146 protein-coding genes, 2 tRNA genes and 1 pseudogene (2 of these 149 cut by a window edge) are annotated in these 230,686 nt (G+C 47.3%); 102 read left to right on the forward strand and 47 right to left on the reverse strand.

The genetic code is table 11. The annotated features are described in order from the left end of the window. Window positions 1–216, forward strand: partial view of a DUF4249 domain-containing protein gene (locus BUB18_RS08035; RefSeq protein ID WP_073079751.1) — the 3' end only. Its footprint begins 597 nt before the window's first position; only the last 216 of its 813 coding nucleotides appear in the window; its start codon lies off the left edge, out of view; its stop codon occupies window positions 214–216. 48 nt (window positions 217–264) lie between these two features. Here the strand turns inward: BUB18_RS08035 and BUB18_RS08040 are convergent, their stop codons facing one another. The 3 genes from BUB18_RS08040 to BUB18_RS08050 form a co-directional block, all read right to left on the reverse strand. Further along, window positions 265–1,065 carry a 3-keto-disaccharide hydrolase gene (locus BUB18_RS08040; protein WP_073080418.1) on the reverse strand — a complete coding sequence of 267 codons (801 nt, stop codon included), beginning with the start codon at window positions 1,063–1,065 and terminating at the stop codon, window positions 265–267. A 130-nt stretch (window positions 1,066–1,195) separates the two neighbouring features. Beyond that, window positions 1,196–1,268 (reverse strand) — tRNA-Lys (locus BUB18_RS08045). An 89-nt stretch (window positions 1,269–1,357) separates the two neighbouring features. After that, window positions 1,358–2,134 (reverse strand): MBL fold metallo-hydrolase, encoded by a 777-nt coding sequence (locus BUB18_RS08050; protein ID WP_073079752.1) that lies wholly within the window; start codon window positions 2,132–2,134, stop codon window positions 1,358–1,360. Window positions 2,135–2,278: 144 nt separating this feature from the next. Here BUB18_RS08050 and BUB18_RS08055 point away from each other — a divergent pair, with 144 nt between their 5' ends. Continuing rightward, window positions 2,279–4,564, forward strand: coding sequence for a family 20 glycosylhydrolase (locus tag BUB18_RS08055; RefSeq protein WP_073079754.1), 2,286 nt, complete (start codon window positions 2,279–2,281; stop codon window positions 4,562–4,564). 47 nt (window positions 4,565–4,611) lie between these two features. Here BUB18_RS08055 and BUB18_RS08060 read toward each other — a convergent pair whose 3' ends face one another. The 6 genes from BUB18_RS08060 to BUB18_RS08080 all read right to left on the reverse strand — a co-directional run bounded on the left by BUB18_RS08060 (window position 4,612) and on the right by BUB18_RS08080 (window position 8,816). Further along, on the reverse strand, window positions 4,612–5,145 hold the full coding sequence (locus BUB18_RS08060; RefSeq protein ID WP_073079756.1) for a c-type cytochrome: 534 nt from the start codon (window positions 5,143–5,145) through the stop codon (window positions 4,612–4,614). Beyond that, window positions 5,135–5,794 (reverse strand): SCO family protein, encoded by a 660-nt coding sequence (locus BUB18_RS08065; protein WP_083549573.1) that lies wholly within the window; start codon window positions 5,792–5,794, stop codon window positions 5,135–5,137. The genes BUB18_RS08060 and BUB18_RS08065 overlap by 11 nt, the downstream gene beginning before the upstream one ends. Before the next feature lies 1 nt (window position 5,795). Next, the gene (locus BUB18_RS08070) at window positions 5,796–7,475 is read right to left on the reverse strand and encodes a cbb3-type cytochrome c oxidase subunit I (protein WP_073079757.1); all 1,680 of its coding nucleotides are present in this window, start codon (window positions 7,473–7,475) and stop codon (window positions 5,796–5,798) included. A 6-nt stretch (window positions 7,476–7,481) separates the two neighbouring features. After that, window positions 7,482–7,934 (reverse strand): cupredoxin domain-containing protein, encoded by a 453-nt coding sequence (locus tag BUB18_RS08075; protein WP_083549577.1) that lies wholly within the window; start codon window positions 7,932–7,934, stop codon window positions 7,482–7,484. Window positions 7,935–7,944: 10 nt separating this feature from the next. Then, a complete protein-coding gene (locus BUB18_RS29320; protein ID WP_143159870.1) occupies window positions 7,945–8,070 on the reverse strand; it encodes a cytochrome c oxidase subunit 2A in 126 nt (41 codons plus the stop codon). 221 nt (window positions 8,071–8,291) lie between these two features. Continuing rightward, window positions 8,292–8,816: a hypothetical protein gene (locus BUB18_RS08080; protein ID WP_143159871.1), complete on the reverse strand. Its 525-nt coding sequence runs from the start codon at window positions 8,814–8,816 to the stop codon at window positions 8,292–8,294. A 132-nt stretch (window positions 8,817–8,948) separates the two neighbouring features. On the opposite strand from BUB18_RS08080, the gene BUB18_RS08085 reads away from it, so the two are divergent. The 3 genes from BUB18_RS08085 (at window position 8,949) to BUB18_RS08095 (ending at window position 13,047) form a co-directional block, all read left to right on the forward strand. Next, entirely contained in the window at window positions 8,949–11,384 is a 2,436-nt protein-coding gene (locus tag BUB18_RS08085; protein ID WP_245805628.1) for a glutaminase domain-containing protein, read from the forward strand. Window positions 11,385–11,457: 73 nt separating this feature from the next. Further along, window positions 11,458–11,530: transfer RNA gene (locus BUB18_RS08090), tRNA-Lys, on the forward strand. 206 nt (window positions 11,531–11,736) lie between these two features. Then, a complete protein-coding gene (locus BUB18_RS08095; RefSeq protein WP_073079762.1) occupies window positions 11,737–13,047 on the forward strand; it encodes a site-specific integrase in 1,311 nt (436 codons plus the stop codon). A gap of 35 nt (window positions 13,048–13,082) precedes the next feature. Here BUB18_RS08095 and BUB18_RS29945 read toward each other — a convergent pair. Both BUB18_RS29945 and BUB18_RS08100 read right to left on the reverse strand, forming a co-directional pair. Continuing rightward, window positions 13,083–13,240 (reverse strand): annotated as a pseudogene (locus BUB18_RS29945) (helix-turn-helix domain-containing protein); the annotation flags it as partial. 75 nt (window positions 13,241–13,315) lie between these two features. After that, window positions 13,316–13,963, reverse strand: coding sequence for an AbiH family protein (locus BUB18_RS08100; RefSeq protein WP_083549580.1), 648 nt, complete (start codon window positions 13,961–13,963; stop codon window positions 13,316–13,318). 843 nt (window positions 13,964–14,806) lie between these two features. Here BUB18_RS08100 and BUB18_RS08105 point away from each other — a divergent pair. Then, window positions 14,807–16,420 carry a metallophosphoesterase family protein gene (locus BUB18_RS08105; RefSeq protein ID WP_178372102.1) on the forward strand — a complete coding sequence of 538 codons (1,614 nt, stop codon included), beginning with the start codon at window positions 14,807–14,809 and terminating at the stop codon, window positions 16,418–16,420. A gap of 1,136 nt (window positions 16,421–17,556) precedes the next feature. Here BUB18_RS08105 and BUB18_RS08120 read toward each other — a convergent pair. The 5 genes from BUB18_RS08120 to BUB18_RS08140 all read right to left on the reverse strand — a co-directional run bounded on the left by BUB18_RS08120 (window position 17,557) and on the right by BUB18_RS08140 (window position 29,163). Continuing rightward, window positions 17,557–18,186 (reverse strand): hypothetical protein, encoded by a 630-nt coding sequence (locus tag BUB18_RS08120; RefSeq protein ID WP_073079769.1) that lies wholly within the window; start codon window positions 18,184–18,186, stop codon window positions 17,557–17,559. A 46-nt stretch (window positions 18,187–18,232) separates the two neighbouring features. Beyond that, on the reverse strand, window positions 18,233–26,650 hold the full coding sequence (locus BUB18_RS08125) for an RHS repeat domain-containing protein (protein WP_073079771.1): 8,418 nt from the start codon (window positions 26,648–26,650) through the stop codon (window positions 18,233–18,235). Between the two features lie 10 nt (window positions 26,651–26,660). Continuing rightward, window positions 26,661–27,341, reverse strand: a complete 681-nt coding sequence (locus BUB18_RS08130; RefSeq protein ID WP_143159872.1) for a LolA3 family protein — start codon at window positions 27,339–27,341, stop codon at window positions 26,661–26,663. Between the two features lie 64 nt (window positions 27,342–27,405). Further along, window positions 27,406–28,629, reverse strand: a complete 1,224-nt coding sequence (locus BUB18_RS08135; RefSeq protein WP_073079775.1) for a hypothetical protein — start codon at window positions 28,627–28,629, stop codon at window positions 27,406–27,408. A 6-nt stretch (window positions 28,630–28,635) separates the two neighbouring features. Then, window positions 28,636–29,163 carry a DUF5977 domain-containing protein gene (locus tag BUB18_RS08140; RefSeq protein ID WP_073079776.1) on the reverse strand — a complete coding sequence of 176 codons (528 nt, stop codon included), beginning with the start codon at window positions 29,161–29,163 and terminating at the stop codon, window positions 28,636–28,638. A gap of 24 nt (window positions 29,164–29,187) precedes the next feature. Between BUB18_RS08140 and BUB18_RS08145 the strand changes: the two genes are divergently transcribed. From BUB18_RS08145 to BUB18_RS08190, 10 genes are all read left to right on the forward strand, one after another. After that, window positions 29,188–31,647, forward strand: coding sequence for a TraG family conjugative transposon ATPase (locus BUB18_RS08145; protein ID WP_073079778.1), 2,460 nt, complete (start codon window positions 29,188–29,190; stop codon window positions 31,645–31,647). A gap of 1 nt (window position 31,648) precedes the next feature. After that, complete coding sequence (locus BUB18_RS08150) at window positions 31,649–32,314, forward strand: hypothetical protein (RefSeq protein WP_073079780.1); 666 nt, start codon at window positions 31,649–31,651, stop codon at window positions 32,312–32,314. Between the two features lie 10 nt (window positions 32,315–32,324). After that, window positions 32,325–32,948: a hypothetical protein gene (locus BUB18_RS08155; protein WP_073079782.1), complete on the forward strand. Its 624-nt coding sequence runs from the start codon at window positions 32,325–32,327 to the stop codon at window positions 32,946–32,948. Then, window positions 32,945–33,574, forward strand: a complete 630-nt coding sequence (locus tag BUB18_RS08160) for a hypothetical protein (RefSeq protein ID WP_083549584.1) — start codon at window positions 32,945–32,947, stop codon at window positions 33,572–33,574. Before BUB18_RS08155 ends, BUB18_RS08160 begins: the two co-directional genes overlap by 4 nt. A 4-nt stretch (window positions 33,575–33,578) precedes the next feature. Then, complete coding sequence (locus BUB18_RS08165; protein ID WP_073079784.1) at window positions 33,579–34,709, forward strand: TraJ family protein; 1,131 nt, start codon at window positions 33,579–33,581, stop codon at window positions 34,707–34,709. An 11-nt stretch (window positions 34,710–34,720) separates the two neighbouring features. Next, entirely contained in the window at window positions 34,721–35,341 is a 621-nt protein-coding gene (gene traK, locus BUB18_RS08170; protein WP_073079786.1) for a conjugative transposon protein TraK, read from the forward strand. Window positions 35,342–35,351: 10 nt separating this feature from the next. Further along, window positions 35,352–36,488, forward strand: a complete 1,137-nt coding sequence (gene traM, locus BUB18_RS08175) for a conjugative transposon protein TraM (protein ID WP_073079788.1) — start codon at window positions 35,352–35,354, stop codon at window positions 36,486–36,488. An 18-nt stretch (window positions 36,489–36,506) separates the two neighbouring features. Next, on the forward strand, window positions 36,507–37,331 hold the full coding sequence (locus tag BUB18_RS08180) for a DUF4138 domain-containing protein (protein ID WP_073079790.1): 825 nt from the start codon (window positions 36,507–36,509) through the stop codon (window positions 37,329–37,331). Window positions 37,332–37,595: 264 nt separating this feature from the next. After that, on the forward strand, window positions 37,596–38,000 hold the full coding sequence (locus tag BUB18_RS08185) for a DUF6943 family protein (protein WP_073079791.1): 405 nt from the start codon (window positions 37,596–37,598) through the stop codon (window positions 37,998–38,000). A 376-nt stretch (window positions 38,001–38,376) separates the two neighbouring features. Then, window positions 38,377–40,356 (forward strand): AAA family ATPase, encoded by a 1,980-nt coding sequence (locus BUB18_RS08190; protein WP_073079793.1) that lies wholly within the window; start codon window positions 38,377–38,379, stop codon window positions 40,354–40,356. Between the two features lie 272 nt (window positions 40,357–40,628). Here the strand turns inward: BUB18_RS08190 and BUB18_RS08195 are convergent, their stop codons facing one another. The 3 genes from BUB18_RS08195 to BUB18_RS08210 all read right to left on the reverse strand — a co-directional run bounded on the left by BUB18_RS08195 (window position 40,629) and on the right by BUB18_RS08210 (window position 49,954). Continuing rightward, window positions 40,629–41,630, reverse strand: coding sequence for a terpene synthase family protein (locus BUB18_RS08195; protein WP_073079794.1), 1,002 nt, complete (start codon window positions 41,628–41,630; stop codon window positions 40,629–40,631). 209 nt (window positions 41,631–41,839) lie between these two features. Next, window positions 41,840–43,195 carry a sensor histidine kinase gene (locus tag BUB18_RS08200; protein WP_073079796.1) on the reverse strand — a complete coding sequence of 452 codons (1,356 nt, stop codon included), beginning with the start codon at window positions 43,193–43,195 and terminating at the stop codon, window positions 41,840–41,842. Between the two features lie 711 nt (window positions 43,196–43,906). Beyond that, complete coding sequence (locus tag BUB18_RS08210) at window positions 43,907–49,954, reverse strand: AAA-like domain-containing protein (RefSeq protein WP_073079799.1); 6,048 nt, start codon at window positions 49,952–49,954, stop codon at window positions 43,907–43,909. 2,098 nt (window positions 49,955–52,052) lie between these two features. On the opposite strand from BUB18_RS08210, the gene BUB18_RS08220 reads away from it, so the two are divergent. Then, a complete protein-coding gene (locus BUB18_RS08220; RefSeq protein WP_073079803.1) occupies window positions 52,053–53,972 on the forward strand; it encodes an alpha/beta hydrolase-fold protein in 1,920 nt (639 codons plus the stop codon). A 95-nt stretch (window positions 53,973–54,067) separates the two neighbouring features. Further along, window positions 54,068–54,325: a hypothetical protein gene (locus BUB18_RS08225; protein WP_073079804.1), complete on the forward strand. Its 258-nt coding sequence runs from the start codon at window positions 54,068–54,070 to the stop codon at window positions 54,323–54,325. A gap of 37 nt (window positions 54,326–54,362) precedes the next feature. Here BUB18_RS08225 and BUB18_RS08230 read toward each other — a convergent pair whose 3' ends face one another. Both BUB18_RS08230 and BUB18_RS08235 read right to left on the reverse strand, forming a co-directional pair. Then, window positions 54,363–54,800 (reverse strand): GNAT family N-acetyltransferase, encoded by a 438-nt coding sequence (locus BUB18_RS08230; protein WP_073079806.1) that lies wholly within the window; start codon window positions 54,798–54,800, stop codon window positions 54,363–54,365. A 143-nt stretch (window positions 54,801–54,943) separates the two neighbouring features. Further along, complete coding sequence (locus tag BUB18_RS08235) at window positions 54,944–55,651, reverse strand: Crp/Fnr family transcriptional regulator (RefSeq protein ID WP_073079808.1); 708 nt, start codon at window positions 55,649–55,651, stop codon at window positions 54,944–54,946. Between the two features lie 280 nt (window positions 55,652–55,931). Between BUB18_RS08235 and BUB18_RS08240 the strand changes: the two genes are divergently transcribed. Further along, the gene (locus BUB18_RS08240; RefSeq protein WP_143159873.1) at window positions 55,932–56,546 is read left to right on the forward strand and encodes a methyltransferase domain-containing protein; all 615 of its coding nucleotides are present in this window, start codon (window positions 55,932–55,934) and stop codon (window positions 56,544–56,546) included. A 625-nt stretch (window positions 56,547–57,171) separates the two neighbouring features. Here the strand turns inward: BUB18_RS08240 and BUB18_RS08250 are convergent. Then, the gene (locus tag BUB18_RS08250) at window positions 57,172–57,573 is read right to left on the reverse strand and encodes a biotin/lipoyl attachment domain-containing protein (protein WP_073079813.1); all 402 of its coding nucleotides are present in this window, start codon (window positions 57,571–57,573) and stop codon (window positions 57,172–57,174) included. A gap of 86 nt (window positions 57,574–57,659) precedes the next feature. On the opposite strand from BUB18_RS08250, the gene BUB18_RS08255 reads away from it, so the two are divergent. Both BUB18_RS08255 and BUB18_RS08260 read left to right on the forward strand, forming a co-directional pair. Beyond that, on the forward strand, window positions 57,660–58,373 hold the full coding sequence (locus BUB18_RS08255) for a Crp/Fnr family transcriptional regulator (protein ID WP_073080435.1): 714 nt from the start codon (window positions 57,660–57,662) through the stop codon (window positions 58,371–58,373). Window positions 58,374–58,519: 146 nt separating this feature from the next. Further along, the gene (locus BUB18_RS08260) at window positions 58,520–59,791 is read left to right on the forward strand and encodes a M20 metallopeptidase family protein (RefSeq protein ID WP_073079815.1); all 1,272 of its coding nucleotides are present in this window, start codon (window positions 58,520–58,522) and stop codon (window positions 59,789–59,791) included. A 59-nt stretch (window positions 59,792–59,850) separates the two neighbouring features. Here the strand turns inward: BUB18_RS08260 and BUB18_RS08265 are convergent, their stop codons facing one another. The 8 genes from BUB18_RS08265 to BUB18_RS08300 form a co-directional block, all read right to left on the reverse strand. Beyond that, a complete protein-coding gene (locus tag BUB18_RS08265) occupies window positions 59,851–61,443 on the reverse strand; it encodes a serine hydrolase (protein WP_073079817.1) in 1,593 nt (530 codons plus the stop codon). Between the two features lie 79 nt (window positions 61,444–61,522). Then, window positions 61,523–61,945: a hypothetical protein gene (locus BUB18_RS08270; protein ID WP_073079818.1), complete on the reverse strand. Its 423-nt coding sequence runs from the start codon at window positions 61,943–61,945 to the stop codon at window positions 61,523–61,525. A 19-nt stretch (window positions 61,946–61,964) separates the two neighbouring features. Further along, window positions 61,965–62,420: an anti-sigma factor family protein gene (locus BUB18_RS08275; RefSeq protein ID WP_073079820.1), complete on the reverse strand. Its 456-nt coding sequence runs from the start codon at window positions 62,418–62,420 to the stop codon at window positions 61,965–61,967. Then, window positions 62,417–62,974 carry an RNA polymerase sigma factor gene (locus BUB18_RS08280; RefSeq protein ID WP_073079822.1) on the reverse strand — a complete coding sequence of 186 codons (558 nt, stop codon included), beginning with the start codon at window positions 62,972–62,974 and terminating at the stop codon, window positions 62,417–62,419. Before BUB18_RS08280 ends, BUB18_RS08275 begins: the two co-directional genes overlap by 4 nt. A 111-nt stretch (window positions 62,975–63,085) precedes the next feature. Beyond that, a complete protein-coding gene (locus BUB18_RS08285; protein ID WP_245805645.1) occupies window positions 63,086–64,165 on the reverse strand; it encodes a lycopene cyclase family protein in 1,080 nt (359 codons plus the stop codon). Window positions 64,166–64,243: 78 nt separating this feature from the next. Next, window positions 64,244–64,708, reverse strand: a complete 465-nt coding sequence (locus BUB18_RS08290) for a sterol desaturase family protein (protein WP_073079825.1) — start codon at window positions 64,706–64,708, stop codon at window positions 64,244–64,246. Between the two features lie 18 nt (window positions 64,709–64,726). Continuing rightward, entirely contained in the window at window positions 64,727–65,572 is an 846-nt protein-coding gene (locus BUB18_RS08295) for a phytoene/squalene synthase family protein (protein WP_073079827.1), read from the reverse strand. Next, window positions 65,569–67,059 (reverse strand): phytoene desaturase family protein, encoded by a 1,491-nt coding sequence (locus tag BUB18_RS08300; RefSeq protein ID WP_073079828.1) that lies wholly within the window; start codon window positions 67,057–67,059, stop codon window positions 65,569–65,571. Before BUB18_RS08300 ends, BUB18_RS08295 begins: the two co-directional genes overlap by 4 nt. 123 nt (window positions 67,060–67,182) lie before the next feature. On the opposite strand from BUB18_RS08300, the gene BUB18_RS08305 reads away from it, so the two are divergent. From BUB18_RS08305 to BUB18_RS08325, 5 genes are all read left to right on the forward strand, one after another. Next, on the forward strand, window positions 67,183–67,821 hold the full coding sequence (locus BUB18_RS08305) for a MarR family winged helix-turn-helix transcriptional regulator (protein WP_073079830.1): 639 nt from the start codon (window positions 67,183–67,185) through the stop codon (window positions 67,819–67,821). 92 nt (window positions 67,822–67,913) lie between these two features. Then, on the forward strand, window positions 67,914–69,014 hold the full coding sequence (locus BUB18_RS08310; RefSeq protein ID WP_073079832.1) for a hypothetical protein: 1,101 nt from the start codon (window positions 67,914–67,916) through the stop codon (window positions 69,012–69,014). 153 nt (window positions 69,015–69,167) lie between these two features. Then, entirely contained in the window at window positions 69,168–69,731 is a 564-nt protein-coding gene (locus BUB18_RS08315; RefSeq protein WP_073079833.1) for a TetR/AcrR family transcriptional regulator, read from the forward strand. Between the two features lie 72 nt (window positions 69,732–69,803). Next, window positions 69,804–70,670: an alpha/beta fold hydrolase gene (locus tag BUB18_RS08320; protein WP_073079835.1), complete on the forward strand. Its 867-nt coding sequence runs from the start codon at window positions 69,804–69,806 to the stop codon at window positions 70,668–70,670. Window positions 70,671–70,781: 111 nt separating this feature from the next. Next, entirely contained in the window at window positions 70,782–71,681 is a 900-nt protein-coding gene (locus tag BUB18_RS08325; protein ID WP_073080437.1) for an alpha/beta fold hydrolase, read from the forward strand. Between the two features lie 51 nt (window positions 71,682–71,732). Here BUB18_RS08325 and BUB18_RS08330 read toward each other — a convergent pair whose 3' ends face one another. Next, on the reverse strand, window positions 71,733–72,281 hold the full coding sequence (locus tag BUB18_RS08330; protein ID WP_073079837.1) for a glycosyl-4,4'-diaponeurosporenoate acyltransferase CrtO family protein: 549 nt from the start codon (window positions 72,279–72,281) through the stop codon (window positions 71,733–71,735). Between the two features lie 251 nt (window positions 72,282–72,532). Here BUB18_RS08330 and BUB18_RS08335 point away from each other — a divergent pair, with 251 nt between their 5' ends. Further along, a complete protein-coding gene (locus BUB18_RS08335) occupies window positions 72,533–73,594 on the forward strand; it encodes a lipase family protein (protein ID WP_073079839.1) in 1,062 nt (353 codons plus the stop codon). 186 nt (window positions 73,595–73,780) lie between these two features. Here the strand turns inward: BUB18_RS08335 and BUB18_RS08340 are convergent, their stop codons facing one another. Then, on the reverse strand, window positions 73,781–74,824 hold the full coding sequence (locus BUB18_RS08340; protein WP_073079841.1) for a DUF4421 family protein: 1,044 nt from the start codon (window positions 74,822–74,824) through the stop codon (window positions 73,781–73,783). A 266-nt stretch (window positions 74,825–75,090) separates the two neighbouring features. Here BUB18_RS08340 and BUB18_RS08345 point away from each other — a divergent pair, with 266 nt between their 5' ends. The 5 genes from BUB18_RS08345 to BUB18_RS08365 all read left to right on the forward strand — a co-directional run bounded on the left by BUB18_RS08345 (window position 75,091) and on the right by BUB18_RS08365 (window position 81,138). Next, window positions 75,091–76,764, forward strand: coding sequence for a lectin (locus BUB18_RS08345; RefSeq protein ID WP_073079843.1), 1,674 nt, complete (start codon window positions 75,091–75,093; stop codon window positions 76,762–76,764). 75 nt (window positions 76,765–76,839) lie between these two features. Continuing rightward, on the forward strand, window positions 76,840–78,042 hold the full coding sequence (locus BUB18_RS08350) for an exo-beta-N-acetylmuramidase NamZ family protein (protein ID WP_073079845.1): 1,203 nt from the start codon (window positions 76,840–76,842) through the stop codon (window positions 78,040–78,042). 170 nt (window positions 78,043–78,212) lie between these two features. After that, entirely contained in the window at window positions 78,213–78,785 is a 573-nt protein-coding gene (locus BUB18_RS08355; RefSeq protein ID WP_073079847.1) for a hypothetical protein, read from the forward strand. A gap of 12 nt (window positions 78,786–78,797) precedes the next feature. Beyond that, on the forward strand, window positions 78,798–79,562 hold the full coding sequence (locus tag BUB18_RS08360; RefSeq protein ID WP_073079849.1) for a leucine-rich repeat domain-containing protein: 765 nt from the start codon (window positions 78,798–78,800) through the stop codon (window positions 79,560–79,562). Window positions 79,563–79,704: 142 nt separating this feature from the next. Further along, on the forward strand, window positions 79,705–81,138 hold the full coding sequence (locus BUB18_RS08365) for a S41 family peptidase (protein WP_083549594.1): 1,434 nt from the start codon (window positions 79,705–79,707) through the stop codon (window positions 81,136–81,138). Here the strand turns inward: BUB18_RS08365 and BUB18_RS08370 are convergent. The 4 genes from BUB18_RS08370 to BUB18_RS08385 form a co-directional block, all read right to left on the reverse strand. Further along, a complete protein-coding gene (locus tag BUB18_RS08370) occupies window positions 81,116–81,904 on the reverse strand; it encodes an alpha/beta fold hydrolase (RefSeq protein ID WP_073080439.1) in 789 nt (262 codons plus the stop codon). The two genes, BUB18_RS08365 and BUB18_RS08370, sit on opposite strands and share 23 nt — an antisense overlap. Before the next feature lie 66 nt (window positions 81,905–81,970). Then, complete coding sequence (locus BUB18_RS08375; RefSeq protein ID WP_083549702.1) at window positions 81,971–82,813, reverse strand: alpha/beta fold hydrolase; 843 nt, start codon at window positions 82,811–82,813, stop codon at window positions 81,971–81,973. Next, window positions 82,813–83,295, reverse strand: a complete 483-nt coding sequence (locus BUB18_RS08380) for an SRPBCC family protein (RefSeq protein ID WP_073079852.1) — start codon at window positions 83,293–83,295, stop codon at window positions 82,813–82,815. Before BUB18_RS08380 ends, BUB18_RS08375 begins: the two co-directional genes overlap by 1 nt. A 3-nt stretch (window positions 83,296–83,298) precedes the next feature. Continuing rightward, the gene (locus BUB18_RS08385) at window positions 83,299–83,646 is read right to left on the reverse strand and encodes an ArsR/SmtB family transcription factor (RefSeq protein ID WP_073079854.1); all 348 of its coding nucleotides are present in this window, start codon (window positions 83,644–83,646) and stop codon (window positions 83,299–83,301) included. 94 nt (window positions 83,647–83,740) lie between these two features. Here BUB18_RS08385 and BUB18_RS08390 point away from each other — a divergent pair, with 94 nt between their 5' ends. The 3 genes from BUB18_RS08390 (at window position 83,741) to BUB18_RS08400 (ending at window position 86,717) form a co-directional block, all read left to right on the forward strand. Further along, window positions 83,741–84,541, forward strand: a complete 801-nt coding sequence (locus BUB18_RS08390; RefSeq protein ID WP_073079856.1) for a helix-turn-helix domain-containing protein — start codon at window positions 83,741–83,743, stop codon at window positions 84,539–84,541. A gap of 77 nt (window positions 84,542–84,618) precedes the next feature. After that, window positions 84,619–86,151: an FAD-dependent monooxygenase gene (locus BUB18_RS08395; RefSeq protein ID WP_245805629.1), complete on the forward strand. Its 1,533-nt coding sequence runs from the start codon at window positions 84,619–84,621 to the stop codon at window positions 86,149–86,151. Window positions 86,152–86,210: 59 nt separating this feature from the next. Next, window positions 86,211–86,717 (forward strand): DinB family protein, encoded by a 507-nt coding sequence (locus BUB18_RS08400; protein WP_073079860.1) that lies wholly within the window; start codon window positions 86,211–86,213, stop codon window positions 86,715–86,717. Between the two features lie 60 nt (window positions 86,718–86,777). Here the strand turns inward: BUB18_RS08400 and BUB18_RS08405 are convergent, their stop codons facing one another. Genes BUB18_RS08405 through BUB18_RS08420 form a run of 4 tightly spaced genes read right to left on the reverse strand, consistent with a single transcriptional unit; the run spans window position 86,778 to window position 104,334 of the window. After that, entirely contained in the window at window positions 86,778–98,450 is an 11,673-nt protein-coding gene (locus BUB18_RS08405; RefSeq protein WP_073079861.1) for a hypothetical protein, read from the reverse strand. 51 nt (window positions 98,451–98,501) lie between these two features. After that, window positions 98,502–101,876 carry a hypothetical protein gene (locus BUB18_RS29620; RefSeq protein ID WP_073079863.1) on the reverse strand — a complete coding sequence of 1,125 codons (3,375 nt, stop codon included), beginning with the start codon at window positions 101,874–101,876 and terminating at the stop codon, window positions 98,502–98,504. 1 nt (window position 101,877) lies between these two features. Next, complete coding sequence (locus BUB18_RS30140) at window positions 101,878–103,137, reverse strand: collagen-like domain-containing protein (protein WP_073079864.1); 1,260 nt, start codon at window positions 103,135–103,137, stop codon at window positions 101,878–101,880. A gap of 48 nt (window positions 103,138–103,185) precedes the next feature. Next, complete coding sequence (locus BUB18_RS08420; protein ID WP_073079866.1) at window positions 103,186–104,334, reverse strand: glycosyltransferase; 1,149 nt, start codon at window positions 104,332–104,334, stop codon at window positions 103,186–103,188. Between the two features lie 504 nt (window positions 104,335–104,838). Between BUB18_RS08420 and BUB18_RS08425 the strand changes: the two genes are divergently transcribed. The 13 genes from BUB18_RS08425 to BUB18_RS08490 all read left to right on the forward strand — a co-directional run bounded on the left by BUB18_RS08425 (window position 104,839) and on the right by BUB18_RS08490 (window position 125,550). Continuing rightward, entirely contained in the window at window positions 104,839–107,934 is a 3,096-nt protein-coding gene (locus BUB18_RS08425; RefSeq protein WP_073079868.1) for a SusC/RagA family TonB-linked outer membrane protein, read from the forward strand. Window positions 107,935–107,948: 14 nt separating this feature from the next. Beyond that, entirely contained in the window at window positions 107,949–109,454 is a 1,506-nt protein-coding gene (locus BUB18_RS08430; RefSeq protein WP_073079869.1) for a RagB/SusD family nutrient uptake outer membrane protein, read from the forward strand. A gap of 3 nt (window positions 109,455–109,457) precedes the next feature. Beyond that, complete coding sequence (locus BUB18_RS08435) at window positions 109,458–110,765, forward strand: glucoamylase family protein (RefSeq protein ID WP_083549604.1); 1,308 nt, start codon at window positions 109,458–109,460, stop codon at window positions 110,763–110,765. A 1,418-nt stretch (window positions 110,766–112,183) separates the two neighbouring features. Then, complete coding sequence (locus BUB18_RS08445) at window positions 112,184–112,777, forward strand: Crp/Fnr family transcriptional regulator (protein WP_073079873.1); 594 nt, start codon at window positions 112,184–112,186, stop codon at window positions 112,775–112,777. Between the two features lie 57 nt (window positions 112,778–112,834). Continuing rightward, on the forward strand, window positions 112,835–113,788 hold the full coding sequence (locus BUB18_RS08450; protein ID WP_073079874.1) for a quinone oxidoreductase family protein: 954 nt from the start codon (window positions 112,835–112,837) through the stop codon (window positions 113,786–113,788). Window positions 113,789–113,935: 147 nt separating this feature from the next. Further along, complete coding sequence (locus BUB18_RS08455) at window positions 113,936–115,234, forward strand: DUF3108 domain-containing protein (protein ID WP_073079876.1); 1,299 nt, start codon at window positions 113,936–113,938, stop codon at window positions 115,232–115,234. An 83-nt stretch (window positions 115,235–115,317) separates the two neighbouring features. Next, on the forward strand, window positions 115,318–115,989 hold the full coding sequence (locus BUB18_RS08460) for a FadR/GntR family transcriptional regulator (protein WP_073079878.1): 672 nt from the start codon (window positions 115,318–115,320) through the stop codon (window positions 115,987–115,989). A gap of 275 nt (window positions 115,990–116,264) precedes the next feature. Continuing rightward, window positions 116,265–119,615, forward strand: coding sequence for a SusC/RagA family TonB-linked outer membrane protein (locus tag BUB18_RS08465; protein WP_073079880.1), 3,351 nt, complete (start codon window positions 116,265–116,267; stop codon window positions 119,613–119,615). Window positions 119,616–119,633: 18 nt separating this feature from the next. Next, on the forward strand, window positions 119,634–121,094 hold the full coding sequence (locus BUB18_RS08470) for a RagB/SusD family nutrient uptake outer membrane protein (protein WP_073079881.1): 1,461 nt from the start codon (window positions 119,634–119,636) through the stop codon (window positions 121,092–121,094). Between the two features lie 21 nt (window positions 121,095–121,115). Beyond that, the gene (locus tag BUB18_RS08475; protein ID WP_245805630.1) at window positions 121,116–122,282 is read left to right on the forward strand and encodes a sialidase family protein; all 1,167 of its coding nucleotides are present in this window, start codon (window positions 121,116–121,118) and stop codon (window positions 122,280–122,282) included. Between the two features lie 6 nt (window positions 122,283–122,288). After that, window positions 122,289–123,203, forward strand: a complete 915-nt coding sequence (locus BUB18_RS08480; RefSeq protein WP_073079885.1) for a dihydrodipicolinate synthase family protein — start codon at window positions 122,289–122,291, stop codon at window positions 123,201–123,203. 7 nt (window positions 123,204–123,210) lie between these two features. Then, window positions 123,211–124,299: a hypothetical protein gene (locus tag BUB18_RS08485; protein ID WP_073079887.1), complete on the forward strand. Its 1,089-nt coding sequence runs from the start codon at window positions 123,211–123,213 to the stop codon at window positions 124,297–124,299. Window positions 124,300–124,317: 18 nt separating this feature from the next. Then, window positions 124,318–125,550, forward strand: a complete 1,233-nt coding sequence (locus BUB18_RS08490; protein ID WP_073079889.1) for an MFS transporter — start codon at window positions 124,318–124,320, stop codon at window positions 125,548–125,550. 287 nt (window positions 125,551–125,837) lie between these two features. Here the strand turns inward: BUB18_RS08490 and BUB18_RS08495 are convergent, their stop codons facing one another. After that, entirely contained in the window at window positions 125,838–128,732 is a 2,895-nt protein-coding gene (locus tag BUB18_RS08495; RefSeq protein WP_083549607.1) for a polysaccharide lyase family 8 super-sandwich domain-containing protein, read from the reverse strand. A gap of 77 nt (window positions 128,733–128,809) precedes the next feature. Further along, the gene (locus tag BUB18_RS08500; RefSeq protein WP_083549609.1) at window positions 128,810–132,790 is read right to left on the reverse strand and encodes a hybrid sensor histidine kinase/response regulator transcription factor; all 3,981 of its coding nucleotides are present in this window, start codon (window positions 132,788–132,790) and stop codon (window positions 128,810–128,812) included. A gap of 327 nt (window positions 132,791–133,117) precedes the next feature. On the opposite strand from BUB18_RS08500, the gene BUB18_RS08505 reads away from it, so the two are divergent. The 23 genes from BUB18_RS08505 to BUB18_RS08610 all read left to right on the forward strand — a co-directional run bounded on the left by BUB18_RS08505 (window position 133,118) and on the right by BUB18_RS08610 (window position 170,974). Then, window positions 133,118–136,249, forward strand: a complete 3,132-nt coding sequence (locus tag BUB18_RS08505; RefSeq protein ID WP_073079893.1) for a SusC/RagA family TonB-linked outer membrane protein — start codon at window positions 133,118–133,120, stop codon at window positions 136,247–136,249. Window positions 136,250–136,259: 10 nt separating this feature from the next. After that, window positions 136,260–138,293, forward strand: coding sequence for a RagB/SusD family nutrient uptake outer membrane protein (locus BUB18_RS08510; protein WP_073079895.1), 2,034 nt, complete (start codon window positions 136,260–136,262; stop codon window positions 138,291–138,293). Between the two features lie 18 nt (window positions 138,294–138,311). Further along, window positions 138,312–139,223 carry a DUF5017 domain-containing protein gene (locus tag BUB18_RS08515; RefSeq protein WP_073079897.1) on the forward strand — a complete coding sequence of 304 codons (912 nt, stop codon included), beginning with the start codon at window positions 138,312–138,314 and terminating at the stop codon, window positions 139,221–139,223. A gap of 4 nt (window positions 139,224–139,227) precedes the next feature. Beyond that, window positions 139,228–140,466, forward strand: a complete 1,239-nt coding sequence (locus BUB18_RS08520) for a glycoside hydrolase family 88 protein (RefSeq protein ID WP_073079898.1) — start codon at window positions 139,228–139,230, stop codon at window positions 140,464–140,466. 133 nt (window positions 140,467–140,599) lie between these two features. Beyond that, a complete protein-coding gene (locus BUB18_RS08525; protein WP_245805631.1) occupies window positions 140,600–141,952 on the forward strand; it encodes an amidohydrolase family protein in 1,353 nt (450 codons plus the stop codon). 56 nt (window positions 141,953–142,008) lie between these two features. Next, window positions 142,009–142,860: a helix-turn-helix domain-containing protein gene (locus BUB18_RS08530; RefSeq protein ID WP_073079902.1), complete on the forward strand. Its 852-nt coding sequence runs from the start codon at window positions 142,009–142,011 to the stop codon at window positions 142,858–142,860. Window positions 142,861–143,217: 357 nt separating this feature from the next. After that, window positions 143,218–143,814 (forward strand): Pvc16 family protein, encoded by a 597-nt coding sequence (locus BUB18_RS08535; RefSeq protein WP_073079903.1) that lies wholly within the window; start codon window positions 143,218–143,220, stop codon window positions 143,812–143,814. A 125-nt stretch (window positions 143,815–143,939) separates the two neighbouring features. Beyond that, window positions 143,940–146,009 (forward strand): phage tail sheath family protein, encoded by a 2,070-nt coding sequence (locus tag BUB18_RS29955; protein WP_073079905.1) that lies wholly within the window; start codon window positions 143,940–143,942, stop codon window positions 146,007–146,009. 50 nt (window positions 146,010–146,059) lie between these two features. Then, window positions 146,060–146,491 (forward strand): phage tail protein, encoded by a 432-nt coding sequence (locus BUB18_RS08545; RefSeq protein ID WP_073079906.1) that lies wholly within the window; start codon window positions 146,060–146,062, stop codon window positions 146,489–146,491. Window positions 146,492–146,556: 65 nt separating this feature from the next. Further along, window positions 146,557–147,045 (forward strand): phage tail protein, encoded by a 489-nt coding sequence (locus BUB18_RS08550; protein WP_073079908.1) that lies wholly within the window; start codon window positions 146,557–146,559, stop codon window positions 147,043–147,045. A gap of 18 nt (window positions 147,046–147,063) precedes the next feature. Next, window positions 147,064–147,231 carry a DUF5908 family protein gene (locus BUB18_RS29625; RefSeq protein ID WP_178372103.1) on the forward strand — a complete coding sequence of 56 codons (168 nt, stop codon included), beginning with the start codon at window positions 147,064–147,066 and terminating at the stop codon, window positions 147,229–147,231. A gap of 2 nt (window positions 147,232–147,233) precedes the next feature. After that, a complete protein-coding gene (locus BUB18_RS08555; protein ID WP_073079909.1) occupies window positions 147,234–147,980 on the forward strand; it encodes a CIS tube protein in 747 nt (248 codons plus the stop codon). 6 nt (window positions 147,981–147,986) lie between these two features. After that, the gene (vgrG, locus tag BUB18_RS08560; RefSeq protein WP_073079911.1) at window positions 147,987–149,774 is read left to right on the forward strand and encodes a type VI secretion system tip protein VgrG; all 1,788 of its coding nucleotides are present in this window, start codon (window positions 147,987–147,989) and stop codon (window positions 149,772–149,774) included. A gap of 24 nt (window positions 149,775–149,798) precedes the next feature. Further along, a complete protein-coding gene (locus BUB18_RS08565) occupies window positions 149,799–150,092 on the forward strand; it encodes a PAAR domain-containing protein (RefSeq protein WP_245805632.1) in 294 nt (97 codons plus the stop codon). A gap of 46 nt (window positions 150,093–150,138) precedes the next feature. Next, complete coding sequence (locus tag BUB18_RS08570; RefSeq protein ID WP_073079915.1) at window positions 150,139–150,537, forward strand: GPW/gp25 family protein; 399 nt, start codon at window positions 150,139–150,141, stop codon at window positions 150,535–150,537. A 32-nt stretch (window positions 150,538–150,569) separates the two neighbouring features. Next, complete coding sequence (locus BUB18_RS08575) at window positions 150,570–154,220, forward strand: baseplate J/gp47 family protein (protein ID WP_143159874.1); 3,651 nt, start codon at window positions 150,570–150,572, stop codon at window positions 154,218–154,220. Between the two features lie 3 nt (window positions 154,221–154,223). Beyond that, on the forward strand, window positions 154,224–157,304 hold the full coding sequence (locus BUB18_RS08580; protein ID WP_073079918.1) for a hypothetical protein: 3,081 nt from the start codon (window positions 154,224–154,226) through the stop codon (window positions 157,302–157,304). Window positions 157,305–157,328: 24 nt separating this feature from the next. Beyond that, window positions 157,329–160,988: a PKD domain-containing protein gene (locus tag BUB18_RS08585; protein WP_073079920.1), complete on the forward strand. Its 3,660-nt coding sequence runs from the start codon at window positions 157,329–157,331 to the stop codon at window positions 160,986–160,988. A 12-nt stretch (window positions 160,989–161,000) separates the two neighbouring features. Continuing rightward, window positions 161,001–163,529, forward strand: a complete 2,529-nt coding sequence (locus BUB18_RS08590; protein ID WP_073079922.1) for a contractile injection system tape measure protein — start codon at window positions 161,001–161,003, stop codon at window positions 163,527–163,529. A 26-nt stretch (window positions 163,530–163,555) separates the two neighbouring features. Then, window positions 163,556–164,881 (forward strand): ATP-binding protein, encoded by a 1,326-nt coding sequence (locus BUB18_RS08595; RefSeq protein WP_073079924.1) that lies wholly within the window; start codon window positions 163,556–163,558, stop codon window positions 164,879–164,881. Window positions 164,882–164,906: 25 nt separating this feature from the next. Beyond that, window positions 164,907–169,895 (forward strand): eCIS core domain-containing protein, encoded by a 4,989-nt coding sequence (locus BUB18_RS08600; RefSeq protein WP_073079925.1) that lies wholly within the window; start codon window positions 164,907–164,909, stop codon window positions 169,893–169,895. A gap of 127 nt (window positions 169,896–170,022) precedes the next feature. Continuing rightward, a complete protein-coding gene (locus tag BUB18_RS08605; RefSeq protein WP_073079927.1) occupies window positions 170,023–170,412 on the forward strand; it encodes a hypothetical protein in 390 nt (129 codons plus the stop codon). A gap of 1 nt (window position 170,413) precedes the next feature. Then, complete coding sequence (locus tag BUB18_RS08610) at window positions 170,414–170,974, forward strand: hypothetical protein (RefSeq protein WP_073079929.1); 561 nt, start codon at window positions 170,414–170,416, stop codon at window positions 170,972–170,974. A 272-nt stretch (window positions 170,975–171,246) separates the two neighbouring features. On the opposite strand, the gene BUB18_RS08615 is transcribed toward BUB18_RS08610, so the two are convergent. Beyond that, window positions 171,247–171,930 carry a basic secretory protein-like protein gene (locus BUB18_RS08615; RefSeq protein WP_073079931.1) on the reverse strand — a complete coding sequence of 228 codons (684 nt, stop codon included), beginning with the start codon at window positions 171,928–171,930 and terminating at the stop codon, window positions 171,247–171,249. A 218-nt stretch (window positions 171,931–172,148) separates the two neighbouring features. On the opposite strand from BUB18_RS08615, the gene BUB18_RS08620 reads away from it, so the two are divergent. Then, the gene (locus tag BUB18_RS08620; protein WP_073079933.1) at window positions 172,149–173,579 is read left to right on the forward strand and encodes a glycoside hydrolase family 28 protein; all 1,431 of its coding nucleotides are present in this window, start codon (window positions 172,149–172,151) and stop codon (window positions 173,577–173,579) included. Here BUB18_RS08620 and BUB18_RS08625 read toward each other — a convergent pair whose 3' ends face one another. Together BUB18_RS08625 and BUB18_RS08630 are read right to left on the reverse strand one after the other, a co-directional pair. Beyond that, window positions 173,580–174,173: a DUF4291 domain-containing protein gene (locus BUB18_RS08625; protein ID WP_083549618.1), complete on the reverse strand. Its 594-nt coding sequence runs from the start codon at window positions 174,171–174,173 to the stop codon at window positions 173,580–173,582. It lies immediately after the preceding gene. A gap of 59 nt (window positions 174,174–174,232) precedes the next feature. After that, window positions 174,233–174,790 carry a flavin reductase family protein gene (locus BUB18_RS08630; RefSeq protein WP_073079934.1) on the reverse strand — a complete coding sequence of 186 codons (558 nt, stop codon included), beginning with the start codon at window positions 174,788–174,790 and terminating at the stop codon, window positions 174,233–174,235. Between the two features lie 106 nt (window positions 174,791–174,896). Here BUB18_RS08630 and BUB18_RS08635 point away from each other — a divergent pair, with 106 nt between their 5' ends. Further along, window positions 174,897–176,498 (forward strand): hypothetical protein, encoded by a 1,602-nt coding sequence (locus BUB18_RS08635; RefSeq protein WP_143159875.1) that lies wholly within the window; start codon window positions 174,897–174,899, stop codon window positions 176,496–176,498. A 341-nt stretch (window positions 176,499–176,839) separates the two neighbouring features. Here the strand turns inward: BUB18_RS08635 and BUB18_RS08640 are convergent, their stop codons facing one another. Both BUB18_RS08640 and BUB18_RS08645 read right to left on the reverse strand, forming a co-directional pair. Next, window positions 176,840–177,676: an oxidoreductase gene (locus BUB18_RS08640; protein WP_073079938.1), complete on the reverse strand. Its 837-nt coding sequence runs from the start codon at window positions 177,674–177,676 to the stop codon at window positions 176,840–176,842. An 82-nt stretch (window positions 177,677–177,758) separates the two neighbouring features. Next, window positions 177,759–178,664, reverse strand: a complete 906-nt coding sequence (locus BUB18_RS08645) for a helix-turn-helix domain-containing protein (protein WP_073079940.1) — start codon at window positions 178,662–178,664, stop codon at window positions 177,759–177,761. 249 nt (window positions 178,665–178,913) lie between these two features. Between BUB18_RS08645 and BUB18_RS08650 the strand changes: the two genes are divergently transcribed. The 29 genes from BUB18_RS08650 to BUB18_RS08790 all read left to right on the forward strand — a co-directional run. Then, window positions 178,914–179,357, forward strand: coding sequence for a MaoC family dehydratase (locus BUB18_RS08650; protein WP_073079942.1), 444 nt, complete (start codon window positions 178,914–178,916; stop codon window positions 179,355–179,357). 2 nt (window positions 179,358–179,359) lie between these two features. Further along, entirely contained in the window at window positions 179,360–180,526 is a 1,167-nt protein-coding gene (locus BUB18_RS08655) for an extracellular solute-binding protein (protein ID WP_073079944.1), read from the forward strand. Further along, window positions 180,523–181,710 carry a CaiB/BaiF CoA transferase family protein gene (locus tag BUB18_RS08660; protein ID WP_073079945.1) on the forward strand — a complete coding sequence of 396 codons (1,188 nt, stop codon included), beginning with the start codon at window positions 180,523–180,525 and terminating at the stop codon, window positions 181,708–181,710. The genes BUB18_RS08655 and BUB18_RS08660 overlap by 4 nt, the downstream gene beginning before the upstream one ends. Beyond that, on the forward strand, window positions 181,682–182,827 hold the full coding sequence (locus BUB18_RS08665; protein WP_073079947.1) for a CaiB/BaiF CoA transferase family protein: 1,146 nt from the start codon (window positions 181,682–181,684) through the stop codon (window positions 182,825–182,827). The genes BUB18_RS08660 and BUB18_RS08665 overlap by 29 nt, the downstream gene beginning before the upstream one ends. Before the next feature lie 39 nt (window positions 182,828–182,866). Next, entirely contained in the window at window positions 182,867–183,724 is an 858-nt protein-coding gene (locus tag BUB18_RS08670) for an amidohydrolase family protein (RefSeq protein ID WP_073079949.1), read from the forward strand. A 9-nt stretch (window positions 183,725–183,733) separates the two neighbouring features. Beyond that, a complete protein-coding gene (locus tag BUB18_RS08675; RefSeq protein ID WP_073079951.1) occupies window positions 183,734–184,762 on the forward strand; it encodes an L-rhamnose/proton symporter RhaT in 1,029 nt (342 codons plus the stop codon). A gap of 29 nt (window positions 184,763–184,791) precedes the next feature. Further along, window positions 184,792–185,859, forward strand: coding sequence for a Gfo/Idh/MocA family protein (locus tag BUB18_RS08680; RefSeq protein WP_073079953.1), 1,068 nt, complete (start codon window positions 184,792–184,794; stop codon window positions 185,857–185,859). Further along, entirely contained in the window at window positions 185,860–188,676 is a 2,817-nt protein-coding gene (locus BUB18_RS08685) for an alpha-d-galacturonidase (protein WP_143159876.1), read from the forward strand. It abuts the gene before it with no gap. Between the two features lie 13 nt (window positions 188,677–188,689). Beyond that, window positions 188,690–191,476, forward strand: a complete 2,787-nt coding sequence (locus BUB18_RS08690) for a glycoside hydrolase family 95 protein (RefSeq protein ID WP_073079955.1) — start codon at window positions 188,690–188,692, stop codon at window positions 191,474–191,476. Window positions 191,477–191,487: 11 nt separating this feature from the next. Further along, window positions 191,488–193,902 (forward strand): family 78 glycoside hydrolase catalytic domain, encoded by a 2,415-nt coding sequence (locus tag BUB18_RS08695; RefSeq protein WP_073079957.1) that lies wholly within the window; start codon window positions 191,488–191,490, stop codon window positions 193,900–193,902. Between the two features lie 2 nt (window positions 193,903–193,904). Continuing rightward, a complete protein-coding gene (locus tag BUB18_RS08700) occupies window positions 193,905–196,334 on the forward strand; it encodes a glycoside hydrolase family 2 TIM barrel-domain containing protein (RefSeq protein WP_073079959.1) in 2,430 nt (809 codons plus the stop codon). 172 nt (window positions 196,335–196,506) lie between these two features. Further along, entirely contained in the window at window positions 196,507–197,250 is a 744-nt protein-coding gene (locus BUB18_RS08705; protein WP_083549620.1) for a DUF3826 domain-containing protein, read from the forward strand. 292 nt (window positions 197,251–197,542) lie between these two features. Next, window positions 197,543–200,731 (forward strand): SusC/RagA family TonB-linked outer membrane protein, encoded by a 3,189-nt coding sequence (locus tag BUB18_RS08710; RefSeq protein WP_073079961.1) that lies wholly within the window; start codon window positions 197,543–197,545, stop codon window positions 200,729–200,731. Between the two features lie 32 nt (window positions 200,732–200,763). Beyond that, window positions 200,764–202,587 carry a RagB/SusD family nutrient uptake outer membrane protein gene (locus tag BUB18_RS08715; protein WP_073079962.1) on the forward strand — a complete coding sequence of 608 codons (1,824 nt, stop codon included), beginning with the start codon at window positions 200,764–200,766 and terminating at the stop codon, window positions 202,585–202,587. 25 nt (window positions 202,588–202,612) lie between these two features. Further along, the gene (locus BUB18_RS08720; protein ID WP_073079964.1) at window positions 202,613–203,527 is read left to right on the forward strand and encodes a hypothetical protein; all 915 of its coding nucleotides are present in this window, start codon (window positions 202,613–202,615) and stop codon (window positions 203,525–203,527) included. Between the two features lie 50 nt (window positions 203,528–203,577). After that, complete coding sequence (locus BUB18_RS08725; RefSeq protein ID WP_073079965.1) at window positions 203,578–205,221, forward strand: polysaccharide lyase; 1,644 nt, start codon at window positions 203,578–203,580, stop codon at window positions 205,219–205,221. A 32-nt stretch (window positions 205,222–205,253) separates the two neighbouring features. Beyond that, window positions 205,254–208,373: a DUF6298 domain-containing protein gene (locus BUB18_RS08730; RefSeq protein WP_073080450.1), complete on the forward strand. Its 3,120-nt coding sequence runs from the start codon at window positions 205,254–205,256 to the stop codon at window positions 208,371–208,373. Between the two features lie 9 nt (window positions 208,374–208,382). Next, window positions 208,383–209,741 (forward strand): glycoside hydrolase family 140 protein, encoded by a 1,359-nt coding sequence (locus BUB18_RS08735; RefSeq protein ID WP_073079967.1) that lies wholly within the window; start codon window positions 208,383–208,385, stop codon window positions 209,739–209,741. Between the two features lie 11 nt (window positions 209,742–209,752). Then, entirely contained in the window at window positions 209,753–210,673 is a 921-nt protein-coding gene (locus BUB18_RS08740; protein WP_073080452.1) for a glycoside hydrolase family 43 protein, read from the forward strand. Continuing rightward, the gene (locus BUB18_RS29825; protein ID WP_073079969.1) at window positions 210,670–212,493 is read left to right on the forward strand and encodes a sialidase family protein; all 1,824 of its coding nucleotides are present in this window, start codon (window positions 210,670–210,672) and stop codon (window positions 212,491–212,493) included. Before BUB18_RS08740 ends, BUB18_RS29825 begins: the two co-directional genes overlap by 4 nt. Further along, entirely contained in the window at window positions 212,490–214,028 is a 1,539-nt protein-coding gene (locus BUB18_RS29830) for an MGH1-like glycoside hydrolase domain-containing protein (RefSeq protein WP_073079971.1), read from the forward strand. Before BUB18_RS29825 ends, BUB18_RS29830 begins: the two co-directional genes overlap by 4 nt. Further along, window positions 214,025–216,778, forward strand: coding sequence for a glycoside hydrolase family 2 protein (locus BUB18_RS08755; RefSeq protein ID WP_073079973.1), 2,754 nt, complete (start codon window positions 214,025–214,027; stop codon window positions 216,776–216,778). Before BUB18_RS29830 ends, BUB18_RS08755 begins: the two co-directional genes overlap by 4 nt. Continuing rightward, the gene (locus BUB18_RS08760) at window positions 216,775–220,578 is read left to right on the forward strand and encodes a family 78 glycoside hydrolase catalytic domain (protein WP_073079975.1); all 3,804 of its coding nucleotides are present in this window, start codon (window positions 216,775–216,777) and stop codon (window positions 220,576–220,578) included. Before BUB18_RS08755 ends, BUB18_RS08760 begins: the two co-directional genes overlap by 4 nt. Window positions 220,579–220,593: 15 nt before the next feature. Further along, complete coding sequence (locus tag BUB18_RS29960; RefSeq protein ID WP_073079977.1) at window positions 220,594–222,795, forward strand: sugar phosphate isomerase/epimerase family protein; 2,202 nt, start codon at window positions 220,594–220,596, stop codon at window positions 222,793–222,795. A gap of 96 nt (window positions 222,796–222,891) precedes the next feature. Continuing rightward, window positions 222,892–224,787 (forward strand): right-handed parallel beta-helix repeat-containing protein, encoded by a 1,896-nt coding sequence (locus BUB18_RS08770; protein ID WP_073079978.1) that lies wholly within the window; start codon window positions 222,892–222,894, stop codon window positions 224,785–224,787. Between the two features lie 11 nt (window positions 224,788–224,798). Beyond that, window positions 224,799–225,929 (forward strand): Gfo/Idh/MocA family protein, encoded by a 1,131-nt coding sequence (locus BUB18_RS08775; RefSeq protein ID WP_073079980.1) that lies wholly within the window; start codon window positions 224,799–224,801, stop codon window positions 225,927–225,929. Next, entirely contained in the window at window positions 225,926–227,506 is a 1,581-nt protein-coding gene (locus tag BUB18_RS08780; RefSeq protein ID WP_073079982.1) for a sodium:solute symporter family transporter, read from the forward strand. Before BUB18_RS08775 ends, BUB18_RS08780 begins: the two co-directional genes overlap by 4 nt. Before the next feature lie 80 nt (window positions 227,507–227,586). Beyond that, complete coding sequence (locus BUB18_RS08785) at window positions 227,587–229,692, forward strand: alpha-L-rhamnosidase-related protein (protein ID WP_245805633.1); 2,106 nt, start codon at window positions 227,587–227,589, stop codon at window positions 229,690–229,692. Next, window positions 229,689–230,686, forward strand: partial view of an aceric acid hydrolase gene (locus BUB18_RS08790; RefSeq protein ID WP_143159878.1) — the 5' end (the start) only. Its footprint extends 1,009 nt past the window's final position; 998 of the gene's 2,007 nt are visible here — the first part of the coding sequence; the start codon lies at window positions 229,689–229,691; the stop codon falls past the right edge of the window. Before BUB18_RS08785 ends, BUB18_RS08790 begins: the two co-directional genes overlap by 4 nt.

Below are 230,686 nucleotides of genomic sequence, written 5' to 3' on the forward strand. Positions count from 1 at the left end.
GACAGGCTGAACATTCGGCTGTATGGTATTTCCAGGCGTTATTACGATTATTTCAGAAAGTTACAGGTAGCAGCAGGAGCGGGGGCAGGTCCGTTTCAAACCACGCCGGGTGCTGTGAGAGGGAATATTGTCAATCAAACGAACTTCGACAACTTCGCGTATGGATATTTCCGGGTATCAGAAGTGGATGATAGAGATTATACGATAATAAAATAATAAAGACCTGTGTGGTGCGCAGGTCTTTATTAGCTTTGGAGCAAGGTGTTATTTTTTACGGGGACTCAGGTCCAGTATCTGAATATTCCTGAAATCCACCGGTTGTCCTTCACTTTGTAAAGCGATGTACCCTTCAGACAACAGCTTTCCATCGATTTTCACCGCAGGGTTATAGTTATTTACCACCCCGCCACCGATCTGGGGTTGCGAATATTGCAGTACGGTGTCGCCGTTGATGATGTGTGTGATAAGTGAATCTCCCAGTACAATCAGCTCACCACTTACCCATTGTTCGCCATCATAGGTTTTGGACGACGACTCAATGCAATGTTGCGGATCCAGTTTGCCTTTGTATACTACATTGGTTCCGGGAGAGCACATATTGCCGGTAGGGCGGGAGTTGCCATCACCCAGTCCTGCGAGCAGCTGCATTTCTACAGAAATGGGCCAGTCCTGTTCCTTAGGCATGGTACGGGGATCCTGGGAGTGAAACATCACGCCGCTGTTGAGCAGGGTGTAGTCGGGTGCGGATGGGTACCATTTCCCAACAAAGCGGTATTCAAATTTGAGATGATAGTGGGAGAATGGCTGTTTGTAATAAAGGTGCCCGAACTGGTCGTTAAAATCACCGTACTGATCATAACGCACCTGGATGATGCTGTCCTGCACGCGGAAGGTATTACCAAAATTATCGCCCACTTCGTGGTGATGAATTTTTACGATCCAGTCGTTCAGGTCTTTGCCATTAAACAGGCTTACCCATTGCGGACTGTCGGTTTTAGTCGCATGCTGGCAGGCCATGCAATATAGCAGTGGTAATAGGAGGAAGTAAGTGCGTATGTGTTTCATAACGTTGATTTGCTTGTTCACGTTTATAGGTTGGGTGGATAAGATAGGGTAAAAAGATGGGAAATGGAAGTTATTGGTTGGAGGTTGGGTAAAAAAAAACCTCACGCGCAGCGTGAGGTTTTTTATCCGGTGATCCCGCTGGGACTCGAACCCAGGGCCCATACATTAAAAGTGTATTGCTCTACCAACTGAGCTACGGAATCTTTCCCGTTAGGGGAGTGCAAAAGTAGAAAATATTTTATCTCTACCAAATTTTTTCTAAAATTTTTTTCGGGAGATATAACGGTTACGACTATACGTTGCTCGCTGAAATCCTGTATACACCCGTTTCAGCGTAGCGCGAAGCCACCACAATTTCTGTAGCCGTGCCTTCCTGTGCAAATAACTGATGCACCAGCTCAGGGTTATTATTATCCTTGGAAAGGTGCGCCAGCAGCAGGTGCGACATATACTCCGGCCGGTGTGCCCTGAACAGTTCCAGCGCCTGCGTATTGGATAAATGCCCGTGTCCACCACGGATACGGTTTTTCAGGAAGTAAGGGTAACGTCCCTGTTCCAGCATCACCTCATCGTAATTGGCTTCCAGGAAAGCGGCGTGGCACTGTTTGAAATGATGTACCAGCTGCTCACAAGCCACCCCGATATCCGTAAACACCCCTATATTGATGCCGTTGGCGCTCACCATAAAACTATGCGGCTCTATGGCATCGTGGAATTTTGGAAACGCAGTTACCTGCAAATCGCCGATCAGCACCGGTTCAAAGGCGGTAAACCGCCTCACCAGCGTTTCATGAATCTCCAACCCGCCATGCTGCATAGTGCTGGCTGTAATATAAACCGGCAGCTGATGCTTGCGTGCCATCACCGGAATGCCGCGTATATGATCCGTGTGCTCGTGCGATACAAATATCGCCCGCACCTTGCTCATGCTTAGTCCCAGCCTGGCCATGCGCTTCTCCGTTTCACGGCATGAAATGCCCGCATCCACCAATATGGCGTCCGTATCGTTACCGATATAATAACAGTTTCCGTTGCTGCCGGAATTCAGAGAAGTAATGTAAAGTGACATGACATGCAAAGAAAATTCATTTTCCCCAATTCCTGAAATATACCATGGAAGTCAAGATAGTTGCAGCATTAGACAATATCACACCAGTCGCATCCTCAAAATTTGCTTTAATTTGCCGGATTGGATCATACTTAACGATAAACTATGCTTAGATCACTGAAGTTGACTGTACTTGCCGCAACCATGTACAGTACCACACTGATGGCCCAGGATGCAGATCCGCAGCGCTATCCGTTGATTCCCTATCCACAGGAGCTCACCGCTCAGCAGGGGGAATTTGTGGTTGGAAGGAATACGAATATTGTAAGCGCGGGTGCTTTTGCCAATGAAGTAAAACAGTTGCAACAGCTCATGACCTCCTTCCTCGGTACTAAACTGCCGGTTACCGCAAAGGTAGGCCAGAGCAGCATTTTGCTGGTGCAGGACCAGTCCATAAAAGGAGAGGAGGAATACCAGCTGGATATTACCCCATCCCGTCTCACCCTTCGTGCACGTACCGGTGCCGGTATTTTCCGCGGTATCCAAACGCTTACGCAACTGATGCCCGCCGGAGCAGAAAAGATGAAAACTATCGCCATCCCGGCCGCTACCATCAAGGATCACCCGGTATACGACTACCGCGGTATGCACCTGGACGTAGCGCGCCATTTCTTCTCCGTAAAATATGTGAAGAAGTTTTTAGATGTAATGGCGCTCTACAAAATGAATAAATTCCACTGGCACCTCACTGACGATCAGGGCTGGAGAATTGAAATAAAAAAATATCCGCTCCTCACAGAACAAGGTGCCTGGAGAACGTTCAACAACCAGGATTCTGTTTGTATAGAGAAGTCCAAAGAAAATCCGGACATGGCCCTGGACCAGGAACACATCATCCAGCGTACGGGTAAAACCCTGTATGGTGGCTTCTATACACAAGCAGAAATCAAAGAGGTGATCGCCTATGCGGCTGCCCGCCATATTGAAATCATCCCTGAAATTGATATGCCAGGCCATATGATGGCTGCTATCAAAGCTTATCCTTTCCTGACCTGCGACAGCGAAAACGGCTGGGGTAAAACCTTTAGCACGCCTATTTGTCCTTGTGAGGAAACTACCTTCAAATTTGCAGAAGACGTATTCACCGAAATCGCAGCACTCTTCCCATCCAAATACATCCACCTGGGCGCGGATGAAGTGGAAAAGACCAGCTGGGCCAAATCCCCTGCCTGCGAAGCCGTGATGAAAGCTAATAACCTAAAGTCAGTAGAAGAATTACAGAGCTACTTCGTAAAACGAATGGAGAAATTCTTTAATTCTAAAGGCAAAAAACTCATCGGCTGGGACGAAATCCTGGAAGGTGGTGTGAGCCCTACGGCTGTAGTCATGTACTGGCGCTCCTGGGTGCCTAAAGCCCCGATAGAAGCGGCTAAAAACGGTAACCGCGTGATTATGACGCCAGGTAATCCACTGTACTTTGATGGTATTCCGGGAAAAAATACCATCTCCACTGTCTATCATTTTAATCCTATTCCAAAAGGACTTACCACCACAGAAGCAGCAAACATTCTCGGTGCACAGGCCAATATCTGGACGGAATGGATTCCTTCTGAAAAGCGGGCCGATTACATGTATATGCCGCGTATGACTGCACTGGCGGAGGTGCTCTGGACTAATAAACAACGCTACGATAACTATTACCAGCGCCTGATTGTAAGCTTTGCGCAGATGGACAGACTGCATGTCAACTACCGCCTGCCTGACCTGGAAGGCTTTACCGGTGATAACGTATTTGTAGACAAAGGCACGCTGAATGTAATCAAGCCACTGGCCAACATGACTGTGCACTACACACTGGATGGCTCCGTGCCATCTCTGCAGTCACCTTTGCTCAATGGTCCGCTGACCATCACCAGGCCTGAAACGATTAAACTGGCTGCTTTCTCGCCTGCCGGCATCCGTGGTGATATTTATACCCTCAACTACCGGCAGCAGACCTATCAAAAACCGGTTAGTGGCGACGGTACGCAGACTGGTTTAAAATTGAGCATGTTTGATGGTTCCTTTAAAACAGTCGCAAAAATAAAGGCAACGGCAGATACAACAGTTGCGGTTTCCAATGTGGAAATTCCGGAGCAAATGGGTAAAGGCGGAAAGCCTTTTGGCGCAAAGCTGGAAGGATTGATAGAAGTGCCTGCCACTGGTATTTATAGCTTTTATCTGACTGCTGATGATGGGGCAGTACTCTACATCGGTGGAGAAGAAGTAGTAAACAACGACGGCTGGCATGCGCCGGTACAGAAAAGTGGTCAGGTAGCACTTGAAAAAGGTTTGCATCCATTCCTGGTATCATTTGTAGAAGGCGGTGGCGGATACACGCTAAAGCTGGAATACAGTGTAGATGGCAGTAAAATGCAGCCGGTTCCTGATAGCTGGTTTAAGCACAAATAATCTGTAAAAGCCCCGGTAATCCGGGGCTTTTTTTATGGAGATGATTATCAATCATCCTTATGAATATGGTGTTCGTAACTCTTGATGTTTACCAGGAACACCAGCAATATCACCATCACCACTATCAGTACCAGGTAGGCGATCATAAATGGGAAATTATAGATCGAGAGCGGCATCAGATTGGGTTCTTTCTGCCCTGGTCTTGAAAAGGGAGCATCGTCTTCTTTAGGCGCATTGGCGGCAGTTTCTTTGATGTAGGCGAGGATATCGCGGATCTGGTCGTCTGAGAGGTCAGGATGATCCGGCATGATCACCTGGTTGTTTTTGTTGAAAACTTCCAGGGCAGCGGCATCACCGGATTTTACCATGGCCTGTGAGCCTTTTACAAAGGAAATGATCCAGGCTTCGGGGTGCCGGTCCTCCACACCTGCGAGGGCAGGCCCGGTGAGCTTCTTGGTTACGTTATGGCAGGAGGCGCAACGCCCCTGGAACAACATTTTACCATTCTCCGGATTAGCTGCTTTAGCAGTAGCAATGGTGGTGATGCCAACCACCACGATCAGTAAAAGCTTACAGTTCATTTTGTAATTTTTTTATGTCGGCCAGCAGCTGGTCTACTTCCTCAGGCAAAGTGCCGTCGTAATAGCCCCGTATCCGCTGGCGGGTGTCCAGCAATACGAACCGGTCGCTATGGATGAAATCAGTTTCCCCTCCGTCACCTTCCGTAGCGGTAATGAAGAGTCCCTTGCGGGCGAAGTGGTAGAGGGCTCTTTTATCTCCCGTTAATAACCTCCACCGGTTAGGCAGCACATCATATTGTAACGCGAATTTCATGAGCCTGCCCACAGAATCCCGCTTAGGGTCTACGGTAAACGACAGGATCATCACTTTATCGGTACCAGCCTGCACGCGTTGCAGCTGCATCATCATTTTGGGGCAGATGCTGGGGCAGGAAGTATAAAAGTAATTTGCGACTACAATTTTATTGGTCATGATGGAATTAGTCACTGTACTGCCCAGTTGGTCGGTGAATACAAACGGGGGCAGGCTTCCGTCAGTTTTATTGTCTTGTGCCAGCGTGGTACTGCTGGCGTAAATCGGCAACCTGCCATACTTTTTTTCCAGCATGCGTACGGAAACATAAGCCAGCACCGGTATGCCGATCAGCAGGACCAGGAAAAACTTCCAGGAAGTAAGCAGGTATGACTTTTCCAGTTTCATGACACGCATCTTATTTCTTTTGAAATACAGGCGTTGGGTCTGTAGGTAAGTATGGCGGCGCTTTTTTGCCGGTATTATTCAATGCATCAGAGATGGCGGGCAGGTAGCTGAGGAAAATAATCAGCGCCATGATGGCCAGCCAGGGCTTGAACGTATCAAAAATCGGGATCCGTTTTTCTTCATGCAGGCTTTCACTCACTGGCAGGTCAATGGTAGGTTCTGCTACACGTTTGCCAAACAGCGTTCCGAAGAAGCTGATGAAATAAAGGAATCCCGCCACAAACATGATTCCGCCGCCTGCCAGGCCAAGCATACTGGATATCACCCAATAAGGATGGTATTGATCGCTCGCAGGGTTCAGGTAAGTGAGGCCCAGGTTGGTTCTGCGTGGTTCGCCCATCAGGCCGCCCCACATCAGGCCGGTGGAGAAAATGATTACGCCCACCGTCCAGAGATAGGGGACGATAGTGTTGATGGTAGGCAGGAAAATCTTTTTACCTGTCAGCTGTTGCAGCAGGAAAATAGACATGCCCAGAATAGCCAGGAATACCGGTCCTGCCACAGTCATATGGAAATGCCCGGGAATGAAAGCAGTATTATGCACCACGTTGTTGAGCGAATAGGAGGCCAGTACCAGGCCTGTGAGTCCGCCGAAAATGAACAGGATGAGTCCATTGATCAGGTAGCCGAACAGGAACACGTCTTTACGGAAGAAAGGGAGTTTCCAGATCCAGCTGTACAGCCCTTTGGCGCCGCGTTTGCGGGCGGCATATTCCAGGGAAGCCGCCAGCGTAAAGGCGGTGATAAAGCTGGGTAGTGCTACGCCGAAGGTGAGCAGCGACTGTGAAAGTTTGACCCCTCTGCCGATGGAGGGATCACCAAACTGATGGTGCACACCGATGGGGATGGACAGCAGCAGAAACAGGAAGAAGGCGATGCGGCCTGCTGTGGCCGAATATAGCTTACCACCTGCGAGTTTGGGCAGCATAGTGTAGAACATGATGTAGGAAGGTAGCAGCCAGAAGTACACCAGGGCATGACCGAAGAACCAGAACAGCGTACGTGCCAGCGGCACGTTGACCGTTGGAGTGAGGCCGAGGCTCCAGGGTACCAGCAATACCAGTACTTCATAGGCTACCGCTGTAGTACATACGAACCAGATGGTAAAATTTACAAGGGTGCCGATTACTGCCAGCGGCGTATTGGTTTCCCTGTTTTCTTTTTTCCAGTTCAGGTAGATGGTAATCCAGTCGAAGAACGCAACCCACGAACCTATGATCAGCATCGCGGTGCCAATATAGAAGGCAGGATGAGCTTTCAGGGGCGGGTAGAAGGTGTAGAGTACCGACGCTTTACCGGCCAGCATGGCGGCAGCGGCCAGGAGGGTGCCTATCACCATCAGCCACATGGATAGGGCGGTGGCTCTTTTATTTGGTTCTTTTTTTAGGTAGAAGGCGATGGTAGCATGGCCAAAGGCCACTGCAAAGAAGGTGGTGAGCACGACAGCGTTGATCACGCCGTGCAGGGTAAGACCCTGGTAGTAGTCGAGTTTAGCTACGGACGACTGATGAATCACGCCGGCGCGGTATATTACCTGCATCAGCCCGTGATAGATGCCTACCGTGAGCAATAATATTGGTACGAACAGTTCAACGAGGATGGTATTGCGTAGGAACCTGCTAACCTGCATAGTGTTTTATTTTTTGGGATAGTTTACGATAATTTCTGCCTGCATATTCTGGTGGCCGGTGCCGCAGTATTCATGGCACACCACCTTGTATACGCCGGGTTGGTCAAACCTGACCGTGGTTTTGGTAACCCCTCCCGGCACGGCCATGAGGTTTACATTTTTGTTGTAGACGTTGAAGCCGTGTACCACATCGTTGGAGGTCACGAACAGGTCAACCTCGCTACCAACGGGAATATAAGCCACGGAGGGCTCAAAGTTCCACATTCGCGCAACGTAGTAAATCTGGTAGGTGGTTTTGTCCAGCTGCTCCACCCGGGCGGTTTCGTAAGTTTTATCGTAGGGGAGGCATTCCGTTACATCAGCCTTTCGGGCGCCCATGGCGTAAAAGATAGCCAGGATGAACAGGCCCATTACGAGGATGGCCGTAATGATTACTCTTCTTTCAAAAACATCGATCATAGTAAACAATTTAGACCCTGTCGAGCATGAGAAAATAGATGCCGAACCAGATGATGAGGCCGAGGGCAATCAGAAAAGCAAAGAAGGCGATGGCGCCCCGGGGCACAAAATTTTCTGAATTATCGGGTTGTGTCATATGAAGGATTTTGGTGATTTGGATAGTTTAGTAATATTAACCATCCGTCACTGGGATTTGTTTGCAAATAATTGTGAGAATTTGGGGTAAATGTGTATTTTTGCGCTCCCTTCGTATTGGAATTATTTAAAATATTGAAGATACACGCAGATCCACTATCGTACTGACAAGGCTTCTCAGGGCCTCCAAGGCGATACGTCGGGTCTGCGTCTTTTTTGTGGTTACATCTTTTTTAGGACGGGGAATTTTTCGATGTTGGTGGTGCCGCCGTAGTCCTGGTAATACGATTTCATGCCTTTTTGCTGCTTCATCCTCCATTCACCTACCGGCTTACCGGCAAAGCGTACCCCATATGACTGTTCCCGCCCATTTTCCAGCCAGCGGGTGGTGAGTCCATAGCCATCGTTGTTATACAGGATGCCTTCAAATGCCGGGCGTCCGTTCTGGTGGTAATCGCGCCGGAACTGGAACATCCCATCTTTGCTGAAGTAGATTTCATAGCGGAGCACGTCGTGATCAAATCCTTTTTTTGAGAGGAGGTGATGCCCGATGAATTGTGCCTGTTCCCGCTGGTTACGGTCATCACTAAACGAAAATGCGGTACTATCAGGCTCAGCAGTGGCCTGGCGGAGGATTTCTGCTTTCGTGTTGCTAAACCATTGTTCGTGTGCAACCCTTGTTTGCGGCTGATTACAGGCGATGATAGTCAAAATAGGAAGAGTGCAAAGTAGCAGGTATGTTTTCATGATGCTTCGGATAGAGCAGTAAATTATCAAGAAATCGGATAAACGGTTATGTATCATGACAATTTTTGAATAGTTTTCTACAATCTTTAACAAACCCATTCCAGTTACGTTATGAGGCATATCCGCTTTATTATGAGTACCCTGTTGATGGGAGCCGGTGCAGTAGTAGCACAGCAGAAGGCGCCATCATATCCTTTGGTAACCCACCATCCTTACTTCAGTATCTGGTCGTCAACGGATACTATTATGAACAGCAGCACCCGGCATTGGACAGGCACGGCGCAACCCATTACCGGGGTGGTGACCGTGGATGGGGTGCCTTATACCGTGTTGGGCAGTGTGCCTGATACGTATGAGGAGCTGCTGACGACCGCAGGGGCAGTGAAATACCTGACAGACGCTCCATCGGGCGACTGGACATCTCCCCAATATAATGACCAGCAATGGAAGAAAGGCACGATGCCTTTTAGTGACAACCCTGCTGCCGGTGAAACAGGGTGGAAGAGTCAGGATCTATTTGTGAGAAGAACATTTGATCTGGCGCAGGTGGCGTCGGATTCGCTTTATCTTAAACTTCATCACGATGACAATATTGTAGTGCATCTGAACGGGAAGGAGATATTTTCCCGTAAGGGCTGGAATGGCCGCGACGAGTACTTTCCGATAGCGCTGGATCCACATCTCCTTAAACAAAAAAATAATTTACTGGCAATACATGTGGAGAATACGGCTGGCGGTGCCTATTTATCCGCCGGTTTGGCTAAAAAGGTGAAACCCGCTGCAGGGGCGGCGCATAAGGCAATACAGGAGTCCGTGGAAGTGCATGCCACGCAAACCGTGTATCAGTTCAAATGCGGGCCGGTACATATGGAGATGGCTTTTATCTCTCCCTTATTAATGGACGACCTGATGCTGCTTTCCCGCCCGGTAACTTACCTGGCTTGCCATGCGTTGGCGGAAGATGACCAGGCGCATGAGGTGCGTGTACAGGTGGGCGTTAGTACCGCTGTATGTGTGAACAATGCCGGGCAGCCGGTGGAAGCCAGTCAATACAACAGTGGCGATCTTACGATTTTGAAAGCCGGTACCAAAGAGCAGCCGGTGCTGCAAAAGAAAGGGGATGATATCCGCATCGACTGGGGGTATATGTATGTGGCTACCAGCAAGGGTCCTGGCGTGAAGCAGTGGATCGTGGATAATGCAGATAAAACGAAAACGCTGGTAACGGAAGCGGCTATAGGCAAAGTGGGAAAAGGGATAACGGCGATGCCTGCCAGGGTGTTTCTGCTTGGTTATGACGACCTGTATGCCGTAGAATATTTCGGGAAGCGCCTGAAAGCCTGGTGGAAAAACGATGCTACGGCTACGATGGATCGGGAGTTGAAAAGTGCGATGCAGGATTATAGGAAGATATTAGGTCGCTGTTTACAGTTTGATGAAGCATTGCAAAAGGAAGCTGCGGCGGCCGGTGGCAGGGAGTATGCGCGACTTTGTGAGCTGGCGTATCGTCAGGCGATAGCGGCGCACACGCTGGTACGTGGTCCGAAAGGGGAGTTGCTGTTTTTATCAAAAGAGAATTTCAGTAATGGTTGTATCAATACGGTGGATATTACGTATCCATCGGCACCGATGTTTTTACTGTATAATCCTGATTTGCTGAAAGGGATGATGACGGGCATTTTCGAGTATTCGGAGAGTGGTCGTTTTCCGAAACCCTTTGCAGCACATGATTTGGGGACGTATCCCATTGCAAGCGGGCAGGTGTACGGCGAAGATATGCCGGTAGAAGAATCCGGCAATATGCTGATTCTTACCGGGGCAATTGCCAAAGCGGAAGGTAACGCCAACTATGCGAAGGCTCATTGGAAAACGCTGACTACCTGGGCGGAGTATCTGCTGAAAGCGGGTTTTGATCCGGAGAACCAGCTATGCACCGATGATTTTGCGGGGCATCTGGCGCATAATACCAACCTATCGCTGAAGGCGATTGCTGGCATCCGCAGTTATGCGATGCTGGCGGAAATGCTGGGGTACAAAGCGGAGGCGAAGCGTTACAGTGACAGTGCGCAGTCGATGGCTGCCAACTGGATGAAACTGGCTGCAGATGCGGATCATTACCGTTTGGCTTTTGACAAGCCGGGTTCCTGGAGTCAGAAGTACAATCTGGTATGGGACCGTGTGCTGGGCTTTAACCTGTTTCCGAAGTCGCTGTACGAGCAGGAGGTAAGCTGGTACCTGAAGCAGCAGCAGGCGTTTGGTTTGCCGCTTGATAGTCGCAAAACCTATACGAAGTCGGACTGGATTATCTGGACGGCTACGCTGGCATCATCCACGGATGAATTTAAGGAGCTGGTGGACCCGTTGTACAAATACATAACGGAAACGGTTACACGCGTTCCGTTATCTGACTGGCATGAAACTACTGATGGCAGGCAGGTTGGTTTTCAGGCGCGTAGTGTGGTGGGTGGATATTTTATGAAGATGCTGGATGCGCGTTATAACGGTGGAACCGGCTCTGGTAGCGGATCTGTTATATATACGTATAATCCGCATTCGATAAATCATTAAAAATGAATGAAATAAATTTGGCAGGAATTAAATAATTTCTATCTTTGCACTCCCGAAACGATCGGGGGTGATTGATTCCGTAGCTCAGTTGGTAGAGCAATACACTTTTAATGTATGGGCCCTGGGTTCGAGTCCCAGCGGGATCACACAGGGCGACTCAAAGTCGCCCTTTTTTGTTTAAAATCTTCAGCTACAGCAGGTCTGCTAATATTTCTCAAACAAATAAGTATAAAGTCACGCAAGTTATTCGGGTACCTCTTCGGGTACCAGTTTGTGTGATTTATATTGGTACCCGAATGCTTTTGTGTGAAAGCGGTTTTAGGCTATTTCCAAACCATAAAACCTTTGAGAAATGAGAATTAACAAGCAACTATCCGTTCTTTTTCTTCCAGAAAAATCAAAAATTGATGCCAATGGCGATGCGCCAATAATTGCGAGAATAACTGTCCAGGGAATACGTAGAGAGATATCACTGAGTATAAAGATCAATCCAGACCAATGGGACCAGTCAACCGAAAATGTTAACCTCGCCTTGGTGGCGAATAAGAAAAAGGGGATGGAGGTGTATCAGAAAGTGGAGAACACACTGAATGACCTGGTGTCATTGTATAAAATGTTAACCAGGGGACAGCAACTGGTAACGGCAGAACTACTCAAGAGCAAATATTTAGGATTAGTATTGCCTGATTTATTTAGAACTGAAACTTCAGCCCCAAGAACCCTCTGCCAAACATTAAACTATAAATACAGTAAACTCGTTGCCCTGGTTAAAGCCGGCGAAAGATCAGCTAGTACTTTAAAACGCTGGAAGGTAACCAAAAAGAAAATCAGATCCTTTCTTGACTTCACCATGAAGAAGAAAGACATACCGCTTATGGAGGTAGCACCTTCCCATCCGCATGAAATGCTTCACTTTTTTCTGGTGCACCAGAAAATTTGTAAGAATACTGCCATGAAGTACCTTAAAAATACTAAGGAGTTATTATCCATAGCCGTATTGAAAGGCTGGGTGGAAAAAAATCCTTGGTCTGAGTTTACGAGTACATATAAACAACCAAAAAGAAATGTGCTGAATCTATTTCAGTTGATCACGATTTATAAGAAAAAGCTTATTGGCAGATTGGAGCATGTAAGGGATGTATTCCTGTTTGCATGTTTTACTGGCTATGCCTTTAATGAAATACAAGGACTCTCTAAAGAAATGGTTTTTACAGGCATTGATGGGAAAAGATGGATTCGTATTGACCGTCAAAAAACAGGTAGCGAAGAATGTTTGCCATTATTACCAATAGCAGCTGAAATATTGGATAAATATAAGAATGATTCTTATTGTATCGAAAATAATAAGCTGTTGCCGGTTAAAAGCTATTCAAATTATAATGGCTATCTTAAAGAGGTTGGCGATCTCTGTGATATTTCATTTGAATTATCTACTCACGTGGCTCGCCATACTTTTGCTGTTACTGTCTGTTTGGAAAATGGTATTCCAATTGAAACAATTTCCAAAATGTTAGGTCACAAAAATATTAGGACAACGCAGATTTATGCGCAGGTGAGCAATGCTAATATCGCATTGAATATGGGAAGATTGGCCAAACAACTGTTTAGTGAAAATGGCAAATTGACAGTTAAGCTCTATTCTGAGATTATTAAGGCAGCCTAAAGTATTTCTTGGGAGATTTCTGTACTTAAGGTGGGGAGAGCTGGCTCTCCACCTTCATCATATAGCTCTTTGTACCGATAGAAGCTATCACGACTATAACCGAATTTTTACCAGCCTAGGATACATTTCCCAATACTTCAGCTAGTCTGAGTAAGCATACTTTGTTTTTGATAAACTTAGTTGCTACATTCATCTCTGGCAGTTTAAAGGGTTAATGAAAAGTGTGTGGTTACTTAAAATTAACCCTAACTGTCAGATTAAATCGTAGCTATTTCACTTTTTTATAGTGATTGATCACGTTTGCTTGAGGTAGCGGCATACATTTTTTTAGCGGTGTAATTAATTCACGCATTTTCAATTTATTTGAGAAGTGTCTGGCAATTTCATAAGTTAGCTTCTTGAAATCATTTTCATATTTATTCTTTTGATGGTAATAGATTTTAATAGCTTTACATTGGGGGTGTTCAAAAATCATCTTTAACATGGTCTTATCGGACTGGCCGCATGAATGCCCCATAATATAGACTTGGTAATCATCCGCTTCAATAAATTTTATCAAATTATGATAATTTTCCGTCCTAAAATACCAGAATGACTTAAGGTGCTCTTTAAGTTCATTCATTGGAGATTCTTCCAGTTCTTCGTAATTTCTATCATAATCATCACCAAATCCAAAAATCAATGGGTTTTCCGGATTATTTAATTGCCCATGAATATAATTAACTTTTATCACCTCACGCATGTTTGGTAAAAAATAGGTTAGGTACTGTTCCACTGTACATGTATAATTGAAATTAAGTATCATCGTAGAAGCAGGTAGAAACTCATCCGGAAGGTTATCGTCAAGCTTTTTAGAAATCTCTTCTTTTTTAATCATTTCTGAGAATATCTCTTCGTATTTTCGGTTTATTTCCACACTCTCTATTCTCAGTTTTCCAAAGCTTCTATAGTGTTTAGAGATGCTGTGTGCAAGGAATGTAATTTTTCAATACTTTCTTTTAGCCATAATTCCTATTATTTATAAATGGGGATGGTAATAGTAAAAATTATATGAAATTCTTCAGAGCATACAGTAATGTCGCCTCCCAACATCTGTACTTTAAGGAGATCAGAAATTGCTGCAAGTTGATCGGTATCTATGGATTGTCTCTTAAAGATTTTAAACATGGTATTGTTGGTGAGTAGTCATGGGGACGTGATATATGATGTTGATACTCGATTATTTTATTCTTTGCAGAAATCACGTTGGGCGGGATGGAACAAGGTATTATTAAAGGCACAGAATATTGATACGCCATAGGTTATTACATAGTTGAGTGCTAGTTTAAGTTTTCTAGTTGTTACCAACTATTATCTGTATTATCGTGCATCGCTAAAACGAATTTCCTTAATTGTATTGGGATTCGTGGTTAATAACTTATTGCAATACCTCGTGAAATATTGACATTGTATATAATGTACTAAATAAATATTCATATTCTATTCTTTACTTTTTATTTCTTTATATCAACAGCTGGAATTCCTGAAGACAACAGGGCAACCAAAAGTAATGTAACTGGAGATGTACCCTGCAATTAGGTAATTTTTCATGTAATTAGTCCCAAAGACATAGTGAGACTATTTTTTTGGCAATATTCTTAATTTACCGTAGGAATAATATACAAACTGAGGCAAAAATTTGTTAGAATAGACTACACAAATGAAACAGCGAAATCCTTATATTTGACTCTATCAAAAAAGAATGACTAATTATTTAAAAATGCGTATTGTTCAACTTTCTGACATTCACTTGTCAAAAGAGAATCTGACAGACCTTAAGAATTACTATAGGGAGGCGCTGATTGCCGATCTTATCCAGTTCTCGAAAGATGCACCTGTTGACATACTCCTAATAAGTGGAGATTTAATAGATAAAGGCGGTCAATCCTTTGGAGGGGAAGATCCCTATGCAATTTTTGAAAAAGAACTTTTAAACCCTATTACCGACAAGCTAAAATTATCAAAAGAAAGGGTTTTATTTATACCCGGCAATCACGATATTGAAAGGTCACTAATAGCAGAGAATATTGAAAACGAGTTATCAACAAAGCTCAATTGTAAGATGGCTAATAACATGCTGGAAACAATGGGAAGTAAATTTGATGATAATAATAACAGAATAAAGAAGTTTAAGGAATTTGAAAAGCATTATCATTTAAAGAATCCAGGATATTTGTATTCAAATAACGAATCGTTGTACACGATGGAGGTAAATGGAAAGAGGATAGGCTTCGTGTTAGTTAATGATTCATGGCGTTGTTCCAGTAAATTGAAGAAAGAACAACACTTCATTGGAAGTAATCAATTATTTAACGCTAAACAGCATTTCGAGAAAGAAAATACTGTCCTAAATATTGCTGTTTTCCATCATCCACTGGAAGATCTAAATAATAATGAAGCAGCAATTATAGATAATATTCTGAAATCTTACGATTTCAGTTTTGCAATCTTCGGACATTCCCATTCACACAAATTCCAGGAATTGTTTTCAACAAACGGTGGCTATATTGCTTTGAGAGGGAGATCCGCTTTTAACGATACCGGTGAAGAAAAAGCAGATTTTCAGCCTGGCTATAATATTCTGGACATTAATATCGAGAACGAGATGTTTGTCTTAACCGGTAGAAAATTCATTAAGTCAAATGGTTTTCGCTTTGATTATGATGTAGATTCGATGCCAGGCGGATATTTTTCGGGTAGATTCAGCAAATCAGTTGTACAGACAAAGCCGAGAAGTGAAAGAAAGAATTCAGGTGGAGTATTACAACATGGTTCAAGTAAAATTAATAGTCATGTTATCTCTGAGATTCAAAGAGTCTTTGACGCAGTTGAACAGGAATTAAAGGAACTTTTGACCACAGAGGACTTACAGTATTTTCTGCTTCAATGTGTAGGCGTAGATTCCCATTTAAATTCTTTTAGTGGCCTTATTCAAAAAATAGAGGAGGCTAATACAGATGTAAAACTTTTTGTAGGGGAATTAACTAAACGCTTAATTCCTATTGCAGATACGTTTCGGAAAATTGGGCTGCAGTTTTTCTACCCAATCCCTTCAAGCGAGACTGAAGAGGAATTTTATTTGCAGCCGAATGGAATATTGACTGAAATTTTGCTATTTGGTTTTAAAAAGGGCATCATGCGAGGAAATGATCCTAACCCTATTTATGACGCTTTCGGGGTAAGTATTCACTTTCCGGAAGTTAAAGAATTACTTAGAAAGTGCATGCTCCTTCTCTATAGAAATATCATTTTAAAATCATTGTTCATTCCTCTGAATCAAATATGCTCTTCACAAACACTAGAAACTGGGAAATCACTTGATTCCATTATATGAGAAAAAATTACCACCTCATTACTATTTTTGATCCTGACTGCAAACTGGATTGCATAGGATTTTTGGAAAGTTGGGTTCATTTTTTTGACTTACAGCTTACGACGAATAGAATTGAATATGCGAGCCAAATTGTTAATAGGGGAGATTCATTAACTAAGTTAAATGGCCGCCGTCACAACCGACTACTATATAGGAATGATATGTAATTTAGTTGATTGTGTTGCTACTGCTTACATCTTATCGCATAAAACTCTTAAGGTAATTCAAAAAGCTTTCAAAGGCTATTGACCTACATTTTTTTTCACCTTCAACATGTGTTAGATTATTGATAATTCATTTGGAAGCTATAAATTGTTGATACAAACTTACCGATCGGCCTTCCAGCCATTCCTCATATAATTCTTTGTATACGAAGAAATATGGGTTGTAAACCTTGTCTGCTGAAATAAGTGTTGGTTCACAAAGGTTTTGTGAAACTTGACTGAAATTCCAATGGCTGTCTGGGTTAGTTTTGAGATACAGTATTCCTACATAATAGACAATTTTAGTAAATAATATGGGATCCACATCTATTCTTTTTGATTGTTTATTAAAAAACTGATCCAGTTGCTGGAATCCGTTTAATGAATATTCCTTTATTCCAAAATTCTTATCTAAGTATTTGCACAGAGAGAGCTGACGACTTTGAAGCGAACAGTTGTTTTGCAAGCTCCCTTCTAAAATATGAGAAGATAGTTGTTCTTTTTGCTTCTGCAGCAATTACTGATAGTACGACTCTACATTTTTAACTGAGGAATATAAAAAAACGTGTTTTTCAAAAAGAACAATTGCCTCACCGGTGGATAGTTCATAAATATTATAATGATATCTATACTTGAGCGGTAAAGAAAGTTTTCCCTCACTTTCCTTTATTAGTCTGTTAGCTTCTTTAAATCCTAATCGTTTCAATGGTCCATTCATATTCCTTTCCTGCGTGGACAGAGTTATTGATTGTAAATTGTGCAATTGAACGAAGGTGAATTCTGCATCTATTTGAACCACTCACAGTATTGAACAGTTTAATTGTTAAGATATTATACATTAATATATCTATGCTATAGAGGCAGCATTTAGATAGCTCATATTAACTAGAATAATTATGCTCCGTCCATTAGTTTGTAGCGCTGGGACTCTAGATCTATAATCTCCTTTAAGCTGCATTTTTCTTTTTCTAGAATACACTCAATTAAGTCTACATATGGCATATATGTTCTTGATTTCTTATCTTTCACAACTAGGGTATATCCTGATTGAGCGTCTAGTTTATCAACAGTGACTGTGCCACCTAATCGTTGGGATAATAATTCACAAGAATAATAAACTAAGGATAAAAATACCGGACGATCAATGCGATTTTGACTTTGGAAATATTTATCCAGTTTATTAAGTGAATTTTCACTATAGTCAAGTTTTATTTTGAGTTCAGCTGACAAAACATCCAGAGTATTGGAAGGAAGCTCTTTAAGTTGCTGAATATCAGTGATCCAATTAGACAAATCATAAGCCTCTGTATTTTCAGAATCTAATTCAAATAACCTTAGCATATCAGATAAGGAACTCCAAATAAATCCTCCTTTGTTATTAACGGTTATTATGTTGCCATTGCGAGACTTGTATGTTGGGGAATTATATTTGTCGGATAACTTTGCATCCAGGATAAATTCTCCTGATGCCACTTTCTCCTTTATTTGTTTTTTACTTAGCGGTAATGGTTTGGATTGAGCCATGATATTAATTGAACATAGAATGGAAAAAATAATAGATATTAAATACCTATTTGACGTCGGCGTCATTGGGGTCCGGATCATTTGGTATTTGCGGTGTTTCCCATGCTGGATGAAATGTGAACGGCAATGGTTTAAAATCGCCTTTAGGCCAAACTCCATAATTTAACATTCTTGGGTATGAAAAATAAATTCTATCATTATCAGTTTCATAATTTGCTGTGACTTGAAACAATTGAATTCCATTTTTAGTTGCATAATTTACAACATCAAGTCCAATTTTAGTATTTGCTGTTGTAACAAAAGTGAAAAGAGCTCTTTTCTCAGAATATCCAGGTGTTTTTTTAATTGCATCTAGCTCTCCCAGAATTTGATAATTACTGTATGATAAATTGATTGTCCCATCGACTGCCTTTACTTCATAAAAGTGGCTATTGGGTAAAACCACAGTCGATATTTGTAAAAATGCAATGTCGAGCCTCTTATAGGTCACAGCAGTGATTCCATCTGGAATTACATCTTTTACCTTTCCACCGGTCTTTTGAAATCTTTCTATTGAAGTGTACTTAACTACATTCTTGGCCATTGCACCTTGTGACTCCAAAGCCAATCCTTCAAAAACCCTACCTACAAACTTATTGAACCTCACTCCCTGCCTATCTCCAGCAAGAGGTCGAGCTATTCTTTGTAATTCAAAAGTCGTTAAAGGGGCAATCGAATCTCCCTGTGGATCATTATATTGAATCGGGCTATTAGAGAATACTACATATGGGCTTATGCTAACATTTGGCTTAGGATCTAAATTCCATCTTCTACCTACCCTTGGATCATACTCCCAGAACATTGCATTGTAGCTGTTGCCTTCTCCTTTGATCTCATCACTCTTTTCCTGTCCGTTAAACCCGTATTTATAATCCCCTCCATTTACTGTCCAATTCCCACTAGTATCCAAACTGCCATTCCTTCCAGGAATCAACATTCCGTAAGCATAATAATCGTGCGCACTTAACACTATCGGTTCATACCGATCTATAAGACTATCATTAGTACTAATAGGTCGCTTACGATCAGACAGCGTAGTGAGAACATTCCCCAGGTGATTACTTAATTCAAAGACCTTGTTTCCTCTATTAAATATACTAATAATTCCATAACCAGCGCCAGTGAGTGAAACTGTGTCGGGAAGGACCCTGTTTTTTACGTTAATACGCTGATTTAATACACCTAATCTACTACTACCATACAGCGATGTTTCTACCTGTGTCATGTCGCCACTGTTAATGGCAATATCTCCAGCTGTATAAATGCTCATGATGTTGCCACTGGCGTCACGTACGTAATATGTCCCTATGCCACCAACATCTTTGCTGACCCGATTTCCCATAGCATCATAAGCATAGGTAATTACGGTGCCATTATTCTTTTTGATACGGGTAATTTTCCCATATACTGACCAGCGTATACTATCGATACCGGCGGCCTCGTCAGAAACCAGGTTGCCAATTGAGTCATATTCGTAGTTCTGTGATGGCTGATCATCAAGGTCGATTGTGTAGTTGCTGTTACCTACAGAGTCTTCCACATGGTTAAGCTGATTCTTACCTGGGTAATACTCATAGGTGAGGTTATCCATAACAAGTGGATTACCTGCCACTGCTGTATTGCCATTTCGCCTGTATGCTGAAATGTTACCATTGGCGTCAAAAGATAGTTCTTCTTTGAGGTCTTCCATGGCTATCGGACTCCAGGTATTAGTGGTGCCATTGAAGCCATTAGTCGCAAGTTTAGCACTAAGTCTGTTTAGTACATCATATTGATAAATGTAGAGTATTGGAGTACCGAATTTTGGCAAATTCACACCCATTGCGGCGATATTACCGTTGAATAAGGGTTTGAACATAGTGGTATTGCTGGCAGCCCCTCTTGCTATCTTATCAGATGATCCAATTGCTACATAGTCACTGTCCCCATAATAATGCAAACTGAATCCAAATGCGTCTTTGGCCGTATAGGTGCCAGATTTGCCATCGTGGCCCATGTCCGAGGCGTTGGCTGAAGAGCCACCATTTACTCCCTTCAGCCATCCCTGTAATGTATATGCATAATCAATGCCTTGTACCTGTTGCTGCCCGATTACACTACGAGCCAGAGGGCCATGTTTGTAATATTGGTAGTAAGCATCCTTTTCCCAATGAAAATCATCCGAGCTGGTTTCCACGTCGGTAATGCGGTTTTCAGCATCGTATCGATATCGATGATAGAACGCATCAATATTTCCTGGCTGATAGCTTACCTTATTCACTTTGCCAGAGATCAGGTCATAATTGTAGGCAATTTTTTTGAATCGGTTAAAGCTACTGTTCATAGCACCGCTCCGGAAATCTTGCAAGAGCGTGTCTACATTGCCATGCGTATCATAACTGTAGGCGGTGGCACGGGAATAGGTGTCCATGTCCACTGCATTGTCGAAATATGACACCCAGGATACCCGATTGCGCAGGTTACGTTGTACCAATGGGGAAGGAGTCCCCAGGTAACCGTAATAGGGCTGATCATAATTTGTTTGGACTATTTGCGTTCTGGAGCTGGCGAAATATTCGAGGTACATGGCTAGCGTGGCTGGATCACGAGTGATATAGTCAAAAAATCCGAATAAAGCTGTGATTTCACCAACTTCATGTACTCTTCCCAGGGAATCATAGGTCGTATAGCTATACATGCTACTTCGGCCCTGTTTTTCATTCCTGGATATTACTAACCTGCCAATTCTATCATAGAAGAAATGGCTCTGGCCTCCATCTGGAGATACCTGGTCAGTAACTTTATTGAGGGAGTTGTAGCGATAGCTTGTTATAAATCCATGTGCTGGCGTAAGATTTGTGCCAGCGGATCTGGCAGCACGTACTTGTTGTAACCAGGTGGCTGTGGTATCCAGCATTACACCGGCAGGAGGAATCGTTTTAGTAAGATTGCCTGCCTGGTCATAATAGTACAGGGTATAATGATATTCCGCCTTTTTGTGGGCGACCGTAAATTGCTCGCTGGCAGCTGCGTTGAGGGCAGACTGTAAATATTTTGAAATGAAATCGACACTGGCAGAATCAATTTTCGCTTTGTAGATTTCGGCGGCTGAATTGACGATATAAAAAGAGCTGTCAGAACAGTTATTGATGGTGTCGATAGCAGCAGGTTCAAACGTAGGTCGTGACTGCCCGCATAACCATGGTCCGGTATAGTAATGGACGTTTGTTATATTACCCGTGCCGGTACCGCAGGTATTATAAGTCGGTGAAACGGCAATACTTGAATCTTTCAAATCCAACCTGCCATATAAACCAACCCCCAACAGGTTAACAATATTGGCAGTATCAACAACAAAACTGTACGTAGGGTAGGATGGAGTGGTAGCAGTAGGTGCGGTAACTGCTGTTTCACAATCTGCTGCTGCAGAATTGTTAAACGTATATATTTGCGCAGCCGAGCCACTGGTACCGAGTGACACAATTTTATTGCCTATTGGTCCTGTCCATTTTGTAAATCCGGAGATGTTAGTGAGCTTTTTACTCCAGGAAAATGTGCCCGTATTACCACTATTATATTTCATAAGGTACACCGGACCAGGGCCATCAGTCCTTTCTAAGCCGAAGAATATCGAACCATCCGATTGCTGGCTGGCAGCAAGCCACCCAAAATCAAAGGTTTCCACTCCTGTAAGTGTTTTCTGTCGGTGTATGACCCCATCCCCACTTACATCTATGATGGTCAAAGGCCCCCTGGTAGCTCCGTTACTGTTGGATAATATAGCACTGATCCGATAGGTGCCATCCGGAAGTTTATCAAACTGATTCATATCCGTTTTAAAGGAAGTATGAATGTAAAATGATGGCAAAAATGCCCCCGTAGTCTTATTCCACCTGAGCAGATGGGGCTGAAATAAAACCTCAGGCGCTTTAACAAGGATCCCTGCTAAAATCAGGGTGTCATTGTCCTCCAGCAATCTGATGGATAAGCAATGGTTAGGCATATTCTTAATACGCTTCCGCCATCTCAAGGTTCCTGCATTACTCATTACGCCCACCATCCATTGAGCTGGGGTTACATCCCCGGGGTAACTCCAATCTCCCATAAATCCATAGTCACCATTTTGTAATTCTATAACCTGCCGGATGAGCTCAACCTGATTACTATTAAATCCTTGTCCCCACTGGACTGTACCAGATTCGTTGAATTTTACCATGGTACCTGCCCCCTTTAATGCTGGAAGACTATCTACAGTAATGGCGCTGCCGCTGAATTCTGAACCGAGGTTCACACCACATGCGACAATATTTCCATCGCTGGCTACCATCACCCGGTAGAAGAAGCCACTGGTCATCCCTTTGGAAGCCACCGTTTTCTGGAATACAGGATTACTATTTCTGTCTACTTTTGAGATAAATGGAACCGTGACACCACTTGCATTGTAGATACTGCCCACAAACACGTATCCGCCATCACCGGTAGGACGTGCATCCCTGATAGTAAGGCCACTGCCATAATTAAAGGAGGCTCTTGTATAATTAGGTTGTGTGACAATAGAGTCAATGAATACGGTTCTTGAGCAGCTATCCAGAAATTGTAGGTAATCGCCTGACTGGAAACTAAATCCCAGCCTGCTATTCATATAGTTAGCATATACCTGGTTATAAATTTGCTGTAATGAGTCAATACCAATACTGTCTGGCAGGATGCCAGGGTAGGTGTGTGCAAAACTATCACTAACTGCTTTTACTGCAGCACACCTGGCGCAAGGTGGTGCTGTATAACATTGGAAAGCTGGAGGTATAACCAGCTCCCTATCTATATACACGCAGGAGCTCTGGCCAGAGCAAGCATTTAGCAAGTCATTCAGCTGTTGTTCTGTCATGCGAAGCTGCTGTGTTCTAAGGAGGTATTGAGAAAACGACTCCCCTGAAAGTTTTGCAAGATCATATGATGACTTAATTTCCCTTATTTTGGTACACTCACATGCTGAAGGAGGTATAGCAGTACGTCTGGTTACCCCTGGCTGTTGTGCATAATAAGGGGCTGGAATAGTAAGGAGTGTAGGGCAGCCGGCAGGTACATTCAGTTCAGGATGTGCGACCTTGAATTTTGTGAGTACATCTTCAAATGAAGAATCACCTAAGATGCTGTTATATGGAACGGAACTCGCTCCCATTGGGTGATCAATGTCGGTGCCAGCTTTACATACAGCAAGGAGCCTGGCCTTGATCTCCGTCCAGTAGGGGGTGTAATTGCAACCTATGAGTTGTTTCATCCAGGTATCCACATAGCTGTTGCAGGCATCATTTTTAAAACTGGCTCCGGCAGAATCGGCAAAGTGTTGTACACTGGTTTGCGTACTGCCAATGTTGATACCGCCAAGGCCATTCCTTACCAATTGGTCCTGTACCGCTGCGAAATGCGAGAACTTACCTTTGGTCAGTAATTGAGTGGGAGTCGGGCTGCAACCTATATTTCGGATGGCCGCATTCATAAGCGAATCACGCCGTTGCAGATACAGTTCCCGGAAGGTCCGCCAAATAGCGTCCTTATCACCAGTGCATAAGCCACTTTTACTGAAAACATTTGATTCTCCCTGGTAAGTAGATAAACAAATATTCTGTGAGCATATGGTAGTGGCTGCGGCCACTGCCCAGATATTGTAATTTGTGGTGCCTTGCTTAATATAAGAAGAGAGGAAGGTATTTACCAATGTAGTGTTACTTCCCATATTTACAAATGGGTCTTTATTAGCACCTACTGGCGTACCATAAGCAGTGCTATAGCTACTATTGGCAGTGGGATTCAGGTAACCTTTGGTAAGTGCTTCCTGGTAGGTGTCAACCGATCGTACATCGTCCTCCCAGCGCTTGCTGTCATCATATTTCCGTGATTCTACATACCTGCAATATTCCGGGTGATAAGGCAGTAGTTGTTGTGCCCATGAGGTTTTGAATTTATTGATGAACTGATCCGGTGATAATTGCTGTGGCAATACCATTCGCTGCATGTCTTCATCATACACCAGGTCAGGCTTTCCTTCTTCATTCAGGTAGGTAATGGAAGGATTCTTATATACTGCGTCCGTTTGCGTTCCCAGTTCAAAAAAGATGGAATATTTGTCGGTGGTGTCTGTATTGTTAGTGTATTGGCCACCAGGGGGAGTCATGTCCTGTAGCATGGCTGCTTTAAGATTGTCGCCCTGGGGAATGCTGTTACAAAGTTTATTGCAATAGTCTATCTGCTGGGTATAGGCGGTTGCAATTTCTGTCCTGTAGGCAGCCGAATCTGCCACATTCAGGCCTGCTCGGTTCATATACGCGACGGTGAATGTTGGGAGGCTCCCGATCTCAGCTTTGCAGGAGCTACAGTCAGGTACACAGCTGGATCCATTAAGTAGAATGCGTTGCTGACGGATAATACTGTCCTGGTTAATACACACACTCCCCGGAAGATATATACTATCGCGATAACGCTTCATTTCAACCTCGTTGATCAGTAGGCTTTTTGTTACCTCATAGTTGCCTCTGGGCAGAAATATGGAAAAGGTATCTGTTACATGAGAAGCGATAGTGTACCTTTTCACAAATGCTTGGTTGCCGGGAAGAAGCAGATTATTTACGTCATCGGTAATCCGAATTTCCAGGTCATATTTTGCCGTATAATTGATTTCATTGTTATTGCAGTCACGGATCTTCAGTACAGGAGGCGTAAGTGCATATTTGAAAGTATAGCGGGTATCTGTTTCAACCAGCAATGACCTGCGAGTAAGTAAGGCATTATTCACAACTTGTGTATTTGATGCACCACTCAGTGTATCCAGCACCGTAGCGGGGTGATTGGATGGCAGACTTTTTAACTGGCTGTTATCATCTGTGCCTGCCAGGGCGGTTGCAACAGTACGGCCATGCATATCGGTGTAAATAACCGATAACTGCCCATTTGCATCCTGCAACATATTTTTGAAATAATGGGATGCGTCTCCGGCTTCCGTGCCGAATAACCGATCTAATTCCTCCTGGCTGGGACTACCATAGTAGTATTTGGTAGCATGAGTACCATTTGTTCTGAATGCTGGACCTACGTTACCCTGCCTGCTGATCCTGCCAGTGTTATCGCTGGTATATATAGTTTCCATGAAAGGATAACCACCTGCATTGGGCAAATTTGTATGTATACTGTCTGTAACAAAAGGACTTTGGGGGGAATAATACTGCGCAGCGCCTGAATTAGTTCCCATGGCAGGTGCTGCGGCATCTATAATGTCGCGTGAAGATATGACAGTATCATACAATGACTTATCATACTCATTTCCGTTAATGTCTGTATTAAATCGTGCCGTATACTGTATGATATTGGAAAGAGTAGGGGCCGGTAATACCTGGATGGCTGGGCGTCCTTGTCTGTCATAGAGCGTTTCCGCAACAATGGTGGTGCCGGTCGTATTGTCCTTCGTAACGGTTTGCCGGTTCAGAAGTCCTCCGTCAAAGTATTTTACAACAGCTTTGCGTTTTCCATCTTCTGCATAGTTGATGGAAGACTGCCAGTTGAGGTTGCGCTGATGACCTCGATAACCCATCGTGGCAACGTTGCCGATAGCATTACTCCACACGGTTTCGAAGCGGGTGTTATCCGCTTTTATAGAAACTGCACGTACCCGCACATACAGGAATCCTCCATTGTCATAGAGTAGTGGGATCGAATAGCTGTTACCAGCAATACTGACGCGGGTAGCGTTGTTATTAAATATTTTTTCATAGTTAAGGGGACTGCCATACCTCCCGCTGGCAATAACTGAGGAATCGATGTATGCCCATTCTACATCATACTCATCCGCGCCTAATACTGCATTCCAGGTAGCTGTTGCCTCATCTGACTCTGGCAGTGGGAGAGAGGCCAACTGAATGTTTTGAACTGCATCCGCAGTCCGGTTCAATTTATACACAGGTCTTACCTGCATTTCATTCTCCAGCAACACTGTTTTCAATACCCGGGGAACGGTTGCGGTGATACTCTGTACTTTTACTGTTACCTGATGCGCATTGCTAAATACGAATCCTGCGTTGTTGGTATAGGCTCTGCCAGTATCATATTTTACCTGTAATTGCTTTGTAACTGATCGAAGTGTGTTATCGCTGCCAATATAACTGATCAGCAGGTCAGCAGTAACGGTATACGGCGTATTGATGTATACGTTACTGTACTCGTTGATCTTTAGCGTCACCGCGTTTTTTAACGGATATTGCCCTTCCAGTTTTCCGATGAGGGTAGCATTAAAATAAACACTATCCTGTACTGTTATTTCGGCATTTGTTACAATTTCATTCAAAGCGCCGTTCAGCACTTTTTTAATACTGGTATAGGATTGCGCTTTCACTGCAATAGGCGTTAGCCAGAATAGCAGTAGAGTAAGGACAGCTGGTGCAGTACATTTAACACGCATAGTACAGGTTTTAAATATTGGGACTAGCAAGAAATACCTGATAGTCGGCATAGTCGGCGGCAGGCTTTATAACATTGGCTTCCCGGGTAAAAAATTGCTTTTCATCAAAAAAGGAATTATCAGGATGCTCCATTTTCACAGCAGTGAACAGCGTTTTTACCATTATGTTCTGTCCAGAGGGAGGTGTGGTTACCTGATTCTCCTGTGTCAAGGGGTTTCTTATTTTGGTGATGACTTCCCGGATCAGGTAAGTGGCTTCGTCGATCGATATTTGCATTTGGAGGCACGGACTATCCGGGGGATAGTCGAAAATGATCGTAGTCTGTTTTTGATGACGTAAGAGCCGGCAAGTGGTTACTCCGGCCTGGTGTAATGCGGCACTAATCTGATCAGAGGGGAGTTGCATTTGCCTACTAAGTGTGGAAGGCCGACCTAGCATCATCAGTTTGTCTTCCTTAAATACAGAGATATTATATGTCTGATTTCTGAAGAAGATAATGTTACCAAGGGTCATGAAACAGTTATTGCCATGGAGTCGCGCGTCGCCCTCCAGAGAGTCAGTTACGGTATTAGGTTGATCCGCGTCGGCGTAGGTATACTTTAAATGAAACGAGATACTGGCAGTGTCATAGGTTTGTTTAACGCGTGCGAGTACCTTACCTGCTTCGTCAATATCCTGTTGTGCAGACACGCTATAGACTGATAAACAGAGCAGAAGAATTAAAAAATATTTGGAGCAATGTGATTTCATGGTATCATGGATTTTCATCTTTAATCAAAGCACTTCTTGTTTCCTGTATAGTTTTGATGCCTCTTTCTGTTTCTTTTTTTACTCTTATCAACGTGCCGTCATCATCATATTCATAAAAGGATGCGAAGTTGTTTTCATCCATCTGCGCCATGAGCCGTAGTGTAACAGGATCGTAGACATACGATTGCATGTTGGCATTAAACGGATGTATTCTTATGTCATCAAAATAAACCGCTGTGTTGCTACTGGCTTGAAATTCCACGGTAAAGAATGTAGCTGCTGCCGGAATTAACACAGATCCTTCTATATGTTGCCAGCCGTCAATGATCTGTCCGGAAGGGGTACAGGTGACATTTGTTGTGCCTGCCCGTAGTATGATGGCTGATTTGGTGTAGCTGGTGCAATTACAATCGGACTGTTCTTTGACCCAGGCACTCACCAACATTCTCTTACCCGGAAATGGTGCAAACGGTGGTATAATTACCTGACTGTTAGCACGGATACTTTGCAGCCCCGTTCCGGAAATGCAGGCCATGGTTTTTCGGTTGATGTTGAAAGAAAAATCTGTGACATCATTTGCGGTTACATTGGCACCTATTGATATTGACTCGGTGGCGGGAATTCGTAGACAATACCGTCCGGAATGGGCTATTGTGTTATCAAATTTTGATTTGTAAGAAAGAAAATCAAACCCTTTACTCACCGGGCATACCGTGTCATAAGCGGCCATGCCGTATCCATAATCCTCAAATCCCTCAAATACTACTTCCCTGTACCGCGCATTTTGAATCACAGCTACGGGTAATTCGTTATCATATCCATATATGCCGGCATTGTACCTCTCCAACGCGTCCTTATTTTCCAGTTCAAACCCTTTCCCATTGAAAATGGTCGATTGCTGATTCCAAAACCAGACTGTTGTATCAGGATCTGCCTGCAGGTGACCAGACTGAAACTTCCAGAACGGTATGAAGGACGAAATGGTGCCTGCAGTCCGGATATTTATATCTGTGGTAGCATTTTGTTCATTTCGGGTGCTATAATATACATATGTTGCCTGTGGACGCCAGTTTCCAGCAATGCCAAGGCTGTAAGGATTTACAGCTGTATCCAGCACGGCACTGTAGCAGGTACCGCTGGTATCAACTTTGCTGATATTGATTTTTTCAATACCATACAAACAGCTGGTGCAGATAATGAGCAGAATTAATGTAATGTATCTTTTCATAAAATATTAATTCACGATTATGTAATCGTCACCTGGTAGTAAAGTAAATGTGACTATAAGAGTTGATACAATAATGCTAGGGTCGGTTTTAGGGGATGATTCTTCCTTATACAGAATGTTATTGAAAAGTAGGTCGCCAGTGCCGGATGATCCTGGAAAAGTACTTTGGGTATTTGATTCATCAACTATTCCTGTCGGGCTGCCGTATTGATAATATACTCGTCTGTCATATTTATTTACATTGACAGTAGTAATTCCACTTGCATCATATGGTATTGTACACGCGGCATCTGCATAATAGCTAACAGACACGTCCTCGAAATAATAATGATGATTTATAATGGTCGTTGACGAGTCATACACTCCGCGGTCCCTATAGGTAAGTTTGGCATAGAACCGACATCTTCCAGACTCATCAGCATACGCCTGGCCCTCTGTTTGTAATCTAATATCTGCCAGTGCATTGGCATCTTCCTTACTTATGTCAGAGGAATCTGCACCTTCAGCAATGGTAAATGGAGTAGGAAGCGCCATTCACTAATTTAAAATCCAAAAGAAATGCGAACTAAATCATTGGAAGATGTATTCCCTATAGCTGCTGTTGAAAATGATTGTTTAATTTCCACCACAGGCAGCATTACTGTTGCATATGAAATACAGTTGCCTGAAGTTTTTACAATGGATAATGCTGATTACGAAGCGATCCATGTATCCACGGTAAGAGCTATACGAAGTTTACCTGCCCATACGGTTCTGCATAAATCCGATTGGTTCTTTCGTAAAGAATTTATGGCCCCCAATAGTGAAAATTCCACGGTCTTAAGCTGCGCCAGTGATATGCATTTTAATGAACGTCCTTATTTTGATCATAAGTGCTACCTATTTATTAGTTCAATCCCTGGTAAGGGATGTCTTCGCAGTCCAATACTGTCTTCCCTGATTACAGGAAGCATTATGCCATCAAAAGTTTTGGAAGACAAAACTGTTACGAGTTGGGTAGACCAGGTGCAACAATTTGCCAGTATATTGCAAGAAGGTGATTATCTCAAACTTCGTAAACTAACAGCAGAGGAACTTGTTGGTTCCGAATCGAAAGCTGGTATCATTGAACAATACAGCTTTTTACTCCCTAGCGAGAAAGAATATGGTTTAAGCGACATTCAGCTTAACCCATTAAAAATAGGGGACAGACAGGTTGTAATTTATTCAATCGCCGACGCCGGTGATCTTCCTAGGTTTTGCGGTCCCAAGATTACCTACGACCGATATAGTACTGATAAAACCAAATTCTCGATTTCATTTTCAGCTGGACTGAATGTATTACTACTCTGCAATCACATTTATAACCAGTATATAATAGTTGGAGATTCTGCTGAGGTCCTTTCTAAATTAGAGAAGAAGCGATTGCGTCTCCAATCACTATCTGCCTATTCCCGTGAAAACACAATTTCTAAAGATGCTACTAATAACTTCCTCAACGAGGCAATAGGTAAAGGCAGGCTTCCTGTAAAGGCACATTTCAACATAATTGCATGGGCGGATGAAGTATCCACAATTCGGGAAGTGAAGAATGCGGTGGCTTCCGCCATAGCTAGTTTAAACGCCGCTCCTCGGGAAGAAACAGCTGCACCTGCTTTTTTATATTGGGCTGGTATACCTGGTAATGGTGCTGAGATTCCATCAACAGCTGTATTTGATACCTTTGCCGAACAAGCTTCTTGTTTTCTAAATACTGAAACAAATTACCGAACTTCAATATCCACCAACGGTATTAGGCTTACTGACCGAATATCCGGACTTCCACTACAAGTCGACTTATTCCATCTACCTTTTCAAAAAAACATTATTCAAAATAGGAATATTTTCTGCCTTGGACCCTCCGGATCTGGAAAGAGCTTTGCAACAAACCATATCCTTCGGTCCGCATGGGAGGCAGGAGCTCACATTGTAGTGGTGGACGTTGGTCATAGCTATCGAGGGTTGTGTGAATTGGCTGGTGGATATTATTTTACTTTTTCCGAAAAAGATCCAATAAGATTCAATCCGTTCTTCTTGGGAGAAGCGAGTCTGCATGTGGAAAAGAGGGAGTCTATCAAGTCTTTATTATTAGCTCTGTGGAAGAAGGATGATGAGTCATATACCAGGAGCGAATATATATCACTATCCAATGCACTAACGGGATATTATAATTATCTCCCAGACCATCCAGACTTATTTCCATGCTTCAATTCCTTTTATGACTATTTACAAACAGATTTCCTTCACAACATTAGGGAGCAAGCAGTAAAATTGAAAGATTTTGATATTGATAACTTTTTATATGTACTACGGCCGTATTATTTGGGTGGAGAGTATGACTACCTACTCAATTCGAGGGAAAATCTTGACTTACTGGATACGCGGTTTATAGTTTTTGAATTGGATAATATTCAAAATAATGCCATTCTCTTTAGCGTGACTACTCTTATCCTCACAGAGCTTTTCATCAGCAAAATGCGGTTACTGCCAGGTATACATAAAGTTATCTTGATTGAGGAGGCATGGAAAGCCATTGCAAAGGCGGGGATGGCAGAATATCTACGCTATCTTTTCAAAACAGTACGCAAATTTTACGGGACCGCAGCTGTTGTGACGCAGGAAGTTAACGATATAATATCCAGTCCAATTATTAAAGATACCATTATTGCAAGTTCTGATATTAGGATACTGCTTGATCAAAGTAAGTACCAGAATAAATTTCAGGATATTCAGAACCTCTTGGGGCTTACAGATAAGGAGGTTAGCCTGATTATGAGTATGAATAAGAATAACGATCCTCGTTATAAATATAAAGAAATATTTATTGGCTTGGGTGCGCATAGTAAAGTTTATAGAACAGAAGTGTCGTTGGAGGAGTACTTATGCTACACTACAGAGGAAAAAGAGAAAGTAAAAGTTCAGGCTTATGCTGCTAAATATGGTTCCATTAAACGTGGGATAGCTATGCTAGCGAAGGATATACGGGATAAATCCATATAGTATGAAGAGTATAGTAATTTTCATTTTTCTGCTTACACCGGCCGTAATTCTACCAACGCAGCATTCCCATGCTGTTATTTGGGTGGTTGTCAAAGCTGCACTTAAAAAGGTAATACGCGCTATGGATTTACAGGTGCAGCGACTACAGAATAAAACTATTGTGTTGCAGAATACGCAGAAAATGTTGGAAAACACTTTGTCTAAACTGAAACTCACTGAGATCTCGGAGTGGGCAGAAAAGCAAAAATCCCTTTACCAAGGTTACTTTGATGAGTTGAAAAAGGTAAAGATGGTCATTCTGTACTATCAGAAAGTATCTGAGATAATCCGACAACAGAAGCAAGTTGTTGGAGACTGTCGATCTGCGATGGTTAACTTTCGATCTGCGAAATATCTTACGTCGGCTCAGTTACTATTTCTGGAGCAGGCCTTCTCAAATATAATTAAGAAAAGCCTGGATAACGCTGAGTCGCTTACAGAGGTGCTGACATCATTTACCGTTGAGATGACCGATGCTCAAAGGTTAGCAATAATTGATAAAAGCGCCGAAAGGGTAGATTCTCTGGTTCAATCAACGCACTCGCTGAATAGCCAAATAATATTTATGCTAAATAGGATAAATGCTGAATATAGAGACCTGAATCAAACGAAATCATTATATCGTTAAAAGTTGGATTATGAAATTTGCTATCTTATTTACTTGGGCCATTCTTTTCTGTTGTAATAAAACTTTAGGACAGTTATCGCAGGAATGGTTTAATCAAAAGCAGACACAAAGGAAATACCTTGCTATTCAAATTGCTAATCTTCAGATGTATCTTAACTATATTAAGACCGGTTACCGTACTGCAAATTTTGGCCTGAATACCATCCATACTATCAAATCTGGCGATTATTCCCTTCATGATAATTTTTTCACCAATCAACAGAAAGTTGAATTAATCAAACCGGAACGTTTCCAGTTCACCTGCGTATCATGTTTTCAAAACAAATTTGACTCTTTAAATAGTGTCCTACGAAAAATGAAGGTTTCCGGTACACCTGCAATGGCCAGTAAAATTTTCCACCACTTGTTAACTACTTATCAGACAGATATCTCTGCATGGACTACTCTGCTTCACAGGGATAGCTTAACTATGCTACCTGGTCAGCGTGTGATATTATTAAAGGAGGCCCAAGATAAGGTACGTGGAGCAGGAATAAAAATTGACAAATTTCTCTTCTATTTAGAAGATTACATTAGGATGTATTATAGGGATAAAAAGGATGTGCGGCAATTCAAAAAATTATTTGGCTCATGATTCGAAAGGCTGTTATTATGTTGTGTTTCCTGATGGCAATGTTGGTTGCTAATGCATATTGTCAGGCCGATGAGCTAGCGCAATTAGGACTCAATATTCAAAAGTTAAATCAATTTAGGAAAATTTTGTCTGAAATGAAGAAGGGTTATACCGTCTTGAGTAAAGGGTATAATCTGGTTCGTGATGTTTCCAAGAGGAATTTCTCCATTCACCAGATATTTTTGGATAATCTATATAAGGTGTCTCCAGTTGTTTATAAATATCATCGCGTTCACGAAATTATACAATTGCAAACACAGACTTTACAGCGGTATAGGAGCAATTTGAGATTTTTCCGTGCTGCTTCTATCAGTGATTCAGAGTTTCGCACATTCCAGACAATCCAAAATAATTATCTCAAACAATTAACCCAGGAGTTAGAGGAATTACTAATGGTCCTCACGGCAGGGAAGCTCCGCATGAATGATGCCGAAAGATTAGAGACTATAGATCGACTATATATAAGGGTGAGTGGACAGGCCGAGAAAATGTTGAGGTTACAAAAAAATGCTCAAAGCTTGTATGGGCAAATGAATAAACAATCACTGGATATTATGGATTTAAGAAGTAATATTCTCCATAGATAGAATTATGAGAAAGACAATTATGCTTGTTGCTGCTTGTATGGTTCCCATCTTAAGTATGGCGCAAACTGGAAATTCAGAAGCTGCAAGCTTACGTGATATTCTGAAGGGTGTCTACGATGATATGATTCCTCTTGCAGATAAAATCATAACGGTTGCCAGGGCAATTGGACTATTCGGAGCCTTGTTGTATATAGGTGTACGAGTTGGTAAATCTATAGCAACAGCTGAAAGTATTGACTTTTTTTCTCTGCTCCGACCATTTGTCCTCATACTTTTAATTGGTATTTATCCTCAATTTATAGCAGTCATTAACGGTATATTAGAGCCCGCTACCCAAGCTACTGCTGCTTTGGTCCAAAATTCGGATGAAGCTGTTAAAAATTTGCTGGATGCGGAATTAAAAATGAAGACGGATGCGCAATATGGTCCATTGCCTCCTCCAGATGGTGTTGATATTGAGGATTGGCATATTGCAATGGATGCGCAATCAGAGGTAGAAAATGGCTTCTGGAACTTTTTGTGGGGAAAGATGGAGGGTACCATTACCTATTATATTAAACTTGCTATCGCTAAGATACTTCAAATACTTTTTTTTGCTGCTGCATTGGTGATAGATGCTTTGCGAACTTTTCACCTCATTATTTTGGTTATTTTAGGACCATTTGTACTTGCGTTATCTATTTATGATGGGTTCCAACATACCTTATCCGTATGGTTAGCTCGATATGTAAGTATATACCTTTGGCTAGCAGTGGCAAACCTTTGTGGGGCTGTGATCTCACATATACAGAAGGGTATGATCCAAGCCGATATTGATTCGTTATCTACGGGTACGAACAATGCACAATATCAAATAACGAGTTTAACCTACCTAATTTTCCTGATTATCGGCATTATGTGTTACTTAGTTGTTCCTTCGATTTCTTCTTACATCGTCCATGCCAGCGGAGGAAATGCCCTAATGACAAAATTGACTAAGATGGCAGGTGGGGTGGTTTCAGGAGGAGCCGGTGTAATGGCTACTTCAGCCGCCGGCAGTATGGTTGCAGATATGCCAGGAAGGGATATTATGAACTATCCTATGGCCGATGCCGTGAATTCAGAGAAGTACATTAAGGATAAAATATCTGGATAAAAAGTTAGGCTATGTTTAACCATTTACGAAATATAGATACGGCTTTCAAGCATATCCGTCTTTTTTCTATATTTTTTTTAGTTGGCAATATTGGTATATCATGCTTTGTGATATTCTATTCTCAGGAAAAAATAGCAGCAGAAAGGAGAAAGGTAATGGTCCTCATTAATGGAAAGCTCTTTCAGGCGGCATCAGAAGATCGATCCATATACTTGGATGTTGAAATACGTGATCACGTTAAAAATTTTCATAGGTTATTCTTTACACTTGTTCCAGACGAGCAGGCTATAAAAAACACTGTGTCGCAGGCGCTTTATCTATGTGATGCCAGTGCAAAGCAGCAATATGATAATTTGAAAGAGGCAAATTACTATGATGGTGTTGTGTCTGCAAATATAAATCAAAATATTTCGAGTGATAGCATTATAGTAAATATATCCAACAGAATGATCAGTTTCTACTATTATGGTAAAATACAGATTGTCCGCTCCTCCTCCAAAACAACACGGTCGATTATTACGACAGGACATGTTCGCATAATGGATCAAAAATCAGATAATAATCCTCATGGATTTATGATAGAGTCCTGGAAGATTCTTGCTAATAATGATATTGATTTTACTTCACGCTAAAATTTGTTTTATGAATTTCAGATTCTTTCACCATATGGATTTTAAGAAGTTTAAGTCGATTTTAATAATTGGAGTATTTCTGCTCACAGTTATTCTTTATTACCTGTTCACTTATTTTAATGAAACCTGTCTGCCTGCTAAACAAGATTTGGCTGCTCTTAATTCAACTCTCCCTAATCCAGCATTGGAAGTAAAAGAGCGGACAAAACTTGAATTGTATATACAGGCAATGCAGGATAGCTTACGTAAGCGCAATTCTTCGAGCCTGCAAATTGAACGTTCGATCGCAACTCAATCTACTATTGATACACAGTCAAATATTCCCAATAATGATCCTGCTGAACGTGCCGAGGCTTTGCTGAATAGCCTCTCGCATACTGTTGCTATTGCTGAAGCTGGCCATGAGCGAGAAATAAAGATTAATGCAATTAAGCAGGAGGATGAAAATTCTCTGCAAAGTTTGCAGCATCTACTGGATAATCAGAAAACCCCGCAATCTGAGGATCCGGAGCTTAGGCGATTGGATGGTATGCTTGATAAAATCATTGAGATTCAGAACCCTGGTCGAGATAAGGATAATATAACTGCACCGGATTCTTTAAGTCACGAGCTTATGACCCTGCCAACTGCATTGACAGCATCAGATGGCTTTCTGGGTGTATCGAGTTTTAATTTTGAAGACCATGAAATTGGTTCTATTGCTGCTGAGGTGCAAGGTGATCAAGTAATCAAACAAAATGGGGTAGTCAGGTTTCGCCTGCTTCAGGATGTACGGGTAAAAAATCACCATATACCAGAAAATACTTTTATATATGGTGTCGCCATGGTAAGTAATGAGCGCCTGAGTATTCAGATTAAGCGGATACTACTAAATAATACTATTATTCCGGTCAGTCTGACGGTATACGATGCTGACGCTATACCGGGTATCAATATCCCTGGAGCTATTGCACGAGATGTATCAAAAGAGAATTTGGCTCAGGCTATATCTGGATTAGACATAGGTTCATCAACTCCTGAAATAGGGCCACAGGCGGCTAGCATTGGTATTTCTGCCGCTAAAAGTTTCATCGGAAAAAAAACTAAATCAATTAGTGTTCGAATAAAGTCAGGATATAAGGTATTTCTTGAAAATAACCAGATGTAAACCATAAAATTGTGAAGTATGCGTAGTGTTTTATTTTTTTCATTTATTCTCGGTTGTTTCTTATCAGCAAACGGACAGGTAGCTAGTAATACTATTTCGTGTGAAGTAAGTGATCGGGAAACCACAGTTATACTTTTTCCTGTTGCCATCAAAAATATTGACCGTGGCAGTTCAGATATAAAGGTGGCCATTCAACCAGGGGCTGATCATATAGTGAAATTGAAGGCTGAACATCCATATGCAACTCCAACAAGTATGCATATATTTGCCGACAATGGGAGAGTGTATACAATGAAGGTAGTTTTTTCGAGTAGTATTAAGGAGTATACCCTGGACTACTCAAAAGATACTGTCAGTTATTCTATTATCAATAACCTGCCAGTAAATCGGTCTAATGGGCAGCCAGCCCTGTCAGAAAGTCTACAGAGAAAAATCTCCACAATTACCCTGGCAAAACCATTTTTACGTAAATCTCGGACAGCGTTCAAAATGAAACTGCAATTAAATACTATCCACTATGATGATGAGAACTTGTACTTCAGTTGTACATTATCAAATAACTCTAATCTCCCATACGAGCTAAACTTTGCCCATATGGCCATTTCAGACCTTCGTGTAGTTAAAAGGTCGGCTATTCAAGAGGTTGAGGAGATACCTATATATTTTTCTCCAATAGGACTTATACCTGGAAATGCTAGCCAAAAGCTCGTTTTTGTATTGAAAAGGTTTAGTATACCCAATCAAAAGAAATTTTTATTGGAGTTGTATGAAAAGGGTGGGGGACGAAACCTACAGTTAACCTTGTCTAATCGTGTCCTATTCAAAGCCAAACCTATATACTAAATAGGCTGGAATCATGTACGCATCGGCTCAGATAACTGTTGTGTAGGTGAATGTAGCATCCGTGTATGAAACAGTAAAATCTCCACGTGCCATAAAAAGGCGGGGTCCGACATCCGAATACCTACACGCTCGATTGCGTGTAGGTATTCGGATGTCCCCATTTATAGCGCGGAGATTTTACTGTTTCATACACGGCTGCTTTCTTTTGTGCCTACACAACAGTTATCTATCACCGCTGCCCGGCAGCATTAAAACATTAAGAATATGGAAAGTTTTAAATTAAAAACGTTTAATCCTAAAAAGCCCAGTGAAAATGTAGCCTTCTATTGCTTGATGAAAGGCGCAAATGCAGGTAAGCCTACTTATAAATCCAGGGATTATTGTTATGAATTTATTTGTGAACCAGATCGTGCAGTTTTTTACTATTCTGTCGTGAAACTAATGTGGGAGGTGGGTATATATAGGCTATATACAACCGGTTGGTCTTTCAAAACAATTTCGATTAAATATCTAACCTGTGTATTGGAATCGACGCTTGTCGCTCATCAGTATATTTCGGACTACCTTGGAAATTTCTATTTTCTACAAGGGAAGCCTTTGGTGGATAAGGAGAAGATTTTACTTCATAAAATGTTTATAAGGCTCATTGAGTTGGAAAAAGTGACCTGATGAAAATAGAATTAATGGAGTACGAAACTTAGTTTAGGTATTCTTTATTAGCCAACAACTTTATTACTTTTGTTAGCTATGATTCTTTGGCTTATTTTAGGTGGATAGATTATATACTCGACAAGCTACAAGATAACTTTAGCATTATGTTATAATACTTCAATTTGTGGAAGGATCCTAACCCAATTGGAGATATTGCAAGATTGTTAATAATCAAGTTACTTTCAATTTAAGTCTCCAGGAACATAACATACGTGTTACCTTTATTATTTTTTATCTTCATGGAAATTGGGTCCATATGACAAAAGGATACAAATGGTCCTTTTGTATCGCAAGCTATTAATCTATAATTATATATACTGGAATCGCTTACATCATGAAAATAGTCTTTAAAGGTAAATATAAATCATTAACAGACTTTGAAGCAGAAGCATTGCCCAAGTTTGTCGTTTTGATTGGAAAAAATGGAACAGGTAAGTCTCAATTTCTTAGATTGATGAATGAGGCATCTTACTTTAATATGGGACAAGTAAAGGACTATACTACAGGTAGTATTCTGCCGGGTACTATTCTTTCTGTGACCCCTGCACCTCTTAATATCCAAATTGAGAACCTTGAATTATTTCAGAGTGAGAGTCCTAAACAGGAAATCTTATCCGCCCACATGAATCAGAATGTAAATACATTTTTTAGTCTGGGACCAATTTATTTGAAGTTTTTAGAAACTGCAATCCCAAATGGATTAGATATTAACACACTTACACCTGAAATTAATTTAATCGATTTTTTGAAAGATGGAACTATAGCGGAGAAAGAAAACCAAATTAGGCAATTGGACTACTTATTTAATCCCCAGATTGGCTCTCATCCCCTTGGAATCAAAGCAATTCAGAAAATTTTAATCAGTCGTGATTCCATAAGGATGGGACTTGAAGTGGCTGCATTTAAAGGTAAATCATTATCTGAACTGGTTCAAAATGATTTTTATTCCACTCCTTTGAGTGAAGCTGTATTTGCAAATTACTTTTTATATCCTCAGCAACTTGAAAGTTTGTTTTTCGGTTATGCTAGAAAATGGTTGTATAATTCAATTGAATATTTACATAAAAAAAATGAGAGAGGTGCGCTTTCTCCAGATGCGTTTAGCGAGAAATTTAAAGCACCGTGGCTAATTATTAATGATATCCTTTGTGATAATGATTTGCCGATTAGAGTTTCCGAAATTAACCTGATTGACTTCAGACCTGAAACTATTATTGATTTTTATTTTTACAATGCAATAACCAATGAAAGAATTTTGGTGCAAGATTTTTCATCAGGAGAAAGAATAATCGTCGGTTTAATAGTAAGATTATTTATGTCAAACAATTATTCAGAGAATCTAACTTTTCCCGATCTGCTCCTTCTTGATGAACCAGATGCGCACTTGCACCCTCAAATGACATCAATACTTTTGCGGGTTTTATATGAAACCTTTGCAAAGAAATTTGGAATTGCAGTTATAATGTCAACTCATAGCATTGCCACAATAGCATTAGCAGAAGAAGAAAGTATTTATCAGATCCAGAACATCCCAAAGACAAACATTGTAAAAGTTAGCAAGGATGAGGCATTAGGACATTTAACGCACGAGCTTCCTATGCTTAGTATTGACTATAAGCGCCACAAACAAATATTTGTAGAAAGCCCATCGGATCAAAAGTATTACCAAAATATATTTAATAAATATCGAACTGAATTTAAGCCGCCAGCTAATCTTTACTTTATTACTACCGGATATGGGAAGACTAATTGTGATTCGGTAATAAAAATCACAAATGAAATTAGAGCATCTGGTAATAGAACCTCATTTGGTATTGTTGACTGGGATGCAAAAAAAAATCCTACGCAAGAAATTTATGTTCATGGGCATCTAGCAAGATATTCAATTGAGAATTTCATACTTGATCCCATTTATCTCGTTGCTTTATTTGTTTCTAAGAATCAAGCGGATGGTGTAAGTGAACTTGGGTTTTCTTCCATTTCCAATCCGTATAATATTGGACAAGATACTGAAGTTGATTTGCAAAGATACGCTGACTGGGTTGTAAAGCGTCTCACTACCAAATTTAAGGAATTTAATACATCTGAAAAGGTAACGGTTTCCTATGCTAATGGTAAAAAAATTGATTTGCCAAGCTTTTATTTACAGATTAAGGGACATGATCTTCAGACAAAGTTGAAAGTTGTTTTTAAGTCCTTAAGTAATTATAATGATACAGATCTTTTGAATGATATGTCTGATGTAGTTGCTAAGTGTTATCCATTTGTACCAATCGAGTCCTATAATTTGATTCGGGATTTGACAAATTCATGATTAATAAATTGAATTTGATGAACAAAAAGCTGGTTTTATTGTGTTGTCTTCCCAATAACTACGCGTTGAAAACAAAAGTTAAGTTTTGCAGTTAGATACTATTTCAAATTTAATTTGTTCGGCTAAAAAGGCTAACTGAAACAACTAAAAGAGAATTTTTGAAATAGACGATTTTTCGTTACTCATTTTTATGTGCTTATACTTTACTATTCAGAATTTTGTTTGTATGGTGCCAGCAATACTCCTGGCACCATCATGAACTTCTTAATTAATTATGATTGAATAATCCCTCTTGGCACGTTGTCGTAAATGTGTGGGTATCGCGTTGATATTTTAGTAGACCAAAAAACATTTCCCGATATCAAATACTTTAACGCCATTATTTGTTTATGTAATTCCTCGCGAAATGCTGGATACCGATTCATTAACTCTAATGAATTTGCGATAAATAGGTTCATTTCATCATCGTGGAATTTTGCAGCTGCTGTTATACCATTCTCAATAGTCAAATTGTAGAATTTCATGAGTACTGTAACGAGGTTGAAGTCTGCTCCTGATGTGGATTGTTCTAGTTCTTTTCCTAAAGAAAATAGATCATTTGAATAACAAATGACATTTCGTGCATTGATTATCATATTTTTATAAATCTGATCGCTTTTAACTTGACCAGGTAATTGGCAAGCTGCCATTAATGGCATAGAGTCTGTTGCTAAGTGTGCTGCGCCTAAATACTGGCGCATTTCAATATAGGATTTGAGGGTTGGCGCATCCCCTGCTAAAGCTGTACTAAGTTGCCACTTACCTCCTAAAAACATATCTCGTATGTTTTCGATAAAAATTGTTAACCAGGTAGCAGTACCAATTGAACTAAGTCGTTTCCATATATCCGAAAAAGCTATTAGCATGTTATCATTACAGTCATTTGATAGACCCTCTGTCAGAATGGAAAAGTACTTGTCAGCCAGATGCTGCATGGCAGCCATAGAATTAATCATGGTTGTTTCATCCAGGTCGTCATCCAATAGAAAGAGATAAGTGTTCAAATCGCACCAAACAAATAATGCCTCTTCGGTAGCAAACGGATAACTAGAGACTATCATTGAGGCAAATTTCTGTCTGGTATAGAATTGCTCATGTTCGGGCGACTTAATCAAACTAAACTTTCTTAGCCATAATCTGGTGTGAGTTTCAACTTTTTCAGCCAAGAGTGCATTTTCATACGGAATGAATGGGCAATGCAATTTTGGAATCGCATACAATTTAAACTGTGGCATAGTGAAATGTCTTAGGTTAGGAAATAGTGCTGTAATTAGTCTAATGTTAATTTAATAAACACCTGGATAACTTAATTATGCAATATTCTCCAAACTACAATTTCATTTTACCACTATTAATTAATCTTGTCTAGTTCGGGTTATTTTTAGCTCATATAATAGTGTATTTCAAGGGCTCTTAGTATCTAGTATTTTATTAATTGTCCCCTTTATTTTTTATAACCAAGCTTACTAATATTGGATTTTGGAAGCAGAACATGAAACGCAATTAAATCTTCTTCACAAGTTACAGTTAGCGATCCGTTCATCGTTTCAATGCACTTTTTTGATACAGATAGTCCAATCCCTACACGTTTTGAATTAGTCCTTTCGATTCGCGAGTGGCTATCTGTAAATAATTCATCTATTTGCGTTGAACTTAATTTTTCCTTAACCGAATTTTTTACGCTTATTAATATAGAATTTATATTAGCTCGAAGTGAAACCACAATCTCAGTTTTTTTTGTTCCATATCGAATAGCATTTTGAAGGAGATTGTTAATTACCATTTTCGTCATTGAAATGTCCGCGACGATAGGAGGGATTGGAGAGTTTTGAACAAGTCCTGTAAATGTTAGCACTTTTTCTTCATGCTGGGCATAAAGCTCATTCAGTTTGATCATTTCTGTGATGACTTCTTCCAATTCACATAGTTCATAATTAGGTTCGATTTGGCCACGTTCCAATCTGTCGGCATTCAGAAGATTGGAGCCTAACCTCTGTAAATTAGAGTGAGCTATGAAAAAATAATTAACTAACTCTTTAACTTCAGGTTGATTTTGTACCTTTTCCAATACAAGTTCCGCCATAGGCATAGTCATATTTAGCACGAGGTTCATTTCATGTGCGACTGATCTTAGATGATGATTTCTTATAGAGTTAAGGCCCTGCTCGTGAATAATCAATTCATCCTGCCCCTTGATAACTTTTTCTTTTGTATCTAACATACCATTTTTGATCTTGGCAAAAACTCCGAAAATGGCAACAACAAGTGTGAAAACGCACAGTATTCCTATTCTTTCCAACCAATTTTGTTGAGCAATTGTCCGACTCAAGGCCACGTCGATTCGGTAGTCATATCCTATGATTAAAATGGAGAGAATTAACAATGAGAAAATCAGGCTGGCAATAATTTCTGCTTTTGTCTGAAAAACAAACATTGCAGCGCCAGCCAAAAAGAAAAGCATCAGGATAATACTAAGTGTCGGACCTAAGATAATTCCAAAATATAATGTGGCAAGATTTAATGTTAAAAGGAATAATATATTTGCGCATTTAGGTCTACGTATTACATTAAGGAATACGACTCCGGTCAGCATTGCAATTTCAATACTTCCGCCGAGCAAAACTCTTGAGTCGTGGAGATAATAACTGAAGATGGGGGCGATCGTCAGATTTATGGCAATAATCCCTAAACAGAAGTAATTAATGATTTTAATAACCGCACGTGTGTAGATGTCGAATTGCGGCATTGATAAATCCTCTGAATCATTTTGAATGGAAAGCAGGTTTTGTCTGGATTTCATGGGAGGTGGTGTTAAAAATAATGGCGTATTGTGATTGAATTTAAATTTGGTCAATAAAATGCTCAAAAGGGCACTATTGTGAATGAGGGACTGTAATTTAACAATTTGATGGTATTTTAGCAAAAATATACTTAAAATTACCTTGTTTATTACGTTGGACATATTAGACGGGCTAATCAGAGAACGAGAAAGGAAACTAATGTGTTTTGATTGCTGCCCTTGATTCGATAGGGATATTTTAAAAAAAAATATTATATATATTTAAGTAGGTTGATTTATAGGGAATGCTAAAAGCCCTAAGTACCGTGCTAAGTATAAGATTGACACTATCACATAAACTGCGTAAATGTTAAAAATCGGAGACAATTCCCAATTTTTAACATTTACGCAGTTTATGAGATAAACGCCTGCAATCAACCTTAGCAGTGCATCTTTGTCTTTAATTGGCAGCGCTTCAATCTCTTTAAATACCGGATATTATCTGCATCGTGCAGTGCTTCACTGGCTTTATCGGCGAAGCTGCCAAAAATTAGATAATCCACAGAGGTATCTAATACCTCAGCAATTTTTTTATTTCCTTCCTCAGGGGGCTGCGCGACTTTTAGTATCATAGGACCTTATCTGCGCGTCTTTGCTCTATTTCAAAACAAAGACAATTCACAAAACTCCATTGGGTAGAAGCAAAAAAAATGTGAATTTCATGTTTATCCATCAAGATAGCTTAAATTCTGAGGTAGTTGCCTTCTTATCGCTTTCCTTGATATGTGTATCATACCGACTTTGATGAAATTCCAAATGGCGTTCAACTTGCCGGTAATGAATAAGCGGTTTACCTTCTAATAAACTGATGATCTTTTTAAGCCCTTCTTCCGAAATCAGCACCCTCCACCCATAACCGGCTTCGGAATCATGATGCCCACTTTTGTTGGCTGGATCACCTAATTGCCAAAAGATGGATTCCACCACTGCTTCGCCACTGTCGTTATCCCAACGGAAATTTCCCGCTTTTCCATTGAAATGCAACTCCATGTCTTCTGCCAACAAGGGATTGATAGCGAGCCAATGCGATTTCGGGAAAGTACTGAACACACTGTTATAAATTACGATACCGGCCTCATCTATATCCAGGTAATCGCGCAAAAGGGCTTCTGTTCTACAAGGAAAGATATGGGGTAGTCGTTTGTCGATCTGGACTTCTACATCGATACATGCCTCACGGATCTCGATTGCTTTTCCGTGGCTCATGCCTTGCAGCAATATCGTTTCCGCCAAAATGTAGCGGGTGCCGTCGTATGGTAGAAGAACCGAATTGATATAATTATCATCAAATTCATGTGCCCATTTTCGGTCGGCCGAGGGTGCTGAGCCGGATTCGTTCAGAATCGATTTTACTGAAGCTGGTTGTTCTACAGAATTAATGAGATATAAAGCAGGATCGAAATGGGGTACCAAGGGAATAATATCTTCTAGTTCCACGAGTCCAAGGTCAGTCAGTTCCATGATCACTTTGGTCAGACCGGCGTAAACTTTCTGAACGTCCGGGCGGTTATAAGATATTTTGACATCGAGCGTGCTATCGTAGAGGTTACGCAATTCCTGCTCGCTGATACTTGCACACCAATCTGGAAATTGCAGGTCATCACCAATAGCTCTGATCCGATAGGCTATATTATATTCTGAAAAGCCAGTTAGTCGCGCCAAAACTTTCCGTTCATAGCGAACGATCTGCGTGTAGACCAGTGGGTCGCTGGTTGGTTTCAGATAACCTTCTTCACTGATATGCTCAACGGCCTGTCGAGAAGCGTCAACTAGTCCCAGCTGTGGTTGTAGTTCCAACTTATAACTTAAGGGTAGGTCCGTACTTTGAGCAATGCGTTGGGGTTCTATATCATTAAAGAATAGCAGGTTGGATGCCAGCAGCATCAGGTCTACTCTCTTGGAATTCACTAATCTGGAAAGCTCATCCGCATAGAAATTGGTATAATCATTTGTTTGAGTAGCCAGGCCATGTAGCAGTCGTAAGAATTTTAGAGTAAAACCTTCTGTGTATAGCCGTTGAAGTATAGTGGAAATAAGTTTCTTGAACTTTTGGTGCCCCTGGATCAGCAATGGGAAAATGATCTGATCAAACTCGCTCGGCATGGTGATCATAAAATGCAACCAGGATGTGACCAGGTCGTCATCATTATGCGTTCCCATGATCGCTAAGGTATGTACCGGTTGGTCATGCAAGTGGAGTTGATCCCGATACAACTTAATTTCCTGGTAAAGCATATTCTTGTCTGCAACTCCTGCGAAAAGTGCGAAAATATTGTCGAGGTCTGCAATGATCGATTCCCTGGTTTTGGTCCCCATATTTGTAAGGGTATCTGCAAAGTCTTTAAAGGCCATATCGCGTGTTGTCTGCCCTGGTACCAGTTCTAGCAAGGCCTCATAAGCTTCGCTCTTGCCTTTGGCATAATAATCATCGCCCCATTGACAACGAGGTGAGGTTGCAATCATGCGCTTTAATAGTTTCTCTGCCAGTGCGGTCTGTTGATATTTAGCCAGTTCCCGAGCGATCCTGATAATATGTTTAGTTTCCGTATCCAAATCGAGGGTGTCCAGAAAGCTGGATAATTTGGTCGCGGGGGCAGTTGGTATTATTTGAACCAATGGATCGGTCCAGTTAAAATAGCTGTACTGTTCTTGCTGCTCTTTGAGTGAAACCAGTTCGTCCAGCGAATGAACGGTTTTAAGGACATCCTCCAGACTTAATTCGCGGCCATCTTTCAATCGTAAGCGCGCTATACTATTTTGTACGCGATCTCTGGGTTCGGGTCTGACCGGCAGACCGATATTTTCGGTGTTAATGTTGTTTTTTAAAGCGAGATCATAGACTTCATACAAATAACTGGCACGGACTTCGGCTACTGCGCATATTTTAAATTCGCTGACCAGATCTGCGATTTGTTGTTCCGTGGGTTGGGTTTCGAAAAAAACGCGAATAAACCGTCGTCTTGTCGTATTCGCGTCATCCATGGTTACGATAATTCGGGCGAAAAGTTTGATCATAAGGTCGCTCCAAGTCCTGTTTTGCTTTAATAAATACCTCAAGATTACCTCTGACCCATCTAACAGTGAAATCAACCTGTTAAACAAAAGATGTTCAAAAACAGCAAACGCGTTACCCTGATCTAAGGTGGCCTCCAGAATAGCTTCCGCAGGCGTGTGGCTTGCCGAATTCACCTTCTTCAGCATGGCAGGCAGACGGTCAAAATAATATTGGCTATCAGCCACTTGTAAAGGCTGTCGCTTGCTGATCCAACTCACCATCTGATCGACCTGCCGATCGTCTTCCGGACCCATCTCTAAGGCGATCGACATAAGTTGATCAATGGTCGCTATCGCTTTCTCGGTTTCTCCTAACCATGACCAAAGTCTGGACTGTTTTGCGCCAGCAGTAATACGCTCATTCAGATAACCGCTGTCAAATAAACTCGCTTCCAAACTGTGCAAGGTTGCCTTACACCAATCCGGGTAGAGCTGTTGGGTAGTCACCCATGTCACAATCTCCTGTATGGATTGATCTCCCCAATATTGGCCGTTGTTTTTCCACTCCTCCGTTAATTTGACGAGCAGATCTTGAATTACCTCGGGTGAGATCCGAACCGCGACTTGTAAGATTTGTTTGACAAAATCACCTTTGGAGGCAGCGATCTCGTAATCATATAAGGGATCTCCATGCCGGTGATGGAATAAACGAAAAAGCTTATCGACACTTTCAAAAAAACTCATGGAAGCGGTCGGGTAACCATGATAGAACCAGGCCTGAGCTAAGCCCATCTGCGCAAATGCTCTGTAAAAGCCATTTTCAATGGGTTTGTCACTTTCCGGAATGATTGTTTCAGGTGCGACTGAAAAATCCTTTTTGATGATGTAGTAAAGTCTGGCGTAATTGAATACATAGTCGGAAAACCCACCTGGACGAACACGTGAACTGCGCTGTTTTAATGCTTCTGGTGTTTCTAAAAGTTCAAATGCCCTCTGCCTTTTTTCGGGATTATCTGATGCAAACGTGTAAACCAATGCATAGGATAACAAATGAGAATTGTTGGTATCCAATATCCAATTATCAAAAAATGCTAAGCCCTTTTTCTTCAATTCAACTGAAACTTCGCGATGATAAACGACTTGGAAATAAAAGTCGAATAGATCGTCTTGATCTAAGATTTGTTTAGCGAAGGATTCCAGTTCGCCAAGCTCGCGATAAGCCCCTCGATCTAAAAAGAATTCTTTTAAAGATAAGATGATCTCCGACTCTACAGGTTCATCCGGTTCTTCAAAGGCTTCATCGGCAACAACAATGTCTTTGCAGCGATTGATGATATCGGACATCGGTAAAAACAGGCTGGCGATATTTGCCCAAGTTTTGAGCAATTCGACCTCATTCGATTCGGTATAACTGGAGTGATGATAACGTCTTCTGGATAATTTCTTGGACCGTAACAGTAATTGGACGGGTGTCGCGCGGTCAAAAAGTTCCCTTGCCAGCTTCTGGTACCCCTTATCGAAAAGTAGTTGTGCAAATTCAAGCGCGTTTGCCTGCGAAACAAGCAATTTGGCAGAATCGAAAACGAAAGAGCAAGCTATCTCCATGCGCCCAGCCGATAAGAAAATATCATAATGTTCGCCCAATGGAAAATTAGCCGCTCGTTGATCCAACTCTAGTGCTGCGAAAAAACAAGCCGCGATGGTAGGATAACTCTTTTGCTTGGTAGCTGCCTGAGCTGCTATTTTGATATCCTCCCGGATAATTGCGGTCTGGCGAAAAGCGAACCATTGTTGCCGGAAGAATGCTTGGGAGACAGTTTCAATAATCTTTTCGAACGCCTCGGCCTTATACCAGTGGTAAATCACATTAAAACGATATAAACCGTTAGAGCTTGCTATAGCATTGGCGATCTCTAAGTGATAACGAATGTCCTGGCGGCGGTCAAATTGACCGTTGAATGGATTTTTTGCAGACTCCGTGATGAGAAATTCTTTAAAACTATTGTGAAAGAACTGCCAAACCGTAGCAGACTTAAAGAAATAATACTCGGCAACTTGATTCACCCGAGCGGCATCAGCTCTATTGATCTCAAACTGGCTAAATATTTCGGTATCAAAATAAGGATAGCGAAACCTGGAGATCAGGCCGAGTACATGCACAAAACCATCCAAGGTTTTATGCTTTTCCCAGAACTTTTGGTATTCCAAATAAATATCACCGCTAAAGTCCTTGCCTTCTATGATCTCGTCGAACTGTGACGCTTTTGCTTGCTTAAGTTCCTCAACCGCATAACGGAGGAACAAAGGATGCCCCTGTGTATTTTGGAGCAACTTGTCTAACAGTTCGCCGGAAAGTTGTAGCTCGTAAGAGCTGGCCAAATCATTGATCTGTTCTTTATTGAATGGACTGATCGATACGATACTATCCGTCTGCGTTAAATGTTGTTGAATATCAAAGTTCAATTCACATAACTGACCGATTGTGCGACTACCTAGGATGAAATATATATTAGATGGAATGGATTCAGACCTAGGTAACACACTGATCAAGCTATGGCATACCTGTTGCTCACGGCCGATATGATCCAAACCATCGACGATGATAAAGACCTTTTGATCAAGATAGCTTAATTTTTTTAGTTCTTCGCCTAAATGTCGCTGAAGATCCAGCAGATCATTTTCCGGCAACCGGTCTTGCAGGCTTAGGCCGCTTTCCCTAATTTGGATTAGGAGGTCATGCAGGAAATATTCAGCCTCGCCCCGATAGCCGTATTCATAGCTCATTTCAAGATTCGAGTAAGCATAATATTTCAACACCTTGTATGGGCTATCGGTCAACCATTTGGTCAGCAAAGTGGACTTGCCTGAACCAGCGTTGCCCGCCAAGGCGATGTAACCTTTATCTTTACGTTGGATGATTGCATCCAACTGGGCCAAAGTAGTATTTATCGGTTGGTAATGTCTTTCATCAACAAAAAAGGCATGCTGAAACCGTGTTTCATACTGATTCTTTAAACCAAATTCGGTCAAAAACTTCAGCCGGTCATAGCGCACATTGCCTTTTTGGGCTACGATCTGCGCGATACGAGTAACGATACGGGAGATGTGGGCGGTACGCATCGCCTGTGTATACGTATCGTATAGGAACTGATCGGTCCTATAATTAAATACGAAATTGAAGGCTTGTACAAATGCGATCAATTCCGTCGCTGTTGTATTGACCATGCCGATCAGTGCATTCCAAACCGGCTGCCAAACCTTGGGAATAGTATTGGTATCATAAGTGCCTTCTTGCAGTGGTAGCCAAAGGTTGGCAATGAATTTCTCAAAAGATGGTTTTTCCTTAGCTGAATAAGCCGTGATGGAATCATGTGCTGAAACACTTTGCGTAGTGATAAACCTAGCATCGATGGTTTTATCGCTATACTTAGCCTTAATGCTTTGCCAGCCTTTAAAAGCCCCTTTAAAAATACTTTCGGTATCAGATTGCGTAAAATCAAGATAACTGAAATTGGAGGAGCCGATGTGTTTGATCTGATAGGCGATCACTTTTTCAGAAGTGCCTAACAATACATCATCTAATTTACCTGCACCGCTGCTGGCAAATTCTACCCATTCCAGGTTATTGTCAAGTAATTGATTGTATATCTCGGTTGCAAATATTTCATATTGAAAAAAATAACCCGCAATCGCAGCTACTTCTCCCGGTGTTTTTACTACTGACATGCTTTGAATTAGGAATATATAGAATACTAAGGTAAGTATTCCTGGATTAGAATTAAACACGCAAAACCGCTTATAAACGGATAAAGCACAGTTACACTTCGCTAAAACTCAATTTTCGCTTGACAAACGCGAAAATCCGTATGTAGTACGTTTTTTGTAAATTTTTGGAAAATCTAAAGAAAATAAACATGGATGCCCAGCTTCACGCGCAAATTTTGTAAAGCACATTTTAATTTAGGTATTTTCTGTATGTTCAGAAATATTCAATTACTCGGCGATCTCTTTGGTTGGTGAGAATTGCTTCCGTTTCAACTCATAGATCTCCCGCATTCGTAAGCGATAAATTATAGCAAGCCCAGTCTAAAGTTTGCTAGGATAAAACGAATACGCCAGTCCCATGAATGGCAAACGCTTTCAGGTGTAGTGGTACTTGGGCTGTGTACAGGCAGCAATATTTTTATACCATCCGTGTCGATGTTCAGGAGGTAAGCAGCAGTGTTGATGCCTAGGAACCAGGAATTTAGCCCAAAGGGAATAACACCTACAGATATGTGAAATGTATGAGGGCTATTTAGAGGTCGAATTACAGAAATATATTAAATTAATATATGTATAATGTTTGTTGTGCATTTTGGCAGTTAGAAAGAAAAGACTACATTTGCAATAATTCATTAAATAAAATCGCATAAAATTAAACATTTCATTCGGGTACCGATTCGGGTACCAGTATGTCTTGCGAAATTACTTATAGGCCACTATGGCTGATTTTGAGAGATTTTGTGTGTTCCCAGCGGGATCACAGACAACTTACAAACCTCGCGCATGGCGCGGGGTTTTGTTTTTTAGTCGAGGGTTTTGTCAAGTTCCTACTCTCTAACTCCAATTTTTTTTCCGTACTTTTTTTGGTTAATCGGCTTTTACTAAGATACCAAAAAAGATATTCTATATTTAGGCTCATTCCGTTGCTTAAGTTTATTTATAAGAAATATTCGTTAGTAAAGTGATGCTGATTATTTAAATTCAAAAATGATTATTGTTTGAACGTGGGAGGAAATAATCGACTCTTTACTCATTTTGCGAGATTTTTTTATTTGTATAATGAAAAATAAGTTAAGAAAAATAGTGGTAGAAAATAAGGACTATAGGTATTATATTTCGTATAATAAATATGAGCCCCAAGGAAGGGATATAGTTATTAGAATATTGATTATCTAACGGATTGGGGTTTTAATACGAGTGAATTATCTCCTTTTAATCACGTTTGACGTTTATTTGTTTTCCAACATGTAGGTATTTATTTGAAAGATATTTTTGGAAACCCACTGTTTGAAATTGTATATTTGAAGAACATTGTTTGACTCTAAATTTGAGAGTATGAGAAGTGAGAAAATGAAGCGGATGCAATGTTTTTTACGTTTGATTCTACGGTTAATTACCATTACATCTTCAAACAGGTTTCCCAAACACACAAGCAACCTCGCAGGTTATACGCTAAATGGCCACCAGAGGCAACATGCTACCTGTTAATTAATGACAATTGGATTAAGACCTTTGGACATTATATGCTATTGCTTGCGGTCAGCATTATTTGTATTCTTCCTTTCAGCAATTTTTCGGCTATTTTTATTGCAACCGTTATTTTCATATCTTTTACCCTATTCGTCTTATTTCTACTCCATAGCAGGTTTTGATGAGATGGCAGCAGCAGACCTGATATTTATATCCGTGGTACATTCTCTTTGCGGGTGTTGTAATAGACAATAGTTGCCTTTGGTCCCTCGTTCCCTGCAATGCTAAGACAGTAAGGATTGGCAGCAGTGTCCAGTACAACGTTATAACAAGTGCCAGTCTCCTAAATGTTTGAAACATATCAAGTTCATCGTCTTTAAGTATGCAGTGGAGCTACGCTTATGACTCTTCACGCTAAATGGTACCGTTTCCTTCAAAAATTGCAGAAATCATTTAATAATACATAATGTCCAGTGATTTGTTAGTCATTATGCCCTATAACCGTTGAGCGCCCATTTTTGAGAGTGCACAAAAAAAGTTATAATTGTTTTATTGACATTTATTATTTTAATATTAAAACTCACACGTTATGAAGAAATCAATATGCAGTTTTGCCTTTTTACTCCTAATACTTCCAAGGGCTTTTTCTCAAAACACAGTAGCGCCTGCAGCAGCCGGGTTCGACATGCCGCGTGCAGCCATACCGCATGGCAACATTGATACAATCAGTTATAATTCCTCCACGGTGGGGAATACACGTAAGGCACTCATCTATACGCCTCCCGGATTCTCCCGGCAGAAAAAGTACCCGGTGCTATACCTGCTGCATGGGATAGGCGGCGACGAAAAAGAGTGGTTAAACGGCGGCACACCCCAGGTAATACTGGATAACCTGTATGCTGACAAAAAAATTGAGCCCATGATCGTTGTCATGCCTAATGGCAGAGCAATGAAAGACGACCGAGCTACTGGAAACATAATGGCACCGGACAAAGTGCAGGCATTTGCCACCTTTGAAAAAGACCTGGTGAAGGACCTGATTCCGTACATACAAAAGAATTACCCGGTGTATACCGACAGGGATCACAGGGCTATTGCCGGCCTATCCATGGGAGGAGGGCAGTCTCTGAATTTCGGCCTCGGCAACCTGGATAAGTTCGCGTGGATAGGAGGCTTTTCTTCGGCTCCTAATACTAAAACCCCGGAGGAACTGGTGCCGGATCCTGCGGTAGCAAGACAGCAGATCAAACTACTCTGGATTTCCTGCGGCGCCAGCGACGGATTAATTACTTTCAGTAAACGCACCCATGATTACCTCCAAAAAAATAATGTACCACACATCTATTACATTGAGCCAGGCGTACATGATTTCAAAGTCTGGAAGAATGGCCTGTACATGTTTTCCCAGCTGATCTTTAAACCGGTGGATACTACCAGTTTTTCTAAATACGAAGTGGCAGGCGCGCCTGCTGCCACCAATGTGCGTAATGCAGGCTACCCGCAGATACTGCCTGATCACCGTGTAATCTTCCGCGTTAAAGCGCCGGAAGCCCGGCAGGTGCAGGTGGATCTTGGACGCAAATATGATATGAAAAAAAACAGTGAGGGAGTATGGACCGTAACCACAGATTCCATCAGCGAAGGATTTCATTATTATTCATTGATCGTAGATGGACTCGCCATCGCTGATCCCGCCAGCGAAACCTTTTACGGCATGGGCAGAATGGCAAGTGGAATCGAAATACCCCTCACCGGTAACAATTATTATGCATTAAGAGATGTGCCTCATGGGGATATACGCATCAGGAAATATTTCTCGAAAATCACCGGCTCCTGGAGGCAATTGTATATCTATACACCACCCGGCTATGATGCGAATACAAGTGTAAAATATCCCGTACTCTATATTTTGCATGGTGGAGGCGAAGATGAAACCGGTTGGGCCACGCAAGGGAAAACAGACCTGATCATGGATAACCTCATCGCCTCAAAAAAGGCCGAACCTATGCTCATCGTGATGCCGGATGCCAATGTGGGCGGTGCTGCTTTTGATGAAGCGGTACTGAAAAAATTCGAATCAGAGTTGAAGGAGGTGATCATTCCCCTGGTAGAAAAGAATTTCCATGCTGACACCACCGCCACAAAACGGGCATTAGCCGGTTTATCCATGGGAGGCATCCATACCCTGTACACTGGAATTAAAAATACGAATATGTTTTCCTACCTGGGAGTTTTCAGCTCCGGCTGGATACAGCCCCGCCAGGGTAGTATAGCCGCAGCCCAGTACGATTATATGATGGCCAACGCCGCCGCGATCAATAACAACCTCAAAGCACTGTGGATTGCAATGGGGGGAAAGGAAGACATCGCCTATCATAACTGCCAACTGATGCTGAAAAAACTGGATGAGCTAAAAGCCAAATATACTTACAGCGAATATCCGGGTGGTCATACCTGGCCAGTTTGGAGAAATAATCTCTTCAATTTCGCACAGCAGCTTTTTAAGTAATTCATGGTGAAAGATAGCAATAATGTTTATGGTTAACTTAAACATTATTGCTATCTTTTTGGAATTAAATAATATGGCGAGTCAAAATTGTAAATATGCATCCAAAACATAAAGAGTCATTCTCTTATATGGTTGAGTACTTAATTGAACAGGCAGCGGCAGAAGGGAGGACTTTGTCAATAAATGAAATTGCCAATACTATGGGGATATCAATTGATAGATTCAATGAATTACTTCACGAAAAATTTGTCGATCTGGCATTTATTAACCAATTGCGGCAAAAGTATTTCCGTTATTTTGGTAATCGAAAGTTTACTGAATTCTCTGAGTCAATAGAAATAGAGGACGAATAACATTTAGCAAGGCACTGGAGGATAATCCCCAAATTCCCTACATATACACCCATCTCTCAAACTCCAGCTTCAGCTTCACTTCTCCATTAGGATAATTCCCATCCTGTTCCCATCCTTGCAGCAGATAAAATAATTCCGCACGTGTATTCGGTGCCGTGCCCAGGTAAATTGTATCCTTAGTTTGACGAAAATACCAGTCTATCATGAGCTTGTGCAGCTGCTTACCGATGCCTTTCTGCGCAAAATCAGGAGCTACAAATAACGCCCATACACTTCTTTCCTGTAGGTCTACAATCGAAAAGCCTACCACCTGTCCATCTACCTCGCATACCCAGCCCTTACCTTTCTCTGTGATATAAAAGGCCACATCCTGGTCCTTAACCATGTCAGGATTGCTTAACCTGTTTTCTGTTACAAGGTGCCTTACCACTTGCATTTGCGAGATGTCTGAGAGGGTTGCCGTTCTGAATACCATATTTGCGTCCTTGAAATTTTCTCAATATTAAGAACTTTGGAAGTAATAGCAAAGCCGCTTAGATAGTACGTGGAGTTAAGTTTAGGCGTTATAGGGTGGCTTTTTTCTAATGCTCACTGGTAGCTAATCAGAAATCGCAGGCCTTATTTTTGATTAGCAATGGTCACCAGTCGATTTACATCCTGGACCATAATCTTCCTGCCTCTCGTTTCCAGGATGCCTTCATTTTTAAACTCAGTTAGTACCCTCACCACATTTTCTCTCGCTGTACCCACCAGGTTGGCCAGGTCGTCCCGGCTGATGTTTATTTCAATCAGACCTTCTCCGGTATTGCTAAGCTTATATTTTTCACGGATAATGATGAGCTGCACTGCCAGTCGTTCCTTAACGGTTTTGTGCGCGATCATAGTCAGGTTGTTGGCCAGTACCCCAAATTCATGACTTAATGTTTTCAACAGCCTGTAATTGAGCACCGGAGAAAATTCCACAGCCTTGATAAAATCCTCCTTGGGAATAAACGATATTACACTGTCCTCCATCACCGCTGCAGAATCAGGGTACCTGTCGCCCGATAGGATGGCATGGTAACCTACCAGTTCCCCGGGGCCCGCGAGGTAAATAATTTGCTCTTTTCCTTCCTTGTCAGTTTTATATTTTTTCACTTTTCCACGCGCAATGAAGAAGATGCCGGAAGGGAAGGTACCTTCCCGGAATAATACATTGTTCTTTTTGTATATTTGTTCGCTCTTGTGTTTTTCGAGTAGTTCGTAAACCTCCTGCGGCAGGTCATGCATGATGGATTCACTTTTGAAATCCCATTTGTCAATCGGGAAGATGCCCTTAATACTCATTCGTACAAACTTTGATAGTGAGGAACTGAAAAATATCACTTTTTGAATTAAAATAGTTTACTGCAGGAGAATTAGCCAGTAAATACCTTTGTAATCAGGCGTATGAAGTTCCGGGTTGTAATACCATTTAACTGAATCAATCTTCCAATGTGCTGACATCATAGGGGCAAAAATAGGAAAATCTGCTTTATGGAAAATGATTTACGTACCACCTGCAGGGAATCTCATTTGCAGTTTGTACAAATAACAAGTAGTACCATTAAATAAGGTTAATTTAATCATGTCTTTATCATCAACACATTTACCATCAGGGCATAGCAGGATGTGGTTTGCTTCCGACTATAACTTTCAGCATCTGTATCCACAATATATCCAGGCACTGTCCCAGGTACATTGGACTCCTTTGAAAGTCGCTGTCAGCGCGGCGGAATTCCTGGCGATGGTACCGGGTGAAAGAATTCTGGATATTGGGAGTGGATCAGGTAAATTCTGTATTGCCGCTGGCTACCATTATCCTGAAACATTCTTTTATGGCATTGAGCAACGAGACGACCTGGTTCGTTATGCAAATACAGCAAAGGAAATGATCGGGCTACCTAACGTCAGTTTTATGCACGGTAATATGACTGAAGTTAACTTCAGTCACTACGATCATTTCTATTTTTTCAATTCGTTTTATGAAAATCTACCAGGAACCTATAAGATTGATAATAAGCTAACTTACTCCAAAACGATTTACAACCAGTACCGTGGGTTCTTGTTCCGGGAGCTGGAAAAAATGCCGGCCGGCACCAGGCTGGCTACCTATCATTGTGGCGAAGAGGATTTGCCGGCGGGATATCAAATCGTTAAAACTGCTATGAACCACCTGCTAAATTTCTGTGTGAAAATTTAGGATACTATTTATTTAAAGGGGCACAGACGGGCCCCTTATCTGTTAAAGATCAAATCAGACATTACTTTGTGTTACCATCGTTATGTCTGACTTTTGAAATTAAAAGAAATATATTGTCGCTGGCAGCGCTCATTTCATCCGCCTTTCAGCAGTTGGGTCGTAACTGACATAGAAAGACAGGTATAGTGTCCTCGAAAGTCGCAGCAGAAAAGGCATTGATAAGGTAAGGATTATGCTGTTAACAATTAGCCAGTGGAAAATACTGTTATCTTTCCAGGTAATTCCGAATATCAGCCAATACCATGTCAGGTTTATGACCGATAGTGTAACGGCAAGCACATAGCTGACATATCCGGTACCATACCAGAATCCGATTTCTAATTCTGTTCGCTGGTTACACACAGGACAAGCGTCATGCATGTCCAGTACTCTCTTAAGATCATACGGATTGTTACTTCTAAAGAGCTTTCCTTTCCTGCATCGCGGGCATTCATTCTTCAATATGGCTGGTATAAATCCGGATTCCTTCATCCTGTATTTTTTAACTGATTTGTTGGTTCTTTTATTTACGAAACGTTCAAGGAGTGGGTGCCCACCTTCTCATCACCTAATGCTGATAGTATAGTTATTTCAATTGCAAACGGATCATTTTTTGATAATTCTCCTGCGTCAACAGTGGATCGTGATTGTGAAATTTTAGTGGGGTAACAAAAAATACCCAGCCCTTATCCTGTGGGCTCTCCAGTACCAAATTCAGATTACCGGTTAAATGTTGATTCTTGCCCAGGTATTTGCAATGAATAGGCGCGTGGATGTATATAATTTCATCGGGAGTATGTATCTCTGCTATCGGCGTACCCTTATCAATAATACCTTTAGGATTCAGCCATTTTATATTGGTGATATTATTTATATTCTTCAGACGGTGCGCAGATACACCCACAAAGCCAACCGATCCATTAAAATCAATCCATTCGTGACTTGTAGTAAAATGTATTCTGGGACGAGAATTTATTGATACTTTCATGGCGCAAAGTTACCTTTGATATAATTCGGTTCTGTTGACTTTTTTCAAGGCAAAAATTGAAAAAAGTCAATTTTTATATGGTGCATATGAGTTTAGCAGGATTATTTCCAATCGACAAGTGGAATTTTAAAACGCAATCAATCCTAAATGAGCTTCCAGAAGGTGAGCTCGCGGAACTGAACGCCCATATGCAGGAGATCCGCTTCGGTAAAGGAGAAGTAATATTCAGAGAAGGGGCGGTAGCTACTGGTATTTATTTTTTGAAGAAGGGAAAAGTGAAGAAATATCAGGTAGGGCAAACAGGCAGAGAACATATTATTTACATTGCGAATGCGGGCGAATTTATTGGATATCATGCTATCCTCGCAGAAGAAAGATACCCCGACTCGGCCGCGGCACTGGAAGAATGCCTGGCTGGATTTATCGCCAAAGAAGAGTTCCTGCGCATTCTGCAACAATCCACTACATTACCGCGTCGTCTGCTAAAGGTGCTTAGTCATGAGTTTACAGTACTATCTAACAGCATCTCAGTTTTTGCCCAGCGCTCCGTAAAAGAACGGCTGGCCATAGCTTTAATAGTATTAAGGGAAAAGTTTAAAATAGGTACGACTCAGCCTGATGAAATCATAATTAATTTGTCGCGCAGTGACCTGGCAGGTATGGTTGGCACTGGTAGCGAAAATATCGTTCGTATACTGGCCGAGTTTAAATCAGCAGGAATTATTACCAGCCAGGGCAGAAAGATTTGTATTAAAGATATCAGGCGATTAATCACCATATCGCAATCCGGAAACCTCTGACCATGGTCCCGGTAGCACCATGGATAACCACAATCCTAAGGCCCGGCACTGGTATTCCTTTTTTGGTCACATATTCCCTCCATTTCATCACATCTCCTGCATCCCACCTCAGCCGGAAGCCTATATTCGCGCTTAAAACCCACAGCATGAAAACCAGCGCCATCTTATTACTGATATTTATCCTCTTTACTTCTCAGGTAAATAAACCCTCTATCCACGAGTTAATCAGCCGGCAGACGGATGAAATCTATGACAGCCTCGTACAGGTCCGCAGATATTTTCATGCAAATCCGGAACTGGCGGGTAAAGAGGCCGGCACACAGCAGGTTATCGTTCAATACCTCAGGAAATTGGGAATGGAAGTAGATACCAGTATTTACGGCCATAGCGTGGTGGGCATACTTCACGGGAGTAAGCCAGGAAGGAGCATTGCGTGGAGAGCTGATATGGATGCATTGCCAACGGAGTTTGCCGACAACAACGAATTTAGTTCTACAATACCTGGTGTACAACATGCATGTGGTCATGATGTGCATATGGCCATTGGCTTGGGAATTGCTACCATCCTTGCGAAAAATAAGGCAGTCCTGCCTGGTACCGTTTATTTCATTTTTCAGCCGGAAGAGGAAACCTTTAAAGGTGCTAAGAACATGATTGCCCATGGGTTATTCTCGAAAATTCATCCGGAGGAGCTCTATGGCCTGCATGTGACCCCATTCCCGGCAGGACAAATAATGGTAAAACCAGGTGAAATGTTTGCCTACCAAAAAGGGATAAGCATTAGACTGAAAAATGACGTATCCGAAGCAGCAGGCAGCCTGCTGTCAAAACAGATTTATGAGGCTTTGTCGCGCCGCAAACCAGGAGCCAGGCCATGGGAGATACAACATATCATAGATACAGCAGCAGGTTTAATGAACCCAGGTACGATGTATAAGGATTACCTGATCATGGATGAACATTTCAGGATCTTTACAGATAGAACTGAACTCGTCCTGGAATCGGATTTGTACGAAACCAATAAAGCCAATCTTGAAACAATCATCCCTAAAATTACAGCGCTTATAAATACAACTCAATTCAAGGATAATCTGGTGTCTGTAAGTTTCACACACGGTAATCCTATCGTTCAGAATGATACCAGGCTGACGAATGAAGCGATTAAGGAGTTAAATAAAATATATGGTCCAGGCTTAATGGTGCCGGATTACGGCCAGGTGCCCTATTTCAATGACGATTTTACCTACTTCCAGCAAAAAGTTCCCGGTGTGTACTTTTTTCTCGGTGGGTCCAACTTTCAGCGGAAGGTGATTGCCATGAATCATGCACCTGATTTTAAGGTGGATGAATCATGCATCCGGGTAGGTATAAAAACTTTCTCTTCCTTATTAGTACAAAGATTAATTGAGAGAAATTAATTTCAATTGCTTTCTGTAATTTTCGTGGTGCACGGAGATATTCACTACCAACAAAATCCTTAAGGTATAACGGGCGTCATCTTCCAACAAGGGTTTCCAGGGTTGGTGAGATCCAGTATAATGTTGTAAGTGCCAGCACTTACAGATATATCCTGTCCGTTTTCTATTAGTGCAGCGTTGTTTTTATTTTTGCCCAGGTTGCGCGTCCAGTCGTTATTAAACCGAAATTTTATCAGGCCGTTTTTTAAATTCACAGCCAAAACCCGCCAGCGTTTCGGTTCGTTGGGATCGGGTAACAGCATGATATCTGGTCCATTCCAGTCATTAGGCGTTGCCGTGCCGGAGATGCCCCATTTTGGGGTTATTTTGGTGCCGGCATACACCCGTCCTTTGCGGAAAAACCTTACGCTGTCGTACTTTCCTTGTCCATTTGCAATAAATTCAAGATAGCCCTTCATACCCGGTACGGTAAATTTGCCGTCATTTCCAGCTAATAAAAGCACAGGCTGCTGCCCGCTAACCTGGCCTGTCAGTTGTTGGTGAATACGGGTAATATATAGGGTATGTGCTGCATCCAGTTGGTATGTACCGGCAATGGCGTTGAGTTGCCTGATGGGCAGGTGTATATTGTGGGGTATCTCGTATGGTTGTGCAAAAAGCACGCGCAGTAACTGTTCTTTGATCGGTTCCAGGTCCATATTTTCTGCATTTGCCAGCAGAATTATGCAAATATCTTTTTCAGGTACCCGCACCAGTAACGTTCGAAATCCCGCCGCTCCACCACTGTGACTCACTACCTGGCATCCCATTATTGAATCAATGAACCAGCCAAGGCCATACTTGTTTTTATACGGCGTATAGGCCTTACTGGTAGATGTATCGGTGATAATACGGAAGCGCTGCATGGCTTCATGGAACTTATATAAGTCGCCGGCAGTACTCCATACGCCGCCGGCTGAACGCAGCTCTTCATATGGATATGTGCTGGCCTGTTGGGCTGAATCCAGGAACATAAAATGGTAACCTTGCGCTTTTCGTGTAGCCGACAGGGACCGAAAGTCCAGGCTACTTTGTTGCATTTGCAGCGGCGTGAAAAGGTATGTTTGCAATGCTTCCGCATAGGAGAGGCCTGTTAATCTTTCAATGATAAACCCCAATAGGTAATACCCTGTATTGCAATATCGCCACTGGCTCCCGGGTACAAATTCCAGCGAGTGTTGCGAAAGGAATTCGATCATGGCATCCTCCGATTGGGTGGGCATGGAATTGTCGTTGTTATAAGCGTAAAGTCCGGAGGTATGGGTGAGCAAATGATAGATAGTGATGGAATCTCCCGCAGGGAAACCCGGATAAAAGCGGGAGAGTCGATCGTTCAACCGTAGCTGGCCCTGTTCCGCCAATAGTAATATCAGCGTGGCTGTCATGGGCTTGGTGATGGAATACAAGGCATATTTCGTTGATGCTGTATTGGGTTCCTTCTTAGCGAGATTACTGAAGCCATAGCCCTTCTTTAACAATAATGTCCCTTGCCGGGTAATCATTACGGAACCATTAAACAGGCCGTTTGCTGCATATGCAGCCATTAATTGTTCCAGCTGGCCGGCAAGCCTGGTATTGCAGGAGCCAACAGCAGGAGAGGAGGTTTGCGCCATTGCTCCTGTATGGATGCAAATCAGTATTGTGGTTATTACAATGTAATACCTGGGGCAGGGTAGATAGATTTTCAACCTGTTATTTTTTCATCTTAAGTAATATGATATAATAAACAGCGAAGCTGGCAGACAGGCAGCATGCGAGAATGGCCAATGAGTGTATACCCAGTGGTAATGTAAAGTAAATCAGTGTGCATGCAAGGCCAATGCCAGCCAGTATCACCGCCCATTTTAAGGCAGCAGTTTTACTACTGTTTTTATCCTCCGGCAGTAATGTGGAAATCACTTCCGTTGGTAGTCCGCTGTCGGAAAGCCGGGTCTTGATCCGGTAATCCAGGAACAGGCGGCTAAAAGTCAGCAGAAAGCCTAAAAGCAATGCCATAACTACGATGGCAGCGCAAATATTAAAGATGTCTTTATCAATGTATGGCCCTGGATTACCTTGTGCGCAGGCCACCAGCGGTACAAAGAAAGCTGTAAAAAGGAAGGGTATCTTTTTCATATGCTCTGTATATATCAGGTTAGACGCTTAATGTTTGTTTGGGTTGCAACGCGCTTTCCGATAGCTGCAATATTTTCAGGTATCCGCGGAGTTGCATGGTCAGCAGAAACGCCAGTAGAAAAAGGGTGGCCACTGCCAGTAATACAAGTGAAATACTGGCTATCCCTGCAAAGCAGCCGGTGTACCACGCGGCAGCAATTAGCAGCCCAGCACCCATAGCAGTGCAAATACCTGCCGCTATATTTTCCAGGCGCCGTACTTTTTGGGTTCGCTGTTGACTGGATGCAATCCTGGCCATCACAGCATCCGCCACGGAAACAGTGGAATGTTGAACCAATCCTGTGTTTAATGCGGAAAACAGGTGTTGGTATTGCAATGCCTTTTCCCTGCATTGCGGACAGTTATCCAGATGAGCGTTGGGCACAGGATGCAGTGCATAATGCTGGATATCCGTATCACTAAGATGTGTATTCATAATGCTTCCCTGTTTTTGTAGGTGATCAATAGAAAGTCTCGCAAATCCCTCCGTGCCCGGTAGAGATAACTTTTGACCGTTCCTTCCGGTAACCCGGTGATGTGACTGATCTCCGTTATACTTAATGCTTCCTGGTGAAAGAGTGTGATTAAGGTTTTGTGCAGTGGTTGGAGACGATCAATTGCCTCCTGGAGTATTTCCACAACAACTTTTTCTGTTAGCTGCGAAAAAGGATCTGTGCCGTTATCTGGGGTAGACATGTCAGCTACCTCATTGCCATAAGATAGGGGTATTTTCTTTTTTCTGAGATGACTTACACAGGTATTATATGCAATACGCGCTATCCAGGTTGAAAGTTTAGCGTCAAACTGAAAGTGCCGCAGGTGCTGAAATGCTTTCAGAAAGGTTTCTTGCGTAAGATCTTCCTGGTCTTCCCGCCCCGGAACTAGGCCACTGATGATGTGAATAACAAGTTTCTCCGTCCTTTCCACAATCACGCGGAAGGCCGGCAAGGTGCCCTGTAAGGTCAGGGCCACCAATTCCCGCTCGGGCATATTTTGGTAAATGTTGCTCACAGGGGATATGACGCAGCTTTAATAATAAAGTTGCAAAATAAAGGGCATAATTTATAGCGGAACATTTACATAGGATTTCCCAGGCCGCTGCTAATGGATAAAAGATCTCCTTATCTTGTTTATCAACGACTTGGTAAACACGGTCTTGGGTAAACGCAGGAAGATACGTCCTTCATCCAGCAATGAGCTCTTGTTATCCAAAAAGCGTAGAACCCGCTCCGGTGGCGAGCATTTGAATAGCCTGAAGAATATATCCGCGCCGATTGTTTTGTTGGAGCTTAAAACATCCAGCAAGATGGCATCGTAAAATCCAAAGCGACCCGGCTGGAGTGTATCAGTGGGCAATTTATCATCGCGGAGCGCAGCAGCTATTTTCAGGGATTGTGATTGTATGAAGCTAAAGGTGTAGCCACTGGATGCCTTTGTTGCACCTCCCGTTGTACCAATATTGATGATGTTTTTATTGCCGGCGGAAAACGGATGGTCCGTCATGGGGATGGCTCCGGATTCCTCTTCCAGTATTGCGAATTCCGAGATGCCTAACCGGCCCGTAATATAAGCAATCAACCTGCGTTCATATTCACTGTCTGACAGTCGCTGGGTGGAAAATTCGGTGTATTCCACCAGTGCTGTGGTTTCAGAAGTGGGTAGCAGGTATATAAATGCGGTGCCATCCTCTTGGGCTACGCTGAAATCCATCAGCGTAGCCTGCAAAGGATCAAACAAGGCTTCCGTGGTGGATATCGTCCAGCCTTTAAAATGTTGCAGTAAGTAATTAAATTTTTTAGGTTGCTGCATAATGGTGCCTGGTATGCTATTAAACAGGCAGGTGGTATAAAACGGCTTTCCATCGGCTATAACAGTGGCTAATTGACCATCTGAAGTAAGAGAGGTTACATGCCCTGTGAAATAATGTACCTGAGGGGAAGCGTCAAACAAAAAAGAGGTGTAATCATAAAAATCCATTGATCGGATCATCTTGTACCGATAAGGACGAATATCCATTGTCAATTTCTGTCCCTGATGAATTACATTAACATGATCCCACCGGCAATGAACTAAATGATCGAATATTCCAGTTTCCTTTTCCCAGAAGCACCAGGTTTTATTGACCAGATGTTCGAATGAGGAATCAATGATCAATAGTCGTTGGTTCCGCTGTTCCAGCAAGGGCAGGAGGTGAACGCCCAGGCTTCTGCCTGCACAACCGGCTCCGGCGATAATGTAATCGTAGTAGACATCCATTGCCTAATTTTTAGAGGCAGCTATTTTCTGCCAGTATTTACGATTGATGAAAAGCATACCAAAAGATTCACCGTTTTCTTTTTGGAGGTGCTTATGGTGCATTTTATGTGCAAGACGAATGGCCCTGATATATCGGTTGTTGGAACGGGTGAAAAGTCGTACCCGCTGATGGATGATGATATCATGGACTATAAAATAAGCCAGGCCGTAAAAAAATATACCCAATCCGACATAGAACATCCAGTTGAAATTCTGGCGCAATCCGGCAAAGAGCAGCACTATGCTGGGGGTTGCAAATATGAGAAAGAATGAATCATTTTTTTCAAAGGCACCCGGTTTGTGTGTATGGTGGTCTTTATGGAGATACCAAAGGAAGCCATGCATGATGTACTTGTGTGCTAACCATGCCACTGCCTCCATAGTGCAGAACGCAATGATGACGAGTGAAATATTGATAAGCAAATTCATCTTTGTTGATTTTAAAAATCAGATAAAACCGAAACGGTGCTTAATGCCTGCCTCCAATAGAATAGCCAGCTTTTCAATGTTATGTACCCTGATTCTTTTTTCAAGCATAGCTGCGGAAGATCGTTTGCGGATGCGGTTAAACAGCGCCAGGTAATATTGATAGGCAAGGTAAACACCGAACCTGCCTTTAGCCGGTAGTTGCATAATGCCGGTGTAAGCAGCCTTAAAATCAGCCAGGATATCGTTTTCCAGCTGTCGCTTTTTATCATCACTGAGGTTTTGCATACTTACTCCCGGAAAGTATTGTCGTTTTAATTGTGAGGCATCATCTTCCAGGTCCCGGAGGAAATTAATTTTCTGAAATGCAGCACCGAGCTTGCATGCCGCTGGGGCGAGCTGATTGTATTTTGTACTGTTTCCCTCACAAATAACCTTGAGGCACATGAGGCCTACCACCTCTGCTGAGCCATAGATGTATGCGTTGAGCTCAGTATGGTTTGTATATTCGGTTTTGGTGAGGTCCATGCGCATGCTGCGGAGAAAATGCTCGACCAGCGTGAGTGGGATGTCGAATTGGTTAACAGTAATCTGGAAGCTGTGCAGGATAGGATTAAGGCTGATCCTGCTTTCCACGGCTTCCCTGGTGGCCTGTGTAAGCTGATCCAGCAATGCTTCCTTGTCAAACTGATGAAAGGTATCCACGATCTCGTCTGCCAGTCGTACAAAGCCGTAGATAGCATGAATATGCATGCGCAGGTCCTTGTGCAGCAGTCGGATGGCCCAGGAAAAAGAGGTGCTGTAATGCCCCGTAACAGTTTCGCTGCAAATGGTACTGATACGGTCGAAGGTAGCTATAGTATTCATCTGTGGATAGATTGCTTTTTAGTAATCAGCTGTATGGCCTCTGAAGCGGCAAGCTTCCCGGAAATTATGGCTGGTGGCATGCCTGGTCCTGGTACAGTCAGCTGTCCGGTATAAAAAAGATTATGCACTTTGGAGCTGCGGAGTGCAGGTTTCAGAAATGCAGTTTGCTGCAGCGTATTGGCAAGGCCATACGCATTGCCCTTATATGCGTTGTAATCTGTATGGAAGTCGCGGACCCCATATGTTTTCATTAACACCACATGCGGCCGGATACTGGTGGCCAGTCTCTTTTCCAGTCGCGCCATTACCTGGTCATAATAATTCATCCTGACTACATCCGTGTCCCCGTCAAGGCCTGCTGCTACTGGTATAAGTATGAACAGGTTTTCGTGGCCGGGTGGGGCAACGGTAGGGTCGGTCCTTGAAGGACAGCATACATAGAACATGGGATTATCCGGCCAGTCAGGATTTGTATAAATATCCCTTGCATGCGGTTCAAACGGGGTATCAAAAAACAGTGAATGGTGTTGCAGGTTAGGTAATTGTTTGTTTACGCCCACATAGAACAACAGGCAGGACGGGGCCATTTGTCGTTTTTCCCAGTATTTATTGTTATAGTTGCGGTGTGCAGGGTCCAGTAAATGTTGTTCAACAAAGTGATAGTCTGCAGCCCCCAACACTACATCTGCTTCGTATATCCCTTTCCTGCAGGCCACCCCTGTGGCCATATCGTCTTCCACTAATATTCGTTTTGCCTCATCATTAAACTTAAAGGATACGCCAAGTTTAAGTGCCAGTTGAAACATGCTGTTGATGACCCCGTGTGTACCGCCTTCAGGATACCAGGTACCCAGGGAAATGTCCGCATAATTCATAAGGCTATAAAGGGCAGGGGTGTTTTCCGGCAGGGCTCCAAGGAACAGGATTGGAAACGACAATAATTTTTGTAGTTTTTCATCTTTGAAGTACTTCGAAATATGCTTGCTCATGGAGGTAAACAAATCCATGTTAATAGCTGCTTTTATTACTTCCCAACTCGCAAATTCAAACAGGCTGTGGGCTGGCTTGTAGGCCAGCTTCTGCATGCCAATCCGGTATTTTTCTGCTGCATCCTCAATAAATCTGTCCAGTTGGTGACCTGCTCCGGGGGCTGTTTGTTCAAATAGTTTCCGCAGCGCTTCATAGTTGGCGGGGATGGACCATTTGTCCTCTTTCCAGTAGATGTCATAGGAAGGATCCAATCGCTGCAGCTGATAAAAGTCGCTGGTTTTATAGCCGAAGTCGGTGAAAAATCTGTCAAATACATCCGGCATCCAGTACCAGCTGGGCCCCATATCAAAACTAAAGCCTTGCTCTTTCAGGAGTCTCGCCCTGCCTCCGGGTCTGTCCTGTTTTTCGACTACCGTTACGCTGAATCCTGCCCTGGCCAGATAGCAGGCTGCTGACAGGCCGGCTATGCCGCTTCCTATGATAACTGCTTGCTTCATTTGCTGAATTTTGGTACGAAAATATACTATTTATGTATATTTACATACTAAAATTTAAAAAAGAAGTTGGAAATCATACCATCTCAGGTTATTTATTAATTTTGTGCACCTAAAGAACTGAGTTTGAATTATACATTTATCAAATCGCTGATTGATCTTGCCGCTGAATATGAGGAAAGCACCGGCAGCTCATCCGCCGGCATTGCTGAATTCATCGAATGGATCAGGAATGGACAGCCAGCCAGTCCGTTAATGGACGTGGCTTCAACGCCGGAGGGCTATTCGGACAGCCATGTGGCCGGCATGATCAGCAAGCTGCTGGTATATATGTATCGTTATGCCAAACTCTATATTAAGAAAGGGTTGGAAGGTACTCCTATACAGTCGATGGATGAATTTGGTTATATGGTATCACTGCTACAGCATGGTCCTATGAATAAGACCAGTCTTATACAGCGTAATATTCAGGAGAAGCCCACCGGGATGGAAATCATTAACCGGATGATTAAACTGAAACTGATGGCGGAAATGCCGGACCCGAATGATAAAAGAAGCAAATTATTGTATGTATCCGATGATGGCAGAAAAGTGATGGGTAGTTTGTTTATGAATATGGATAAGATATCAAAGCTAATATTGGCTGATCTTTCCATGCAGGAGCAACTACAGTTCATGAATATGTTACAGCGACTGGATGATTTTCATAAACCAATTTTTAATGATAACCTGGCAAAAGTAGAGGAGCTCCTGAAGAATCCTTAATAAAGCGTACGCATGAAGCGTAATTGCCAACGGCAATACTGTTATGTGACCCACATTTTTAATACTATCCCTTAACTAGAATATAAGACCCTATGTCAGCGATCACCTCATTTGAAGTATTAGATAACCGCATTAGCCGTGCCGGTGGAAAACCCACCGTTCTCGAAGCATTGTGGGATGGCGATACAAACGGCTGGTTTCTTATAGTAAGTTTATACACAGAAATCGGAACCTTATTTTCGAAGAAGCAGGAGGTCCTGCAGTTAGGGACAGTAAGTTTTGGTGGGGATATCAGATTGTTCACAGGAGAGGTGCCAGCTTGGCCGGAGGCAGCATTAATGAAGGAGTGGGGGCAAAAGGCCAGTGAAAAGTATGGGTTGACTTTTTATTTTCCATCCGAGGAACCAGATGATGATTGCCCGGATTGGACCCGGCGACATTTAGCCATTCATTGTGCAGATTGTAACAAGCTAATGATGAAGCCTGACAGTCCCTATTTACCAAAGGATATATGTTATCCGTGTCATCTGAAGCGGGAACAAAATGACAGAATCATTAAAGCATCACCTTGTGATGGTGGTGTAACGCTCTATATGACAAAAGATGATTCCAGCCGGCAAATTAGCTACTGTACACATTTCAAAGATTTTACGATTGCCCCGTTTGTAAACGATTTTGTGCAGGGGCAGTTGCAGGAATCTGAAATCAGTATAGTTACACTTGGCCGTGAAGAGCTGATTGCATTAAAGGGGCAGCTGGAAACAGCGATCGAAGTAATGTTGCAGGCATACAAACCACCTGTTATTGAAGCGCGTATGAAGCGGTTTGTTTCAGTTTATTCAATGACTTACAAGGATCATTCCTACGATCTGATGGATAGATCCAATAGAGAACATGATCAACTTGGCGGTTTGTTGTATGCGCATGAAAACGTCGAGGTAGCAATTGCCGGAGAACAAGTCTATCAATTCTTTTTCAAAAAAGGTATTACGTATAGGGATGACAGTATGCTGCGGTTTGTTAATTATGCAAAAGAAGGCAAAACGGAGCGCAAGGAAATACATGAACGTTATAAAGGTATGCTGACACCGGCAGAAGTAGACGAGACCCTGATGAAGTTACAAAAAATAGGATGTGTAGCAGTCGATAACGATGAAATTAGGATGACACCGCTGGGACAGTGTATATTGTAGGCGATACCAATCATTCCCAGTCATTTGAGGAATCACGGGTATGCTTGTTTTCAGGAGGTTAAACGAGGCCAGATTTCTCTCCTTAAACTTATCAAGATAATAATTATTTTACCGAACGTTTGGTAAATAAAAAAACCTCCCTATCTTTGTACCATGAGACCACAGAAAATAGATGACACCCGGCTGATCGAAGGACTGATGTCCGTTCTTCAATCCAAAGGCTTTGAAGGCGCCAGCCTCAACGACCTGGCACAAGCCTCCGGCCTGCAAAAAGCAAGTCTCTATCACAGGTTTCCAGGCGGCAAAAACAGCATCGCCTTAATGGTACTTCAGTTTGTAAACGACTGGATTAAAGATCATATCTACCTCGTACTTACAGACAAAGAAGTAGCTCCTGCTAAAAAACTAAGTCGCGCTGTACGCAATATTCGCGACCTATACCAGAACGGGGAAAAGAGCTGTATTCTTAATGCGCTCTCTCTCGATTCAGGACTGGTAGTAGTAGGAGATGAGATCGGCAAAGCCATGCAGCTCTGGATCGATGCTTTTACCGCATTTGGCATTGAACAGGGATTCACTCCCGCACAAGCCAAAGCGAAGGCCACACAGTCGTTGATACTAGTGCAGGGAAGCCTGATACTGGCCAAAGGCCTCGGCGACCCGGCCTACTTCCATAAAGCGATGTCAGACCTGGAAAAACTCTTTAATAACAGCTAACAATTTTTTTGCTTAATAACATTACCGAACGTTCGGTAAATAACATAATCATCTACCTAAATAAAAAACAAAATGAGTAACGTAAAACACAACACCGCAACCGTTAATGGCACAGAAATATTTTACCGCGAAGCAGGTCAGAAAGGAAAACCTGCACTGGTACTGCTGCATGGCTATCCTACCTCTTCACATATGTACCGTAACCTCCTGGCCGACCTGGCTGATGAATACTACCTCATCGCACCCGACTTTCCGGGATTTGGCAGAAGCGCACAACCGCATATGGCCGACTTCGAATATTCATTCCGCAACTATGCCATCCTCATACAAGAGCTGCTGACGCAGCTGGGCCTGGAAAAGTATAGTCTTTACCTGATGGACTATGGTGCACCCGTTGGCTTCCGCATCGCCACCGCTCACCCGGAAAAAATTCAATCTCTCATCGTACAAAATGGCTGCGCCTACGAAGAAGGACTGGAACAATTCTGGGACCCCATCAAAGCGTACTGGAACAACAAAAATGATAAAGTGACCGAACGTGTGCTGGAAGGTTTCCATAGCCCGGAAGGCCTGCAATGGCAGTACACCCATGGTGTGGCCGATACGGCAACGGTAAGTCCCGATAACTGGGAACTCGACCTTCGCCACCTGCAACGCCCCGGCAACGACAGGATACAGCTGCAACTGTTTTACGACTATCAAACTAACGTTGCCCTATATCCGCAATGGCAGCAATACTTCCGCACTTACAACCCTGAAATGCTGATCGTTTATGGCAAAAACGACTACATCTTTCCGGTAGCCGGCGCGGAAGCCTATAAAAAGGACGTGAAAAATCTCCAATATCATTTGTTTGACACCGGACACTTTGCATTGGAAACACATGGTAAAGAAATAGCAGCTACCATCAGGGAATTTCTTCATCAAAAAGTTAAATAGCAATCAGCTCCCGGGGCAACCACCCCGGGGTTTTCCAAAAACAGCCGCACCACGGCAAATCAAAACAAACGATCAATGAAACACTTGTTGCCTTTATTTATATTTGTCCTCATGAGCACTACATCAACTACCACTGCCCAGGCACCGCAAACAAACAACCCGGTTTATCACCGGACGATCAACATAGATGGTATTTCCATCTTCTACCGCGAAGCCGGTGACCCGTCAAAGCCAACGATCCTGCTGCTCCACGGCTTTCCGTCCTCCTCCCACAATTTCAGAACACTCATCCCGTTGCTGAAAGAGGACTATCATATCCTCGCGCCCGATTATCCGGGATTCGGTTTTAGTGACATGCCCGCATTGGCCGATTTTGAATATACATTTGAGAATTACTCCCTTTACATCGAAAAATTCCTGGCACTGAAAGGGGTGAAAAAAACAAGTATGTATTTATTCGACTACGGCGCGCCGGTAGGGATGCGCATCATCCAGCGTAACCCCGCAATTTTGGAACACCTGATTGTTCAAAATGGCAACATATACGCGGAAGGACTCAGTGATATCCTTAAAAACTACCGGAAAAATATTGACGAAAACACCCCGGCTTCCCGGGCAGAAGTCTATAAAGCCTTTGAACTGGAATACACTAAATTTGAATACCTCCATGGTGTAAGCGATCCCGCTAAAATAGCCCCTGAAAGTTACCAGCTCGATCAGCTGCTGATGAACAGGCCCGGTAATAAAGAGATTCAGTACCAGCTTAAATATGACTATCGCTTCAATATCGCGGAATATCCACGCTGGCAGCAAACCTTACGTACTATTTCACCAAAGGTATTGATTGTATGGGGCCAGAACGATCCTGTATTCCTCCAACCAGGAGCACTTGCCTTCCGCAAAGACATTCCTGATGCCGAAATACATTTTTATCCAACCGGCCACTTTGCCCTGGAAGAATACGCAGGGGAAATTGGCGCACAAATCCTGGCCTTCCTGAAAAAGCATTAATCCCAGACATTAAAAAGCCGCCTCGTAATTGAAGGCGGCTTTCTGGCTTTATTATTTCCCGGCTGTTCTCAACCTGCTTAGGTACATCGCCCGCTTAAACCTTGGCCTGTTATACCTTTGCAGAAAGATTGGATAGACGTGCATCAGTAGATTCAACACCAGCAGCCATAAAGATTTCAGTACACCATACTTTACCGCCACATAAATGTTAATCACCAGTACTATCCAGAAAATAATGAAATGTCCCAGTTCACTTTTTTTAGTCTGATTATAGAGGTTCTCCAGCGAAGCACTGCTTTTATCTAATGGATGCGTTTTCCGGATTACTTTTTCCCATCCAATCCAGACTAATAATTTTCGGAAGAAATTCACGCCAAGAATTTCATAGATTTTTCCGCCGCGTTCCCATGGCTGCTCATCGTAGTAAGGGGAGTTAAGCGGACTTTTCATTCCATCGGTGAGCAGTAATGCACCTAACATCAGTAGGAAGTTCAGCGCCCAGGCAAAGGAAAAGGTATCCATTCTTAAGTAATAACACATAGCGGCAACGGCGGCTATACTAAAGATGCTAATCAGTACTAAGGATAATGTTTTTTTCATCAGGTTATATTAGATTAGGTCGCAAGTTCTAAATATACGTCATGAACGGGAATATTACTACTGCCATTTTTAATTGACTGCCCACATCACATTACCGCGTCATATAAGTTGATGGGCAGTTGACATCTCACCAGTTAAACAGTTAATTATTTTATTGCTGATGTTCGGAATCCAAATTAATGTGCTATTTTAATAGCCTCATTTTAACCAGACACCCCAGGATGTTTTTCTAACTTCAAAATACCATTACTATGGATTCCAACACTATTACTGCCCTGAACACGGCGGCCGAATTGGCCATTCAGTTATGCAACGTGGCTTCCAGCCAGGACCCTGCCGGCAACCTAAGCAAAATCGATAATGAAAAATGGGAGATGGCTTGGGTGAGCGGTAAGCCCAAAGATCCGAACTATTTTTTTGTAGCCGAAAACAAAGCCCGGAAAACGCTGGCGCTCATCATCAGGGGGTCCGTTATTTGTAAAGGTGTGTTTACCCAATGGGACATGTTTATGGACTGGGTACTGGAAGACTTGAACGATGAGCTGGTGTACTGGCCCTTTTACCAGAAAGGGATAGAACTACCGCTGGACGAGTTGCCCTGTATAGGTGCCGGTGCATACATCGCCTTTACGGAAATGATGAAAGCCAGGAATAAACTCAATCTCCAAACCGACCAGCCACTGCTCAAATTCCTGCAGGATAAAACAGCGAATAACGCGAATGAACTGATCATAGCAGGTCATAGTCTGGGTGGCAACCTGGCAAAAGTATATGCTTCCTACTACCTGGAAATGCTAAATGACCGCAGAAAAACTACTGATAAAGTAACCCTGTGCACTTTTGCTGCACCCGCATCCGGTAACAGACATTTTGGCAATGACCTGGATAAAAAGATACAGCTGCAAAGGCATTATCAGAATAACTTAGATGTGGTACCTCATTTTCCAACAGTGGATGGCATTGAAGCGGTAAGCAAGTTCTATCATCCATCTCCCGTTGCTGCTAAAATCCAGGTGGGTACTAAACCAAACGGGCAGCCGTTGTCGCTTTTTGAACTTCTCCAGGGACTGAAAATTGGATTCTCTAAAATGGATTACCAACAGCCCAAATCCGATTATCTCATGGCATTTGATGCGCCATTGATAAGTGGAGAGGACTTTCGGGATAACACTAAGGAGGCCTGGCAAAAACAAGCAGGTGCTCAGCACCAGATCGGCGTATATGCCAAATTCGGTGTAGGCGTTACCGTGCCCAAACTGGATACTGAACAACTGGATTGTGAGAAAAAGATAAAGAAAGAATTGGCGGTATAGGGTATTTATATGGCACCTGAAGTGCACATACTTCAGGTGCCTTTATCAATTTACAGAACTATCTGCACTTATGGTGGGTGGAATTGAAACTCTGGACAAAATACCCACTCGATTGGCAACCATCATTCAGCAGGTATCGCCGCTTAATCCGCGGCAATATTTCTGCAGCCTATATTGCTCTCCGTCCTACAGCTTCGGCATCTTTGATTCCAGCTTATCCACTCCTGCCTTAAGCAGACGCGGAGCTTTGAACCGGTACCCCAGCACTACCTGGAACATTACCCGGTCGTCCTCTGTGATCACTTGGGAGCGCTCCTGCCGGAAGGCTGATTCAATAATGCGCGTATAGGCGCCGGCAAAGAGCCGGGGCCCGTTGTAGCCTATACTTACCAGTCCATCCAACCGGAAGATAAAATTTTGCTGGCTGCCATAGGCAGTGGTACCGTCGCCTGCGCGGGTAGTTATCCAGCTGAAAATGTAGCCGGCACCTGGCGCCAGACCCAGCGCTGCATAAAATCTCTCCCTGATAATAAAATTGTAATAATACCCTGCGCCAATAAGGAGTTCCAGGTTTTTACCTTTTTGTGTAAAACCACCCGGGGTGGGCGTGGATTTATCGTTATTGATATAATATCGGTAAAGTAGTCGCGGCACAAAGCTGCCAGCGCTTTTTAGCTGTCGCTCCGATTGTGTGAGAATAGCATTCGCGGAAAAATCCGCATTGAATTTATACGCAGTCATGCCTTCAAACTGTGTAAACACCAGGTCGGGAAACTGAATATAAGGCTTCCCCGGTGTCCAGTCGGGATTGAAATCACTTGTGTTTTCAAGATAATAGCCCTTTACCCTGCTATACGATAACTCCTGCATCCAGTGCGGCAGGCTTATGCCTGCTGAAAAGCTGCCGCCTTTGGTTTTGCCTTTTTCTGCATCGTCGTTATTACCGGGAATAAAGCGGGGAATATAGGAATAAGAGGCGGACAGAAACCGGTAGCTGACACCGAGTCGCGTAACGCTGGCCGCATTGGGACTCAACCTGATTTCAGTAGTTGGCGTAATGACGGCGAGCTTTTCCACATCTGTGCTCTGACTGAGTTTTACCGTAAGCCATTCGTCCATTTTGGCGATGTTAGGAGTACTGTCCCGCAGGTGTTTCACGGCGTGTGGTTCCTGGGAAAAAGCTACCAGCGTGCACATGGTCAGTAGGAGTACAAGAATTTTTTTCAGCATAATTCCCAAAAATATTTTCGTAGGCGCATGGCCGGTATTTTTATTTTTTTTAGGGAGATGCCATTGCCGCTGTCCGAAGGTATGAATTCTTTATGAGTGCAACCCACTGACTGAAACTTTAGAAAATATTCTAAAAAATAAATCTTAATTTAATCCCATCAAATCCATGAAGAACCATCTGCCGGACATCTCACTTGTCTGTTTCTGAGCGTTAACCGTCACCTCCACGGTTGTTTTTCTATTTATTCATTTTTTAATTCCACATCATGATACGCAAGCTTCAACTGCTATTCGTAACCCTGTTATTCATTTTTTCAGGCTGCAGCAAAAATGAGCGCACCAGCCTGCAGTCCCTCTCCGGCAACCCAAGAAACGCGGTGGCAGCATTCGGATCACCGGTGGGTGATGTAGTAGGTAAAATTACCGTTGGCTACCAGGGCTGGTTTGCCGCCAATGGCGACGGTTCACCCATTAATGCCTGGTGGCACTGGACCCAAAACTGGGGCGCCAGCCCTTCGGCTACTAATAATGGTATTAAATCGTGGCCGGATGTGCGCGACTATACCAGCACTTTTGCCACCGCATGGCCTAACCTGAACAATGGCTCCACTGCACGTTTATTCTCCTCCTTCACAGATCAGACGGTGAACACTCAGTTTAGTTGGATGCAGCAAAATGGAATTGACTGCGCAGCTTTGCAGCGTTTCAACCCCACCGGAGGTGAAGGCCCCGTGAGAGATGCTATAACCGCCAAAGTGCGCACGGCAGCAGAAACCTATGGCCGCAAGTTTTACATCATGTACGATGTAAGCGGGTGGACAAACATGCAAAGTGAAATAAAAACGGACTGGACGAATAAGATGTCCGCCTACACTGCTTCCTCCGCCTATGCCAAACAAAACGGCAAGCCGGTGGTATGTATCTGGGGCTTTGGCTTCAATGATAATAACCATCCCTGGTCCGCCGCCGTATGCCTGGATGTGATCAACTGGTTTAAGAACCAGGGCTGCTACGTAATTGGTGGTGTGCCTACGCATTGGCGTGAGCAGGTGAGTGACTCCAGACCCGGATTCCTGGCTACCTACAGCGCGTTTAATATGTTGTCGCCCTGGATGGTGGGCCGCATCGGTAACATCGGTGACGTAGATAATTTTTACACCAACGTACAAACGCCTGACCAGGCATATTGCAACAATAACGGCATCGATTACCAGCCATGCGTGCTGCCGGGCGACTTACAGGAGCACCAGCGCGTACACGGTGATTTTATGTGGCGACAATTCTATAACATGGTGCGCCTGGGTGCCCAGGGTATTTATATCTCCATGTTTGATGAGTACAATGAGGGGAACCAGATTGCCAAGACTGCTGAAAATGCTTCCTTCATTCCTGCCGGTTCCAATTTCGTTACACTGGATGAGGATGGGGTAGCCTGCTCGGCCGACTACTACCTGCGCCTTACCGGCGACGGTGGTAAGATGCTGAAAGGCCAGATACCGTTAACGGCTACACGCCCTACACAGCCAATAGTGGGCGGAGGTAATCCTATTACGCCGCCATACGGCAGTGTAATTACGCTGAAGAGTTCCAATAACCTGTATGTAAGCAGCGAAAACGGTCAGCAGGCCATGAATGCGAATCGTCCCGCAGCACAGGGCTGGGAGCAGTTTACCGTGATTAATCCTGGTACCGGCACCAATAAAGTAGTGCTGCAAAACAGCGGCTTTTATGTATGTTCGGAAAACGGTACCCAGGCAATGAACTGTAACAGAACCGCTGTAGGCCCATGGGAGCAGTTCGACTGGATCGACAACGGCGACGGTACTATTTCCCTGCGCGGAAGTAATGGTGCTTACGTGAGCAGCGAGGGCGGTACCCAGCCCATGACCTGCAGCCGTACCACCAAGGGTGCGACAGAAAAATTCCTGGTAAACCAGTAATGGTCCTGTTGGGGGTGACATTAAAACAGCAGCGCCGCATGGTGCTGCTGTTTTTTTATGCATTATCTTCATTGCATGAATCCAGTACGTTACGGTATCGATGTATTATTGGCTAACCAGCCGGTGTGGAAAACAGCCCGCATTGGCCTGGTGACTAACCATGCCGCCTGTACGGCGGATTTTCGACCGGTGCGGCAAGCCTTGCTGGCAGCCGGCTTTCGCGTTACCCGCTTATTTTCACCGGAGCATGGGCTGGATACCATCGGCGTGGACGGTGCCGAAATGCTCGACGGACGGGATGTATTAACCGGGCTTCCGGTGACGAGTTTATACGGTGGAAAGCTGGCCCCCGACCAGCAGGACCTGGCAGATATAGATGTCGTGTTGTTTGATATACCCGATATTGGCTGCCGGTTTTATACCTATTTGTGGACGATGACGCATGTAATGGAAGCCTGCGCAGCGCATCATAAACCCCTGGTGATTGCTGACCGGCCTAATCCCATATCCGGTAATTTGTTACTGGCAGAAGGCCCTATGCTGGATGAGCGCTATAACAGCAGCTTTATCGGTAGGTGGAATATTCCCGTGCGGCATAGCTGTACGCTGGGAGAGCTGGCGAATTATTTTAAGATTGCCGGAAGCAGTCCGGTACTACGGGAACGCACCAACGATTTTGATTTAACGGTTATTCCCTGTGAAAACTGGCATCGATCCATGTTTTATCGGGATTGGAGTCCTTCCTTTGTGCCTACCTCACCGGCCATTCCGGGTTTTGAATCGGCATTGTTATATCCCGGGCTTGGCTTACTGGAAGCAACCAACATCAGCGAGGGGAGAGGAACGGCTACACCGTTTCGGGTGGCTGGTGCGCCGTGGATGGATCATATTCGTGTGGCAACTTTAATGAACCAGCTGGGGCAGGAGGGAGTGGTGGCAAGGCCGGTAAATTTCCAGTCTGCGGAAGGTAAATATGCAGGACAAACATGCAATGGCGTAATGTTTCATGTGACGGATGCTAATATCTTCCAGCCGGTTAAATATGGATGGCTGCTGATCCGGCTGGTGAAGCAGCTACATCCCGAAGCCTTTGAATGGGCGCCGTATCCTACGTTTGTAAATCAAAGCGGCGTAAGACACCTGGATTTGCTGACGGGACTGCAGGATGCAGCAACGCTGGTAGCGGGGACGGGGGAGGCCGACCAGGTTCCCGTCGACCGTTATATAAGTGCGGGTGACTGGCCAGAACGGGTGGGGCCTTATTTACTGTATATATAATAATACGGTGGCAATAAATCTCTCTATAAAAAATAAAATACCGTATTCCAGGTATTGCCGGAATTCAGGAAAATATTAATTTTGACTTGTTAAAGATCCAAACGGAACCATCAAAAAAGCAGTAGCATAACATTACCCTGGTTATTTTATCCGTATTCAATTAGCCAATTATGAAAATATTAACCCTTTGTTTTGTTGTCGCACTGACAACCCAATGCCTGCATGTGAATGCTCAGCTGATTTATCCTAAAACCCCTTTCAATAAAGCCGAAGCAGAGGCTATGATAGGAAAGGATGGTACCTGTACGATCAAAGGGCAGGTAGCACAGAAAGGAAATTACCTGGTAAACCTGGTGGAGTTGTATCCCTGTACGGCCTATTTTAATGAATTTATGGAGATGAGGAAGAAGGATAAGAAAGGTAAGAAACCGATTTCCATGTCCGATGAAGCCTACAGTTACCGGATACTGACGATCATCCAGCAAGATGGTTCCTTTGAGTTTAAGGGGCTGAACCCCGGTAAGTATTATCTGCAAACGAGGGTGATTCAAACAAAAGTGGCTAACGGTGAAAAACAGGTAGGAACCGAAACTACCACTACCTACAATGGTCATGGCGTGCAAATTGCATCCGGCAGTACCCCGATTATGGAAAAAACGCGATACCTGTACCAGGAGGACAAAATGTATTTCAAGTATGTAGATGTTGCTGCCGACGGGCAGGTTGTTACCCTCATCCTTTAAAATCTTAATCTAATGGTTACTAAAATAATTTCTGGCTGTCTGCTGATGATGGCGGTGGCAAATAGTGTTTTGGCGCAGGTGGTGCGCATTCCGGATGAAAATTTCAAAAATGCCATTATAGATCAGGGTGTGGATACCAATGGGGATGGTCAGATCCAGGTATCTGAGGCGCAAAAAGTAACAGAGTTGTATGTAACAAAATCCAATGTTACCTCACTGGAAGGTATCAAGAGCTTTACCAACCTGGTGGATTTTGGGTTTGGTGAAAACCAGGTGAAGGCATGTGATGTTTCCGGGTTGAAGCAGCTTAAGTTTCTTTATGGGTTTGATAACCAGTTGGAGTCTATCAACACTAAAGGTTGTGATAATCTTGTAAATATCAGCTGCCATAAAAATAAGCTGAAGCGCGTGGAAATAGCGCATCTGAAGAAACTGGCGATATTAAGCATCGGCTGGAATCTGGTTACAAAACTGGACTTTAGTAATAACCCTGAAATGGAAGAACTGGAGGCTAATGATAACCAGCTGCGAGAAATTAATGTAGCGAATTGCCCGAAAATGGTAAACCTGTGGGTTACCAGAAATCAGATTGACCATCACCTGGACCTGCGGCACATGACAAATCTGGTGGCCCTGCGGGCTGATTTTAATCAGATTCCATCCGTGGATATTCGCGGACTTTCCAAGCTGGCGGTGTGTTTTATAGATAAAAACAGGATTACTACACTTAACTTAAGCGGCACGGTGAGTTTGCAAAAGTTGATGTGGCATGATTAATATTTATACTAGATAAGATAAATAAAAAAGAACTGCTGACCCGGCAGTTCTTTTTTTATGTTTAATCCTATTTGTAAGCGTAACTAATGTTCCTTAACGCCTTCTTAACCTTTCCAAATTTATATTTGAAAGAAAAGGTAGAATGAGAACCTTATTGTTGTTTATTATTCTTATACCAAACACGCTCTCAGCCCAGCGTGGGCTCACAAAAAAATACTCACCCGAGCAATGCCAGGAGGTGTTTAATAATGTGATAACCCTACTCAAAACTTCGCATCCCGGTACCTTTCGCTATCATTCCAAAGCAGATTTTGAGGAGTATGCAGCGTCGGTGTCGTTTACTATGAGGGATTCGATGACAGAACTGGAGTTATACCGTAAACTAAAGCCATTGGTAACCTACATGGGCTGTCTTCATACAGAGCTGATTACTGCTGTCAATTACAAGGGATGGTTGGATAAGTCGCCCAACCTGGTACCATTACAGTTATTTTGGGAAGGCAAGCGGGCATTTGTTACCGTAAACCTTAGTGAAAATATAAATATTGTTCCTGGCGATGAAGTATTAGAGATCAATGGGCGAAGGATACCCGCGTTGCTGGATTTGCTGCTGCCGGTTATACCCGCTGATGGATACAACCAGTCGATGAAATATCTGGCTTTATATCATCTGTTTCCATTGCTTTACCGCTCTAATGTTGAGGTGTTGGATTCATTCAGGATCACGTGGATGCATATGGGCAACAAGATAACCAGCGTGGTACCGGCAGTTGGAAGATGTGAATTTGCGCGCAGAGGGTTATTGTCGGAATACGTATATTCGAAGCAGTTAGTTTTTACCACTACGGACAGTATGGCTGTCCTTACAATTCACTCCTTTGCTAATACCGCCATTAAAGCAGGAAAACAACATTTCAAAACTTTTATAGACCAGGTATTTGATACCCTGAAAGTCAGGGGAGTTCCAAACCTGATTATTGATTTGCGCTATAACACCGGTGGATCAGATGTAAATGCGGCTTATTTTTCCAGCTATTTTTTTGATAAGCCTTACCGTTATTGGGATAGAATTGAAGTAACGGCCACGGTAGCAGGCAAGGTAAAAGGGCTCGGTAGTTTGTTGTTCCATAAACCGGTGCAGCGTGATTCTGCCTGGCTCTGGCAAAAAGGTAAGACTGTGAAGGACTTTGATTTTACCGAGTTACAACAACCTGCCGCGAATCATTATAACGGGAAAGTATATGTGCTGATCAATGGATTTTCCATGTCGTCCTGTGCGGATGTAGCTGCAATATTGAGCCATAACAGGAAAGCTGTGTTTATTGGCACTGAAACGGGTGGTGGTTACCAGGGTAATAACAGTGGCATTATACCGGGGGTTAACCTGCGGCCTACAAAGTTGGTACTCTCTGTGCCATTGATGGCTTACTATAATGCAGTTGATGCTACCGTGAATATGGGCAGAGGAACTATGCCTGATATCCCTGTAGATTTAACGCTGACGGATATATTGAACAATGTGGACAGGCCTATGAAAGTGGCGATGGACCAGATTAACAGGAAAGGAAGTCTTTAACCAACCTTGCAAAATGCTCCGGCTGATCCATATGCAGACTATGCCCGGCATTAGGTACTGCTGCCGTTAACAATCCCGGGTTTAGTCCTTCCAACTCTTTGGCGATGTCAGCGGATACTACACCTCTGTCGCCATATAACAATAAGCCTGGTACGGTAATACTTTGTATCAATTCCCTGAAATCCGGATTAGGTGGCCTCAGCACCTCAAATGCCTGCATACTGGTTTGTAACCTTGCGTGGGAAAATATTTCAATTAATGCGGCTGGTCGGGTGGGATGTCTTTTGCTGGCATCCGCCATTACTTCTTTCAATGACCAGCTTAAAATTTTTTTATGCTGACTGGCCACATCGCTTTGATATACTTCCAGCTGCAGCGCCGGACTTATAAAGGAGGGATCAGCCAGGATTACACGGGAGAGTAATGTAGGGTTTAAACTGGCTACCACGGCGGCTGTCATGCCTCCCATGGAATGTCCGATTAAGACTGGTGCCTTCAGCTTCAGTGATCGAATTAATCCCACTACATCATTTGCGAGATCGGCATATTGGTAGCCGGTTTCCGGTACGTCTGAAAGTCCGTGCCCGCGTGAATCGGGCATGATTACGTCATACTCATTTTCGAGCGCACGTGCAAGGAGCGTCCAGCATAACCCGCTTGTCATGAGGCCATGCAGGAGGATGACAGGTGGTTTGTTGCCGCCCGTGCGGGTGTAGTGGATACGGATGTTATTGCTGTGGATGTATGCGGATGTCCAGTGAGTCATGATTTCCTTAAATAATTTTTCTTGGTCAATGTGAATATAGCCGTTATTCCACGCCACTTCACCATTTTATTTATCAAGAAAACTTTCCACCATTGGCATCACATAGCGTCCCTGATTTGATCCGTTTTTCACCGTCGTGATTTCTTCCAGATACTCTCCGTGAATCCCCGGTATGATGGCCAGTTCGGCATGTGGCAACAGCTTACTTAATGCAATAATATGTTCCGGTTTTATCACATCCTTATCCGCCAGAATAAACAGGGCAGGGGCCTGAATGCCTCTTAATTGTTCATCGGGAATATCTTTAAAATTAACCATGCGCCTGGCGTCCTTATCGTGCATGGTTTGCAGGCCCGCCGAATCATTTTTTGCCTGCAGGTAAGCCGATTTTAATTCCGGTGGCATATTGGAAAGCGTTGCTTTTTGCATAAAGCCCCAGAACCATTCCGGCATGCCATCGCGTTTACAAAGCACGGAACCCAGCACCAGTTTATTTACGATGGCTGGGTGCCTTATTGCAATCTGGCAGCTGGTGGTAGCGCCATTGCTGAAGCCCAGGAAATCTGCCTTTTTAATGCCGAGTTGTTGAAGCAATGCAGCTACATCGTCCGCATCCTGCTCAAATGTCTCATCGGCTGATCTGTCGCTGGTCCGCCCATGGGCTTGCAGTTCCACTGCTATTACTTTTCTGTTTTTGGAGAGATAGGGGATCACCCGGGCGAAATTGCTTTGTATGGTGGAGCCGCCACCATGCAGTAATACCAATGGTTTACCCGTCCCGTAGATTTCATAATACATCCGGATGCCGTTCACTGCAGCATAGCCACTATGACGGGCGGGTGTGTCCGTTGACTGTGCAGTGGCAGCAACGGACACCATCAGGAGCGTCGACAAAAGGAGTGTTTTCATCATTCCACAATTTTTCGCATATGTGATAACATCTGTAGCCAGCTTGGATAAGCGCCGGTTTTTGTAGCGAGCGACTGTGATACTGTCTGGCGTAATTGCAGTGTAGTGGCGCCCTTATCTTCCGAGAAAGTAACCGTCACCTTTGTTTCGCCTGGCCAGTCGGCATCCATGCCTATGTCTACAGGATTGATGGGTTGACCGTTTTCATCTGCATTGATCAGCGTGAAAACGATTTTACGATTGGGCACTATTTCCAGGTATTCCCCAATGCACCAGCAGTCCCCATGTATAGGATTGGAAATACAGGAATGGAATTTTCCACCGGGCTTGATGTCAAGTGTTTTATAACGAATGGTACATCCATCAGGTGCGTACCAGCGGATCAGTTTTTCCGGATCTGTCCAGGCACTGAAAACGCGGTCAATACTGGCATTGAAGGTTTCTTCGATAAACACTTCATTTGTTTGAACTGACTTTTCCATATGTTATTTTTTAGATTTTTTAGGATGGGGTGCCTGCAACGCTTCCTGCTCCAGGAAACCTTTAAGTGATTTAAGCCGGCTGGTCCATAGCTGATGGTACTGTTGTACCCACTCGTGTACTTCGTTGAGCTTGTCCAGCCTGGCTTCACACAAACGTTCCCTTCCCTGCTGCTTAATGTTTAACAGCCCACATTCCATTAGTATTTTCAGGTGCAGGGAGATGGCCTGCCTGCTCACATCAAACTGTTCCGCAATGGTATTAACGTTTACCGGCTGCTCCGCTATCATGCCTATGATCGCCCGCCTGGTGGGGTCTGCTATGGCCTGAAATACATCTCTTCTTGCTTCCATGATATGCAATCATTTACTTGCAAATATATGCGCAAGTATTTGCTTGCGCAAATTTATTTTTCAGGTGGCCTGCAGTTCGTAATTTTAGGGCATCATGGAAGCGCCTGACATACACCATAAAGAATTTGCACCGCCTGTGGAATTACAGGATGCAGTCAGTTGTATCTGGTATTCCGTGCGGGACTTTGGCGCAGTACAAACTGGGTTTGAGGTTTTGCCGGATGGGTATGCGGAAATCATCTTCCACTTCGGCGACTCCTGTGATATGTTTTATAACGGTCGCTTACATCCTTTGCCATCCCCGTTTATGATGGGATTGTTAAACCAGCCGGTGCATTTCTACGCAAAACACAAACTGGTAGTCATCGGTGTACGATGTTACCCCTGGACTATCTTTGATCTGCTGGGGCTGCCCACCGGACTAACGGGAGTACAGCTATTTGAGCACCCGGTGGCAGCATTGCAAGCCGCGCTTACCAAATTGGTAAAGGCCGGCAAGCTGGAGGAAGCGGTGGCCTTGCTGATGCAATATTTTTCGGACACTACCGCCACTAATGGTACCGACACTACCCTCATTAAAGCAGGAGCGGCAATGAGAGCTGCCAACGGAACCCTGCCGGTAGCACAGGTGGCCGCCGCCGCACACGCCACCGTGCGTACACTGGAACGGAAGTTTAAGCAATCCTCCGGCTTTACGGTAAAAGATGTGTCGGGCCTGATACGATTTGAACAGGTACGTAACCACCTGTGGCGCTACCCTGACGTCAATATCGCCGGCCTGGCGATGGAAATGGGATATACAGATCAATCGCACCTGAGCCGTGAGTTTAAACGTTATAGTCACACCACGCCTGCCGCCTTTGCCAAACGGCCTCCTGACAGCCAGCGCCTGTAGTTCTCCATTTTGTCGCATTTTTACAAGCCATCCTGCACCCCATGTTGGAATTTTGCGTTTCAATGATAAATGAAACCATGAATACCGATGTAATTATTGCCGGCGCAGGCCCCGTAGGACTTTTCCTCGCCTGTGAACTGGCGTTAGCCCAATGCTCTGTGCTAATCCTGGAGAAAGAAGCGCAACCCGATTCTCCCCTTAAGCAACTGCCCTTCGGTATAAGGGGATTATCCTCACCTACTATCACGGCTTTATACCACCGCGGTATGCTGCACCAACTGGAATTGCATAAGCACATGAAACAGCCCCACAGCATACCCGGACAGCCACCTAAAAAACCGGCAGGTCACTTTGCAGGTATCACCCTGAATTATGAGGATATTGATACCTCACAATGGCCCTATCAGCTGCCAGGCGCGCCTGATTTTGGTATGATGAGTGAAATGCATGAACTGGAAACCGTGTTGACTAAAAGGGCCATAGAAATGGGTGTACAGATACACAGGGGACTCCCCATTACCGGGTTTACACAACATCAGGACGGCGTAACGGTACAGGCAGGCGATCAAACCTTTACTACCAACTGGCTGGTAGGCTGCGACGGGAGCCGCAGTGTAGTCCGCAAACAAGGCGGCTTTGAATTTGCCGGCACTGAGCCTGAATTTACCGGCTACTCCTGTAAAGTAGTATTGCAGGACCCCGAAAAGCTCAGGCCTGGCCGTAATGTAATGCCCACAGGTATGTATTTTCAGTCACAGCCGGGTTATCTGCTCTTGCAGGACTTTGATGGTGGCGCTTTCCATAGCTCCGATAAGCCTGTTACAGTAGCTTACCTCCAAACACTGCTGCGCCGAATTGCTGAAACGGATGTAACAATCAGCAGTTTGGAGGTAGCCACCACCTGGACCGACAGGGCACGGCAAGCCACCGCCTACCGCAATGGCCGCGTGTTACTGGCTGGCGATGCGGCACATATTCACTCACCGCTGGGCGGCCAGGGGCTCAACCTCGGTATTGGCGACGCAATGAACCTCGGCTGGAAGCTCGCAGCTACCATTCACGGCACGGCACCCGCCGGGCTCCTCGATACTTATTTCACAGAGCGGCATCCTATTGGAGCCAAAGTACTGGACTGGTCCCGTGCCCAGGTAGCCATCATGCAGGCAACGCCCGCGTCCAGGGCCTTAAACGCCATATTCCGGGATCTCATCAATACCCGCGACGGCGCCACTTATTTCGCAGGCAGAATTTGGGGTATCCATAACCGTTATGATCTTGGCGATAGTCATCCGCTGGTGGGCAGGATCGTACCGGATTTTGAATTTGAAGATGGTACGAGGTTAGGTGAGCTGATGCAGGATGGGAAAGGCGTGTTGCTTGACTTTACCGCCAACAGCCAGTTTAAAAGTATAGCAGCCGGATATAATGGTCGGTTACTGCATACAGGTAAGGCAGCCATCGATCGTTTAGGCCTTTCCGTTATATTGGTACGCCCGGATGGTATTGTGGCATGGGCAGGTGAGCCGGCCACATTTCAGGAACTACCGGAAGTTATTTTCCGGTGGTTTGGAAATATTGAGCATGAAGAGGTACCCCTGACGGGAAACTGAAGCAGGCCGGCTGTTACATCTCCCTGTAAAAAACCTTAACTTAGAAAAAATTTGAAACCATGACCCTGTTACAAGCATTACAGACCGAATTTGAAAATGAAGTTAACAGCACCCGCAGGCTGTTGCAGGCAGTGCCTGAAAAAGACCTTTCCTACAAGCCTTCTCCAATCTCCTGGACCATGGGCGAGCTGGCCCAGCATATTGCCACCATATACTATTGGTATGCGGGCACGTTAGGCCAGGATGTGTATGATGTGGCGGCAGACAGACCCGAAAGAGGCAGTCCTAACGACATTGCAGCTACGTTACAGTTCTTTGAAAATAACGTGGAGAAGGCGAGGGCTGCATTGCAACAGTCAACCGAAGAAAGCCTGGCCGGCAACTGGACCATGAAAGTGGGCGACCGCACCGTGCTGGGGCCAATGACCCGCTCTGTAGTAGCAAGAGGCTTTTTGTTTAATCATATTTACCACCACCGCGGCGAAATGATCGTGTACCTGCGCGCTACCGGCAACAAAGTCCCTGGCATGTATGGCCCTACCTACGAGGATGGATTGGGCAAATAACTTCTATAAACAACAATGCCAGGTAACCTTACCTGGCATTGTTGTTAGGTCAACCACGTTCTACACTATATCCACCATATTCAAATACAAACTCGTCAATTGAATCAGTGGCTTCGGTTCATCCGTCAGATTCGAGAAAATCGTGAGGTTGAAGTTCAGCGCAGCATTAGCCGTTCCGGGATTATAATCTTTCAGCCATTGGTCAATCACCTTCACCCAGTTAGCGATCATACCTGCAGGTGCTTTGTCCGGATGCTGACCCAGGTCAAAGGTCTTACCTGGTTGCATCATCACTGGCAGCTGAATAGTGTTACCCGCCGGGTTTACCTGGTAATGGTAGGTACCCACCACACTGAAACTTAGCTTCGACTGCTTATTCTTCACCAGCAAGGCATCAAACAGGTTATTGAGCTGCGTTTGTAAATCTGCTTTAACTGGTTTGCCGGTGATGGTAGCAATATTGATTTCCTCCGTGCGCGCAAAGTTAGGATAATAGTAATTCGGAAATTCCACCGAGCCCGTCGTATATACGAAGGCATTATTGGTAGGCTTGCCCGGCACCAGCTCCGCATTCCTGTCGAGATACACCGAAACCGCTGCATCCTGGCGACCGAGGATATTCAGGTTTTTCAGTTTTACCGTGCGGCCCGGAATGGTTTGACCTACAGCAGCTTTCAGCGGGCCTGCAGCATTAGTATAGTAGTAACTATGCGGCTCCGCGGTATAATCATTTCTGGTGTAGCCTTCGAGGTCCACCACCGGTACGCCAATAGCCTGGATCACATCGGCAGTAACACCTACTGAAATCACCAGTTCACCGTTTGTTCCAATGCCTTCTTTCACTTCAAAATTATAGGGCCCTTCTACGCTTGTGATATTACGCGGATCAAATTGTTTTACCTGTAAACCCTGATTTCCAGCCTGTTTGATGATGTTGCCTGTCAGGTCAGTATAAGCCTTCAAGGTGGCAGTAGCAGCGGCAACCTCCTGCGGTGTGCTGCTCATGGTAATGAGTTGCAGCTTGTCCAGCGCCTCATTAATGGCAGGCACCACGCTGATAAATTGCGCCAGCGCATTAAATGCATCCGGTAAGCCGGTCAGTTTATTCACTTCACCGGTCACCAGGTTAAACCGCACACTAAAGTGAAGGATATCCTGCGGATAGTGAAATGCCTGGCTATACGAAAACAGGTAGTTCCAGTCCAGTAAGTCGGCCAATGGAGCAGTGCTGCCACTGCTGGACAGCTCACCGTTTTGCCTGGTCATACCAGGCACCGGAGGGAATACATTAAGCGGCAGCGGTACCTGCACCGGTAATTTGGATAGCTGCTGCGATGCCAGTATACTACTGTTCTTACTAAAGAACTGCAGCCAGGAGGAGGCCTTGTAATCCTTAATACCCGGCAACTCTCCAATCTGGTGTTCAATGGAACTGGCCGTGTAAGCGAGTTGCAGGTCCAGACGCGACAACACTTCTCCGCCCGTTCCCTTGATGATCTGTGGCGAAGAAAGCAGGAAGCGTACCCCCGCCTGCTTGTCCGGCGCAAGGTTGATCTTAGGTGCAGTAAATTGCAGATTAGGAATTGGTTGCTCATTTTCTCCCACCACTTGTTCCACATTTCCATAAAGAAATGCCGGCTCATTCAGGTTATTCTCAAACACATCGGCTGTAAACTCCAGTCCGGATTGCACACTGTAGGCATTGGATAACTGCACGAGCAACGCCTGCCTGAAATCTTCCCGGATATTTTTCGGGTCCAACCCTTCCTCACTCGCAAACACAGGTACCATCAGGTCTTTGAGGATGTTGGCAAAAGCTTCTTTCTGCCCAATCAACTTTTCAAAGTAGTTGGTAGCACCAGGACTAACCGCTTTATTTTTCAGATCAATGATCTGAATGCTGGTCACAAAAGCAGGACTCAGCAATTCATCAAAGTTCTCGAATACCTGCCTGCACCAGAGATTGATGTCGACGTCAATAAAGTCCCTGTTCACCGGCGCGCTGGACGAATCAAACGGCGCGATAGGCACATTGGTTCTGCTGATCAGCTGATTGGCCACGGGGCGGGGCGCAAATAATTTTGCACCTGCATCCTGGTTAATAGCGTAACCCAGTGAAGGTACGGCAGCTGTTGCTGATGTACTTAGCCGCGTTACCCATAACACTGATCCCGCTGTTACGGCGGAGTCGAACCGGTCTACACCCGCGGCCACGCGCAGTTCCAGGCTACCGGCGAAGGCTGCTTCAAAGTCGTTCACAAACTTCGTATAGTTATTGCCGTTACCCGCCGCTAAATCGGAGAGGGGAGCAATGGCCGTACGGGCGACTAAAATAGCCTCGTTGGAATTTTCTGCCAGCGCAAGCTGACGTCTACCTATAATAAAATTGAGGGTAAGCTGGAAGATATCTTTTGTTTCAACAGTGGCCGGGTCAATATTAAAAGTGATGATATGCTGCAACGCCGGCACGTCTCCGGTTGCTTTACCAGCGGCCCTGTTATCTAAATACTGGTAAATAGCCTCGATCCATGTTTGCACCAGGGCCTTGGTCTGATCAGGATCTAACGCCAGCTCACGGTTAGGAAGCAGGCTGGTACTAACGCTCAGGCCTATACCATTTTTATCATTGAGCTGATACCATATCTGTTCATACAATGCCTTATCACCCGCAGCCTTGCTGATGATATTGGAGGTAGCAGGTATTGCCGTGTTGGTAGAAAAGCTGGCCGCCCCTTCATAACTCTTCTTCTTATCAGCACTCAGTATATCTTTTACCTGTAGGGAGATATCAATGCCTTCCGGCAAATTCTTCACGGAAAGCTGTACGGATTGCTTGTCGGCGTTGAGGGTGATCATATCCACTTCCACTTCGGGACTAAACTTGTAATTGGCCTTGTTAGTGGCTGCTGTTTCATCAAGCAGGTTGGTGAACACCGCTGTGAGCGTGGTGTTATTCACCACTTCCACTTTCAGTAAGCCATCGTAGGAAGCAGCATCAAAGTTTAGCAGTACGTTCAGCGCAGGCTGGGTACCGGTTTTAACCACCTGCCAGTTAGTGCTCACAGCCGGCCATCTGCTCAGCCCTATCAGTGTATCATTGTATTTAATCAGCACGGGCGCATTATTCGGATGCTTGTTATCCTGGCTGTTGTCCAGTGTTGTGAGGAGGGAGTTGCCATATAAATCCTGCCAGCTGTAATGGATCTGCAATAAATCCCCTAAGCCCTGGTAAGGATTGTTTTTGTTGTCCGGTGCACCCAGTTGGTTTTGTTTCACTTCTTTTAACAGCGTAATATATCCTAACGAATCAGTGTATTGCCATACATCTGTAGCACCAGGCACCGCAAACTTCTTATTGCTGCTGGTTTTGCCTTCCGGTATCACCGGGCATACCGGCATGCTGATATGGCTTTGCCGGAAGAAGGCATTGTCTGCCACGTGATATCCCAGCAGGGAGAAATTATTTTGCAGGAAGATCAGCGCAAAGTCTTTGTCACCAGGTTTCGCTGGCACTGCAGCCGGTACCTTGCGTACCGCCTTTATGGCCATTTCATTTTGCTTCACGGTACTTTGACTGCTGAGCGGACCGCTCTTAAACGTTACCGGTTTGGTAAGTTCAAACAGGCCACTCACTTGCCTGTTGGCCACTGCCAGGCCTGACAGGGATATACCGTAATAAGCACCGATAGAGGCCAGCGTGTTGCCACCTTTGCCGGTGCCCACTACCAGCTGGTGGTCCGGAATATAAAGTGCGGTGTATACTTCCAGCGGGTTGTCCCAATTGGTGACCTGCGGGTTGGCCTGTTTGAGAGATGCGGATGTTACTTCAAACCAGGTGGCAATGTCGTTCAGTAAGCCCCCCGGCGCCTGGGTGCCTACCATGTACACCCCACCGGTCAGGGTCAGGGTAGCACCTGTCCTTAATGGCACATCCTTGTTCTCGTCCGCTACCTGGTCGATGTCAGCAAAGAAGTCCTGCGCAATGCCTGCCAGGCTGGTATTGGCATCTGCCTTTATTTCCACATGTTGCATGAGCGTTTTTGCAAACAGCGTATGCGCCGTGAAATCTACTGCGGGTGCAGTTACCAGCGTATTCATGTAACTGAATAGCTGATTCCGGTTAGCGTTGCTGAACACTACAATCAGTGATACGAAGGCCGTTCCCTGGTTATCGAAAATTCGATCCGGCAGGCCAGCACCGCTTATACTGTTATTGTAATAGAGGTAATAGCCACCCTGACTGGTAATACTAGCCTCCCAAAGTAAACGGATAAACGTAGTAGGAGTTACCAGGTGTTGTGAACCTGCTAACTGATTCCGGCTGTCTGCTCCTACATGCGGCGCCGTAACGGTGGTGAGGTTTACCTGCGCCAGGCCTATGGTCAGTTCATCCGGGTTATCCGTTTGAATACCGCCACCGGCTGTGGAGTCGCTGCTTTGCGCGTAGGCAATATGCAAACTATCAATCCAGGTATCATTGGCACCTACCTGGTTTACCAGTTTTTCCAGCAGCAGGGTATTGAAGCCATCGGCACCGCCTACTTCATACGTGGAGGCGGAGTTAGGACTTCCGGGTACCGGCACAATGCGACGAATCGTAAAATCAATCCTGGTGGCCCATCCATACCCGTTAAAAGGAGCTTCATGCATTTGCTGGGTAGCCTCATCGTAGGTGCCCAGTTGAAGCGTCATGTAGGGGTTGAGCTGATGGGTATTCGGGTCCGGTACCTGCAGCAGCGCATCAGGAATCTTCCAGAGGCGCAGTTGTTGCTGGTCTCCGGCGGTACCTGCATAAGGCATGTTGATGGCCGCCGGGGAAGCCCAGGTAATGTCGGAGTTGAAAGTATAATTGTTGGGCTCTATCGTATACAACGGCGGAACGCCTAAGGATACCAGGTCCACATCCAGGTAGTTTTTGGTAGCAAAGGCTGTCAGTGCCACTGCTTCCTGGTATTGAACGGATGTTGGGGTGATAGTGATATCCAGCTTAGGCTGGTTGTCGAAGCTGATCCACTTGCTGCCATTGTTGCTGAAGGTAAGCGCAATACTTTTGCCTGTGGTTAGCACCGGCACCTGGAATTGCTGCCCGGTGAGCGCGAACAGTCCCGCAGCATCCGGGAGCTTGTAGCCATCCTTATCTTCCGTCACCCACATACCCGCAAATTTGGGCGACAACCCTTTCGTTGGCAGGCGCAGGCCAGCCATGTAATAACGGGAAGTAAGCCCGGATAAGTGCTGTAGGCCCTGGGTAAACTGTATTTCCTGTATCAGCGCACCCACGTTGAATTGCGGCAGCTGCACAATGTCCAGGTCTGCTTCTTCAGTAGTGGCAAACAGGTTCTTAATGGTTAAGTTCGCAGCAATGGCGGACAATTGTGCCATTGTTACACCGAACTTCGTAGATACTTCATTCAGGTTATCCTTGTCTTTCGTTTTGTAAACGAATTCCGGCAGTTGCAGGGTAGTGGCCGGCAGCAACAAATCTTTCAGGGTAAGGATATTACTTTTGTCCAGCAGCTCCTCCACGGTCACCGTCTGGCCGAAGTGCTTCGCAATGTTTTCCAGCGACTGCTGCGGCAATATCGTATACGCCGGCTGCGTGTCATAAGTAACCGATAAACCTGCTTTCAGGATATCCCCGTTCTGCTGATTTTGCAGTGCCAGGCTTCTTGCTGTAAATGCGCTGCCATACAGCGCCAGTGCAGCGATGGAGCTAAAGTTGTCGCCCGTTTGCACTACATAGCTGCTGCCGTTGATGGTAATGCTGCTATCGGTCGTTAATGTATGCGCTTTGTTGTCTTCAAATAATTTCTCCAACGTATAGTCGGCTCCGTTAGAGAGCTTCCCGGTATCATTCACCCATTTGATAATGTCGCCTGTAGTCTGATCTTTCTGTATCGGATATACGAAGCGCTTCAGCGAGTTGCTGGCCATTTCCAGCATCTGCTTAGCCAGCAGTGCGTAGTAGTCGGCAAATATAAAGCTGCCGATGGAAGGCCCGTCGTCATCACTGAGCCGGAAGGCTTTGTAGGCGGTGTTTTTGCCCGCTTTCTCTACCGCTAATTCATTGAAGTACACCCGCAACGCGGCGAGGTAATCGGTGCTGGTGGCGTTGTATGCCGCGTAGGTATAAGCCAGTGGTTCCGGATCACCGCTGCGTTGTATGGAAAAGCCTATGGATGGCAGCATCGGGAAGTAGGTAGCACTGAGTTCGTTGTCATCGTTGTTGCCTTCGGGTTTATGGACCACCACCTTAAACTGCCGCTCCATAAAGGTAAGAATGTCCTTTTCCGGTACAGGTATCGGATTTTCAGCGGAGCTTAAGTAAGCGAGTGCGGTTTCCAGCGTTTCGCGTGTTACGATCAGCTGATCCACCTCCGCTGCGGTAACCGGGTTCGGCTGCAACGCGGCAATCACCCAGCGGAACACCTGTTTGGCAACCTGTTCAAACGCGCTGTCAGCAACCGTTTTCAAGGCTTTTAGCCTGCTGCTGTGCTGATCATCCTGGGGCGCTTTTACGGATTCCATCATCAGCATAGCTACCGCGCATGCCTGCTGTGCGGCCAGGGTAGGGGATTGCTCATTTTCATCCCTGGCTGCAGTAATGCCTAAAGCGAGGTAGGCGGTGAGTTCCGCCGGAGTAGCGGCTGGTTGGAGGTTGTCCCAGTTAAAAGTGAGGTTAGCAGCCAGGAGCCTGTGTTGGAGGAGTTTAACGGCCATGCCTGCACGCTCATGGCGGCGCAGTTGTGCCAGCGACAACTGTTGTGTGCCATCGGCCCATGGAGCAGTGCCTCCCACGGCTGGCAAGGTAAGGTGATGCTGTATACGCAGGGAGAAGCTGAAGCTGATGCTGATAAACAGGATTTTGATACTCGCCGACGCAGTTACTTTGGCCGTGAGCGCCAGTTCTACGGGTTCGTACGGTGCAAAATAGAATTGTGCGGTAATGCTGATTTCTATGTTTACACTGGCTTTTATGATCGCAAAATCCACCGTGCCGTAAAGTTTGCCGATGAGGCCCACCGTACCGCGGATGGAAAAGTAGTAATCTGTTTCGATACGGTCCCGCTGGCTGCTGGTGGCTGGCAGGTAAGGATTCCATTTGGCAAGCACACCTTCAATGATGGCCGCCACGGTAAGGCTAAATCCTGCACTGAGTATACCCAGGTTAAATTCATAGCCCACACCTATCTGGAAGCCTACGCCAAAGGCCACTACGGGGTTAAATAGTCCTTTTTTAGATGCCGGTACTTTGGTAGTGGTGGCGCTGGACAATTTCGCGAAGTACAGGCCTATGGAGCCCATTACCGGTATGGGTGCCGGCACAAATATGATGGTTTGCAGGGTAAATGCCCGGGAGAAATCAGTGTTCCACGGGAAGCCGAGGTCCACCTGGAAATCGCCGTTGGTATATACCTGTATGCCGAAAACAGGTAACGTAATGTTGAATTGCCCGAGCCGGATATTGCGCATGATGTCAGGCAGCGTGATCTCTGACTGGTATACCCCTACCGACTGGCTGATCTGCCGGTACATAATTTCAAACTGTAAGCCTTTGAGCACTTTGGCGGCATCACCGTTAAGGGCTATACGAAGACCGTATAGCTTAGGGTCTGCAAATACAACCTGGAGGTTGAATACATAATCGCTTGCCAGTGCCATCACTCCTTGTCCGCTTGCTTTTGGCGGCGGATCTTCGCTGATGCGAACCAGCCCGAAATCCATACCTGTCAGCCAGCCACTGTTGGCACTCAGTTTCACCGGCGGCACTTTGCCTTTGGGCGTATCCGGCAGTTTTTCCATGATGGTAATTGCCTGCGATATGCTGGTGGCGCTGGACAGCCCCTGTACATCCACGTGCTGCCCAAGGGCAAGCATCCGAAGGTCCAGGTATTTATTTCCCTGTGCGGGAGGCGCCGGTGTTGTTTCCGGTTTGGATGCATCCCAGCCCAGTGGCTTGCTCTTATCCTGCTGCCACAGGAAGCTTCCCAGCAATTGTACCTGTACACCATTTTGATTCGGGTCAGGCTGATCGGAATTATAGCTGAGTTTAAAGCCGGTGATGGTAGCGATGTTGATGCCGAACAATCCGATGTTGATCGGGTTCAGGTCTATTTGGAGGCCTACCTGTTTATCGGTAAAGTTAAACGTGAGCACGAGGTTGTTAAGTGCAATGGAATCAAGGATATTCCAGGGTGCACCTAAGCTGAATTTGCTGCCGGTAGCCCATTCTACCATGGTTTCTACCATGCTGCCAATGGTGGTGGACTGCGTGAAGCGAAGGGTAGCAGTGGTTTTATCCGGGTTCGTAGTGGTGATAATTTCTCCCTCCAGCGGTCCCCACTTAATACCAAATTTTTTAACCTTCGGATCGAAGTTATAGTAAACGGTGAGGCTGATGTTTTGCCAAATGATATCTGCCTGCCCGGTGCCGAAATAACCGGTCACCGGCGGATCGGCCTGTAGTAAGGAGGCCAGTGATACCACGCGTTGCTGGTGGGTGATAACAGGTACCTGTGCTTTGCCATGAATCGTTTCTACGCCGCCAAAACTTTTGGTACCGCCGTTGTAACCGAGTTTCAGGTTGAGGTCCAGCGAGAGGTCCACGCCCGGTATTTTAATTGGGTCCGCAGTTTTGGCGGTAAACAGCCAGGAGTTAGTAGCGGTTTCAATTTCAATGCCGAGGCCATCGATGTTGATGTCAAATTCTTTGGTTATTTCCCATTGCAGGTAATCGCGCATGAAGTCCACCAACTTTATAACGCCGGAAGTTTGCTGTGCCATAAATTTCCAGCCGTTGCCCTTGCCGAGATAGTTCGCGGTAAGGAGCATGCCGATATTTGCGCCTTTAGGGAGTATAACAATGGAACCAACGAGGCTGCCCGTATGAGAGGAGTTGTTACCGTTGAGCGCCAGAGAGAGGTACTCTATGGTTAGCACTGTACGGCCCAGGATCACAATCGGCCAATCCAGTTGAAGTGTGGTGTCAATCGTGTAGGCGCCGTTGTTAGTATCGTAACTGATTGCCAGTGCGGTGATTGCCGGTTCAGTATTGTCAGGCCAGGAAGGGGAGGCCCCGGGCCAGAAGATCTGCAGCAGGTTGGTGAGTGGTAATTGAGGACTGATCAGGTCACCACTGAATCGCAGCGCTGGTATCTGTGCGCCTACGGCAATGCGTGGGGGATTGTCCCCTGTGCCTATCAGGAGTTCGCCACGCATAGCGGCGGATATTTTTCTATTCTTCAGATCACCGGGCGCTATAATTGTGATGAGCACATCGGCATTGTCTATGGCCAGGTTGCTGATCAGTGGCCATTTATCTGGCGACCCGATGCGGACACTTACCGAATCAATGATTTTCAGATTGGAATTATAGGTAAACGAAATGGCCTTTACGCCAATGTTAGCGAGCTTTTGAACGGCTTCGGGTACATAATTTTCCAGGTTGATACCGCCTACAAATCCCAGGAAAGTGGAAATGGAAGCGGGTTTGTCAAAAGTACCAGAGCCGGTGGCAAGGCCTTGTGCATCCGGCAAACTCAACTTCAATGTAAGGTCGGTATCTTTTAAGATAACGCTGATGTAGCCGCCCGGTGGCATGTCACCATTGGACGCTGTTACATGGAAGGTGGGGGAGGTGAATACAATCCAGGGAATGCCATCCATACTCCACTCATCCTTACCGGTGAAGGTAGCGTCACAGGTCATCTCCTCATATTGCACCGTAAAATTGAGCGTAGCGGTAGTATCTATGCCATAGGCATTGGAATTGCCTTTGAGTATAACTGCTTCTATTTGTCCCGCCTCATTATTGCGCGAGGTTACCGCCGGATCAGTAATAATCAGCTGACCACCGGTAGGTGCTACCAGTGATTTGAAAGTTTTATTTATTCCACCTGAAGGAAAAATAACACCCAGCAGGTCCACTTTACCGCTGCCGGCAATTGCCGCTTTGATGTCATTGAAAAGCTTTTCCAATGGACTCGGTTCATTAGCTGCAATTGATTTACCCTGTGAGGTGAACACGGTTTTATAAATATTGATGAAGGTGGAACTACCAATTACTATTTTGTCGTTGAAAGATTTTTGAAAAAACTCCTGTACTGACCCAAAGTAGTTTTTGACTTCGTCGGTATCAATGCTATTGATAAAGGTTGAAAGGATATTATTGGGTTGTTGGGCTACGCTGGCAGGCCAGGTGTCAAGGTTCGCCTGGATCTGGTTGGCAGCGTTTTGAATACGGGCGATCAAAGCGCTTGCATCATTATCCCCCACATTTCCCGGCGCATAATTATTCGCTGTACCGATGGCGGTATATCCTTCCGTATGAATATAAGGCTTTCCTGTCGTGATAGCCGGTACTGCTGTATTCTGGCCCTCAAATATAGGCAGCTGTCCAGTTACGCTTAACAGGTAATTGAACACGTTGGAGGGCACACGTCCTGCCTGAATCAGTAAAACGCGTGTGGCGCTTCCTTTGAGCCAGGTCAGTAGTTGCTCCAGGCTTTCATTTGCCTCCGAGAATTCTACTGCCTTTACTACAATTTCCGGTTCTGTATTAAATGCGTTCCTCCTGTTTGTATACGTGAGGTCGGCCGCTATCTGTAGTTGTCGTTGTGTGGAATCCGGTGATGTGATGGCCCTTAGAACTTCCTCATTTGCCGTTCTGCCACCATTGGCAATGTTGGTCACCTTTTTCATGCTCATGGCTGCATTGGAGCCGGCCTTATAGGCACTAAAATTGAACAGTACCGGCCTTTTTATTTTTGTGGTAGCACCATCCCGCAAGGCGGTATGCACGCTGGCCAAGGCCAGTGCAAGGCGGTCGCTGGCGGGTTTTCTGAAGAAAGATTCTACTTCTTTGGTGCTATCATAGATGACGCCGTAAATGGGGACGATTCCAAAATCTGTGACTTTTGTTCCGGTTGTAAATCCCTGCAACATGCGTAGGAGCGCTTTGTCATCCTCCGTTTTAGCTACCGCAATGATATTTGTCCAGTCGGTATCATTGAGGTCCTGGATGGTTAAGGCAAAACTCCGGTCGGCCACATGCAGCGGTGGCAACCAGCCCAGGTTGCCCTTATCGGTATAGGGATAACTACTTCCTTCCCTACATAATATTGTTTTTCCTGATTCAAGATTCAGCGCATATACATTCGTAGAATCCATCTCAACTTTTTTGTAGAAGATGATATTGCCCGGATCGAGTCCATGCTGGGCATACGCCTTTACCTTCCACTTATAAGGTTGCAACATCAGAAAACTTTTCACCTTCAATGGAAGGAAATCAGTTTCCAGGAAGGAAACGTCCGGTAAACCGTTGATATAATCACAGGCACCTGCAAAGCCGAAGGCTATTTCTGTGGAGGGTGGTTTATCCATCAGGTTAATGATGTTGATGGTTGCCTGGCCTAATTTTCCCCCTGCCTGCTTGTTGCCTAACTCCGGCAGCAGTTCAAAAATCTTGGGAATATCATCATTATCATTTACATATATTTCTATCGTTCCCCGGTAGTCATATCCTGGAGGTGTATCATACTGATCACCACAGAAGCGACGAATAATATTTACCGGTGCACTATAGTGACCGTAGTTAGGGCCTCCGGGAATAAAGCACCGGATGGTGGCCTGCTGTATGATAAATATTCTGAACTGATCTATTCCTCCCTTTAAGAATTCACGTCTGGATGTATCTATCGTAGCGCCAAAAAATGCAAAATCGGGAAAAGACATATATCAATTATTTATCGGTTAGATAATAGGGTCGTTAGGGTATTCATCACGTCAGGGCTGCTTTTGCTTATACATCGCATACCAGCCCAGGGCATGTTTGTCGCCCGGAGCAGCAGGGTCACCAAACAAATAAAAAAGCGTGTTGCCACTCGGTGGGAGCTTCAGCAAGCCAAGGAATTTCAATGCGATATCTGTAAATATCAGCATGAAACTTTTTTGTCCTTCGTCACCGGCCTGTGTTAAACGTATCTGGCCAATCGACAGCGTGAGCACCGTTTGCAGACTAATCATTTTTCCACCACCGTTGCTGCCGGGCAGTGCAATGCCTAGTCCTGCCTGATAGCGCTCTCCTTTGCTCTCCGCACTCCAGGATAGTAACAAATAGGAATTCAGTCCAATGTTACCTGCCAATGCGCCCGGTGTACCCATGTTGAGTTTCAGCCGTAAGCCATACCAGCCTTTGTTTCCAGGGCCTGCCAACGGCATGTCGGAAATAATATCGAGGTAGCCGCTATCCTTCGGCGTCTTTTTTTCTGCTGCCGTTACCAGGTTTTCAAGGCCTAGCTGCAACTGGTTATACAACCCTGTTGCACGAACGGTACTCACATTAGGTGCAGGGTTAAACCGTATTTCTTCAGGATCAAAGGAGAGGTTATTTTTTCCAGGCTCCTTATCATTATACAGCATACGTATACCCAGGTTGGCGAAGTTCAGGCCCTTACGCAGCGAATCCTGCCCGGAATCATTTCCGAACGAAAACAGGTCATACACTGCACCTTCGGGTGTTTTTAGTATGTTGAAGTCGATGTAACCATTCAGTGCAAACCAGCTTTCCTGTTGGGTTGCATTGGCTTTGGAGCGACTACTCAGCACTGCTCCCGTGATCTCTACTTTATGGATGATGTTATTGTCGAGATAAAATGCATCATCATTTTTACTGCTCAAACTATACACCGGCTGCCCTTGCGTGATTTGCAGGTTACCGGTTAGCAAAACGTTTCTGTAGAGGTTAGCCGGGTCATATACCCGCGACACATTGCAACCAAACAACTGGTTTAACGTGAGCTGTGCATAGCTCTCGAACCCCTTTACAGCTGTATTCTCGAACAGTACCTTCAGTGCCAGCAGCTTGAAATCATAATTGGTGAGGGAACCGGGCGCAATGGCTTTAATAGGCATCGTGTCCTTAAATCCGGGGTCCAGGTAGTAGATCAAACCAAAAAAGGAGGAAGGCTTTTTCAGCTCCGGAATGCCGGCGCTGCTGAGCTCCACCGGGCTCACCTCAATTCCCAGGTGATGCGCGTTGAACTCCGAAGGGTCCGATACACCAGCGATAATACCGGAGAGGTTTTTCGGCATATCGGTAATGTCTACACGTAAAAACAAAATGCCCGTCCAGGTTTCGCTGGTGGCAATCGTTCTGAATTTCTCAAAGTAATCGCTGGTTTGGGCACAGCCATCACGGAAGTAATCCTGTAGCCAGTTGGAAAGGATCACCAGCTGTCCTGAATCCGGCGTGCCGCCTGTTTGAGGTATGGAGAAGTCATTGGCCTGACTCCACTTTTTAGGATTGGCTACCAGGCAATTGGCTACGTTGTCCGGATCATAGAGTTTTCCTTTACGGCCCTTGAAAATGATGATGTTGCGGTAATCGCCATAACGCTGATTGGTACCGGTGTTAACGGTTAACTGCCAGTCGCCTATGGTAACTTTGTTGGCAAAGCCCTGCAGGTATTCCGTGTTGCTGACCACTAAAAACACATCACTGGACTGCATCGCAGTGATGACCTCCTCTTTGGGATTGTTGAATGCAATTTCGTCCATACCATTTTTCCCAAGGAGAAACTGGTTCCATTGAACGGCGGTACCGTCATTGCTTTGCGTGGTTTTAGCCAGAATGCCGCCTGGCGTGGTGGCATATTTTATTTCTGCGGCCGCCGCGTTCACCAGGTGGGCATTTGTAGAGCTTTGTTTGGTTATCGCAAGTCGCCTTTGGGGAGATATTACGATTGCTTCCAGCGCAGTGATGTCGGCCAGGGACATATCCTGCGGCTGCGTGCCGCCTGTTACACCCGCGTAGGGAAACAGGGGGAAGAACTGTTTTTTATCTGCCTTAAATGAGAAGGCAATATTCGTTGGGTCCAGTATACCGGTACTTTCATCCTTGCCTTTTGCATACAGCGAAGCACCGGCAGGTTGAGCCACATAAGGCACCGCCGCGGCGGATGGGGTATACAAGGTAGCCCAGGAGGTATAGTAAGCCGCTGAAAACGGCGACGCCAGCGCATCACTGGGGGCCGCTACCGGCGACGCCAGTACGAAAGGGAAACGTTGTACACAGGCCGGCTGTGCCGACTCAAAACGTAATATATTCGTACCCGTTAGTGTAAAGAATTCCGTACCGGATAAGCCACCTGCCAGATTTGGTGTAGTCGTATCCGTTAGTACCTGGAAATCGCCCTCCGGCGCCATATAATAAGGCATATCATAGCCGGGCGGCAATTCGCACAGCACATAGCCCGCCGGATGATCCGTATCTGTTAGCGGCAGTAATTTTACCGGCGCGCCAAAAACGGAACCGAAATTGGAGAGCTTCGCAAGTGCATTGCCTGACACGATCTCCACCTGGTTATACGGCGGCTCATCCATTTTTTTTATTTGATACGCAAAGCCTGCGTAAGTAAATTTTGTTCTCTTCGGATTGTAGGGATCAATAGGGTCATATTTCATATGATATCCCGTGTAAACCGTTGGCGCATCTTCCTGCGTAGCGGCAAACAGGGGATAGCAGCAGCCCTGAAAGTTCCCGGGTGTTTCAGGCCTGGATACGAAAGAATAAAAGCCTTTTTGTGGTACGGATGCTCCGCGCTGCTCATCGTTTTGCGCAATGTCGGCCAGTATACAGCCGCGGGCATCGGTGGTAATGGGAATAAACACGTTTTTCTCCGGCACCGGCGCAGAAGTTTCGGCCGTGGGCGGGTAGGTAATGGTGAGTCCCTGCAGCGTAGCCGATTCATTCAGTGTAGCCGTTACCGGGCTCACTGCCGCTAACAAAAATGAGGCACTGAGTATCTCCACAGAAAAATTGGCGGACAACACAATTCCTTTTTCCTTATCCGGTTGCAGCAACAGTTGCTGAAAGTTGATATCATCACCTATTGTAGCCCAGGCCACAGAAGTATGCGCGAGTGTTCCTGCGGGAAACGTTTTTTGCAACGCGTCCATTAACCGTTTCAGGTCTTTTTCCTCCGGCGTGCTTTTCACGAATAGCAACAGTCCGATGTGTGTGGACCAGGCGTCCGCGTAGCTGAGCGTGTCCGGATAAGTAGCAGCCTCAGGTAAATAGTATCCGAAGAAGTTGAGGGCTGTACCTTCTTCGGCGGATATATACAGTGCCGTTTGCTGATAGCGTTGGAATTGGTTCATACTATTCAAATTTGAAAGCCACAATTTTATCTTCCGACCAGTAGCCGCCGCCGAAGTTGTAGAGCGACTGATAAAATCCCTGACTGCCGTTTACATTCTGCCCCGCGATGTAGCCGTAAGTTTTGTCGGCTCCGGATTTATTTTCCAGTAGTATGGTACCGGTGAGTACAGCGTAGGTAGCACCCGTCATCAAACAACCACTCGCCAGGTTTCCGCCAATCACGTCCTTTGTAGGAGTAGTGGAGCCTGGTGCATCGGAGAAGGTGGACCTGAGCCAGGCAATACCGCCGGAGGTACCGTTGGTGCTCATCAGCATGGTAACGATCACGGCATGCTTGCCCGGTGATAACCTGATAGAGCTTCCGGTGGCTACAAACCCGGCGATGCCAGGTGGTATCGATACTGGTCCTTTTATAACGCCAACGGTTACACTGCCGGTTACTTTTCCCGATGGTCCGGTTGGTCCCATTGGTCCGGTAGCCCCCTGTATACCTGTTCCTGTATCCCCTTTGGGTCCTGTAGGCCCTGAGCTGCCATGAACGCCGGTGGCGCCTTGTACACCGGTGGCTCCCTGTGGTCCGGTAGCACCCTGAATGCCGGTACCGTTATCTCCTTTCGGTCCTGTAGGTCCCTGCACGCCGGTAGCACCCGGATCACCCTTCGGTCCTGTAGGCCCTTGCACGCCAGTAGCACCCGGATCTCCCTTTGGTCCTGTAGGTCCCTGTACACCGGTAGCACCCGGATCTCCCTTTGGTCCTGTAGGTCCCTGGACACCTGTAGCACCCGGGTCACCCTTCGGTCCTGTAGGGCCCTGCACACCGGTAGCACCGGGATCTCCTTTGGGTCCTGTAGGTCCCTGTACACCAGTAGCACCCGGATCCCCCTTTGGTCCTGTTGGTCCTATTGGCCCGGTAGGCCCTTCGGGTCCTGTGGAACCCACTGGTCCTGTAGGGCCGTTGGTGCCTTGTGGCCCGGTTGGCCCTATAGGCCCCGTAGGCCCGGTAATGCTGTTCGCTATTAATGTAACCCAACCTGTAGGTCCTGTAACGCCGGTAACGCCTTGCGGGCCTGTAGGTCCCGTAGCGCCCTGAGGTCCGGTGGGGCCTTCCGGTCCCGTTGGACCCACAGGTCCTGTAGGGCCCACTGGCCCGGTAGGTCCGGTAGTGCCCTGTGGTCCGGTAGCACCGGTAGGTCCGGCCGGACCTGTAGCGCCGGTGGCTCCCGGCGTATCAGCAACATTTTGCAGCTCTTCTGTAGCCATAATAGGTGAGGTTGTGGGATTTATAATTGGAGTATGTGATAGTTATAATCAGGGCATAACGATGGACTCCTGCGGCGGATAACTCCTGCGCAGCCAGTCCAGATCCGTACGCTCCGGCGTTCGCTGATACCAGCCCTTGTCCCAGAGGTCATACAGCATATTGAAATATTCCTGGTACATCAGCGCTACCCGGTCCACGCTGAAATTCTCCATTGCCCAGCTCCGGCAGGCTTCCGGATTTATCGCGTCAATATTTTCAGCGGCCCGGCAAAACTGATCAAATGTCCGGCAACGGTAACCCGTTATCCCGTGCAGTATATTCTCTCCAAATACTCCCCAGTCACTACTGATCACAGGTGTGCCGCTCATAGCCGCTTCAATACTTACACCACCAAAGGGCTCTAGGTAATAGGTAGGCATGAAAACTGCGCGGGCTTTGGATAGCAGCGCCTTCCTGGTAGCTACGTCTGCAAAGCCAACATGTTCTACATGGCTATCCCTGATAAATATCTTTTCCTGCTCATTTTCGAGGGTGCCTTGTCCTGCAATCAGCAGCCTGGCCCCAATTTCACGTGTGGTTTGCACAGCCACATCCACCCCCTTGCGATGCGTAATGCGACCGAGGTATAAATACCAATCCTCTTTCTGATCTGAAAACGTAAAGTCCTCCGGATCAAAAAAGTTGGGAATCACTGCATCATACCAGTTACCATTACGTATCTGATGCAGGCCATAAACATGCGCCATCCAGGTATAGGATTCAAACACCCTGTATCGCGCAAAAATGCTTTCATAACCAACTCCTGATTCCACCACCATCATATCCTCTCCAAAGGCTTTGGCAATGGGCTCGTGGCCCCAGCCCCAGGCGCAGAGGAGGAAGTCCTTCGGCTGCTGCCTCGCTTTGACAGCGGCAACCGTTTCCTGATAAAATGTTTGGTGGTACTGATCTTTGGTGTCAAAACGGAATTGCTCCGTATGAAAATTAGTAGCATAATGCTGCTGTCGTAAGCTTTCGCTGACCACATCAACATGTTCGGTGCAAACAGGATTACTCCCTTCGCAACCGTAATGATACACCTCATGCCCAAGCCTGGTAAGCATTGCGCAGAGTTTGTAGACTTTCTGGGTATAAGCACAACTGATATACAGCTGACTGGTGACCGTATGAGGGATACCGGGGATATGAAATCTCATGGGATTCGTTGTGTTTTCTGGATAGTAAGGATCGTATTTTGAGGCTACCTTTTATACCGCTGCTTCCATTCACATTACCCTAATAACGTCGTCTATAAATGTCCGTTATTTTTTGCCATTTACAAAAAAGATATCTAAAAACGGGGAAATGTACAGTTATTACCCCGTGTTTTCACGGTAAGCTGTTGCTGTTTTTTGGGGAGATATTAGCGCCGCGCAAAAACAGCTGTAAGTAGTACCTTACTGTCAGTGTTGAAAGGCTGCCCATCCCCGCAACGGCAGACGTGAACTGCCCCTTGTACCAGGCTGAATACCATTGCCAGCCATTGTTTCACGAACTTGTAATATTCGTGCAATCATTTGTCTATATCAGCTATTAGCAACCTTATACGTAACAAATCCGCGTACACCGCTGTTTATCTATTTGCAAGATGCACAACCAAATCAATCGGTCGGCAGAGATTGCCACATCACTTTCTATTCGTACATAAAATAGCAGTAGTTATGAGAATAACCGTTACAAAGATCTGCAGTGTAATCCTGACGGGGATATTATTGCTCTCCCTGTCGGCAAAAGCACAGCAACAGCAAACAGAACCGGTGAAAGGTACAGTAAAGGACTCCGCAACAGGTGAATCGCTGATAGGCGTAACCGTAAGAGTACAAGGCACCAGCGCCGGCACCACCACCGGACCAGACGGTTCCTTTACCGTTAGGATTCCTGAGTCATCCGGTACCCTCGTCATCTCTTATCTCGGATATGTATCAAAGTCGCAGGTTGTTAATGCCGGTCAGACTAACATCAACATCCTCCTCGCAAAAGATCAAAACCAGCTGGGCGGCGTGGTAGTCGTTGGTTATGGCACGCAACGCAAAAAAGATGTAACGGGCGCCATTGCCTCCGTAAAAGGAGAGGAGCTCGCCAAACAACCGGTGCTCACTGCCACACAGGCTATGCAGGGCAAGGTAGCCGGTGTGCAAATCATCAACTCCGGCCAGCCCAACACGCAACCACAGGTACGTGTACGCGGTACGGGTTCCGTGATGGGAGGTGCAAATCCACTCTATGTTGTGGATGGTGTACTCACCGATGATATACGCAACATCAACAATGCAGATATCGTAAGCATGGATGTACTCAAAGATGCTTCTGCAGCCATTTATGGAGTACGTGCAGCCAACGGCGTTGTGATCATCACTACGCGCAAGGGAAAAGCCGGTAAAATGGAAATCCGCTACGATGGCCAGGCCGGATTCCGCGAAGCGGCACATCTTGTAAAGATGGCAGACAGAAATCAATACATCGATTATATCAAAGATGCTGCCCCGGCCAAAGACCCGAATACGGATGCAGCGGCATATGGGGGCTCCACCAACTGGTACGACGCCCTGCTGCGAAAGGCTTTCCAGATGAATCATAATCTTTCCGTATCCGGTGGCTCCGACAAATACACGTATTATTATAGCGCCGGCTATATCCAGGACGATGGAATCGTTCAAACAAATACTTTCAAACGTTTTACCTTCCGCGCTAACAACGACCTCAATATCTCTGAAAAATGGAAATTCACTTCGCAGATTTCTTATTCCAGAGGAAGTGGTCAAAACGTTTCCCTCTTCGACATCTACGGTAATATTTACCGCGCGGCACCGGTGGTACAGGTAGAAGATGGTGGCCGCTACGGTAACACTTCCGCCTGGGGCAACGTGGCAAATCCCATGCTGCAGGTAGATAAAAAGAATTACCTGCAACAGGATTCCCGCCTGCAGGGAAACATCGCACTGGAATTTACACCGGTGAAATGGCTGAAGCTGCGTTCTGCATTTAATGCGGACCTGCGCTGGGGATACGACCGCGTATACAACTACCAGTTCCTCAACGATGATAAAACCTTCCTGGTAGCCGGTGGTAACCAGCGCCAGGATAACAGCAAACTGCAAATCAATGATAGCCGCCAGCAAGGCTGGGTGTGGGACAACACCGCCACCTTCGATCAATCATTCGGTAAACATAACCTCACGGTGTTAGCCGGTTCTGTTACAGAAGGGTTTTATAGCACCTTCCTGCTCGGCTCACGCATCAACGTACCGGCGCAAAAAGACCTCTGGTACCTAGACCTGGGCGATCCGAACGTGCAGTCCACCCTCTACAACCGCGGCGATAAATACGCCCGCCAATCGTTCGTAGGGCGCGCTGCTTACAATTATGATGATCGCTACCTCATCAGCGCCTCCATTCGCGCAGATGGCAGCTCTAAGTTTAAAGAACGCTGGGGTTACTTCCCAACCGTGGGCGTAGGCTGGGTATTAACACAGGAAGCATTCATGAAAGACCAGAAAGTATTCGACTTCCTGAAGTTCCGCGCCAGCTGGGGCCGGTTAGGAAATGATAATATTCCTACCAACGCATATATCAACACGGCTACGGTAAACCTGCCGTACTTCTTTGATAATAGCATCACACAAGGTATAGCGCTGCAGGATACGAAAGACAACGGCCTCAAATGGGAAACCACCACACAGTTCGACGTAGGCTTCGAATACAGTCTGCTCGACGAACGCCTCAGCGGTGAACTCGACTACTACAGTAAAAAAACATCTGATGCCCTGATCGTGGTGAACATCCCGAGTATCCTGGGCGACCCGGATAATACCTACATCACCAATGCTGCTTCGTTTAAAAATACAGGTTTCGAGTTCTCTGCCAACTGGAAAGATGACATCTCCAAAGACCTGAGTTATAATATAGGTGGTAATATTTCCTTTAATAAAAATGAAGTGACCAACCTCGCCGGCGGACAAGCACTGCTGGGTGGCGGTGTAGGCCAGCAAAGCTATGTAACCCGCACGGACAACGGACAGCCGGTAGCCAGCTTTTATGTGTTGGAGTCGCTGGGTATTTACCAGAACCAAAGTGAAATCGACAGTGATCCCAATATTAAGAATGACCCTAACAAAGGTAACATACGCCCGGGCGACCTGCGTTATAAAGACGTGACCGGCGATGGTATCATCAACGCCAGCGACCGGCAGTTTGTAGGTTCCTATCAGCCTAAATATTTCTATGGTTTTAATCTCGGTTTAAAATATAAGGGATTTGATTTTTCGGCAGATTTCTATGGCAGCAGTGGCAATAAAATCTATAATGGCAAAAAAGCTTTCCGCTTCGAAAACACGGATAATATTGAGTCGGATTATGAAAACAATCGTTGGAAGGCGGATCGCCCATCCAATACGGATCCCCGCCTGATCACTTCTAACCTGCCCGCCTCTACGTACTTTGTGGAGTCCGGCAATTTCCTTCGCTGTAATAATCTTACCATCGGTTATAACCTGCCGGAGCAAACCCTGAAACGCATGGGTCTTACCAGGTTCCGGGTGTATGTTACCGCGCAAAACCTCTTTACCATCATGAAGTACACTGGTTTTAGTCCGGAGCTGCCAGGTGGTACCATCGACTACGATAATAGCATCAACAACCGCGTAAACACGGCCACCAACACCACGAATAACTCTAGCGGCATCCTGGATGCAGGGATTGAGCTGAATGCTTATCCTATCACCCGCACGTTTGGATTTGGTGTAAATGTTTCATTCTAAAAAAAAAGTAACTTATGAAGAAGATATATGCATTAGCTGGTGCCGCGTTAATCACTGCGATGTTTGCCTGTAACAACTACCTGGATGTAAAGCCGCAGGGGCAGATTGATGAAGAAGCTGCTGCCGGAGATCCGGCTTCCGCACAAAACCTGTTGACAGGTATTTACAACAATATGTGGGTGGGAAAGCTCCATGGTTTTCCGTTTATCGGTGTAACCAACATTGCTTCGGATGATGCGGACAAGGGAAGTAGTCCGGACGATGCGGCGCCTACGCAGGGGCAGCTGGATAACCTTACTATGGATGCGAACAACACGACGTTTAACGACCTTTGGTCCGGCTATTACCAGGCGATTGCGAGGGCTAATAAGGCACTGGACGCGCTGGAATCATCCACCTCGCTGGATGCCGCCACAAAGAGTCGTTACCAGGGGGAGGCACATTTCCTGCGGGCTTACTTTTATTTCAACCTGGTGCGCATATTCGGCGGAGTACCCAAAGTGGATAAGGTGTTAACGCCCGCAGAAGCTGCACAGGACCAGTATCAGACACGTGCTACTGCCGATGAAATTTACCAGCTGATTATCGCTGACCTGGAGTTTGCGTTAACCAACCTGCCGGCAAAGGGAGCCAGTGGGAGCCAGGTGGGCAGGGCTACCAAGGGGGCCGCTGCCGGTATGCTGGCGAAGGTAATGCTCTATCGCCGTAACTGGCAACGGGCCTATAGCTTGTCAGATTCTGTCATTACCGGTAAGGTAGGACCATATGCACTGGCCACTGATTATGCCACCATCTGGCGGCAGTCCGGTGCCAATAACACCGAGTCTCTCTTTGAAATTCAAACCGGTACCAACGCTACCTGCGATGCGGCAGTGGAAGTATACAGCAACAGCCAGGGACCACGTGCCGGTGGCAAGCGTGGCTGGGCTGACCTTGGCTGGGGCTTTGGCGGGCCTTCGCTGAGCCTGGTGAGTGAGTACGAAGCAGGTGATAAGCGTTTAGCCGCTACGGTTATATTTGTGGTGCCTGGTGGTACGGTGCTCTGGGATAATTTTCGTATACCCGGCAGAGATAGTGTGGAAAATGACCGCTACAATTACAAAGCGTATCATAGTCGCACACAGGAGCAGTTTTGCGGCAACCAGGATCGCCTGCCAAAAAACTTACGCATCCTGCGTTTAGGCGAAGTATTATTAATTCATGCAGAAGCGGCCCTTGCATTGGGCAATGGCGGCGCAGCGGCTACCGACATCACAGCATTGCGGCTACGTGCGGGATTGGCCGGTAAGGGCACGGTAACCCTTCAGGACATCTGGCATGAAAGACGCGTGGAGTTGGCGATGGAGCACGACCGCTATTTTGAACTGGTACGTGAGGAAGGGCTGGTGCCGGGAACAGCAGTGGCGGCTTACAGCAGGCATGGCAAAACCTTTGTGGTAGGGAAAAATGAAGTTTTTCCGATTCCGTTTACCCAGATACAATTTAGTCAGGGTAAGCTTCAGCAAAATCCTAACTATTAGTATATGGTGTTAAGATCGATGATAACAGTATGGTTGCTGGCGTGGGTATTTACCGCCGGTGCCCAGCGTAAGAAGGAAGCAGCCCGGCCGCAGCTGGGCGATTCCGCCTTACTAACGTTGGTGCAGCAACGTACTTTTGACTACTTCTGGAAATTTGCGCACCCGGTATCCGGGTTGGCGCCGGAGCGTACACCCACGCCGGAAACCGTTACCATAGGTGGTTCCGGCTTTGGGGTGATGGCCATTATAGTAGGTGTGGAGCGGGGCTTCGTTACCCGGGAACAGGGGCTGGACCGGCTTCTGAAAATTGTGAACTTCCTCTGGAAGGCGGACAACTACCATGGTATATGGCCGCACTGGATGAATGGCGCTACCGGTAAAACGATTCCGTTTGGCCGCAAGGATGACGGCGGCGACCTCGTGGAAACAGCTTTTATGTTCCAGGGCCTGCTGGCAGTAAAACAGTATTTCAACCGGGATACGCCTAAAGAAACGGAGCTGCGTAATAAAATCACGTGGATGTGGAATGATGCGGAGTGGAGCTGGTATACGCAGGGCGGGCAGAGTGTATTGTACTGGCATTGGTCGCCCAACAACGGATGGAGCATGAACCACCAGATCCACGGCTGGAATGAATGCCTGATCACTTATATACTTGCAGTGGCTTCACCCAACTTTCCTGTATCACCTAAGGTGTATCACCAGGGCTGGGCGATGAGTAATTATTTTTATAACGGTAAATCCTATTATGGCATTAAACTGCCGCTGGGCTTTGATTATGGCGGCCCGTTGTTTTTTGCACATTATTCCTTCCTCGGGTTGGACCCGCGCGGACTGAAGGACCGTTATGCGGATTACTGGGAGCAGAATAAAAATCATACGCTGATCAACCGGCAATACTGCATTGAAAACCCTAAGCACTTCAAAGGTTACGGGCCTGACTGCTGGGGACTTACGGCCAGTGATAACCATGAATTTTACAATGCACATTCGCCTACGAATGATTTGGGTGTGATTACGCCAACGGCTGCATTGTCGTCGTTCCCATATACCCCTGAATATTCCATGCAGGCGCTGAAATATTTCTACAACAAGGTAGGGAACCGCTTATGGGGCGAGTACGGATTTTACGATGCATTTAATGAGTCCGTGGGCTGGTATGATAATCAGTACCTCGCCATTGACCAGGGTCCCATTGTGGTGATGATAGAGAATTACCGGAGCGGGTTGTTATGGCGGTTGTTTATGTCGAACCCGGAGATACAGGAGGCGTTGCGGAAGTTGGAGTTTAGTAGTCCGTGGTTGAAATAAAGGAACGGCAGGCGGGGAGCCTGCCGTTTGTTTAAGACGTGGATTCTTCACAAATTTTGAATGCCTGCTTAACCTGGAAAGAAATAATATAATAAAAACCTCACGTCCTGCGTTACAATTAGTTGAGAATTTTTAAGAATTAACGCAAGGCTCTGAATGAGCTTTTAGAATATTTAGTATGAAGTTTAAAGGAAGGATTTATATCAGAAATTTCCTGGTTCTTACATTGATGGCTGCCGTCGTGTTTTACTGCGTATATGGATTGCTAACGGATGGTAAATTGTATTGGATTAACAGAAGAGCAATCCTGAGTCTTATTAGTGGTGTTATTACTACCTCTGCCATTGGTTTACTGGGCTTAAAACGTCCCAATAAAATTGTGGGATAGGGAGTATTCTTGTCAAGTTAAAATCAAGTCGGAAATTCCGGAGTGCCGTTTGTATCATTGTCATCTGTTGGTTGCCGCATTGTAATAATTGAGTATGTTTATTTTCGTAATATGTTAAGCGAATGAATGATATTTATAGGCGATCGAAGATGTATTTTCATTTATTACCAATATTAATCATGGCGATAGCCTCTATTTATACGATATATGTAACAGCAACTACTGAAATAGTGATGATGGATAGGCATTATGTAGGAGTTCTTGGAGTTATTCTATGCCTCATTCTATAGTTTAAAGAGCCATTTGTAGGAAAGATAATGACACTGTTAATAATTTTAGTAGGCTTTCTGAATTTTATTACGTTTACGCCTGCTATTTATTCCTATGATCTTGGCTTTAAATTCAACGGAACAGGATCAGATGTGCAGGTGCAGGAGTTTTCCTCCCTTATGTTGATATTATTTGTAATAGTAAATTTCAAATCAGGTAAGGTACTGTGGAGAAGGATATTTAATACTTAGAGAGATTTTTTACACATGATAGTATCTCAACCAACAATGAACCAATGTTTAAACCAGGCTTCCTAAATATTCTCCTTTACATTTTTTGCAAATACCTCGTGTTTGTATTGATAACAGTTTTTATTCACTATGAACCGCGATATTCGCTCAGAAATTTTGCAACTGAGTCAGTACTTTTTTTTCTCGTTTTATTAATACCAATGCCATTAATAAATGCCGTATTCCTGTCAGGGCCTTTATACTTGAGTTTTAAATTGAGGCCTTTCATACGGTTTGTTTTACTGGGTGCAATCCTAATGGCTGAATATATAATCTTTTGTTATTTAGGATCACAAAAAATGGTCAGTGGTTTTGGTATTCTGAATAGCGGTGTTTCTATTGGGCTATATTTGTTATTCTTCACGGAAACATTTACCTCCATAAAATGCAAAGGTCTTTCCTTTTCCCAGGACGAAGATTATCTGGAGCACAGACGTAAGTAGATTCCCTACATTTCGTACCTTCACCCCATGCTCGATCAACTCATCGCTCACTTACCTCATTTGCGTGACCGCTTCCAAAAATACCTCGACCGCTTAGAGCAGCTGGAAGTGCCGGCCAAAACCATTCTCCTAAGGGAAGGTGACATCTCCCGCCGGGCATTTTTTGTGGACAAAGGTTGTTTACGAGTTTGGTTTAATCACCATGGCCGTGATATTACCTGCCAGTTTATGGTAGAAGGGCAGGTGGTTTCTATTGCCGACAGCTTCCGCACGGGTACGCCCAGCAGTTTTACGATCGAAGCAATTGAACCGACCTCACTACGGGCCGTGCACCGGCAGGATTATGATGCCCTGATGGCCGACCTAGGGCAGGATAACGCTTTCCTGCATGAAATGTTGAATATAACTTTTGAGCGACAGCTCCATTACATGCGGGAGTTGTGGTCCTTTATCCGCGATACGCCGCAGGAGCGGTATCAGAATCTGTTGCGCGACAGGCCACAACTCGTGCAGCGGGTGCCGCAACATTATATTGCTTCCTACCTGGGCATTACGCCTGTGCACCTGAGCCGCATCCGCAATAAGATGGCCAGGGAAAATCAGCAAAAACCTATTTCTTAACAAATGTTATCGCCCGCCGGATTACGGCTGCTGACCTTTGCTTAAAAAAACAAGTATATGAAAGCAGCAGTAATAAACAGCTTTGGCGAAGTACCGCAATGCCAGGATTTTAAGGCACCAGTACCAGGGGATGGACAAACAATCATCCAGGTGAAAGCTGCCGTATTGGAGAACTTTGATAAGGGAACAGCATCAGGCAAGCACTATGCGAGCCAGCATTTGTATCCTGCCTTTCCGGCAATTGTGGGCACTAATGGAATAGGACTCACCGCGGAAGGAAAACTGGTAATGTTTAGGGATACTGCGCCACCGTATGGCGCTTATGCCGAGCAGTCACGGGCAGGCGTTGTAATTCCGGTACCCGATGGTATCAGCGCAGCCAAGGCCGCGGCCATTCCAACATCAGCCATTACATCTCTCATACCCTTAAAATACACAGCGAAATTACAACCGGGTGAAACCGTGTTGATACATGGTGCTACCGGTGTATCAGGCCGTATAGCCGTGCAGTTAGCCCGATTACTGGGGGCCGGCCGTGTGATTGGTACGGGAAGAAACAAAGCCTCCCTTGAAATAGTGAAGCAGCTGGGCGCCGATGACGTGATTGACTTAAGTTTGCCGGAAGCGCAACTGCAGGACGCATTTGCAGCACTGGGCAATATTGATGTAGTCATTGATTTCCTGTGGGGGCGGCCAGCAGAGTTACTAATAAATTCCTTTGTGCCCAAAGTAGACGGATTTGCCAGGAGAGAGATCAGGTATGTGCAAATCGGTACCAAAGCGGGCTTTGATATTACATTGGCTGGTGCAGCCCTTCGTACGTCCGGGTTACAGCTGATGGGTATGGGTAAGATGGACTTTAAGGTAGTGAAGGAAGAGCTAAAATATGTATGGCAGCTCATTCAGGAAGACAAGCTACAAATGGATATTGAAGAAGTGCCTTTGGCAGATATCGCAGTTGCCTGGCAACGCAATGACCTGGCGGGTAAGCGGCTGGTGATAGTGCCGTAAATCATGTGAAACCCGGTACACTTAGTATCGGGTTTTCTACCTGTTTTCAGGGAGATGTCAATACCGCTTTGCCACGATATACCGTACCTGAAAAATGACATAGCTTTGTAGTGCCTGAAAACTATCTCTACTTTTATCTTTAAAGCTATGCTGGTTCAATCAATACGCCCCTTTGCACTCCTGTTGGCCCTTTCACTGTTCGCAAACAGAAGCGAGGCCCAGTCTAAATTTGATACTAAATTGCTGACACCGGGTAAATATAACCTTACCTGTTTCGCTATACGCGACGGCGGCGAAACGGAAATTGGTAATTTCTCACTGGGCATAAAAACTTCCGCTGATCAACTGCTGCTGGATGCTTCCATGGTAATATTGGGTGTGAATGAGCCCTGGTTAGATACAGCCGTTTCAGATCTTCAGACCTTCAAACCCGTATACCGTGCGTCCCACAGCGGTAATAAGGATCTGGTACTGCATTTTGGCAACGAGGTCACCGGCATCTACCTGGATAAAAAAACCGGGAAACAGCAACAGATCAAAGAAAACGGCAGCCAGTATTTTGTTGACAGCTATACTTATCCGTACCTGCTGGCATTGTTGCCGCTTGCTTCCGGCTACACCACACAGATTCCCGTATATGAATATAAACCGGAGAATAAACATAACGTGAAACAGGCGGAAGTAGAGCAGGTGAAGAGCAATACTTTTGTAAGCAAATATACCGGTACACATCCCGTGTGGGAAGTGACTGTAGTAGAACCAGCTACCAATGAGCGTTCTGTGACTTATATTGATAAGGATACGCGCCGCATCTGGCAGATAGACATATACAGTAACGGACAGCAGTTGAAGCTGGTAGACCTGGAGCGGGATTACAACCCTGTAAAAGCCTCCTTTGATAAAGTTGCCACTATGAAGATGATTAAGAACGGTAACTCACTGATTGTTGGAGAAGTGTTTGCACGCGATTTTGATACACAGGACCATTCCATTCTCGGTAAGATGAAGGTAAATGCCAATCCTAAACAGTTCGCCCCTAAAGGCACCCGCATTGTGCTCATCCCTTACACCGCGTACTACCAGGAATGGCTCAAAGTAAACCAGGCCGCGCGGAAAAAAGGCAATTCACCGGTGCCACTTCCTGATGATGTAGCCGATTGTATTAAAACCACCGATGTATATGATGATAAAGGGCACTTCGAATTTGTAAACCTGATGCCGGGGGAATACATGTTGTATACACAGTTTGATTTCGATCATACCTATACACAGGCTGAAGTAGTAGGATATACTGATCATTACCTCAACGGCGTGTTTCAAAATACCACTACGGATTATGTCAACAGGTCGTATAGGGTAGATGCCGGTGCTGCCGTGCAAAAGGTAGTGAAAATCGAAAAAGCTGGTGATAAGCTGGAGGTGAAATTGAAGAAAACACATAACTAGTATTCAACGGGGCAGCTTTATTCTATTTTGAAAATCTCGGCATTTGTGTAAATTTGTTCTATTGTAGTACAAAACTCATTATAATGGTTAACGGGATTAAACCAATTGCTGCCAAATCGATGGCAGAGAGAGTAGAAGCCAGCCTGCGCGAATACTTCACCAAAGAAAATTTTAAACCGGGGGATCCCCTGCCAACCGAGCTGGAACTGGCGGCAGCCCTGGGCGTAAGCCGAAACGTAGTACGGGAGGCCCTTAGCCGTTTTAAGATGCTGGGCATTATTGAAACGAAGAAAAAAACCGGAATGGTGATTTCCAATCCTGATATCGTAGGTACTTTCGAGAAGGTACTGAATCCTGAAATCATGGACGAGTCCACCCTGCAGGACTTATTTGAACTGCGATTGGTGCTGGAAATGGGAATTGCCGACCTGCTGTTTCTTCGCAAAACCGCTGCCGACCTGGATGAACTCGAAGAAATTGCCGCCCGTGAAGTAAAGGATAAAAACTTCCGCATCAGTACTGAAATAGCCTTCCATGGCAAACTCTATGAAATGACGGGGAATGACACCATGAAGCGGTTCCAGAACCTCCTGCTGCCAATCTTCGGCTACGTGATGAAGCTGGAAAACAAAAAATTCGTTTCCGGAAAAGTGACCCACCAGGATTTGGTTAAAATACTACGTAAAGGAACAGTGAAGGAGTTTAAGGAAGGTATGCTGTCGCATTTACAGCCGCATTTCGACCGGTTGAAATAGTCTACATATTATTAGCTACTTTATGAAAGAACCAGGGCCTGCGGCCCTGGTTCTTTCATTTACGCGGGTGCCGAAGGCACCCGCGTAAATGAAAATTCAAAAGAAAATTTTGAAATAAAAAAACAATTCCTACATTTAATATGTAGAACATAACTACTAATACTATTTTTACGTTATGAAAATGTGATTCCACGCTCAGCATGCCTGCGCGGCCGCGCACAACTGTTTTCGTGGTGAGGGGAACCTATACTCATTACACACTTAAACTCACGCAAATGAGGTTATTGAAACTTTGTTGCTGCCTCTTTTTACTACTGGGAGTAAAAGAAAGCTCCGCACAAAACGGCGGATTTACCGTATCCGGCACCGTAAAAGACTCCGCTACCAATGAACCACTCATAGGAGTCAGCATCGCCGTAGCCGGCAAAACCGGAACAGGCACCGCCACCGGCGCCGATGGCCACTTTACACTGAAACTGTCCTCAGGCAACGAAACACTACTGTTTCGTATGATGAACTATGCCGCCAAATCAATCCCGGTAAACAATCGCGCCACCATAAATATTATGCTGGCATCCTCTTCCTCCCAGCTGGGAGAAATTCTCGTAGTAGGCTACACGGAACAATCCGTAAAAAAGAACACCGCCGCCATTTCCAAAATGGATATTGCGGAACTTAAAAACAATCCGAATCCAAACCCGGTGCAAGCCATGCAGGGTAAGATCGCCGGCGTATCCATTCCCATCAACCAGGGACAACCCGGCGTAGGCGCCACCAACATCATCATTCGCGGCGGCACCAAACCCAACGTTTATGGCACCGGCCTCGGTAATAATAACGGCGCACAGGTAGGCAGCGTGGAAGGTACCAGTCCGCTCGTAGTAGTAGACGGCGTATTCCGCTCCATCAACGACATCAACCCGGACGATATCGAATCCATGCAGGTAATGAAAGATGCCGCCTCCACTGCCATCTACGGTGCCCGCGGTGCCAACGGCGTAATCGTAATCCGCACCAAAAGAGGGAAACTGAATACCCGCTCCACCGTTACACTCAACCACCGCACCACCTGGGAAACACAGGCGCGCGACTACGACTACCTCTCCGCCGCCGAATACCTGCGACTCGCCCGCACCACCGTTGCCAACACAGATGATGCGCTGGATAAAAACAACCTGCTCTACAACGCCGGCTTCTCCGCAGGTACCAAAGTGTTTACCCAAAAAGGACAGTTTGGTAAAAGCACCTACCTCACGGCTCTCTATGATAATATTGTGCAGGTAGAAGGACAGGCATATGTCGACAACCTCCTCGCTAACGGATGGCAAACCATGGACGATCCCATCAAGCCCGGTACCAGGCTGCTGTTCGCCGATAACCACTACCAGGATATGCTCTGGAACACGGGTGTCAGCAACCAGGATAATGTAACGCTCAGCGGCGGTACAGATAAGGCAGACTATAACTTCTCTATGGGCTATACCAATCAGAAAGGCGTACTGGTAGGCACCAAATACCAACGCTATAACGCACTGGGTAATTTCGGGTACCGCGCATCGGATAACCTGAAGCTCGATTTCATGATCAACTATCAGAACGTAATTCCTAACTATGTAGATGCGTATCAGAACGACCTGGTGCGCGCCATCCGCATCACACCACTGATCCGCACTTTCAAGGACAACGGTGATCCGGCATTGGGAGAACTTTACACCGTACGCAACCGCTTCCACACCCTAAAATATGACGACGTACGCACTAATACCGAACGTATGGTGAGCAGGGTAGGCGCGGACCTCACCATCACCAAAGGGCTGCACTGGCGCCCGTCTGTTTCCTACGTAATAGATGACTATACAGAACTTTTCATGCGCAAAGCCACGCCGGCAGATGAAATTCAACCAGCACAGCAACGCTGGAAAGATGATTATACCAACGCCTCCCGCCAACTCATGCTGGACCAGGTGTTGCAGTACGACTTCAGCGTACATAACGACCACCACTTTAGCGCACTCGCCGGAATGAACTTCACCCGTAACACCAACCACAGCAAGGATATGGGTTCACAGCGTGCCGCTAACGATTACGTATACACGATAGAAGAAGATCCAACCACCAGCATCAACGGCCAAGTTGTAAGCAATGTAATGGACTTCCGCACTGCGCTGGGAGAATCCCGATCAGCCAGCGTTTTCGGGCAGTTTAGCTACGACTACCAGCTGCGCTACCTGCTCGGCGGCTCCCTCCGTTACGATGGCTTCTCCAACTTTGCACCGGGTAATAAATACGCCATGTTCCCATCCCTCTCCGCCGGATGGAATATTGACCAGGAAAAATTCTGGCACAGTAATACCGTGAGCAGCCTGAAAGTTCGCGCCAGCTGGGGCGCCGCAGGGTTAAGCGGACTTAGCATCGCCGATACCTATGGTTCGTATAGTAATGTAAGTTATGCACTGAATTCGGGTATACTGCGCGCAGGCCTGTCGAACCCCAACCTCCGCTGGGAATCCACTGTAACGACAGATATAGCCCTGGACGCAGGTTTCTTTCATAACCGCCTTAACATCTCCCTGGATTATTATAGTAAACTTACCAAAGACAGGCTTACCACCAAGCCGCTGCCATCAGAAGCACCGTTTCCGGATATCACCTATAACAACGGTTCCCTGCGGAACCGCGGGATAGAAGTAGCCGTGGGTGGTACGATCATTAAATCCAAATCATTTAGCTGGAATGCAAACTTCACGTTCGCCTTCAACAGAACCACCATCACGGATCTGCCTGCGAATGGCCGGGATAAAAACCGCCAGGGTGGCGATATTATCTACGATAAATCCGCCGGTAATCTGGTGGAAGCCGGAGGCCTGGCAGTGGGCGAACGCCCTTACGCCATCTATGCGTACAACGTGCTGGGTGTGTTTGCAACAGATGAAGAAGCTGCGGAATGGAACAGTCGTATAAAAGATAACCTGGCATCTCCCCAGGGTATAAAAGTAGGTAAACGCGGTGGGGACTTCATTTTCGAAGATGTAAACAACGACGGGGTGATCGACACCAAAGACCAGGTATTTATCGGCTACCGTAACCCGGATAAAATGGGTGGCCTGCAAAATACATTTATGTATAAAGGCATATCCCTCCGGGTAAATGCAGATTACGCCATCGGCCATATGATCAGCAATGGTGCGCTGGCACGCTCTATGGGACAGGGCCGCGCCTTCAACGAAGGTGCTCCTGCTCAAGCGCTCGCTCCCGATGTATGGAAACAACAAGGAGATCAAAATATGAAATACGCACGCTTCTCCTTCGCGGATTACGATTACGGTCAGCGCAACTACCTGCGCAATGCCACGCTGGGTAATAACAGCAGCTACAATTCCGATGTATCCGTGATGTACGAAAAAGGCGACTTCCTCGCCTTACGGGAAATCACGCTGTCGTATGATATACCCACTGCAATACTCAAGCGCGCCGGTATTTCCGGGCTCAATATCTCCGGAAGCGTTTACAACGTAGGCTACCTCACTGCTTACAAAGGCCTGAATCCCGAGATATACAGCGGGTTTGACCCGGGTGGCTATCCGCGTCCGCGACAGTTCTCCCTCGGTGCAAACCTGCGTTTCTGATCACTTAAACTTTGAATTATGAAAAAGATTTGCTGTTATATATTGGTGCTGACACTGTTTACCGCCTGTGATAAAATTCTGGAGGTGGAGCCACAGTCGCAGATTACGGACCAGGTGTTTTTCCACAGTGAAGGAGATTTTGAACCGAATGTGACAGGCATTTATTCCGTTATGCGGAGTATAGCCAACAACGTTACCTACGGCATGGAACGTGGTGAAGAGCTGATATCTGCCACTAATTCCCGCTTTACGGTGGCCTGGTCACAAACGTTGTCGCCCAGCAACGGCGCAGTGAATTATTCAGAATGGTACCGCGGCATCGGGCATTGTAATTTGCTGCTCGATAAAATAAAAGGCTTTGAATTTGCTGCCACACCCGATCTCAAAAAGAAAATTGTGGGCGAAACATATGCCCTGCGTGCTTATTTCTACTTTCACCTGCTGCGTGTATTCGGCAGCGTGCCCATTGTGCTCGAAGCTATTACCGATGAAAACGTGATCCAGCATAAGCGTAGTACCGACCAGGAAGTGATGGCGCAAATCCTCTCTGACCTGGATGCTGCCATCGCGCAGTTTACCGCCATGTCCAATTTTTCCAAAACCACCTATGCTTCCAAATATCGTTTTTCTTATGGGAGTGTGATGGCTATGAAAGCCGATGCCTTGCTCTGGAAAGCCCGCGTGCAGGGCGGTGGCGAGGGCGACCTGCAAGCCGCCGTCAACGCCGTTACGGAAGTGGAAAGCACTGGCCTTACGCTCAATGCGGATTTCTCTAAAGTAACCGGTAATCGCGCATCGGCGAACAGCGAAGTTTTGCTGGCAGCCTATTACAGCAAGGATGAAACACCAGGTGGCAACTATGGCAAGAATGCTTTACCTTTTAAAGACGTACTGGAAGGCGCTACCAATAAGGAACAAATTCCATACGTGAAAAATTCCACGAACGGACAAGGTGCTTACCAGATCAGCCCGTTGTCGAAATCACTCTTTAAATACCCTGCTGACAAACGTATTCCATTCACCTGGATTGCGGATATGTATCCCGCCGGGCCTAAGATCAGCTGGATTACCAAATATCCCGGCACCGTATATGCGGACGATCGTTACTCCGATAACGATATCATCGTGTACCGGCTGGCGGATTTGTATTTGATGAAAGCGGAGGCCTACGCTGCATTGGCGGATTTTGTCAATAGTAAAAAGTACCTGGACCTCGTGCGGCAGCGGGCTGGTATTGACTTGTATACCGGCGAAATGAGTACTGCGGCCATGGAAAAGGAAATACTGGACGAGCGCGGCAGGGAACTTTTCTTTGAAAATAAGCGTTGGTTCGATCTGGTACGTTTTCATAAAGGGGGTACCATCGATGTATATAAATATGTGCCTAACCTGAAAGGTAAAACCACGCCGCTTTTCTGGCCGGTGAATACAACGGTGCTGGCTAATAATCCCAATATGACACAAACGGAAGGATATTAATTTTTTATAAAGATGATAAGGATGCCTGACAAAATATTGTTTCCGTTACTAGTAGCTGCCGGCATGGGCTTGTTTGCCTGTAACGCCGCCCGCTATACGACAGGTGCTGCTGAAACAGCTTCCGGCGTAGTGTTTGAGCCGGACGACAAATACGCATCCATGCGTATTCCTGCGCTGGTGCTCACACCCAAACAAACACTGCTGGCCTTTTGCGAAGGAAGGATCGGCAATGCCAGCGACTGGGCGGATATGAACCTGATCCTCAGACGCAGTACGGACGGTGGTAAAACCTGGAGCAACATCACGGTGCTGGATACCAGCAGGCAGTCGCCCGTTGGCAATCCCACGCCCATTGTGGACGACAGGGGAGTGGTGCACCTGCTGTATCAGAAAGACTACAAAGATGCCTGGTACATCCGTTCGGAAGATGATGGGAAAAGTTGGTCGGTGCCGGAAAACATCACGCACGTATACGATCAGTTTAAACCGGAATATAACTGGAAAGTGCTGGCACCGGGACCCGGCCATGGGATACAGTTACAGTCGGGCCGACTCCTCGCAGCCGTATGGCTGGCGGATTCCCGCAAGCTCACGCCGCGCCGGAGTCACGCTCCATCCTGTGTGGCCACGATTTACAGCGACGATCACGGCGCTACCTGGCACAGAGGCGCCATTGTAGCAGATTCCTCGGCATTGATTCCAAATCCGAATGAGAGCCAGCCGGTAGAGTTGTCGGACCAGCGTGTACTGCTCAGCATCCGCAATCCATCCACGGCGAAGCGCCGCGCCTTCAGTGAAAGTCCGGATGGTATTGGCGGATGGACGCCTGCACGCCTTGCACCTGAACTCTTTGATCCTACCTGCATGGCCAGTATAGTGCGTGTGCCGTTGTGGAAGCCGGAAGGCAAACCAGCGCTGGTGTTCGTAAACCCTGACAGCCGGCATATTGAAAAAAATCCGCGTGCAAATCTTTCAGCGAGTGTTTCTTTTGACGATGGAAAAACCTGGAAGCTGCACAAGGTGCTGGATAGCGGCCCTTCTGGATACAGTGACATGGCCACGGGCAAAAACGGAACTATTTACTGCCTGTACGAAACCAATACACAAAATAACAAAGGATTCAACTATAGCCTGGTGCTGAAAACATTCACGCCGCAATGGCTGCAGCAAACAAATAACCAGAAATAAGCAACAATGAAAATACAAGGATTGATCGCTGCTACGTTCAGCACATTTAATGATGATGGCTCATTGAACCTTTCACTGGTTCCTTCCCTCATAAATAACCTGGTAGAACAGGGCGTTAAAGGCGTGTTTATCTGCGGTACCAATGGAGAAGGACCTAACCTCACTTCCGAGGAGCGTATGGCCACCGTAGAAGCCTTTGTGAAGGCTGCCAATAAGCGCTGCCTTGTGTTGGTACACGTGGGCCACTCTTCCATTGCAGAATCCCGCAGGCTGGCTGCCCATGCGGAAAAAGCCGGTGCCGATGCTATTTCAGCTGTATCCGCTTTTTATTTCAAGCCGGCATCAGCCGCCAATATGGTGGACTGTATGGCGCAGATTGCAGCTGCAGCGCCTTCCCTGCCCTTTTACTATTATCACATTCCTGCCATTACCGGCGTGGCCGTAAATCCGCTGGATTTCCTGGAGCTGGCGGAAAACCGGATTCCCAACCTGGCGGGTATCAAGTATACCGCCGCCACTTTGCATGAATACCAGGCCTGCCTCCATTACGGCAATGGCAAATATGATATACTCTTCGGCTACGATGAGCTGCTGCTGCCGGCACTGGCGGTTGGGGCCAAAGGAGCAATTGGCAGCACCTATACTTTCGCGGCACCATTGTACCTGAAAATCCTGGAACTGTTCGAAAAAGGTGATATAGCAGGTGCCAGGGAGATGCAATACCAGGCGGTGAAAATGATTCAATGCCTGGGATGGTATTCACCTATCCCTACACAAAAAGCCATAATGAAACTGTTAGGCACTGACCTGGGACCTTGCCGTTTACCACTCACCACACTGGATGTATTACAGCAGGAGAAAATCGCCCGATACCTGGATGAGATAGGGTTTGCAGCTGTTTTGCAGTCGGTGACAAACTAAGGTGTATATGACCCGCAAGCATTACTTACTCTTAATCGTTATACTAACCATGCTGATGAACGAGCATTGTAAAAACCATCCGGCTGCTTCGCTCCATTGGGACACCCTGCCTGCAATCCCTGATACCACGGGGTTTGCAGGGTCCTTTGCCGGTACCTCTCATGGAGCGTTGCTGGTGGCCGGCGGCAGTAATTTCCCCGGCGGAGGCACGCCCTGGAACGGCGGAAAGAAAGTTTGGTATGATCACGTATACGTACTGGAAAAGCCGGAAGGTAGCTGGAAGCTGGCCGGAAAACTCCCTCGGGCGTTGGGTTACGGCGTTTCGGTAGTCGATAGGGAAGGCCTGATCTGCGTTGGCGGCAGTAATGCTGAAGGGCATTACGCCGAGGTATTCCGGCTGCGCTGGAAAAACGGAAATATTGAGACAGATACCTTGCCTTCATTACCGGTTACCCTGGCTAATTGCAGCGGTGCCCTCGTCGAAAATCGTATATACGTGGCCGGTGGTTTGCATACTCCAGCCGCTGATACCGCCGCCGTGGATTTTTATATGCTGGATCTTTATGCGCTGGACAGTGGCTGGAAGGCCTTACCGGCATGCCCGGGGCCGGCTCGTATGCTCGCGGTGGCAGGTGCCGCCGGCAATTACTTCTACTTATTTAGCGGTGCGGCGTTGCTGCAGGGCAAGCGCACGTACCTGCGCGATGCCTGGCGATATCACCCGCAAAGTGGCTGGCAACGCTGCGCTGATTTGCCGGAAGCCGTTGTGGCTGCACCATCACCTGCGTGGGAGCAGGATGGTAAGCTGACCATCATTGGTGGCGACACCGGTAAAGACGCTGCAGGCGATCTGAGAGAACAACATCCCGGATTTTCAACGAACATCCGGACCTATGATATTAGCAATGATAGATGGACACTGAGCGGCAACGTACCCGTTCATATTAACGCGGACGCCTCTACGAATCCCAATGGCAGTTACTGGGCGCCGGTGACCACTACTTTGGCCCGCTGGAATAATATGGTTATTTTACCAGGAGGGGAAGTAAGGCCCGGCGTCAGAACGCCACACGTATGGGCCGCCGGCATCAGATAACAGACATACCAAAACGTTATGAAAAACAGTAAATATTATCCGTGGGTAGTGGTAGGCCTGCTGTGGTTTGTAGCATTGCTCAATTACCTGGACCGGCAAATGTTGTCGACCATGAAGCCCGCGATCCAGCAAAGCATTGCCGAGTTGGAAAGCGCTACCAGCTTTGGTCGACTGATGGCCGTGTTCCTGTGGATATACGGACTCATGTCGCCGGTGAGCGGCATCATCGCTGACCGCATCAACCGCAAATACCTCATCGTGGGTAGCTTGTTTGTATGGTCGGCAGTAACGCTGCTGATGGGATATGCTACTACGTTTAATCAGCTTTACTGGCTACGTGCCGTAATGGGCATCAGTGAGGCACTGTATATTCCCGCAGGCCTCTCGCTGATTGCGGATTACCATCAGTCGTCCACCCGCTCGCTGGCTGTAGGTATTCATATGACCGGCCTTTATATGGGGCAGGCGCTGGGCGGCTTTGGGGCAACTATTGCGGCTACTTTCTCCTGGCAGCAAACCTTCCATTGGTTTGGACTTATTGGCATCGTATACGCAGTGGTGCTGCTACTATTCCTGCGGGAGTACCGGCCGCCCATAGAAAAACAGGTACGCCCCAACTTTTTCAGTGGTATCAAACTGGTAGTACTATTACTGCCATTCTGGGTAATCTTCCTTTACTTTTCCATTCCCAGTATTCCGGGATGGGCCATCAAAAACTGGCTGCCTACTTTGTTTGCAGGCACACTACATATACCGATGAGTGAAGCGGGACCATTGGCCACCATCACAACAGCACTATCGTCGTTCATAGGTGTGGCCATCGGTGGGCCGTTGTCTGACCGCTGGGTGCAGCGCAACCTGAAAGGGCGTATATACACGAGCGCAATCGGGTTGAGTCTTACCATACCAGCCCTGCTGTTTCTGGGGATTGGTAACGGTACGTTTTTCCTCATTGCTGCCGCGTTCTGCTTCGGTGTTGGTTTTGGAATGTTTGATGCCAACAACATGCCGATACTTTGCCAGTTTGTAGCACCGGCTAATCGCGCTACGGCGTATGGGCTGATGAATATGGGCGGCGTGTTTAGCGGGGCTGTTGTCACTGATTTCCTTGGCAAATCAACCGATGCGGGGCACCTGGGGCGCGATTTTGCACTCATGTCGCTGGTGATTCTCGCCGCGGTGGCCATGTTGCTGATCTTCCTGCGGCCACAAACGCGGGATTTAACCACTACCGCTCCTGCATCTCACTAGCTTGTATAAACAGAAAATGCCGCCTTGCGGCAGCAAATTCTGATTTAAACTATAAAGGACAGATTTTGTGTTTATGGAAAAATTCTCAGCTACGTAAATTGATCGACTGCAAAGGTATATACATCTACTTAAGAATTATTTAATTGTCACATATATAAATATTAATAACTGATTTAAAATTTATAAGTAATACTATTTGATTATTAATAGAAATGTCCGAACCTCGGTCCGGACATAACAGCCATCGCCCGCCTTCGGCGGGCGATGGAGAAACAAAAAATTACATTTTACATCTTCACTATCTTCTTCACTAACTGTTTTCCTTTTCCCCTTAACACCAATATATACATCCCCGGTTGCACGTTATCCAACGGTATTTCAAATTGCGCACTGCTCTGTTTCGCCACATTTACCACCTTCAGCAGTTTACCGTTTGCATCTCTGATTTCCGCCTGCAACCACTGTTTATCACTGTTTACACGGATAAATTTTTCAGCAGGGTTTGGGTAGATGCTGGTGCCGCTAATTTTATCTTCACTTAAGGCAAGGGCACTCATGGCTGTGGTTTCAGTACTGCACAGCAAAACCGGTCGCTGTGTGGAATCAGCACCGTCGCGGGATGGAAAGATCGCATCCGTAGTAGCACCGGCAAGGCCTGATACAAGTTTGAGCGACAGCACACCATCGCCGGCCTGCTGCGCCAATGCAATGTTAGTCACATCCCATTCAGCATAATTACCGGCAGCGCGACCCATGATAGTATCTACGGCACTGCTGACAGCCGGCATATTATTGTAGGTGATACCGCTTTCGGTCCAGCTATCGTTGCTCACATACTGCAAGATCCATGGCACGGTAGCAATGGAAGTATTTGCATAGTTTACGTACATACGTAGTTTTACCTGGTTGGTAGCAGCAGGCAGGGCATTAACATTAAACTTCAGGAATATTTCCCGGGTATAGCTGATGGAAGCATCCTGCTTCAGCACCAGGCTGCCGGTACCATAGTTTACGCCCGCGTAGGCACTGCCGCCGCGTACATAAGCATCTGCCACCGCAGGTACACTGGCAACACTATAAATTGGCGTACTGGCGTTCACGTTATAGCTTACCGTGCTGCCGGCATAAGCACCAGAAGGCATAGCGGCAGTAAGCAGCCTGGTTTGGGTAATGCCCGGCAGGTTAAAATATATGTTCACCGGCAGCGACGATTGCGCCGGATCAGCTACTGTGACCTTTACATTAGCGCTTCCAACCTGCTTTAAGATAAGGGCGCAGGGCCGGTCCACCGTTACCGTTACCGAATCCTGGTGGAATGTACCTGCCTGGTAAAATACCATCTCCCAGATATTTAAACCCGCATGATATACCACCTGCATGGCCGATGTATTCTGGTACACCCGCACCGCGGTGGTATCATAGGTATTCATGTCCTGCCCCGGCAATACATAGTAAGCATAGTTTCCGTTGGAAGGGGTGGTACCGTGGTTAAACCACAGGGTAAATACGTTCATGTTCTGCACGGTAGTGCTGCCACCATTATTAATGCTGCGCCAGGTGCCGCTCTGCGACTGCATCGTGAGCTGCAGCTGCCCGCCGTTCGGAAAGTAGTAGCCCACGCCGTTATGCGTAATCCATTTCAGGTTATTATTATAGGTATAGCTGCCGTTGGCCACGGTACTCACCGCACCACCAATTTTTGCGGATACCGTTCCATTCAGCAAACATTGATTCACGGTAGTGTTAATCGGCTGTGTAGCCGTTGACGTTATACCGGCCCCCAAACAAACCACTTCTTTATCGAAAAAGAACCAGGCCTTGCGCGCCTGGGTGTTATAGTCGGAAAACTGTAAGGCGGATACGCCATACAACGAATCAGACGCACCGCCGGCAAAGGCCGTAGTGCCAAAGTTCACGCCCCAGGAGGTGCGTAAAGGAATGGTCGTAATATAAGGCACAGTAGTGCCCGGAATGCGGCTCCAGTCCCATACCGGCGGGATATTGTAATACTCATTGCCGTTCATGGCGATGTGCGTGGACCCGTCAGAGAGATAATACCCCTTCAGGTTTTCGCCGTTCCCATTTTCCTGCTTAGCGGTACGGGTAGAAGTCAGGTGTACCCCAAACAGATAACCGGTGCGATGATGCAGGGAATAATCCGAGCGCCAGAAATGCGTGTGCAGGTCCGGCAGCTGGTAACCCGGCGCCTGGGTGCCGTTGAGTCGTGCTATATTCTGGTTGTACTCCACCACATTAGCCGTATCCAGTACTTTCAGCTTTTCCAGGTGTGCAGTAACGCCAACGGCTAAGTTATTTTCCCGGCTGATGCTCCTGCCATTGGTGCCATAATCGATATACTTACCCCGCATGGCCTTCAGGAATCCATTGCGCACAAAGTTGCTGAAGATGCTGAGCCTGGAACCCGACAAAGCATAGGAAGTACCCCGCAGGTAATACGCGATTTTGGTTTCCCCTTCCACAAACACGCTGCCATAGCCAAAGATGTAGAGTTGCGGCCCGTGCTGCTGGTAGGAGTAGTCGTGCTGAATACCTTCGGCGGTTGTCAGCATCAGCGGGTAGAATATCTGATCCACGCCATACTGCATCAGTGAATCATTTGCCGTAAGGCAGGCTCTGTACATGAAGTGGGTGGCTACATCCAGTTTGTTGGCTCCCGTTTGTGCGGAAGGGTTACCGCGGTTCATCTGCGTAAGCAGGGCTGCACGGAGGGTACCCAAACTCGCAGGGGCTGTTTCCAGCAGAATCAGGATTTCCCCGATGCGCTGGGGATTCGAAATCTGGTTGTGGTACCAGTTCCAGCTTTGCGGATCGGTGGTGTTCCAATAGGTAAGGCTGCTCACGATGGCATTAAACAAAGTGCTGCTCTGGTAATAGGTGCTGCCCGGCTTCGTATAGGCCTGGGCGAAAGTCTTAACCCGGTTGATGTGCACATCCGCCGTATAGGTGGTAGCGCTGTAGGCATAGCTCACATCCGGCCAGGAGCCATTTGCCTGGAGGGTGGCCAGGGTGCTGGTAACGTTGTTGTCCAGCGTGGTGGTGTTGGATGCCTGCGACAATAACTCCGCCCGAATACGGTCCATGATGGTGGTGTATTCAGTTTGAGCCCGACTGATTTGCGCCATCAGGCTTAGCGCCATGATAAGTAGAAATCTGATTTTCATAACTGTGGGTTTGTAACAAATCTACTATAGCCGCGCCAGGAGTACGGGTGGATATTCTAAATGAATAGGGTGAATTTTCACAATTCCGCCGCCCCGGCGTACTCCGAAGGGGTTTTTCCGAACTGTTTCTTAAACTCCCGGCTAAAATATTTCGGGTCGTTATACCCCACCATATAGGATACCTGGTACACGGTATGTTCACGGGTGCGTATCAGGGCGGCGGCCTTTTTTAACCGGAGAGATTTGATGAAATCATTGACGGACATGTTCGTCACGGCTTTGAGTTTCTTGTACAGCACGGGCTGACTCATCGCTACTTTCCTGGCGAGCATGTCCACCCCAAATTCCTGGTCTTCCATGTGCTCCTCCACCAGGGCGATCACCTTTTCCAGGAAAGCATTATCCACGCTGGTAGGCAGCGGCTCCGGCGGCGCTGGTACAATGGTTTGCATTTGCCGGCTATATCTTTCCCGCATCTTTTCCCTGGCAGTCAGCAGGTTGCGTACATTCAATGCCAGTACTTTTGTACTGAATGGTTTGGTGAGATACAGGTCAGCCCCGGTTTCAAGGCCGCTTACCTGGTCGGCCTGCGAGCTTTTTGCCGTCAGTAGTATTACTGGAATGTGACTGGTACGCTCATCAGTTTTAATGGCCTGGCAAAATGCCAGTCCATCCATTTCCGGCATCATCACATCGCTGATAATCAGATCGGGAATCTGCGTGGTAGCGGTTTGAAGACCGTCCGCGCCATTTTCATTTTCCAGCACGGTGTATTGCCCACGGAATGTTTGACTGATCAGCGCCCGCAGTTCCGGGTTATCCTCCACGATATGAATTGTAAACGGTTGTTGCGCGGTGACGCCAGTATCTGTGGTTTCTTCCGTTGTAAGTACCGTTTTGGTAGCTGCTTTAGGCATGGCCGGCGTAGCACCCACGGTATGAATACTGCCTTCAAAATGCCTGCTGCCCAGCGGCAGGGTGACGGTAAATATCGTGCAGCCTTCCTTTTCAGGAGTAGAAGGCTCACTTTGTACCGTGAGCGTGCCTTTATGCTGTTCCACTATATTTTTAGATAACGCCAGGCCTATCCCATAACCGGTATTTTGCAACCCGTGGTCCTGCACCTGGAAAAAATTCGTAAACAGCTTGTCCACATATTCCGGTGCAATGCCTCTTCCATTATCCGTTACCGTTATAACACAATGTTGCCTGTTGGAGGATACGTGCATCTGTATGCGGCCACCGTCCGGTGTAAATTTAAAAGCATTGGTGAGCAGGTTGAAAAATACTTTTTCCAGCTGCTCGGGATCAAGGTACAGCCACACGTGGTCCTGCTCATGGCGCAGCTCCATACTGATGTTGCGGTTCAGCGACAGCTCGCGGAAGCCGGTATAAATCTGGTCGATGAACGGAATCAGGTCCTGTTCGTGTATATGTAACCGTAAGTGATTGGTTTCTGCCTTTCGGAAATCCATCAGCTCATTCACCAGCTTCAGCAGCCGGTCGGCGTTGTTGCGCAGCTGTCCCAGCGTACTCTGCATGGGGTCATCCTTTCGGAGGGCATCCATCATCCGCTCCACCGGTACCAGCAGCAGCGTAAGGTGTGTGCGTATTTCATGGGACACATGGGTGAAGAAGTTGAGTTTTACCTGGTGCAATTCTTCTTCTTTCCGTAACAAAGCCCAGAGGAAAAAGAACCGGGTTACGAAGAAGAATAACAGCACCACCGCTATAATATATAAGGTATACGCCCACCAGGTACGCCAGAAAGGAGGGAGGACGGTAATTTCCATCCGCTCCGGTTTACTCCACACGCCATCATTGTTAGCGCCTTTTACCCAAAAAACATAGTGTCCGGACGAAAGGTTGGTGTAGGTCACCGATGGTGTACTGGTTTCTATCCAGTCGCGGTCCGCGCCTTCTAACCGGTACGCATAACTGTTTTTATTACTCTTTACATAGTTGAGCAATGCAAATTCAAGGGTAAACACTTCCTGGTTGTGCTTAAACGCCAGACTGCGGGTAAAACTGATGTCCTCCTGCAACAGGTCATTGTCTTCGCCTATGTCCACCGGATTATTAAACAACCGCAGGCCGGTAAACCGCAGCGGGGAGGCGATGGTGTTTGTCACCACCCGGTCGGGGAAAAAGCTGGTGATACCGTTATAGCCACCAAATAAAAATTCACCGCGACTGTCTTTTAAAAAAGAATTATAGTTAAACGCATTGCCCGCCAGTCCATCGCTGGTGGTAAACGTCTGGAAAGTATTGATGGCAGGGTCAAAGCGCACCAGTCCATTGTAAGTACTTATCCAAAGTGCGTGCTGATCATCCTCCAACAGCCCGATGACGTTGTCGTTTGGCAATCCGTCCTTCACGCGGTATTGCACTTTCTGTTTCAGGTCAGGGGAATATTTTATGAGGCCACCAAAGTACATACTCACCCAAATCTGGTGCTGGTGGTCTTCCTGGATGGAATTCACATAGCCGTTATGCAGGAGCCGCATGGAGTCGCCCTCCAGTACGTACAGGTAACTAATGGTGCCGATGAGTATGCGGTGTTGCGAATCTTCAAACAGATAACGGATGGATTGTTTTCCTGCGGGGCCGGTAATAACCGAATCTGCCTGTTTTACTAATTCGCTGCCTTGCCGGTGGAATACCTGTAGCTGGTTATTGGCGCCTATCCAGAAGCGCCCTTTACTGTCTTCCAGCAAAGCGGTTACCTCCCGGGAGAATGTCCCGGGGTCTTTGGCATTGTAAAAAAATCTTTTGAAATGCCCGTTCTGCAACAGGTTGAGCCCTCCACCATGCGTCGCCGTCCAGATCTGGTGATCCTTATCTTCATACACCACTTTTACCAGATTTGAACCGAGACTACCGGGATTATCCGGATCATTTTTATAGGTGGTAAAAGTGCCGGTAGCGCGATTGAAAAAGTTGAGTCCACCACCTTCAGTACCGATCCAGTAGTTATGCGCGGCATCTTCACGGATGCTGCTGATCACATTGTTACTGATGCCGTTGAGTGGCGGATGTAGTTGCCAGTTGGTAAACGAAGAGCCATAGGCATGTACCATATTTACGCCGCCGAAGTAGGTGCCCAGCCACATTGCGCCGCTGTTATCGGCGTATATGCTATGCAGTGAGTTCTGGCTTAGCCCGTACCCGCCGGGGTTGCGCGCATCCTGCCGGTAATGGCGGGCCTGCATGGTTACCGGGTCAATGATCGTGAGGCCTTCCTGGGTACCAATCCACATGTTCCCCTGCTGGTCAGGTACCACCCGGCGTACTATATTATTAATAATGGTTGGGTGAGATAATAAAGTAAAATGCCCGGTAACCGGATCGTAAATATTCACACCGCCCGTTTGTGTGCCCAGCCATAAACGGCCCTGCTTATCCGCTGTAATGGCGGTAATAAAATTCATGGAAAGGGTGTTTGCCTGGCCTTCCTCCCGGCGGAAGTGCTCATAGTGGCTGCCATTTATTTTGGTGAGACCAGTATTTGTCCCTATCCAGATGTTCCCGTTTTTATCTTCATATACACATCGCACCACGTATCCTGCAATGTCGGGCGGAGCGATGAACCGCTTCCTGGTCCCTTCGATCACATACAGCCCGTTGTTGGCGCCAAACCAGTGGCGGCCTTTGCTATCTTCATAAATACAATTGATATTGGTATTAAGTGCGGAGTCCAGCACGATACGGGTAAACCGGTCGTGCACCGGATCATACTTTGCCAGGCCGGAAGTAGTACCGATCCATAACGTCTGCTGCCGGTCGCGGTACAAACTCATGATCTGGTTGCCCGGCAGGGAAGTAGTATCGTCCGCCTGTTGGTGATATATTTTAAAACGATGGCCATCGTAGCGATTCAGTCCATAATGGGTACCGAACCAGATGAAACCCTGTTGGTCCTGCGCGATGGATAAAACGGCGTTATGCGATAGTCCGTCTTCTACGGTGAGGTGATTAAATGTAATATCCTGCCCATAACTTTTTGTGTACACGGTAGGGAATAGCAGGCATATCAGCAGGAAGCATCTCAAAATCATGCACTAATATAAGGATTGTATGTACCCAAAAAACCTTTTTTCTTAGCGGGAGGTGGGCAGGACCGCCGGTCCTGCCCACCTCCCGTTTTAAGACCGCCGAAGGCGGTCTTAAAACGGGAGGTATTGATAGTCAATATTTTGCGATGATATTTATAAAATTCCCCCCATAAATTTAGAATAATCCCCCCTCGGTACGGACTGCTTATTACATATTTGTGTATCAACCAGGATTTCCAACTAATTCCAGCGTCTATGACTAACACATTCCGATCAACCTGTGCGGGAAGCAGGTGCCGCTTCCCGGGGATTTATTTGCTAACAGTAGTCATGTGGATCATTTTATCTCCACTTATCCTAAATGCACAACAGAAAAAAAATTATTCCGGTGTAGTAAAAGACAAAGACGGGATGCCGCTGGTAGGGGTGACCGTGATGGTAAAAAATGAAAAAACAGGCGCCACCACCGATGTGAATGGTCGCTTCACCATTGCTGCCAAACCGGGCAACACTCTTGTATTTACCTATATTGGGTTTTCAAAATTAGAGCAGGTCGTGGATGCGCGGACGGAATATAATATCCGGCTGGCCGACCAGGCAGGAACGCTCAACGATGTGGTGGTAGTAGGGTATGCCACCCAAAAACGCAAGGACCTTACGGGAGCGGTAGGTAGCGTAAACATGAAGGAATTTGAAAAGGCGCCGGTGAAATCTTTTGACGAAGCACTCGCAGGCCGTGTAGCTGGTGTGGCCGTTGCCAGTAACGACGGGCAGCCGGGATCGATCGCCAACATCGTGATCCGCGGTGCGGGCTCCATCACGCAGGATAACTCTCCCTTGTATGTGATTGATGGTTTTCCTACGGAAAGCTCCAATGCAAATGCTATCAGTCCGGCAGATATTGAGTCCATCGATGTGCTGAAAGATGCTTCCGCTACGGCTATCTACGGTGCCCGTGGTTCCAATGGGGTTATCCTGATCACCACCAAAAAAGGAAAAACGGGCGTGCCACAGGTGAGCTATAATGGCTACTATGGCTGGCAGCAGATTCCCAACAAAATTCCGCTGATGGGCGCATACGATTTTGTGAAATATGTGGGAGAAGTAAACCCCGGTATTTACGACTCCGTGTACCTGGCCGGAGGTGTGAAACTGGAAGATTACCGCAACCGCGAGTCCATCGATATGCAGGATTACATTTACCGCGTAGGACAAAATACCAACCACGACCTGGCCGTTCGCGGGGGCAATGATAAAACGAAATATTCCCTCTCCGGCAACTTCAACAACCAGAAGGGGATTATCATCAACAGTGGTTTTAAGCGCTACCAGGGCAGGTTCTCGCTGGACCAAACAGTGAACGATAAACTGAAAGTGGGCGTGAACGCCAATTATGCCTATAGCGAAGCTTTTGGTATACCAGTATCGGCTACCAACTTTTATGCCTCCGCCACTACCTTGTATTCCGTGTGGGGCTTCCGGCCAACAACCAGTATCAAGGGGCGCGACAGCGCCGCTAACCTGATCGACGACTTTTACGATCCGGGCAATGAGCTGGCCAACAACCAGGACTACCGTGTAAACCCCTTGCAGAATATCCAAAACCAGTACACCATGACCAAGGCAGGCAACCTCATGGCGAACGCTTATGTGCAGTATGCCATCACGAAGGACCTGAGTTTGCGCATAGCGGGTGGTATCAACAGTGTAACCACGGAGGCGGATATCTTCAATAACTCAAAAACACAGTCAGGTAGTAAGTGGAACTCCAACGGAGTGAATGGTAGTGTGGAATTCAGGCCCACTTCAGTCTGGAATTCACAGAACTCACTGACCTACCACAAAACATTCAATAAGCAGCATAACCTTACCGTGCTGGCAGTTGTGGAAGCACAGGGGAATAAAACTTCCCAGCGTAAGTTTTCCGCCAACCAGGTGCCTAACGAAGATCTCGGCATGGACGCACTGGACCTGGCAGCACCTGCCAATACTTCTCTGATCTCACTAAGTTCCCGCTGGACCATGGCTTCCGGTGCTTTGCGTGTTAACTACGATTATGCGTCTAAGTATCTTTTCAGCGCTTCTATCCGTGCCGATGGTTCTTCCAAGTTTGCGGCCGGCAACAAATGGGGCTACTTCCCATCTGCTTCCGCAGCATGGCGTTTCAGTGCGGAAGAGTTTATGAAATCGGCCGGCTTTATCTCAGATGGTAAAATCAGGTTAGGCTACGGTGCTTCCGGTAACAACAGGGTGGGGGATTTCAGCTATCTGCCGCAACTCTCCCTTACCAATAACCAGTACTGGTACTCGGTAGGTAACGGACCACTGGGGATTGGCGCGGTAATGACATCTTCCGGAAATCCAAACCTCCGCTGGGAAACAAATGAACAGGCCAATATCGGGCTGGACATGGCTTTCCTTAAAAACAGACTCACCTTAACGGTAGATGCCTACAAACGCACAACCACCGATCTGCTGTTAAATGCTGCCCTGCCTTATGCACACGGTATTGAGAGCGCCAGTGGTTTTAAAAACGTGGGTAAGCTTGAAAATAAAGGCCTGGAAATCACTGTCGGTGCTACGGTGGTCGACAATAAAGCATTCACCTGGAACAGTAATTTCAACATCAGCTTTAACCGCAATAAAATCCTGTCCCTCGCAGAAGGCCAGCAGTCGATACTCTATGGTTCCGGTACTTTCTTTAATACCACTTACTCTGGTCTGTTCCCATATATTTCTGTGGTGGGCAGGCCTTTGGGAGAGATGTACGGGCTCGTGTTCGACGGGGTATATCAATACGGCGATTTTGACCTGATGCCAAATGGTACCTACCTGCTGAAAGGCGACGTGCCTACGAACGGCTCCGCAAGGAACGCTATCCGCCCGGGAGATATTAAATACAAGGACCTCAACGGCGACAACCAGGTGAACAACCAGGATTATACAATTATCGGTAGCGGCCTGCCTAAGCATACCGGTGGCTTCAGTAACGACTTCCGTTACCGGAATTTTGATTTGAACATTTTACTGCAATGGTCCTATGGGAATGATAACATCAACGCTAACCGATATGTATTTGAAGGTGGGATTGTCAACAACCCGAACCTGAACCAGTTTGCTACTTACGCCAACCGCTGGACGCCGGATAATCCGAGCAATACCATGTTCCGCGCCGGTGGGATGGGAAATGCAGCGTATTCTTCCCGCGTAATTGAAGATGGTTCTTACCTGAAACTAAGAACAGTGTCGCTGGGTTACAGTCTGCCTGCCGCCGTGCTGAAACGCGCGAAGATCAAGAGCCTCCGTGTTTACGGTGCCGCCCAAAACATCTACACCTGGACCAAATATTCCGGTATGGATCCGGAAGTGAATGCAAGGCCAAACAACCTTTCGCCGGGCTTTGACTATGCGGCTTATCCGCACTCATTGTCGTACGTAACAGGTTTAAATGTCACCTTCTAAATTGATGCACATGAAACGTATTAGTATCCTCGCATGCTTAGCTATAGCAGGACTCACCTCCTGCAAAAAATTCCTGGACACCAAGCCTACGGATTTTTATTCTACCGATAATTATTATACAACCGAAGCCCAGCTGCAACAGGCGCTCAACGGCGTGTACGGCGATCTGATGCGCCCGGAGCTCTACGCGCAGGTGATGGGCTTTAACTTTGTGTCCACTACGGATGAGGTAATGTCCAACCGTACTACGGACGGGGACGCACGCGGCCTCCGTTACAACTACGATGCATCGCTGGTATATGTTTCCAGCATCTGGCGCTACGCTTATGTGGGCATTAACAATGTGAATACCCTGCTGGAGAATATCAATAAACCGCAAATGGATGAAGCCCGCCGCAGTATTATAAAAGGGCAGGCGCTGTTTATCCGTGGTTTCCTTTATTTCATATTAACCAGTAACTACGGTGACGTACCCGTAGTGTTAAAAACGCCAGCCATCAGCGACGTGAATATTCCGCAGGTAAAACAGGCGGAGGTATATGCACAGGTTGAAAAGGATATGAAGGAGGCGGAAACCCTGCTGAAAGACTATACCGTGGCACAGGCTAAGTTCAATGATGTGGTTACGCTTACGGCGGTGCAAGCCATGCTGGCCCGTGTATACCTATACTGGGCAGGCTATCCGCAGAACAATGCCGCCAAATACCAGGACGTGATTACTTACACCGATAAAGTAATTACCTCCGGCCTGCATGCCCTCAATCCGGATTACCGGCAGGTGTTCATCAACCTGGCGCAGGATAAATATGATGTGAAGGAGAACATCTGGGAGTTGGGCTCCCTCGGTGCTGCTGCCGGTGTGGTAAATAAGTCGGGGAATGATATTGGCAATTTCGTGGGCATACAATCCTCGCTCACGGCCAATGACACCAGTTCTTACAACTCCGCTGCCTGGGTATGGGTAACCAAAAAACTTTTTGATGCCTATGAAACTGATCCGGGCAGTACGGCTACGCCGAATAAATCGTCACTGGATATACGCCGCGACTGGAACTGTGCCAACTACCTGTACAGCGGTACCAGTCCGCGTGTTAAGGCTGCCCGTCCTAATCCATGGCAGATGTGCGCCGGTAAATTCAGAAGAGAATATGTGCCACAGTCGATCCGCAACACCAATGGCGTTGGCGGTACCTATAATATTAACTGGCCGATGATCCGATATTCCGATGTATTGCTGATGCGTGCGGAAGCGGAGAATTATGTGAACGGCCCCGGTAACGCCTATACGTACATTAACCAGGTGCGTAAACGTGGCTATGGTATCATGAATGGTAACGTCGTGAAATCAGTGACTATTACCAGCGCAGGCAGCGGTTACACCACCGCGCCGGCGGTAACCATCACCGGTGGCGGTGGGAACGGAGCCACGGCTACTGCGGTGATAACCGGTAATGCCGTGAGTGGTATTTATTTAAGTTCACCAGGTGCATTAACGCCGGGCAGTTACTATAGCTCCGCACCTGTAGTGGTGATTGGTACTTTCTGGACGCCGGGTGTAGCTTATACTACCGGCATGCAGATTACCAATGGCGGTAATTTATATACTGTTACCACACCGGGTACTTCTACCAATACACCTCCCACACATACAACAGGTGCTTCTGCTGCATCCGTAACAGGAGCAGTGTTTACCTATGCCGGCAAAGCAGCTACGGCTACAGCCACCATTACAACGGGTAATGAATCCGACCTTATGCCGGGGCTGGACAAAGAAGCATTTTTACAGGCGATTAAAGATGAGCGCATGCGGGAGCTGTGTTTTGAGGCGGTGCGTAAAGCGGACCTGATCCGCTGGGGCAACTTCCTGGCCGACATGCAGAACTTTGCGGTGTGGGCTACTGCCAACGGTGCCGGTGTAACCTCCACTGGTAATCCCAATGGTTTGCAGGGTATACGCAATATCATGCAGCGCCATGTGTTGCTGCCCAAGCCTACCTATGAACTTAATCTTAACCGCTTACTTACGCAAAACGAAGGCTGGTAATTCAAAACGTAATTAGTTATGAAAAAATCATTGATCATATTATTCGCTGTGGTGGCGGTTTCCTGCTCGAAAAAGATGGAGGTGGAAACACCCGATTTCCAGGTGGCCATGGATCCTGCTCACCTGGTTACCGATACTTTTATCTATCGTTTGGGAGATACTACCCGCTTCCGCTTCAGCGGGAGTATAGGTAATATAGCGTTTTACTCAGGGGAAGCCGGCAAGCGCTACGCTGGCCGCACAGCGGGTTACCAGCTGGGCAAGCTCACCCTGAAGTTTTCTACCAAAGCAGAGTTTGGTGCGCAAACCAATACGCTGCAGGTACTGGCCACCAACAAATTACCCGGCCTGGATTCTGCCTCAGTTGTTAATGCCAGCTGGACCAACATCAGCAATCGTGGCGCACTGGCCACCAGCGCAACGGTGGTGCCTTTCGGTACAGCCGATATTACGGACCTGGTGGGCAATGCCAACGATTCACTGTTTATCGCATTCCGGTACAGCGGGGTAACGGGATCGACCCAACGTACCTGGACCATCACTGATTTAGCAGTGAACAATGAATTACCTGAAAAAACAGTGTCCCTTTCCACTATCGGTACGGATGTAGCTTACTGGACGCGTTACGGAAATGTATGGAGCCCGGCAAATGCCCGGTGGACACCTTCGGCCACAGACCTGAAAATTACTGGTGGTGGTGCCACTGCCGCCTCCAACACCAGCTGGATCATTACCAAGCCGCTGTATGTAGGGCGTGTGCCCGGCGACGTTAGTGTGGGGATTAAAAGTATCAACGAGCCCAACCTGGCAGGCTATGCCTACCTGTATCCGGCACCGGGTGTATATAAAGCTACATTCGTAGCCTTTAACCATACCCTCGATGAACAGAAGAGTACCGTAAAAGAATTTGTAATTAAAGTGATACCATAGTAACATGAAACCATTGCTTCAAATCATTATTGCAGCCGCCGGTCTGACAGCTTTTACGCTTAGCACAGAAAAGGATTTCCTCAGTAGCAATACCGGTTATGCCCGCCAGCAACTAAACCACATGCTAAAGGAAACGGCTACACGGGATAGCCTGGCCTTTCCACGGACCACCGATGCCGCCGGCCGCATGACTACCACTTCCATGTACGATTGGACACCGGGATTTTTTCCGGGCTCGCTATGGTACAGTTATGAGCAAACAAAAGATCCGGCGATCTATCAGCAGGCCATCCGCTGGACGGAGAAGCTCGAACCACTCAAAGATTTTACCCAGCATCATGACCTCGGCTTTATGATGTATTGCAGCTACGGTAACGCCTATAGGATTACAGGCAACAAAGCCTACCGCGATATCCTGATCCAGGGAGCCCGCTCACTGAGTACCCGCTTTAACCCGGTAACCGGTAGTATCAAAAGCTGGAATGCGTTTAAGTCGTGGCACGGTGAACAGAAATATTACTACCCCGTGATCATCGATAACCTGATGAACCTGGAGCTGCTCTTTTTTGCGGCTAAGGAAACAGGTGACACCAGCTTCAGACATATAGCAGTAAGCCATGCTTTGCAGGCGATGAAAAACCAAATCCGCCCTGACTACAGCTCTTACCACGTGGTATGTTATGATACCCTCACCGGCAAAGTGCTGGCACGCGAAACCGCGCAGGGGTACGCGGATAACTCCACCTGGGCACGCGGGCAGGCATGGGGCATCTATGGCTTTACCATGATCTACAGAGAAACCAAAGATCCCCGCTTCCTGAAAACCGCTACCGGTATGGCTGATTGGTTCCTTAACAGCAGGAACCTGCCGGCGGATAAAGTACCGTACTGGGATTTCAATGCCATGCAAAAAGGTTATACGCCGGGTGTGCGTTCCTACGCCAACCAGGTGACAACGAAATACAGGGATGTATCCGCCGCGGCAATTGTGGCTGCTGCCTTGTTTGAGCTGAGCCAATATCAGACGCCGGCAAAAGGAGAGCAGTACCGCAAAACAGCCATTGCCATGCTACACACCCTCGCCGGGCCGGCTTATAAAGCACCCGAAGGACAAAACGGCAATTTTATGCTGATGCACAGCGTAGGCAGTATTCCGCATCATACTGAAATAGATGTACCATTGGTATATGCCGATTACTACTTCATGGAAGCGTTACAGCGCTATCAGGCAACCTTGAAGTAAGGCTGTTTTTTGAGCAATAACAGCATAGGGGAGGCGCCGGTTGATGGCGCCTCTCTTTTTTGTTGGAAGAATTATAAATCCTACCCGCCCTGTTATAAATCATACTCCTATATAGCCTGCAACAAGTGTAACTTTGGACAAAAGAACTACAGCCATGGGCGCTTCAAATATATCCAGGAAGGATTTTCTCCGGAACTCCGTATTCACCACCTTAGGACTCGGCATTGCACCATCCCTGATGGCGGAAGCCACAAACGTTGTTTCCTACAAGGCTGATGGCCTGCGCAAAAGTGTAAAGTTGAAAAATGTGCGTTTGGAAACCGGCTTTGAATACGACGGTAATGAAGTGATAGCTACTAAAACCGGCCTGTTCACTGTTGAAATCACTGACGGTAAATTCTCTTCCATACAACCAAATAATCCGAAAGCAAATGCCATAGATGCAAAAGGGTTGCTGATGCTGCCGGCATTTAAGGACATGCATATTCACCTGGATAAAACCAATTATGGCGGCCCGTGGAAAGCGGTGCAGAAGCGCCAGGGCGGCGTGAAAGGGATGATTGCGCTGGAACAACAGATCCTGCCGGAGATGCTGAAAACATCTACCGCACATGCGGAGAAACTGATTGAACTGTTGCAGTCCTGTGGTTCGGCGTTTGCCAGAAGCCATGTAAATATAGAACCAACTTCAAAGCTTGATTCGCTGAAACATTTGCAGGTAGCACTTGAAAATAAAAAATCCACCTTTGGAGCAGAGCTGGTGGCCTTTCCGCAACATGGCCTGTTTTATACCCACTCTATGCCTTATATGGAGGAAGCGGCCAAAATGGATATTGATTTCATTGGTGGCGTAGATCCCTTTTCTGTTGATGGGGAGATAGCCAAGCCCATGGATGCCATAGTGAAGCTGGCACTGGACCATAACAAAGGTATCGACATTCACCTGCATGAATCCGGCGATTCCGGATTGAAAACAGTGGAATACCTTATCGACCGGGTAAATGAAAACCCGGTGCTGAAAGGCAAAACTTACCTGAGTCATTGTTTCGTGCTGGCGCGACTGGAAAAAGTCAAACAGGAAGAAATTGCCGATAAGCTGGCGCAGGCGCAGATTGGTATTATGTCCACCATTCCATTCGGGGGACTGATCATGCCTATTCCAACCCTGTACAAATACGGCGTAAAAGTGGCTACTGGCAACGATAGCATCATTGACCACTGGAACACCTGGGGCTCTGGCAGCGTATTGCAGAAAGCCAATCTCATGGCGCAGCTCTATGGCTATGGAACCGAATTTCATCTCTCCCGTAGCCTGAAACTCGCTACCCGTGATATATTGCCGCTGGATGATAAAGGTAACCAGCAATGGCCTAAAGCCGGTGATGAAGGCAGCGTAGTGTTAATTGACGCCAGCTGCTCCGCGGAAGCCGTATCCAGGGTTTCGCCGGTAAGGTCCCTTATTTATCAGGGTACAGCTGTATTTTAAGTAATGCCGGGTGCTGGATAATTTTCATTATTTTAGCCATTCATAAGGCGCTGCAGATGGCTATTCAGAAAGATCATTTTCCAGTATTAAGTATACAGGAGTTCAGTGAAGGGAAAACTTCCGGACATCCGTTGCTGTATCATGAGATACGCGGTGAGCGGCATATCGAAGAGCCGCATAAGCACGATTTCTTTATTGCCGTTATTTTCGAAAAAGGAAGAGGTACGCATACCATAGATTTCGTGGAGCATAAGGTGGCCAAACATCAGCTCCACCTACTTTTTCCTCAGCAGGTGCATGCCTGGAAGTTTATGAAAGGAACCGTGGGCTACCAGCTGATGATAGGCAGGGAGCAGTATGAAGCCTTCCTGCCGTCCTTACGTTTTTCCTCCGCATTTTATGAACGCCATCCTGTATTGAACCTGGATGAAGCATCCTTCCATGCTTTGTTGTATGAGTTTAAGAGCCTGCAACAGGAGTTGGGTAAGAAGGAAATCTTTCGGGAGCTGATCACTGCACGTACCACGGTTACAGGTTTGCTCATCAGTAAAGCAGCAGAAAGTATTTTCAAGGATGTGAACAGCTACAGTGCAAACCCAATACTCGCCCGCTTTTTAAGGTTAATAGATGTGCACTTTAAGGAGGAGAGGTCGGTAGCTTTTTACGCAGGTGAATTAAATATCTCCCCCAACTACCTCAATATTATTTGTAATAAAGCCCTGCATGCATCCGCATCTTCTCTGATTCAAAACAGGGTATTGATCGAAGCAAAGCGCCTGCTGAAGGCCTCTGAGATGTCCGTTAAGGAAATTGTATTTGATCTCGGTTTTTACGATCACGCTAATTTCTCCAAGTTCTTCAAGGCGCATACTGGTATGAGCCCTTCTGCATTTAAAGAGTGGCAATAGCAAAATGTACATGCGTAGTATCCCGCGAAAAATGCATCTGCCGTAATCAATCACCTAAATAATTGTGTACTAATTAAATAGACCTTGTGCCACTGTTTGTACGGCGATTTTTATTTACAGGTGGTAGCAGATGCATTGCAGAAGTGCGTATAGCTATCAGTAGAAATACTCATTTTTCGAAAAATGGTACACTGCCTATTTGCCGTGAAAAAAATTCATCCTAATTTCACATTCATGATTCCGAAAGAGGAATTAAGTTATGTCCCAAAAAAATGTGTTAACTAAAAATTCAGTAACCCCAAAACAGTCAAGTGTCTGTACGTAGCTGTTTGTAGGAACCCCAAATCCGTTGTATTCATGATCACAGATACACTCCTTTTTGTAAAAGGCAGGATGAATGCTGCATCGAGTCCCTCCAGTTCTAAAGTTGAGCTGGGTAACATTTCCCGGATCAGTGACGGGGATGATTTTAATCCGGATTTACAGAATAAAATTCTGTTGTCTGTTATTAATGTAGAGGAAGATACAGTGGCCAGAACGCAGGATTATTTTCGTAAAACAGCGAACCCACAGCTGATCGAATTTATCACGCCGCCAATATTTCTCAACCTGACGTTGATGTTTGCCGTTACGCATACGGACTACGAATCCGCGCTGATAGCGCTGGAGCAGGTGGTACGTTTCTTTCAGCAAAACCGTTTCTTTTCCCCGGAAACATCGCCGGAGTTGCAGGCCTATAATGAGCTGCATAATATCAAGGTGGAAATGATCAGCTTTGAACTGGTCAACCTTTCACTGGATCAGGTACATCAGCTGTGGGGTGGGCTCGGCGGGCATTACATGCCATCAGTGATTTACAAAATGAGAATGGTACAGATAGATAGCAGTGTGGTCAACGGTGAAGCAGTTCCTATACTGGATGTAAATATAAATACAGCAATAAAACATTCGTAGCGTAATATAACCCCACATATCACAGGCCCCGGGAAATACTGGCGGCAGTTGGCGCGCAACTGTCTGCCCTGGCCAATCCGTGGCTGTTACAGTCAAACTTTTCAATTTTTAAAACCTCAAAAAAAATGGCAATTTACAAAACCCCAGGGGTGTATGTAGAGGAGATTTCTCTGCTCCCACCCAGCGTTGCGCAGGTTGAAACAGCGATCCCTGCATTCATTGGTTACACCGCCCTGTCTGAAAAAGATGGACAGGATCTGAAGAATGTTCCTACCCGCATTACTTCCATGCTGGAATATGTGCAGTACTTCGGTGGCGCCTATTCCTTCGGTACAAGCGATTTCAGTATCTCTCTCGATGAAACAAACGGCTTCAAAGTGCTGAGCGACAGTTTTAAGGTAACGAAGCTGTTTAATATGTATAACAGCGTACGTCACTATTTCGATAACGGTGGCGGCCCTTGCTACATCGTGTCGGTAGGGGGTTACAAAGACGACGTGGCAGCCGGTGACGAAGCTACAGGCACACCAGGATTACGTGTTGGTATTAAAGCGCTCGAAAAATACGACGAGCCTACCATCATCGCTATTCCGGATGCGGCCAATCTTGGTAAAAATGAGTTCTATGCGTTGCAGCAAATGGCGGTAGCACAGGCTGGCATTTTGCAGGATAGAGTTGTGTTACTCGACCTCCGTGAGTACGATGCTGACCTTGATGTATATGCAAAAGAAAGCAAGGTTAGTGATGTGCATGGAGAGTTTCGCGACCACATCGGTATCAACGATCTTAAATACGCTGCCGCCTACACGCCGTGGCTGATCTCTACCTATGCGCCGGAGATTCCATACCCTGTTTTGAAAGGAAGTGTGAAAGCAAAAGATGGTAAATCCGCAGTGAACCTCGCGCAGGTAACCAGCAACGCGGCATTGAACGCACTGGTGCAGAAAACAGAAGCCGCGGTGACTGACCTGGCCAATGTAAAAAGCGTGATCGCTACCGGTAAAGAGCCTGCAGCAACTCCGGCTGACCGCTTCAATGACCTGAAGTCACTCTTATCCGCTGCTGCCTCTGATGATGCTGCCAAAACGGCTTTCCTTAACCTGCTTACTTATGTACGCGGCCTCGTAAAAGCCATTCCTTCCTGGAAAGGTGCTGCACCACTGGTAAATACGCAGCTGCTGAGCGACCTCGACGCCAGCGCTAAAGATGTAAACGCCGGACTGGCAGCTACGCTGAAAGCATTAATCTCATTTGAGAAAAATGCAGACGTAGCATTGTTTGCACCAATGCCAGCTACCGCTGAGGCCTATACGGACTATGATGCCCCCACTGTAAGTATATGGTGGAAGGTTTTCCCTAAAGAAGATTTCGACGGCAACGTTATTGCAACCGTCGATAAATTTAAAGCAACCACCACGGATTACGGTGCTGCTGCTGATAAGGCAACCGCCCTCAAAGCTGCCGCGGATCTCGAAAATATCTTCCGTGGCTTGTTAGCGTTCTTAAATAAAATCCAGACCAGCGCTGCTAAATATGTAAGCAGCAACCAGTCCGCTTTGTATGCTACTCACCCGGTGATTGCTGCGGTAGTTACTGCACTGCAAACCAAACTGGCCATTGTGCCACCATCCGGTGCCATTGCAGGTGTATACGCCAAAACTGACCGCGAACGCGGTGTGTGGAAAGCACCTGCCAACACCAGCCTGAACAGCGTGAGCGCACCGCTGGTGAAAATTGATAACAACACCCAGGACGGCCTGAACGTAGATACGGATGCAGGAAAAAGCATCAACGCCATCCGCGCGTTCAGCGGCAAAGGAACCCTCGTATGGGGCGCGCGTACGCTGGACGGTAACAGCAACGAATGGCGCTACATCAGCGTTCGCCGCCTCTTTAATATGGTGGAAGAAAGCGTGAAGAAAAGCACCGCCCCGTTTGTGTTCGAACCTAATGATGCCAACACCTGGGTAAAAGTGAAAGGAATGGTAGAAAACTACCTCACCACCTTATGGCGCCAGGGTGCACTCGCCGGCGCTAAAACTGACCAGGCATTTTTTGTAAGAGTAGGCCTGGGCCAAACCATGACCGAACAGGATATTCTCGAAGGCCGACTCATTGTGGAAATAGGCATGGCAGCTGTTCGTCCGGCAGAATTTATCATCTTACGCTTCTCTCACAAAATGCAGGAAAGCTGATTTACGCTGAACTGATTTTTTTCTGATCCAAAAAATTTAAACACACTCCAATGGCACAATATCCATTATCAAAATTTCACTTCCAGGTAGAATGGGGCGGAGCAAGACTCGGCTTTACGGAAGTAACAGGACTCAACGTGGAAACTCAGGTAATCGAATACCGCGAAGGTATCAGCCCTGAATACCACAAAATCAAAATGCCGGGCATGCAGAAGTTCGATAACGTTACCCTGAAACGCGGACTGTTCAAGGCCGACAACGAATTCTTCCTCTGGTGGAATACCGTTGCACTCAATACCATCACCCGCCGCGACATTATCGTATCCCTGATGAACGAAAAGCACGAGCCGGTAATGGTGTGGAAAATCAAGAACGCCTGGCCGGTAAAAGTGAATAGCACTGACCTGAAGGCAGACGGTAATGAAGTAGCAGTAGAAAGCATCGAACTGGCCCACGAAGGCCTGGTGATGGAAGCTGCATAATGTATGAATGGTGGGCCGGCAGCCGCCGGCTCATCATCTCTTCCTGAAAAATAAAAATCATCAGCATGTTAAATCGTACTCCCCCGGTGGGCTTTCATTTTAGAGTGTCGTTCGGATCGTCGGAGGTGGAATCAGCCTTCCAGGAGGTAAGTGGCCTCAATGTGGAAATGGAAACAGAGCCATACAAGGAAGGTGGTGAAAACAGGTTTGTGTATCAGATGCCCATACGCGCACGCTATGAGGACCTGGTGCTCAAACGCGGACTGCTCAACGATTCCAAATTGATTAACTGGTGCCAGAATGCTATTGAGCATTTCATTTTTCTGCCGATCAATATCACGGTGAGCCTGCTGGATCGTAACCATGAACCGGTGTACACCTGGTATGTCACCAACGCGTTTCCGAAGAAGTGGACCGTGAGCAGTTTCAACGCAGCAGAAAGCAGCATCGTGGTGGAAAGTCTCACACTGGGCTATCAGTTTTTCAGACAGGTAAGCATGGCAACAGATGCCGGTATTACCCCGGTGATGCCTTCCAACAGTGCGATCGTGTAAATATCAAATCCCCGTTTTATGCCCATAGAAATAAAGGAAATTAGTATTAAGGCGGATGTGTTCCCGGGCCGGCACGACCAGGAAGCTACCATCACACCGGCTGAATTGGAGCGCATCAAACAGGAAATTAAAGAAGAAGTAACCCTGGCATTGATCAGGGAATTTACCAACGCTATAGAAAGATAATTATGCTCAGTACATCCGCAGGTCACCTGGAAAAAATGAAGCTGAAGGCCTATAAAAAACCTGATGTGAACAGCACAGCGGTGTCTGTAAAGGGCAGCGATACTTTTACCTTCAAGGTAAATCCGGAATCGTTCAAACGTTCCTATGGCATTGCCTATAAGGATGAAACGCACATTCCGCAAGGTATTACCAGTCAGCCCAAGCAATTTAGTCATACCAAACCGGAAGGCTTTTCCGTAGAGATATTACTGGATGAAAGTGGCATTTTCGCCGATCCGGCACAAACCGGCCAAACGGAGCTGGACAGCCTCGCACCGGTGAAGCGTCCGGATGTTTCAGAACAGGTAGCTAACCTGCTTGCCTTCTGTTACGAATACCAGGGCGATAGTCACCGGCCAAACTACATCCTGCTTTGCTGGGGTTCTTCTGCCGGTTTTTTCTTTGGTGTGGTGAAATCGGTGGAAATCGACTATAAGCTCTTTCTGCCGGATGGGAGGCCCATACGGGCAGTGGTGCGCCTGCAGCTGGATAGTGCAGAGTCGCCCGCGGAAATGATGCGACGGATGTCACCCAATTCTCCCGATATGACACATGAGAAATCCTTTAAAGCAGGTAACAGCCTCTCCAACATGGCTACCGCCGTGTACCAGGACGACAGCTACTACATTGATGTAGCCAAAGCTAACAACCTGCTGGGATTCAGAAATGTGAAACCAGGTACCACCCTTAAATTTCCACCCCTGAAATAAATAATTATGGCAGCAGTAGCAACTAAAGAACTACAGACTGCGATTCCCGGCGCTGAAAAGGTTTCGCTGGTATCGTGTAAAGTATTGATAGATGGGCAGGAGCTGGATCCGGCTATTCCGATCTTTAAAATTACCATCGAGAAGGAAGTAAACCGGATCCCTACCGCTATCCTCACGATCCCTGATGGAGATGTGAGTTTGCAGGATTTCCCCGTGAGTAACAAGAACCTGTTCAAGCCCGGAAATAAAGTGGAAATACAACTGGGCTATGAAACCAAAACCGAATCGGTATTCAAAGGTATTGTAACTGCCCACGGCAGCCGTATTACCCGCCAAACCTCGCAGCTGGTGGTGACTTGTCGCGATACTGCCATTCAGATGACCCTGGCCCGTAAAAATGCAGCTTTCTACGAAATGACGGACAGTGATATCGCTTCACAACTGATCGGCCAATATAACGGCTTAAAAGCGGATGTGGAGAGCACGGATATCCAGCACCTGCAATTGCTGCAATGTAATCTTACCGACTGGGATTTTGTGTTGGGAAGATTTGATGTACTCGGAATGTTTTGTACCGTCGAAGACGGAACGGTGTCGATTAAGAAACCCGATCTGAAGCAGGACAGAAAATTTGACGTAGTGTATGGCGCCACACTGATCGATTATCAGGCTAACATTGACGCACGTACGCAGGCTACCGCAGCAGAGGCCAGCAGCTGGGATTACAGCGCCCAGGCGCTGAATAATGGCGCAGGCGTGGACCCTTCGCTGAATGCGGCCGGTAACCTCGGTGCATCGGACCTGGCAGCCGCCATGGCGTTTGAATCGGAGATATTCGCATTTCCCGGCAAATGGACGGAAGCAGAATTGAAAGCACTGGCCGACGCCCGGTTGATCAAACGCAGACTGGCAGCCATTAAAGGAAATGTGCGCTTTCAGGGTACCAATAAAATCCTACCGAATGAATTTATCACCATCGGCGGAATAGGCGAACGCTTTAGCGGGCCGGTATTTGTAAGTGCTGTGAAGCACACATTTGAAGGAGGAGACTGGATCACCATGGTGAATTTTGGTATGGACCCGGTTTGGTTTGCAGAGAAGATAAACCCCTGGCACCCCATGGCCTCGCAAGGGTTGATACCCGTTACGCAGGGCTTGTATAACGGTGTGGTTACCGACATTGAAGATCCCGAAAATGAATTCAGGATAAGAGTAAAAATTCCGGTGATTGATGCAAAGGGAGAAGGCATCTGGGCTCGCATCGCTACGCTGGATGCAGGCAATAACAGAGGCACCTTTTTTCGCCCGGAGCTGAATGATGAAGTGGTGGTAGGCTTTATGGGCACCGACATGCGGGATGCAGTAGTGCTGGGAATGTTGCATAGCAGCTCACTTGCAGCACCGCTTACTCCCGCCAAAGATAATTACCAGAAAGGCTATGTATCTAAAACCAACTTCAAACTCATCTTCGATGATGAGAAAAAAAGCCTGACCATCGAATCCCCCAAGGGCAAGAAAATTACCGTCAGCGACGAAGATAAAATCCTGCAGCTGGAAGATGAGAACGGCAACCAGCTTATCCTGGATGAGAAAGGCATCACCCTGAAAACAGACAAGGATATGCTGTTGGATGTAGGAGGTAAGTTTAACCTCAAATGTGGTGGCGACGCCAGCGCCGAAGCCATGAACCTGGCGCTGAAAGGAAGTTCCAAGGCGGGAATGGAAGCGGCACAGGTAGAAGTGAAGGGAAGTGGCCAAACGACCATCAAAGGCGGTATGGTCATGATTAACTAACTATAAAAAAATATCGATATGGGTATGGCAGCAAGGATCACGGACATGCATACATGTCCGATGGTTACACCAGGAGTACCACCAATACCACATGTAGGTGGCCCGATAGTTGGCCCCGGAGCGCCCACCGTTTTAATAGGCGGTATGCCGGCGGCAGTAATGGGAGATAACTGTGTATGTGTAGGGCCGCCGGATAGCATTGTGAAAGGCAGTGCTACGGTGATGATTGGCGGCAAACCAGCCGCCAGAATGGGAGATGCCACCGCACATGGTGGTACCATTGTACTGGGTTGCCCTACCGTAATGATAGGAGGATAACTGAAATAAGCATTGTAAATATTAACCCCAAAAAATTTTTAACCCCATGGCATCCTTTTACGGAACCGGCTGGAGCTTTCCTCCTGCATTTGATAACGTGCCCGGCGAAGCGGCAACTGTCAGCGATCTTGTAGACATACAGGAAAGCCTGCAGATACTGCTGGGCACGCGGCCGGGAGAGCGAATTATGCAGCCTGGATATGGCTGCAACCTCGACCAGCTATTGTTTGAGCCCCTTACGACTACCTTAAAAACCTATATGAAACACGTGATCGAATCCGCTATTCTGTACCATGAATCACGTATTAAGGTAGATACCGTTGAACTCTCGGAAAGCAGTGAAGTGGAAGGACTGGTGCTGATCCAGATCGCCTACACCGTGAGGGCTAACAACAGTCGCTTCAACTTCGTGTATCCCTATTATAAGAACGAGAAATCCGGTTGATACCAATTTATTAAACTATTAATTCTACTAAATTGTCGTCCAATTGTTCACATAAGAATCCATTGCTGCATAGCGGTACTTCCCGGTACAACCGGGTACTGGCCGCGCTGGAGCCCTCTTTTGCCAGGGTGGATGAAAGAAGCATGAGCGACTTAATCCTCTTCGCCAAAGCATATAGCCGGCAGCTTAATTTCTTCAATGCTGCCAACGAGCAGGATGGAAACTGGCTCCCGCTCATGCAAATGGATGTCAGCGTTATCCTCGCCACGCTGGCTAACCAGGATATTGCCGGTTACAGGCAGTTGCTCAGGCAGCAGCTCCGGTATCTCGCCGATAAAAAAAATGAAAAAGCCACCGACCTGGTCCATAGGTTTTCCTTCCTGTTTGATTTTACCTGGAGCTGGCTGTATGAGCTGGATACCCAGCTACGGCTGCTGCCCGACCAATGGCCCTTTAAATCCTGGCTCACTAACGTGATCGGCAACACGCTCAGCACACAGCGTCATAAACTGAACGCCTGGTACCAACAGGCTTCGCTGATGGGCTGTATTACCGACCAGTACGACCCAACAGCCTACCTGCCCGTTACCCGACCGGTGCCTTTTCGTGTAGACGCAGCCGGTAGCCTCCGCGTGCAGAAATGGGAAGCTGCCTGGTCGCTCGGTTCCAGCGGTGCCGGCTTTCATTTGCAGGGGGCAGCTGTGGCCGACCGAATCCGCTTTGCCGCCACCAATAACCTGTTTACCGGCATCTTCGACGCGATCTTTAAACAGGCCAGCCTGATCGCCCAGCATGCCGCTAAAAGTCTGGAAGCAGCCGTGACCGACTTCCCCGCCCATACGCCACATTATACGCTCTTCCTCACTTTTCTGAAGCTATTCCGCTTTGCGCAGGAGGAACTGAATACCTTTACCGGCAGGCACCTTGATTTTTATTATAAAGATATACTGCAGCTTACGCCTGCGCCGGCCACACCTGATGCCACACACCTGATGGTGGAATTGCAAAAAAATGCAAAAGATTATCTGCTGGAAGCCGGCACGCTCTTTAAGGGAGGAAAAGATGCCGCAGGCAACGTACAATTATACGCCACCGATAAAGATGTGCTGATCACGCAGGCTATGGTAGCGGATATACGGGGTGTTACCGCTTTACCCAAAACGCACCCGAATCCAGGAATATACGCCAGCAGGGTAGCCAATAGTATGGATGGACTGGGTACACCACTGGCAGCTGACACCAGCTGGCAGCCTTTTGGCGTAGTTAGTGAAGCTACACGTACTTTTACAGGTTGCGCCATAGCTTCGCCCTTGCTGCTCATGAAAGAGGGGGAGAGAAAAGCGGTGGTTACCTTCAAATCCAGGAGTAATTTTCCACAGCACGAGGGCGTATATGACCTGGATGCACAAATGCAGTTTACCGGCCCTTCCGGATGGATGAATGCCAGTGGCGAATTTTGGGCCGATGAATCGTGGCAGACGCCGGTATACCAGTTTGGCTATGGCGCAGGATTGTCAGCCGCACAGGATCCTGTAGTACCATACAACCCTGCCATTCATGGTGGCAATTACAATACCCCGTTTCCGATACTGCGCTTCAGGTTTAGGGCGATGTCGCCCCAGGCAGCTTTACTGTTGGAGCAATGGGAGAACACTATCCTGAGTGAAGTGGAGATTGATGTAACAGTAACGGGTATACGACAATTGAATATATATAGTGAATCAGGGCGCCTGGATATTTCCAAGCCTTTTCAGCCATTCGGCTTTGCGCCTTATGTTGGAAGTGCCTGCACGATCGGGAATGATGAAATTTTTATAAAGCCCAATGCGCATGTTAAACTGAACATCACCTGGGATAATGTGCCGCAACCGGAAGGCATCGTAAACCATACCGGCAGATGGAAAACCGTGGAATCGAAAGTAGATAATAAAACCATCACCATTACCGAACCTGATACAGAACCGTATGATGGAGAGGACTTTATCAACGAGGCGGGTGACCCGGCTACCAACACGCCATTTGCTTATATTGAAGTCCTGAAAAATGGCAACTGGCAGTTTGTAAACAGCGGGGCACTTTTCTGCCCGCGGGAGTACTTTGGAAATACGCTGATGGATAAACTAAGGGGCAAAATTACTGATCCGGATTTTCTGGATACCTACCCCGCAGCAACCAATGATTTAATATACCCTTCCAGTTTGGGTTTTATTTCGGAAACCCTGCTGCCGCCAACATTGGATAAGCCCTCCACCTATGATGCCGGTACCAAAAATGGATTTGCACGGATCATATTGCAAAAAGACCTGGGTCATAAAGATTATCAGCGCCGCTTTGCCTATCAGGCCGGCAAACAGCGACTTTTACCACTGGAGCCATACATCCCGACAGCAAAGAGCATTACGGCAGATTATACCGCCACACAAACGTTGAAGGCGGGTATGGCAGCTGAACTACCCGGCGCATTTTATTCGTTGCATTCATTTGGCGAAAGAGAAGAAACAAGTTCCTGGCGGATGCTTCCGCCTGTAGAAGCAGCAGGGCAGCTATACATAGGCCTGGATAAGGTTATTCCTGCAACTGCCATTCCCATACTCTTTCGTATCAGTGAAGGCAGTGCCAATCCGCTGGTTGCCAGTCAGCCTGTACGCTGGCAATGGCTTTCAAGCACAGGCCAGTGGGAGGACTTTAGTAATGTGGCCGTGCAGGACGACACCAACGGACTGCTTCGTAACGGTATCATTACTTTTAGCCTGCCGGCTAATATTGGGATTAACCCGGCACTGATGGGGGGTAAATATTGCTGGATCAGAGCCCTGGTAACTGCTAACCCGGATGCGATCAGTAACCTGATCAGCCTGAGTGCACAGGCCGTTCGCGTCCACTGGACAAACAATGGTACCAGCGTGCCTTATACCGTCGCGGCCCCGGCCGGAACCATCCAGAAATTGATAACACCGGCATCTGCCATAAAAAAAATAACACAACCTACCGCCAGCACAGGCGGGAAAGGGGAAGAAAAACCTGCACAATTTCGTATGCGCGTAAGCGAAAGGTTGCGCCACAAATCAAGGGCGGTTACCATCTGGGATTATGAACACCTGGTGCTGGAAAAATTCCCTGAAATCTTTCGTGTCAAATGCCTGAATCATACCGCCGCTTCAGCTGCCAATACCAGCGAAATGGCGCCGGGAAACGTGGTCATCATTCCCATACCTGATTTATCACGTATTCCGGCCAGCAACCCACAACGCCCGCTTACCAGTGTAGATACACTTACATCTGTTGAATCCTATCTCAAACAAATAGCCGGTAGCTTCGTGAATATCAAAGTATGTAATCCGGTATTTGAGGAAGTAGTGATCAGTTGCGAGGTGCAATACAAAGATGGGAATATTGCGGCCAATACCCTCCGGTTGCTCAAAGATTTCCGCGCTTTCTTAAGTCCGTGGATATACGATACCAGTGTGCAACCTGAGTTTGGTGGCAAAATTAGCAAAAGTACCCTGGTAAATATGCTGGAAGGACTTCCATACGTGGAATATATCCTACACCTGAAACTCTTCCTGCGAAAGGATGATCACATCATCCTGAAAGATGTGGAAGAAATCACCACGTCCTCCGCGCGGAGTATGCTGGTGTGCGCCCCTGACGATGTGCAAATGATAACCCCGGTAAACTTTTAAATTATGGCAACAGGAGAAAATATTATTATCAAATCCCGGCAGCTGCCTGCAGCGGCGGACTTTCATTACCTCCGCGAGGAAGGGCTGCGCTACATCGAAAGTATGGGCAGCAGCTTGTGGACGGACTATAACGTACATGATCCGGGCATTACCATGCTGGAAGCCCTTTGCTACGCGATTACAGAACTTACCTACCGCACCGGCTTTGATGTGAAGGACCTGCTCACCAATATGGACGGCAATATGACACAGCCGTTTTTTACAGCCAGGGAAATCCTTAGCGCAGCGCCACTCACCATCACCGATTACCGCAAGCTCTTAATAGATATTGACGGCGTAGCCAATGCATGGGTGTTCCCCGTGAATAACCTGGAAAACGCGCCGGCATGGATCAGCGCCAAAGGCGCTACCGAAGTGCCTTTGTATCCGGATTGCAAAGCAGCTGCTTTGTCGTTTGAGCCTACACATCATGATCCCGTTAGCTTGCGCGGCTTGTATCATGTGCGGCTGGACCTCGACAGTACCGACGAATACGGTGACCTGAATATGGGTGACATCGATTTTACCTTGCAGCGCAAGGCCATCAGTGGCGCTAAAATCACCTGCCTGTTCCCCACTGTGGATCAGGTGGATTATATGCAGCTGGTTACGTACGGCATGCGTATGCCCGACAAGGTAGAGGTATATGTGACAGAACACAATGGGGCCGGCGTTCCGCTACGGTGGAAGGTATACCTGGAATATAAAAACACGGATAACCTCACCTTCACTTTTCAATACGAAACAGTAGTGGCCATCCGTGTGCCGGTGGAAGAAGGGGAGACCAAAGAATTCGAGGAAATAATTAAGGAAGAACTGGAAGTGCAGAGCATACAACAGCGCATCATGACGTTGTATTGCCAGAAGATGCAGCTTACCCATAACATCCTGAAACAGGTATGGGCCACGCTGCACAGCAACAGGAACCTGAGCGAAGACTGGTGGACGGTAGATACGATTTCAGCCACCCCCGTAGCATTTTGTGCTGATATTGATGTGTTGCCGGAAACGGACATTGACCTTGTTTATGCGAAGCTGGTGACAGCACTCGAACACTACTGCAATCCCCCTATCAACTTTTATAGTTTAAAAGAGATGCAGGCCATGCAACTCAGTACAGAAAAGATTTTTGAAGGGCCTGCACTTAAAAATGGATTTCTCCTCGATAAAGATATAGCACGCGCAGAAATCAGGAATAAACTCCTGGGCAGCGAAGTGATGGAAGCCATCATGAAAATTGAAGGGGTGATAGCGGTGCGCAACCTGGTAATGACTGCCTACGACGATAGAGGCAGGGCCGTACTTCCCGGTCAGCAATGGCTCCTGCAGCTACAAACGGACCATAAGCCGGTGGCAGATATGGAGCGCAGCAAAATTATTTTCTATAAAAACCAGGTGCCGTTTCATATCAACGCCCTGGAAGCTGCTGATACAGTATTGTATTTAAGAGGCTTGTCGCGCAACGCAAAGATCAGCAGCAGCGAGCTCAATTTTACCTTACCAAACGGCAGATACCTCGAACTCCAGCAGTACAGTTCCCTGCAACATGACCTGCCTGAAATTTATGGCGTAGGCCCCGCCGGCCTGCCGGATGCAGCTTCTGCGGAACATAAAGCCAGGGCTAAACAACTAAAGGCTTACCTGATGTTTTATGACCAGCTGTTAGCCGGATTCTTTGCCCAGCTGCATCATGCAAAAGACCTGATGAGCCTGGATGCCAATGTCACGACTTCTTATTTCCAGCAGTTCCTGCACGACTGGAAAGATGACCAGGAAACCGGTATCCACAATATCCACGAGATTTATGCGAACCCCGGATTATTGCAGCAGGCGCTGGAGCTGCCGGTAAAAGAGGAACCACTAACGGTAACGATGCTACGTAATCAACTCGTGGAAACGCAGCAGCAGCGATACGATCGCCGTAACCGTTTTCTGGACCACCTCATCGCGCGATTTGCGGAAACGTTTAATGATTATGTGCTCACCCGCTTTGCCTCCCGCAGCGCCGCAGGAGAGGAGGAGCTGATTGCCGACAAGATCAGGTTTATCAAAGACTACCCCAAAACCAGCCTCGGCAGAGGACAAGGCGTTGATATTACCGCAGGGGTTTGGAACACGGATAATATGTCGGGCCTGCAGCGCCGCATAGGACGCCTCTCCGGCATCAACCAGCCCGGTTATCGCAGCCTGTTCCAGTTTTCCGCACCTGTGGTGAAGGAAGACAGTAATGGCTTCTTCTCCTTTGTGATAGGTGATAATCCGGATGGTACCGGCCGGCAATACCTGAAGCCGGAAGTTTCGCTGGGCACTGAAAAAGAAGCCTGGCAGGTAGTAAATGAGATATACAGGCATATGACCATCCGGGAACTTTATACGGTAGTGCCACGGGATGGAGAATACGTGATAAAACTGACTATTCCGGAATCTGAAATCGTCGCTGTTTCCCCGGATGTATATAGCACCGAAGCGGAAGCAAAAGCTTTGCTGGAACTGATGTTAAAAAAGTTTCAGCTGCCGCCGGACAGCGAAACGCTGCATGTGATAGAGCATTTCATGCTGCGGCCACGCTTTACCCCGGCCGCTGTGGAAGGTATTCCCGGCGCCGATTTATACAGCCTGATGGAAGTATGCCTGCCAGACGACTGTACCTTTTGCGGGGAAGAAGATCCTTATTCCTTCCGCATATCGGTGGTGCTGCCATACTGGCCGGAGCGTTTCCGGGAAGCAGGCTACCGCACGTACTTTGAGCGGATGGTGCGCATGGAATGCCCGGCGCATATACATGCTAAAATTTGCTGGGTAAATTATGCCACCATGCACCGGCTGGAATCAGCACACCAGCAATGGCTGGCCGCGTTGAAAGACTATCACGCTTTCATCACCCCGGATACGAAAGTGCAATCCAGGTTAATGTTTGCCAGCAACCAGCTGGTGGCGGTGATGAAGGACCTGAGCAGCGTATATCCGGAGGCCACCCTGCACAATTGCGCCGAAGGCACTGCTAACCCGGTGCTGTTAGGCCAAACCAGTCTCGGTTCATTCTAATTCAATTTTCAAAATTTTCATCCCATGTCATTCATAAATTTTTCATCTGACCCCGAAACAGTTTACCCCGTATTTGAACCCGATCAGGTACTGACGAACAAACATCTTAATGCCGCTATTGCGCACCTGCAACAACAGGAAAGCCTTACCCGTACGCTGATGCTGGGCACCGGCATCATTTCAGGATTGCAAGCCAGGTACGACAGTGCCGCTAAAAGAATCATTATCACCCCGGGTGTAGGTATTACCGGCAACGGCTATCTTATTAACTTCAAAGGTGGTGTATACAGCGCCAGCAGAACGTATACCCTACCAGCACTGCCTGAAACCATTGAAGAAGCGGTTAAAACTTTTTATGTGGCCCTGACGCCGGATGAACTGGTGCCGCTGGAAAACATGGTGGAGGACGATATCCCATTCACCACCACAACAGAAAATGCCCTTAAAGACAAAGTGGTGATGCTGCTGGCGGAGCCCCGGATGGACAGGTTGAAAAACTGTACAACGGATGACTGTGCGGACAAAGGCCAGGAAGTGAACATCACCTATCGTCCTTTACTGGTGGATGCAACGAAACTCACCGCACTGCATACGCTAACGCCTTCCCAATATCCGGCCCTGTTCCCGGCCATTCCGCTCCGCAGATGGAATGTGCCGGCAGACAGTATCCAGCACCCTTCCGCGCTGGTGGCCTCTTATGAAAGAGTGCTGAATGCCCAGCTGACGGCGGATATGAACCAGGCTTTTTCATTCGTGTATAATAACTTCCACCACCTGTTTACAGTGGCCAATGATAAGGATATTGCCACCGTAGGTACGAAGCTGGCTGCGCAAATGGCCATCATACGCAATGAGAAGCCTTACTATATGCAATGCGTATATGCTTTTGCGAAAGACCTGATTAAAGCATATGAAGAGTTCTGTGCCGTGGCGGTGGACCTGTTTCCTGCGCCGGTGGCCAATAAGCCGGCGTTTCCCCTGCACCTCTGCCTGGGTACCACAGTGCGGGAGAGCGATAATACCAATAGCTATCGCCATCAATTTGATGAACCGCCTTTGGTACGCACGGGTAATCATCGCTTCGAAGAGGCGTGTGTGTTATACAAGCGGATTGTGTTGATGATAAATACCTTCCAGCTACCGGAAACAGCGAAGACCATTGTGGTAACACCTAGTCGCACCAGTGCTGCGCCGTTGGGTGCCCAGGCCATTCCGTATTACTATAACAGCCAGCTGCTGACTAACTGCTGGGACTATACGAAGTTAAAATCAGGGATGACTAAATCCATACGTGCATATAATACATCGGCTGCACTGCCGAACGCACTGGCGTGGGAGTTCGAGGACCCGCAGGTGGATTTCTTCCGCATTGAAGGCCATTTAGGCCAGAATGTGCTGGAGGCCATGAAAAAAATCAATGCGCTCAAAATCCGCAACCAGCTTTCGTTTGATGCCGTAGCGATTAACCTGTATGCCACCAGTACCACGCCTGCCAGGGCGGGACTGCTGGCGAATTTTGCAGACCTGGAAAATCAGTACCAGTTAGTGGTAACTGAATTATTGAATCGGGTAGCGCCATTGGTGAAAGGTTTACAGCAGGTTTCCATAGAGGCTGAAAATGTTAAAAGGATATTGGGCTCATATAATGAAGGCTCACCGAATGGCTACATACTCACGCCGTACGTAGAAGTACCCGGTACTAATATTGGTGCGGAGTTTATGAAGCTGATAGATATGATGCCGTACTATCAGCGGGGTGCTTACCTGCAGTACTTTTTCGGAACCAAATTTTCTGATACCACCCTTGGTGGCTATTACCTGCGCTGGGTGGACCTTCCGGCAAACAGCACGGCCATGGTATCCACACCGCCGGTGTATAATTTCAGCGATGCGGAAGCCATCTGGCGGTATAACCACGCTGCGCAGGCCTGCTACCTGATGGACAGGCTGGAAGAGTTACTCCGCATGATTGTGCCTTATAACCTGGATAAACTTGACCTGGCGCGTTTTAACCAGAACGTTAAGAAATTTACCGATGCCCTGAGTAGCTATGCGGCCTTCTATAATGCCTGGCAGCATGCATTGGATGTAATTAGGGATGGGGGAGAAACGCCTGGTACCTATTTGGTGGAAGAACAGGAATACTGGAATCGCGTTGCCAGTCTTACTATACCTATGGTGGCTGCCTGTAAGTCGCTCGAACAGCTGGCCCTCGATGAGCGCATGGGTACGCTGAAGCGTGAATATGAAAAACGTTGTGCCTTTGTATTAAACCAGCTCATTTTTACCAATTTTACAAGAGAGTTTCCGGGCATGCGCCACCAAAGCGGTGTGGCAGCCGGTGGCACACTGGTACTCGTTTATTTTGACCGTTCCGATGTGGTGGGCACACCGGATTACCCGACAGATTCCGTGAATCAACGGATTGTGCAGGGCACTGTGTGCGCGGATTTCTATCTGCCTAATAAGATTGTTACCTCCTACGCACCACTGGCAAAAATATACGAAACTACACCTGAAACGGAGGTAGAGCCACGCATCAGCCTGAATGCGCATGTGTATTGTAAGGGGCAGTCGTCCGAAAACCAGATTACCATCTGGCCGGAAACAGGGGGGCAGGTAGATGGACCGGGCATCACTTCAAAAATGGATGGCACGGTTAAAAAATGGTATTTCAACCCAGCTGAAGTGGCGCCGGGCGACTATAACCTCACTTATACCGTGGGTAACAGGATCGCTTATTTCGCAATCAATGTGAAAGCGCCGGTGGGTGCTGACTTTACGGTAATAAGTAAAACAACTAATGCAACCAGAAATGGGGTGGATGTAGTATTTCAGGCAGCAGATGTAAGAGGCACTCATACCTGGATCTTTGGGGATGGTACCTCTGCCACCGGACCGTCTGTTAGCCACTTATATACCATGGCTGCCGGGGCTACAAGGGAGTATATTGTGCAACATATCGTGAATGATACCAGCATTTGTGTGGCTCCTGCTGTTACACAATCGATTACCGTAAAGCGGGATGATCTGCCGCTCACGCTTTCTGTGGAAGAATTTAACCCATGCACCAATTTAAACCAGGTGAGAATTTATAACAGTCCAACTGGCGGTACGGTAAGTTGTCCGGCCACCGGCGCTATTTCCAATGTAGGCAGTGTATACTACTTCAATCCTTCCGCGGCGGGCAATGGTAAGCATACAATTACGTATTCCTTGAATGGTCGCAGTATTACCTGTGATGTAACGGTAAAACAGGCGTTGTCAGCGGCCTTTGATTATGAGGTAATACTGATAGCATCCTCCCCCGCAGGCTCCGGATATGGTAGCGGTACAGCAACTTCCTTTGTGCCAAACGGGCCGATTGTAAACGGGCCGTATGTTCCGGTAGAATATGAATACCGAACCTATGAAGTTAAATGTTCTTCCGCAGTACCAGGTGCGCACGAATGGTTTTTAAGTACAGGGGAAGCAGCAGTGGGCAGTTCTGCTACCTTGCGCTTTGGTGGAAAATTCCCGGTTTTTTCGCTCGGTGATGAATCACTGGTAGGCAGCATTGTGGCCGATCCTCTCTATTACGAATTTCCAGTGGACCTTACCCACAGAATTACCGCAGATAATCAGTGTAAGACCACCAAGTCGGTATTCCTCATGAGTATCCCCGGAGGCGAGTTGACTATGTAAAAATGAATGTCCATGTTGTATAACCCCAATCATATGATTTGTCAGCAGTCGCTACATCTCCGTTTCTTCGGAGATGTAGCGACTGTTCAGCAGTTTTCCCATGAGTTGAGTAGCTGGACTGCTACGGTGCTGATGCCTGCGTTGGAATCACTGTTGGAAAGTTTTCCCATGAAAGGCCGCTTGCGCATTCCAAAGTTTGAACTGGATGCCGGCAGCATTTACGGAGAGGATTGGCAGCAGCAGCTAACACAGCGGATTTGTCAGCAGTTAAAGGCTGAATTAACAGCCTGTGTAACCCCTGAAATGTTAGCGGAACAGTCAGAAAACCAGCAGGGTAGTAGCATTCGGGATTGGGCTCGGCAAATAGCCGGGCAAAAGGAGGCCGGTACTGTTGTTTTTTCGGGAGATGCCAGTGCCGCTAGTGAGCAACTGCCAGGAAGTGCTGTAGATGCCACCATGGCCAATGCTTCCCGCCAGGCTACACCCGGACGCGTACCTGCAGCAGTGCCAGCAGGAAATGATTTACCGTATAACATAAACGACTATACGTTGAATAATCCTGTTATGGATAATGATGGGATGGTTACTGGTGGAAAAGCACCCGGTTATAACATCACGGATGGCAGGAAACAGCATTTTACAAATTATTCAGCGGATGATCAGATGACCAGTGCAGATGGAGATTTTATCGCAACGGGAACCGGCTATCAGCAGCGTTTTGCTACCTATGCACCGGAAGTTGCCAGAGAGGGCTCCGTTATTGCTGCCAGCCAGGAACTCATCCTGCATTACCTGCGCCATGGTAGTGTACCCTGGCATGCCACCGGCTTGCCTGGTTCCCTTTTACGATCGTGGCTGCACGAATATGTAAACGCGGGTGGTATGTTTACCGATGCCGGCAGGGCTTTGTTTACACAATATCCGGTGGCCTTACAACGGTTGCTGCTGCAATGCGCACCTGATGTTGTGCTGTCTTCCTATATTAAATTTTTTACGCCTGCTGTTGATTATTACTATTGCTTCAACCGGGTATTGCAACCCGTGCTGGAAGCTGAGCAGGGTAGCAGACTTGCACTGGCCATCGTTTACGAAATGCTGCTTACCGGAGATTCCATAAAACCGCTTTGGAAGCAGTGGTTATCCCGCCAGCGGGATGCCAGCCTGCTCCAGCCCATTCAGGATATCATACCGGTACTGCGTACAGCCGGTAGCGTGAGTGATGAACAGCTGGAGCATTGGACCATGCAAATACATCAACTAGCGACTACACGGGTATCAACTGCAATTACACGTAGTGTGTCAGGTCCCGCAAATGCCGCTACAGGATTCCAATGGGTAATCCAGTCTGAGCACGCAGGTAGTGTTAATGCTGCGTCAGGGTTATCCGGTAATACCGATGGTGCTGCCTCTGGAGAAGCCTCGCTATCGCCGTTTTCTACAAACGAAAGTAATACCGCCTCATCAAATTATGCCAGCCCTGCTGCCAAACCGGTGGATAGTTTCTCCGTATTACAAACTACCGGTATAGGCTATACGGAAATAGGGGCAGATAATTCACCGGCGAAACCAACAAAAGATATTATCGCGGCAGAAGGCCCTGCTAATAATATATTGAAGGACGTAATTAGCTCTGCCGAAGCCCCTGCTGGTAATTTACAGATCGACGAAATAAATCCATCCATCAAATCTGGTCTTGAACATCCGGCAGGCGATTCAAAGATCAACGAAATAACTCCATCCATCAAATCTGGTGTTGAACATCCGGCTGATAATTTACGGATCATTGAAATAAATCCATTTATCAAAGCTGGTGTGGGAATTCCGGAAGGTGATTTACACACCCATGAAATAAATCCATCCTCAAAGGCTGCTGTTGATCCGGAAAGTAATAGATCTATCCGCCCTTCAGCTACCGGTACTGTAAGGACCGTAGCAGGTATGCCAGCTGATGGCACCACGTTGCAAACAGGTGCTGAGCGTACAACAAGTAATAAACCATTGCTTACACTCGGCCTCCTTCCGGATGAACCGGTGGCCGATGCCGCTTTATACATTAGCACAGCGGGCCTCGTAATTGTACACGCGGTGATTGTGCCTTGGCTGACCGAACTGGGACTGTTGATCAATGAAGAATGGCGGGACGCCGCAGCGCAGGACCGGGCGGTAATGCTGCTATATTATTTGTGTACCGGCAAATGCGAAGCGGCCGACTATGAGCTGGCCCTTTGTAAACTGCTCACTGGGTTCCCGCTCAACGAGCCGGCAACAGGCAGTATTACCCCCACACCGCAGGAAACAGAGGAATGTATGCAGGTGCTCCAACAGGTAATAGACCAATGGCCCGTTATGAAAAACTCCTCCGTGGAAAGTTTGAGGGAAACCTTTTTGTACCGCGACGGTAAGCTGCAGGTTAAGGGCGGAAAATGGCTGCTGCAGGTAGCTTCCAGCCCTTTCGATATGCTGCTGCAACACATCCCCTGGGGATTTTCCGTGGTACGTAATTCAAAAATGAACGCATTATTATTTGTGGAATGGGCCTGAGGCTTGTCCGTCAAATTCGATTATATATGGAACAGGTAATGACCGCTAACAATAGTAGATCCACTCTGGTGTACTATTTTAATTACTTCGAAAAATACGTGAGCGCCGCCTTCGCCCGTCACTTTCATGGGGAAGACTACGCTGTAAATATTCCCGCCTGGAAACATGCCGCCTTTGGCGACCGGCAGTTATCACAAGCCGAAACAATTGTATTACTCTGCGCCCTGGCGCCGCATTTGCAGGCTGGCTGCTTTGATCGGCTTATACAGCAATACCTGCCGGAAGGTGGGGAGTTCGCTTCCTTCGGTGGTGTAAAAGGCTCCAATACGCGTTATATGCTGCCTACCGGCGACACCGCTCTCTTCCTGCTGGCAGGTGAAGATGCTGCTGCCAGAGAACCTTATTTTTCCCTGTTCAGCACCAGTCACTGGTTCTGGAAGGAAGGAGTGCTGTGGCTGGAAACCGTGAAGGAAGGAGAACCCCGTAGTAGCGGCCGGCTTATCCTGTCCGCCGAAATTGTAGAACTGCTGCTTGAAGGCAGGCAACATGCCCCGGCCTTTGGACCGGAGTTCCCCGCAAAGCAACTGGAAACTGCCCAGCACTGGGACGATCTGGTGCTCAATGCAAATACCCTGGATCAAATCAATGATGTACGCGCCTGGTTGCACTATCACGAGCGAGCCCTCAAAGATCCCGTGCTGGGTCGCAAGGCCAAGCCTGGCTATCGCGCCCTTTTTTACGGTGGCAGCGGCACCGGTAAAACGCTGGCCGCCACCCTGCTCGGCAAAGAGCTGCAACGTGACGTATACCGCATCGATCTGAGTCAGGTTGTAAGTAAATACATCGGTGAAACAGAGAAAAACCTGGAAAAGATTTTTACTAAAGCTGCCCATCGTAACTGGATGCTGTTTTTTGATGAGGCGGACTCCCTCTTCGGTAAACGTAGCAGTGTACAAAGTGCTAACGATAAATATGCCAACCAGGAAGTGAGCTACCTGTTGCAAAGAGTGGAGGATTTTCCCGGACTGGTGATCCTTGCAACCAATTATAAATCCAATATAGATGCGGCGTTCCTGCGCAGGTTCAATGCAATTATAGAATTTCCGCTACCGGAGCCCGGTGAGCGCGAAATGTTGTGGCAAAAGGCAATGCCGGCAGATATTCGTGTAGACGAAACCGTGAACCTGGCCCAGCTGGCCGCCAGGTACCCCGTATCCGGCGCCACCATCAACCAGGTAGTATACTATGCTGTTTTGCAATATTACCACCGGCACCTGCCCGCCATTTCACAGGAATTACTGATAGCGGGCGTCCAGCGCGAACTCCGCAAAGAAGATAAATTATTACGTTAATCCCCGTTGACCCCAAAAAGATTCTATGAGTACGCAACATACTGGCAGGGATACCATTACATCTCCCCAAAAAAATAAACCTAACAGCAATTTTTTTGCAGGAGGCGGAAAAGGTTTTTTCCCAACTGTTCAGGCAAAGCTAAAAGTGAGTCAGCCTGGCGATGCCGCCGAAAAGGAAGCCGATGCCATGGCGGATAAGGTGATGCGTAAAGCCTCCACTGGTCCTGTAACGCAGCGTGTACGCGATACCGTTACCCCTGTACAGTGCAAATGCAGCCACTGCGAAGAAGAGGAAAAAAAGCTACAGCGCAAGGAAAACGAGGAAGAAACAGTCGAACTCCAACGCAAGTGCAGCCACTGCGAAGAAGAGGAGGAAAAGATACAGCGCAAAGAAAATGAGGAAGAAACAATAGATATCCAACGCAAGTGCAGTGCATGTGAAGCTGAAGAGCAGCAATTGCAGCGAAAAGAGGATGGCACGGATACTGCCAGCCAGCAGCGTGATGTAGCCGCAGGCATTAGCCAATACAAGGGTGCCGGCAGTCCCATTCCGGCGGAAGTGAATACCTACATGCAGCAGCAATTTAATACTGATTTCAGCAACGTACGTATTCACGATGGCAGCTATGCTGCGGAAATGACCACAGCGGTGAACGCACAGGCATTCACCACCGGTAGCGATATTTATTTTAACCAGGGTAAATATGCACCGCATGATCCCGCAGGACAGCATCTGCTGGCTCATGAGCTCACCCACGTGGTGCAACAGGGGGCAGGCGCTCCACTGCAGGTGCAGCGGAAGGAGCAGGAAGAAATGCTGCAGGATGCGGAAACAGCAGCTTTAACATCTCCCGGAAAAATTAAAGCGCCTACTGTGGAATTTGTGGACGACCCGGTAATGCCAGACCTGACGGATGCCATCGCCGTGCATGTGCCGGTAGATGCAGGCATGATCGGCAACAACAGCGACCTGCTTAAGGAACACCTGCTGAAACAGGCACTGATGGAGATATTCCCAATTTCTGAAGATCAGGTGAAAACCATGATTGCTTCCGGCTGGGACTGGACATGGTGGCGCGTAGTAACGAAACAGGAGGTAATGCAGGGGTTCAAAGTGGTAGCAATCCCGCGGTCAGCGTATCAGCAAATAATGGGGCTGGTTAAGCCCATGACCACCACGCGTCAACAGCAGGAAGAAGAGCGGCAGGAGCAGCTGACAGGCAGTCTGGAAGCCATGAACAGGGAAACGGAAATATTCCGCCTCAGAAAGGCTTTAAGGGAAAAGCAGAAAGATAGAGATGCCTTAAGTTTTGGAGCTGCTGCTAACCCTTACGCACCAACGCCTTTATACACTGAAGTTAGTTTAGCAGTCATGGCACTGCAGGAACAACTAAATGCAGCCTACCTGGCATTTGGATTAACGAAAGAAACGGTCGACCGTCAGCAGGACGAGTTTATAAAAAGTTTCCGCTATAGTGCTGTACAACTGGCTTTTAGCTGGCTGGCGCAGAATGAAATTAACGCCAATGTAGAAACGCAGCAGTACAATCAGCCGGCGAACCTCGACGCATTTAAATTGCATGTGGCTGCGCTGCAAAAAGGATTTGCGGAGTCAGACCTGCTGCTGGCCAAGGGTCTGACCTTGCGCCATGGCGGCAAACCGGAAAGCGTTAGTAGCCTGCAGCAGTATACTGCTTCACAGGCGGATGTGTATGACACGCCAAACAACGGCGAACGCACCGATACCAGCCGCGTTGATAAAGAAGTGGCGGCCGAAAGAATAGCCAGCAGGCTACAGCGTCCGGAAGATAACGCTTACCTGGCCGCTTATCACGACAGGGAAAAGGCGCTGGATCAACAACTGATGGAGGTAGCGCGGAAGTTTCCTATCATCACTTATCCGGAACTCAATATCCGCAATAATGCAGCAGTGCTGGCAACCATGCCCAATGACGCCTTGAAGAATGAGTTACAGGGCTATATCGGTAAAGCAGGTGAAGGTGGCGTATTAGATAGTATCCGGAATACCTGGAAGGAGCTTCGGGCTAATCCTGAGAAAGTATGGGAGCTGCCACCGGTAATTGAGGCCACTAGAAATAACCTGGGCATCGCTAAAGATTCCGGTGCCGCGCTGGCGTTGGAGGAGCACCTGGAAAAGCATAAGAGCACGGAATTCTGGGAGTCCATGGGCATGGCGGCGTTGTCGGTAGGTGTGGGATTACTGGCGCTTGCCAGTGGTCCTGTGGGATGGGCCGCGCTGGCCGGCAGTATTACCCTCGGCGGTTATGATGCCTATAAAACGTATACGGATACACGATTTAAGCGGGATGCACATAATACATCCATGGACCCCGCCACTGCATTGGGTACGGAAAACCCATCCTACTTCTGGTTTGTGGTGTCACTGGCGGGCCTGGGGCTGGATATCCATTCCGCTGTAACAACGGTGAAGAAACTGAAAGAGGGTGCGATGGTAGCAGAAAAGATTGCAGCGGAGCTAAGCACGCAGGCAGCAGGGCAGGACGCTAAACAACTGGAACAGGTAATCGCTAAATTAACGGATGGTACATACGATAAAAACCTTGCTTTGCTGCTGCCGCTCGGGCAGGACCCTGTTGCCATGACATTCATGGTGACGGCGATGAAGGATGAAAAACTGTCCCAGGCCTTTATGCGGCTGGCGGAGGTGGGTGGTACAGCGTTGTCGGTACAGGCAGTGCATTTTTACATGGCACAGGGTAAACACCTGCTCAATGAAATGCCTGAAGTAGTACGGTTAATGGAGCAGACTAACCTTTACGCACATACGGAGTTGGCGCAGGCTGTGTTTATGGAAAGAGGCGTGCAGCAGGTGCTCCTGGAAACCCAGGATGGGGCTGGTTTGTTGCATGAATTCAGTAATTGGCAAAGACTCACCGGCGCGGGCAAAGCCCCGACTTTCACCGCTCATTTAGCGGAAGCAGGATTTGGCGTCCATGTGAAAAAAGGTAAAACCATTACAGAGGTACTGGGTAAGGAAATCCTGAAAGAAGCGCCGGAAAAAGTCAACCGCCAGCTGTTGAGTATGGCGGAGCCAAGGCTGGTGGCAGCGCTGGATGGAGGTGTATTGAGTCCGGCTATGAAAGCAGCCATCAACGAGCTGTTACAACAAAATCTGCTGGGTCTCGTTACCGACCTGGAAAGAGCGCAGCAGCGGATTTGTTATCAAATGGGCAGGCTGGCTGCCGAGGTGCAAACACCTGCTGAATTTGCAGCCATCATGAAGCTGCTGGGTACCCGGGAAAGCTTACAGGGATTCAGAGCGGGTTTAGATAGTTTCATGACGGTACATCCATATATGGAGCTGCTGTTCCGGATACATACCAGTAAAACTTCAATACCTGCGGAGGTTTGGGACGATCTGCTGGCAATAGGCACGATGACGGACGAAGGCACTATACTGCGGCTCATCAATGATCATGCATTCCGGAAGGTGCTGATTGAGCATCCGGTAGCCATGCGGGCGATGAAGAAATGCGCATCTCCGTGTTTCCCACCGGAAGCAGATGCGGAGCAGGTATTGCGGATAGCAGCAGCATTGGAAGGTAAATCGCCGGAAGAGCTCGGTAAGGCTGCGGAATATATCTATAAAAACAGGGGAACCCACCAGCAGCTGGACAATGCCATCGGGCAATTAGAAGGCAATTTTGAAGAGGTAATAAAGGGAGTGAAAGCGCCACTGGAAAGTATTCCGGCTGAATATATGCAGGAGGCAACCCGGATAGCCACCATTACCAAAAAAGGCGTACCACAATCCCAGATTATTCAAATTTTAGAGCGTACCAAAACAACGAAAGTAAAAGACTTTAAAGGTAACCCGCTGACGCCGGGTACGGTGTTGGGCCACTTGTATTTCATTACCAATATTGAAAAAGAGCAGCCCATGAAAAACCTGGGCAAAATACTGGAAGGCTTGACGAGTGCAGACGAGGAAGTTTTTGCTGTTTCCTGGCAAATGGCAGATGAAATGTTTCGTCTGGTGAAAGCGAGGGCGGGGGATGAGCATATTGTGCGGTACTTTGGGCTGGAACGTGCTGAATTCCTGCTGGATATTTTTAGCATGAAAGAGTTGACTGAATTGTCCAACCGCTTTAAAGACCAGGATTTTTTAAGGTCGATGTATGAAATATTCAAACGCTCAAATATTGATGCCAGAGAGTTCAGGACTTTGATAAATATGGCGGCTGAAGGAGATGAGTCGATCTATCGGTTAGAACGTATTCTCTTCCAGGTACAAAAAAACGGAGATCTTACCTATGCCGAAGCGGAAGCCGCTGTGAAATATGCCAATGAGTATGCCACCATTCTCAATAAGTTGATTGGCACCGGTGAAGAATATCCGGAGCTGGTGAGGAAAATTTGGGGACCAACGGCTCACATTGACCCTCAAACGAAGCAGATAATTGTGAACCCGGCATTTACCAAAGGCACTGAAAAGGCGGGCAGCAAGGCCACGGAACAGGTAGTAGGCAAGAACTACGTGCAGGCCGATGATATGGCTGCCAAATACCTGGTGAATGAGAAGGGCGACATAGATAACGTTAAATGGGCGATGATAAGTAAAGCGGTCAATGATGCCCAGGGTGTGCCGCAGATTATTAAGAACGGTATTATAGGCGCCCTCTGGAACAGGATTAACATTGCCAAATTGAAAAAGCTGTATCCTTCGGCTGAAATTTATACCGAAGTAACGTTCACAACCTTAGAGGGGCTCACCGCCAAGGCGGATGCCCTGGTATTGAACGGTGATACCCTGATCATCATTGAATTTAAATCCATGGACGCAGATAGGATGCGCGATCAGATTGTAATTTACGATATGATGGATAAGCAACTCTTTGATCAGCTGACCTTAACAAAGACCAGTAAACTAACGGAGCTGTATAAACAGAAGGAAATCAAAAAAGTATTCCTGGAAATAAGGGATTCCAGTATGCTGCCGGGCTTTAACCCGCATACTGCCCCAAAGCAATAGGCAGGTAGTAAAATATAGCCGTAATAGTTATATTTGTAATATGAAAAATACTTGCCGCTTTAGGAGTAATGCCGATAGAGTTTGACCCGTATTAACCTTGATAACCAGTATAATAAACCCCTGAAATATGACAGAGAAACCCCTGAAAATCGTCTTGTATATCATCCTGGGCGTATGCGTCCTATCATTTGTGATGACCATCTTTGGCAATTCCGCCCTGAGAGGCGCCCGGGAAGATATCAAAGCTGCCAAAAGAAGCGCTGATTCCGCTATTACAGAACTGAAAAAATCCCAGGACCGTGTCGATTCCATTAATGCAGATATGGACGTTCTCAAGCAATATGCCTCCAATATCCGGAAGTTTGTAGAGCTGAGTGACCAGCAGAAGGTGCTGGAAGAAACCAGGTCCGCAGCAGAAAAGAAAAGGCTCAAGGATCATATCGATTCCCTGCGCAATGAGATTAAAAAAGATAGTCTCCCCGTAATTGAAGTATCAGTGTTTAAACCCCGTAAGTAAAATGAAAACTGCCAGACTTTACCGGGTAGTACTTTTGGTGCTGCTCACTATGCCGTTGCTCACACATGCCCAGCAGGTGCAAACTGCCACCGATTCCCTGAGCTTGCGAGCCTACCTGCTTTCCCGAGGGGATACCCTGACCCTGGGATATGATTCCGCTTACCTGCTCAATAAGCGGATATTTAAATTGTATGCCGACAATTATCAAAAGGTGCTGAAAGGCAACCTGGCCTCACAAAGGATTATTGAAGCATACGACAGCCTGGTCGTGTTACAGGATTCTATGCTGAAGCGCAAGGATTTTTATTACACACAGCTAAAAGGCAGCTTCGACGGTTTACAGGGAGCTACTGACGTCTTTATCAAAAGAACAGATGCCAATCTGGTAGGGCTGAACCAGTCCCTTGCTGCCGCAAATACGCACTTGCAAAATGTGCAGACTTCCCTGGATGCATCATTGGAGAAACTCAAAACACAGAATAAGCAGAAAGTGAAACTGGCGATAGGAGGGTTTGCGATTGGGATTGCGCTCACCTCGCTGATATTTTTGGTGGCGAATTAAGTTTGTCCTTTTTTCTCGCAAAGCAGCATAAGCAGCTAAGACCTGTAGTTTGTGTTAATAAGTTTGTTTGATTCAGGAGAGACCGAAGGTCTCTCCTGAATCGTTTAGTGTCCACCGAAGATGGACACTAAACGATTTTTACAACAGAACACAATCCTTAGCTGCTTAGCTGCTTATGCTGCTTTGCGAGCAAAAAAGATCGCTCTTCTGGCGCCGGAGGCGCCTCAAACAAATAAGTTTTTGCGAGCAAAAAAAATCCACCTGATGCATCCTTACAGCTGTGGCGCCTTCGTATACGCCGTCCACAATTCATCCAGCGTGCTGCCGGTTTCCCGTTGCCAGATGCTATCCTGGTAGGTATGGTCATACAGACTTTTATTCAGCTTCACTACGATACCTGCTTTTTTATGTGCTTCCAGCCACACCAGGAAGCGGGCGGTGATGCGGTAGCTGTTGGTGTAATGCTGTCCTGCTTTATAGTCAGGCAGTGCCCACCTGGCGCCTGCATTATCAATCCCAAAGCGGTAGCGGGCATAGTCGGCAATACCTTCTGTAAGCCAGCCCGGGCCAACACTCTGTTTGTAATCCTGCACGATGTGCATTACTTCATGTGTCACTACATCCAGGTCAGTAGGCGTTTTCAGCATCCATTTAGGACTATAGGTAACCACGCCGTTATCGGTGGCGGCTACGCCATCATATGCAGGATCAATCATAAAGGTTACTTTCTTCAGCGTAGCTTTATTATAGGTTTTTGCCAGTTTAGGATATACCTGGAAGAACGCGCTGATCATACGCTCTCTGATGGCTGTTCCGGCAGTCGCAAAGGCGTCGTCTTTGTTTACAAATATCAGCGTGTAGCCATTGCGTTTGATGGTATCCCGGCTGATTTCATCAGCGGCCACGGCGCGTTGTATCGCCAGGCAGCAGCAGGCTGCCAATAGTATTTTTTTCATGTTACAGGATTGGGATTTTGGTATCTCGAAAACAAAAGAACTACTAAAAAATCGATTTAGCAAGATCAGATGGAAAAATTAATATAGTTATTTGATGAGCGGAAAATGGAGAAGGTTTGATTATTTGTCGACATGACTATTAATGTTTATCTTGATTCCGGAAAAAGATACCCCGGAACCGGGGGAGACCGGCACGTTATGAACTAAATGTATTTTGTATGACGACAGCAAGCAACACGTTACGAACTATTGGCGCTTTTTTTGCGTTTTTCCTTTTTATGGAATCCGCATATTCACAGCAAGCAAAGGTATGGACCTCCACAGCGGAGCCGCTTAAGGAAATGGAACAGGTACGCAAACAAATCAAAGCACCTGTATTTAAGCAAAAAGATTATAACATAACTGCCTACGGTGCAAAAGGAGATGGTGCCACCATGAACTCCGCCGCTTTCCAGCAGGCCATTGCCGCCTGCTCCGCAAATGGCGGTGGCAGGGTAGTAGTGCCTGCCGGCAGGTTTCTCACTGGGCCCATCTACCTGAAAAGTAATGTAAACCTGCACCTGGAAAATAATGCAGTCATCGCCTTTAGCCGCAACTCCAAAGATTACCCCATCGTATTTACCCGCTGGGAAGGAATGGAATGCATGAACTATTCCGCCCAGATTTACGCCTACGGTGAAAAAAATATAGCCGTAACGGGTAGTGGTACCCTCGATGGGAACGCGGATAACGACAACTGGTGGAGCTGGTGCGGTAAGCCGGTGTACGGCTGGGATAAGGATAAGCCACGGCAGCAGCCTGCACGCGACTCCCTCCACACCCTCATGCATGCCAACACTGACCCGCGCAAACGGATATTTGGGGAAGGATATTACCTGCGACCCAACATGTTCCAACCATATAACTGTAAAAACGTGGAGATCTCCGGCGTACAGTTGATCAACTCACCTATGTGGTTTATTAACCCGGTGCTCTGTGAAAACGTAATCGTGAATGGCGTGAAAGTGAAAGCCCATGGACCTAATACAGATGGTTGTGATCCGGAGTCCTGCAAAAATGTACTGATTAAGGATTGTTACTTTGATACCGGTGACGACTGCATCGCTATTAAATCAGGCCGCGATGAGGATGGCCGCAGGATTGGCCGCCCGGCTGAAAACCACATCATCGAAGGATGTGATATGAAAGATGGCCATGGTGGCGTAGTGATCGGCAGTGAAATTGCCGGCGGCGCCAGGAATATTTTTGCCATCAACTGTAAAATGAACAGTCCGGAGCTGGACAGGGTCCTGCGTATTAAAACCAATTCTTCCCGCGGGGGTATCATCGAAAATATTTTCATGAAAGATATCAGGGTAGGCCAGTATAAAGAAGCCGCTATCCATGCTACCATGTTCTATGAAAAGCCTGGCAACTTTATGCCCACCATCCGCAACATCTGGGTCGAAAACCTGGATGTGGAAGATGGCGGTCAATTCGGGGTATTTGTAAATGCCTACGAAGTTTCGCCGGTAAAAAACCTGCGTATCGTAAACTCCAGCATTCGCGGGGTGAAGGTACCCATGAAAGTGGATCATGCCACTGGCGTAGTGCTGGATAATGTTACGATTAATGGCGAAAAGGCGATAGTGCCCGCAAATACAAAGTAGTTAAGACGCGTGAATTACTGACGCGAGATTTTCAGGCAGCGGATACAATTGCTCTTGTGGCAATAATTCCGCTGCCTGATCTATTTTGTCCGCTTTGATAAGCTGATGAATTTCATGGCACTCAGCGGAGATATCTTTTATTTCCACAATCCATTCGTTCACATATTTTTCCACCGCTATCCCGGAGAGTCCCATCTGAATAGAACGATAGTCCAGCTCCTGCAAATAAATATCCTTTTCCGGGTCCCATTGAATGCGAACAGGAGATCGGTTCATCTGATGTTTCCAGTCCTGCTGTGGTCCGTGAATTTTGTGGTCGTAATGTGCCAGGCAGGAATGCGCCATTGCCCATTCAAAGCCTTCCCGTTTTATTTTTATTTGCAGCACATGTTCCTGGTTTTCTTTCGTAGCCCATCCGGACCTGTACATCATCCAAAGGAAGGATGGCTTGATCCATGTCATCCTTTCCATCTTAAAGGGAGGCGCAATAAACGTCTGGTTAGCGACTGCCGTTTCAGCAATCTGTTTATTAAACGCCTGGTATACGGTAATGGTGTGGGTGTCGAAAGTGGCTCTGATGGCTCGTTTGTTCATGTTAATTTCCAAAGTATTAAGCGCGCGAAATTAGTTTATTTTTTATTGCATACCGGATATTACTTCCCCTGCGGCCTCCACTTTTCCGGGATTGACGTGTTTTTCCCGGCAATCATAAATTCCCCATCGCCCCTGTAGTGCACTGTTTTCGGGTATTTGGGATATACCGAAACCAAAGCACGCCTGATTTCGAAAATAAAAAAGTTATAAGTGTCCAGCATTTGTGCATCATACAGGTGGCATTCAAAATGGGCGTAACATTCACGGACAATCGGAGCGGAAACGGTTTTGCCGGCTTCCGGCGTGAGACCGAATTTACGAAACTTATCAAGCTTGCCGCCGGTGGTATTACCAATACCCACAATGGTTTCCAGCATATTGGCTGTAGGAATATTGATCACACATTCCTTACTTTTCCTGATCAGCTCATAGCTATGATTAGCACCGGTGATCATACAGCCTACCAGGGAAGGCACAAATTCCATGATCGTGTACCAGCCCATGCTCATAATGTTCGTTTCGCTTTTATAGCGGGAGCTCACCAGCACAACCGGAGTAGGCTCCAGGTATTTACGGCTATCCGCCACCGGTATTTCCTCTTTTCTGTAGCTGCGCATATTAATTTTTTTTAGGAAGATGTAAATGCTGTTATTATCCGATGTTACGGTCTTTCCTTATCTTACACTTTCATATATACCTTAGTTCACATTGTGATTAGTACTCATGAAACGTATGTTCCTTCACCTTACCAAATGGATACCAGTTTTAACCCTGCCTGTGATGTTGTTGTACGCATGTGGTGATGCAAAGAAAACCAGTACCAAAAATCTTGCCCATTCGGCTGCCAAAGCGGATTCCGCTGCTCAGACCATCACCGTGCCTGATTTACCTACCGAACAATATGTAGCTGAAATTATCCGGAAATGCGCAGCTGTCAGCCAACAATTAGCTACGTTGAGTCCGGCAGCCGCAGCGGAGCTGTACCGTTCCCTTGCGCAATACATGGACACAGCCGTGACCGGCATCTCCCAAAATGAATCAAAATGGCTGGATACCTATATCAACTACTATTCAGAAACTGCGAGCAAATACCTGCCACCGCCGGATGTGGAAGCCCGGATTAAACTGCTCGCCACCGCCGGGATAGAACCCTGGTATATCGGTGAGGGCTATACGGAGTTAAGAATCGTGCCCGACTTTTATACTAAATTATTCGGGCATACCCTGCCTCGGGATTATCAGCAATACCTGCAACTCCGGGCCGATGAAGATACGGTGCTGTACTCCGCAGATGCTGGCCTGATGATCCCATTCCACGACATCGGGCTCCGTGTTCGCAACTGGGAGAAGTTTTTACAGGATCATCCTAAGAGTATTTTCACGGCCAACGCGCGGGAGCAGTATACTTATTATCTCACCGATTATTTGTTTGGGCAGGATAATACCCCTGCTTTCGATAACCATTCCGACCTCTCAACACTGCTCCCGGAAAATAAAGCGGAATACACTGCTTACGCCGACTTGCATAGCGGTACCCACAGCGGGGCTGTGGTAAAGCTGTTCCTGGATACACTGGATAAAGTAAGCTCCATGGACCAGTTCCGCGATATCATCCGCGATGCAATTAGCAACATCAATGAGATGCGTGTAACCGTTCTTCCTAAGCAACCCGAATTCCACGAAGCAGCCATTGAAACGCAGACTAAAACTACCTACGATAAACTTCCCGGGGAAGTTGCTATTGCAGAAGGTACGAACGAAAAGATTGACCGCACCCTCGATACCATTCTATACTTCCGCCAGCAAAATAATACCTATTGCATGGCTGTGTATAAAAACCAGGGTAGCAAAGGCAGCGCACCTGTATCCGGCTGGGTGGACGTATGGGTATTTAAAAAAGTGAACGACCATTGGCAACTGGCAGATAAAATGCTGGAAGCCGGCGGGGGAGGGATGTACGGCAACTCCGGCTACTTCGATAAACTCCTGGCATTTGGCCCGGATGCTACCGGTATCATTATCAACGGCGGCATCACCCATATGGGCACCAGCGCCTCCTGGGATGATGTGCTGACTTTTTCAAATGATAAACTCAGCAAAGCATTTCATATTGTTACATACGACGCTTATGAAGGCCCAACTGGCCGTAGCAGCTGCAACAGCGTAAAATGGTATATGGAACCTGGAAGCTCCGGTGAAGCCTTTGACCTGGTGATTGTGCCGGGTAGCTGTATGGCCCAAAATACACCGCTGGAAAGGATTGTTGTTAGTGCGAGAGATGGGAAGTATGCAGTGCCGGCGAAGTTTCAGGAAACGGGGATATAATTAAAAACGGGGAGCCGTAATGGTTACAGCTCCCCGTAGATTTGATGTAGTATTCGTTGTGTTTTTCGTATAGGTGTTAATGTTATATTTTGTTTAGCGAAGATTGTGTTTTGATAGACGCCTGCGAGGCGTCTCTACACAGGTCTGTAGTGTACCTGACCTTGTATAAAATCGTAAATCGTCGTAAAAAATATTCCAGTTGACTAACCCTATAAATTCGCGTAGTAGAGACGCCTGGCAGGCGTCTATTCGCGCCAATCTACTCCCTGATCTACGCTAAATAAATCACCAATCTCAGTTCATTCAGTAGCAGACTTTCATCTATCTACACACATAAAAATCTAAACTGTTTCCAACTCCGTACTCACCGTTACTTCTTTCCATTGTTCCACTTCCTCCAGCAACCCTTGCAGCTTATCCTTCGCGAGCTGATAAGCATCCGCACCAAGATACAGGTGCAACGCAGGCGTAGCCTCCGCAGCCATCGCAATAATGGCCGTCGCCGCTTTGTCAGGATCACCAGGCTGGTTATGGTTGATTTCCTGCTCGTGCATTTGTTGCACCGCTCTTACAGCAGTATAGTCTGCAATAGGATTGGCAGGTGTACCTAAGGAACCTGATGTCAGGAAATCTGTTCTGAAATAGCCGGGCATCACCACGGTGGCTTTGATGCCGAATTCAGCGCCTTCTTCGGCCAGCGCTTCGGTTAAGCCCACCACTGCAAACTTGGTGGCGCAATAAATACCGAAGCCTGGAAAGCTGCCGGTAACGCCAGCTACTGAGGAGATATTGAATATATGTCCGGATTTTTGTGCACGCATCACCGGCATTACCGCACGGGTGGTATTCAGCAAGCCAAATACGTTTACGTCGAAATTGGCTCTTGCTTCTGCATCAGATAATTCTTCGAGCGCGCCCGCCTGGCCGTAGCCGGCATTGTTAATCAACACATCAATGCGGCCGAAATTCTCCGTGGTGGCCTGCACCGCTGCCGCTACGCTTTTTTCATCGCCAAGGTCCACCTGCAATGGTAACAGGTTTTCATGACTGAGTGCGGCTAAACCGCTGATCTGCCTGGAGGTGGCAGCCACCTTGTGGCCCTGGGCCAATAATGCTGATACAATGGAGCGGCCTAAACCTTTTGATGCTCCGGTAACAAACCATACTTTGCTTTTCATATTGTTTTCTTTTTTGGTAAAGCAAAGGTAGGGGCACTATCCACCTCAGCAATTGCGGCTTTCAAACCGATTATTGCAAAAATCAAACAAGGCGGTAGGCGCCTGGGGTGGTGCTTGTTTGTTTACGGAAAAAGTTATTGAAATGCGCCGGCTCCTCAAATCCAAGGGCATAGCTGATCTCAGCCACATTCCAGCTGGTATGCTTCAGCAGGGCTTTCGCTTCGGCGGTGAGTCGCTCCGAAATATGCGCCGTGGTGGTTTTGCCGGTGGTTTCCCGGATAGCCCGGTTCAAATGGTTTACGTGGACGGACAGCTGATCAGCAAAATCGCTGGCTGACCTCAGGGAAAACCGCTGTCCGGGCGACTCAATAGGAAACTGTCTTTCCAGCAGTTCGATGAATACCGCCGTAATGCGGGCGTTGGCATCTGTATGTTTATAGAGGGTTTCCGCCGGCTGCATTTTCAGGGCATAGTGCACCAGCTCCGACAAATAATTTCTTAACAGGTCGTACTTATAGATATACTCTCCGCTGATTTCATCCAGCATTTGTACAAACAGCTGCGCCACCTCTTTCTCCTGCTTTTTATTCAACGGGTAAGAAGGTACATTGCCAGGAATCATCATCGGCAGCTCATGGGCTTTGGCCCTGCCCACACCAGAGAAAAAGGCTTCCTTGAAGATGCAGAAATAGCCACTGGTGCTATTGTCCAGCGACTCCCAGGAATAAGGTACCAGCGGGTTAAAGAAAATAAGCACAGGACCGTTTATCTCCAGCGTTTTATCAGCGTAGTGGTACAGGTGATGTCCCCGTATCAGGCTAACCTTGTAGTAGTCACGGCGACTATAAGCCACCTTTATACTACCATCTTCCGAAATACAATCCTCCATTCGGAATACATTGAAATGCCCGATGTCCTTTTGAAGGGCAGCCGGTACCGAATGAAATTTCTGTTCGTAAAAATCTTCGAGTGACTCTGTTTTGTTCATAGCATAAAGTTACAAAATTCAAGCAATATGGAAAATTTGCACCTATAGGGGCACCCACAGGAACATAGCCGAAATACCGCTAAATGCTTACCCGGTAAGTAATTACCGGAGTTGATACGCTGCCCCTGCCGCCAAGGCGCTGACATCTCCCAGTAAAATCCTCCATCATTACAGTAAAACCTGTCATTGGCCCCCAACACCCCTTAAACTAATTTGAAGTGCTTAATAATTAACCAGCGATTGGATGTCATGTTTGTAAAGAAATACTACGAAGAATTTGAACCGGACGAAAAACGGAAAACGAAAGGCCGCACGATTACGGAAACAGATATTGTGTTGCATGCCGGTCAGTCGGGCGACTTTTTCCCGCACCATATGGATGAAGAATGGTGCAAAACGCAACCCTTTAAACAACGCATCGCCCACGGCACACTCATATTTACCGTGGCCATTGGATTAACCGCGGAACTGGTAAATGAAGTATCGATGACCTACGGGTACGACCGGCTGAGATTTATTGCACCTGTTTTTATAGGTGATACCATCCACGTGAACGTGACCATCAAAGAAAAAAGAGATCACAAAAAACCCGGTATGGGACTGGTAACGGAGCTGGTAGAAGTATTGAACCAGCATGGCCGGCTGGTAATGCTTTGCGAGCACCTGTTACTGGTACACAAAAAAGATAGTTAATTATGGCCCGAATTGTATTGCAGGGAATCACATGGGATCATAGCCGCGGCCTGACTCCATTGCTGGCAGCTGCCCAGCGTTACCAGGAACTACACCCCGACGTGGAAATTCACTGGAAGAAAAGAACGCTGCAGGAGTTTGCCGATGCCCCCATTGAAAAACTAACACATCACTATGATCTCCTGATTATTGACCATCCGTGGGTAGGCTGCGCCGCAGCCACCCGCTGTGTATTGCCGCTCAATCAATACCTGCCGGCAGCATACCTGAGCAACCAGGCCACCCATTCCACCGGTGGCTCACACGCCAGCTATGAATACAACGGGCAACAGTGGGCACTGGCCATTGATGCGGCCACGCCTGCCGCCAGCTACCGCAAAGACCTGCTGGAAAAACACCACCAGCCGCTGCCCGCTACCTGGAACGACTTACTGCTGCTGGCAGTAAAAGGGAAGGTAGCCGTGCCGGCCATTCCTATCGACCTGCTGATGAACTTCTATACTTTCTGCATCGCCAACGGCACTACGCCGTTTCGTAAGCAGGAAGAAGTGGTCGACCGGGAAACCGGCATGCGCGCCATCGAAAGCATGAAACAGTTGTATAGCCTGGTGGATAAAAAAATGTTCCAGTGCAATCCTATCGCCGTAGCAGAGTTGATGAGCCGTACGGACGACTACTGGTATTGTCCTTTTGCATATGGTTATTCCAATTACTCCCGGCCGGGCTTTGCGGATAACCTGCTGCATTATGCGCCGGTGGTAAGCTTCAACGGCAAGACTTTTCGTACAACCGTTGGCGGTACAGGCATCGCCGTTTCTGCGTTTTCCAAACACCAGGACGTTGCCACCGATTTCGCAGCGTGGGTGACATCGGAGCTTATCCAGCGTACCCTGTATGTGCAGCACGGCGGCCAGCCCGGCCACCGTGCCGCCTGGACGGATGCCACCGCTAATCAGCTGACGAATAATTACTTTCAACAGGTACTTCCGTTGATGGACAACGGGTATATACGTCCACGTTATAACGGCTACCTGCACTTCCAGGATCATGCAGGCCTGCCATTGCAAAATTGTCTGCTGGAAAATGCAAACCCGGTAACCACCCTGGAAGAAATGAACCGGATTTACCGCGCCAGCCTTATCACTCACCAAACGCATGCTACCGTATGATGGACTTGCCATTAGAAGGAATAACCGTGCTGGAATTCAGCCAGTATTTATCAGGACCCTCCGCAGGCTTACGCCTGGCCGACCTCGGCGCAAGGGTCATTAAAATAGAACGGCCCATCCATGGGGAGGCCGGAAGAAAATTATCCATTAAAAATCTATGGGTAGACGAGAGTTCACTGCTGTTTCATACCATCAACAGGAATAAAGAAAGCTTTGCAGCAGATCTTAAAAATCCGGACGACATTGCACTCGTCAAACAACTGATCACCCGGGCAGATGTACTCATTCATAATTTTCGCCCTGGCGTGATGAAAAAGATAGGACTGGATTATGCCGCGGCGGCCGACATAAATCCCCGCCTGATCTACGCGGAAATCACCGGGTATGGTAAAGATGGCCCATGGAGGGAAAAGCCCGGTCAGGACCTGCTGCTGCAATCCATCACCGGACTGGCTTTTACCACCGGCAATTTCACCAATGGCCCCGTGCCATTCGGTATTGCCATCGCCGACATCCTTTGCGGCTCACAGCTGGTGCAGGGGATTATCGCCGCGCTTATTCGCCGCAACAAAAAAGGAGTGGGCGCACTGGTTGAAATCAGCCTCATGGAATCGCTCCTGGATTTTCAGTTCGAACTGCTGACCACCTATTACAACAGCCGGCAGCAACCCAAACGGAGTCACACTAACAGCGGACATACCTTGCTGGGTGCACCTTACGGCGTATACAAAACCGCCGATGGGTACATCGCCCTCGCCATGATGGATATTGGTGTACTCGCTGAAACCATTGAATGTACCGCCTTGTATGGCTTTACAAACGACCATGCCTTTGCACAGCGGGACCATATCAAAGCCCTGCTGGCGGCACATCTGCTTACCCAGCCGGCACAGCACTGGTTGCAACGCCTGCAGCAGCGCGGCCTCTGGGCGATGGAGGTTTTCGACTGGGAAAAAATGATGGCCCACGATTCCTACCGCGCCCTTCAAATGGAGCAAACATTGAAGGCGGAGGGAAAACAGATCATTACTACCCGCTGCCCGATCCGCATCAATGGCAGACGGCTGTTCTCCGACCGGCCGGCGCCAAAGGTGGGAGAGCATACCGAAAAACTGATCCGGGAAATGAATGAAGTGATAGTAAATAAAGAACCGCATGCTTTTAGACGATATACTGGTAATTGATTTTAGCCAATTTTTATCCGGACCCAGTGCCGCGCTGCGACTGGCAGACCTGGGCGCGCAGGTCATCAAAATAGAGAAACCCGGCACCGGAGATATTTGCAGGCAACTGTATGTATCCGATGTGCAGATAGAAGGTGAATCTACCATCTTCCACGCCATCAACCGCAACAAGAAAAGCTATGTGGCAGATTTAAAAGATCCCGCCGACCTGGTTAAAATAAAGAAACTCCTGGCCCGGGCAGACGTGATGATGCATAATTTCAGACCTGGTGTGATGGAACGCATAGGACTGGACTATGAAAGTGTGAAGGCCATCAACCCGGGCATTGTGTATGCAGAGCTGAACGGTTTTGGACAGGAAGGGCCGTGGAAAGACTTACCCGGACAGGATTTGCTGCTGCAGGCCGCATCCGGACTTACCTGGCTCAGCAATAATCTGGACGAAAATCCAACGCCGATGGGCGTAGCCGTAGCCGATATTCTGGCGGGCACACATCTCACACAAGGCGTGCTGGCAGCCCTGCTGAAGAATAGTATCAGCGGCAAAGGGGCGCTGGTGCAGGTGAGTATGTTTGAAAGTTCGCTGGATTTTCAGTTTGAAGTACTGACTTGTTATTATAACGACGGCCGGCAGCTGCCGGTACGTAGTGCGGTCAATAACGGGCACGCCTATATTTCAGCACCCTACGGGATTTACAAAACCAGCAGTGGCTACATGGCGCTGGCCATGGGCAACATCCTGGTACTGGCTGATTTGCTGGGATGTGCACCGCTGAAACAATTTACAGAACCAGCCAGCTGGTTTAATAAAAGAGATGATATCAAGCAGATATTAGCCGATCACCTGGCTGGTAACACGGCCGCGCATTGGTTGTCCATTTTGGAGAAAGCGGATATCTGGTGTGCCCCGGTAATGGACTATGATCAGCTGGTAAATGAGGAGGCGTACCGCGTCCTGAATATGGAGATCACCGTGAAAACGAGCAACGGCTTATCGGTAAAAACAACAAGATGCCCTATTAGAGTAGACGGGAAATTATTATCTTCCGCCAAAGGAGCCCCGCTGCTGGGGGAGGATAATGACGGAATAGACAGGCTGTTTGGGCTCTCGGATTAACCTCGTCCATCCACGTGGACGCCAAGAAAACCTGAATCGATGAAAATTGTCGATACCCATTTACACGTATGGAACCTCCGCCGGGCAGCCTATCCCTGGCTGGAAGGGGATCGTTCTATCCTGAATCGCACCTGGAGCATTGAAGAGCTCGAACCCGCAAGGGCCGCCTCCGGTGTTACGCATGGCGTGCTGGTACAAGCCAGCGGCTGTATGGAAGATACGGAGCTGATGCTGGAAACTGCCCGCAACACGCCATGGGTACATGGGGTAGTAGTCTGGCTACCGCTAACGGATACACGTCGCACGGCAGCATTGCTGGAAACACAATTTCTCAGCGAACCTTATTTCAAAGGCATCCGCCACCAGATCCACGACGAACCCGATCCACGATGGCTGTTGCAACCTGCGGTGATAGATAGTTTACAGTTGCTTGCGCAGCATGATATTCCGTACGACCTCGTAGGTGTACTGCCTGCACACCTGGAAACAGCATTGGAAGTAGCTTCCCGGGTACCCACCCTCAGGATGGTTTTTGACCATCTTAACCAACCGCCTATCAGTAGCGGGGAGCAGTCGGGCAGGTGGCACTACCTTATGCGCGAAGCGGCGGGACATCCAAACTTTTACGCGAAAATATCCGGGCTGGGCACTGCCTCCGGGAATTTTGAAGGTCGCACCGCGGAGCATATACTGCCGTATGTGGAATACGTTCTTACGCAGTTCGGCGCGGAGCGCTGCTGCTGTGGGGGCGACTGGCCGGTATCCATGTTATCCGATGATTATGCCGGCACCTGGCAAACTATACGGAGTATATTGGCGAAACTCTGCACTGCCGCCGATCAGGAGAAAATATTACACGACAATGCCTGTCGTTTTTACAATTTATCAACCGATTAATTCAGTGCCATGGAAGTGATCAATGGTATTTTCTACCATGCAATGGGCGCCTCCGGCGCGGCATTGTGTTATACGCCTCAAAAGAAAGTGAGTGGCTGGTCGTGGCATACCTATTGGTTGCTGCAGGCGGCCGTATGCTGGCTGGTGCTGCCTGTACTGGTGGCCTGGATGACCATTCCGCAGCTTACGCAGGTACTACAGGAAGCGCCCGGATATGCGATGCAGCGCTCTTTTGTACTGGGCATGGCCTACGGCGTGGGTGGTACTGCCTTTGGTATTGCTATTCGCTATGTTGGTTTTTCACTGACCTACGCTATCTCTGTGGGTATTTCCTGTGTATTGGGAACCCTGCTGCCACCGCTGGTGCGGGGAGCATTGCCGGAAATATTTGCCGCCAGCGGTGCGCCTTACCTGATTGGTGGGGTGGCTATGGGAGCAGTAGGCATTGTGCTGTGCGGACTCGCAGGGCGTAACAAGGAAAAAGATATGGCGGCAACGGCTGGCTCTTCTGTATTTTCATTAGCGAAAGGATTGCCTTTATGCCTGCTGGCAGGAGTGCTGTCTGCCCTGTATGGTTTTTCACTGGACCAGGGGCAACCGGTGGCAGACGTAGCTGCAAGGCACGGTGCCGGCCATTTCCAGGGAAATGTGATTTACTTGTTTTCCAATACCGGCGCTTTTGTAACTACGCTGGTGTACTGCTTATACCTGCATGCAAAGGAGAGAACTTTTAGAGAGTATGCAGTAGCGGGAAGTAGCAATCTTACCCTCAACTATGCTATGGCGGCGTTGACCGGCCTACTCTGGTACGGACAATTTTTCTTTTATGGACTGGGGCATGTGCGTATGGGGCAGTTTAAATTTTCCAGCTGGGCCATTCATATGATCATGCTGGTACTGCTTAGTGCTGTGGCGGGATTGGCGATGAAAGAATGGAAGAACTGTTCCGGCAAAACACTGCGTATACTTTGGATGGCACTGTTTGTACTAGTGGCGGCCATCCTATTATTGACCTACGGCAACTATGTGGACGCTTAGGTCCGCCGTTGCCACAGCTTATACACGTTATGAAACCGGCTTTACCTTTACATACACACCCTGTCTTCATCATTGGTGCGGGCGGAATAGTTAATTCGGCCCACCTGCCAGCCTACCAGCTGGCGGGCTTCGATGTGCAAGGCATCTTCGATCTTTCCCCGGAAAAAGCCGCCGCTACAGCAGCTAGCTTTCAGATTCCGCAGGTTTTTACTTCGCTGGAGCAGATGATACAGACTGCACCTCCGAACGTCATCTATGATGTAGCTGTTCCGGGATCCGCTCTGATAGCCGTTTTGCAGCAGTTGCCGCCCGGTGCGCGCATGTTGCTGCAAAAGCCGATGGGGGAGGATTTGGAAGAGGCAGAACAAATTTTGTCCATCACCCGCACAAAAAAAATGCTGGCGGCAGTAAATTTTCAACTGCGTTATGCCCCGTATATATTGGCGGCTAAAGAACTGATCAACCAAGGCAGTATAGGAACACTAAATGATATAGAGATTAACGTTAACGTGTACACGCCATGGCATCTATGGGATTTTCTATTTACGGCAGAGCGGGTGGAAATCCTTTACCACAGTATTCACTATGTGGACCTCGTGCGTCATCTTCTCGGGAATCCTGTTGCAGTATTTGCTAAAACCGTGAAACATCCGGCTATGGCCCAACTGGCGTCGGTAAGGAGTAATATTATTATGGACTACGGAGATTTTGTGCGGGCAAATATCATCACGCATCACTGCCACAATTTTGGTACAGCGCAGCAGCATTCCTATATCAAACTGGAAGGCGATAAAGGCGCGATTAAAATCGATTTTGGGGCATTGATCAATTACCCGCATGGCGTAGCTGATACGTTTCAATATACGGTTACTAACGAGAACGGACATACGGAGTGGAAAACGTTACCTGTTGGTGGCAGCTGGTTTCCGCATGCTTTCATTGGCAGTATGGCGCAGGTAATGCTGGCGGCAGGGCAGGGTGGCCTGCCGGATAACTCCGTAGAGGATTGTATCTATACTATGGCCTGTGTAGAAGCAGCGTACATCGCCAGTAAACAGGGAGGGGTGCCTCTCCGGAATTTCTCCAACACGATATGAATGACTAGCATGGTAAAAAGTATATTTTTGATGGTAGGCCTGTTTGTGAGCCTGCTTGCGCAGGCGGGTGGCGCGGATTTTTTTCTCGCAAAGCAGCATAAGGAGGTAAGCAGCAAAGGCCTGCATTTTGTTAGGGAGCAAAAAAAGATATCAATTAATTATATTTCCGGAAAAGCGGCTCCGCGGGTGCAGTGGGGCATGGATCAGTTGTCCGCCGCTTTAAAAAAGGCAGGCTATGAGGTGGTTATCGGTAAAAATATTTCGGGAGATGTAATTGTTGTCGGCAACTGGGATGCCGCGGCTGTGCAGCAACAGTTACAACGCCTTACACACCGGTTTGACATGCCGGGAAAAGAAGGATTTGTGATTGCCGGAAAGGAAAATAAATTACTCATTACCGGAACTGACGAATCCGGCCTGTTATATGGTTGCCTTGAACTGGCCGACAGTATTGGTCAATTGGGGCATTTGCCGGCATCCATCGGAAAAACCGATCAGCCGCAAATGGTGTTGCGGGGCGCGTGCATCGGTGTGCAGAAACCTTATTATCTCCCCGGAAGAGCAGTATACGAATACCCATACACGCCGGAAACATTTCCATGGCTGTATGATAAACAGCTGTGGGTGCAGTACCTCGACTCCCTGGCCGCCAACCGCATGAACGCGCTTTTTCTTTGGAACGGCCACCCGTTTGCCTCACTGGTGAAACTGAAAGCGTACCCGTATGCAGTAGAAGTGGATGAAGCCACTTTCCGGAAAAACGAAGAAATGTACAGCTTCCTCACCACGGAAGCGGATAAACGCGGCATCTGGGTGATCCAGATGTTCTATAACATTATTGTATCCAAACCATTTGCAGAAAAACACCACCTGAAAACACAGGAAAGGGAACGCCCCATTATACCGCTGATAGCGGATTACACTCGTAAGTCCATCGCCGCTTTCGTGGAAAAATATCCTAACGTAGGCCTCATGGTATGCCTTGGGGAAGCCATGGAAGGCGTAGGTAACGACGATATTGAATGGTTTACCAAAACGATTATCCCCGGTGTAAAAGATGGACTGGCTGCATTGGGCAAAACAGCAGAACCGCCCATTGTGCTCCGGGCTCACGATACCAACGCCCCGGAGGTTATGCAGGCTGCCCTGCCACTGTACAAAAATCTCTATACAGAAGCTAAATTTAATGGCGAAGCCCTTACAACGCCGCGCCCCCGCGGTTCCTGGGCTGCGCTCCACCAAACACTCAGTAAGCTGGGTAGTGTACAGATAGAAAATGTACATATCCTGGCCAACCTGGAACCTTTCCGCTATGGCTCTCCTGATTTCATTTATCAGTCCGTTAAAGGAATGCATGAAGTGATGGGAGGAAATGGACTACACTTGTACCCACAGGCTTCTTATTGGGACTGGCCTTACAGCGCCGATAGTGTAAAAGGCAAGCGCCTCCTGCAAATTGAACGGGACTGGATCTGGTACCGCGCCTGGGCACGGTATGCCTGGAATGCGGACCGGCCGAAAGCCGAGGAAGCCCAATATTGGAATAACCAGCTGGCGGCCAAATACGGTTGCAGCGCTGCCGATGGCGCCAATATTGTTGCGGCCTATGATCAGTCAGGTGAAATAGCACCCAAGCTGCTGCGCCGCTTCGGTATTACCGATGGCAACCGGCAAACCCTCACGCTCGGCATGCTCATGACACAACTGATCAACCCTTTTCGCTATGGCCTGTTTACACTGTTGTATGAGAGTGAAAGTCCGGAAGGAGAGATGATCATTGATTATGTGGACAAAGAAATGAAAGGCCTGCCACACATCGGCGAAACCCCGATGGCAGTAAGCCGCGAAGTAATAGCCCACGGAGATGCAGCGGTGGCAGCACTTGAAAAGGTAGCCCCGTACGTAACACAAAACAGGGAAGAGTTTGAGCGTTTGCTCAATGACATAAAATGCTACCGGGCCATGGCGTATCATTTTAGCTATAAAGTAAATGCTGCTATTCAGCTCCTGCGCTATAAATATTCCGGTGATACGAAAGACCTGGAAGCCGCTATCCCTGACCTGGAACGCAGCGTGGCGGCTTATAAAGAGCTGGCCAGGCTCACCGAAGGCACCTACCTGTATGCCAACAGTATGCAAACGGCACAACGTAAAATCCCTATGCGCGGTGTGGATGCTACATTTATACACTGGAAAGAAATGGTGCCGGTTTTCGAAAAGGAACTGGCCACCTTTGCCTATAAAATCGATTCATTAAAAAATATCCGTCAGAAAAGCGCAGCTGTACGTAAGCCACTGGTACAGGAAAAGGTGAATATAGGCCAGCCGGTTATAACGCTGCAACCCGGCGCCTTATTATTCAGCGATACCACTTTGCGTATAAAACAACTGGCACCTGAATTAGCAGGTATCAGCGGGGTGCAGTTAGCATACCATCAGCAGCAGCACACACCTACTGCCATTCGGTTTTCCAGTACTGCACCCGTGAAAGTGCTGGTAGGATTCTATAAAACACAACGTGGCGCATTTGTGACAGACACCACCTATGCCAGGCCTCCCGAGCTGGAAACCAATGCTGCTGCGGACGACTATGGGCAGGCAGAGGCGCGGATCACCAACGCGCTGGTGATAGACAATATGCCACCGGTAAATGTGCACACCTACCAGTTTACTCCGGGTACGCATACACTCCGGCTGCCAAAAGGAGCCTGTCTGGTGCTGGGCTTTGTAAAGGCCACACAGCCCATTCCTGTGTATGATGCCATGCTGGGTGGAGATGAAAAATCGAAAAATATTGATTGGTTATTCGAACGCTAATTTATATCCCGAGATGAGAATTAAATTATTAATAGTTGCGGTACTGGTATTCCATAACAGTTTCGTATATGCGCAGGAGTTAAAGCTATGGTATAAACAACCCGCAGTGAAATGGACCGAAGCGCTGCCCATCGGCAATGGCCGTATTGGCGCCATGGTATTTGGCGGCGTGGAAAAGGAGCATATTCAGTTCAACGAAGAAACGCTTTGGACAGGCGGCCCGAGGAACTACAACCGCGCAGGGGCTTATAAATACCTGGATACACTCCGCCAGCTGCTCTTTAACGGCGATCAACAATCCGCCGAAGCCCTGGCAGAAAAAGAATTCATGGGGTTAAAAAGCAATGACGTTGAGAAATCCAACTGGATCGTACAGATGCGTACCAGCTTTGCCACGGCCATGGAACACTATAACGATAGCGCCTGGAAAACGATGCCGCTGCCGTCGTACGATGGCTGGGAAGCCGTAGGCTTTGATGGACTGGATGGTGCGGTATGGTTACGTAAAACTTTTGAAGTCAGCAGCAACTATGCCGGCAAAGAAATGACGCTCGACCTGAACCGCATCCGTGATTACGATTATACCTACCTAAATGGAAAACTGGTAGGCTCCCAACAAAACAACGAAGGCCGCAAATACAAGGTGCCGGCGGGTTTGCTGCATGTGGGAAAAAACACCGTTGCAGTATTAGTGCTGAATTTCACTGACAAAGGAGGAATTACCGGTTACAAGGATACTACCCGGCATATTGGTTTATATCTCCCCGAACAAAATTCACCCACAATTTCCCTTAACGGACCCTGGAAGTATTTCATACAAAACGATGAGCCACCGGGAGTAGGGAAGTACCAGGCTAATTACCTGCCCTTCGGCGATGTGTTCCTGGAATTTAATCACAACGGAAAAGTTAAAAATTATAAAAGAGAGCTGGACCTGAAAAACGCTGTAGCAGCGGTATCCTATACCGTTGATGGTACGGATTATACCCGCGAATACCTCGTTAGTCAGCCGGACCAGGTACTGGCTATTCACCTGGGAGCCAGTAAAAAAGGCAGCATCAGTACGGTTATCCGGCTCACGAGCCCGCACAAGGCCACCCTGCAAACGGATGCAGACAAATCTGTTATTACGATCGACTTCAAAGTACGTGAGGGCGTGCTTGCCGGAAGTGGTGCCCTGAAAGTAAATGCAAGTGGCGGTAAAGTAAACGTCCTGGAAGATAGAATTGAAATTCAGCAGGCCGATGCTGCTGATATACTACTGGCCGCAGCCAGCAGTTACGTGAACTTTAAAGACGTGAGTGGTAAACCGGAGATAGCCTGTCAGCAAGTGTTGAAGGCAACAGGAGGGAAGACCTATGAGCAGATAAAAGCGGCGCATATGAAAGAGTACCAGCAATACTTTAATTCTTTTTCGGTCAACTTTGGTAAATCCGCCAATGACGCGCTGCCTACGGACGAACGGATTATCCGCTTTACGCAATCGGCTGATGCGCCGTTCGTAGCTTTGTATATGCAATATGCACGCTACCTGTTGATCTCTTCTTCCCGCCCGGGTACGCGGCCCGCTAACCTGCAAGGGATCTGGAATGATTTGATGTCGCCGCCATGGGGCAGTAAATACACCACCAACATTAACCTGGAAATGAACTACTGGCCGGCGGAATTGCTGAACCTTTCACCGATGCATGAGCCGCTGTTTAAAATGATGGACGAGCTCCGGGTAACCGGCCACCAGACTGCTCAGGCCTATTATAAAGCACCTGGCTGGGTGCTACATCACAATACAGACCTGTGGCGCGGTACTGCACCAATCAATGCTGCCAACCACGGCATCTGGGTTACCGGCGGTGCTTGGCTCTGCCAGCACCTTTGGGAGCATTACCTGTTTACACAGGATAAAGATTTCCTCCGCACCTATGGTTACCCTGCCATGAAGGAAGCAGCTGAATTTTTTAATGCTTACCTGGTAAAAGATCCGGTGACGGGTAAACTGATCAGTGGACCGTCCAACTCACCGGAGCATGGCGGCCTGGTGATGGGACCTACTATGGACCATCAGATCATCAGATCATTATTTAAAAACGTAATCGCCGCCAGTGAAATATTACAGGTAGATGCTGATTTTCGCGCCATTCTGGCCCAAAAGCTCCCGCAAATAGCTCCCAATCAGATTGGTAAACATGGGCAACTACAAGAGTGGATGCAGGATGTGGATGATCCCGGAGATAAACACCGCCATGTATCGCACCTCTGGGGCCTGTATCCGGGCAATGAAATCAACCTGGACGAAACACCTGACCTGGTAAACGCCGCCAAACAATCCCTGCTTTACCGCGGCGATGCCGCTACCGGATGGAGCCTGGCCTGGAAAATTAATTTCTGGGCGCGATTTAAAGATGCGGATCATACCTACAAAATGATCGGCATGCTGCTCACCCCCGCCAGTAAAGGTGCAGGAAGCTATCCTAACCTTTTTGATGCGCACCCGCCATTCCAGATCGATGGTAATTTTGGCGGTGCCGCCGGTATGGCTGAAATGCTGCTCCAGAGCCACACCCGCTATATCGATATACTGCCGGCCCTGCCTTCCGAAATTCCGGACGGCGATATCAAAGGCCTTTGCGCCAGGGGAGGCTTTGAAATAGACATGGGATGGAAGAACGGCGTACTTACTTCTCTCACCATAAAATCAAAAGCAGGACAACCGCTGGCGCTGAGATACAAAGGAAAGGTAGTAGAAACTGCCACCGTGAAAAATGGTACCTACCGGTTTGGTGCCAACCTGGAAAAACAATAAATCCGCTACTTATGAAGCAATGGTGTTGTTGCTTACTTCTAATAATACTGACGGGTACTGCGTTTGCACAGGTCCGCAACCTGGATAGTACCGACTGGAAAAACGCAAAATGGATCGCGTATCAAAACATCCCCGATTCAGGCATAATTGTACCACATGTGCACTTAAATGGTAAAAAATCCTGGGGGCCGCGGAAGGATGTGTTGCCGTTGTTCCGAAAGGAGTTTAAGGTGACTAAGTCGCTGAAAGCTGCTACGGCCTTTATTTCCGGGTTAGGGCAATATGAATTGAGTATCAATGGGGCCAAAACGGGCGACAATTTCCTGGAGCCAGGATGGACGGACTATCGCCGCGCGGCTCAATATGTAACCTATGATGTTACGAACCGAATAAAGCCAGGCTCTAACGCCATCGGTGTGATGCTGGGCAATGGATTTTATTATATACCCGGTGAGCGCTATCGGAAAATGACAGGCGCTTACGGCTACCCAAAAATGATCCTGCGCCTGCAATTGCAGTATGCCGATGGTACCACGGAAGATATCGTGTCAGACGAATCCTGGCAAACCGCTCCGTCACCGATCTACTTCTCCAGCATCTACGGCGGGGAGGATTACGACGCGCAACGGGAGCAGGAAGGCTGGAACAAGCCCGGATTTAAGGCTGCAGCCTGGAAGTCCGCATTACTCACTACCCCGGTACCTTTGATCGCGCAAATCAATCCGCCGGTGCGTAAAACGCATCGCTATGAAGTTGCTACAAGCTGGCAACTGCATGATACCACCGTGTACGATTTCGGCCAGAACACCGCAGCAGTACCGGCAATACAGGTCTGGGGCAATGCCGGCGATACCATCCGACTTTTTCCAGGAGAGCTGGTAAATAAGGACGGTACGGTAAACCAAAAAGCCACAGGCGCTCCCTACATCCTCACCTATGTATTGAAAGGCAGTACCGCAGCGGCACCGGAAAGCTGGCAGCCACGATTTACGTACTATGGTCAACGTTATATCCAGGTGGTACGGATTCCGGCACACACGCGCATCAGTAAGCCCGAAGTAGTGAAAATTTTTAATGACGCTATCAGCGCCGCCGGTGCACGTATCGGCAGTTTTAGCTGCTCCAGCGATTTGTTTAATAACATCTTCCGGCTGATAGATCATGCCATCACCAGCAACACCGTCAGCGTGTTTACCGACTGCCCGCACCGCGAAAAACTAGGCTGGCTGGAACAGACGTACCTGATGGGGCCTTCTGTGTCGTACAATTACAACATCCTTCCGCATTATCGCAAAGCGATTTTCGATATGAAGCAGGCGCAATACCCGGATGGCAAGATTCCGGAGATCGTACCGGAGTTTACACACTTTACTCCCCCTTTTGATGAGTCGCCGGAATGGGGCAGTGCCGCCATCATAGTACCCTGGAATAATTACCGCTGGTACGGTGATTTAACTACGCTTACCGATTCGTATGGTATGATGAAACGGTATGTGGCCTATCTGGATAGTCGCAGTACAGGTAATATTGTATCGCATGGCCTGGGTGACTGGTTCGACATCGGCCCGCAAAGACCCGGCATTTCCCAGATGACAAAAATGGGTATAACGGCAACGGCTACTTATTATTACGACCTTACCATCATGGCCAGGGTAGCACGTGTGCTGGGTAAAAAATCCGATGCGGCGAAGTACGGTAAACTGGCTGCAAAAGTAAAATCTGCTTTTAACAAATCATATTTCGACGCCCAGCACCAGCAATACGATTCTGCCAGTCAAACTGCCAATGCCATGGCCTTATACATGAACCTGGTGCCGCAGGCCAGTCGCAAGGCGGTGTTGCATGCCTTAGTAACGGACATACATACACGCAATAACGCGCTCACCGCAGGTGATATAGGCTACAGGTATGTGTTGCAGGCGCTGCAGCAGGGCGACAGCAACGAGGTGATATTTGACATGAACTCCCGCGATGATGTACCCGGCTATGGCTACCAGATCAGGCATGGCGCTACAGCACTCACCGAAAGCTGGCAGGCCTATGAATTTGTTTCCAATAATCATTTTATGCTGGGCCACCTGATGGAATGGTTTTATGCCGGACTCGCCGGGATAGGCCAATCTGAAAGTTCCATGGGCTTCCGGGACATCGTGATTAAACCTTCGCCGGTAGGGGATATTAAATGGGTGAAATGCAGCTATGGCAGTGCTGCCGGTAATATACTGGTAGAATGGAAGAAGGAGAACAACATTTTTGAGCTAAAAGTAGTAATCCCCGAAAATGCCGTGGCTACCATTTGTATGCCTGCCACCGCTGGCGCTCGCATTACGCAAAATGGTGCAGCCCTGTCAACAGTGAGTATCAAAAACAACCGTACAGCCATTGCCGTTAGTGCCGGAAAATATTTTTTTACTGTAACTGAATAATTATGAAAATCATCTCCCGAATCAATAGCCTGATATTGCTGTGTTTGCTCGCTTTTCAGCCACTGTTGGCACAAACAGATTTTAATAGCAACTGGAAATTTTTATTGGGAGATGATAGTCTGGCCAGCCAGCCAAAATATAACGATACGAAATGGCGGCAGCTTACCCTGCCGCACGACTGGAGCATTGAACATAATTTTTCCGCTACCGTACCAGCTACCACCCAGGGTGGCGCGCTGCCAGCCGGTATTGGCTGGTACCGCAAAACCTTTCTGCTGCCTGCGAGTAATGCAGATAAAGAAGTACGTATTGAGTTTGATGGAATTTACCGCGACAGCGAAGTATGGATAAACGGCCATTACCTGGGCAGGCGCCCCAATGGCTATATTTCTTTTGCATATGAATTATCTCCCTATATCAGGTTTGGGGAGAAGAATGTGATCGCCGTGAGAGTGGACAATAGCAGGCAACCCAATTCCCGGTGGTACAGCGGTTCCGGGATCTATCGCAATGTGCGACTGGTACTGAGTAATAAAGCTGCGTTTGACAGGAATGGGATATTTGTAACTGCCGATTATAAAAATGCTGCTACCACCACTATGCCAACAGGCGTGATACAGGTAAGGGCCGGTCTGCATAACCATACCGGAGCTGCAGTAACTTGCCAGCTGCAAACTAAAATCTACGATGCCGCCGGGAAACTGGTGGCCGATACCATCTCCCGAAATATAACCCTCCCTGATAAAGGACAGGCCACACAGGCCACGATGATGCTTATACCTAACGTGAAAGCCTGGTCAGTAGACGATCCGCATTGTTATCAGGTGGTGTCCCTACTGATGAAAGGCCTGCAGATACTGGACAGCGTAGTAACGGTCACGGGCATACGATCCTGTAGGTTTAACAGCGAAAAAGGATTTTTCCTCAATGAGCAGCCGCTGAAAATTAAAGGTGTTTGCATGCACCACGACCTGGGCGCACTCGGTGCAGCAGTGAATATGCGCGCCATGGAACGGCAGCTGGAAATCCTAAAAGCCATGGGCTGTAACGCCATCCGCACCGCCCACAATCCGCCTGCACCTGAGTTGCTGGACCTCTGTGATAAAATGGGCTTTCTTGTAATGGTAGAAGCATTCGATATGTGGAAAAAGAAAAAGAATAAGTTCGACTACTATTCGGATTTCGATGCCTGGCATAAGGAGGACCTGGAAGATATGGTCCTGCGCGACCGCAACCACCCCTCCGTTTTCATGTGGAGCATTGGCAACGAAATCCGGGAGCAGTTTGATAGTACCGGTATTACACTGGCCAAAGAACTGGTGGCGATTGTAAAAGCAAAGGATTCCACCCGCCCGGTTACCTGCGCCCTGAGCGAATGGAATCCTGCCAAAAATTTTATTTATCAATCCCACGCCCTTGATGTGATTGGCCTCAACTATCATCATGAAGTGTATGAGGATTTTAGAAAATATTACCCCGGCGAAATATTTTTGGGAAGTGAAAATATGTCGGCCTTTGCCACAAGAGGCCACTATGGCCTGCCTTCAGACAGTGCGTATTTCTGGCCGGCGAAGTCGCCCCAAAAGATTGTAGAAAATGGTAACCCGGATTACACCGTATCCGCCTACGACCAGGTATCGGCTTATTGGGGAAGTACACATGAAACTACCTGGAAAATTATCCGGAAGCACGACTACCTTTCCGGCCTGTTCGTATGGAGTGGATTTGATTTTCTGGGAGAACCAATTCCTTACCCGTGGCCGGCGCGGAGCTCTTACTACGGTATCATCGACCTGGCGGGCTTTCCGAAAGATGTGTACTACATGTACCAGTCGGAATGGACCAGCAAACCGGTGCTGCACCTGTTTCCACACTGGAACTGGCAGCCAGGGCAGCTGGTGGATGTATGGGTGTACTACAACAATGCCGATGAAGTAGAATTATTCCTGAATGGTACATCCCTGGGTGTAAAACACAAAGGCCCGGATGACCTGCACCTCCTATGGCGTGTGCCTTTTACCGCAGGCACACTCAAAGCTGTGTCCCGCAAAAATGGGCAGCAGGTATTGGTAAAGGAAATATCAACGGCTGGTGCACCGGCTGCTATCACACTGCAGGCAGATCATCAAACGATTAAAGCAGATGGCAGGGATCTGTCATACGTAACCCTCCGGATAACGGACGACAAAGGCCACCCCGTTCCGGATGCAGCCAACCAGATACAATTTTCCATTGAAGGCCCCGGCATCATTGCCGGTACGGATAACGGCTACCAGGCCGATACAATTTCCCTGAAAAGTCCATCCCGGCAGTGCTGGAAGGGGATGGCCCTGGCTATCATCCAGGGTACCGGCAAAACAGGAACGATCCGCCTAAAGGCATCCAGTACCGGTATCCGCCCCGCAATAATTTCCATCCGCGCGGAGAAATAAAAAATTTACGCAATCGTTCCCGGAGATATTTTATACTGCAAATAGTAAAATGTTCCATCTTTATAGTGAAACCTTACATTGGTTAAGGTGGTAGTTGCCGGTATCTTTAAACCGGTGAAAAAAAGACAGTATCCACACTGTTTTTTTTGACTGACTGAAAAACTGATGCAACATGAAAAAGATATTCCGTGTTATGAATGGTGCTCCCATTGAAGCTGCCTTGCGTCGGCTATCCGCTGCCGGCAAATATTTGCCATCTTTTTCCAACAAAATAGTGACAGTCGTTTTCGGATGTTCGCTGTTATCGTTTTCGCTCCGCAGCGCAGCACAGGTAAATCCGGATTATGAGAAAGTGCTGACCGAAAGAACCGGCAAGATTGTAAAAACTTTAGGCATCACCGACAGCTCCCGCTACCATGCCGTCATGAACACAATCGTTCATCAATACATGGACCTCAACGCCGTGCATGAACAGTATAAAGCAGCCGTAGCTGCCATCAAAGTTGATTCATCCAAAAGCGATAAAGCCGCTGCGATCAAACAGGAGGAAGATAAAAAGAATACCGCCCTGCGCGAACTCCATCAACACTTTGTGACCAGCCTCAGTAAGGACCTGAATAAAGAACAGGTGGAGCAGGTAAAAGACGGTTTGACTTACCGCGTATTACCTGTCACCTACAGCGCCTACCAGGACATGCTGCCACAGCTGACCACTGCACAAAAAGCACAGATCTACAACTGGCTCATAGAAGCACGCGAACTGGCTATGGATGAAGGCAGCTCCGATGATAAGCATAAAGTATTCGGCAAATACAAAGGCAGGATTAATAATTATCTGTCCACCGCTGGCTACGACCTGAAAAAAGAAACAGCCGCCTGGCAGCAACGCCTGAAAGAAAGAAGAGATTCAAAATAATTCCACATCCACGTTTGTCCTGACCCCACCAGGTTTCCACGATTAGATGAAATGCAGATGCAGCTATTCAGAATGAATTATCCAGCTATTTTAAAAGGGTATCCCTATGGGCTTCCCTAACAGACAGGCAGTAACGCGTACTCCCCGGATGTGAAAACCAGATAGAAATTAATTGAATTCCATTTATGAAAATTAGCCTGTAAGCCGCATCCAGCGCCTGCAGGAGACAGATGTGATTGTCTGACAGTCTCAACCAAACTCAACTCTCAAGCTATTTTTTAAACGAACGCCAATGAATTGCATACGTTTCATTAAACCGTTGCTGTTACTATTGTTATTGGTAAGCACGCTACATGTTGCCGCGCAGGAACGGACCATTACTGGTACCATCAAGGACCAGAAAACCGGCGAACTGATAGTGGGCGCCACCGTAAGGGTAAAAAACAATACCATCGCTACCACCACCAACCCGGATGGTAAGTTTACTCTTAAGGTACCCTCTGCGGAAGCAGTGGTAATGATCTCCCACCTGGGTTATACTTTTTATGAAACAAAAGTCTCCAACCTGCCCGCAGTTATTATGTTGTCGCCTTCTGAAAGAGGCGTGGGCGAAGTAGTGGTAGTTGGTTACGGCAGCAAAAAGAAAGGTGACCTCCTTGGCGCCATCGCCAACATTAAAGGCTCCGAAGTAGAAGACCTGCCAGTGGCCAATCTGGGTAGTGCGCTGATCAACAGGGTACCCGGTGTAAACGTAAGTTATTCCTCCGGTAAGCCGGGTTCTACTACCAACATTAATATCCGTAACGCCATGACCTTCCCCGGTTCTACGGCATCCACCACACAACCATTGTACGTGATCGATGGTATCATTGTAAACCCTACCACCTATAATCAGTCTCCCAACCCGGATTTCTTCGAGAACCTGGATGCGAGCCAGATTGAAGATATTACTTTCCTGAAAGACGCATCCGCGGCCATTTACGGTGCTGCCGGTGCAAAAGGTGTGGTGCTCATTACTACCAAAAAAGGGAAAATCGGCAAACCAAGGATTACCTACAATGGCTACCTCGGACAATCCACTGAAGCGGTGAAAACTAAAACCATGACGCCTTACCAACACGGTAAAATGCTCAACGACGGCTGGGAAGCGAATAATTCCGCTTATTCCAACCGCTTCTCCGATGCGGACCTGGAAAAGCTGAAAGCAATGCCCGACCGCTCCTGGTACGACGAGTTCTGGAAACCCGGTAACGTAATGCGCCATACCCTCAACGTGTCAGGCGGTTCCGACCGTGTTACATTTTTTGCCGGCGGCAGCTATTACGATGAAGGCGGTAACTACGGCGATATCAAAGTGAAAAAATATAGCGTGCGCGGTACGATTGATGCAAAAATCATCGACGGCCTGACGGCTAACATCAGCTTCTCTTCCGACTTCAACCAGGAATACAGGGGTACCGCTAAAGGTGCCAACGCCGAAACAGACGACCAAACAATCCGAGCTCTCTACCTGACGCCTAAATGGGTGCCGGTAACCGTGCAGGGCATTCCTGTACCGTTTAACGGGCCCAATCCTCCGGGCAACTGGAGCCTGCTCGGATTGCTGAACTCAGGCAACTACACCCGTAATAAATCACAGGGCCTCAGCACCAACGCCTCGCTGGAATATAAACCGAATTTCATCAAAGGCCTGTCCGCCAGAGTTCAGTTCGGATTGCTGAACCGCAATAACATGGACAAGCAATATTATCCAACCTACCAGGTAGGCAACGTCTGGAAAACAGGCTACAGCAATAACGGTCTTCTGTACTCGGATTCCATTATTGCCACCAGCCCGTGGGTGACCATCACCAATAACGACCAGCTGTCAGAAGGTTCTACCATTTCCAGCAGCTATCAGCTGATCGGTACCCTAAACTATATGAGATCGTTTGGTCAGCACGACATCGGCGTGCTGGTAGCAGTGGACCAGAGCGAGGCGGAAGCTCGTAATATCTTCCTTACCAAAACCAAACAACTGGTAATGGGTGTGGATGAATTCTGGGCATTCAGCGATGATCCAACCACTGTGGCTACGCTGCAATCCGTGATCCGTAACCCGCAGGCGACCCAGTTTGCAAAACGTTCCTTTATCAGCCGTGTGAACTACACATTCGCGAATAAATACCTGGTTGAGTTCATCGGCCGTATGGATGCCTCCTCCAATTTCGCACCGGACAAGCGCTGGGGATTCTTTCCTACCGTAGGTTTGGGATGGAGAGTGAGTGAAGAGGATTTCTTTAAAGACAACGTTACCTTCATCGATAACCTGAAATTACGCGCCATGATGGGGGTAGTAGGAGAAGACCGTGTATCCAATAAAACTTATGTAAACAGGTTTACCCAAACCACCGGTATGCTCTTTGGCAATGCCTTCACGAATGGTTTGGACCCAAGTATTTATCCTAACCCGGAAGCTACCTGGGAAAAAGCCCGTACGATTAACGTGGGTTTTGATCTCTCCATGTTAAGATCAAAACTCAATATCACCGCCGATTTCTACCACCGTTACACGTATGATGCCTTCAACCAGCTGGATGTGAGTGTAGTGCCTATGAGTTCCGGTTTGATCACGGCTGTGCAAAACTACGGCAGGGCAATCGCCTATGGTGCAGAATTTGGTATCGGCTACCGCGATAATATTAACCGCGACTGGGGCTTTTCCGCGGATGTGAACTTCGCCGTTACCAACAGCATGATTCTGCAGCAGTATTATAGTCCTGCCGCACTGGGATTATTTGGGGAAGATGGTATCGAGAACCCGATCGGAAAAAATCCTAAAATCTATAACAGCAACAACTTCGGATACATTGCCACCGGCATACTCCGTTCACAGGATGAGATAGAAGCAATCCTCGCGAAGAACCCGAACTATACCATCGGTGGACAGAAGCCACAGGTAGGTTTTATGAACTATGAGGATGTAAACCATGACGGCAAAATCGACGACAATGATGTAACCATCATGTACGACCGCACGGCACCGATTGTAGGTTTTGGTATTACGCTCGGGGTTACTTACAAACAGTTTAAGCTACAAACGAACCTGAACCTTTCCATAGGCGGTAAAGCCTTCTATGATTCAGAAGCCAAGAAAGCGCCTACCACTACCCAAAATGCGCCGTCTTTCTGGAACGACCACTGGACACCGGAGAATCCTAACGCGAAGTATCCACGTGCCGATGCACCGCTGATCAAGGAGAATTCTACTTTCTGGGCTGTAAATGGTACCCAGTGCCGTATCAACAACGCTGTATTGTCCTACTCACTGCCGAAGGACCTCGTCAACAGATGGAAGATTCCGGACCTGAGAGTGATGGTAACGGGTACTAACCTTTGGAACATCGTAAATCCATATAAGTACAAAGATCCATACACCAGCAACTTTGCATCTTACCCAACCCTCAGAACCATTTCTGTAGGTATTGGAGCCAGTCTGTAAACCGACATTTACGCACGTTAACAACTACGAATATGAGATTACTCAAACATATCATAAAGCCTATAGCTACTGCAGGGATTTGCGCTGTAGTGCTACTGACGTCCTGTAACAAAGATTTCTTTGAAATTGAAGATCCAAACGGAATTGAAGATGAGGTAATGTGGGAAAGCGAAGGCGCTGTGGGGCTTTATCTGAACAGGGCCTACGCAATGATTATCCCGAAATGGCCTACCATTGGCGGTATTCACAATTCCTCCGATGAAACAAATAATATCAACGCGGATTTCATGTATGGCCGGCTCACGGAGAATTCTGTTACAGATATCGGTACTTCCTCCGGCCTCACCGCCAATCGCTATGCGGATATCCGCCGTTGTAATACGGGTATTGAAGGTATTAATTCCAGTAAAACGCTGTCGCAGACGGCCAGGAATACATTGAAGGCGCAGTTCTATTTCCTGCGTGCATACGCGTACTTCAACCTGGTACGCCTGTACGGAGGAGTGCCTCTGGTGTTAAGAGCACAGGGGCAGGCGGAAGATGACCTGCAGGTGCCGCGTAGTAAAACCAGTGAATGTGTGGCGCAGATAGCGGCGGACTGCGATTCAGCAGCTGCCTACCTGCCGGCCAAATGGACCGGTAACGATATTGGTCGCGCCACCCGTGCTGCTGCATTGGCTGTAAAAGCAAAAGTCCTCCTGTATTGGGCGAGCCCACAGTTTAATATCGGTAATGATGCGGCGCGCTGGGAAAATGCGTACACCGCCAGCAAGGCCGCTTATACAGCCTGTGTAAATGATGGCTACAGCCTGATCAAGAATTACGGCGACCTCTTTGTAACAGAAGACAATCCGGAAATACTCATTGTTAGAAAATATACCACCACCAAGGACCTGGGAACCAATACAGAGCAGGTAACCCGTCCGTATTCTGAAACGGTGAGTGGGGGCGGTTCTAACCAGCCTACCTGGAACCTGGTAAAAGCTTACACCATGAGCAACGGTTTGCCAATCACAGATGCCAACGCGGGTTATGATCCCGTATTATTCTGGAACAACCGCGATCCGAGGTTTAAAGCAACTATTTCCTATAATGGAGATGTATGGCCACTAAGTGGTAAGTCGGGCAGAATACAATATACCTACAAAGGTGTAGTGGAAGAATCGCCATCTACGATTGTAACAGGATTTTACTGTAAACGCCTTTGCAACCCCAGCATCAGTGCCGCGCAGGCAGCGTATAACTCTAACAGTGGTGGCGGCAGCGGGATGGACTGGATTGAAATGCGCTTCGCTGAAGTGATCCTTAACCTGGCAGAATGTGCGAATGAAACGGGTAAGTTGTCGGAAGCAAAAGATATGGTGCGACTAATCCGCCAGCGTGCCGGTATTAGGCAAGGGACTTATGATTATGGCCTGAGCATTGCTAACGACATGGCTGCCATGCGCAAACTGCTGCTCAACGAACGACAAATTGAATTTGCGTTTGAAGGCATGCGTTACCACGACCTGAGAAGAACCCGCAACCTGACACTGATCACTAATCGTGAGTCGTACATTCCCTCGCCGATTAGCCCCTACGTGGGTGGTACAGGAGGTACTAATCCGGATGCTACTAAAATTTACCTGGACAAGGTATATCCTTCCGGCATTAAACCAAGGGATACCCTCAACCTGCAAAATCCGGCTACCTACAGCAGGGTACTGCAATTGACCGCTGCATCGCTGGAAGGTTCCGATGCGATCAGTTTACCGGATAAATACTACGTATATCCGTTACCGAACACTTTTACCAGAACGCCTGCCATCCAGCAAACCAATGGCTGGTCTGGCGGTACATTCGACCCTTACCAATAATCGATCACTGTAAAACAGCATGATGATGAAAAAATATTTAATAGGTGCCGCATGCATTTTAGGAATCTTTTCTGCCTGTGAAAAGGAAGTAGCGCCTGTGGATGGCAATTACGCCACTGTAACGCTTAACGGTGGGGAAAAAGCCGTAACCGGTGACCTGGCCGTGAATCCGGGGGATAGCATCACCTTCGACTTCACTATTAATACACAGCGGGTGATGAAGTATGTAGGCATACAGAAAAACCCGGTAAATCAAACCGGATTCGTGGTACGCGATACGTTGAAAGCGCAGCAGACCAGCTACAGCGCGCTTAAAAAAATCATGGTAGATACCATCAATGGCACCTACCTGTACCGCATTGTAGCACATGATTCTGTGGGTACCTACATTGGGTCAAAGGATATCACTATCACGGTGAATCCTGACTTTTACTACTATACCGTACGTATGCTGCGGGTGCCTGATACTACCGCCAAAACCAATACCTGCTATATGGCAGCTACTACCGGTGAGGTATTCAGCTATACCACCGGTGCGGCTAATTCGGCGAAAATAGATTTCGGGTTGATGTATGATACCACCGGTACCGCCTCTGCATCTACTACTGATGACCTGAAATTCTGCCTGTATGCACTCAGTGCACCGCAGGGGCAAATTCCTTTTTATGATCTCACCAGCTGGACAAAAAATAATACTATCATGAAAAAGGCTACCAGTCCGGCTTTTAATAAATTATTATCTGGGGGAGATTTAAGAGCAGCCGCGAAAACAAATCTCGCATCCGGTACCAGTAACAAGATTACACAGTTGGCATCCGGTAACCTGGTGTTCTTTAAAACAGCTTCCGGGAAAACAGGTTGCCTGAGCGTAAACTACGCCAATGGCAGTTCTCCGGCGATCAGTAGTTATATAAACGTAGATGTAAAAATAGAACGCTAATTAATATCTTTCCGAATACACAATCTTCCGGTGAAATGAAAACAGTCGTAATGAAAAAAGAAGTTCTCCGCCTGGCATTGATGACAACTGTTGGTTTATGTGTTGCATCGAATGTAAAAGCACAGTATCCGCAAATTCCTGCTGATGTACAGCATGCTGCGGACTCGCTGATGAAAGCAGCTACCGCTCACTCTGATTCAGCCTGGGCCATCGCCTGGCCCGTTATCCAGGAGGAGGCTAGTCATGGTAAACCATTTATCCCCTGGGCATCTCGTGTAGATGAACTGCCGCAGGCGGAAGTGGCCGCGTTTCCGGGCGCTGAAGGCGGTGGCAAATACTCCTTCGGTGGCCGCGGTGGTAAAGTGTATGTAGTTACCAACCTCAATGACGACGGGCCCGGTAGCTTACGATGGGCTTGTGAACAGGGAGGAGCACGCACTGTCGTATTCAATGTGGCAGGCATCATCCGGCTCAAATCACCGCTGATGATTCGTGCGCCTTACATCACCATTGCCGGCCAAACAGCACCGGGCGACGGGGTTTGCATTGCCGGAGAAAGTGTGTGGATCAACACCCACGATGTAATTATCCGCTATATGCGTTTCCGCCGTGGTGAAACCTGGGTAGGCAGAAGAGATGATGCCATCGGTGGCAACCCGGTGGGCAACATTATGATCGATCACGTATCCGCCACCTGGGGCCTGGACGAGAACATGAGTATGTACCGGCATATGTATAACGATAGCACCGGAAAAATTGAAGATAAATTTCCAACGGTAAATATCACCATTCAGAACTCCATCTTCGGGGAGGCACTGGACACCTGGAACCACGCCTTTGGCAGTACGCTCGGCGGTGAAAACTGTACGTTTATGCGTAACCTCTGGGCTAATAATGCCGGCCGTAATCCTTCCGTAGGCTGGAACGGCGTGTTCAACTTCGTTAACAACGTAGTGTTCAACTGGGTGCACCGAAGCATTGATGGCGGCGATTACCGCGCACAATTCAATATCATCAATAATTACTTCAAGCCAGGCCCGGCAACACCTAAAAATAACGTAGGCCACCGCATCCTGAAACCGGAAAGTGGTCGTAGTAAACTGAAATATAAAGTATATGGCCGTGCCTACGTGAATGGCAACATTATGGATGGCTATCCGGAAATCACGAAGAATAACTGGAATGGTGGGGTACAGGTAGAAGAAGAAAATAACGCAGGTGAATACATGTCAAAAATAAAATGGTCTAAACCATTACCCATGGCTGAAATCACCATCCTTTCCGCAGAAGAAGCGAAGCAATACGTGCTTGCCAATGCCGGTGCTACGCTGCCTCGCCGCGACGCGGTGGATACCCGCATCGTAAATGATGTAGCCACCGGCAAAATTACCTGGGACCCTAAAGTGACACCACCGGAAACACAGTTTAAACACCGCCGTTTACCGCTGGACTCCTATAAAATTGGTATTATCACTGATCCAGGCCAGGTAGGTGGTTACCCGGACTATAAAGGCACGCCCTATAAGGATAGCGACAACGACGGTATGCCGGACGATTACGAAAAAAAGAAAGGACTGAATCCGAACAATGCAGCCGATGCGGCACAATTTTCAAAATCCGGTAGCGGCTATACGAATATTGAAGAATTCCTCAACAGCGTGGTGCAGCTGGCTAATGTGACGCCGGCAAAATAAGCAGATTCTACAGAGCAATGATAAAGGTGTGCATGTTATTTAGAAAGAAACTGGCGCTGATAGCGGGCCTCTGCCTGCTATCAGCTGAATCATCTGATGCCCAGAAGAAACTGAAGCCCGTACCGCCGATTGCCTTCGCGCAAGGCAAACTGCAATATGTTCCGGATTCGCTGGGTAACCGGATTCCGGACTTTTCCTATAGCGGATACAAGGCTGGTGAGGATAGCATTCCGGATGTACCGGTAAAAGTGGTGGTGCCATTGCAATCCGGTGATGCTACCCGCCGTATCCAGGCGGCTATCGACTATGTGAGCAAACTGCCGCTGTCAAAAGAAGGCTGGCGGGGCGCTGTGTTGTTGCAGCCGGGAAATTATACCGTAGCAGGGAGCCTGCTCCTGCATACGAGCGGTGTAGTGCTCCGTGGCAGCGGTTTTGCTGATGGTGGTACCATTATCACCGGCGCCGGTCAGGGGCGGGAAACGCTGATTCGTATACTGGGTAAAGATGATAAAGTGATGTTAGATAGCACCACCATTACAGATGATTATGCGCCGGTAAACACACGTACGCTACACGTAGCGTCGCACAAGGGGTTACGCACCGGCGACCTCGCCGCGATTACGCGGCCGGGCACCCAGGCCTGGATCACAGATCTTGGTATGGAACATTTCGGCGGCGGTATCACCTCGCTGGGATGGAAACCGGGCCAGCGCAATATCAGCTGGATCAGAACGATTACAAACACCGGTAATAATACCATATCCATTGATGCACCGATTACTACAGCTATAGAGAAAAAATATGGATACGCCACGCTGGCCACCTTCAGCTGGCAGGGGCGTGTTCATAACTGTGGTATTGAAAACCTGCAATTGGTGTCTACCATTGCTGCAGCTAATCCTAAAGATGAAGATCACCGCTGGATGGCGGTTTCCATGGATAATGTCAGGGATGCATGGGTGCGTCAGGTAACCTTTTCACATTTTGCTGGCAGCGCCGTAGCACTTTACGAAAACGCGTCGCGCATCACAGTGGAAGATTGCATCTCCCTAAAACCTGTTTCAGAAATAGGTGGGGAGAGAAGAAATACTTTTTTTACAGCAGGCCAGCAAACCCTTTTCCAGCGCTGCTATGCCGAAGGTGGTATCCATGATTTTGTAACGGGATTTTGTGCCGCCGGTCCCAATGCATTTGTGCAGTGTGAGTCGAGCCGCCCTTACAGCTTCAGCGGTGGCCTGGACAGCTGGGCTTCCGGTGTGTTGTTTGATGTGGTGTATGTAGATGGTAATGCGATCAGTTTTATGAACCGCGGCCAGGATGGACAAGGCGCCGGCTGGAATATTGCCAATTCGGTACTGTGGAATTGCAGTGCCGCCCGGATCGACTGCTATGCACCGCCCACAGCCCAAAACTGGTCACTCGGCTCCTGGAGCCAGTTTGCCGGCAATGGCTACTGGGGCGAATCCAACAATAGCATTGAACCCAGAAGTCTTTATTATCAACAATTAAAAGAGCGTGTACGCGTGGCCGATATCTCCCGCGAACTGATGCTCATTGAAACAGATGCGAGCAGCAGTCCTTCTGCTGCCACGGCCGCCCAGCTAACACAGGCAGCCACCACACCCACCAAAACATTAAAAGCATTTATTTACGAAGCGCCGCAGCGCAATTATATTCCTGTAAATGCCGCTGGCAGCAAAGCTATTGACCAGCTGGTAAACATTCCTGCTACAGAGAAGTCCACCGCTACCACCGCTGCTATCCACCTGCAGCACGGCTGGCTGGTGAGCAATGATGCGCTGGCTACCGGCCGCCGCATCAGCGTGCCCTGGTGGAATGGCAATGCCAGAACTTATGGCCGCTTGGCCGCAGGTCCCGCTATCACCCGCTTTGTGCCCGGCCGCAACGGCCGCGGATGGACGGACGATCTCGTGTCCCTCACCGATACCATGCTGCTCACCCACACCGTAGCAGTGGAACAAAACTATGGCCTCTGGTACGATCGCCGCCGTGATGATCACGAGCGCATCCGCCGCATGGACGCAGAGGTATGGGCGCCCTTCTATGAACTTCCTTTTGCCAGAACAGGCCGTGATACCGCCTGGGACGGACTCAGCAAATATGACCTCACCCAATACAACCACTGGTACTGGAGCCGCCTCAAACAATATGCTGACCTCGCAGATCAGCGCGGGCTGCTGTTAGTGCACCAGATGTATTTTCAACATAACATCATTGAAGCCGGTGCACACTATGCGGATTTCCCCTGGCGCACAGCTAACAATATCAACAACGTAGGATTCCCCGAACCGGTGCCCTATGCCGGCGATAAGCGCATATTTATGGCAGAGCAATTTTACGACACCGCCCATCCGGTACGCCGTACCCTGCACCAGCAGTACATCCGCCAGTGCCTCAACAATTTCGCCGATAACACCGGCGTGATACAGCTGATAGGTGAGGAGTTTACCGGACCGCTGCATTTTGTGCAGTTCTGGCTCAACACCATTCGCAGCTGGGAAGCCGAAAACGGGAAGCGACCGCTGATAGGCCTCAGTACCACCAGGGATGTACAGGATGCAATACTGGACGACCCTGCGTATAATAGCCTGATAGATGTAATCGATATCCGATACTGGTACTATCAGGCAAACGGTACCGCCTATACGCCGCAGGGAGGCCAAAGCCTGGCACCGCGGCAGCATGCGCGACTCCTGAAACCAAAGAGTACCTCCGCCGAACAGGTTTACCGTGCCGTATTGGAGTATAAACTGAAATGCCCGGACAAAGCGGTGATCTATTCTGCGGATGCCTCGGACAAATTCGGCTGGGCGGTAATGATGGCCGGCGGCTCGCTGCCGGTGGTGCCGGCAAAAGACAAGCGCTTCCTGCAAGCGGCTGCAGCCATGCATCCGCAGGCTACCACTGATGGACAATGGGTGCTGACGGGAGATGCGGGCATGATAGTGTACACCAATAACAATAGCATTATTGCCGACCTCACCAGGGCTAACGGCAGATATAATATTTACTGGATTAATACTACTACCGGTGAACTGCAGTCTTCCAAAGAAACTGTGCAGGCCGGTAAAACCATACAGCTGAACAAACCTGCCAATGGTAACTGGGTGCTGTGGTTGAAAAAAATCTGATATCCTGATATGAAAAAATGGCTACTGACAGGACTGTGCGTGTGGGCGTATACGTTACAAGCGCAAACACCTTTACCGCTAAAGGTCTCGGATAATAAACACTTTTTAGTTACGTCAGATGGTAAACCCTTCTTTTGGCTGGGTGATACCGGCTGGCTGCTGTTTGTGAAATGCAACCGCGAAGAGGCCGTGAAATACCTTGATACCCGCAAACAGCAGGGGTTTAATGTGATCCAGGTAATGGTGCTGCATGATGTGAGAAAGGCAAAAAATGCCTATGGGGATTCCGCCCTGATCAATGGCGATGTTTCCAAACCCAACATTACTACCAACAAAAATAACTACTGGAATCACATCAGCTTTGTGATCGACGAGGCAGCCAAACGCGGCATGTATATCGCATTGGTACCGGTATGGGGCAGCAATGTGAAGTCGGGCTATGTAAATGCTGCACAGGCTGCCACTTACGCCCGGTTCCTGACGGAAAAATATGGGAGCAAACCTAACATCATCTGGATGAACGGCGGTGATATCCGCGCCACAGAAGGTATGGACGTATGGCAAACCCTGGGAAAAACGATTAAGGAAAATGATCCGGATCACCTGGTAACCTACCATCCGAGAGGGCGCTATTCTTCCTCTGAATGGTTTCATGACGCACCGTGGCTGGATTTTAATATGTTCCAGAGCGGCCATCGTAATTACGCGCAGGATACCAGCACCAGCGATAAAAATCATTTTGGAGAAGATAACTGGAAGTTCATCGACATCGATTATCACCTGCAGCCCACCAAACCGGTGCTGGACGGAGAACCTTCCTATGAAAATATTCCGCACGGCCTGCATGATAGCCTGGAAGTTCGCTGGACGGCGGCCGACCTTCGCCGGTACGGCTACTGGAGCGTATTTGCAGGAGGTACCGGATTTACCTATGGCGAAAATGCCGTGATGCAGTTTCATCGCTCTGGCGATACGGATGGTAACTACGGCGTAAATATGGAATGGAAAAAAGCAGTATTGAGTCCGGGTGCCACACAAATGCAATATCTGAAAAACCTCCTGCTGTCCCGTTCCTACCTGGATCGAAAACCAGCGCAGGAGCTGCTGCCGGAAAACATTGGTACTAAATACGACCACCTGGTGGCCACCAAAGGAAACGACTACGCTTACGTATATACGTTTACAGGTGCGCCCTTCAAAGTAGATCAGTCCAGGCTGGGGTTTGTTGTTGGGAAAGCCTCCTGGTACGATCCTTCCAACGGTAAATACACCAAAGCCACACTGAATAAAAGGGCCACCATTACCCCGTACACACCGCCTGCGCGCAGGCAAAATGGGAACGACTGGGTGCTTGTGCTGGAAAAATAATGTCTGCCTATATGCCAAAACAGCTGATATATTTCCTGGTGTGCCTGCTCACCACCCTCGCATCCTGCTCGCAGCGGGCTTATCTGTTCACGTCTTTTCGCGAACCAGCTACAGACGGACTTCGGCTGTTGTATTCCTACAATGGCTATACGTGGAAGGATATGGATACCGTATTCCTGAAACCGGCGGTAGGCCACCAAAAAGTGATGCGTGACCCAAGCATGGTGCAGGGCCCTGACGGTACCTTTCACCTCGTGTGGACCAGTAGCTGGCGCGGTGATAAAGGCTTTGGTTATGCCAGCTCCAAAGATCTGCTGCATTGGTCGCAGCAGGGTTTGCTGCCGATTATGAATGAAACAGCAGCAGTGAATGTATGGGCGCCTGAACTATTTTATGATAAAACAGCGGACGATTTCAAAATCGTTTGGGCCGCCTGCATTCCCGGTAAATTTCCAAAAGGGCTGGAGGAGGACAGTAACAACCACCGGCTGTATTACACACATACAAAGGATTTAAGGGCTTACGGGAGATGTGAACGCTTCTTTGATCCGGGGTATAGTGTAATCGACGCCGTTATTGTGCAGCAGTCCAACAACAAATATGTATTGGTGTTTAAAGACAATACCCGCCCGGAGCGTGACCTGAAGGTAGCACATGGCAGCAGCCCGCTGGGGCCATGGACCAATATCTCCGCCCCGTTTACGGACAAGCTCACGGAAGGCCCGTCGGTAGTAAAGTTCAAAAATAAATGGCTGATCTATTACGATGCCTATGGCAAAAAAACATACGAGGCCGTGGAAACAAAGGACTTCCATACATTTCAGCCGCCCACACATAAAATCGATTTACCGGAAGGCCATAAGCACGGTACCATTGTGCCGGTAAAAAAGAAAGTAGTTAAAGACCTGTTGAAACAACTCGGAAAACCATGAAGCTGATCAGCAACAGATACCTGCTGCTATCCGTGTGTATGCTGCCGTTACTGGCCACTGCGCAGGATACGGTTCGGTATACAGGAACAACGTTATCAAATGTAGACTACCACCATGGCCAGCTGTCGCCGGCCATTGGCGTACATAATATCCAAACCATGCGGGCCAACAGAGCGGATACCGGCGTTAGCAGCTGGACCTACAACCACGCACCCATGCTGGCCTACTGGAACCATCGCTTTTACCTGGAATACCTCAGCAATCCGGTGGGAGAGCATGTGCCGCCCGGCAGAACGCTGCTGCAGTGGTCGGAGGACGGCTACCACTGGCATACGCCCGTCGTTATTTTTCCGGAATATGAAATCCCCGATGGCTTTGTAAAACCAGGCCGTACAGACACTGCAAAAAATAATCTCGCCGTAATGCACCAGCGCATTGGCTTTTATACTTCCAAATCCAATCGATTGTTTGCCCTGGGCTATTACGGCATCGTGCTGGGTCAAAAGGATGATCCCAACGATGGTAATGGTATCGGTCGCGTGATCCGGGAAATTAAGGCTGATGGCAGTTTTGGGCCGGTTTATTTCCTTCGTTACAACCATAACTTCAACGAAAAAAATACCAGCTACCCGTTTTATAAATCGGCTAAAGACAAAAATCTGGTTGCCGCCTGTGAAGAGATTTTGCATAACGGACTGCTCATGCAGCAGATGGTGGAAGAGTCGGACAGGAACGATGAACTGATCCCGTTGAAAAAAGACTTTAAAGCACTCAGCTATTACCATCTGCCAGATGGTCGCGCTGTAGGCCTCTGGAAATATGCGCTCACCAGCATTTCCAATAACGAAGGTCAGACGTGGCAATATAATCCCACCCGTGCTCCCGGCTTTGTGAATGCCAATGCCAAAATCTGGGGGCAGCGTACTGCTGATGGCAGGTATGCCACCGTATACAACCCTTCTGAATTTCGTTGGCCCCTGGCCGTTAGTACCAGCGCGGATGGGTTAAACTATACCAATCTTTTATTGGTTAACGGGGAGATATCAACCCTGCGTTACGGCGGTGCCTATAAAAGCTACGGTCCCCAGTATGTAAGGGGCATCCAGGAAATGGATGGCCATCCGCCGGATGGCAATATGTGGGTGACTTACAGCATGAATAAGGAGGATATATGGATTAGCAGGATACCGGTGCCTGTTACGGACAAGCAAACCACCGACGTGCAGGAATTATTTGCGGATATGCCGGCTGAGCAGGCACTCCGTTACTGGAATATTTATAGCCCGCTCTGGTGCAGGGTAGCCATGGATGGTGGGGCCTTGTCGCTGTCGGACAGCGACCCTTTTGATTACGCCAAAGCCGAACGTGTATTTCCGGAAGCCAGGAAAGTAACACTTTCCTTCGGCCTCACACCACAACAAACCAACCTCGGTACCCTGGAAATTGAAGTTACCGATCCTAAAGGTACTCCCTGCCTGCGTTTGCTGCTGGACTCTACCGGTACTGTATATACGAAGCAGGGCTACAGAAACCGCAGCGTCGGTAAATACAAAGCTGGAGAGCAGTTGCATATTACGCTGGAGTTGAACACCGCTACCCGCTTTTACACGGTTAGAATAAATGATGCCAAACCTCAACTGAACGTTTACTTTGCTCCGGTGGCGAGTGTGAATCGCATTGTTTTTCGTACAGGGCCTACCGTTAGGTTTCCGGATGCAGATACCCCAACGGATCAGGATTATGACCTACCGCAGGCGGACAGCAAAGCTCCCGAAGCTCGTTACCTCGTTCATTACCTGAAAACAAACACCCGGCCATGATGAAGAAAATACTTGTTGCATTGGTGCTGGCATCCGGAGTGGTAACCGCACAGTCAAAATACGCCGGTAAACCAATGGTGCTGCGGTTTGCAGACTATCAACACTACGTGACGTACTTCAATACCATGGAGGACGAAAATATCAGACAGGCAGTTCCGAACGACAGTGCCTGGGCCTGGATGCAGCAGAATATCCCACTCTTTGACTGCCCGCAGCAGAATTTTGAGGAACTGTATTACTACCGCTGGTGGACCTTACGCAAGCATATCAAGCATACAGAGAAGGGTTATGTATTCACGGAATTCCTCATCCAGCGTTCTTACGCGGATAAGTATAACCTCATTTCCAGTGCCTTAGGGCACCATATCTACGAATCAAGATGGCTGCATCATCCGCAGTACATGAATGATAACCTGCACATTTGGTACCGGGGCAACAATGGCGGGCCTATGAAAAAGCTGCGTTTTTACAGCAGCTGGAATATAGACGCCATATACAATCGCTACCTGGTAAACAACGATGCAGCGTTTGTAAAGGACCTGTTGCCTGACCTGCAAAATGATTACAGTGCCTGGGAACAGGAGCGCCGCCTGCCTTCCGGCTTGTTCTGGCAATATGACGTACGGGATGCGATGGAAGAAACTATTAGTGGTGGCCGCAAGGAAAAGAATGCCCGCCCGTCTGTCAACAGCTACATGTATGGCAATGCCCGCGCACTGGCTGCCATTGCTGCGTTGGTCGGGTTTGCAGATGCAGCCGCGCTGTATAATCGCAAAGCGGATACCATCAAACAACTGGTGCAATCCAGACTCTGGAACAGCGAGCATCAGTTTTTTGAAGTCCTCAAGGAGGCAGACACGCTCTCCGGTGTAAAGGAAGAAATCGGATTTATTCCCTGGTACTTTCAGCTGCCTGATGCCGCATACAACGTAGCCTGGCGCAGTTTAACGGACACCAAAACGTTTTGTGCACCTTTCGGTATCACGACTGCTGATAGGAGTCACCCGGCGTTTAGGAGTCATGGCTGCTGCAAATGTGAATGGGATGGCGCGGTGTGGCCCTTTGCTACGGCACAAACGCTCACGGCGCTGGCCAGCGTGCTGAATAGCGGGCAGCCCGCCCATATTGCGGACAGCAACTATTTTAAGTTACTGCAAACTTATGTGGAGTCGCAATACTACCGTGGCCACCCTTACATTGGTGAGTATCTCGATGAGAAAACCGGCTACTGGCTGAAAGGAGATGAGGAGCGGAGCCGCTATTACAATCATTCCACTTTTAATGACCTGATCATTACCGGCCTGGTAGGCCTGCGGCCTGCTGCCGGCAACGAACTGACCATACATCCCTTGCTGCCAGCAGGCACCTGGGACTGGTTTTGCCTGGATAACGTATTATATCACGGCAAGTATATTACCATCATCTGGGACAAGGATGGTAGTAAATACAGGAAAGGGAAAGGATTCAGTTGCTGGGTAAATGGTAAAAAGGTGGCCGCAGCGCCTGTGCTGCAGCCTATTACAGGAAAGCTATGAAACAATTCGGGTACTTAATTATAGCGCTGCAAATATTGCTGCTGCCGGCACTGGCGCAACAAACAAAGAAAGTATATCTCAGTGGTACTGGCGGCGATGATGCCGTCAACTGGCAATTTTTCTGCACTGCCGGCAGCAATGCCGGTAAATGGACAACCATCCCTGTGCCATCCTGCTGGGAGCTGCAGGGCTTTGGAAAATACAACTACGGCTTTGCAAAAGACAGCATGCGTGGTAAGGAGTCCGGTTTATATAAATATACCTTTGATGTACCCGCGTCCTGGAAAAGCAACACCATCAACCTGGTGTTTGAAGGGGTAATGACAGATGCTACGGTGAAGGTCAATGGCAAATCAGCCGGGGTTATACACCAGGGTGCCTTCTATGCTTTTAAGTACGACATTTCTGCATTACTGCATTACGGCAAAAAGAATATGCTGGAAGTGAAAGTGGACAAGCATTCCGCAAATGAGTCAGTAAATGCGGCGGAGCGCCGCGGTGATTACTGGATATTTGGCGGCATCTTCCGGCCGGTATGGCTCGAGGTGCTACCGGCTACGCATATACGTAACACAAGTATCAATGCGGCAGCGGATGGCTCCTTTGCCGCAACTGTAGCAGCTACGCCGCAGGGCGACAGCCTGGTAGCCACTATTTACGACCACAACAATCAGGTATTTGGCAGCACCACCGGCCATAAAACCCAGGAGGGATTTGTGGTGAATGCCCGCTTTGCCTCGCCTGTGCTGTGGAATCCCGAGGCTCCCTACCGCTACAGCGTTACCTTCTCCCTATATAAAAACAAACAACTGCAACATAATGTGACGGAGCATGTAGGCTTCCGCACCGTGGAACTGAAACAACGGGATGGCATATACGTAAATGGGGTGAAGGTAAAAATGAAAGGCGTGAACCGCCATTCCTTCCGCCCGGAAACCGGGCGCACGCTGAGTCGCCGCAACAGCATTGAAGATGTACAGCTGATCAAAGATATGAACATGAACGCCGTTCGTATGAGTCACTACCCGCCGGACGATCATTTCCTGGATGCATGTGACTCCCTCGGCCTCTTCGTGATGGACGAACTGGCAGGCTGGCATGGGCACTACGATACGCCTACCGGCACTAAGTTGTTGAAGGAAATGATGCAGCACGACCGCAATCATCCTTCTATTGTTATGTGGGCCAATGGCAATGAAGGTGGTCATAACCGCGACCTCGATTCCCTGTTTTACGCCTTGGACCCGCAACAGCGGCCACTGGTGCACCCCTGGGAGTTATTTAATGGTATCGAAACGCAGCATTACCGCGAATACAATTACGGCATTGGTAACTACAACGACGGCCCCGAGATCGTGATGCCAACGGAGTTCCTCCATGGGCAGTTTGACGGAGGGCATGGGGCAGGCCTGGAAGATTATTGGGAGAAGATGTGGCATGATCCGCTTAGCGCCGGCGGTTTCCTCTGGGACTTCGCCGATCAGGGCGTGCTCCGGAAGGACCTGCACGACTCTCTGGATACCGATAAGCAACGCGGCGCCGATGGCATCGTAGGCCCGCACCACGAAAAGGAAGCCAGCTTTTACAGTATTAAGGAAATATGGAGTCCTGTATATATAGGGAGAAGAGAAATTACACCCGGCTTCGATGGCCGCTTTACACTGGAGAACCGCTACCACTATACAAATCTCCAACAATGTAAATTTAACTGGACACTCAGACGACTGGCTTCCGGGCAAACAAAAAGTGGAACGGCAGCAGCTCCGGATATAGCCCCTTTGCAGCAAAGTGCGCTGCAACTCAACCTGCCGGCGGACTGGGGCACTTACGATGTATTACAACTACAGGTTTGGGATAGCCATGACCGTGAGCTCACGTTACATACCTACCCAATACGCCGCCCTGCCCAGGTAGCAGCGGACATAGTATCCCTTTCAGGCAATAATACAATCAGCACCTCCCAAAAGGATTCATTGCTCACCATAGCTGTGTCAGATGTTAAGCTGACATTTAATATGAATAGCGGACTACTCACCACAGTGAGCAATACAAAAGGTGATATACCTTTTGCCGCTGGTCCTATAATTGTTGAAGGGACAAATAATTTTGCTAAATTATCGCGTCGCGAGGAAAACGGGCAGCTGATACTCGAATCTGACTTCCATAAAAAAGAGGCTTATAATACCATCCGCTGGACGATTTACCCATCTGGATGGATCAAATTAGACCTGCACTATTTTCCTGCGGCCTATTTTTCAAACTATGTGGGAGCAAGTTTTAATTTTCCAGAAACAGCCGTTACCGGCGTGACTTATATGGGCGATGGGCCCTACCGCGTTTGGAAAAACCGCCGTAAAGGTGTACAGCTGGGCGTTTGGAATAAGTCGTATAACAACACTGAAACAGGGGAGTACCCATGGGTATACCCGGAATTTAAAGGCTACCATGCCAACCTTTACTGGGCGCAGTTTCATATGAAGGACAATAGTTTTAAAGTGGTGAGTGCTACTGAAAATATTTTTCTGCGCCTGTTTACACCAGCCTGGAAAACAGACCAGTGGCATAACTACGAGCCGCTGTTTCCGCCTGGTGACATTTCGTTTTTGCAGGGCATAAGCAGCATCGGCACTAAAACACAGCGGAATGAAACCACCGGGCCAATGGGCATGAAGAATATTTATTACGATTATGAAAAAGAGCCATCCCGGGCTTTATCTATGACTTTATATTTTGATTTTTCCGGTAAATGAAAAAAGTAACCTTCCAATTGACATTACTGCTGGCCTGCCTCTTATGCGCCATTCAGGTATCTGCGCAGGTAACCATCCGGGAGCAGCGCTGCGAATCGCTCCGCAATCCCCGGGGCATTGATGTTACAGCGCCACGCCTCAGCTGGCAGCTGCAATCAACGCAGCGGGATGTGCAGCAAACGGCTTACCAGGTGCTGGTGGCCAGTTCCCAAGCCCTGCTGGACAAAAACCAGGGCGACCTCTGGAACAGCGGTGTAGTGCAGTCTGACGCTACATTGCATATTCCTTATGCAGGAACACAGCCGCTGAGTGGGCAACAATGTTTTTGGAAAGTGAAATCATGGACCAATAAAGGGCAAACTGCCTGGAGTACAGCAGCTACCTGGAGTATGGGCCTGCTGCGGGATACCGACTGGAAAGCGGTATGGATCGGCTATGACCATGCTTCTCCATTCGATAGTATTTCTCAGTGGTCACGTTTGTCAGCCCGCTATTTCAGAAAAGCATTTACGGCAAAAGGCCCTGTGAAACGCGCCACCGTGTATGCTTCCGGCCTGGGTGTGTATGAACTGAATATCAACGGTAAGCGCATCAATAGTTACGGACTAACGCCGGCGCCTACTGATTTTAATAAAACAGTGCTCTATAATACTTTTGATGTTACGGGAGATATCAAAGCCGCCAATGTAATATCCACCGTGGTGGGCAATGGCCGCTATTTCACGATGCGGCAGAATTATAAACCCGCTAAGCACGCCACGTATGGCTTCCCTAAATTACTGCTGCAACTGGAAATTGAATATGCCAATGGGGATAAACAGATAGTGGCTACCGATCAGTCGTGGAAACTCAATGTAGACGGACCTATCCGCACCAACAACGATTACGACGGCGAAGAATATGATGCCACCAGGGCATGGACCAACTGGCAGCAGCCGGGCTTTGATGATCATACCTGGTTGCAGCCCGAACTGGTGGAGGCACCTGCCGGTAAGCTCACTGCACAAATGATCCCGCCGGTGAAGGTGATGCAAACGATTAAACCTGTATCCATTAAGCCATTGCGGGCAGGGAGATATATACTGGATATGGGCCAGAATTTCGCGGGCTGGCTGAAAATTAAAGTCAACGGCAAGCGGGGAACCATATTGACCCTCAGATTTGCAGAAAGCCTTCAATCCGACGGACAACTCTACGTCGCCAACCTCCGCGACGCGAAAGTAACGGATAAGTATACACTGAAAGGTGGTGGCCCCGAATCCTGGCAACCCACCTTCGTTTACCATGGTTTCCGCTTCGTGGAAGTGAGTGGTTTCCCCGGAACGCCCACCATCAAAGATTTTGAAGGACAGGTACTCTACGATGATATGGCTACCACCGGCACGTTCACCTGCTCAGATTCCATCATCAACGCCGTACATAACAATGCCTGGTGGGGTATTGCCTCCAACTACAAAGGTATGCCGATGGACTGCCCCCAACGCAATGAACGCCAGCCCTGGTTGGGCGACCGTGCCACCGGCGCAGGGGGAGAAGCCTTCCTCTTTAACAATGCCGCCCTCTATGCCAAATGGCTCAATGACATCGAAGATGCACAAACGCCGGAAGGCGCCATCCCCGATGTAGCACCTGCCTACTGGCGGTATTACTCGGATAACATCACCTGGCCGGGTACCTACCTCATGGTGGCCGATATGCTGTACCGCCAGTATGGCGATGAGCAGGCCATCGTCCACCATTATCCCTCCATGAAAAAGTGGATGGTTTATATGAAAAACATGTACCTGAAAAATGGTATTATGACCAAGGATAAGTATGGCGACTGGTGCGTGCCACCTGAAAACCTCACAAGTATTCATGCTAAAGACAGTACACGTACCACCAACGGGCAACTGCTGTCCACCGCTACCTATTATTATCTCCTCGGTATGATGAAACGCTTTGCCACCATTGCCCACCAGGAAGCAGATATAGCGGACTATCAACAACAGCGTGATTCCGTACGCAATGCATTTAATAACAGGTTTTACCGCGCAGACAAAAAGTACTACGACAATAACACCGTTACCGCTAACCTGCTGCCGCTTTATTTCGGTATGGTGCCGGATGGCCAGCAGGAAGCCGTGTTCAACAGCCTGTATAACAAGATCAAGATCACCGATAAAATGCATATCAGCACCGGTGTAATCGGTACCCAATGGCTGCTTCGGGGCCTCAGCAACTTCCGGCGCAGTGATATCGCTTTCACCCTCGCCAGCAACGATACCTATCCCAGCTGGGGCTATATGGTAAAAAATGACGCCACCACCATCTGGGAGCTGTGGAACGGTAATACGGCCAACCCGGAAATGAACTCACAAAATCATGTGATGTTGCTGGGCGACTACCTCATATGGCTATACGAAAACCTGGCAGGTATCAAGTCAGACAATAATGCCATCGCCTTTAAGCACCTCGTGATGAAACCGGAAAACATTGACGGACTTGATTTTGTAAACGCCACCTACCAAAGTGCTTCTGGTACAGTTGGTAGCAACTGGAAAAAGAGCCCGCAGCAATTCGCCTGGCAAATCAATATTCCTGCTAATACTTCGGCAACAGTATATATCCCCGCCAATGATCCGGCAGGCATCACAGAAAGTAATAAGCCACTGGAAAAAGCCACTGGCGTACGTTTCCTTCGCATGGAAGGCAGATACGCGGTAGTGGAATTGAAATCCGGCACATATAACCTGCGCAGCAATTTTAGTTTCAGAAAAGGGATCGTGAGAGATGAATTTATTTTCCGCAGGGCCGCTTTCCCGGAAAGCCATGCAGCCACCATCGCCGAAACCACGGAAGGTTTAGTGGCCGCCTGGTTTGGCGGAACGAAGGAAGGCTTCAAAGATGTATGCATCTGGACCAGCCACTTTAAAAACGGTCAATGGACCAGCCCTGTTATGGTTGCCGATGGCGTTTTAAACGATTCCACCCGCCACGCCTGCTACAACCCGGTTCTGTATTATACGCCGGAAAAAGAACTGCTGCTCTTCTATAAAATAGGTCCGAATGTAGCCGGCTGGACAGGCTGGATGATGCGCTCCCGCGATAATGGTAAAACATGGAGTAAGCGGGAAGCCCTGCCGGAAGGCTTTTTAGGCCCCATTAAAAACAAGCCGGTATTGCTGGATGGTAAGCTCATTTGTCCGTCCAGCACTGAAAAGGACGGCTGGAGAGCACATCTGGAAATCACCGCCGACTATGGCAAAACATGGACTAAAACGGGACCACTCAACGATGGTAAAACCGTGAGCGCCATACAACCCTCTCTGCTAACCTACGCCGATGGCCGCTGGCAGATCATGTGTCGCAGTAAAAACCGAACCATCAACGAAAGCTGGAGTACGGACCACGGTAAAGCCTGGAGTCCGATGACTGCCTCCACCTTACCTAATAACAACTCCGGTACAGACGCTGTTACGCTCAAAGACGGTCGCCAGCTGCTGGTATACAACCACGTGAAACCCGCACCTGAACTCAAAAACGGGAAAGGCGCCCGGACACCGCTGAATGTAGCCATCTCAAAAGATGGCAGGAACTGGAGTGCCGCACTGGTGCTGGAAGACTCACCGGTAAGCCAGTATTCCTATCCGTCCGTAATTCAAACCAGCGACGGCCTGGTGCACATCGTGTACACATGGCGTCGGGAACGCATTAAACATGTGGTCGTAGATCCGGCGAAGCTGGAACTTAAACCAATCGTAAACGAACAATGGCCAGGCATCCACCCGGACGATGCCACTAATGCCAACGAAGAATAAATTAAACCTGATGTTATGCTGAGATATATTTTCACCGCAATTGTACTTTTCGCTTGTCTGAAACCCGCCGCTGCACAGAATTCCGACGATCAATACCGAAAACCACTGAAGCAGGTGCTATCAGAAATAGAGAAAAAATACCAGGTGAAAATCAAATATGCCGATACGGCCATTGCCGGTAAATGGGTGACCTATGCCGACTGGAAATACCGGCCGGACGTGGAAGTCACGCTGAGCAACATTTTACAGCCACTGGAAATGAAAGTGAAAAAGGAAAGTCAAACCAGTTTCAAACTGGGAAGTTACGAGTACTACCGCTGGCCGGTGGCCGAAGGCTGGGCAGAGCTGGATCGCATAGCAGCCCAATACCAGAACTTATCTGAATGGGAGCAACGCAGGCAACAGCTGCAACCCTGCATGATGGAGGCCCTGCAACTCGCGCCACTGCCGGCTGCACCAGCCGCCGCGCCCATCACAACACCTGTCAGGAAATTCGATGGCTACACCGTTGAAAACGTTGCATTGGAGATACTTCCCGGCGTATGGGTAAATGGCTCGCTTTATAAACCTGCTAAATACAGTGGTAAAATTCCCGTGATCCTGAATCCGGAAGGCCACTGGGAAAAACAACGCTACCGGGCCGACTGCCAGCTGCGCTGCGCTGCCTTCGCCAAAATGGGCGCCATGGCTTTTAGTTACGACCTGTTTGCCTGGGGGGAATCGCTGCTGCAATTCAAACCGGAAGACCACCGCCGTAGCCTCGCCATGACCATACAGGTACTGGGAGGCATACGCATCCTGGATTATCTGCTGTCCTTAAAGCCTGCCGACCCGTCGCGTGTAGGCATTACCGGTGGCTCCGGCGGTGGTACCCACACCGCCCTGCTAACAGCATTGGATAAACGAATAACCGTATCTGCCCCGGTGGTATCCCTTTCCAGTTACTTTTATGGTGGCTGCCCCTGTGAAAGCGGTATGCCCGTTCATGACTGCGGCGGCAGAACCGATAACGTGGAAATAGCTGCTATGGCTGCGCCGCGGCCGCAACTCGTGGTGAGCGATGGAGGCGACTGGACAGATAAATTCCCGGAGCACGACCTGGGCTACCTGCAGAAAATATATGACTGGTATGGTAAAAAGGGGAACATACAAAATGTACATCTGCTGGAAGAAAAGCACGACTACGGAATTAACAAGCGCACCGCTGTATATAAATTCATGGCAAAGGAACTTGGGCTTAATGCCGCTGCTATCCTTGATGCCGGTGGCTCAGCCAATGAAACAGGTATTACCATTGAGCCGGAACAAGCCATGTACGTATTTGGAGACCATGGCGAAAAACTACCCGCACATGCAGTGAAAAGCTTTGAGCAACTGGAAACGGTATTCCAAACAGCCACGCTGCGTGCTAAACAAAACCAACGGTATAAAATCGGATTGATCGACCTGATGCTGCTGAAGCGCCAGAAAGCCGGCGCCATCACACTCACCGCACAGCTGGGAGCCGATGGTGTGGAGGTAGACATGGGCGGCCTCGGCAACAGGCCTACCTTTGACAATAAGTTGCTGACAGATTCCATTAGAAACAGCTTTCTCAAAACAGCCAGTGACAACGGCGTGGAAATATTCTCTCTGGCTATGACGGGCTACTATGCACAGTCCTTCTGTGGCCGCGAGGAATACATCCGCTCTATTGAAGACTGCATCAAAACCATGCAGCTTATGCACGTGAAAACGGCGTTCCTGCCGCTGGGCGTACAGTGCGACCTGCGGAAAAATCCGGAGGTAAGAAAGGCCGTAGTGGAGCGTTTAAAGGTGGCTGGTAAAATAGCTGCGGCAGCAGGCGTGGTAATTGGCATAGAAACCGCCCTGGATGCAAAAGAGGAGGTTAAGCTGCTGAAAGAAATTGCATCTCCCGGAATAAAAATTTATTTCAACTTTTCTAACCCGTTAAAGGAAGGCCGCGACCTGATCAGCGAACTGAAGATCCTCGGGAAAGACCGTATATGTATGATTCACGCCACCAATAAAGACAGTGTATGGCTGCAAAATGATCCGCAGATCAATCTGTATAAAATAAAGGAAACACTGGATGAAATGGGATGGAGTGGATGGCTGGTGATAGAACGCAGCAGGGATGCCAGCAAACCCACCGATACCAAATATAATTATGGTGCAAACACCACATACCTGAAAAGCATATTCCAGGAGAAATAGTAAAATCCTCCATCATTTTAATCAGGACTAACATTTTTCAGCAGTCGATGTAAAAGTAAATTTATCAGTATTCTATAACTGCTCCAGACGACAAAGATGAAACGAGTGAGTGTATATTTGTTGGCAGTTGCTGTACTGATACAGTTACAGACTCTTGCTGTCGACATCCACGTTAGTCCGGCCGGCGCTGATACCAATCCAGGCACCCGGCAACTTCCTATGGCAACTCCTGCTGCGGCCCTGCGCCATGCCAGAGAGCTCCGCCGGTTACATGACCCGGCGATCAAAGGAGGGATTCATATTATTATTCATGGCGGTACCTATCGTTTATACGAGCCCGTATTTATACGGCCGGAGGATAGCGGTACTCCTGATAGTCCCACTATTATTGAAGCCGCCAGCGGGGAAGTACCTATATTCAGCGGCGGTCAAACTGTTACCGGCTGGCAAAGGCTGACTGCTACTATACCCGGCCTTCCTGCAAGCACAAAGGGAAAGGTATGGGTAGCTGAGCTGCCTTACCATCAGTTGTTCCGGCAGTTGTGGGTCGATGACGTAAAGGCCGTTCGTGCCCGCGATGTCAGTGGCGACAGCATGACCCGCATTCTCAACTGGAATAAAGGGAATGAAACCTGTGTGATTCCATTACCAAAAGCTTTGCTGCAAGGCAATACCGCAGGACTCGAAATGTGCATTCAGCAATGGTGGGCCATTGCCAACCTGCGCATAAAATCCATACAGCCACGGGGGGACTCCGCCATGCTGCATTTCTTTCAGCCGGAAAGCAGGATTCAAAGTGGGCACCCCTGGCCGGCACCCTGGCTCTCCAAAGAAACGGGCAACTCTCCCTACTACCTCACCAACGCCATACAGCTGCTGGATGAGCCCGGAGAGTGGTACTACGATAACAACACCCGTAAATTGTATTACTGGCCGCGGCAAAACGAGGACCTGCGTACAGCCGTAGTCGTTATCCCCGAACTGGAAACCTTACTGCGTATAGAAGGTACGGCCGACTTACCCGTAACGGACCTGCATATACGAAATATTGCATTCGCGCATACCGGCTGGATTCGCCCCAGCCTGAAAGGCCACGTGCCTTTACAGGCAGGCATGTACCTGCTGGATGCCTATAAACTTAAACAGCCTGGCACTGCTGCCAAAGCTGGACTTGAAAACCAGGCCTGGATTGGGCGGCAGCCGGGTGCAGTGGAGCTGGCCTACGCGCACCGCATCCACCTCAGCGGCTGCCGCTTTCAGCACCTTGGGGCTACAGGACTGGATCTGAAAAAGGGTACCCGCTATGATACCATCGCGGGTTGCCTCTTCCGCGACATTGCAGGTACAGGCATACAGGCAGGCGTATTTGCAGACGAAGCATTTGAAACACACCTGGCCTATGATCCCGCAGACGAACGGGAGCTATGCCGCGATATACTTATCACTAATAACCTGGTAAACCAGGTGGGCAATGAAGACTGGGGCTGTGTTGGCATCAGTGCAGGTTATGTACGCGATTTTCATATTACCCACAACGAAGTCAGCGAAGTGCCATACTCCGGCATCTGCGTTGGATGGGGCTGGACAAAAGCCGTGAACACCATGCGCAACAATGTAGTGTATGCGAATAAAGTCCACCATTACGCCATGCACGTGTATGACGTAGGAGGTATTTACACTCTTTCCGCCATGCCCGGTACCAGCATCACCGAAAACTACATCGATGATATTTACAAGGCGCCCTACCCGCACGATCCCCAACATTGGTTTTACTATTACCTGGACGAAGGCTCTTCCTACATCACCGTTAAAAATAACTGGAGCCCGGCCGAAAAGGTAATGCGTAATGCCAACGGTCCGGGCAATGTTTGGGAAAACAACGGCCCCACCGTGGCGGACTCCATCAAAACCAACGCCGGCATACAATCAACCTGGCTACACCTGCTTAAAGAAATTAAACCGGTAAGCGATTACCGGCCTATCAACCACTAACGTTTACGCTTATGCTTACCATCGGTATATTAGGATTGGGAGAAGGCAGCAGCACCATATCTGCTGCCATACATAGCAAGAAAGTTCAATTGCGTATGATCTGTGATCAGGACCTTAACCTGTGCAGAAAACGGGCCGACGAGTTCAAGGCTTATGAATATACCACCGACTACCAGGAAATGCTCAATGATAAAGGCATAGATATCATTGCCATTTATACGCCGGATCACCTGCATTACGAACACGTAAAACAGGCGCTGCTACACAATAAATATGTGATCTGCACCAAACCCTTCATCGACGATCTGGCGCATGGTGCGGAACTCATTGCCCTGCAGCAGCTCAGCGGTAAGAAAGTCTTCGTCGGCCAGAGCAGCCGTTTCTTTGAGCCCTATAAAAAGCAAAGGGCAGATTTTGAGGCAGGCGTCATCGGTGAACTGATGACGATCGAAAGCTATTATAACGCCGATCACCGCTGGTTCCTGGAAAAGAAATGGGCGTTGGAAAAATCCTTCAAATGGCTGTATGGTGGCTTGAGTCACCCGGTGGACTTTATCCGCTGGTACCTCCCGGATATTGAAGAAGTGATGGGTTACGGCATGGTCAGCGCCAACGGCAAAAAAGCGGGGCTGCAGCATGAAGATACCATGCACTTTATTTTTAAATCCACCGATGGCCGCGTGGCGAGAGTCAGCGGCGCTTATACCGGCCCTACACAGCCAACCAGCCGCGACAGCGGCATGAGCTGTATCCTGAGAGGCACGCTGGGCGCCAGTCAGGCCGATTACCACGAGCTACGTTATGCCGTTACCGATACTACCGGGGAGCAGCGCGTGATCACCTGGGGCGATGAACAGTTAAATTATTATTTCCGCTTCGAAGGTCAGAAACATCATGCAGGGGAGTACCAGAATTACCTGGAATACTTTGTGGATGCCATCGAGCAAAATTACACTGCCTATCCAAATCTCTATGAAGGCATTGGCACGGTGGCGCTGCTACAGGCCATGGACCGTACATTACAAACCGGCCGCCCTGTTCGTATAAAGGACCTGCTGAGTAGGTACGGCCTGCCGGAAAACCTGCTAAGTGCACACTTACCGGATGCGCCCATTGCTGAACCACAACCATCACAGGCATGAACTGTATGCTGATAAAGCTCCATACCATTGATTACGTTATCGTGATCAGCTACCTGCTGGTATTACTGGTACTTGGCTACAGCGCCAGTTTTAAAGGGCAGAAAACCGGAGAAAACCTGTTTCTGGCGGGGAAGTCGCTCAACTGGTACAGTGTTGGCTTCAACATGTGGGGCACCAACGTAGGCCCGTCCATGTTACTCGCCTTCGCCAGCATCGGTTATTCCACCGGCATTGTAGCAGGCAACTTTGAATGGTATGCCTTCGTATTTCTCTTTTTGCTGGCAATAGTATTTGCGCCACGCTACCTGGCCAGCAAAGTGACTACCATGCCGGAGTTTATGGGACAGCGTTTTGGCGATGGCACCCGTAATATCCTTGCGTGGTATGCCCTGATAAAAATTCTTATTTCCTGGTTGTCGCTGGGACTCTTTGCCGGCGGATTTCTCGTACGGCAGATCCTTGGAATTCCCATGTGGCAGTCTGTTATAGCCCTGGTGCTATTTGCAGGACTATTCGCTTTCGCCGGCGGCCTTAAGGCCATTGCAAGGGTGAATGTATTCCAGATGATACTGCTCATCCTTGTGTCCCTGTTGCTCACCCTCATTGGGATTCACCGCGTAGGTGGCATCTCCGCACTGTTCCATAAAGCACCTGCCGGCTACTGGAACCTGATCCATCCGGCCAATGATGCTGCCTATCCCTGGCCCGCGATTTTACTGGGATATCCGGTGTCGGCCATCGCATTTTTTTGCACGGACCAGGCGATGGTACAATCGGTGCTGGGGGCCCGCAACCTGGAACAGGGGCAGCTCGGGATCAGCTTTATCGCCTGGCTGAAAATTTTATCGCTGCCACTGTTTATCATTCCGGGTATCATCTGCTTTGAGCTGTTTCCCGGCCTGCATGACCCCAGCGAAGCATATATGACACTGGTGACCAACCTTTTTCCGGCAGGCCTGAACGGCCTGGTGATCGTAGTTTTGATTGCAGTGCTGGTGGGCACCATCGGTTCTTCTCTGAACGCACTGAGTACCGTATTCACCACTGATATTTACGCGAAGAAAATAAATCCCAACGCCAGCAATCAACAGATTATCCGTACCGGGCGCATCACCGTGCTGGCCGGCTGCGTGTTTGCGATTGGTATGGCTATTGCGATTGACAGCATTAAGGGACTCAATTTATTTGACGTGTTCCAGGCCGTGCTCGGATTTATTGCGCCATCGCTGGCAGTAGTATTTCTGCTGGCGGTGTTCTGGAAACATACGAGTCGCAGAGCAGTGAATTTTACACTAGCCTGGGGATCAGCCATCAGTTTGGGGGTGGGTATCTGCTACCTCTGGATTTTTCCAAAAGACCAGTTCCCGGTATGGCCGCATTACCTCCTGTTGTCGTTTTTTATTTTTGTTTTATTGTTAGTTATGGCGATGGGAATTTCGCTGCTGGACCGTACTTCCCCCAGGGGAATACGGGTACAAGGGCAGGTGCCGGCCCGGCCAACTTCACTGGTATGGATTTCCTGGATTACCCTGGTGATCGTGATGATCAGCCTCTATCTCTTCTTTAATGGATTTTAAAACCACGTTATATAATGAAAAGAAAATCGCTCCTGTTACTTTATTTCGTTTGTTCATGCCTATTACTAACGGACACGGCTATGGCACAACAGGCTCGGTGGATCTGGTATCCCGGCGACTTTGATATCTGGCTGAGTAATAAAGTACAAAACAGGAGAACGGAAAAGAGTAGCTTTTTTCCGGTGTTCTGGAAAATGGATAATCACTATGTGCTGATGGATTTTCATAAGGTGGTAAACCTCCAACAGCCAGAGGAAATTACCATTCGTGCAGAAGGTACCTATAACGTAAAGATCGATGCCAGGCTGCTTCCGGGGGCTCCGGAAAAAGTGCTGGTGCCGGCGGGTAAACATAAAATCAACGTCAAAGTGTTTTGCCAGGAGGCGGTACCATCTATCTATATTTCCGGAAAAACTATTTTTAGCGATAGCAGCTGGCTGGTAACTTTTGAAGATAAAGAGTGGATTGACGAAACCGGTAAAACGTCCGACATCTCGGCTACTAACTACCTCCATGCAGCCTATGGAAATTTTACAAACCCAACCCAGCCACCGTCGGCCTTCAAACTCCCTGTGAGTCCGCAACACGCCATTCGGGAAGAGGTAACTCCCCGAACCAGGCTGATTGATTTTGGAAGGGAAACGTTTGGGTACATCAGGCTGCACGGCCTCCAGGGCAGTGGTAACCTTACCGTTTATTATGGTGAAAGTAAGGAAGAAGCCCTCAGTGCCAATGGCGCGGAAACCCTGGACCAGTTGCATATTCAACTGGCAGATAAACAGGATTCCGTGATGCCACTTTCCAAGGCATTCAGGTTTGTAAATATTGTGGCAGATGGAAATGTAAGCCTTGATTCAGTGTCCATGTTATATGAATATGCGGATATGCCGGATAAGGGCAGCTTTACCTGCTCTGATCAGGAACTGAATCAAATATATGATGTGGCCAGATACACCCTGCACCTTTGCAGCCGGGAGTTTTTTATTGATGGTATCAAACGTGACCGCTGGATATGGAGTGGAGATGCCTACCAGAGCCACCTCATGAATTACTACCTCATGAATGATAATACCACGGTGACGCGTACACTCTATGCGCTCCGGGGGAAAGATCCGGTGACCAGTCATATCAATACCATCATGGATTATACCTTTTACTGGTTCCTCGGGATTTATGATTACTACCGCTATACCGGAGATCAGCATTTTATCCGGCAGAACTATGACCGCATGAAATCCCTGATCAATTGGGTGCTGGCTCGTCGTAATAAGGATGGGCTGCTGGAAGGCTTACCGGGCGACTGGGTATTCATCGATTGGGCCACCGGACTCAGTAAAAAAGGGGAGGTGAGCTTTGAGCAATTACTGTTTGCCCGCAGCCTGGAAACCATGGCCCTCTGTGCCAAACTGGTAAACGATCCGGAGGGTGCTGCCTATAATGACATGGCTGTTGACCTCCGCAAAAAGCTGTTTACCTACTATTGGAGCGACCAAAAAAATGCACTGGTACATAGTCGCGTTAATGGTCAGCCAACGGAAACGGTTACACGCTATGCCAATATGTTCGCCATCTTCTTCGATTATTTCAATGATGCGCAAAAGCAAGCCGTGAAACAATCGGTGTTGCTTAATAATGATATTCAGAAAATTACCACGCCCTACATGCGCTTCTACGAACTGGAAGCCTTATGCGCCATGGGCGAGCAGGGATATGTATTAAAAGAGATGAAGGACTACTGGGGCGGTATGCTGAAACTCGGCGCTACCAGTTTCTGGGAAGAATATAATCCCGATGCCAGCGGCGCCGGTCATTATGCCATGTATGGCCGCCCGTTTGGTAAAAGTCTTTGCCACGCCTGGGGCGCCAGTCCCATCTACCTGCTGGGTAAATACTACCTGGGTGTACAGCCGCTTACTGCCGGTTACAGCACTTACCTGGTGCAGCCAGCGCTGGGTGGCCTGCAATGGATGAAAGGAGAGGTGCCAACGCCCGCCGGGAATATCAGTCTTTACGTGTCTGCCCGTCAGATCAGGCTGAAAGCGCCTGCTGGTACGGGTACATTGCGGGTGAAGAGTAAAACGCCGCCCAAAGGCACTGGCATCTCTGTAACCAACAAAGGTGAAAATACTTACGATATTACCATACAGCCCGGCAGGGAGTATGTTATAAATTATACAGCTATATGAAGATGCTGGTGTTGACGGCAGTATTACTGCTCCGTTTAGGCGTAGGGTTTAGTCAGCAGGGTTTGGTAAATACCAGTGCCAGCCCTTATGCACGGTTGCAACCAGCCGCCATGCAGGCCGTTACCTGGACTAACGGTTTCTGGGCTGAGCGTTTTGCCGTATGCAAAAATACCATGGTGCCACAGCTCTGGCATACCTACGCCAGCGATACCATCTGCTTTGCCTTTCAGAACTTCAGGATTGCCGCAGGACTGGATACCGGCCATTTCAGGGGACCTTCCTTTCATGACGGCGACTTCTATAAAACGCTGGAGTCGGTAGCGGCTATGTATGCCGCCACGGAGGATAAGCAACTGGATGCCTGGTTGGACAGCGCCATTGTCGTGATCGCAGCGGCACAGAAAGATAACGGTTATATCTACACGAAAAATATCATTGACCAGCGTAACACCGGCACAACCAGTATGTTCGATGATAAACTTAGTTTCGAGGCCTATAATTTCGGGCACCTGATGATGGCCGCCTGCGTGCATTACCGGGCCACGGGAAAAACTTCCCTGCTCCGCGTAGCCAGCAAAGCGGCGGATTTCCTCATAGGATTTTATAACACCGCCACGCCCGAACAGGCCCGTAATGCTATATGCCCCAGCCACTACATGGGACTGACGGAATTATACCGTACCACGCACGATAAAAAATACCTTACGCTCGTTACCAAACTAATTGATATGCGCGGCACCGTACCCGGTACGGACGATAACAGCGACCGCGCACCCTTCCGGGATATGCATAAAGTAGTGGGCCATGCCGTGCGGGCAAACTACCTCTTTGCCGGTGCCGCTGATGTGTTTGCCGAAACGGGCGACAGTAGCGTGCTTCGGGCTCTGGATCAGCTTTGGGATAATGTTGTGTACAGCAAAATGTATATTACCGGTGGATGCGGCGCCCTGTATGACGGGGTGTCGGTGGATGGCACTTCCTATAAACCCGACAC

This window comes from Chitinophaga jiangningensis, from assembly GCF_900142605.1.
GTDB lineage: Bacteria > Bacteroidota > Bacteroidia > Chitinophagales > Chitinophagaceae > Chitinophaga > Chitinophaga jiangningensis.

What these genes read in the sequence shown, in the direction of transcription:
- BUB18_RS29955 (WP_073079905.1), top strand. Translation starts at nt 143,940, where the DNA reads ATGGCAATTTACAAAACCCCAGGGGTGTATGTAGAGGAGATTTCTCTG.
- BUB18_RS08380 (WP_073079852.1), bottom strand. Translation starts at nt 83,295, where the DNA reads ATGGAAAAGTCAGTTCAAACAAATGAAGTGTTTATCGAAGAAACCTTC.
- BUB18_RS29825 (WP_073079969.1), top strand. Translation starts at nt 210,670, where the DNA reads ATGAAGCTGATCAGCAACAGATACCTGCTGCTATCCGTGTGTATGCTG.
- BUB18_RS08770 (WP_073079978.1), top strand. Translation starts at nt 222,892, where the DNA reads ATGAAACGAGTGAGTGTATATTTGTTGGCAGTTGCTGTACTGATACAG.
- BUB18_RS08490 (WP_073079889.1), top strand. Translation starts at nt 124,318, where the DNA reads ATGAAAAACAGTAAATATTATCCGTGGGTAGTGGTAGGCCTGCTGTGG.
- BUB18_RS08635 (WP_143159875.1), top strand. Translation starts at nt 174,897, where the DNA reads ATGAAACGTATGTTCCTTCACCTTACCAAATGGATACCAGTTTTAACC.
- BUB18_RS08235 (WP_073079808.1), bottom strand. Translation starts at nt 55,651, where the DNA reads ATGAGTATTAAGGGCATCTTCCCGATTGACAAATGGGATTTCAAAAGT.
- BUB18_RS08190 (WP_073079793.1), top strand. Translation starts at nt 38,377, where the DNA reads ATGAAAATAGTCTTTAAAGGTAAATATAAATCATTAACAGACTTTGAA.
- BUB18_RS08475 (WP_245805630.1), top strand. Translation starts at nt 121,116, where the DNA reads ATGCCTGACAAAATATTGTTTCCGTTACTAGTAGCTGCCGGCATGGGC.
- BUB18_RS08470 (WP_073079881.1), top strand. Translation starts at nt 119,634, where the DNA reads ATGAAAAAGATTTGCTGTTATATATTGGTGCTGACACTGTTTACCGCC.
- BUB18_RS08300 (WP_073079828.1), bottom strand. Translation starts at nt 67,059, where the DNA reads ATGAAGCAAGCAGTTATCATAGGAAGCGGCATAGCCGGCCTGTCAGCA.
- BUB18_RS08120 (WP_073079769.1), bottom strand. Translation starts at nt 18,186, where the DNA reads ATGGCTCAATCCAAACCATTACCGCTAAGTAAAAAACAAATAAAGGAG.
- BUB18_RS29320 (WP_143159870.1), bottom strand. Translation starts at nt 8,070, where the DNA reads ATGACACAACCCGATAATTCAGAAAATTTTGTGCCCCGGGGCGCCATC.
- BUB18_RS08160 (WP_083549584.1), top strand. Translation starts at nt 32,945, where the DNA reads ATGATTCGAAAGGCTGTTATTATGTTGTGTTTCCTGATGGCAATGTTG.
- BUB18_RS08325 (WP_073080437.1), top strand. Translation starts at nt 70,782, where the DNA reads ATGAGCACTACATCAACTACCACTGCCCAGGCACCGCAAACAAACAAC.
- BUB18_RS08350 (WP_073079845.1), top strand. Translation starts at nt 76,840, where the DNA reads ATGAATCCAGTACGTTACGGTATCGATGTATTATTGGCTAACCAGCCG.
- BUB18_RS08505 (WP_073079893.1), top strand. Translation starts at nt 133,118, where the DNA reads ATGTGGATCATTTTATCTCCACTTATCCTAAATGCACAACAGAAAAAA.
- BUB18_RS08320 (WP_073079835.1), top strand. Translation starts at nt 69,804, where the DNA reads ATGAGTAACGTAAAACACAACACCGCAACCGTTAATGGCACAGAAATA.
- BUB18_RS08290 (WP_073079825.1), bottom strand. Translation starts at nt 64,708, where the DNA reads ATGAATTTGCTTATCAATATTTCACTCGTCATCATTGCGTTCTGCACT.
- BUB18_RS08605 (WP_073079927.1), top strand. Translation starts at nt 170,023, where the DNA reads ATGACAGAGAAACCCCTGAAAATCGTCTTGTATATCATCCTGGGCGTA.
- BUB18_RS08680 (WP_073079953.1), top strand. Translation starts at nt 184,792, where the DNA reads ATGAAACCGGCTTTACCTTTACATACACACCCTGTCTTCATCATTGGT.
- BUB18_RS08785 (WP_245805633.1), top strand. Translation starts at nt 227,587, where the DNA reads ATGGCACAACAGGCTCGGTGGATCTGGTATCCCGGCGACTTTGATATC.
- BUB18_RS08360 (WP_073079849.1), top strand. Translation starts at nt 78,798, where the DNA reads ATGGTTACTAAAATAATTTCTGGCTGTCTGCTGATGATGGCGGTGGCA.
- BUB18_RS08125 (WP_073079771.1), bottom strand. Translation starts at nt 26,650, where the DNA reads ATGCGTGTTAAATGTACTGCACCAGCTGTCCTTACTCTACTGCTATTC.
- BUB18_RS08625 (WP_083549618.1), bottom strand. Translation starts at nt 174,173, where the DNA reads ATGAACAAACGAGCCATCAGAGCCACTTTCGACACCCACACCATTACC.
- BUB18_RS08330 (WP_073079837.1), bottom strand. Translation starts at nt 72,281, where the DNA reads ATGAAAAAAACATTATCCTTAGTACTGATTAGCATCTTTAGTATAGCC.
- BUB18_RS08615 (WP_073079931.1), bottom strand. Translation starts at nt 171,930, where the DNA reads ATGAAAAAAATACTATTGGCAGCCTGCTGCTGCCTGGCGATACAACGC.
- BUB18_RS08270 (WP_073079818.1), bottom strand. Translation starts at nt 61,945, where the DNA reads ATGAAAAAGATACCCTTCCTTTTTACAGCTTTCTTTGTACCGCTGGTG.
- BUB18_RS08150 (WP_073079780.1), top strand. Translation starts at nt 31,649, where the DNA reads ATGAAGAGTATAGTAATTTTCATTTTTCTGCTTACACCGGCCGTAATT.
- BUB18_RS08200 (WP_073079796.1), bottom strand. Translation starts at nt 43,195, where the DNA reads ATGAAATCCAGACAAAACCTGCTTTCCATTCAAAATGATTCAGAGGAT.
- vgrG (WP_073079911.1), top strand. Translation starts at nt 147,987, where the DNA reads ATGGCAGCAGTAGCAACTAAAGAACTACAGACTGCGATTCCCGGCGCT.
- BUB18_RS08455 (WP_073079876.1), top strand. Translation starts at nt 113,936, where the DNA reads ATGCTGGTTCAATCAATACGCCCCTTTGCACTCCTGTTGGCCCTTTCA.
- BUB18_RS08370 (WP_073080439.1), bottom strand. Translation starts at nt 81,904, where the DNA reads ATGACTCACTGGACATCCGCATACATCCACAGCAATAACATCCGTATC.
- BUB18_RS08345 (WP_073079843.1), top strand. Translation starts at nt 75,091, where the DNA reads ATGATACGCAAGCTTCAACTGCTATTCGTAACCCTGTTATTCATTTTT.
- BUB18_RS08355 (WP_073079847.1), top strand. Translation starts at nt 78,213, where the DNA reads ATGAAAATATTAACCCTTTGTTTTGTTGTCGCACTGACAACCCAATGC.
- BUB18_RS08620 (WP_073079933.1), top strand. Translation starts at nt 172,149, where the DNA reads ATGACGACAGCAAGCAACACGTTACGAACTATTGGCGCTTTTTTTGCG.
- BUB18_RS08670 (WP_073079949.1), top strand. Translation starts at nt 182,867, where the DNA reads ATGAAAATTGTCGATACCCATTTACACGTATGGAACCTCCGCCGGGCA.
- BUB18_RS08395 (WP_245805629.1), top strand. Translation starts at nt 84,619, where the DNA reads ATGAATACCGATGTAATTATTGCCGGCGCAGGCCCCGTAGGACTTTTC.
- BUB18_RS08530 (WP_073079902.1), top strand. Translation starts at nt 142,009, where the DNA reads ATGGCTATTCAGAAAGATCATTTTCCAGTATTAAGTATACAGGAGTTC.
- BUB18_RS08595 (WP_073079924.1), top strand. Translation starts at nt 163,556, where the DNA reads ATGGAACAGGTAATGACCGCTAACAATAGTAGATCCACTCTGGTGTAC.
- BUB18_RS08600 (WP_073079925.1), top strand. Translation starts at nt 164,907, where the DNA reads ATGAGTACGCAACATACTGGCAGGGATACCATTACATCTCCCCAAAAA.
- BUB18_RS08195 (WP_073079794.1), bottom strand. Translation starts at nt 41,630, where the DNA reads ATGCCACAGTTTAAATTGTATGCGATTCCAAAATTGCATTGCCCATTC.
- BUB18_RS08500 (WP_083549609.1), bottom strand. Translation starts at nt 132,790, where the DNA reads ATGATTTTGAGATGCTTCCTGCTGATATGCCTGCTATTCCCTACCGTG.
- BUB18_RS08375 (WP_083549702.1), bottom strand. Translation starts at nt 82,813, where the DNA reads ATGAAAACACTCCTTTTGTCGACGCTCCTGATGGTGTCCGTTGCTGCC.
- BUB18_RS08065 (WP_083549573.1), bottom strand. Translation starts at nt 5,794, where the DNA reads ATGCGTGTCATGAAACTGGAAAAGTCATACCTGCTTACTTCCTGGAAG.
- BUB18_RS08265 (WP_073079817.1), bottom strand. Translation starts at nt 61,443, where the DNA reads ATGGCGCAAACCTCCTCTCCTGCTGTTGGCTCCTGCAATACCAGGCTT.
- BUB18_RS29620 (WP_073079863.1), bottom strand. Translation starts at nt 101,876, where the DNA reads ATGAACCAATTCCAACGCTATCAGCAAACGGCACTGTATATATCCGCC.
- BUB18_RS08135 (WP_073079775.1), bottom strand. Translation starts at nt 28,629, where the DNA reads ATGAAAAGATACATTACATTAATTCTGCTCATTATCTGCACCAGCTGT.
- BUB18_RS08095 (WP_073079762.1), top strand. Translation starts at nt 11,737, where the DNA reads ATGAGAATTAACAAGCAACTATCCGTTCTTTTTCTTCCAGAAAAATCA.
- BUB18_RS08580 (WP_073079918.1), top strand. Translation starts at nt 154,224, where the DNA reads ATGGCAACAGGAGAAAATATTATTATCAAATCCCGGCAGCTGCCTGCA.
- BUB18_RS08250 (WP_073079813.1), bottom strand. Translation starts at nt 57,573, where the DNA reads ATGAAAGTATCAATAAATTCTCGTCCCAGAATACATTTTACTACAAGT.
- BUB18_RS08230 (WP_073079806.1), bottom strand. Translation starts at nt 54,800, where the DNA reads ATGGTATTCAGAACGGCAACCCTCTCAGACATCTCGCAAATGCAAGTG.
- BUB18_RS08240 (WP_143159873.1), top strand. Translation starts at nt 55,932, where the DNA reads ATGTCTTTATCATCAACACATTTACCATCAGGGCATAGCAGGATGTGG.
- BUB18_RS08335 (WP_073079839.1), top strand. Translation starts at nt 72,533, where the DNA reads ATGGATTCCAACACTATTACTGCCCTGAACACGGCGGCCGAATTGGCC.
- BUB18_RS08060 (WP_073079756.1), bottom strand. Translation starts at nt 5,145, where the DNA reads ATGAACTGTAAGCTTTTACTGATCGTGGTGGTTGGCATCACCACCATT.
- BUB18_RS08460 (WP_073079878.1), top strand. Translation starts at nt 115,318, where the DNA reads ATGGTTAACGGGATTAAACCAATTGCTGCCAAATCGATGGCAGAGAGA.
- BUB18_RS08055 (WP_073079754.1), top strand. Translation starts at nt 2,279, where the DNA reads ATGCTTAGATCACTGAAGTTGACTGTACTTGCCGCAACCATGTACAGT.
- BUB18_RS08050 (WP_073079752.1), bottom strand. Translation starts at nt 2,134, where the DNA reads ATGTCACTTTACATTACTTCTCTGAATTCCGGCAGCAACGGAAACTGT.
- BUB18_RS08675 (WP_073079951.1), top strand. Translation starts at nt 183,734, where the DNA reads ATGGAAGTGATCAATGGTATTTTCTACCATGCAATGGGCGCCTCCGGC.
- BUB18_RS08550 (WP_073079908.1), top strand. Translation starts at nt 146,557, where the DNA reads ATGTTAAATCGTACTCCCCCGGTGGGCTTTCATTTTAGAGTGTCGTTC.
- BUB18_RS08275 (WP_073079820.1), bottom strand. Translation starts at nt 62,420, where the DNA reads ATGAATACACATCTTAGTGATACGGATATCCAGCATTATGCACTGCAT.
- BUB18_RS30140 (WP_073079864.1), bottom strand. Translation starts at nt 103,137, where the DNA reads ATGGCTACAGAAGAGCTGCAAAATGTTGCTGATACGCCGGGAGCCACC.
- BUB18_RS08445 (WP_073079873.1), top strand. Translation starts at nt 112,184, where the DNA reads ATGCTCGATCAACTCATCGCTCACTTACCTCATTTGCGTGACCGCTTC.
- BUB18_RS08695 (WP_073079957.1), top strand. Translation starts at nt 191,488, where the DNA reads ATGAAGCAATGGTGTTGTTGCTTACTTCTAATAATACTGACGGGTACT.
- BUB18_RS08700 (WP_073079959.1), top strand. Translation starts at nt 193,905, where the DNA reads ATGAAAATCATCTCCCGAATCAATAGCCTGATATTGCTGTGTTTGCTC.
- BUB18_RS08630 (WP_073079934.1), bottom strand. Translation starts at nt 174,790, where the DNA reads ATGCGCAGCTACAGAAAAGAGGAAATACCGGTGGCGGATAGCCGTAAA.
- BUB18_RS08385 (WP_073079854.1), bottom strand. Translation starts at nt 83,646, where the DNA reads ATGGAAGCAAGAAGAGATGTATTTCAGGCCATAGCAGACCCCACCAGG.
- BUB18_RS08405 (WP_073079861.1), bottom strand. Translation starts at nt 98,450, where the DNA reads ATGTCTTTTCCCGATTTTGCATTTTTTGGCGCTACGATAGATACATCC.
- BUB18_RS29830 (WP_073079971.1), top strand. Translation starts at nt 212,490, where the DNA reads ATGATGAAGAAAATACTTGTTGCATTGGTGCTGGCATCCGGAGTGGTA.
- BUB18_RS08760 (WP_073079975.1), top strand. Translation starts at nt 216,775, where the DNA reads ATGAAAAAAGTAACCTTCCAATTGACATTACTGCTGGCCTGCCTCTTA.
- BUB18_RS08780 (WP_073079982.1), top strand. Translation starts at nt 225,926, where the DNA reads ATGAACTGTATGCTGATAAAGCTCCATACCATTGATTACGTTATCGTG.
- BUB18_RS08140 (WP_073079776.1), bottom strand. Translation starts at nt 29,163, where the DNA reads ATGGCGCTTCCTACTCCATTTACCATTGCTGAAGGTGCAGATTCCTCT.
- BUB18_RS08040 (WP_073080418.1), bottom strand. Translation starts at nt 1,065, where the DNA reads ATGAAACACATACGCACTTACTTCCTCCTATTACCACTGCTATATTGC.
- BUB18_RS08155 (WP_073079782.1), top strand. Translation starts at nt 32,325, where the DNA reads ATGAAATTTGCTATCTTATTTACTTGGGCCATTCTTTTCTGTTGTAAT.
- BUB18_RS08435 (WP_083549604.1), top strand. Translation starts at nt 109,458, where the DNA reads ATGGTGTTAAGATCGATGATAACAGTATGGTTGCTGGCGTGGGTATTT.
- BUB18_RS08775 (WP_073079980.1), top strand. Translation starts at nt 224,799, where the DNA reads ATGCTTACCATCGGTATATTAGGATTGGGAGAAGGCAGCAGCACCATA.
- BUB18_RS08555 (WP_073079909.1), top strand. Translation starts at nt 147,234, where the DNA reads ATGCTCAGTACATCCGCAGGTCACCTGGAAAAAATGAAGCTGAAGGCC.
- BUB18_RS08450 (WP_073079874.1), top strand. Translation starts at nt 112,835, where the DNA reads ATGAAAGCAGCAGTAATAAACAGCTTTGGCGAAGTACCGCAATGCCAG.
- BUB18_RS08255 (WP_073080435.1), top strand. Translation starts at nt 57,660, where the DNA reads ATGAGTTTAGCAGGATTATTTCCAATCGACAAGTGGAATTTTAAAACG.
- BUB18_RS08515 (WP_073079897.1), top strand. Translation starts at nt 138,312, where the DNA reads ATGAAAAAATCATTGATCATATTATTCGCTGTGGTGGCGGTTTCCTGC.
- BUB18_RS08650 (WP_073079942.1), top strand. Translation starts at nt 178,914, where the DNA reads ATGTTTGTAAAGAAATACTACGAAGAATTTGAACCGGACGAAAAACGG.
- traM (WP_073079788.1), top strand. Translation starts at nt 35,352, where the DNA reads ATGAATTTCAGATTCTTTCACCATATGGATTTTAAGAAGTTTAAGTCG.
- BUB18_RS08295 (WP_073079827.1), bottom strand. Translation starts at nt 65,572, where the DNA reads ATGAATACTATAGCTACCTTCGACCGTATCAGTACCATTTGCAGCGAA.
- BUB18_RS08685 (WP_143159876.1), top strand. Translation starts at nt 185,860, where the DNA reads ATGACTAGCATGGTAAAAAGTATATTTTTGATGGTAGGCCTGTTTGTG.
- BUB18_RS08755 (WP_073079973.1), top strand. Translation starts at nt 214,025, where the DNA reads ATGAAACAATTCGGGTACTTAATTATAGCGCTGCAAATATTGCTGCTG.
- BUB18_RS08080 (WP_143159871.1), bottom strand. Translation starts at nt 8,816, where the DNA reads ATGAAAACATACCTGCTACTTTGCACTCTTCCTATTTTGACTATCATC.
- BUB18_RS29625 (WP_178372103.1), top strand. Translation starts at nt 147,064, where the DNA reads ATGCCCATAGAAATAAAGGAAATTAGTATTAAGGCGGATGTGTTCCCG.
- BUB18_RS08315 (WP_073079833.1), top strand. Translation starts at nt 69,168, where the DNA reads ATGAGACCACAGAAAATAGATGACACCCGGCTGATCGAAGGACTGATG.
- BUB18_RS08645 (WP_073079940.1), bottom strand. Translation starts at nt 178,664, where the DNA reads ATGAACAAAACAGAGTCACTCGAAGATTTTTACGAACAGAAATTTCAT.
- BUB18_RS08225 (WP_073079804.1), top strand. Translation starts at nt 54,068, where the DNA reads ATGCATCCAAAACATAAAGAGTCATTCTCTTATATGGTTGAGTACTTA.
- BUB18_RS08735 (WP_073079967.1), top strand. Translation starts at nt 208,383, where the DNA reads ATGAAAAAATGGCTACTGACAGGACTGTGCGTGTGGGCGTATACGTTA.
- BUB18_RS08520 (WP_073079898.1), top strand. Translation starts at nt 139,228, where the DNA reads ATGAAACCATTGCTTCAAATCATTATTGCAGCCGCCGGTCTGACAGCT.
- BUB18_RS08465 (WP_073079880.1), top strand. Translation starts at nt 116,265, where the DNA reads ATGAGGTTATTGAAACTTTGTTGCTGCCTCTTTTTACTACTGGGAGTA.
- BUB18_RS08640 (WP_073079938.1), bottom strand. Translation starts at nt 177,676, where the DNA reads ATGAAAAGCAAAGTATGGTTTGTTACCGGAGCATCAAAAGGTTTAGGC.
- BUB18_RS08280 (WP_073079822.1), bottom strand. Translation starts at nt 62,974, where the DNA reads ATGCCCGAGCGGGAATTGGTGGCCCTGACCTTACAGGGCACCTTGCCG.
- BUB18_RS08715 (WP_073079962.1), top strand. Translation starts at nt 200,764, where the DNA reads ATGAGATTACTCAAACATATCATAAAGCCTATAGCTACTGCAGGGATT.
- BUB18_RS08495 (WP_083549607.1), bottom strand. Translation starts at nt 128,732, where the DNA reads ATGAAAATCAGATTTCTACTTATCATGGCGCTAAGCCTGATGGCGCAA.
- BUB18_RS08105 (WP_178372102.1), top strand. Translation starts at nt 14,807, where the DNA reads ATGCGTATTGTTCAACTTTCTGACATTCACTTGTCAAAAGAGAATCTG.
- BUB18_RS08725 (WP_073079965.1), top strand. Translation starts at nt 203,578, where the DNA reads ATGAAAAAAGAAGTTCTCCGCCTGGCATTGATGACAACTGTTGGTTTA.
- BUB18_RS08590 (WP_073079922.1), top strand. Translation starts at nt 161,001, where the DNA reads ATGTTGTATAACCCCAATCATATGATTTGTCAGCAGTCGCTACATCTC.
- BUB18_RS08220 (WP_073079803.1), top strand. Translation starts at nt 52,053, where the DNA reads ATGAAGAAATCAATATGCAGTTTTGCCTTTTTACTCCTAATACTTCCA.
- BUB18_RS08310 (WP_073079832.1), top strand. Translation starts at nt 67,914, where the DNA reads ATGTCAGCGATCACCTCATTTGAAGTATTAGATAACCGCATTAGCCGT.
- BUB18_RS08070 (WP_073079757.1), bottom strand. Translation starts at nt 7,475, where the DNA reads ATGCAGGTTAGCAGGTTCCTACGCAATACCATCCTCGTTGAACTGTTC.
- BUB18_RS08545 (WP_073079906.1), top strand. Translation starts at nt 146,060, where the DNA reads ATGGCACAATATCCATTATCAAAATTTCACTTCCAGGTAGAATGGGGC.
- BUB18_RS08365 (WP_083549594.1), top strand. Translation starts at nt 79,705, where the DNA reads ATGAGAACCTTATTGTTGTTTATTATTCTTATACCAAACACGCTCTCA.
- BUB18_RS29960 (WP_073079977.1), top strand. Translation starts at nt 220,594, where the DNA reads ATGCTGAGATATATTTTCACCGCAATTGTACTTTTCGCTTGTCTGAAA.
- BUB18_RS08510 (WP_073079895.1), top strand. Translation starts at nt 136,260, where the DNA reads ATGAAACGTATTAGTATCCTCGCATGCTTAGCTATAGCAGGACTCACC.
- BUB18_RS08730 (WP_073080450.1), top strand. Translation starts at nt 205,254, where the DNA reads ATGTTATTTAGAAAGAAACTGGCGCTGATAGCGGGCCTCTGCCTGCTA.
- BUB18_RS08165 (WP_073079784.1), top strand. Translation starts at nt 33,579, where the DNA reads ATGAGAAAGACAATTATGCTTGTTGCTGCTTGTATGGTTCCCATCTTA.
- BUB18_RS08145 (WP_073079778.1), top strand. Translation starts at nt 29,188, where the DNA reads ATGCGAACTAAATCATTGGAAGATGTATTCCCTATAGCTGCTGTTGAA.
- BUB18_RS08610 (WP_073079929.1), top strand. Translation starts at nt 170,414, where the DNA reads ATGAAAACTGCCAGACTTTACCGGGTAGTACTTTTGGTGCTGCTCACT.
- BUB18_RS08420 (WP_073079866.1), bottom strand. Translation starts at nt 104,334, where the DNA reads ATGAGATTTCATATCCCCGGTATCCCTCATACGGTCACCAGTCAGCTG.
- BUB18_RS08480 (WP_073079885.1), top strand. Translation starts at nt 122,289, where the DNA reads ATGAAAATACAAGGATTGATCGCTGCTACGTTCAGCACATTTAATGAT.
- BUB18_RS08705 (WP_083549620.1), top strand. Translation starts at nt 196,507, where the DNA reads ATGAAAAAGATATTCCGTGTTATGAATGGTGCTCCCATTGAAGCTGCC.
- BUB18_RS08425 (WP_073079868.1), top strand. Translation starts at nt 104,839, where the DNA reads ATGAGAATAACCGTTACAAAGATCTGCAGTGTAATCCTGACGGGGATA.
- BUB18_RS08570 (WP_073079915.1), top strand. Translation starts at nt 150,139, where the DNA reads ATGGCATCCTTTTACGGAACCGGCTGGAGCTTTCCTCCTGCATTTGAT.
- traK (WP_073079786.1), top strand. Translation starts at nt 34,721, where the DNA reads ATGTTTAACCATTTACGAAATATAGATACGGCTTTCAAGCATATCCGT.
- BUB18_RS08740 (WP_073080452.1), top strand. Translation starts at nt 209,753, where the DNA reads ATGCCAAAACAGCTGATATATTTCCTGGTGTGCCTGCTCACCACCCTC.
- BUB18_RS08400 (WP_073079860.1), top strand. Translation starts at nt 86,211, where the DNA reads ATGACCCTGTTACAAGCATTACAGACCGAATTTGAAAATGAAGTTAAC.
- BUB18_RS08535 (WP_073079903.1), top strand. Translation starts at nt 143,218, where the DNA reads ATGATCACAGATACACTCCTTTTTGTAAAAGGCAGGATGAATGCTGCA.
- BUB18_RS08180 (WP_073079790.1), top strand. Translation starts at nt 36,507, where the DNA reads ATGCGTAGTGTTTTATTTTTTTCATTTATTCTCGGTTGTTTCTTATCA.
- BUB18_RS08665 (WP_073079947.1), top strand. Translation starts at nt 181,682, where the DNA reads ATGCTTTTAGACGATATACTGGTAATTGATTTTAGCCAATTTTTATCC.
- BUB18_RS08710 (WP_073079961.1), top strand. Translation starts at nt 197,543, where the DNA reads ATGAATTGCATACGTTTCATTAAACCGTTGCTGTTACTATTGTTATTG.
- BUB18_RS08390 (WP_073079856.1), top strand. Translation starts at nt 83,741, where the DNA reads ATGGAAGCGCCTGACATACACCATAAAGAATTTGCACCGCCTGTGGAA.
- BUB18_RS08720 (WP_073079964.1), top strand. Translation starts at nt 202,613, where the DNA reads ATGAAAAAATATTTAATAGGTGCCGCATGCATTTTAGGAATCTTTTCT.
- BUB18_RS08340 (WP_073079841.1), bottom strand. Translation starts at nt 74,824, where the DNA reads ATGCTGAAAAAAATTCTTGTACTCCTACTGACCATGTGCACGCTGGTA.
- BUB18_RS08565 (WP_245805632.1), top strand. Translation starts at nt 149,799, where the DNA reads ATGGCAGCAAGGATCACGGACATGCATACATGTCCGATGGTTACACCA.
- BUB18_RS08485 (WP_073079887.1), top strand. Translation starts at nt 123,211, where the DNA reads ATGACCCGCAAGCATTACTTACTCTTAATCGTTATACTAACCATGCTG.
- BUB18_RS08660 (WP_073079945.1), top strand. Translation starts at nt 180,523, where the DNA reads ATGATGGACTTGCCATTAGAAGGAATAACCGTGCTGGAATTCAGCCAG.
- BUB18_RS08210 (WP_073079799.1), bottom strand. Translation starts at nt 49,954, where the DNA reads ATGTCAGTAGTAAAAACACCGGGAGAAGTAGCTGCGATTGCGGGTTAT.
- BUB18_RS08585 (WP_073079920.1), top strand. Translation starts at nt 157,329, where the DNA reads ATGTCATTCATAAATTTTTCATCTGACCCCGAAACAGTTTACCCCGTA.
- BUB18_RS08655 (WP_073079944.1), top strand. Translation starts at nt 179,360, where the DNA reads ATGGCCCGAATTGTATTGCAGGGAATCACATGGGATCATAGCCGCGGC.
- BUB18_RS08690 (WP_073079955.1), top strand. Translation starts at nt 188,690, where the DNA reads ATGAGAATTAAATTATTAATAGTTGCGGTACTGGTATTCCATAACAGT.
- BUB18_RS08085 (WP_245805628.1), top strand. Translation starts at nt 8,949, where the DNA reads ATGAGTACCCTGTTGATGGGAGCCGGTGCAGTAGTAGCACAGCAGAAG.
- BUB18_RS08075 (WP_083549577.1), bottom strand. Translation starts at nt 7,934, where the DNA reads ATGATCGATGTTTTTGAAAGAAGAGTAATCATTACGGCCATCCTCGTA.
- BUB18_RS08185 (WP_073079791.1), top strand. Translation starts at nt 37,596, where the DNA reads ATGGAAAGTTTTAAATTAAAAACGTTTAATCCTAAAAAGCCCAGTGAA.
- BUB18_RS08260 (WP_073079815.1), top strand. Translation starts at nt 58,520, where the DNA reads ATGAAAACCAGCGCCATCTTATTACTGATATTTATCCTCTTTACTTCT.
- BUB18_RS08430 (WP_073079869.1), top strand. Translation starts at nt 107,949, where the DNA reads ATGAAGAAGATATATGCATTAGCTGGTGCCGCGTTAATCACTGCGATG.